At 66.4% G+C, this 225,061-nt stretch carries 217 protein-coding genes, 2 tRNA genes and 1 pseudogene (2 of these 220 running past the window's edge); 117 read left to right on the forward strand and 103 right to left on the reverse strand.

Going from position 1 to position 225,061, the window contains the following annotated elements:
* The 8 genes from MUN73_RS13615 to MUN73_RS13650 all read right to left on the reverse strand — a co-directional run.
* Nucleotides 1–435, reverse strand: partial view of an ABC transporter ATP-binding protein gene (locus tag MUN73_RS13615; RefSeq protein WP_250141037.1) — the beginning only. It extends 903 nt beyond the left edge of the window; only the first 435 of its 1,338 coding nucleotides appear in the window; it begins with the start codon at nucleotides 433–435; the stop codon falls past the left edge of the window.
* The gene (locus MUN73_RS13620; protein ID WP_250141038.1) at nucleotides 432–1,541 is read right to left on the reverse strand and encodes an ABC transporter ATP-binding protein; all 1,110 of its coding nucleotides are present in this window, start codon (nucleotides 1,539–1,541) and stop codon (nucleotides 432–434) included. The genes MUN73_RS13615 and MUN73_RS13620 overlap by 4 nt, the downstream gene beginning before the upstream one ends.
* A complete protein-coding gene (locus tag MUN73_RS13625) occupies nucleotides 1,538–2,773 on the reverse strand; it encodes an ABC transporter permease (protein WP_250141039.1) in 1,236 nt (411 codons plus the stop codon). The genes MUN73_RS13620 and MUN73_RS13625 overlap by 4 nt, the downstream gene beginning before the upstream one ends.
* A complete protein-coding gene (locus tag MUN73_RS13630; protein WP_250141040.1) occupies nucleotides 2,773–3,837 on the reverse strand; it encodes an ABC transporter permease in 1,065 nt (354 codons plus the stop codon). The genes MUN73_RS13625 and MUN73_RS13630 overlap by 1 nt, the downstream gene beginning before the upstream one ends.
* A gap of 47 nt (nucleotides 3,838–3,884) precedes the next feature.
* Nucleotides 3,885–5,786 (reverse strand): ABC transporter substrate-binding protein, encoded by a 1,902-nt coding sequence (locus tag MUN73_RS13635; RefSeq protein WP_250141041.1) that lies wholly within the window; start codon nucleotides 5,784–5,786, stop codon nucleotides 3,885–3,887.
* A gap of 544 nt (nucleotides 5,787–6,330) precedes the next feature.
* Nucleotides 6,331–6,405 (reverse strand) — tRNA-Met (locus MUN73_RS13640).
* Nucleotides 6,406–6,471: 66 nt separating this feature from the next.
* Nucleotides 6,472–6,918 carry a GtrA family protein gene (locus tag MUN73_RS13645; RefSeq protein ID WP_250141042.1) on the reverse strand — a complete coding sequence of 149 codons (447 nt, stop codon included), beginning with the start codon at nucleotides 6,916–6,918 and terminating at the stop codon, nucleotides 6,472–6,474.
* A gap of 300 nt (nucleotides 6,919–7,218) precedes the next feature.
* On the reverse strand, nucleotides 7,219–7,485 hold the full coding sequence (locus MUN73_RS13650) for an HAH_0734 family protein (protein ID WP_250141043.1): 267 nt from the start codon (nucleotides 7,483–7,485) through the stop codon (nucleotides 7,219–7,221).
* Between the two features lie 360 nt (nucleotides 7,486–7,845).
* Between MUN73_RS13650 and MUN73_RS13655 the strand changes: the two genes are divergently transcribed.
* From MUN73_RS13655 to MUN73_RS13675, 5 genes are read left to right on the forward strand one after another with little or no spacing between them, the layout of a single operon-like run.
* Nucleotides 7,846–8,127, forward strand: a complete 282-nt coding sequence (locus MUN73_RS13655) for a 50S ribosomal protein L44e (RefSeq protein ID WP_250141044.1) — start codon at nucleotides 7,846–7,848, stop codon at nucleotides 8,125–8,127.
* Nucleotides 8,128–8,132: 5 nt separating this feature from the next.
* Nucleotides 8,133–8,306: a 30S ribosomal protein S27e gene (locus MUN73_RS13660; RefSeq protein ID WP_250141045.1), complete on the forward strand. Its 174-nt coding sequence runs from the start codon at nucleotides 8,133–8,135 to the stop codon at nucleotides 8,304–8,306.
* Nucleotides 8,303–9,103: a translation initiation factor IF-2 subunit alpha gene (locus MUN73_RS13665; protein ID WP_250141046.1), complete on the forward strand. Its 801-nt coding sequence runs from the start codon at nucleotides 8,303–8,305 to the stop codon at nucleotides 9,101–9,103. Before MUN73_RS13660 ends, MUN73_RS13665 begins: the two co-directional genes overlap by 4 nt.
* A complete protein-coding gene (locus tag MUN73_RS13670) occupies nucleotides 9,103–9,282 on the forward strand; it encodes an RNA-protein complex protein Nop10 (RefSeq protein WP_250141047.1) in 180 nt (59 codons plus the stop codon). Before MUN73_RS13665 ends, MUN73_RS13670 begins: the two co-directional genes overlap by 1 nt.
* A gap of 6 nt (nucleotides 9,283–9,288) precedes the next feature.
* Nucleotides 9,289–10,056: a proteasome assembly chaperone family protein gene (locus tag MUN73_RS13675; protein WP_250141048.1), complete on the forward strand. Its 768-nt coding sequence runs from the start codon at nucleotides 9,289–9,291 to the stop codon at nucleotides 10,054–10,056.
* Nucleotides 10,057–10,214: 158 nt separating this feature from the next.
* On the opposite strand, the gene MUN73_RS13680 is transcribed toward MUN73_RS13675, so the two are convergent.
* Entirely contained in the window at nucleotides 10,215–10,994 is a 780-nt protein-coding gene (locus MUN73_RS13680) for a DUF7839 domain-containing protein (RefSeq protein ID WP_250141049.1), read from the reverse strand.
* 193 nt (nucleotides 10,995–11,187) lie between these two features.
* Here MUN73_RS13680 and artA point away from each other — a divergent pair, with 193 nt between their 5' ends.
* From artA to MUN73_RS13695, 3 genes are all read left to right on the forward strand, one after another.
* The gene (gene artA, locus MUN73_RS13685) at nucleotides 11,188–12,231 is read left to right on the forward strand and encodes an archaeosortase A (RefSeq protein ID WP_250141050.1); all 1,044 of its coding nucleotides are present in this window, start codon (nucleotides 11,188–11,190) and stop codon (nucleotides 12,229–12,231) included.
* Nucleotides 12,231–12,959, forward strand: a complete 729-nt coding sequence (locus MUN73_RS13690; protein WP_250141051.1) for a metallophosphoesterase — start codon at nucleotides 12,231–12,233, stop codon at nucleotides 12,957–12,959. Before artA ends, MUN73_RS13690 begins: the two co-directional genes overlap by 1 nt.
* Before the next feature lie 247 nt (nucleotides 12,960–13,206).
* The gene (locus MUN73_RS13695) at nucleotides 13,207–13,656 is read left to right on the forward strand and encodes a CBS domain-containing protein (protein ID WP_250141052.1); all 450 of its coding nucleotides are present in this window, start codon (nucleotides 13,207–13,209) and stop codon (nucleotides 13,654–13,656) included.
* A 99-nt stretch (nucleotides 13,657–13,755) separates the two neighbouring features.
* Here the strand turns inward: MUN73_RS13695 and MUN73_RS13700 are convergent, their stop codons facing one another.
* Both MUN73_RS13700 and MUN73_RS13705 read right to left on the reverse strand, forming a co-directional pair.
* Complete coding sequence (locus MUN73_RS13700; protein WP_250141053.1) at nucleotides 13,756–15,057, reverse strand: NAD(P)/FAD-dependent oxidoreductase; 1,302 nt, start codon at nucleotides 15,055–15,057, stop codon at nucleotides 13,756–13,758.
* A 141-nt stretch (nucleotides 15,058–15,198) separates the two neighbouring features.
* Complete coding sequence (locus MUN73_RS13705) at nucleotides 15,199–15,333, reverse strand: transporter (protein ID WP_250141054.1); 135 nt, start codon at nucleotides 15,331–15,333, stop codon at nucleotides 15,199–15,201.
* A gap of 100 nt (nucleotides 15,334–15,433) precedes the next feature.
* Here MUN73_RS13705 and MUN73_RS13710 point away from each other — a divergent pair, with 100 nt between their 5' ends.
* Both MUN73_RS13710 and MUN73_RS13715 read left to right on the forward strand, forming a co-directional pair.
* Nucleotides 15,434–16,228, forward strand: coding sequence for an N-acyl homoserine lactonase family protein (locus tag MUN73_RS13710; RefSeq protein ID WP_250141055.1), 795 nt, complete (start codon nucleotides 15,434–15,436; stop codon nucleotides 16,226–16,228).
* A gap of 73 nt (nucleotides 16,229–16,301) precedes the next feature.
* The gene (locus tag MUN73_RS13715) at nucleotides 16,302–16,760 is read left to right on the forward strand and encodes an acyl-CoA thioesterase (protein WP_250141056.1); all 459 of its coding nucleotides are present in this window, start codon (nucleotides 16,302–16,304) and stop codon (nucleotides 16,758–16,760) included.
* A gap of 57 nt (nucleotides 16,761–16,817) precedes the next feature.
* Here the strand turns inward: MUN73_RS13715 and MUN73_RS13720 are convergent, their stop codons facing one another.
* From MUN73_RS13720 to MUN73_RS13755, 8 genes are all read right to left on the reverse strand, one after another.
* Nucleotides 16,818–17,537, reverse strand: coding sequence for an ABC transporter ATP-binding protein (locus MUN73_RS13720; RefSeq protein WP_250141057.1), 720 nt, complete (start codon nucleotides 17,535–17,537; stop codon nucleotides 16,818–16,820).
* The gene (locus MUN73_RS13725; RefSeq protein WP_250141058.1) at nucleotides 17,537–18,265 is read right to left on the reverse strand and encodes an ABC transporter ATP-binding protein; all 729 of its coding nucleotides are present in this window, start codon (nucleotides 18,263–18,265) and stop codon (nucleotides 17,537–17,539) included. The genes MUN73_RS13720 and MUN73_RS13725 overlap by 1 nt, the downstream gene beginning before the upstream one ends.
* The gene (locus tag MUN73_RS13730; RefSeq protein WP_250141059.1) at nucleotides 18,262–19,380 is read right to left on the reverse strand and encodes a branched-chain amino acid ABC transporter permease; all 1,119 of its coding nucleotides are present in this window, start codon (nucleotides 19,378–19,380) and stop codon (nucleotides 18,262–18,264) included. Before MUN73_RS13730 ends, MUN73_RS13725 begins: the two co-directional genes overlap by 4 nt.
* A complete protein-coding gene (locus MUN73_RS13735; RefSeq protein WP_250141060.1) occupies nucleotides 19,373–20,254 on the reverse strand; it encodes a branched-chain amino acid ABC transporter permease in 882 nt (293 codons plus the stop codon). The genes MUN73_RS13730 and MUN73_RS13735 overlap by 8 nt, the downstream gene beginning before the upstream one ends.
* A 2-nt stretch (nucleotides 20,255–20,256) precedes the next feature.
* The gene (locus MUN73_RS13740) at nucleotides 20,257–21,591 is read right to left on the reverse strand and encodes an ABC transporter substrate-binding protein (protein WP_250141061.1); all 1,335 of its coding nucleotides are present in this window, start codon (nucleotides 21,589–21,591) and stop codon (nucleotides 20,257–20,259) included.
* Between the two features lie 114 nt (nucleotides 21,592–21,705).
* Nucleotides 21,706–22,728 carry an MBL fold metallo-hydrolase gene (locus tag MUN73_RS13745; protein ID WP_250141062.1) on the reverse strand — a complete coding sequence of 341 codons (1,023 nt, stop codon included), beginning with the start codon at nucleotides 22,726–22,728 and terminating at the stop codon, nucleotides 21,706–21,708.
* A 290-nt stretch (nucleotides 22,729–23,018) separates the two neighbouring features.
* Nucleotides 23,019–24,515, reverse strand: a complete 1,497-nt coding sequence (gene gatB, locus MUN73_RS13750) for an Asp-tRNA(Asn)/Glu-tRNA(Gln) amidotransferase subunit GatB (RefSeq protein WP_250141063.1) — start codon at nucleotides 24,513–24,515, stop codon at nucleotides 23,019–23,021.
* Between the two features lie 206 nt (nucleotides 24,516–24,721).
* The gene (locus tag MUN73_RS13755) at nucleotides 24,722–25,201 is read right to left on the reverse strand and encodes a cupin domain-containing protein (RefSeq protein WP_250141064.1); all 480 of its coding nucleotides are present in this window, start codon (nucleotides 25,199–25,201) and stop codon (nucleotides 24,722–24,724) included.
* A 356-nt stretch (nucleotides 25,202–25,557) separates the two neighbouring features.
* Between MUN73_RS13755 and MUN73_RS13760 the strand changes: the two genes are divergently transcribed.
* On the forward strand, nucleotides 25,558–26,883 hold the full coding sequence (locus MUN73_RS13760) for a dicarboxylate/amino acid:cation symporter (RefSeq protein ID WP_250141065.1): 1,326 nt from the start codon (nucleotides 25,558–25,560) through the stop codon (nucleotides 26,881–26,883).
* A gap of 194 nt (nucleotides 26,884–27,077) precedes the next feature.
* Here MUN73_RS13760 and MUN73_RS13765 read toward each other — a convergent pair whose 3' ends face one another.
* From MUN73_RS13765 to MUN73_RS13775, 3 genes are all read right to left on the reverse strand, one after another.
* Nucleotides 27,078–28,010: an alpha/beta fold hydrolase gene (locus tag MUN73_RS13765; RefSeq protein WP_250141066.1), complete on the reverse strand. Its 933-nt coding sequence runs from the start codon at nucleotides 28,008–28,010 to the stop codon at nucleotides 27,078–27,080.
* Between the two features lie 150 nt (nucleotides 28,011–28,160).
* Nucleotides 28,161–29,228 (reverse strand): methylmalonyl Co-A mutase-associated GTPase MeaB, encoded by a 1,068-nt coding sequence (meaB, locus tag MUN73_RS13770; RefSeq protein WP_250141067.1) that lies wholly within the window; start codon nucleotides 29,226–29,228, stop codon nucleotides 28,161–28,163.
* Nucleotides 29,225–29,641 (reverse strand): cobalamin B12-binding domain-containing protein, encoded by a 417-nt coding sequence (locus MUN73_RS13775; protein WP_250141068.1) that lies wholly within the window; start codon nucleotides 29,639–29,641, stop codon nucleotides 29,225–29,227. The genes meaB and MUN73_RS13775 overlap by 4 nt, the downstream gene beginning before the upstream one ends.
* Before the next feature lie 242 nt (nucleotides 29,642–29,883).
* On the opposite strand from MUN73_RS13775, the gene MUN73_RS13780 reads away from it, so the two are divergent.
* Entirely contained in the window at nucleotides 29,884–30,558 is a 675-nt protein-coding gene (locus tag MUN73_RS13780; protein WP_250141069.1) for an HD domain-containing protein, read from the forward strand.
* Between the two features lie 212 nt (nucleotides 30,559–30,770).
* On the opposite strand, the gene MUN73_RS13785 is transcribed toward MUN73_RS13780, so the two are convergent.
* Entirely contained in the window at nucleotides 30,771–31,451 is a 681-nt protein-coding gene (locus MUN73_RS13785; protein WP_321575764.1) for a LysE family translocator, read from the reverse strand.
* Between the two features lie 236 nt (nucleotides 31,452–31,687).
* On the opposite strand from MUN73_RS13785, the gene MUN73_RS13790 reads away from it, so the two are divergent.
* Complete coding sequence (locus MUN73_RS13790) at nucleotides 31,688–32,359, forward strand: TlpA family protein disulfide reductase (RefSeq protein WP_250141070.1); 672 nt, start codon at nucleotides 31,688–31,690, stop codon at nucleotides 32,357–32,359.
* Between the two features lie 44 nt (nucleotides 32,360–32,403).
* Here MUN73_RS13790 and MUN73_RS13795 read toward each other — a convergent pair whose 3' ends face one another.
* Nucleotides 32,404–33,036 (reverse strand): class I SAM-dependent methyltransferase, encoded by a 633-nt coding sequence (locus MUN73_RS13795; protein ID WP_250141071.1) that lies wholly within the window; start codon nucleotides 33,034–33,036, stop codon nucleotides 32,404–32,406.
* Between the two features lie 189 nt (nucleotides 33,037–33,225).
* On the opposite strand from MUN73_RS13795, the gene MUN73_RS13800 reads away from it, so the two are divergent.
* Nucleotides 33,226–33,849 carry a TlpA family protein disulfide reductase gene (locus MUN73_RS13800; RefSeq protein ID WP_250141072.1) on the forward strand — a complete coding sequence of 208 codons (624 nt, stop codon included), beginning with the start codon at nucleotides 33,226–33,228 and terminating at the stop codon, nucleotides 33,847–33,849.
* Between the two features lie 53 nt (nucleotides 33,850–33,902).
* Here the strand turns inward: MUN73_RS13800 and MUN73_RS13805 are convergent, their stop codons facing one another.
* Nucleotides 33,903–38,150 carry a sister chromatid cohesion protein PDS5 gene (locus MUN73_RS13805; protein ID WP_250141073.1) on the reverse strand — a complete coding sequence of 1,416 codons (4,248 nt, stop codon included), beginning with the start codon at nucleotides 38,148–38,150 and terminating at the stop codon, nucleotides 33,903–33,905.
* Nucleotides 38,151–38,406: 256 nt separating this feature from the next.
* Nucleotides 38,407–40,887 (reverse strand): DNA topoisomerase I, encoded by a 2,481-nt coding sequence (locus tag MUN73_RS13810; protein ID WP_250141074.1) that lies wholly within the window; start codon nucleotides 40,885–40,887, stop codon nucleotides 38,407–38,409.
* Between the two features lie 374 nt (nucleotides 40,888–41,261).
* Here MUN73_RS13810 and MUN73_RS13815 point away from each other — a divergent pair, with 374 nt between their 5' ends.
* Entirely contained in the window at nucleotides 41,262–43,040 is a 1,779-nt protein-coding gene (locus tag MUN73_RS13815) for a hypothetical protein (protein ID WP_250141075.1), read from the forward strand.
* 112 nt (nucleotides 43,041–43,152) lie between these two features.
* Nucleotides 43,153–43,311 carry a hypothetical protein gene (locus MUN73_RS13820; RefSeq protein ID WP_250141076.1) on the forward strand — a complete coding sequence of 53 codons (159 nt, stop codon included), beginning with the start codon at nucleotides 43,153–43,155 and terminating at the stop codon, nucleotides 43,309–43,311.
* Nucleotides 43,312–43,362: 51 nt separating this feature from the next.
* On the opposite strand, the gene MUN73_RS13825 is transcribed toward MUN73_RS13820, so the two are convergent.
* The gene (locus tag MUN73_RS13825; RefSeq protein ID WP_250141077.1) at nucleotides 43,363–47,193 is read right to left on the reverse strand and encodes a glycoside hydrolase family 97 N-terminal domain-containing protein; all 3,831 of its coding nucleotides are present in this window, start codon (nucleotides 47,191–47,193) and stop codon (nucleotides 43,363–43,365) included.
* A 356-nt stretch (nucleotides 47,194–47,549) separates the two neighbouring features.
* Between MUN73_RS13825 and MUN73_RS13830 the strand changes: the two genes are divergently transcribed.
* Together MUN73_RS13830 and MUN73_RS13835 are read left to right on the forward strand one after the other, a co-directional pair.
* Nucleotides 47,550–49,004 carry an MATE family efflux transporter gene (locus MUN73_RS13830; RefSeq protein WP_265339259.1) on the forward strand — a complete coding sequence of 485 codons (1,455 nt, stop codon included), beginning with the start codon at nucleotides 47,550–47,552 and terminating at the stop codon, nucleotides 49,002–49,004.
* A gap of 205 nt (nucleotides 49,005–49,209) precedes the next feature.
* A complete protein-coding gene (locus MUN73_RS13835; RefSeq protein WP_265339233.1) occupies nucleotides 49,210–50,322 on the forward strand; it encodes an acyltransferase in 1,113 nt (370 codons plus the stop codon).
* Nucleotides 50,323–50,370: 48 nt separating this feature from the next.
* Here MUN73_RS13835 and MUN73_RS13840 read toward each other — a convergent pair whose 3' ends face one another.
* Nucleotides 50,371–51,891, reverse strand: coding sequence for a flippase (locus tag MUN73_RS13840; RefSeq protein ID WP_250141080.1), 1,521 nt, complete (start codon nucleotides 51,889–51,891; stop codon nucleotides 50,371–50,373).
* Nucleotides 51,892–51,906: 15 nt separating this feature from the next.
* Entirely contained in the window at nucleotides 51,907–52,296 is a 390-nt protein-coding gene (locus MUN73_RS13845) for an FxLYD domain-containing protein (RefSeq protein ID WP_250141081.1), read from the reverse strand.
* Between the two features lie 195 nt (nucleotides 52,297–52,491).
* On the opposite strand from MUN73_RS13845, the gene MUN73_RS13850 reads away from it, so the two are divergent.
* The 8 genes from MUN73_RS13850 (at nucleotide 52,492) to MUN73_RS13885 (ending at nucleotide 60,629) form a co-directional block, all read left to right on the forward strand.
* Nucleotides 52,492–53,421, forward strand: coding sequence for a sulfide-dependent adenosine diphosphate thiazole synthase (locus MUN73_RS13850; protein WP_250141082.1), 930 nt, complete (start codon nucleotides 52,492–52,494; stop codon nucleotides 53,419–53,421).
* A gap of 260 nt (nucleotides 53,422–53,681) precedes the next feature.
* On the forward strand, nucleotides 53,682–55,172 hold the full coding sequence (locus MUN73_RS13855) for a DUF5059 domain-containing protein (RefSeq protein WP_250141083.1): 1,491 nt from the start codon (nucleotides 53,682–53,684) through the stop codon (nucleotides 55,170–55,172).
* 74 nt (nucleotides 55,173–55,246) lie between these two features.
* Nucleotides 55,247–56,137 carry an NAD-dependent epimerase/dehydratase family protein gene (locus tag MUN73_RS13860; RefSeq protein WP_250141084.1) on the forward strand — a complete coding sequence of 297 codons (891 nt, stop codon included), beginning with the start codon at nucleotides 55,247–55,249 and terminating at the stop codon, nucleotides 56,135–56,137.
* Between the two features lie 126 nt (nucleotides 56,138–56,263).
* Nucleotides 56,264–57,031, forward strand: coding sequence for a DUF7001 family protein (locus tag MUN73_RS13865; RefSeq protein ID WP_250141085.1), 768 nt, complete (start codon nucleotides 56,264–56,266; stop codon nucleotides 57,029–57,031).
* Between the two features lie 274 nt (nucleotides 57,032–57,305).
* The gene (locus MUN73_RS13870; RefSeq protein ID WP_250141086.1) at nucleotides 57,306–57,542 is read left to right on the forward strand and encodes a hypothetical protein; all 237 of its coding nucleotides are present in this window, start codon (nucleotides 57,306–57,308) and stop codon (nucleotides 57,540–57,542) included.
* Between the two features lie 195 nt (nucleotides 57,543–57,737).
* Nucleotides 57,738–58,856: a helix-turn-helix transcriptional regulator gene (locus MUN73_RS13875; RefSeq protein WP_250141087.1), complete on the forward strand. Its 1,119-nt coding sequence runs from the start codon at nucleotides 57,738–57,740 to the stop codon at nucleotides 58,854–58,856.
* A gap of 262 nt (nucleotides 58,857–59,118) precedes the next feature.
* Nucleotides 59,119–59,904 (forward strand): hypothetical protein, encoded by a 786-nt coding sequence (locus MUN73_RS13880; protein ID WP_250141088.1) that lies wholly within the window; start codon nucleotides 59,119–59,121, stop codon nucleotides 59,902–59,904.
* Between the two features lie 2 nt (nucleotides 59,905–59,906).
* Nucleotides 59,907–60,629: a DUF7345 domain-containing protein gene (locus MUN73_RS13885; protein WP_250141089.1), complete on the forward strand. Its 723-nt coding sequence runs from the start codon at nucleotides 59,907–59,909 to the stop codon at nucleotides 60,627–60,629.
* Nucleotides 60,630–60,714: 85 nt separating this feature from the next.
* Here the strand turns inward: MUN73_RS13885 and MUN73_RS13890 are convergent, their stop codons facing one another.
* Entirely contained in the window at nucleotides 60,715–61,410 is a 696-nt protein-coding gene (locus MUN73_RS13890; RefSeq protein ID WP_250141090.1) for a class I SAM-dependent methyltransferase, read from the reverse strand.
* A 17-nt stretch (nucleotides 61,411–61,427) separates the two neighbouring features.
* Complete coding sequence (locus tag MUN73_RS13895; protein WP_250141091.1) at nucleotides 61,428–62,327, reverse strand: thiamine-phosphate synthase family protein; 900 nt, start codon at nucleotides 62,325–62,327, stop codon at nucleotides 61,428–61,430.
* Between the two features lie 180 nt (nucleotides 62,328–62,507).
* On the opposite strand from MUN73_RS13895, the gene MUN73_RS13900 reads away from it, so the two are divergent.
* Complete coding sequence (locus MUN73_RS13900; RefSeq protein ID WP_250141092.1) at nucleotides 62,508–62,888, forward strand: DUF8147 domain-containing protein; 381 nt, start codon at nucleotides 62,508–62,510, stop codon at nucleotides 62,886–62,888.
* Nucleotides 62,889–62,941: 53 nt separating this feature from the next.
* Here MUN73_RS13900 and dcd read toward each other — a convergent pair whose 3' ends face one another.
* A complete protein-coding gene (gene dcd / locus MUN73_RS13905) occupies nucleotides 62,942–63,544 on the reverse strand; it encodes a dCTP deaminase (RefSeq protein ID WP_250141093.1) in 603 nt (200 codons plus the stop codon).
* An 83-nt stretch (nucleotides 63,545–63,627) separates the two neighbouring features.
* On the opposite strand from dcd, the gene pth2 reads away from it, so the two are divergent.
* From pth2 to MUN73_RS13920, 3 genes are all read left to right on the forward strand, one after another.
* Nucleotides 63,628–63,966, forward strand: a complete 339-nt coding sequence (pth2, locus tag MUN73_RS13910) for a peptidyl-tRNA hydrolase Pth2 (protein ID WP_250141094.1) — start codon at nucleotides 63,628–63,630, stop codon at nucleotides 63,964–63,966.
* A 61-nt stretch (nucleotides 63,967–64,027) separates the two neighbouring features.
* Nucleotides 64,028–64,711 (forward strand): alpha/beta hydrolase, encoded by a 684-nt coding sequence (locus tag MUN73_RS13915; RefSeq protein ID WP_250141095.1) that lies wholly within the window; start codon nucleotides 64,028–64,030, stop codon nucleotides 64,709–64,711.
* Nucleotides 64,712–64,824: 113 nt separating this feature from the next.
* Nucleotides 64,825–65,898: a 2,3-butanediol dehydrogenase gene (locus tag MUN73_RS13920; protein ID WP_250141096.1), complete on the forward strand. Its 1,074-nt coding sequence runs from the start codon at nucleotides 64,825–64,827 to the stop codon at nucleotides 65,896–65,898.
* Here MUN73_RS13920 and MUN73_RS13925 read toward each other — a convergent pair.
* Nucleotides 65,885–66,073 (reverse strand): hypothetical protein, encoded by a 189-nt coding sequence (locus MUN73_RS13925; RefSeq protein WP_250141097.1) that lies wholly within the window; start codon nucleotides 66,071–66,073, stop codon nucleotides 65,885–65,887. The genes MUN73_RS13920 and MUN73_RS13925 overlap by 14 nt on opposite strands.
* Nucleotides 66,074–66,175: 102 nt before the next feature.
* Here MUN73_RS13925 and MUN73_RS13930 point away from each other — a divergent pair, with 102 nt between their 5' ends.
* Nucleotides 66,176–66,400, forward strand: coding sequence for a hypothetical protein (locus tag MUN73_RS13930; protein ID WP_250141098.1), 225 nt, complete (start codon nucleotides 66,176–66,178; stop codon nucleotides 66,398–66,400).
* A 46-nt stretch (nucleotides 66,401–66,446) separates the two neighbouring features.
* Entirely contained in the window at nucleotides 66,447–67,808 is a 1,362-nt protein-coding gene (truD, locus tag MUN73_RS13935; protein WP_250141099.1) for a tRNA pseudouridine(13) synthase TruD, read from the forward strand.
* A 43-nt stretch (nucleotides 67,809–67,851) separates the two neighbouring features.
* Here truD and MUN73_RS13940 read toward each other — a convergent pair.
* A pseudogene (locus MUN73_RS13940) lies at nucleotides 67,852–68,369 on the reverse strand (DUF8173 domain-containing protein).
* 139 nt (nucleotides 68,370–68,508) lie between these two features.
* Between MUN73_RS13940 and MUN73_RS13945 the strand changes: the two are divergent.
* From MUN73_RS13945 to hflX, 10 genes are all read left to right on the forward strand, one after another.
* Nucleotides 68,509–68,781 carry a hypothetical protein gene (locus tag MUN73_RS13945; protein WP_250141100.1) on the forward strand — a complete coding sequence of 91 codons (273 nt, stop codon included), beginning with the start codon at nucleotides 68,509–68,511 and terminating at the stop codon, nucleotides 68,779–68,781.
* Nucleotides 68,782–68,913: 132 nt separating this feature from the next.
* A complete protein-coding gene (locus tag MUN73_RS13950) occupies nucleotides 68,914–69,351 on the forward strand; it encodes a DUF8108 domain-containing protein (RefSeq protein WP_250141101.1) in 438 nt (145 codons plus the stop codon).
* A gap of 72 nt (nucleotides 69,352–69,423) precedes the next feature.
* Entirely contained in the window at nucleotides 69,424–70,176 is a 753-nt protein-coding gene (locus tag MUN73_RS13955; protein WP_250141102.1) for a DUF2103 domain-containing protein, read from the forward strand.
* A gap of 131 nt (nucleotides 70,177–70,307) precedes the next feature.
* Complete coding sequence (locus MUN73_RS13960) at nucleotides 70,308–70,511, forward strand: hypothetical protein (RefSeq protein WP_250141103.1); 204 nt, start codon at nucleotides 70,308–70,310, stop codon at nucleotides 70,509–70,511.
* 42 nt (nucleotides 70,512–70,553) lie between these two features.
* Nucleotides 70,554–70,817 carry an eL43 family ribosomal protein gene (locus MUN73_RS13965; RefSeq protein ID WP_250141104.1) on the forward strand — a complete coding sequence of 88 codons (264 nt, stop codon included), beginning with the start codon at nucleotides 70,554–70,556 and terminating at the stop codon, nucleotides 70,815–70,817.
* 23 nt (nucleotides 70,818–70,840) lie between these two features.
* Complete coding sequence (locus tag MUN73_RS13970; RefSeq protein ID WP_250141105.1) at nucleotides 70,841–70,975, forward strand: DNA-directed RNA polymerase subunit P; 135 nt, start codon at nucleotides 70,841–70,843, stop codon at nucleotides 70,973–70,975.
* A gap of 4 nt (nucleotides 70,976–70,979) precedes the next feature.
* Nucleotides 70,980–71,252: a KEOPS complex subunit Pcc1 gene (locus tag MUN73_RS13975; RefSeq protein ID WP_250141106.1), complete on the forward strand. Its 273-nt coding sequence runs from the start codon at nucleotides 70,980–70,982 to the stop codon at nucleotides 71,250–71,252.
* A 79-nt stretch (nucleotides 71,253–71,331) separates the two neighbouring features.
* Nucleotides 71,332–71,733, forward strand: a complete 402-nt coding sequence (locus MUN73_RS13980) for a prefoldin subunit beta (protein WP_250141107.1) — start codon at nucleotides 71,332–71,334, stop codon at nucleotides 71,731–71,733.
* Entirely contained in the window at nucleotides 71,734–71,988 is a 255-nt protein-coding gene (locus MUN73_RS13985; RefSeq protein ID WP_250141108.1) for a DUF3194 domain-containing protein, read from the forward strand.
* A gap of 284 nt (nucleotides 71,989–72,272) precedes the next feature.
* The gene (gene hflX, locus MUN73_RS13990) at nucleotides 72,273–73,616 is read left to right on the forward strand and encodes a GTPase HflX (protein WP_250141109.1); all 1,344 of its coding nucleotides are present in this window, start codon (nucleotides 72,273–72,275) and stop codon (nucleotides 73,614–73,616) included.
* 30 nt (nucleotides 73,617–73,646) lie between these two features.
* Here the strand turns inward: hflX and MUN73_RS13995 are convergent, their stop codons facing one another.
* Nucleotides 73,647–74,552 (reverse strand): NmrA/HSCARG family protein, encoded by a 906-nt coding sequence (locus MUN73_RS13995; protein ID WP_250141110.1) that lies wholly within the window; start codon nucleotides 74,550–74,552, stop codon nucleotides 73,647–73,649.
* A 620-nt stretch (nucleotides 74,553–75,172) separates the two neighbouring features.
* On the opposite strand from MUN73_RS13995, the gene MUN73_RS14000 reads away from it, so the two are divergent.
* Complete coding sequence (locus MUN73_RS14000) at nucleotides 75,173–76,429, forward strand: transposase (RefSeq protein WP_250141111.1); 1,257 nt, start codon at nucleotides 75,173–75,175, stop codon at nucleotides 76,427–76,429.
* 50 nt (nucleotides 76,430–76,479) lie between these two features.
* Here MUN73_RS14000 and MUN73_RS14005 read toward each other — a convergent pair whose 3' ends face one another.
* Nucleotides 76,480–77,034 (reverse strand): GMP synthase subunit A, encoded by a 555-nt coding sequence (locus tag MUN73_RS14005; protein WP_250141112.1) that lies wholly within the window; start codon nucleotides 77,032–77,034, stop codon nucleotides 76,480–76,482.
* 153 nt (nucleotides 77,035–77,187) lie between these two features.
* Between MUN73_RS14005 and MUN73_RS14010 the strand changes: the two genes are divergently transcribed.
* The gene (locus MUN73_RS14010; RefSeq protein WP_250141113.1) at nucleotides 77,188–77,688 is read left to right on the forward strand and encodes a hypothetical protein; all 501 of its coding nucleotides are present in this window, start codon (nucleotides 77,188–77,190) and stop codon (nucleotides 77,686–77,688) included.
* A 106-nt stretch (nucleotides 77,689–77,794) separates the two neighbouring features.
* Here the strand turns inward: MUN73_RS14010 and MUN73_RS14015 are convergent, their stop codons facing one another.
* Nucleotides 77,795–78,667: a putative sodium/potassium/calcium exchanger gene (locus MUN73_RS14015; RefSeq protein WP_250141114.1), complete on the reverse strand. Its 873-nt coding sequence runs from the start codon at nucleotides 78,665–78,667 to the stop codon at nucleotides 77,795–77,797.
* Nucleotides 78,668–78,864: 197 nt separating this feature from the next.
* Between MUN73_RS14015 and MUN73_RS14020 the strand changes: the two genes are divergently transcribed.
* Nucleotides 78,865–79,002 carry a hypothetical protein gene (locus MUN73_RS14020; RefSeq protein ID WP_250141115.1) on the forward strand — a complete coding sequence of 46 codons (138 nt, stop codon included), beginning with the start codon at nucleotides 78,865–78,867 and terminating at the stop codon, nucleotides 79,000–79,002.
* A 102-nt stretch (nucleotides 79,003–79,104) separates the two neighbouring features.
* Here MUN73_RS14020 and pan1 read toward each other — a convergent pair whose 3' ends face one another.
* Complete coding sequence (gene pan1, locus MUN73_RS14025) at nucleotides 79,105–80,322, reverse strand: proteasome-activating nucleotidase Pan1 (protein ID WP_250141116.1); 1,218 nt, start codon at nucleotides 80,320–80,322, stop codon at nucleotides 79,105–79,107.
* A gap of 135 nt (nucleotides 80,323–80,457) precedes the next feature.
* On the opposite strand from pan1, the gene MUN73_RS14030 reads away from it, so the two are divergent.
* The 4 genes from MUN73_RS14030 to rad50 all read left to right on the forward strand — a co-directional run bounded on the left by MUN73_RS14030 (nucleotide 80,458) and on the right by rad50 (nucleotide 87,256).
* Nucleotides 80,458–80,721 (forward strand): MarR family transcriptional regulator, encoded by a 264-nt coding sequence (locus MUN73_RS14030; protein WP_250141117.1) that lies wholly within the window; start codon nucleotides 80,458–80,460, stop codon nucleotides 80,719–80,721.
* A gap of 308 nt (nucleotides 80,722–81,029) precedes the next feature.
* The gene (locus MUN73_RS14035) at nucleotides 81,030–83,135 is read left to right on the forward strand and encodes a hypothetical protein (protein ID WP_250141118.1); all 2,106 of its coding nucleotides are present in this window, start codon (nucleotides 81,030–81,032) and stop codon (nucleotides 83,133–83,135) included.
* A 108-nt stretch (nucleotides 83,136–83,243) separates the two neighbouring features.
* Nucleotides 83,244–84,581 carry a DNA double-strand break repair protein Mre11 gene (gene mre11 / locus MUN73_RS14040; protein ID WP_250141119.1) on the forward strand — a complete coding sequence of 446 codons (1,338 nt, stop codon included), beginning with the start codon at nucleotides 83,244–83,246 and terminating at the stop codon, nucleotides 84,579–84,581.
* Complete coding sequence (rad50, locus tag MUN73_RS14045; RefSeq protein WP_250141120.1) at nucleotides 84,578–87,256, forward strand: DNA double-strand break repair ATPase Rad50; 2,679 nt, start codon at nucleotides 84,578–84,580, stop codon at nucleotides 87,254–87,256. The genes mre11 and rad50 overlap by 4 nt, the downstream gene beginning before the upstream one ends.
* Here the strand turns inward: rad50 and MUN73_RS14050 are convergent.
* From MUN73_RS14050 to MUN73_RS14060, 3 genes are all read right to left on the reverse strand, one after another.
* Nucleotides 87,253–87,711: a DUF7346 family protein gene (locus MUN73_RS14050; RefSeq protein WP_250141121.1), complete on the reverse strand. Its 459-nt coding sequence runs from the start codon at nucleotides 87,709–87,711 to the stop codon at nucleotides 87,253–87,255. The genes rad50 and MUN73_RS14050 overlap by 4 nt on opposite strands.
* A gap of 76 nt (nucleotides 87,712–87,787) precedes the next feature.
* The gene (locus MUN73_RS14055; protein WP_250141122.1) at nucleotides 87,788–88,363 is read right to left on the reverse strand and encodes a DUF7322 domain-containing protein; all 576 of its coding nucleotides are present in this window, start codon (nucleotides 88,361–88,363) and stop codon (nucleotides 87,788–87,790) included.
* A 105-nt stretch (nucleotides 88,364–88,468) separates the two neighbouring features.
* Nucleotides 88,469–88,657: a DUF7331 family protein gene (locus tag MUN73_RS14060; RefSeq protein WP_250141123.1), complete on the reverse strand. Its 189-nt coding sequence runs from the start codon at nucleotides 88,655–88,657 to the stop codon at nucleotides 88,469–88,471.
* 138 nt (nucleotides 88,658–88,795) lie between these two features.
* On the opposite strand from MUN73_RS14060, the gene MUN73_RS14065 reads away from it, so the two are divergent.
* The 7 genes from MUN73_RS14065 to MUN73_RS14095 all read left to right on the forward strand — a co-directional run bounded on the left by MUN73_RS14065 (nucleotide 88,796) and on the right by MUN73_RS14095 (nucleotide 99,058).
* Nucleotides 88,796–92,839, forward strand: a complete 4,044-nt coding sequence (locus tag MUN73_RS14065; RefSeq protein ID WP_250141124.1) for a DNA polymerase domain-containing protein — start codon at nucleotides 88,796–88,798, stop codon at nucleotides 92,837–92,839.
* Between the two features lie 155 nt (nucleotides 92,840–92,994).
* Complete coding sequence (locus MUN73_RS14070) at nucleotides 92,995–93,900, forward strand: ABC transporter ATP-binding protein (RefSeq protein ID WP_250141125.1); 906 nt, start codon at nucleotides 92,995–92,997, stop codon at nucleotides 93,898–93,900.
* Nucleotides 93,901–93,961: 61 nt separating this feature from the next.
* Nucleotides 93,962–95,392, forward strand: a complete 1,431-nt coding sequence (gene sufB, locus MUN73_RS14075; protein ID WP_250141126.1) for a Fe-S cluster assembly protein SufB — start codon at nucleotides 93,962–93,964, stop codon at nucleotides 95,390–95,392.
* Nucleotide 95,393: 1 nt separating this feature from the next.
* Nucleotides 95,394–96,659, forward strand: coding sequence for a Fe-S cluster assembly protein SufD (gene sufD / locus MUN73_RS14080; protein WP_250141127.1), 1,266 nt, complete (start codon nucleotides 95,394–95,396; stop codon nucleotides 96,657–96,659).
* A gap of 166 nt (nucleotides 96,660–96,825) precedes the next feature.
* On the forward strand, nucleotides 96,826–97,854 hold the full coding sequence (locus MUN73_RS14085; protein ID WP_250141128.1) for a hypothetical protein: 1,029 nt from the start codon (nucleotides 96,826–96,828) through the stop codon (nucleotides 97,852–97,854).
* Nucleotides 97,855–98,019: 165 nt separating this feature from the next.
* Entirely contained in the window at nucleotides 98,020–98,514 is a 495-nt protein-coding gene (locus MUN73_RS14090; protein ID WP_250141129.1) for a ferritin family protein, read from the forward strand.
* A gap of 109 nt (nucleotides 98,515–98,623) precedes the next feature.
* The gene (locus MUN73_RS14095) at nucleotides 98,624–99,058 is read left to right on the forward strand and encodes a metal-dependent transcriptional regulator (RefSeq protein ID WP_250141130.1); all 435 of its coding nucleotides are present in this window, start codon (nucleotides 98,624–98,626) and stop codon (nucleotides 99,056–99,058) included.
* Nucleotides 99,059–99,097: 39 nt separating this feature from the next.
* Here the strand turns inward: MUN73_RS14095 and MUN73_RS14100 are convergent, their stop codons facing one another.
* The 3 genes from MUN73_RS14100 to MUN73_RS14110 all read right to left on the reverse strand — a co-directional run bounded on the left by MUN73_RS14100 (nucleotide 99,098) and on the right by MUN73_RS14110 (nucleotide 103,177).
* Nucleotides 99,098–100,978: a phospholipase D-like domain-containing protein gene (locus tag MUN73_RS14100; RefSeq protein ID WP_250141131.1), complete on the reverse strand. Its 1,881-nt coding sequence runs from the start codon at nucleotides 100,976–100,978 to the stop codon at nucleotides 99,098–99,100.
* Nucleotides 100,979–101,050: 72 nt separating this feature from the next.
* Nucleotides 101,051–102,382 carry a HEAT repeat domain-containing protein gene (locus MUN73_RS14105; protein ID WP_250141132.1) on the reverse strand — a complete coding sequence of 444 codons (1,332 nt, stop codon included), beginning with the start codon at nucleotides 102,380–102,382 and terminating at the stop codon, nucleotides 101,051–101,053.
* 66 nt (nucleotides 102,383–102,448) lie between these two features.
* Nucleotides 102,449–103,177 (reverse strand): protein sorting system archaetidylserine synthase, encoded by a 729-nt coding sequence (locus tag MUN73_RS14110; protein WP_250141133.1) that lies wholly within the window; start codon nucleotides 103,175–103,177, stop codon nucleotides 102,449–102,451.
* Nucleotides 103,178–103,414: 237 nt separating this feature from the next.
* Between MUN73_RS14110 and MUN73_RS14115 the strand changes: the two genes are divergently transcribed.
* Nucleotides 103,415–103,852 carry a cupredoxin domain-containing protein gene (locus MUN73_RS14115; protein ID WP_250141134.1) on the forward strand — a complete coding sequence of 146 codons (438 nt, stop codon included), beginning with the start codon at nucleotides 103,415–103,417 and terminating at the stop codon, nucleotides 103,850–103,852.
* Nucleotides 103,853–104,136: 284 nt separating this feature from the next.
* Here the strand turns inward: MUN73_RS14115 and MUN73_RS14120 are convergent, their stop codons facing one another.
* The 5 genes from MUN73_RS14120 to MUN73_RS14140 form a co-directional block, all read right to left on the reverse strand.
* Nucleotides 104,137–104,781, reverse strand: coding sequence for a 30S ribosomal protein S3ae (locus MUN73_RS14120; protein WP_250141135.1), 645 nt, complete (start codon nucleotides 104,779–104,781; stop codon nucleotides 104,137–104,139).
* Nucleotides 104,774–105,055: a KEOPS complex subunit Pcc1 gene (locus MUN73_RS14125; RefSeq protein WP_250141136.1), complete on the reverse strand. Its 282-nt coding sequence runs from the start codon at nucleotides 105,053–105,055 to the stop codon at nucleotides 104,774–104,776. Before MUN73_RS14125 ends, MUN73_RS14120 begins: the two co-directional genes overlap by 8 nt.
* Entirely contained in the window at nucleotides 105,052–106,248 is a 1,197-nt protein-coding gene (locus MUN73_RS14130; RefSeq protein WP_250141137.1) for an exonuclease, read from the reverse strand. The genes MUN73_RS14125 and MUN73_RS14130 overlap by 4 nt, the downstream gene beginning before the upstream one ends.
* Nucleotides 106,249–106,254: 6 nt before the next feature.
* The gene (locus tag MUN73_RS14135; RefSeq protein ID WP_250141138.1) at nucleotides 106,255–106,722 is read right to left on the reverse strand and encodes a 30S ribosomal protein S15; all 468 of its coding nucleotides are present in this window, start codon (nucleotides 106,720–106,722) and stop codon (nucleotides 106,255–106,257) included.
* Nucleotides 106,723–107,104: 382 nt separating this feature from the next.
* Entirely contained in the window at nucleotides 107,105–108,703 is a 1,599-nt protein-coding gene (locus MUN73_RS14140; protein WP_250141358.1) for a long-chain-fatty-acid--CoA ligase, read from the reverse strand.
* 380 nt (nucleotides 108,704–109,083) lie between these two features.
* Between MUN73_RS14140 and MUN73_RS14145 the strand changes: the two genes are divergently transcribed.
* The 3 genes from MUN73_RS14145 to MUN73_RS14155 all read left to right on the forward strand — a co-directional run bounded on the left by MUN73_RS14145 (nucleotide 109,084) and on the right by MUN73_RS14155 (nucleotide 110,522).
* Nucleotides 109,084–109,155, forward strand: a tRNA-Ala gene (locus MUN73_RS14145).
* Between the two features lie 420 nt (nucleotides 109,156–109,575).
* Entirely contained in the window at nucleotides 109,576–109,863 is a 288-nt protein-coding gene (locus MUN73_RS14150) for a hypothetical protein (RefSeq protein WP_250141139.1), read from the forward strand.
* A 146-nt stretch (nucleotides 109,864–110,009) separates the two neighbouring features.
* A complete protein-coding gene (locus MUN73_RS14155; RefSeq protein WP_250141140.1) occupies nucleotides 110,010–110,522 on the forward strand; it encodes a hypothetical protein in 513 nt (170 codons plus the stop codon).
* Between the two features lie 497 nt (nucleotides 110,523–111,019).
* On the opposite strand, the gene MUN73_RS14160 is transcribed toward MUN73_RS14155, so the two are convergent.
* The gene (locus MUN73_RS14160; protein WP_250141141.1) at nucleotides 111,020–111,778 is read right to left on the reverse strand and encodes an Lrp/AsnC family transcriptional regulator; all 759 of its coding nucleotides are present in this window, start codon (nucleotides 111,776–111,778) and stop codon (nucleotides 111,020–111,022) included.
* 137 nt (nucleotides 111,779–111,915) lie between these two features.
* On the opposite strand from MUN73_RS14160, the gene MUN73_RS14165 reads away from it, so the two are divergent.
* Complete coding sequence (locus MUN73_RS14165; RefSeq protein ID WP_250141142.1) at nucleotides 111,916–114,192, forward strand: amino acid permease; 2,277 nt, start codon at nucleotides 111,916–111,918, stop codon at nucleotides 114,190–114,192.
* Nucleotides 114,193–114,224: 32 nt separating this feature from the next.
* Here MUN73_RS14165 and MUN73_RS14170 read toward each other — a convergent pair whose 3' ends face one another.
* The gene (locus MUN73_RS14170) at nucleotides 114,225–114,665 is read right to left on the reverse strand and encodes a universal stress protein (protein ID WP_250141143.1); all 441 of its coding nucleotides are present in this window, start codon (nucleotides 114,663–114,665) and stop codon (nucleotides 114,225–114,227) included.
* 276 nt (nucleotides 114,666–114,941) lie between these two features.
* Here MUN73_RS14170 and MUN73_RS14175 point away from each other — a divergent pair, with 276 nt between their 5' ends.
* The 3 genes from MUN73_RS14175 to MUN73_RS14185 all read left to right on the forward strand — a co-directional run bounded on the left by MUN73_RS14175 (nucleotide 114,942) and on the right by MUN73_RS14185 (nucleotide 117,733).
* Nucleotides 114,942–115,820 carry a universal stress protein gene (locus MUN73_RS14175; RefSeq protein ID WP_250141144.1) on the forward strand — a complete coding sequence of 293 codons (879 nt, stop codon included), beginning with the start codon at nucleotides 114,942–114,944 and terminating at the stop codon, nucleotides 115,818–115,820.
* Nucleotides 115,821–115,974: 154 nt separating this feature from the next.
* The gene (locus tag MUN73_RS14180) at nucleotides 115,975–117,387 is read left to right on the forward strand and encodes an aryl-sulfate sulfotransferase (RefSeq protein WP_250141145.1); all 1,413 of its coding nucleotides are present in this window, start codon (nucleotides 115,975–115,977) and stop codon (nucleotides 117,385–117,387) included.
* A gap of 127 nt (nucleotides 117,388–117,514) precedes the next feature.
* A complete protein-coding gene (locus tag MUN73_RS14185) occupies nucleotides 117,515–117,733 on the forward strand; it encodes a hypothetical protein (protein ID WP_250141146.1) in 219 nt (72 codons plus the stop codon).
* A 104-nt stretch (nucleotides 117,734–117,837) separates the two neighbouring features.
* On the opposite strand, the gene MUN73_RS14190 is transcribed toward MUN73_RS14185, so the two are convergent.
* Entirely contained in the window at nucleotides 117,838–118,359 is a 522-nt protein-coding gene (locus MUN73_RS14190) for a DedA family protein (protein WP_250141147.1), read from the reverse strand.
* 128 nt (nucleotides 118,360–118,487) lie between these two features.
* Between MUN73_RS14190 and MUN73_RS14195 the strand changes: the two genes are divergently transcribed.
* Entirely contained in the window at nucleotides 118,488–118,940 is a 453-nt protein-coding gene (locus MUN73_RS14195) for a metal-dependent hydrolase (protein ID WP_250141148.1), read from the forward strand.
* A gap of 36 nt (nucleotides 118,941–118,976) precedes the next feature.
* Here the strand turns inward: MUN73_RS14195 and MUN73_RS14200 are convergent, their stop codons facing one another.
* Both MUN73_RS14200 and MUN73_RS14205 read right to left on the reverse strand, forming a co-directional pair.
* Nucleotides 118,977–119,495 (reverse strand): metal-dependent hydrolase, encoded by a 519-nt coding sequence (locus tag MUN73_RS14200; protein WP_250141149.1) that lies wholly within the window; start codon nucleotides 119,493–119,495, stop codon nucleotides 118,977–118,979.
* Nucleotides 119,496–119,559: 64 nt separating this feature from the next.
* Nucleotides 119,560–120,579, reverse strand: coding sequence for a lysylphosphatidylglycerol synthase transmembrane domain-containing protein (locus tag MUN73_RS14205; protein WP_250141150.1), 1,020 nt, complete (start codon nucleotides 120,577–120,579; stop codon nucleotides 119,560–119,562).
* Between the two features lie 121 nt (nucleotides 120,580–120,700).
* On the opposite strand from MUN73_RS14205, the gene MUN73_RS14210 reads away from it, so the two are divergent.
* From MUN73_RS14210 to MUN73_RS14225, 4 genes are all read left to right on the forward strand, one after another.
* Complete coding sequence (locus MUN73_RS14210) at nucleotides 120,701–122,275, forward strand: sulfatase (protein WP_250141151.1); 1,575 nt, start codon at nucleotides 120,701–120,703, stop codon at nucleotides 122,273–122,275.
* Nucleotides 122,276–122,371: 96 nt separating this feature from the next.
* Nucleotides 122,372–123,229 (forward strand): hypothetical protein, encoded by an 858-nt coding sequence (locus MUN73_RS14215; RefSeq protein ID WP_250141152.1) that lies wholly within the window; start codon nucleotides 122,372–122,374, stop codon nucleotides 123,227–123,229.
* 79 nt (nucleotides 123,230–123,308) lie between these two features.
* Nucleotides 123,309–124,292, forward strand: a complete 984-nt coding sequence (locus tag MUN73_RS14220) for a glycosyltransferase family 4 protein (RefSeq protein WP_250141153.1) — start codon at nucleotides 123,309–123,311, stop codon at nucleotides 124,290–124,292.
* The gene (locus tag MUN73_RS14225) at nucleotides 124,293–125,387 is read left to right on the forward strand and encodes a glycosyltransferase (RefSeq protein WP_250141154.1); all 1,095 of its coding nucleotides are present in this window, start codon (nucleotides 124,293–124,295) and stop codon (nucleotides 125,385–125,387) included. It begins immediately after the preceding gene.
* Nucleotides 125,388–125,432: 45 nt separating this feature from the next.
* On the opposite strand, the gene MUN73_RS14230 is transcribed toward MUN73_RS14225, so the two are convergent.
* The 8 genes from MUN73_RS14230 to surE all read right to left on the reverse strand — a co-directional run bounded on the left by MUN73_RS14230 (nucleotide 125,433) and on the right by surE (nucleotide 134,794).
* Complete coding sequence (locus MUN73_RS14230; RefSeq protein WP_250141155.1) at nucleotides 125,433–128,912, reverse strand: ATP-dependent helicase; 3,480 nt, start codon at nucleotides 128,910–128,912, stop codon at nucleotides 125,433–125,435.
* Nucleotides 128,913–128,938: 26 nt separating this feature from the next.
* Nucleotides 128,939–129,871 (reverse strand): hypothetical protein, encoded by a 933-nt coding sequence (locus MUN73_RS14235; protein WP_250141156.1) that lies wholly within the window; start codon nucleotides 129,869–129,871, stop codon nucleotides 128,939–128,941.
* On the reverse strand, nucleotides 129,861–132,089 hold the full coding sequence (locus MUN73_RS14240) for a PD-(D/E)XK nuclease family protein (RefSeq protein ID WP_250141157.1): 2,229 nt from the start codon (nucleotides 132,087–132,089) through the stop codon (nucleotides 129,861–129,863). The genes MUN73_RS14235 and MUN73_RS14240 overlap by 11 nt, the downstream gene beginning before the upstream one ends.
* 95 nt (nucleotides 132,090–132,184) lie before the next feature.
* Complete coding sequence (locus MUN73_RS14245; RefSeq protein ID WP_250141158.1) at nucleotides 132,185–132,373, reverse strand: hypothetical protein; 189 nt, start codon at nucleotides 132,371–132,373, stop codon at nucleotides 132,185–132,187.
* A gap of 263 nt (nucleotides 132,374–132,636) precedes the next feature.
* Entirely contained in the window at nucleotides 132,637–132,783 is a 147-nt protein-coding gene (locus tag MUN73_RS14250; protein WP_250141159.1) for a DUF1328 family protein, read from the reverse strand.
* A 290-nt stretch (nucleotides 132,784–133,073) separates the two neighbouring features.
* Nucleotides 133,074–133,472, reverse strand: a complete 399-nt coding sequence (locus MUN73_RS14255) for a helix-turn-helix transcriptional regulator (protein WP_250141160.1) — start codon at nucleotides 133,470–133,472, stop codon at nucleotides 133,074–133,076.
* Nucleotides 133,473–133,661: 189 nt separating this feature from the next.
* The gene (locus tag MUN73_RS14260) at nucleotides 133,662–133,892 is read right to left on the reverse strand and encodes an Rdx family protein (protein ID WP_250141161.1); all 231 of its coding nucleotides are present in this window, start codon (nucleotides 133,890–133,892) and stop codon (nucleotides 133,662–133,664) included.
* Nucleotides 133,893–134,002: 110 nt separating this feature from the next.
* Entirely contained in the window at nucleotides 134,003–134,794 is a 792-nt protein-coding gene (gene surE / locus MUN73_RS14265; RefSeq protein ID WP_250141162.1) for a 5'/3'-nucleotidase SurE, read from the reverse strand.
* A 225-nt stretch (nucleotides 134,795–135,019) separates the two neighbouring features.
* Between surE and MUN73_RS14270 the strand changes: the two genes are divergently transcribed.
* On the forward strand, nucleotides 135,020–135,724 hold the full coding sequence (locus MUN73_RS14270) for an SDR family oxidoreductase (RefSeq protein WP_250141163.1): 705 nt from the start codon (nucleotides 135,020–135,022) through the stop codon (nucleotides 135,722–135,724).
* Nucleotides 135,725–135,838: 114 nt separating this feature from the next.
* Here MUN73_RS14270 and MUN73_RS14275 read toward each other — a convergent pair whose 3' ends face one another.
* From MUN73_RS14275 to MUN73_RS14295, 5 genes are all read right to left on the reverse strand, one after another.
* On the reverse strand, nucleotides 135,839–137,323 hold the full coding sequence (locus MUN73_RS14275) for a small ribosomal subunit Rsm22 family protein (protein ID WP_250141164.1): 1,485 nt from the start codon (nucleotides 137,321–137,323) through the stop codon (nucleotides 135,839–135,841).
* Nucleotides 137,320–138,126: a prephenate dehydrogenase/arogenate dehydrogenase family protein gene (locus tag MUN73_RS14280; protein ID WP_250141165.1), complete on the reverse strand. Its 807-nt coding sequence runs from the start codon at nucleotides 138,124–138,126 to the stop codon at nucleotides 137,320–137,322. Before MUN73_RS14280 ends, MUN73_RS14275 begins: the two co-directional genes overlap by 4 nt.
* Nucleotides 138,127–138,280: 154 nt before the next feature.
* Nucleotides 138,281–138,559, reverse strand: coding sequence for a DUF8036 family membrane protein (locus MUN73_RS14285; RefSeq protein WP_250141166.1), 279 nt, complete (start codon nucleotides 138,557–138,559; stop codon nucleotides 138,281–138,283).
* 60 nt (nucleotides 138,560–138,619) lie between these two features.
* Entirely contained in the window at nucleotides 138,620–138,925 is a 306-nt protein-coding gene (locus tag MUN73_RS14290) for a winged helix-turn-helix domain-containing protein (protein WP_250141167.1), read from the reverse strand.
* A gap of 61 nt (nucleotides 138,926–138,986) precedes the next feature.
* Nucleotides 138,987–140,462 carry a molybdopterin-dependent oxidoreductase gene (locus MUN73_RS14295; RefSeq protein WP_250141168.1) on the reverse strand — a complete coding sequence of 492 codons (1,476 nt, stop codon included), beginning with the start codon at nucleotides 140,460–140,462 and terminating at the stop codon, nucleotides 138,987–138,989.
* Between the two features lie 302 nt (nucleotides 140,463–140,764).
* Here MUN73_RS14295 and MUN73_RS14300 point away from each other — a divergent pair, with 302 nt between their 5' ends.
* Nucleotides 140,765–142,717, forward strand: coding sequence for a rhomboid family intramembrane serine protease (locus MUN73_RS14300; protein ID WP_250141169.1), 1,953 nt, complete (start codon nucleotides 140,765–140,767; stop codon nucleotides 142,715–142,717).
* A gap of 189 nt (nucleotides 142,718–142,906) precedes the next feature.
* On the forward strand, nucleotides 142,907–143,962 hold the full coding sequence (locus MUN73_RS14305) for an NAD(P)/FAD-dependent oxidoreductase (protein WP_250141170.1): 1,056 nt from the start codon (nucleotides 142,907–142,909) through the stop codon (nucleotides 143,960–143,962).
* Nucleotides 143,963–144,084: 122 nt separating this feature from the next.
* Here MUN73_RS14305 and MUN73_RS14310 read toward each other — a convergent pair whose 3' ends face one another.
* A complete protein-coding gene (locus tag MUN73_RS14310) occupies nucleotides 144,085–145,269 on the reverse strand; it encodes a M24 family metallopeptidase (RefSeq protein WP_250141171.1) in 1,185 nt (394 codons plus the stop codon).
* A gap of 167 nt (nucleotides 145,270–145,436) precedes the next feature.
* Between MUN73_RS14310 and aroA the strand changes: the two genes are divergently transcribed.
* From aroA to MUN73_RS14335, 5 genes are all read left to right on the forward strand, one after another.
* Nucleotides 145,437–146,729, forward strand: coding sequence for a 3-phosphoshikimate 1-carboxyvinyltransferase (gene aroA, locus MUN73_RS14315; protein WP_250141172.1), 1,293 nt, complete (start codon nucleotides 145,437–145,439; stop codon nucleotides 146,727–146,729).
* Between the two features lie 320 nt (nucleotides 146,730–147,049).
* Nucleotides 147,050–148,156 carry a branched-chain amino acid ABC transporter permease gene (locus MUN73_RS14320; RefSeq protein WP_250141173.1) on the forward strand — a complete coding sequence of 369 codons (1,107 nt, stop codon included), beginning with the start codon at nucleotides 147,050–147,052 and terminating at the stop codon, nucleotides 148,154–148,156.
* Nucleotides 148,153–149,538: a branched-chain amino acid ABC transporter permease gene (locus MUN73_RS14325; RefSeq protein ID WP_250141174.1), complete on the forward strand. Its 1,386-nt coding sequence runs from the start codon at nucleotides 148,153–148,155 to the stop codon at nucleotides 149,536–149,538. The genes MUN73_RS14320 and MUN73_RS14325 overlap by 4 nt, the downstream gene beginning before the upstream one ends.
* Entirely contained in the window at nucleotides 149,531–150,337 is an 807-nt protein-coding gene (locus MUN73_RS14330) for an ABC transporter ATP-binding protein (protein WP_250141175.1), read from the forward strand. Before MUN73_RS14325 ends, MUN73_RS14330 begins: the two co-directional genes overlap by 8 nt.
* Nucleotides 150,337–151,035, forward strand: coding sequence for an ABC transporter ATP-binding protein (locus MUN73_RS14335; RefSeq protein ID WP_250141176.1), 699 nt, complete (start codon nucleotides 150,337–150,339; stop codon nucleotides 151,033–151,035). Before MUN73_RS14330 ends, MUN73_RS14335 begins: the two co-directional genes overlap by 1 nt.
* A 30-nt stretch (nucleotides 151,036–151,065) precedes the next feature.
* Here MUN73_RS14335 and MUN73_RS14340 read toward each other — a convergent pair whose 3' ends face one another.
* Both MUN73_RS14340 and MUN73_RS14345 read right to left on the reverse strand, forming a co-directional pair.
* Nucleotides 151,066–152,310, reverse strand: a complete 1,245-nt coding sequence (locus MUN73_RS14340; protein ID WP_250141177.1) for an ABC transporter substrate-binding protein — start codon at nucleotides 152,308–152,310, stop codon at nucleotides 151,066–151,068.
* A 407-nt stretch (nucleotides 152,311–152,717) separates the two neighbouring features.
* Entirely contained in the window at nucleotides 152,718–156,620 is a 3,903-nt protein-coding gene (locus tag MUN73_RS14345; RefSeq protein ID WP_250141178.1) for a PAS domain S-box protein, read from the reverse strand.
* Between the two features lie 194 nt (nucleotides 156,621–156,814).
* Here MUN73_RS14345 and MUN73_RS14350 point away from each other — a divergent pair, with 194 nt between their 5' ends.
* A complete protein-coding gene (locus MUN73_RS14350) occupies nucleotides 156,815–158,059 on the forward strand; it encodes an alkaline phosphatase family protein (protein WP_250141179.1) in 1,245 nt (414 codons plus the stop codon).
* Between the two features lie 129 nt (nucleotides 158,060–158,188).
* On the opposite strand, the gene MUN73_RS14355 is transcribed toward MUN73_RS14350, so the two are convergent.
* The gene (locus MUN73_RS14355; protein ID WP_250141180.1) at nucleotides 158,189–158,611 is read right to left on the reverse strand and encodes a hypothetical protein; all 423 of its coding nucleotides are present in this window, start codon (nucleotides 158,609–158,611) and stop codon (nucleotides 158,189–158,191) included.
* 227 nt (nucleotides 158,612–158,838) lie between these two features.
* Here MUN73_RS14355 and aroC point away from each other — a divergent pair, with 227 nt between their 5' ends.
* The 5 genes from aroC (at nucleotide 158,839) to MUN73_RS14380 (ending at nucleotide 164,301) form a co-directional block, all read left to right on the forward strand.
* On the forward strand, nucleotides 158,839–159,990 hold the full coding sequence (aroC, locus tag MUN73_RS14360) for a chorismate synthase (protein WP_250141181.1): 1,152 nt from the start codon (nucleotides 158,839–158,841) through the stop codon (nucleotides 159,988–159,990).
* Nucleotides 159,991–160,042: 52 nt separating this feature from the next.
* A complete protein-coding gene (locus MUN73_RS14365; RefSeq protein WP_250141182.1) occupies nucleotides 160,043–160,915 on the forward strand; it encodes a M48 family metalloprotease in 873 nt (290 codons plus the stop codon).
* Nucleotides 160,916–161,101: 186 nt separating this feature from the next.
* Nucleotides 161,102–162,241, forward strand: coding sequence for a thiamine pyrophosphate-dependent dehydrogenase E1 component subunit alpha (locus MUN73_RS14370; RefSeq protein ID WP_250141183.1), 1,140 nt, complete (start codon nucleotides 161,102–161,104; stop codon nucleotides 162,239–162,241).
* Complete coding sequence (locus tag MUN73_RS14375) at nucleotides 162,238–163,251, forward strand: alpha-ketoacid dehydrogenase subunit beta (protein ID WP_250141184.1); 1,014 nt, start codon at nucleotides 162,238–162,240, stop codon at nucleotides 163,249–163,251. Before MUN73_RS14370 ends, MUN73_RS14375 begins: the two co-directional genes overlap by 4 nt.
* Before the next feature lie 6 nt (nucleotides 163,252–163,257).
* On the forward strand, nucleotides 163,258–164,301 hold the full coding sequence (locus tag MUN73_RS14380; protein ID WP_250141185.1) for an NAD(+)/NADH kinase: 1,044 nt from the start codon (nucleotides 163,258–163,260) through the stop codon (nucleotides 164,299–164,301).
* A gap of 182 nt (nucleotides 164,302–164,483) precedes the next feature.
* Here MUN73_RS14380 and MUN73_RS14385 read toward each other — a convergent pair whose 3' ends face one another.
* Entirely contained in the window at nucleotides 164,484–166,310 is a 1,827-nt protein-coding gene (locus MUN73_RS14385) for a 2-oxo acid dehydrogenase subunit E2 (RefSeq protein WP_250141186.1), read from the reverse strand.
* A 274-nt stretch (nucleotides 166,311–166,584) separates the two neighbouring features.
* On the opposite strand from MUN73_RS14385, the gene MUN73_RS14390 reads away from it, so the two are divergent.
* Both MUN73_RS14390 and MUN73_RS14395 read left to right on the forward strand, forming a co-directional pair.
* A complete protein-coding gene (locus MUN73_RS14390) occupies nucleotides 166,585–168,489 on the forward strand; it encodes a 2-oxoacid:acceptor oxidoreductase subunit alpha (protein WP_250141187.1) in 1,905 nt (634 codons plus the stop codon).
* A gap of 2 nt (nucleotides 168,490–168,491) precedes the next feature.
* Nucleotides 168,492–169,427 carry a thiamine pyrophosphate-dependent enzyme gene (locus tag MUN73_RS14395; RefSeq protein ID WP_250141188.1) on the forward strand — a complete coding sequence of 312 codons (936 nt, stop codon included), beginning with the start codon at nucleotides 168,492–168,494 and terminating at the stop codon, nucleotides 169,425–169,427.
* Between the two features lie 45 nt (nucleotides 169,428–169,472).
* On the opposite strand, the gene MUN73_RS14400 is transcribed toward MUN73_RS14395, so the two are convergent.
* Together MUN73_RS14400 and MUN73_RS14405 are read right to left on the reverse strand one after the other, a co-directional pair.
* Complete coding sequence (locus MUN73_RS14400; RefSeq protein WP_250141189.1) at nucleotides 169,473–170,768, reverse strand: RNA-guided endonuclease InsQ/TnpB family protein; 1,296 nt, start codon at nucleotides 170,766–170,768, stop codon at nucleotides 169,473–169,475.
* Between the two features lie 311 nt (nucleotides 170,769–171,079).
* A complete protein-coding gene (locus tag MUN73_RS14405; protein ID WP_250141190.1) occupies nucleotides 171,080–171,409 on the reverse strand; it encodes a hypothetical protein in 330 nt (109 codons plus the stop codon).
* A 124-nt stretch (nucleotides 171,410–171,533) separates the two neighbouring features.
* On the opposite strand from MUN73_RS14405, the gene lrpA1 reads away from it, so the two are divergent.
* The 3 genes from lrpA1 (at nucleotide 171,534) to MUN73_RS14420 (ending at nucleotide 173,286) form a co-directional block, all read left to right on the forward strand.
* Complete coding sequence (gene lrpA1, locus MUN73_RS14410) at nucleotides 171,534–171,962, forward strand: HTH-type transcriptional regulator LrpA1 (protein WP_250141191.1); 429 nt, start codon at nucleotides 171,534–171,536, stop codon at nucleotides 171,960–171,962.
* 148 nt (nucleotides 171,963–172,110) lie between these two features.
* A complete protein-coding gene (locus MUN73_RS14415; protein WP_250141192.1) occupies nucleotides 172,111–172,602 on the forward strand; it encodes an SRPBCC family protein in 492 nt (163 codons plus the stop codon).
* 81 nt (nucleotides 172,603–172,683) lie between these two features.
* Entirely contained in the window at nucleotides 172,684–173,286 is a 603-nt protein-coding gene (locus MUN73_RS14420) for a nitrous oxide reductase accessory protein NosL (protein WP_250141193.1), read from the forward strand.
* A gap of 33 nt (nucleotides 173,287–173,319) precedes the next feature.
* Here MUN73_RS14420 and MUN73_RS14425 read toward each other — a convergent pair whose 3' ends face one another.
* Complete coding sequence (locus MUN73_RS14425) at nucleotides 173,320–174,189, reverse strand: DMT family transporter (RefSeq protein ID WP_250141194.1); 870 nt, start codon at nucleotides 174,187–174,189, stop codon at nucleotides 173,320–173,322.
* Between the two features lie 97 nt (nucleotides 174,190–174,286).
* On the opposite strand from MUN73_RS14425, the gene MUN73_RS14430 reads away from it, so the two are divergent.
* Complete coding sequence (locus tag MUN73_RS14430) at nucleotides 174,287–175,210, forward strand: DMT family transporter (RefSeq protein ID WP_250141195.1); 924 nt, start codon at nucleotides 174,287–174,289, stop codon at nucleotides 175,208–175,210.
* 24 nt (nucleotides 175,211–175,234) lie between these two features.
* Here MUN73_RS14430 and queC read toward each other — a convergent pair whose 3' ends face one another.
* The 4 genes from queC to MUN73_RS14450 all read right to left on the reverse strand — a co-directional run bounded on the left by queC (nucleotide 175,235) and on the right by MUN73_RS14450 (nucleotide 177,836).
* Complete coding sequence (gene queC / locus MUN73_RS14435; protein WP_250141196.1) at nucleotides 175,235–175,963, reverse strand: 7-cyano-7-deazaguanine synthase QueC; 729 nt, start codon at nucleotides 175,961–175,963, stop codon at nucleotides 175,235–175,237.
* Between the two features lie 57 nt (nucleotides 175,964–176,020).
* Nucleotides 176,021–176,821, reverse strand: a complete 801-nt coding sequence (locus MUN73_RS14440; RefSeq protein WP_250141197.1) for a 7-carboxy-7-deazaguanine synthase QueE — start codon at nucleotides 176,819–176,821, stop codon at nucleotides 176,021–176,023.
* A 1-nt stretch (nucleotide 176,822) separates the two neighbouring features.
* Nucleotides 176,823–177,299, reverse strand: a complete 477-nt coding sequence (locus MUN73_RS14445) for a 6-pyruvoyl trahydropterin synthase family protein (protein ID WP_250141198.1) — start codon at nucleotides 177,297–177,299, stop codon at nucleotides 176,823–176,825.
* Between the two features lie 180 nt (nucleotides 177,300–177,479).
* A complete protein-coding gene (locus tag MUN73_RS14450) occupies nucleotides 177,480–177,836 on the reverse strand; it encodes a winged helix-turn-helix domain-containing protein (RefSeq protein WP_250141199.1) in 357 nt (118 codons plus the stop codon).
* Nucleotides 177,837–177,981: 145 nt separating this feature from the next.
* Here MUN73_RS14450 and MUN73_RS14455 point away from each other — a divergent pair, with 145 nt between their 5' ends.
* On the forward strand, nucleotides 177,982–178,665 hold the full coding sequence (locus MUN73_RS14455) for a competence/damage-inducible protein A (protein WP_250141200.1): 684 nt from the start codon (nucleotides 177,982–177,984) through the stop codon (nucleotides 178,663–178,665).
* A gap of 133 nt (nucleotides 178,666–178,798) precedes the next feature.
* On the opposite strand, the gene MUN73_RS22600 is transcribed toward MUN73_RS14455, so the two are convergent.
* Nucleotides 178,799–178,921: a hypothetical protein gene (locus MUN73_RS22600; protein WP_265339236.1), complete on the reverse strand. Its 123-nt coding sequence runs from the start codon at nucleotides 178,919–178,921 to the stop codon at nucleotides 178,799–178,801.
* Between the two features lie 126 nt (nucleotides 178,922–179,047).
* Here MUN73_RS22600 and MUN73_RS14460 point away from each other — a divergent pair, with 126 nt between their 5' ends.
* The 6 genes from MUN73_RS14460 to MUN73_RS14485 all read left to right on the forward strand — a co-directional run bounded on the left by MUN73_RS14460 (nucleotide 179,048) and on the right by MUN73_RS14485 (nucleotide 183,498).
* Nucleotides 179,048–180,214, forward strand: a complete 1,167-nt coding sequence (locus MUN73_RS14460) for an ATP-NAD kinase family protein (RefSeq protein WP_250141201.1) — start codon at nucleotides 179,048–179,050, stop codon at nucleotides 180,212–180,214.
* A 138-nt stretch (nucleotides 180,215–180,352) separates the two neighbouring features.
* Nucleotides 180,353–181,384: a phosphate uptake regulator PhoU gene (locus MUN73_RS14465; RefSeq protein WP_250141202.1), complete on the forward strand. Its 1,032-nt coding sequence runs from the start codon at nucleotides 180,353–180,355 to the stop codon at nucleotides 181,382–181,384.
* A gap of 138 nt (nucleotides 181,385–181,522) precedes the next feature.
* On the forward strand, nucleotides 181,523–181,711 hold the full coding sequence (locus MUN73_RS14470; RefSeq protein ID WP_250141203.1) for a DUF7525 family protein: 189 nt from the start codon (nucleotides 181,523–181,525) through the stop codon (nucleotides 181,709–181,711).
* Nucleotides 181,712–181,870: 159 nt separating this feature from the next.
* On the forward strand, nucleotides 181,871–182,095 hold the full coding sequence (locus MUN73_RS14475; protein WP_250141204.1) for a DUF7123 family protein: 225 nt from the start codon (nucleotides 181,871–181,873) through the stop codon (nucleotides 182,093–182,095).
* A 129-nt stretch (nucleotides 182,096–182,224) separates the two neighbouring features.
* Nucleotides 182,225–182,659, forward strand: a complete 435-nt coding sequence (locus tag MUN73_RS14480; protein WP_250141205.1) for an SRPBCC family protein — start codon at nucleotides 182,225–182,227, stop codon at nucleotides 182,657–182,659.
* A complete protein-coding gene (locus MUN73_RS14485; protein ID WP_250141206.1) occupies nucleotides 182,656–183,498 on the forward strand; it encodes a carbon-nitrogen family hydrolase in 843 nt (280 codons plus the stop codon). Before MUN73_RS14480 ends, MUN73_RS14485 begins: the two co-directional genes overlap by 4 nt.
* Nucleotides 183,499–183,791: 293 nt before the next feature.
* Here the strand turns inward: MUN73_RS14485 and MUN73_RS14490 are convergent, their stop codons facing one another.
* The gene (locus MUN73_RS14490; protein WP_250141359.1) at nucleotides 183,792–184,304 is read right to left on the reverse strand and encodes a metal-dependent hydrolase; all 513 of its coding nucleotides are present in this window, start codon (nucleotides 184,302–184,304) and stop codon (nucleotides 183,792–183,794) included.
* On the reverse strand, nucleotides 184,297–184,857 hold the full coding sequence (locus tag MUN73_RS14495; protein WP_250141207.1) for an OB-like fold-containing membrane protein: 561 nt from the start codon (nucleotides 184,855–184,857) through the stop codon (nucleotides 184,297–184,299). The genes MUN73_RS14490 and MUN73_RS14495 overlap by 8 nt, the downstream gene beginning before the upstream one ends.
* 196 nt (nucleotides 184,858–185,053) lie before the next feature.
* On the opposite strand from MUN73_RS14495, the gene MUN73_RS14500 reads away from it, so the two are divergent.
* Nucleotides 185,054–185,365, forward strand: a complete 312-nt coding sequence (locus MUN73_RS14500; RefSeq protein ID WP_250141208.1) for a thiamine-binding protein — start codon at nucleotides 185,054–185,056, stop codon at nucleotides 185,363–185,365.
* A 107-nt stretch (nucleotides 185,366–185,472) separates the two neighbouring features.
* On the opposite strand, the gene MUN73_RS14505 is transcribed toward MUN73_RS14500, so the two are convergent.
* Nucleotides 185,473–185,649: a glycyl radical enzyme family protein gene (locus MUN73_RS14505; protein WP_250141209.1), complete on the reverse strand. Its 177-nt coding sequence runs from the start codon at nucleotides 185,647–185,649 to the stop codon at nucleotides 185,473–185,475.
* Nucleotides 185,650–185,810: 161 nt separating this feature from the next.
* Between MUN73_RS14505 and MUN73_RS14510 the strand changes: the two genes are divergently transcribed.
* From MUN73_RS14510 to MUN73_RS14525, 4 genes are all read left to right on the forward strand, one after another.
* Entirely contained in the window at nucleotides 185,811–186,194 is a 384-nt protein-coding gene (locus MUN73_RS14510; protein WP_250141210.1) for a hypothetical protein, read from the forward strand.
* Nucleotides 186,195–186,475: 281 nt separating this feature from the next.
* On the forward strand, nucleotides 186,476–186,658 hold the full coding sequence (locus tag MUN73_RS14515; protein WP_250141211.1) for an HVO_0649 family zinc finger protein: 183 nt from the start codon (nucleotides 186,476–186,478) through the stop codon (nucleotides 186,656–186,658).
* Between the two features lie 105 nt (nucleotides 186,659–186,763).
* The gene (locus tag MUN73_RS14520) at nucleotides 186,764–187,180 is read left to right on the forward strand and encodes a hypothetical protein (protein ID WP_250141212.1); all 417 of its coding nucleotides are present in this window, start codon (nucleotides 186,764–186,766) and stop codon (nucleotides 187,178–187,180) included.
* Nucleotides 187,181–187,368: 188 nt separating this feature from the next.
* The gene (locus MUN73_RS14525; protein ID WP_250141213.1) at nucleotides 187,369–187,881 is read left to right on the forward strand and encodes a hypothetical protein; all 513 of its coding nucleotides are present in this window, start codon (nucleotides 187,369–187,371) and stop codon (nucleotides 187,879–187,881) included.
* A gap of 106 nt (nucleotides 187,882–187,987) precedes the next feature.
* On the opposite strand, the gene MUN73_RS14530 is transcribed toward MUN73_RS14525, so the two are convergent.
* Nucleotides 187,988–189,523 carry an aldehyde dehydrogenase family protein gene (locus MUN73_RS14530; RefSeq protein ID WP_250141214.1) on the reverse strand — a complete coding sequence of 512 codons (1,536 nt, stop codon included), beginning with the start codon at nucleotides 189,521–189,523 and terminating at the stop codon, nucleotides 187,988–187,990.
* A 228-nt stretch (nucleotides 189,524–189,751) separates the two neighbouring features.
* Nucleotides 189,752–190,561 (reverse strand): RIO1 family regulatory kinase/ATPase domain-containing protein, encoded by an 810-nt coding sequence (locus MUN73_RS14535; RefSeq protein ID WP_250141215.1) that lies wholly within the window; start codon nucleotides 190,559–190,561, stop codon nucleotides 189,752–189,754.
* 178 nt (nucleotides 190,562–190,739) lie between these two features.
* Between MUN73_RS14535 and MUN73_RS14540 the strand changes: the two genes are divergently transcribed.
* A complete protein-coding gene (locus tag MUN73_RS14540) occupies nucleotides 190,740–191,945 on the forward strand; it encodes a DUF7544 domain-containing protein (protein ID WP_250141216.1) in 1,206 nt (401 codons plus the stop codon).
* Nucleotides 191,946–192,146: 201 nt separating this feature from the next.
* Entirely contained in the window at nucleotides 192,147–193,289 is a 1,143-nt protein-coding gene (locus tag MUN73_RS14545) for an acyl-CoA dehydrogenase family protein (protein WP_250141217.1), read from the forward strand.
* 40 nt (nucleotides 193,290–193,329) lie between these two features.
* On the opposite strand, the gene MUN73_RS14550 is transcribed toward MUN73_RS14545, so the two are convergent.
* From MUN73_RS14550 to MUN73_RS14560, 3 genes are all read right to left on the reverse strand, one after another.
* Nucleotides 193,330–193,830: a DUF2062 domain-containing protein gene (locus MUN73_RS14550; protein WP_250141218.1), complete on the reverse strand. Its 501-nt coding sequence runs from the start codon at nucleotides 193,828–193,830 to the stop codon at nucleotides 193,330–193,332.
* 94 nt (nucleotides 193,831–193,924) lie between these two features.
* Nucleotides 193,925–195,181 carry a Glu/Leu/Phe/Val family dehydrogenase gene (locus MUN73_RS14555; RefSeq protein ID WP_250141219.1) on the reverse strand — a complete coding sequence of 419 codons (1,257 nt, stop codon included), beginning with the start codon at nucleotides 195,179–195,181 and terminating at the stop codon, nucleotides 193,925–193,927.
* 286 nt (nucleotides 195,182–195,467) lie between these two features.
* Nucleotides 195,468–196,328, reverse strand: coding sequence for an HpcH/HpaI aldolase/citrate lyase family protein (locus tag MUN73_RS14560; protein ID WP_250141220.1), 861 nt, complete (start codon nucleotides 196,326–196,328; stop codon nucleotides 195,468–195,470).
* A 1,023-nt stretch (nucleotides 196,329–197,351) separates the two neighbouring features.
* Here MUN73_RS14560 and MUN73_RS14565 point away from each other — a divergent pair.
* Complete coding sequence (locus tag MUN73_RS14565; RefSeq protein WP_250141221.1) at nucleotides 197,352–198,635, forward strand: Cdc6/Cdc18 family protein; 1,284 nt, start codon at nucleotides 197,352–197,354, stop codon at nucleotides 198,633–198,635.
* 139 nt (nucleotides 198,636–198,774) lie between these two features.
* Here MUN73_RS14565 and gdhB read toward each other — a convergent pair whose 3' ends face one another.
* A complete protein-coding gene (gdhB, locus tag MUN73_RS14570) occupies nucleotides 198,775–200,049 on the reverse strand; it encodes a glutamate dehydrogenase GdhB (RefSeq protein WP_250141222.1) in 1,275 nt (424 codons plus the stop codon).
* Between the two features lie 226 nt (nucleotides 200,050–200,275).
* On the opposite strand from gdhB, the gene MUN73_RS14575 reads away from it, so the two are divergent.
* Nucleotides 200,276–201,676: an NAD-dependent succinate-semialdehyde dehydrogenase gene (locus tag MUN73_RS14575; protein ID WP_250141223.1), complete on the forward strand. Its 1,401-nt coding sequence runs from the start codon at nucleotides 200,276–200,278 to the stop codon at nucleotides 201,674–201,676.
* 70 nt (nucleotides 201,677–201,746) lie between these two features.
* Here the strand turns inward: MUN73_RS14575 and MUN73_RS14580 are convergent, their stop codons facing one another.
* Nucleotides 201,747–202,031, reverse strand: coding sequence for an alpha/beta hydrolase (locus tag MUN73_RS14580; protein WP_250141224.1), 285 nt, complete (start codon nucleotides 202,029–202,031; stop codon nucleotides 201,747–201,749).
* Nucleotides 202,028–202,348 (reverse strand): alpha/beta hydrolase-fold protein, encoded by a 321-nt coding sequence (locus MUN73_RS14585; protein ID WP_250141225.1) that lies wholly within the window; start codon nucleotides 202,346–202,348, stop codon nucleotides 202,028–202,030. Before MUN73_RS14585 ends, MUN73_RS14580 begins: the two co-directional genes overlap by 4 nt.
* 113 nt (nucleotides 202,349–202,461) lie before the next feature.
* On the opposite strand from MUN73_RS14585, the gene MUN73_RS14590 reads away from it, so the two are divergent.
* The 4 genes from MUN73_RS14590 to MUN73_RS14605 all read left to right on the forward strand — a co-directional run bounded on the left by MUN73_RS14590 (nucleotide 202,462) and on the right by MUN73_RS14605 (nucleotide 204,953).
* Nucleotides 202,462–202,995: a MaoC family dehydratase gene (locus MUN73_RS14590; protein WP_250141226.1), complete on the forward strand. Its 534-nt coding sequence runs from the start codon at nucleotides 202,462–202,464 to the stop codon at nucleotides 202,993–202,995.
* Nucleotides 202,995–203,591 (forward strand): PH domain-containing protein, encoded by a 597-nt coding sequence (locus tag MUN73_RS14595; RefSeq protein WP_250141227.1) that lies wholly within the window; start codon nucleotides 202,995–202,997, stop codon nucleotides 203,589–203,591. Before MUN73_RS14590 ends, MUN73_RS14595 begins: the two co-directional genes overlap by 1 nt.
* A complete protein-coding gene (locus MUN73_RS14600; RefSeq protein WP_250141228.1) occupies nucleotides 203,588–204,166 on the forward strand; it encodes a PH domain-containing protein in 579 nt (192 codons plus the stop codon). Before MUN73_RS14595 ends, MUN73_RS14600 begins: the two co-directional genes overlap by 4 nt.
* Nucleotides 204,167–204,329: 163 nt before the next feature.
* The gene (locus MUN73_RS14605) at nucleotides 204,330–204,953 is read left to right on the forward strand and encodes a GNAT family N-acetyltransferase (RefSeq protein WP_250141229.1); all 624 of its coding nucleotides are present in this window, start codon (nucleotides 204,330–204,332) and stop codon (nucleotides 204,951–204,953) included.
* Between the two features lie 43 nt (nucleotides 204,954–204,996).
* Here MUN73_RS14605 and MUN73_RS14610 read toward each other — a convergent pair whose 3' ends face one another.
* Both MUN73_RS14610 and MUN73_RS14615 read right to left on the reverse strand, forming a co-directional pair.
* On the reverse strand, nucleotides 204,997–205,347 hold the full coding sequence (locus MUN73_RS14610) for a DUF5658 family protein (protein WP_250141230.1): 351 nt from the start codon (nucleotides 205,345–205,347) through the stop codon (nucleotides 204,997–204,999).
* A gap of 333 nt (nucleotides 205,348–205,680) precedes the next feature.
* Entirely contained in the window at nucleotides 205,681–207,483 is a 1,803-nt protein-coding gene (locus tag MUN73_RS14615; RefSeq protein ID WP_250141231.1) for an acyl-CoA carboxylase subunit beta, read from the reverse strand.
* Between the two features lie 625 nt (nucleotides 207,484–208,108).
* Here MUN73_RS14615 and MUN73_RS14620 point away from each other — a divergent pair.
* Complete coding sequence (locus MUN73_RS14620) at nucleotides 208,109–209,275, forward strand: hypothetical protein (RefSeq protein WP_250141232.1); 1,167 nt, start codon at nucleotides 208,109–208,111, stop codon at nucleotides 209,273–209,275.
* Nucleotides 209,276–209,335: 60 nt separating this feature from the next.
* The gene (locus MUN73_RS14625) at nucleotides 209,336–209,551 is read left to right on the forward strand and encodes a DUF8119 family protein (protein WP_250141233.1); all 216 of its coding nucleotides are present in this window, start codon (nucleotides 209,336–209,338) and stop codon (nucleotides 209,549–209,551) included.
* Nucleotides 209,552–209,554: 3 nt separating this feature from the next.
* On the opposite strand, the gene MUN73_RS14630 is transcribed toward MUN73_RS14625, so the two are convergent.
* The 3 genes from MUN73_RS14630 to gap all read right to left on the reverse strand — a co-directional run bounded on the left by MUN73_RS14630 (nucleotide 209,555) and on the right by gap (nucleotide 212,936).
* A complete protein-coding gene (locus MUN73_RS14630) occupies nucleotides 209,555–210,535 on the reverse strand; it encodes a nucleotidyltransferase family protein (RefSeq protein ID WP_250141234.1) in 981 nt (326 codons plus the stop codon).
* A gap of 8 nt (nucleotides 210,536–210,543) precedes the next feature.
* Nucleotides 210,544–211,755 (reverse strand): phosphoglycerate kinase, encoded by a 1,212-nt coding sequence (locus tag MUN73_RS14635; RefSeq protein ID WP_250141235.1) that lies wholly within the window; start codon nucleotides 211,753–211,755, stop codon nucleotides 210,544–210,546.
* Between the two features lie 110 nt (nucleotides 211,756–211,865).
* Nucleotides 211,866–212,936 carry a type I glyceraldehyde-3-phosphate dehydrogenase gene (gap, locus tag MUN73_RS14640; RefSeq protein ID WP_250141236.1) on the reverse strand — a complete coding sequence of 357 codons (1,071 nt, stop codon included), beginning with the start codon at nucleotides 212,934–212,936 and terminating at the stop codon, nucleotides 211,866–211,868.
* 139 nt (nucleotides 212,937–213,075) lie between these two features.
* Between gap and MUN73_RS14645 the strand changes: the two genes are divergently transcribed.
* Complete coding sequence (locus tag MUN73_RS14645; protein ID WP_250141237.1) at nucleotides 213,076–214,320, forward strand: glycosyltransferase; 1,245 nt, start codon at nucleotides 213,076–213,078, stop codon at nucleotides 214,318–214,320.
* A gap of 75 nt (nucleotides 214,321–214,395) precedes the next feature.
* Nucleotides 214,396–215,289 carry a universal stress protein gene (locus tag MUN73_RS14650; RefSeq protein WP_250141238.1) on the forward strand — a complete coding sequence of 298 codons (894 nt, stop codon included), beginning with the start codon at nucleotides 214,396–214,398 and terminating at the stop codon, nucleotides 215,287–215,289.
* A 26-nt stretch (nucleotides 215,290–215,315) separates the two neighbouring features.
* On the opposite strand, the gene MUN73_RS14655 is transcribed toward MUN73_RS14650, so the two are convergent.
* Nucleotides 215,316–216,689 carry an ADP-dependent glucokinase/phosphofructokinase gene (locus MUN73_RS14655; RefSeq protein WP_250141239.1) on the reverse strand — a complete coding sequence of 458 codons (1,374 nt, stop codon included), beginning with the start codon at nucleotides 216,687–216,689 and terminating at the stop codon, nucleotides 215,316–215,318.
* A gap of 179 nt (nucleotides 216,690–216,868) precedes the next feature.
* On the opposite strand from MUN73_RS14655, the gene MUN73_RS14660 reads away from it, so the two are divergent.
* Nucleotides 216,869–217,267 carry a putative PEP-binding protein gene (locus tag MUN73_RS14660; protein WP_250141240.1) on the forward strand — a complete coding sequence of 133 codons (399 nt, stop codon included), beginning with the start codon at nucleotides 216,869–216,871 and terminating at the stop codon, nucleotides 217,265–217,267.
* A gap of 13 nt (nucleotides 217,268–217,280) precedes the next feature.
* Here MUN73_RS14660 and MUN73_RS14665 read toward each other — a convergent pair whose 3' ends face one another.
* From MUN73_RS14665 to MUN73_RS22605, 5 genes are all read right to left on the reverse strand, one after another.
* Nucleotides 217,281–218,138: a class 1 fructose-bisphosphatase gene (locus tag MUN73_RS14665; protein ID WP_250141241.1), complete on the reverse strand. Its 858-nt coding sequence runs from the start codon at nucleotides 218,136–218,138 to the stop codon at nucleotides 217,281–217,283.
* 2 nt (nucleotides 218,139–218,140) lie between these two features.
* Entirely contained in the window at nucleotides 218,141–218,935 is a 795-nt protein-coding gene (locus tag MUN73_RS14670) for a class I fructose-bisphosphate aldolase (RefSeq protein ID WP_250141242.1), read from the reverse strand.
* A gap of 139 nt (nucleotides 218,936–219,074) precedes the next feature.
* The gene (locus MUN73_RS14675; protein WP_250141243.1) at nucleotides 219,075–219,842 is read right to left on the reverse strand and encodes a DUF7409 domain-containing protein; all 768 of its coding nucleotides are present in this window, start codon (nucleotides 219,840–219,842) and stop codon (nucleotides 219,075–219,077) included.
* 111 nt (nucleotides 219,843–219,953) lie between these two features.
* The gene (locus tag MUN73_RS14680) at nucleotides 219,954–221,399 is read right to left on the reverse strand and encodes a sodium/proline symporter (protein WP_250141244.1); all 1,446 of its coding nucleotides are present in this window, start codon (nucleotides 221,397–221,399) and stop codon (nucleotides 219,954–219,956) included.
* Nucleotides 221,399–221,533, reverse strand: coding sequence for a hypothetical protein (locus MUN73_RS22605; protein ID WP_265339237.1), 135 nt, complete (start codon nucleotides 221,531–221,533; stop codon nucleotides 221,399–221,401). Before MUN73_RS22605 ends, MUN73_RS14680 begins: the two co-directional genes overlap by 1 nt.
* A gap of 181 nt (nucleotides 221,534–221,714) precedes the next feature.
* Between MUN73_RS22605 and MUN73_RS14685 the strand changes: the two genes are divergently transcribed.
* Nucleotides 221,715–222,437: a helix-turn-helix domain-containing protein gene (locus MUN73_RS14685; RefSeq protein ID WP_250141245.1), complete on the forward strand. Its 723-nt coding sequence runs from the start codon at nucleotides 221,715–221,717 to the stop codon at nucleotides 222,435–222,437.
* A gap of 21 nt (nucleotides 222,438–222,458) precedes the next feature.
* On the opposite strand, the gene MUN73_RS14690 is transcribed toward MUN73_RS14685, so the two are convergent.
* Entirely contained in the window at nucleotides 222,459–223,442 is a 984-nt protein-coding gene (locus tag MUN73_RS14690; protein ID WP_250141246.1) for an ornithine cyclodeaminase family protein, read from the reverse strand.
* Nucleotides 223,443–223,561: 119 nt separating this feature from the next.
* Between MUN73_RS14690 and MUN73_RS14695 the strand changes: the two genes are divergently transcribed.
* Both MUN73_RS14695 and MUN73_RS14700 read left to right on the forward strand, forming a co-directional pair.
* On the forward strand, nucleotides 223,562–224,416 hold the full coding sequence (locus tag MUN73_RS14695; RefSeq protein ID WP_250141247.1) for a 3-hydroxyacyl-CoA dehydrogenase family protein: 855 nt from the start codon (nucleotides 223,562–223,564) through the stop codon (nucleotides 224,414–224,416).
* An 85-nt stretch (nucleotides 224,417–224,501) separates the two neighbouring features.
* Nucleotides 224,502–225,061 carry the start of a hypothetical protein gene (locus MUN73_RS14700; protein ID WP_250141248.1) on the forward strand. It continues 652 nt past the right edge of the window, so the window shows 560 of its 1,212 coding nt (coding positions 1–560); the start codon lies at nucleotides 224,502–224,504; its stop codon lies off the right edge, out of view.

Raw genomic sequence — 225,061 nt, forward strand, 5'->3', positions numbered from 1 at the left:
GACCCGTTCCAGGAGGTCGGCGACGATCTCCCGGCGTCGATGGCGATCGGTCATCCCCTGCACGACGAGCGGTTCCGCGACGGCGTCGCCGACGTTCATCCGGGGATCGAAACTCGAGTCCGGGTCTTGGAAGATCAACTGGACCTCGCGGCGGAACTGACGGAGTTCCGCCGCGTCGTACTTGAGGATGTTCTCGCCCTCGAAGCGGACCTCGCCGTCCGTCGGCTCCTCCAGGCGAACCATCGACGCCGCCGCGGTGGACTTGCCACACCCGGACTCGCCGACGATGCCGAACGTCTCGCCGCGTTCGAGTTCGAGGCTGATCCCGTCGACCGCACGGGCCCGGCCGACTTCGGTGTTCAGTACTCCCTCGGTGATCGGATAGTGTTTTTTCAGCCCGTCGACGCGGAGCAGCGAGTCGTCGGAGCGGCTCATCGTCGGTCACCCCGCTCGACGCCGTCGGACGGGGACGGCGATCCGGCCGGTTCCAGGTCGGCGTTCAGGACGGTACTCGAATCTCGCCCCGGTTCGAAGTGAACGCAGGACGTCGTGTGATCGGGCGCGTCCCCCACCTGGTGCATCCGCGGTTGCTCGTCGGTTCGACAGGCGTCGATCGCGTGCGGACAGCGATCCGCGAACCGGCAGCCGGGCGGCGGCGACCGGGGATCCGGGAGATCGCCGGGGATACCACCGATCCCGCCTCTGCCGGGGAGACAGTCGAGGAGCGCCCGGGTGTAGGGATGGGCGGGCGTCTCGAAGACGTCCACGACCGATCCCTTCTCCATGATCTTCCCGGCGTACATCACGGCCACGCGATCGGCGATTTCGGCGACGACGCCGAGGTCGTGCGTGATGAACAGCATCCCCATGTCCCGTTGCTCCTGGAGTTCCTTGAGCAGCTTCAGGATCTGGGCCTGGATCGTCACGTCCAGCGCCGTCGTCGGCTCGTCGGCGATCAGCAGGTCCGGTTCGCAGGCCAGCGCGATCGCGATGAGCACGCGCTGTTTCATCCCGCCGGAGAACTCGTGTGGGTAATCGTCGAGTCGGGAACTCGCCTCGGGAATACCCACCTGCGTGAGCAACTCGACGGCGCGCTCGCGGGCCTCGGATTTGGTGACGTCGGCGTGGAGTTGAATCGCTTCGCGGATCTGCCAGCCGATCGTGTACACCGGGTTCAGCGCACCCTGCGGGTTCTGGAAGATGTGGCTCACCTCGGCGCCCCGGACCTGGCGGAGTTCGTCGTCGGACAGTTCCGTGATCTCCCGCCCGTTGATCCGGATCGACCCCTCGGGAATGTAGCCGGGCGGGGACTTGAACAGCCGCGTGATCGCTTCGCTGGTGACGGTCTTTCCCGATCCGCTTTCGCCGACGATCGCGACAGTTTCGCCGGGTTCGACGGAGAGGGAGACCCCGTCGACCGCTCGCACGTCTTCGCTGTCCGTCCTGAAGTACGTGTGGAGGTTCGAGATCTCCAGGAGCGGGCGATCGTCCTGCCTGGTCGATACGTGGGCGTCGGTCGTGTCGTCGTCTCGTGTACTCATTCTCCACTCCCTCCGTGTCTCGGGTCGAGCGCGTCCCGGAGCGCGTCGCCGAGGAAGTTGAACGCGAGGATGGTGAAAAACAGGAATCCACCCGGGATCGTCGAGATCCACCACGCGGTGCCGAGTTGATCGCGACCGTCCGCGATCAGCCGCCCCCACGACGGAACCGTGGGGTCCCCGAGGCCGAGGAACGCGATCGCGGCCTCGGCCAGGATGATCGACGGGATCGTCAGCGTCGCGGCGGTGATGAGGCTGTTCGAGATATTCGGCAGGAGGTGTCGACGGATCGTCCAGACGCTCGATGCGCCGGCGTTCTTCGCGGCCTGCATGTACGGCTCCTCGCGGCGCTGGAGCGCCTCCGAGCGCATGATCCGGGCGGAGGATCCCCACCCGAACAGGCCGAAGATGAGGATCAGCACGAACAGGCTGCCGCCGATCGTGTACGCGAGCAACAGGAACAGGAAGAACGTCGGGAACGTCATCTGGATGTCGACGTACCGCATCAGCACCTCGTCGACGAGGCCGCCGTAGTAGGCGGCCGTCAGGCCGACCGCCGCCGCGACGGAGATGCTCATCAGGGTCGCGATCAGTCCGACCTGCATGCTCACTTCCATCCCGTAGATGCTCGACAGCAGGATGTCCTCGCCCGATGAGGTCGTCCCGAGCGGGTGCTGCCAGCTTCCCTGACACATCGTCACGCCGTCGACCATCGTCGTCCCGCCGGCACAGGTCGTCCCGGCGTTGTACGCTTCGATCGAACCCCAGACCGGCGGCTGGTTCTCCAGCCCCGGCGTCGGTCCGGGTTCCGGCAGGACGCGCGGGCCAATAATGCCGATCGCGAAGGTCACGATCAGGTAGAGCCCGCTGATGACGGCCGCCTTGTTCTTCCGGAACTCCTTCCAGTAGTAGCGGGTCATCCGCGGGTTCTCGTACAGCGGGACGACACCGTAGTACAGGAGGACGAGTAGCGTGAACGACCACAGCCAGTCGACCGGCGAGACCGGTCCGAGAACCGGGAACGTCGCCTGTCCGGTTTCGGCGACGAACCGGGTGTAGAGGTCGTACGCCACGCCGATCGTCCACAGGCTCACGACGACGAGCCAGGCGACCTGTTTTTTCGATCGCGCCACGCCGTCGGCGTCGATCTCGTCCCAGTCGACCCGCTCGAACGTCGCATCCCCGGGTGCGGTACCGCCGTCCGTCTCCGTCCGCGTGTCCGTATCCTCGCCCATTAGCGATCACCGTAGTCGATCCGCGGGTCGAGCACCGCGTACATGATGTCCTCGATCAGGTTGCCGACGATCGCGACGAACGTCGGCAGGAGGATCGTTATCGCGACCAGATCGGTATCCTGCCTGATGATGGCCTGGAACGACGCCAGCCCGATGCCGGGGATCCCGAACACCACCTCGATCAGGTACGAGCCGAACAGGACCAGTCCGAGGATCCGCCCGACGAGGATCGTCATCAACGGAATCGACGCCGGCCGGAAGATGTGCCTGGCGACGATCGCCCGGTCACTGACGCCTTTCGACTTCGCGGTCTTGACGAAGTCGGCGTCGACGTACTCGAGCGCTTCCGCGCGCGCGTAGCGCATGACGGAGGCGATCGCGCCCGTCATCAGCACGAACGTCGGCAGGATGAGCTGTTTGAGGTTCGCCGGACTGAGGATGCCGACGTAGCGCTCGCCCTCGAAGTCCTGACGGAAGAACGCCGGGTGGTCGGAGCCGGCGGTCTCCAGCAGCGTCCAGCTCCCGTCGGCCGCCTTCGGGAGTGCCTCGTTCCAGCCGATCGGCACCCAGCCGAGCCACGATCCGAAGACGACGAGCAACACGATCCCGAACCAGAAGTTCGGAATGCTGATTCCGAAGAAGGCGGCGAACGTCGCCGCGTAGTCTTTCTTCGTGTACTGGTTGACCGCCGAGTAGAGCCCGATCACGGTCCCGATGATCGTCGAGAGAACGATCGCGGGAACGCCGTACAGCAACGAGTACGGCACGGTATCACGGACGACGTCGATGACCGGCTGACTGTACTCGTAGGACCAGCCCCAGTCACCCTGGAAGACGTTCGTCATGAAGTCGACGTATCGTTCGTGAAACGGTCGATCCAGGCCGAGCCGTTCCTTCTCGGCTTGGACTGCGGTTTCGACGTCCACGTCGTTCACTGCCGCCTGGAACTCCGCCTGCATGATCTGCTGGTTCGGCACCTGGTCCATCAGTACGAACGTGATCGTGAGGATGATGAACGAGGCAAAGGCGGCCCAGAGCGTCCGACGAATGATATACCATTTCATAGAGAGTGTATTGGAAAACTCCGTGCTGTGTTCGTAGTCCGCGCGGCTCAGACCTCTTCGAGCGTGAAGTTGTCGTTGTCGCGCAGGAGGTCACGCGCCGCGACGATGTCGTCCTCGGTGATGTCGATGCCGTAGACGTCGACCGACGACTCGTCGTACCAGTCGGACCACGTCGGCTGGAACGTAACTGCGGGGTCTGCCTGTCCGCGCTGGATGTCCTGGGTGATCGTCTCCTTGTCGACCACGCGCGCGATCGCTTCCCGTCCGTCCCGCTCCCGGGTCAGGGTGCTCCCGTTCGATCGCTGGTTGAAAAAGAGGAAGCTGATGTACGGATCCTCCTGATCTTCGACGCGGATCTCGTCGACGGCTTCCTGGAACTCCTGGACGTTCTCGCTCGGGAGTTCCATCCGATCGGCCTCTGCGTTCCGGAACCGCTCGACGCGGGTCGACTGTTCGGACTCGACGTCGAACTGGAACTGGTCGAAGTACGGCGCGTCCGCCCACGCGTCGTCCATGACCTGGACGTTGCTGTCGTCCGTGTGCTCGTGCATGTAGTAGTCGTCGTTGCGAACGGCGGTGAACGACCCCGTCTGTCCGGGCGTTCGATCTTCGAACGTGTACGCGCCGAGGTTCCCGGTCCAGGTGAACTCCTGCACCTCGTCGGACTGGCGAAGCGCCTCCGCGTCCGGCGCGTACTCCTCGTAGAGCGCCCGCGGGTAACAGTACTCGCCCCAGAGGATCGGCCGGAGCGGGAACAGCGGGTCCGGCTCGACGAGTTCGAGCTGGAACTCGAGTTCCCCGGTCTGCTCGACGTTCTCGACGTCCACCCAGTCCGCAGGCTGGCCCGGGGGCTGATCCTCGTTCCACATGTCGGCGGCGTCGTCGGCCACCCCGTGGACGTTCTCGATCTGGAAGACCCAGTCCTCGGCGGTCATCTGTCCGTACGAGTTGCCGTCCGCGTCCGTTCCGAACTCGAGGTTGTCCCGGAGGGTACACACCCACACCTCCCCGTCGCCGCTGTCCTCGACGTCCATGAACAGCGGGAAGACCTCGTCGTTCGTGTCGACCGCGTAGGAGTAGTCGGAGATGAGGCTGGTCCTGTTGCTCGACGGGACGTCCTCCTGTTCGGGCAGGTACGCCTCGTTGAACTGGTTGCCAGTCAGCCAGACGTAGTCGCCGCCGACCGACTGGTCGTTCCGGTACCGGTTAATATACCCGGGTGCGTAGCCGTACTGATTGAACTCGTCGGACGTGTTGATTTGCTCCTCGAACCCCCAGAACCGAAGCGACTCCGACATGAAGTTCGCCGGGAGTTCGTCGGTGAGCGCACCCATGATCTCGTTGAGGTACTCCTGTTTGTCTGCTTCCGTTTCGGCGTTCCGGAAGTCCTCGTACAGGCCTGCCATGTCGACCTCGGGAACGTAACCGTAGGCGTTCGTCCCCGAGTCTTTCAGCCAGAACGTGTCGGTGTTCCCCGGGGTCCGCGGGTAGGAGTTGGCGGCGATGCCGTAGAGCATGTCCCAGTCGGAGACGGTCCGGGTTCGGTCCGGCGGGCCGGCGTTGAACAGTCCCGGGTTGTACTCGAAGTCCTCCGGATCCTCGTCCGGCAGCGGTTCGGATCCGAAGTGGTCGCCGATCAGTTGCGTCTTGCCCTCGAGTTGCAGGTCGACGCCGATCTGCTCGAGGTCGCTCTGGATCTGGGACGCGACGTCCTGGTGCGTGTCGTCGCCCTGGTCGAAGAAGATCGTCGGCGCGATCCGATCGCCGTCCGGGCCGTACAGTTCGACTTCGGGCAGGTCCGCTGCCGGATCGCTGTCGTCGTCAGTTTCGGACCCGAAACAGCCGGCGAGACCGGCAGTGGCACCGATGCCGACCGTCTGGAGGACTCGTCGGCGGGAACTCGTCACTTTTAGTTTCGCGTGATCTTCTGCCGTGGAACGATTTGGCATGATAGTCGATCATGATCTTCAACATATATATTTATCGGAAGATGACTCGCCGCGTCTAGATCTCATTGAATAGAGTCACAAATATGAAATACGATACACTAGTATCGTATTACTATGGGATTAGGGGGTGGTATCGGGCCGACATCCAACGATCGGCAACTCTCGTCGCTCCGGATGGAACGAGTCGATCGCCGTCGAGACCCGATCGCACCGCTATTCGCGTCTCGTTCAAATTCTCACTACTCACGACACTCGTCACTCCGCTCCTCGGTATTGTTCGCGTCGAAACGTAGCGGGAGGTAGATTTGAACCACGCCGAGACGTACTCACTGCGATGCGCGCGTCTCGTCTGGTTCAAACTTCCACCGTGCTATACTTGCCGCTCGCGAATTTGCTCGCGGCAAAAGTATAGCGGGAGGTAGATTTGAACTACGCCGACTTCGGTCGCCTTGCTCCCTCGTCGTCTACTTCAAATCTACTCCATACTCTTTCGACGCTCACGACACTCGTCACTCCGTTCCTCGTTGTTGTTCGCGTCGAAAAGTAGCGGGAGGTAGATTTGAACTACCGATCTGCGGGTTATGAGCCCGCCGGAATCTCCTGGCTATCCCATCCCGCTACCAGATTATACCCGAGTGCCCTAGTTAAGGGTTGTGATTCGGCCGCCGTATGTGGGTTTCTACCGTTAGTCCCGATGTACCTTCCACGTGAACAGGCTCTCGAAGGTGTAGTTGACGACAAATCCGACGGCGAGGCCGATCACGTTCGCGAGCAGATAGAACACGTCGAACAGGGTCACCAGTCCCCAGTACACCGCGAGCGTTACCAGGAAGCCGGCGAACCGGACCACGTACGATCGGCCGAGCCGTTTGCCCAGTGCCCGCGGTGACATGTCGCCGAACGACGCGAACGTCCACGCCTCGTTGATCGCGAAGACGACCCCGATCGCGATCGCCCAGGCGACGACCTTCGCGAGGACGAATCCGGCGTCGGCCAGTTCGACGAGCACGAGGAGAACACCGTTGTCGACGGTCGCGCCGACGACGCCGACGCCCGCAAACTGGCCGAACCGGGTCGTCGAGACCAGCGCACGACCCCGCGTCCGGATGGCGTCGGCGAGCGAATCGCTCATCGTCGGGGGGTCAACCTCGCGAGCGCGCCCGACGCCGCGCTCTGGTCTCGAATCCCGTCTGTGCGTCCGATCGTCGGTTCGCGATCGCCGTGTGGAACCGGTCTTTCCGGTGGCGCGCCCGACGGAGACCGGTCCCGAGTTCTCGACTCGGTCCGATCGACGGCCGTGCTGCCGTCAACGCGGAGTGGGTCGTCGTTCGGACGGAACGTGGAAGCGACGAGACCGACCGTCCGGCTCATTCGTATCGGACTCTATAGCTGTGGGACGAAAAACGTTCGGAGACTGACTGGTGGGCAGGCGCTAGATCGCGAGGTCGCCTTTCGGCCGGACGACGCTCACCGCGTCCGCATCGACCCGATCGACGTCGAGGAAGTGCGGCTGGTAGTTCCGTTTCTCGAAGTCCTCGAACTCGTCGTCGGTGCCGACGGTACACCAGAGCTGGACTTCCTCGGGGCCGTGGTACTCGCCGTTGCGGTTGATACCGAAGCAGACGACCTCCTCACCGTCGTACTCGATGATGGCACCCTTCCGGATCCCGGGGTCCCCGTGGATGATGAGCCGCTTCATGGCGGCGAATTCGCACGAGAGGGGAGTAAGCGTTTCGGAGTCCGCGCCGCCGCGAGCGGCGACGATCGGCCGTCCCCGGCAGTATGTTCCTGAGAGCCATCGACTGCAATCACACCCGTCGACGTCCTCCCAGACGCCGAAATCGGTTGTAGTATAGTAGCAACTGAAAGTCAATGCACATCTGATCGCAGGACGACGTTGTGATCAGTGTGTAAATCGTTTCAGTTGCTACTATAGTGGACGCGTCACTCGTCGGCGTTTTATTCCCGGGTTCGAGACGGGGGGCTCCGATCGGACGACGGCGACGAACCAAACGGGTTTTAAACGGCGCTGTCTTAGCCCACGCCAAGTGAGATAACCATGCAGATGCCACGCCGATTCAATACCTATTGCCCGCACTGTAACGAACACCACGAACACGAAGTCGAGAAGGCTCGATCGGGGCGCTCCTCCGGGATGAAGTGGGACGCTCGCCGCACCCGCCGTAACACCGCCAGCATCGGGAACTCCGGTCGCTTCTCGAAGGTGCCGGGTGGCGAGAAGCCGACCAAGAAGACCGACCTCAAGTACCGCTGCAGTGAGTGTGGCAAGGCCCACCTCCGCGAGGGATGGCGCGCCGGCCGACTCGAGTTCCAGGAGTGATTACAATGGCAGGAAACTTCTACAGCGTCCGATGCAGTGACTGCGAGAACGAACAGACCGTCTTCGGCAAGGCCGCCACGGAGGTCTCGTGTGCCGTCTGCGGCACGACCCTCGCCCGACCGACCGGCGGGAAGGCCGAAATCGAGCACGAAGTACTCGAAACAGTCGAGTCACGATGAAATACAGCGGCTGGCCCGATCCCGGCGAACTCGTCGTCGGCAAGATCGACGAGATCGAAGACTTCGGCGTCTTCGTCGATCTCGAGGAGTACGAAGACAAACGCGGCCTGATCCACATCTCCGAGGTCGCGAGCGGCTGGATCAAGAACGTCCGCGATCACGTCCGCGAGGGCCAGATCGTCGTCTGCAAGGTCCTGGACGTCGACGAGGAGTCCCAGCAGATCGACCTCTCGCTGAAGGACGTCAACGACCACCAGCGCTCGGAGAAGATCCAGCAGTGGAAAAACGAGCAGAAGGCCGACAACTGGATGAGTCTCGCGCTCGGCGAGGAGATCGACGACGAGGACTACACCGCGATCGCGAACGAACTGATCGGTGCCCACGGGAGCCTCTACGAAGGCTTCAAGCAGGCCGCGATTCACGGTGAGGGAGCCCTCGAGGACACCGACCTCGACGACGACGAGATCGACGCGATCGTCGACACGGCCCGCGAGAACGTCTCGGTGCCGTACGTCAACGTCACCGGCTACGTCGACCTCGAGAACCCCTCGCCGAGCGGCGTCGACGGCATCCGTGAAGCGCTCGCGGCCGCCGAAGGCAACGGCGAGGTCCCCGAGGAGGTCGACCTCGACGTCAGCTACGTCGGTGCCCCCGAGTACCGCATCGAGGTACAGGCACCGAACTACAAGACCGCCGAGTCCCAGCTCGAGGCGAGCGCCCAGCGCGCGATCGCCGCGATCGAGCAGGAAGGCGGCGAGGGCGAGTACCACCGCGAACGCCGAACCGACGACGAGTAATGAAGTCCGACATCCGGGTGTGTTCGGCGTGGCGCGGGACCCACGATCGCCCGGTGTATACCCTTTCTGACACCTGTCCGGAGTGCGGCGCCGACGCCGAAAACAGCGCGCCGGCACCGTTCGACCCCGCGGATCCCTACGGGGAGTACCGACGGTCTCTTAAACGTCGCCGCCGCTGATACGGTATGGACGAACTCGAGATCGACGCAGTCGCGGAGGTCGACCTCACGGATCCCGTCCTCGTCGAGGGGTTGCCGGGTGTGGGACACGTCGGGACGCTCGCCGTCGAACACCTGCTCGAGGAACTGGAAGCCGAGAGTACGCTCGTTCGCCGGATCTACTCCCGGGAGTTCCCGCCGAAGGTGAGCATCGAAGACGGCGTCTCCGAACTCACGTGTGCCGAGATCTACGCCGTCACGGTCCCCGACGGCCGTGACATGCTCTTGCTGACGGGGGACCACCAGGCCCAGACGAACGAGGGCCACTACGTGTTGACCGACGCCTTCCTCGACGTCGCCGCGGAGTTCGGCGCGTCGGACGTCTACGCGCTGGGCGGCGTGCCGACGGGCGAACTCATCGAGGAGTACGCCGTCGTCGGTGCGGTCAGCGACGAGTCGCTGTGCGAGACCCACGAGGACGCCGGCGTCGAGTTCCGCGAGGACGAACCGGCCGGCGGCATCGTCGGCGTCTCGGGACTCCTGCTCGGACTCGGAGAGCGACGCGGCTTCGACGCGGTCTGCCTGATGGGCGAAACCAGCGGCTACCTCGTCGATCCGAAGAGCGCTCGCGCCGTCCTCGAGGTACTCGAAACCGTGCTCGGCTTCGAACTCGACTACGAGACGCTCGACGAGCGCGCCGACGAGATGGAGGAGGTCGTCGGCAAGATCCAGGAGATGGAACAGCAACAGCAGATGGACGTCCCGACCGACGACGACCTGCGCTACATCGGCTGAGCGATCGAGTTTTCACGATCGCGCATCTCGTCGTGGGCGCTCGATTCTCGTCGCGGCCAGCAACCAGCGGCGGCCACTCGTCGATTTAGTGGCGGCCACTCGTCGATTCAGCGGCACAGAACTCGTTTCCGTCGGAAGAGGGGCCCCGCACCGCCCACTCACTCTTCGAGCACTTCGTAGGAGACGCCGGCGTCGCGGAGCCGATCGGTGACCCGCCCGACCTCGTCGGTCGTCGCGACGGCGGTGACGTGGAGGCCGCGTTCGGCACCGTCGGCAGCGACCTCGCCGGCCGCGAACGTGACGACCGGGTCGATACCGGCCTGTCGACAGGCGACGACGGCCTCGACGCCCGCTGCAACGACGCGATCGGCGTCCGCGCAGTGTTCGACGACGGTCGACTCGTCGATCGCCCGGCTCCCGCCGGCGCGGACCGTCGGGACCTGCAGGACGGTCACGGAGCCGGGTTCGAGGTCCATGACGCCCTCGAAGCTGGTGACGCCGACGTCGGTACCGGCCTCGGCGTCGGTCGTCGCGACGCCGGTTGCGGGCCCTTCCTCGCCCGGACTCGCGTGGAGCAGGCCGTCCTCGACGAACAGCGAGACGGTTTCGCCTTCCTCGATGTCGTCGGTGGCGATGTAGGCGGCCTCGCTCATCGCCCCGAGGACGTCGCCGGTGACGTGGTCCGCGAACCGTCGCACGTCGTCCGCGGCTCGAAAGAGCCAGTCGACACCTTCGTTCGTGACGCGATACCGCGATCGCCCCTCCTTCTCGACGAGTCCGTCGTCGACGAGTTCCCGGATGTACTCGCTGACGGCCTGGCTCGTGACGCCGACCTCCTCGGCGATCTCTCCCTGACTGACCGCGGGCTGGCGCTCGGCGATCTGGACGAGGATCCGGAACCGCGTCGCCGCTCGCTTGTTGTCGAGGACGTCGACCATAGGGCATCTTCTCTCGAGTGCGGCAAAAAGGTACTCGGTCGCGGGTCGTCGATCGATGGGTCGATCGATCGCCTCGGTCGTGGAACGCCGACCTGCCGATACACGACAGCCGTCCGACCATCGCCGACCAGTTCCACAGCCCGTAGTGGAACGTCAAGTTGATAGCGCGAGAGTCCTTCGGGACAACACGACAATGTGGTCGTTCGTAACGACGCCCGGAAGTGCACCGGCCGTCGGTGTCGGGGTCGTAGACGCCGTCCCGGTGATATCGGCCGTGATCAGTTCCGGGATGACCGACTGGCTGGCGTGGGTCGCCATCGGCGCGTTCGTCGTCGCGCTCGCCCTCCAGTGGCAGGATCGGCCCGGCCCGGCCCGCCACGTCGCCGCGGCCGCGTGGGTCGTCTTCGGCGTCTTCTGGCTGACGATGGTGCCGTACTACTACACCGACGCCCAGAGCCCGTTACAGACCGTTCTCTCGCTCGCCGCCCTGCCGCTGTGTACCTACACGGGGTATCTCCTCTTCCGGGGACGGGACTCGCTCATGCTCCTGTCGAAAGCGGTGATGTTCATGGGGGTGATCTACCTGCCCGCCGAGACCATCCCCGTCGTCCGGACGTGGCTGATCGAGACGACCGCAGCCCAGACCCACTACGGGATGGAACTCCTGGGGCACAGCCCCGGACTCGCGGAGGGGCCGGAGGGGTACCGGAGCAAGTTCGCGTTCGATCCGGACGAGACCGTGACCGGCCGGACGACCTACATCGTCCTCGCCTGTACCGGCATCGGGAGCATGGCCATCTTCGGCGGCCTGATCGCCGCCGTGAAGGCACCGCTCCGCCGAAAAGCCACCGCGTTCGCGCTCGCGGTCGGGGTCATCTGGTTCCTCAACCAGGTCCGGAACGTCTTCATCGGCCTCGCGTCGCCGTGGGGCTGGTTCCAGCAGGACTGGCTGGTCTCGTTCATGACGACGTACATGGGTGCCGAGCCGAGTCGCGTCTCCTTTCTCGTCGCGCACAACTACATCGCCCAGATGCTGTCGGTCGTCGCGCTCGTCGGGATCACCTTCCTCGTGGTCCGGATCCTCCCCGAGATACTCGAGCCGCTAGAGGACGTCCTGTTCGTCCTCACCGGCACCGAGTACGACCTCCAGGAGGCGCTCGGCGAGGAGGTTCGCGCCGACGGCGGCCACGCCGCCGGGGCCGAAGATAGTTCGGGTTCGGGATCGAACGCCGAGTGATGACCGAGACCGGCGTCGAGATCGACGTCCCGTTTTCGATCCACGAACGCGCCGTCGTCGTCCCGGCGGCCGAGGCGCTCGTCCTCGCCGACGTCCACCTCGGCCGCGGGGCCGCCTCGAGCGTCGACGCGCCGATCGACGACGGGGCCGACGTCGTCGCCCGTCTCGAGGACGCCCTCGCGGCGACGACCCCCGAGACGGTGGTCGTCGCGGGCGACCTCCTCCACTCGTTTTCGCGGCTCCCCCACGGGGTCGAGGACGACCTCTCGCGACTCCGGGCGGCCGTCGATCGGGCCGGCGCGTCGCTGGTCGTCGCGCGCGGGAACCACGATACGATGCTCGATCCGGTCTTCGACGGCGATCCAGTCGACGAGTACCGCCTCGAAAGCAAGTCCGACGGGGCGACGATCGTCTGCCACGGCCACGAGCGGCCCGACGGGGACGCCGATCGGTACGTGATCGGGCACGACCATCCCGCGATCTCGATCGACGGCCGCAAACGCCCCTGTTTCCTCTACGGACCGGGCGCGTACGAGGGGAGCGACGTGCTCGTACTCCCGGCGTTCACCCGCCTCGCGCGGGGGGCGACGGTCAACGGAATGTTCGCCAGCGACTTCCAGTCGCCGCTGGTCACGGACCCCGACGCGTTCTACCCGGCGGTGTGGGACGACGCGAACGACGAACCGCTGTGGTTTCCCCCGCTGGGGGAGTGTCGCCGGCTACTGTGAGCGCCGTTCCCGTGAGTACCGGACGAATCGGGGGCGCCAGGGATCCCGATCGCCGATCGGGGACCGAATGCCGATCGGCGGCCGGGACGACCGGAATGCCGCCTTCGGAGTGTCCAATATATACCGCCAATCGGGGGGTGAAGTTGGCTCGTGGGCGAAAAAATCGACATAATATTAGGTATACTGGTTATTGGTGGACATATGTCCGCAACTGTTATGCTCCGGCACGTGGTAGAGTCTATATAACATGATCGAGACGAGTGTCGACGCTGTCCGAATCCGTTCTCCGGGAACGGTCGCGCCCGATACGACCGTGACCGAAGCTGCACGTCTGCTGTGTGACCCTGCAGTTCCCGCCCTGGTAGTCCTCGAAGACGGCGACGTCATCGGGATCCTCACGGAATCCGACATCGTTTCGCTGGTCGCAGAGTCGGACGCACGGCCGGTCGTTCGAACGATCATGTCGACACCGGTGACGACGATTTCGCCGGGGGCGACGATTCGGGACGCCGCCGAGACGATGCGAACCGCTGGCGTCACACAGCTTCCGGTTGTCGACGACGGCGTCTACCGCGGATTACTCTCCGCCCGGACCCTGGCACCGTATCTCTCTCGACGCAGTCTGGATATTGAACGCCGCCGCGAGCCGGTGCGGCCGTCCCGATCGAACCGGCCGAAACTACCCGCGGGCGAGTGACCGCGAAGAACGAACCTCGCGCGGGAACGTGACCGCGAACTGACCTCGATCGCCGCTCCGCGTGGACCCGACCTGACGCCTCCTTCCCGACGCCCCGACTCACCGTGACAGATCGTCGATCACGGCTTTCGCCGCCTGCCGGCCGCTCTCCATCGCACCCTGGATCGACGACCACCGGGTGTAGTCCCCGGCCAGGTAGATCGGGCCCGCCGGATCGCGCGGGTCCGGCAACCGATCGTGGATTCCGGGCGGCTGGGCGAACTGGGCGAACTCGATCCGATCGGTGTGGAGCGTCTCGAAGCCGTCGAACCGCCGTTCGGGGTACCAGCCGGCGAGCGCGTCGCGGGTACGATCGGCCAGTTCCTCGTCGCGTTCCTCGCGCTCGCCCAGGTAGGTCGCGCTGATCAGCGTAGCGTCGTCGGGCGCGTACTCGGGAGCGACGGCGCTGTGGGGGACGACGTGGTTCGGTCCGGTCTCGGTAGCGTTCAACAGCAACCGTCGTCCCGTCTCGAGGTCCGTCCGCGCCGGCAGTTCGTAGTACTGGGTGACGCAAGCGCGTGCCTCGGTGGGAATCGACTCGACCCCCGTCAGGTCGCGAGCGGTCGGCGGATCGGTCGCAACGACGACCGCGTCGGCGGCGATCGACTCCTCTCCAGCCGTCACCGTCGTTCCACCGGCGCCGTCGGCGTTCCTGTCCGCCGCGACGTCCGCCACGTCGATCCCGGTCTCGATCGCCGCGCCGGCCTCGCGAGCCGTCTCGGCGAGTTGTTCGGGGATCGCCCCCATGCCGGCGGCCGGGACGGCCGTGTCGCCCGCCGCGAGCGCCCGGAAGGTGTACTCGAAGACCCGCTTCGAGGTCGACAGCGATCGATCGAGGGTGATACCGCCGTAGAACGGCGCGGCGAACCGCTCGACGAAGCGATCGGAGAATCCCCGATCGCGGAGGAAGGCGTCGATCGAGACGTCGTCCGGTTCGGTGCCGTCGAAAATCGCGTCGGGATCGGTCCGCAGGAGGTCCCACCGGAGTCGCGCGACGCGGAGTTTGTCCCCCAGCGAGACGTCGGGGTTGAACAGCGTCGCCGGCAGGGCGGCCGGATCGCGGATCGGATCCGAGAGCGTCGACCGGTGGTTCGGCCGGGCGATGGTGGCCCCCGGCGCGAACCGGCGCAGGTCGAGCGCGTCGAGGTCGAGTTCCCGCTGCACGGCGGGATAGGCGGTAAAGAGCACCTGGAATCCCCGATCGAGGCGGAACCCGTCCCCTTCGCGGGTCCTGACGCGACCGCCGGGCGTCTCCTCGCGTTCGAACAGCGTCACGTCGGCACCGCCGGCGGCGAGGTGACGCGCGGCGACCAGTCCGGCGAGTCCCCCACCGACGACGATCACTCGCGGCGTCCGGGTCATGCGTGACGGTTCGGAGACGAGACACAAAACGATGGACCCAACGGCAAACGGGTGGGTCGACGCGTTCGGGTCTGGAGAGTCCGGTCGGGAGCCAGATCCGGCCCGATCGCACCCAGGGACCGATCGGGGAGTGTCCCGTCGCTAGCTGTCCGTCAGCAATCGTAGCGCGACGCCGACGAGGATGACGATGACGCCGAGCGCCGTCGCGATCGGCGGAATCGGCACGAACAGCAGGGCGACGCCGAGGAGGATCACGATCGTCGAGGCTCTGACCATGCAAACGCATCGCCGTGACGACAGGTAGTGCTGTGCCCGGCATATACAGGACGTCACTGTTACCCCCCACGGATAACCGACCGTCCGTCGTAACTGACGTATGGTCGATGCAACCATCACCCCGATCGATCGCGGAACGATCACGACCGATTTCAATCACATCGTCGAGGGCCACACGCTGGGGACGGCGGCGGACCCGAACCCGGACGTGACGATGGGCGACGGGCCGGTCTACAACCTCGTGATCGAGCACCCCGAGGGGACGATCCTCTGGGACACCGGCTCCCATCCCGAGGCCGATTCGGGCCACTGGCCGGCCGAACTGTACGCGGCGTTCGAACACACGGGCCTGCGCCCGATCGAGGACGATCTCGCGGAAGCGGGCTACGCCGTCGACGACATCGATTACGTGATCCAGACGCACCTCCACCTCGACCACGCGGGCGGCCTGTACGCCTTCGAGGGAACCGAGACGCCGATCTTCGTCCACGAGGACGAGTTCAAGTACGCCTACTACAGCGCGAAGACGGACGCGGGGAGCGACGCCTACGTAACCGGGGACTTCGATCGGGACCTGAACTGGGAGATCGTCCACGGGGAGCGCGAACAGCACTTCGAGGACCTCGAGTTCGTCCACCTCCCCGGTCACACGCCGGGTCTGCTCGGCGTCAGACTCGACATAGACGACGCCGGGACCGTAATCTTTGCCGGCGACCAGGCCTACGTGCGGGCGAACTATCACGACGAACACCCCATGGGTGGCGACCTGCTGTGGAGCAAGCGGGCCTGGTACGAGAGCCTGCGCCTGCTGAAAGACGAGGAGCGACGGCACGACGCACGGATCTTCTGCGGCCACGACGCCGAGGACCTCGAGACGTTACGGGAGGGGCTCTGAGCGGCCGTCCGGCGGCCGTGTGAGCGATTGCCGGGGCCGATATCACTTTACTGATCGACGTGCCGTTGCCCCTATGGAATCCACGGACCGCGACGACGGGCCCGCGTTCCAGTCCGTCTTCGAGAACCGCGTCCGGTTCGCCGAAACCGACCTCCAGGGCATCGTCTTCTACGGCGAGTACTTTACCTTCCAGGACGAGGCGGTGACCGAGTTCTTCCGACAGATCGGCTACGGCTTCGAGGAGATGATCGATCGCGGCTGGCAGACTCACGTCGCGAACACGGAACTGAACTACCGGGAGGGGGCCGAACTCGGCGACGTCATCGAAAACGAGTTGCGGGTCGTCGAGTTCGGCACGGCGAGTTTCACCTCGGAGTATCGCGCCCGGCGAAAGGACGACAGTTCCCTCCTCGCCGACGGAACCGTCACCCACGTCGCCGTCGACCTCGAGACCGACGAGACGATCCCGGTCCCCGACGAGTTCCGCGAGGCGATCGCCGCGTTCCAGGGCGGTCTCGAGTCGATCGAGTGACGGCCGCGTTTCGCTCCCGACGCGGTGGTGGAGACGGCCGTCGAAGAAACGCCGCGCTCAGTGAACGCCGACGTACGCCTCGCGGACGTACTCGTTGTCGTGGAACTCGTCGGCGGTCCCGGTGAGTTCGATCTCCCCGGTCTCGATCAGGGAGAGCCGCTCGGCGTGGCCCAGCGCGAACGTCGAGTTCTGCTCGGCGAGCAGGATCGTCAGGTCCTCGGTTTCCCGGAGCGTCTCGAGTGCGTCCCCGATGTCCTCGATGATGACCGGGGCGAGCCCGAGCGTCGGTTCGTCGAGCATCAGCAGGTCGGGGTCGCTCATGAGCGCCCGGCCGACGGCGAGCATCTGTTGTTCGCCACCGCTCATGGTTCCGGCCTCCTGTTCGCGGCGTTCGTCGAGCCGCGGGAACAGGTCGTAGACCATCTCGAGGTCCGCCCGGACCGCGTCGCGATCGTCGCGGAACTGCGCCCCCATCAGCAGGTTCTCGTGGACCGAGAAGAACGGGAACAGGTCCCGATCCTCGGTACAGTAGATCAGGCCGTCCCTGACGATCCGCTCGGAACTCACCGTGGCCAGGTCCCGTCCGTCGTACGTGATCGTCCCCTCGTAGTCGACGAAGCCGGCGATGGCGTTCAGCATCGTCGTCTTGCCGGCCCCGTTCGGGCCGATCACCCCGTAGATCTCGCCGCGATCGATCGACAGGCTGATTCCTTTCAGTGCGTGCGACTTGCCGTAGTAGACGTTCAGATCCTGGACGTCGAGTATCGTATCGGACATTATCGTCCCTCCCCAGCGAGGTAGGCCTCCTGGACGCGTTCGTTCTCGGCGATCCGTTCGGGCGAGCCGGCCGCGAGTTTCTCGCCGTTGTTGAGCACGACGACGCGATCGACGAGGTCCATCAGCCCGCCCATGTTGTGGTCGACGACGACCATCGTCATCCCCTCCTCGCGGAAGCGTTCGATCTGCGTCGCGAGGGCGTCGATCTCGGCCTGGTTCATCCCGGCGAACGGCTCGTCGAGCAACAGCAGGTCGGGCTCCGTCGCCAGCGCCTTCGCGATCTCGAGCCGACGGACGTCCGCGTGCGGGAGCTCGTCGGGCATCGCCTGCAGCTTGTCCTCGAGATCGATCCGGGCGGCGTACTCGTAGATCTCCTCGTCGCTCGCGCCCCCGTAGAACGAGAAGACGCTGTTCGGGAGCGTGAACAGCTTGATGTTCCCGGCGACGGGGTAGCGATCGATCGGGTTCGACTCCTGGGAGACCCGCGAGAGCCCCCTGTCGACGACCTCGTGGGTCGCGTCGTCGGTGATGTCGTCGCCGTCGAACCGGACCGAGCCCGCGGTGACGTCGTACCTGCCCATGATGCAGTTGAACACCGTCGACTTGCCCGACCCGTTCGGCCCGATCAGGCCGACGATCTCGCCGCGATCGACCTCGAACGAGAAGTCGTCGACGGCGACCAGGCCGCCGAACCGCTTCGTGAGGCCGTCGACGTCGAGGAGGCTCACTCGTGATCACCTCCGATCGAGCCGAGAGCGTGCCAGATCCAGCGGAACAGCCCGTCGCGGGCGAACACGAGGACCAGCAGGACGAGAAGCCAGAGTACGATCCACCGCGTCGAGTGGCCGAACCAGAGGCGTAACACCTCGTCGCGGAGCAATACGAACAGGAACGCGCCGCCGATCGGGCCGAGGATGGAACTCATGCCGCCGATGACGGCCATCGCGATCATCTCGATGCTCCGGTCGACGACGACGAAGGTGGCGGGGTCGACGTTCCCGCCGAAGTGGGCGAGCAGGACGCCGCCGATCCCCATCGTGATCGAACTGAGAACGAACGACCAGAGCTTGAACGTGGTCGGGTTGAGTCCGGCCGCGGAGACGGCCTGCTCGTTCTCCCGGATCGCGACGAGCACCATCCCGACGTTCGATCGCGCAACGACCGTCAGTACGACCGCAACGACCAGCATCGGGACGAGCATGTAGTAGTACCGCATCGTGAAGTCCCAGGTGAACACCTCGACCGCCTGGAAGCCGTTTTCGCCGCCGAGCGTCTCGCTGAACCCGATCGTCAGCCGGTAGAACAGGAGCACGGCGACGAACGTGACGAGCGAGAAGTAGGGCCCGGACAGCCGGAGCGAGGGAAGCCCGATGAGAAGCCCCACGATCACCGCCGCGAGGATCGACAGCGGGATGGTGACCACGAAGCCCAGGTCCGGACTCACGGTGACGACGAGCAGTGCGGTCGTGTAGCCGGCGGCCGCCGACAGCACCGAGTGGCCGAAGCTGATGTAGCCGGTGTAGCCGCTCTGGATGTCCCACCCCATCGCGAAGATGGCCCAGATGCACGCGAGCGTGAGGGTTCGCATGTAGTTGCCCGCGAGCAACGGTGCCCAGGTCGGGGCGACGACGAGCGCGACGAGGGAGACGAGGAGCGCGGCCAACTGGAGCCCGGTCACGTCGCCGACGTAGGGACCGAACAGGCGGTTGAATCGGTCCGCGAGGGGCTGGAGTGTCTCGTCGATCGGGGCCAGGACGCGAGCGGCGACGCGGCCGCTCGGCCCGATGATCGTCCGTCGAACCGTACTGCGCACCGCTCCGGACCGCTGTAGTTCTTCACTCATGGACGTATTCCCTCCCGTACAGCCCCTGCGGTAACAGGAACAGCACGACGAGCAAGATGACCAGGGAGAGGATGCCCCGGAAGCTCTGGCCCAGCACGGAGACGGTGAGCGTCTCGGTGTACCCGATCAGGTAGGCGGCGACGATCGAGCCCTTGATCGAGCCGATGCCGCCGATCACCACGATGATGAACGCGAGCGCGAGCGGGTTCAGCCACATCAGCGGCGTCGCGGCCTGTCCGCCGCCGAGGAAGATCCCGGCGACGCCCGCGAGCGAACCGGCGATGAGCCACGTTCGGGTCCGGACCGAGTGCAGATCCACGCCGGTGAGTCGAGCGCCCCGCTCGCTCATCGACGCGGCGAGGATCGATCGGCCCCCGTCGGTCTTGGTGATGTAGTACCAGAGCAGTCCGATGGCGATCCAGGAGACGACGAATCCGGCCAGGTCGTTGTACGAGACGGCCGTGCCGGCCAGGCCGACGGTCCCCGAGATGACCGTGTAGGAGTAGGGCTGATCGCCGAAGATGCCGATCGCGACTTCGGTCACCGTCGTCGCGAGGACGACGGTCGCGAGGAACGTGATCACCGCGTTGTCTTCGATGTACCTGACGAGACCGACGTACAGTCCGTAGGAGAGTCCCGCGACGATGGCGACCGCGAGCGGGAAGACGACGATCGAGGGCAACGCGATCGCTTCCGCGACGATATCCCTGTTCAGGGCCATGAACACGTACGCGCCGGCCATGATCAGCGCACCGTGGGCGAGGTTCAAGACGCCGCCGACGCCGAAAATCATCGTAAAGCCGATCGCGATGAGCGCGTAGAGCGCGCTGATCATCGCTCCGGTGATCAGTATCGAGAGTATCGATTCGAGCATTCCTAGTTCATCCAGTTCGGTGCGACGTGCTCTTCGGTGCGGTGTTGTTCGGGGTAGACGCACTCGAGTCCGCCCTCGGGTAGCCACTGGGTAATCGGGAAGTTCGTGATCACACCGTCGCCGTTGCGCTCTTCCTGGACGTCGTGGGGGTAGTCGTCGCCCTCCTCGTAGAACGAGATCTGGCCGGCCGTCCCGGTGTAGTCCAGCCCCAGCATCGCGTCGACGATGTCGTCGAGGTTACTCCCGTAATCGGCGGTCCCGGCCTCCTCGACGGCCTCACGGTACAGGTAGACCGCGTCGTAGGTGTTGAATCCCATGTACATCGGGAGGTCGGGCGCGTCCTCGTCGTCCTCGACGAACGACTGGTAGCGATCGACGAAGTCGAGCGTCTCGCCCGTGATCTCGGTCGTCCCGGCAGCACCCGACTGCGAGGTGGTCTCGTAGGTGGCGGCCCCCTCGGAGAGTTCGTAGAAGTCCGGCGTCATGGAGGCGACGTGGATCCCCTCGATGCCGAACTCGAGTTCTCGCTGGTGCCACTGGCCGAGCATCTCCGCGCCGATGATGTGGGCGAAAAACCGGAAGACTGCGTCGGGGTCTTCCTCCTGGAGGGTGTTCATGACCGGCGTGAAGTCGTCGATCTCCGTCGAGAGTTCCTCCTCGTAGACGACGTCGTAGCCGCGCGATTCCAGTTCGTCCGGCAGGTTGTTCGTGAACGGATCCGTCCACGCCGCGTCGTCCGCGAGGTACGCGAACGTGTTCCAGCCGTGGCGGTCCGAGAGGTAGTCGGCGTACCCGCCCATTGCCTCGGCCTGGTAGAACGAGTTGATCGGTCCGGACCGGAAGATGTTCTTGTTCGCCTCGTAGTCCGATCCGACGGAGTTCTCGATGATCGCCGGCGACGCCGACCCCGTGACGATGTACGGGACGCCGTTCTCGGTGACCATGTCCATGATGTTGAGCGATACCTCGCTGGAGAACGTCCCGATCAGGACGTCGACGTTCTCCTGGTTGATCAGCCGAGAGGCTTCGTCCTGTGCCGTCGACGGATCGGCTCGCGTATCCTCGCTGATCAGGTCGACCTCTTCGTCCATGATCCCGCCGTCCTCGTTGATCTCTTCGATTGCCAACTCGGCGCTTCGTTCGGAGCCGAGTCCCTGGGTGATCTCCAGCGGACCGAGGTGACCGATCGTGATCCCGTCACCGTCGCTGCCCCCCAGGCACCCGGCGAACGTCGTCGCGACTGCCCCTGTCCCGGCGGCCCCGAGGAACGTTCGCCGAGCCACCCCACTATTACCATCCTTTCCCGAATTCAGATTTTTGTTACTCTTGTTAACCATTGTGGCTCACTGTGTTACCAATTCTGGCCACTCTGTTTCGATTAGTCCGTATTAAAGATGAGGGAGTGTAACAAGGAACACGCGCTACGTGCAAACAAGAAACATAGAAGAGATTTATTCGGTTGGCAGGTCGATACCCGCGAGATCGACGTCCGGTTCCTCGAGTCGGTATCGGCCGTTCTCGACCGTCACGACCCCGTCGTGGCGAAGCTGGTCGAGATGAGCGTAGGCCTCGCCTGGCCCGTGAACGACGTGAATCCCCTCGAGGTCGCCGAACAGTCGCTGGCTGACCGCCCAGGGGTCGACCGGCCCGCGTTCGCGAAGCACCTCGAGAATCGCCGCGGTCCGGTCCCGGTGGTGGTCGAGGATGTCACGGGCGCGGGCCGTCGGATCGGCGATCGGGTCGCGGTGGCCAGGCCAGACCCGATCGTAGTCCCGATCGGCGATCCGTTCGAGCGATTCGCGGTACGTCTCCAGCGGCCGGTCGACCCGGAGGTCGGCTCCGCCGACGTTCGGCGTGTACACGGGGAGGACGGCATCACCGACGAACGCCTCGGGTCCGTCACTGACGGCTTCGCCCTCCGTTCGTTGCGTGACCGACGCACCGATCGTCTCGAAACAGCAGTGTCCGGCCGCGTGTCCGGGCGTGTGGACAGTCTCGAGAGTCCACCCACCGACCTCGAGTACCGTCCCGTCCTCGATCGGCGTCGCCTCGGGCGGCGTGCCCTCGATCCCGCTCGCCGCATCCAGGAACGCGAACAGATCCGCCTGTGCGTCCGCCGGGACGCCCCACTCGTCGAGCATCGTCTGCCGGCGCTCGTCGGCCGCGGCGACCGCCCCGGGGTCCCGTTCGACGAGCGGCAGGTCGGCCCCGTGAACGTAGACGGTCGCGCCGCTCTCGGCCTGGATCTCCCCGGCGAGTCCCGCGTGATCGACGTGGTAGTGGGTCAATACGACGTCGTCGACGTCGGCGAACTCGTAGCCCCGCTCGGCCAGCCCCGCCCGGAGGTCCGATCGGACCCCGTCGGTCGCGATCCCCGTATCGACGAGCGCGAGTTCGTCGCGGGCGTCGTCGGCGAGTACGTACGCGTTGTTGCGCCCCTCGAATTCGTCGTTGCCCAGCGAAATGCGGTCCATGTCCACCACACACATCCTGTCCAATATTAATTGGTTGGGTGAAGAGAGGTAGAACTGTTAACTCAGGCAGTAATAGTTCGAACAGAGTTAGTTCGGGATCGGTCGAGCGACCGGACGCGATAGCGGAGTGGATGCCAGTCCCGTTCGATACTGTCTGCGTGCGTCGAGAGAGCGGTCCGCCGTCGACCTGCGCGCGTCGATCGCGGGGTTCAGACGGACTACTGTAGTCAGTTTCGGTGCACCCCCAGGACGGTAGCGGTTGTACCGGTACTCCGGTACAGCGGACCGTCTCAGCTTTCGAGTTCAGCGCGAAACAGCTGATTGACGTCGCCCGGATCGGCGCTGCCGCCGGTCTTTTGCATCACCTGGCCGACGAGGAAGTTGATCGCGCCGTCGTCGCCCGACTCGTAGTCGTCGACGGCACCCGGGTTCTCGTCGATCGCCTCGACGACGGCCTGCTGGACCTCGTCCTCACCGGTCTTGCCCAGCCCCGCTTCCTCGACGATCGCGTCGGGCGCGGTTCCGTCGTCGAGCATCGATCGGAGGACGGTCTCGCGGGCGTTTTTCGCCGTGATCTCGTCGTCGGCGACGAGTTCGACGAGCCGGGAGATTTCGTCGAGTCGATCGTCGACGTCCGTAATTTCCATGTCGCGGTAGTTGAGTTCGCCCAGCAGGTTGTCCGCGACCCAGGTCGCCGCGAGGTCCGGATCGAACTCGCCCGCGACGTCCTCGTAGAAGTCCGCGACCTGCTTCGTGGAGGTGAGCTTCGAGGCGGCCTCCTCGCTCAGGCCGTACTCGTCCTGGAACCGCTCGCGGCGAGCAGAGGGGAGTTCCGGGATCGCGATCTCGTCCTTCCAGCCCGAGACGCGAAGCGGCGGGAGGTCGGCCTCCTCGAAGTAGCGGTAGTCCTTCTCCTCCTCTTTCGATCGCATCGAGACCGTGATCCCGCGGGACTCGTCCCAGTGGCGAGTCTCCTGTTCGACCGCGCGCCCGCGCTGGATCGCGTTCTTCTGGCGGGTCTCCTCGTAGGCCAGCGCCTTCTGTGCGCCCTTGTGGCTCGAGATGTTCTTGACCTCGGTTCGGTTGGCCGCCGCGAGCGCCTCGGAACCGATCTCGTCGGTGTCGTCCCCGTCGATCTCGTCCGCAGGGACGATCGAGAGGTTGGCGTCGATCCGGAGGCTCCCGTCGCGTTCGGCGTCGAAGACGCCCAGGTACTCGAGCACCTCCTCGAGTTCGGCGAGGAACGCCCGCACCTCGTCGGGACTGCGGAAGTCCGGTGCCGTGACGATCTCCATCAGCGGCGTCCCCGCACGGTTGTAGTCGACGAGAGTGTACTCCGCCGAGTCGATGCCGCCACCGCCGCCGACGTGCTGGAGGCTCCCCGGGTCCTCCTCCAGGTGGGCGCGCTCGATCGCGACGGTGCGGCGCTGGCCCTCGACGGACACCTCGAGTTCGCCGTCGGCGCAGATCGGTTCGTCGTACTGGGTGATCTGGAAGTTCTTGGGCAGGTCGGGGTAGTAGTAGTTCTTCCGGTGGAATCGGGTCTCCTCCGGGATGTCGGCGTCGATCGCCTTCCCGATCTTGACGGCGGCCTCGACGGCGGCCTCGTTGAGAACCGGGAGTGCGCCCGGCAGGCCGAGACAGACCGGGCAGACGTTCTCGTTCGGCTCGTCGGTCGCGTCGGTCGAGCAGCCACAGAAGATCTTCGTGTCGGTCTCCAGCTGGACGTGGACCTCGAGGCCGATGACGGTCACGAGGTCGCCCTGCTGGACGGTCTGGGCAGTCATTGCACCTCGATTCGGGCCGGCGGGGGTAAAACGTAACGGGACGGCTCCGCCGTCGGTTCCGGCACGCGATCGCGCGTCACGGCCGTCGTATTTGCGCGTTCGACGATTCGCGCCGGGTTCGAGCGCCGATCGAGTGATGCCGAACGTACGGTGCCCGGAAATCGAGCGTCCGACCCGGATCCGTCCGGGTCCCACGCGTTACGTTCTCACTCGGTCGCAGTGTGGTCCGGTTCGATCTCCACGTCGGTCGTTCCGAAGGGTTCGAGGGGGTCCTCGAACGTCGCGGTCAGTTCGTTCTCCGGGAAGAACCCGATGATGCGGGCGGTTTCGTCGCCGCCGTTGTAGATCCCGTGCGGGGCCATCTCCGGAACCACGGCGCACTGTCCGGTCTCGAGATCGATCGTCTCGTCGCCGATCGTCGCCTCGACCCGACCCGTGGTCACGACGAGCAGTTCCTCGTTGCTATCCCGGTGGGAGGGGAGGTAGTCGCCGGGTTCGATCTCGATACAGACGATAATCAGGTTCTCGGCGCCGGCGTCGACGCCGTTCGGCGCGCCGGGCGTCAGCGGGAAGTACCCGCGAAGCCGGGCGTGATCGTCGTGTTCCTGGTAGCAGTCAGTGCCCTCGAACTGGTACAGATCGACGGCGCGAGCGGTCTCAGTCCTGTCTTTCGATGTCGTAGCCATGCTGTCTCACATCCTGCCTGATTGCGGGCCGTCCTGCGAGGGCGTGAAAAATACCTGCTCGATCGGGGCGGCCTGAATCGACTGCTAGAACGCCCGCTCGGAGCATAACGGTTTTTCACGCCGATCGGAGACACCGGCCGATCGACAGGACCGGACCCCGTCGGAATCGCGGCCGGACGCGACGGAACCACGACTGGGGCCTCTCGACGGCTTCGCGCCGTGCCCGGGGGACTGCGGTACGATCGCATTACTCCCCGACCGATCGCGTTACGGACTCGGTTACGCAGTTCCAGTCGTTACAACTGTCTCGTAGTTTTTTGATTCGCGAAATTGAACGAAAACGCGAGGTGTGATACATGGTACCTGATACCGCAACATCGGCGTGGCGACGCTACCGCGCGATCCCGATCGTCTACCGGATCGGCGCGGCGTTCGTGCTGGGATCGATCGTCGGCCTACTCGTCGGCGACGCCGCGACGGCGCTCCAGCCGCTGGGGGACATCTTCGTCAGGCTGCTTTCCATGATCGTCATCCCGATCGTCATCTTCACGCTGCTGATGGGGATCCGACGGATCACGCCCTCGACGCTCGGGAAGATCGGTGGGCAGGTCATCGCGCTGTACGCCGTCATGTCGGCGATTGCGGTGTTTATCGGGCTGGCGGTGGCCAACCTGGTCAATCCGGGGTCGGGACTGACGCTGGCCGAGGACGTCGAGTTCGAGCCGGAGGAGACGCCGGACTTCGTCGAGGTACTGATCGGCATCGTCCCGGAGAACCCGATCGGGGCGATGGCCGAAGGTGACGTGCTCGCGACGATCTTCTTCGTCATCGTCTTCGGCCTCGCGCTCCTCATGCTCGAGGAGAGCACCGAGGACGAGGCCGTTCGGCGCGGCGTCGAGTCGATTTTCGACATCGTCGAGGCCGGCACCGAGGCGCTGTTCAAGATCGTCTGGGGCATTATGGAGTACGGGGTCATCGGCGTCTTCGCGCTCATGGCCGCCGTCTTCGGCGAGGCCGGCATCGACGCGATCGTCCCCTTCGCGCTGTTGATCGGGACCCTGCTCGGTGCGATCCTGATCCACATCGGGGTCGTCTACCTCGGCGGACTCATCGTGGCGCTCACCCGCCAGTCGCCGGTCGCGTTCCTCACCGGGTCGAAGGACGCGATCGTGACGGCGCTCTCGATCCGGTCATCGAGCGGGACCTTGCCGGTGACGATGGCGAACGCCGACGACAACCTCCGGATCGACGAGGGCGTCTACGGCTTCTCGCTGCCGCTGGGCGCGACGATCAACATGGACGGGACGGCGATGTACCAGGGCGTCGTCGCGATCTTCGCGGCGAATCTCGTCGGCGTCCAGTTGACCATCGTCGAGCAGGTGACGGTCGTCCTCATCGCGGTGCTCGCGAGCATCGGTGCCGGGGGCGTCCCGGGAACGGGGCTGATCATGCTGACGCTGGTGTTGACCCAGCTCGGCCTCCCGCTCGAGGTAGTCGGCTTCGTCGCCGGCGTCGACCCGATCCTCGATCGGCTCCGGACGATGACGAACGTGACGGGCGACCTCGCCGTCACCACGGTCGTCGCCCACTGGAACGACGCGATCGACTTCGGCGGTGGCTCGTGGATCGATCCGACTCGCGGGCTCGAGATCGGCAGCGGAACCGCCTCCAGCAGCGACTGATACGGTTTACTGTACGTCAGTTCCGGCGCAACCGCCGCCCGGATCGCGGTTGCGCCGGTACATCGGTACAGCAATCCGTATGAACCCGAGCGCCTCCGGGCGACGACCGATTCCGTTGCGACTCCGGGCGGCGAACGCCGCTCGATCACGGGCCGACGGGACAAAAGGGGATTACCGGGTGCAGTAGCGGCCGCCTAGCGCTCCGCGCGCGGGAGTTCCGCGGTGAGGTACTCGACGAACTTCTCCGGGTGTTCGGCGTGTGGCAACAGCGTCGAGTAGTCGATGACGACGAGATCCAGGTCGCCCGCGTCGGCGAGATTTCGCCCCTGCCTGAGCGGAATGAGTTCTGCGTCACGACCCCAGACCAGCGTCGCCGGCGTCTCGAGGGCCGCCAGTTCCGTCTGGAGGTCGAAGTCCGGATCGAGCGTTCCCGACGCGAACGAGGCCGGCGCGTACCGGGCTCCCGGCTGGTGGGCGCTCCGCCACGCGTACTCGACCTCCGCCTCGTCGATCCGATCGGCGTCGTAGTAGCCGTCCCGATCGAAGAAGTACCGCATCGAGGGTTTGCTCGCCAGCAGGTTGAACAGCGTCGTTCCGACGATCGGCGTCCGGATGAGGGTTCGGAGCCACGGTCGCTCCGTGCTCGTCTCGTCGGTCGGACAGATCAGCACGAGGTGTTCGAAATCGGCCTCGTCGGCCGCGTCGACGACGAACGACCCGGTCAGCGAGGAGGCGACGACGATCGGTTCGTCGGTCACGTCGCGGGCGAAGTCCCGGAGGAACTCTGCGTAGAGCGTGGGAGAGTAGACCAGTGGCGGCCGTTCTGACTGGCCGAATCCGGGGAGATCGACGGCGATCACGTGGTAGTTCTCGGCGAGCAGTTCGAGGATCGGTTCGAACTCGTGGCTGCTCGCCCCAGCGTGGATGCTGTGACACAGCAGCATGTCCGGGTCGTTCGGATCCCCCGCGACGGTGTAGGAGACCTCGATCCCGCGCCACCGGTACGTGCGTTCGACGCCCGGCAGCGGGTTCTCGTACTCGCTCGCTCGACCCTTGAGGAGGCGATTCCCGAGGACGGCACCGCCGACGATCCCGGCGGCTGCACCGAGGACTGTGCGGGCGTTCATACGGGACGTGTAGACCGCCGATCGTCTTATACTGTCGGCCGGACGTCAGTGCGCGGGAGCGACGCGAGCGACGCCGCCGTCGGCGGTCGCCGTGTCGTCGGGCCGCGATCGCGAGCGGGCGACGCGGCGTCGGCGGTTCGGGAACACCCGTCAGGTCCCGTCCACGTCGAGGTCGTCGAGACACGCCTCGACGGGTTCGAGGAGATCGCTCGCGATCGTGTAGGGGTCCGTCTCGCCCGTTCGGACGCCCTCCGCGAGGTCGTCGATTCCGCCTTCGTCTTCGATCCGGCTCTCGAGCATGGCGTGGACGTCCTCGCGCAGGAGCGTCCGGATCTCTTCGGCGTAGCGCTGGCGGGTCATCTCGGCGCGGGTGCCGGAGTCGACCAGGTACTGCTGGTGGGCCGCGAGGTCGTCGATGAACGCCTCGACGCCCTCGCCCTTCGTCGCGACGGTCTCGACGATCGGCGGAGTCCAGTCCTCGATCGCGTCGCCGTCGTCACCCCAGTCGGCACCGCCCGCGTCCATCGCGTCGGCGCCGTGATGGCCGGCGTCGCCGCCCATCCCCGGTCCTTCGCCGAGGTGGATCATGTCCCGGAGTTCCTGGACGGTTCGATCGGCGCCCGGTCGATCGGCCTTGTTGACGACGAAGACGTCGGCGATCTCGAGGATGCCGGCTTTCAGCGTCTGGATGTCGTCACCGGACCCGGGCGGGACGAGCACGGCGACGGTGTCGGCGGTCCGGACGATGTCGATCTCGTTCTGGCCCGCGCCGACGGTCTCGATGATGATCTTGTCCTTGCCGAAGGCGTCCATCGCCTTCACGGCGTCCGCCGTCGCGGTCGAGAGCCCGCCCAGCGTGCCGCGGGCGCTCATCGAGCGGACGAAGACGTCCATGTCGCCCACGGTGGAGGCCATCCGGATCCGGTCGCCCAGCACCGCGCCGCCGGTGAAGGGCGAGGAGGGGTCGATCGCGATGACGCCGACGGTCTCGCCCCGATCGCGGTAGGTCTCGGCCAGTTTGTCGACGAGCGTGGACTTGCCCGCGCCGGGGCTGCCCGTAATCCCGATCACGTCGGCCGCGCCCGTGTGGGCGTAGAGTTCGGAGACGAGGTCACGGTAGCCCGGCGATCGGTTCTCGATCTTCGAGATGACGCGGGCGAGCGCGCGGTGTTTCCCCGCGAGCAGGTCCTCGAGTAACGGTTCGTGCTCCGCGTTCATCGCTCGGGTGCGTTCTCGCGGACGAACTCGATCGTCTCCTCGATCGACGTGCCGGGGCCGAAGATCTCGGCGACCCCCAGTTCTTTGAGTTCGTCGCGGTCCTCGTCGGGGATCACGCCCCCGGCGAGGACGAGGGTGTCCTCCTTCGCGCCGTACTCTTCGAGGCCGTCCATGATCTTCGGAACGAGCGTGTCGTGGGCCCCCGAGAGAATGGAGATGCCGAGGACGTCGACGTCCTCCTGGACGGCCGCCTGGACGATCTCCTCGGGTGCCTTGTGGAGGCCGGAGTAGATGACTTCGAACCCGGCGTCACGGAACGCGCGGGCGATGACGTGGGCGCCCCGATCGTGACCGTCGAGGCCGACTTTGGCGACGAGACACCGGATCGACTCCTGCTCCTGTTCGCTGCTCATACACCTCCCTTCCCGTGCCGCCTGTTTGACTTTAACGGATATTGCCTAGACTTGCGTCGCGGTCGGTGCGGGTCGCGACGACGACGAACTGCCCACCGATCGCGAAAACCGGACAGTTCCGGCGTCCGACACGGAGATCCGCGACACTGTCAGCGGGTCGCATTCCGAACCAAAGGCCTAAGAGCGAAACTAGCTTACATTCTGGCAATGACTATCGTTCGTCTACTGCGGAGGGATCTCTCGTGGGCGTCGAAATAAAAGAAACCAGGGTACCAGACGCCGAATTCGAGGAGATGAAAGGATTCGTCTTCGAGTATCTCGCGGCCAGCGTCGAGAAGGAAGACGAGGGCGGCCGCATGCGCTGGTACCCGTGGCACTCCGCGGAGTACCGGCACAACCACATCCTCAACGTGGTCAATCTCGCGGAGGAGATCGCTCGCGAGGAGGGCGCGGACGTCGACGTCACGCGGGTCGCCGCGCTCTTTCACGACGTCGCCAAACTCGAGACGGACCAGGAACTCCACGCCGAGGCCGGCGCTCGCGTCGCCCGGGAGTACCTCGAATCCCGCGCAGAGTACCCCGAATCGTTCATCCAGCAGGTGTGTCGCGCGATCGAACACCACTCCTACCAGGGCGACCTGAACGACCTCTCACTCGAGACGCAGTCGCTCATCGAGGCCGACCTGCTCGACAAGGTCGGCGCGAACGGGACGGCCCTGATGCTGTTGCGCATGGGTTACGAGGCCCGCACCCACATGGACACCGACGAAATGGTCGATCGGGTCCTCGAACGCGGCTACGACGCCGCCTCGCGCGTCCAGAGCGACACAGCCGAGAGCATCGCTCACCAGCGACTCAAGCGCGTGAAGTGGTTCCAGGAGTGGCTCGAGGACGAGATCGCCGCGATGGGGAACTGATACGGATTGCTGTACCGATGTCCCGGCGCAACCGCCGCCCGGATCGCGGTTGCGCCGGAACTGACGTACAGTAAACCGTACTAGGCGCCCATCGGCGGTTTCCGACCGTTCGCTCCGAGAGCGACGGCGTCACGGACCTGCATCCAGTCACGTCCGCGGATCGATCGATCCTCATTCGGGACGGCAACGGCGTCGTTAGCCGATTGAGACCCTCAGAAGATACCGAGAGCGCCGACGGCGAGAAAGAGCAGGCCGAACCCGGCCAGCACGACGGCGCTCAGGGCGGCGACGATCGGCGCGAAGGCGTCGACCCGCCGCCCTGCGGCGACCAGCGCGGCGGGGTAGGCGACGATCCAGAGCGCGATGCCGCCGAAGAATCCCAGCAGCAGGGCCGGCGAACCGGTCTGGACGACGAGCGCTCCCTCGAGGACCGTCCCCGCGCCCGGCACGTGCGAGAAGACGTCGAGGCTGCCCGACTGGAGCAACCCGACGCCGACGGTGAGCCAGAACCCGATCTGGTAGGGGTTCGTCAGCGCGAGCACGAACGTCTTGCGAAAGCCTTTCGACTCGCCGCGGCCGCCGTCCGTGAACGAGGCCGCCGATCGGGCCTCCTCGATCGCGCCGACGGCGAAGTAACACATCAGGAGTCCGCCGGCGAAATAGAGGACCGGCCGGACCGCCGGGTACTGGTCGATGATCGCGACGATGCCGGCGAGCGCGAGGGCGAAGAAGACGACGTCGGCGACCATCGCGCCGAGGCCGGCCCAGAAGCCGGCCGTCCAGCCGCGGACGACGCTCTCCTCGGCGATAATGGCGTTCATCGGTCCTGGCGGCGCGGCGAGGGCCACGCCGAAGACGATGCCGGCGAGTGCCGTGACGATCGCGCTGGTCACTGGTAGTCGATATCGAGTCGGGGGAGAAAAGCGCACTGGCTTCGGCAGCGCGAGCCACGGATCGGCGTCGCCCCGTCCGCCCGGTGTCGATCGCCGGATCGCCGGACCTATTTCGAGTGCCGACGTACGGCGGGTATGGCCGAGCATCGAATCGCCGGTGTGACGTCGTCGAGGCCGCTCGCCGAATTCGACGACGTCTCGACCGGAGCGCGACGACGGATCGAGGCGGAGCGACGATGAATCGGCGCGCCCTCCTCGCGACCGCCGCTGGTGTCGGAACGATCGGTGCGAGCGGCTGTCTCGACAGCGTGTCGGGCGGGAGCGGGGACAACGAGAGCGACGAGGACGACGAGGACGACGGCCCGCCGTACGAGATCGAACTGATCGACGCGCCCGGGAGCGAGGCGGGGACGGTCACCGTCCCCCAATCCGGCCAGGTCGTCCTCGTCAACTTCACGCGGCAGTTCTGCCCGACGAGCATCGGCTACCTCTCGAACGTCGGCGAGGCGTACGATCGCCTCGGCTCGGAGTTCGATCTCGGACCCGACGGCGACGTGTTCGTGCTGTCGGTCATCGACTGGAGCCAGGGCGCGACGCCGTCGAACGACGAACTGGTCGACTGGTGGGTCGAGAACGACGGCTACTGGCCGATCGGGATCGATCGATCGGGAGCCTTCTTCGACGAGTACCACGACACCGATAATTTCCCGGGAACGGCCGCGATCGACGGCGACGGCGAGGTCCACTGGAGCGACCTCGGCGGGACGACGCCCTCAAACATCGTCTCGGGCGTCAGGGCCACCGTCGAGGCCACGTCCGGCGTCGAGACGGATCCCGACGCGGGCGGGAACGAGACGGAGGCGGTGAACACCGACTCCGACGGAGACGACGACCCGAACGCGGACTGATCGGCCCGCGACGATCATCGTCGCCACTCCGGAGCCCTCGCTTCTTACGCGTCCTCGTGCGGCCGATCGGCGAGCATCGGGTACGACTGCACCCCACCGGTGGAGTGTCGCGCGACCAGTGTTGCGACCGCCGCGTGCCCGCCCGACAGCGGTCGCCGTCGCTCCTCGTAGGAGAGCACGGTCAGGTCCAGGCACGCGCGGAGCAGGTCGTTCGATCGGTACCGGTGGCGATCGCTCGACGGGCCCACGTCGACGGGATCGGTCGTGCGCAGGTGGTGCTCGTAGACGAGGACGCCGCCCGGCCCGAGCGCCTCTTTCAGGTCCGGGAGCACGTCCAGTCCCGCGAAGAAACTCACCGTCACGAGGTCGTACCGCTCCGACCCGAACTCGAAGTCGGCGACGTCAGTCCGGTGCCAGTCGATCGACGCGTCGACGTCGTGGGCCGCGGCCCGCTCCCGTGCCTGCGCGAGGGCCTCGTCGGAGACGTCGATCGCGTCGACCGCGTAGCCGTGCTCGGCGAGGAAGACGGCGTTACGTCCGGTCCCGGTCGCGACGTCGAGGGCTCGCCCCTCGGGGAGCGTCTCGATCCGGCGCTCGAGAGCCGGGATCGGATCGTCGGGGAGGTCGAAGTCGACGTCCCTGTACTTCTCGTTCCACCGCTCGCGATCGTCCGTCACGTTCGATCGGATGGACGCCGGGCGCTTGATAGTTCTCCCGCCGATCGACGATCGAACCAGTGAACCCTTTGGTCGAGGAATCGTATCGTCGCACATGAGCCGTCACACGGACCGTTACGTCGCGGCCGGACGCCGGACCTGCCGGCCCCGAACGCGGCGAGACCGATCGCCGGTCGAGGTGAGAGACCGGTGAGACGCCGGGACCTCCTGGCCGGAATCGGGAGTGTCGGCATGCTCGGCGGAAGCATTGCGCTCCTTCGAAACGGGATGCCCGACGTCGGCGGCGACGGCGGACCCACGCCTGCAGACGACGACGTGTCCGATGGCCCCGTCGAGGTCGAGACGATCGACGCCCGCGGGAGCGAGGCCGGGACGGTCGCGGTGCCGGCCGATCGGGTCACGGTCGTCAGCTTCTTCGTCACGGGCTGTGGCCAGTGTCAGGCGCATATGCCCCACCTCGCCGAGGCTCGCCAGGAACTCCGGGAGGACTACGGCTCCGACGTCCGGTTCCTGTCGGTCACCTACCAGTCGCTCGGCAAGATGCCGCCCGACGAACTCCGGGACTGGTGGACGGCCCACGACGGCAACTGGGCGGTCGGCTACGACCCGGACTCGACGCTCGCGGCGTCGTACGGCGTCGTCGGCTACCCCGTCACGGTCGTGGTCGACGCGGACGGCGAGAACCGGTGGCAGGAGAAGGGAATCGTCGATCCCGAGACGATCGTCGAGGCCGCTGAACCCGTGCTGGACGCACGACGGGCGGCACCGACCGGGAACGAGACGGCCGACGACGAGTCGACGTCGACCGCCTGAGGCGATTCAGACAGTGACGACGATTCGTTCCGGACCGACGAGCGACGTGGTTCCTACGTGCCGTTCCCGAACCGGGTGAACAGCCCGGAGATCGGATCCATCCGGTCTTTCCACGAGGACGTCGCGTCGCCGACGGCGGCGATCCCGTCCTCGTCGACGGTACAGAGTCGGCCGCTCGCGACGGCGATCGCGGTCAGACCGTCGCCGACCGGGTCGTGGTGCCACCGCTCGGTACCGTCGTCGGTCGCGATCGCGTGAATGCGGTCCTCGTCGGTGCCCAGACAGACGTGGTCGTCGATGACGACGGGGGCCGTCGCCGCGGCACCGACGGCGACGCGCCAGCGTTCGGTGCCCGCCGCGGCGTCGACGGCGTAGAGGCTGTGGTCGGCACTCGCGACGAAGACGGTGCCGTCGGCGACGGTCGGTGCGGCCCTGAGTCGGCCGCCGGTTTCGAACCGGAACCGTTCCTCGCCGTCCGCCGCGGCCAGTGCCACGAGCCGTCCGCCACTGGCGACGTAGACCGTGCCGTCCGCGACGACGGGCGCGGTACTGACGCCGTCTTCGAGTTCCGTCTCCCAGCGGCGATCGCCCGCGTCTGTCTCGACGGCGATCACCCGATCGCCACAGCCGGCGAAGACCGCCCCGACGGCGACCGCGAGTCCGGTGACCGCCCCGTCGAGATCGGCCGTCCAGTCGGGTTGGCCGGTTTCGGCGTCGATCGCGTGGAGCGCGTCGCTGGCGGCGTAGACCGTGCCGTCGACCACGATCGGCGACGTCCGAACGGGTTCGTCGGTCTGGTAGCGCCACGCGCGCTCGCCGGTCTCGGCGTCGAGCGCGTAGACCGCGCCGTCGTCGGCCCCGACGTAGACGCATTCGTCGACCACTGCGGGAGCGGTCCGGATCGGGCTCTCCGTCTCGAACGCCCAGCGCTCGCTCCCGTCCTCGAGGGCCAGCGCGGCGGTGGTTCCGTCCGTGCGGGTGACGAAGATCGTGTCGCCCACCAGCGCCGGCGAGGCCTCGATCGCCGCGTCGATCTCGACGCGCCACTGTTCGCTCGGCCGCTCCTCGAGGGCCTCGCCCGATCGGACGTGGCCGGTCCCGTCCGGGCCGCCGCGGGCCATCCGCCAGTCGGGGTCGACCGTCTCGGACGGTGCTTCGAGGGGTCGGCGCGACTCCAGTCGCTCCACGGTCTTGGCCGCGGCAGTCGAGACGCTCGGGACCGGATCGTCGGTCAGCGCCCGGATCTCGGGACGCACCGACAGGGCGTCGATCGCTCCGAGCGTCCGGATCGCTCGCATCCGCACGCGGGCGTTGGGATCGGTCAGGCACGATCGGAGTTCCGCCGGCAGGGTCGATCCGGCCTCGAGTTCGTCCGCACCGGCCAGTTCGGCGAGTGCACCGGCGGCGTTCGCCCGGACTGCACAGTCCGGATCCGCGAGCGCGTCGACGAGTGACGGAATCGCGTCGTCGAACCCGGCCGGATCGTCGGCGGCCATCGTCGCGAGGACGCGCGCGGCCGTCGTCCGGACGATCGCGCTGTCGACGGCGAGTCCGTCCGCGATCTTCGAGACGCCGGTCGGTCGGAGCGTGTCGGACTCGTCGGCCAGCACCGAGAGCCCGAGGACGGCGAGGCCGCCCGCCCACGGATCGTTGTCGAGGCGGCGGCCGAGCCCCGATAGCTGCTTGTTGATCGCGTCGGTGTGGGACGGCGTCTCGCCGCCCGCGACGAGCGAGGCGGCGTCGAGCAGTCGATCGTCGACCCGATCGAGTGCGTCGCCGAGCGCCGATCCGCCGTCGTGGCCGGTCGTCGAGAGCGTCCCGAGCGCGAGCGTCGTGTAGCCGCGGACCGCCTCGTCGTCGGCGTCGAGCAACGCCACCAGGTCGTCCGTCCGCGACGCCACGTCGTCGGGTTCGGCCGCCGCGAGCCGCGCGATTTCGGCGGCGATCGCCCTCGAGTTCCCCGACTCGATGCCGTCCAGCAGGAGTTCGGTGACCGGTCGCCGATCGGTCTCCGCGACGATGCTCGCGAGTGCTCGTATCAGTTCCCGGCGCGTGTCGTCCGGCGCGTCGGTGAGTCGCTCGAGCAACGGTTTCGCTGCGGACGCGACGAGCGTCGAGTCCGTTCTGGCGAGGTCCGCGATACCCGCGGCGACCGCGGTGGCCCGTTCGTCTCGTTCGTCCACGACGTCGAGGACTGCGGCCATCGGCGTCGGATCGAGGTCGAAGTCGGCCGAGAGGTACGCTTCGAGCGTTTCGAGCGCCGCGGCCCGGACTGCGGGCGTCGAGTCGACGAGCAGATCACAGAGCGCGCCGACGCCGGCCTCGACCTCCGCCGGCGTCGTCAGTCCGAGGACCGACAGGGCCTCGCAGGCGGCGATGCGGACCGTCTCGTCGGCCGCGTTCGTCTCCTCGACCGCGAGCGTGAACGCCGGTCGCCGATCGCGTCCCGAGGCCGGGGCGATCGCGGCGAGGGTCTCGCGGGTCGTCTCCCTGACGCTCCGGTCGGGATCGTCGAGCGCGCCGAACAGCGTCGCCAGCACGTCGCGGACGTCGTCCGGATAGGTCGCGGCGATCGTCCGGAGCGCGATCGCGGCGTTGTTCCGGACGCTCGCGTCGTCGTCAGCGAGGCGGTCTGCCAGCGGTTCGACGGCCGGACGGGCGGCGCGGGGCTTCTCGGCGGCGACGCTCGCGAGGTCCCGCGTCGCCGCTCGGCGAACCGCCGGCGACTCGTCGTCGACCCGTCGGCGAAGCGACCGGATTGCGGGATGGGGCCGCGACGTTCGCGACTGGGCGACCTCGGCTAGCGCGCGGGCGGCGTACCCCCGGACCCACTCGTCGCCCTCTTCGAGCCGATCGACGAGCGTGGGGACGTCCGGTCGATCGTCCGGGCCGTCGAGCGCGACGGCCCCCAGGGCCGTCGCCGCGTGGTGGCGAACCGGTTCGTGTGGATCGTCGAGACGATCGGCCAGTTCCGAGACGACCGGGCGGACACACCCCGGCGTCTCCTCGGCGACGGCCGCGATGGCGCGGGCGGCCTCGTGTCGGACCGTCTCGTCCGCGTCGTCGAGCACGCCCGCGAGGTCGCCGACGACCGACTCGACCGCGCCCGGGTGGTCGTCCGCGACGGCGGCGATCGCCGTCACGGCGTGGGTCCGAACCGCGGGGCTCTCGTCAGCGTCGTTCGTCCCGTCGACGGCCGCCGGTTCGTCGAGGTCGAGCAGGCCCGCGAGCGGTTCGACGGCGTCCACGACGGCTACGGGAGTTGCCGCCGCGACCGACGCGAGCGTCGCCGCGGCGTCGGTCCGGACTCCCGGAAGCGAGTCCCCGAGCCGATCGACGAGCGCGTCGACTGCCGGGACGACGTCCGCTGGTGCGGTCTCGGCGACGTCCCGTAGCGCCCCGACGGTCTCGCGGCGAACCTCGCGATCGTCGGCCAGGCTCGCCGCGAGCGGATCGACGACCTCGCGGAGGGCGTCCGGCCGTTCGCCGGCGATCGCGGCGAGCGCCGACCCCGCGTCGACCCGGACCTCGTACCGATCGTCCGCGAGCCGTGCCGCGACGTGATCGGCCGCCGTCGCGACCGCCGACGGCGTCTCGACGGCGACGGCCTCGAGCGCGCCCATCGCGTTCGATCGGATCGCGGGTTCGTCCGCGAGTCGATCGACGAGCTGGCTGGTCGCGTCGAGCACGTCGTCCGGGCGGGCCTCGCCGACGGCCGCGAGGATGGCGGTCGCGTTCTCGCGGACGGCGACCGTCTCGTCGTCGGTCGCGGCGGCGACCTCGTCGACGACCGGGGCGACGGTGTCCGGATGGGCCGTGGCGATCGCGGCGAGGGCGTCCGTCGTTCGGACCCGAACCGCTTCCTCGTCGGCGGTCACGTAGGCCGCGAGCGCCGCCGTGGAGTCGGTGACCGAATGCGGATGATCGTCGGCGATCGACGCGAGCGCGTCGGCCGCGTCGGCCCGGACGGCGGTCGAGCCCTCGAGCCGTTCCGTCAGGGCGTCGACGGAATCCCGTACCTCACGGGGATGGGACGCCGCGACGGTCGACAGCGCGGCCGCCGCGTGGGACCTGATCGCCGGGTCGTCGTCGAGCCGATCGGTCAGCGCCTCGACCGCGGAACAGACGTCCGCGGGTCGCTCCGCCGCTTCCGTCGCGAGCGTTCGGGCCGCGTACTCCCTGACCTCGGGGTCGTCGGCCGAGAGAAACGATTCGAGCCGATCGATGCCGACCGTCACTTCGATTTCGCCGTCCTGTTCGCCCCGTGTCGGGTCGCTGGAATTGTCACCTGGTGTATTCATCGTGGGCACCCGTCCATCCCCGGCCCGCGTGAGCCACTCACACGCACCTGGTAGTTGGTTGAGAATGTAGACACGTCCAGTTAATTCTATCTCCGATCCTCCGTTTGCTAACAGATTCGCAGAGACGGGACTGTCGTGACGACGAACGGGTACTCGAAAGACGGTGTCGACGGGTACCCGAAAGACAGTGACCAGGGTGAGAGAACGTCGGTGGAACGAGGCGGCCGGCCACGAGGGGGCGGCCGTCTCGATCGCTCTACGCCTTCGCCTGCCAGTCGCGGATCCGATCGGCGCTGACGCCCTCCACGTCGTCCGCGACGGTATCGGGATCGCTCTCGGTCAGGTCGTCGATGCTCTCGATACCCGCGTCGGCGAGTTTTTCGACGGTTTTCGCGCCGATCCCGTCGAGCGCCTCGAGGTCCGACCCGGTGTCGCTCTCGCGGGCCTGGAACTCCTGGTAGTTACAGATCGGACAGCCCAGTTCCCAGGGCTCGTCCCCGTTGTGGATCACCAGTTCGGGCAGGTCGTGGTCGTCGCAGTACTCGTCGGTGACCTCGATCTCGCCGCGTCGCGGGAGGGGCAGCGAGTACTCGCAGTCGGGGTAGCGCGTACAGCCCACCAGTCGGGACCCGCTCTGGAGGGTTTTGACTGCCAGTTCGCCGCCGTGTTCGTCTCCGCACTCCGGACACTCGCCCAGAATCGGCCCCTCGCCGGCGTCCTCGGCCTTGCACAGCGGACAGCCGTGGACGAACGTCTGGCGGCCGGCCAGCATCTTCACCTCGTTCAGCCCGTGCTCCTCGCACTCGCTATCGAGGATCAGCGGCTTGCCCGTCGAGGGCAACGGAAGCGTAAACTCGCAGTCGGGGTAGCCGTCACAGCCGACGAAGTACGAGCCGTGGCGGCTCTGCCGGACGAGCAGGTCCTCGCCGCACTCGGGACAGGGGCCCAGTCGCTTGTCGTCTTTCAGCGACTTCCGCAGGTGATCGCCGATCTCCTCTCGCGAGTCCGCGAGGTTGGCGAAGATCTCCTCGAGCATCTCCCGGGACTCGTCCGTGACGTCGTTGAGCGTCGCCTCGCCGCTCGCGATCGCGTCCATGTCCGCCTCCAGTTGGGCGGTCATCTCCTCGCTGACGACCCGATCAGCGTAGTTCTCGGCGGCGTCGACGACCGCCATCGCGAGTTTCGTCGGGCGCGGCGGATCGCTCTCGATGTAGCCGCGATCGTACAGTTTCTCGAGCGTATTGTGTCTCGTCGACTTCGTTCCCAGGCCCAGATCCTCCATGGTCTCGATCAGCCGCGACTGGCCGTAGCGGCGCGGCGGCTGGGTCTGTTTCTCCTCGAGTTCGACGTCGTCGATCGCCAGTTCCTCGCCCTCGTCGACGTCGGGGACGAAGTTCTCGCTGGTGTTGAAGTACGGGTAGACGTCGTGGTAACCGGGTTCGACGAGCCGTTTCCCGTTGGACTTGAGTCGGTAGTCGTCGACCTCGGTGACGACCTTGAGGTGTTCCCAGACGGCGGCGTCGGCGACGGTCGCGAAGAACCGCCGGACGACGAGTTCGAAGATCTCCCACTCGTCGTCGCTCACGTCGCCGCGGGAGGGGATCTCGCCCGTCGGGTGGATCGGCGGGTGGTCGGTCGTCTCCTCGTCGCCCTCCGTGGGGACGATCTCGTCGGCCTCCAGCAGGCTCTCCGCGGACTCGCCCAGCGTCGCGTGGCCGACGAAGTCGTCGAGCAACTCCTCGGGATCGAGGTCGTCGGGGTAGACGGTGTTGTCCGTCCGCGGGTACGTGATGTAGCCCGCGGTGTAGAGGTCCTCGGCGATCGACATCGCCCGCTGGGCGGAGTAGCCGATCGCGCTGGCCGCGCGGATGAACTGGGTCGTGTTGAACGGGGTCGGCGGCGTGTCCGTCCGCGTCCGGCGGTTGACGTCGACGACGGTCGCGGCGTCGCGATCGGCGAGGGTCTCGTAGACCTCGTCGGCGACGGCCTCCTCCCAGACGCGCTCGGCCTCGTTGTCGTCCTCGTCGCGGTAGAAGTACTGTGCCTCGAAGGTGGTCCCGTTCTTGGCCAGGTCCGCGAACAGCTCCCAGTAGTCCTCCGGATCGAACGCCTGGATCTCGCGTTCCCGATCGACGATGAGTTTGAGCGTCGGCGACTGCACCCGGCCGACGGAGATGAAGTCGTTGCCCAGTTGACCCGCCGACAGCGAGAGGAAGCGGGTGAGCGCCGCGCCCCAGACCAGGTCGATGATCTGGCGGGCCTCGCCGGCGGCGGCCAGGTCGAAGTCGAGGTCGTCGGGTTCGTCGAACGCGTTCTGTACCTCGTTCTCGGTGATCGAGGAGAACCGTACGCGACGGATCGGGACGTCCTCGTTGACGTCGCGGACGATCTCGTAGGCCTCTTTCCCGATGAGTTCGCCTTCGCGATCGTAGTCCGTCGCGATCGTCACGCGCTCGGCCTTGCGGGCGAGGATCCGGAGCGTGGCGACGATGTTCTCCTTCGTGGGGGTCTTCTCGACGCTCGCGTCGATCAGTTCGACGGGTTCGACGTCGCGCCAGTCCGAGTACTCCGGCGGAAAGTCAACGCCGACGACGTGGCCCGAGAGCCCGACGCAGCGCTTGCCGCCCCACTCGTAGACGTTGACGCCGTTCTCGCGACTCGAGTCGAACGTGCCGCCGGACAGGATGTCGGCGATCCGCCGCGCGGCGTTGTCCTTCTCCGTGATTATCAGTTCCACGGCGGTTCACCTCCGCTGGTGCGGTGGTCGCCCGACCCGGGACGAGTGTCGATCATCGTCGCTCGCTACGACTGAGCATCTGATAACGCTTTCGCCCAAAACCGCAAGACTGCGCGGGTGTGCGTGCGGTCGCGCGAGCGGTCGCGTGCGCGAGGACCATGCCGTCACTCTATCCACGACCGGTACCATTCCCAGGACCAGGTCTGGCTCACTCTCGCGTCCTCGCGCCCCCCGTTCTCGCCCACTGTTGTTCGACAGGTCACTCGCTCCGCGAGTTGAACGCGGTTCGGGGCGCACAGGAACCGTTCAATTCCGTTCACACGTCAATGCACGATCAGTAAAATCCATATACGTCCGTTCGTGTTCTATTCAAGATGGCAATCGGAATCAACGCGATCCCGTCGTGGATCGTCGCGAGTGATGGGGGGCGCGATCGACGGCGAGCCGTCGATGTCGGTGGCGACGCGTCAGGCGGCCCCTCGTCGCGTCACCTCGAGGGGGTTGGCTCGGGCGTCGAACGCGAGCGGTCGTGTACGACCGATGGCACGCCTGCGGCGAGCGACACCGGTCCGCGACGCGTGCTGACCGACGGCGGATCCGTACGGAACGCCGACGACGATCGGCAGGCGTCCGGCGAACGGAGCGACGCCCTCGAGGCCGCGATCGGCAGGGCGGAACGGTCGATCGAATCGCTCGAGGACGACGTCGAGTCGCTCGACGAGCGACTCTCGGCACGGGCCGAGCGCGAGTACGTCGACGCGCAACTCGACGCGCTCACGTCGGTGATCGACGAGGTGGAGGCGGCGACCGACGACGCCGTCGATGCGGCGACCGTCGAGACCCTGGAAGCCGACGTCGAGGCGCTGGCGGACTCGGTCGCCACGCTCGACGAGCGACTCTCCGGCCGACCGGCGCGCGAGGACGTCGACGAGCGGATCGACGACATCGAGACCGCGATCGACGCGGTCGAGGCGTCCGTCGCAGAACTCGAGGCCGAACTGTCGGCGCTCGCGGAGACTGCAGTCGACGAGTCGGCCCTGGACGCGGCGACCGACGGACTGGCCGACGCGGATCGCCTCCGCGATCTCGAGGAGGCGTTCCAGATGATCGCCCACACGATCGACACGCTGGAGGGCGAGGTCACGGCGCGTCTCGAACGACTCGACGAACTGGACGAGTGGCCCGCCGACGACCGGGTGTCGGACGCCGATCTCGACGCGCTCGAGAGCCGCGTCGAGGACCGGTTCGAGGCGATCGACGCCGACCTGTCGACCCTCGAGGGGGAGCTAACGGCGCTTCGCGAATCCGTCGACGCCCTCCCCGAACTGGAACGATCGATCGAGTCGACGGACGAGGCCGTCGCCGCGATCGAGGAGGAAGTCGTAACGGTCAGCGACGAGGTCGACGCGATCGGCGAAGCGGTCGGAACTGCCACCGAGGAGGTCGAAACGGTCACCCGGGCGGTCGCGTCGGCACGGGAGCGACTCGACGCCGTCGAGACACAGGTCGACGATCTCCGGGACGAGATCGAGGAGTCCGCGTCGGTCGACGACCTCGCCGCGACCGTCGCCGAGCTCCGGTCGGCCGTCGAGACGATCGAACGCGAGTCCGCCACCACGGAGTCGGTGACGTCGCTCCAGGACGACCTTGCCAGGACGCGCCGGACGACCGAAGACGTCGAAGCGGCCGTGGCGGACCTCGAGCCGACCGTCGCAGAGATCGAACCGGCCGTCACGGAGCTTCGTACGGACGTCGACGCCCAAAAGCGCCAGCTAGAGACGATCGCGGCCGATCTCGAGGCCCTGGAATCGGAGGTGACGTCGGACGCCGACGTCGCATCGGCCGTCGACGAGATCGAGTCGCGCGTCGACGGGATCAACGGTAAACTCGAGTCGGACCTCAAGACACTCCACATCGAACTCGAGGACCTCCGCGAGCAGGTAGACACCGAGGACCGGAGCCTCCTCGAGCGGATGGTGACGGACGACGTCTTCGGACTGGTGATGATGGCGTTCGTGACCATTACGGCGATCGGTGCGACGATGGCGTTCTTCGACGGACAGCAGGTGGTCGCCGCGGTGTTCGCCGCCGTTCCGATCGTGACCGTACTCGGGGCGCACCTCCTTCTCTCCCGACGGTCGGGACGACCCTGAGAGCGCGATCGTGACGGGCCGTCGATGCAGTTCGTCCCGGACGTTCTGTAGTGTTTTCAACCAATGTCTGACGCAGATTTATACGATAGTGGTAATTATCGAACGGTCGAACATGGCTACACCAATCCCGTGTCAGGAGCAACTTACCACCGTCGCGGCGGTGGCGTTCATCCTCAGTGTGGGTGTGGTGAGCACCGTTCAGTCCGTCGGCACTCACTCACTGCTCGCTCTCAGCGCGGTCGCCTTCGTGACGCTGTACGTGTGCGGGTAGCCCGGGGCCGACTCCTCGACCCGTTGCGTTTTCGACGCCGCGAGTCGACTCCTAACGACGATCCGAGAGCGGCGTGAACGGGAGCGTGGCACGCTCGCTCTCGTCGTAGGCGAGCGCGTCGGCCTGCTCGGCGTCCGACGGCGTCAACAGGTCGATGACGCGCGGGGCGTTCTCGACCGCGCCGTCCGTCGCGCCGCCGAAGGTGTACCCACCGGCCTCGACGTCGACGGGCCGGAACGCGCCGAAGTTCTCGGAACCGACGATCGGGAGGAGTTCGACGGACGCGAGGTCGACGTCCAGCAGATCCTTCTCGACCGAGAGGACGACCGTGTCCGCGTCGAGGTCGACGAGGGTCTCCGGCGACCCGAGGTCGGTTTCGTCGGCGTCGACGACACCGGTCTCGAACCCGCTCGCGGCGATCCGATAGTGCCACTCGGCGTCGAAGTCGGCGGTGATCTCCAGGTCGCCGATCTCGGTCGTTCGGCCGCCCGAACGCGACGGATCTCGGAGGTAGACGACGAAATAGTGGGGCGAGAAGTCGCCGCCGTAGACGTCGTAGAGGGTCTCGACCTCGATCGCGAACAGGTACTCGGCCTCGGACTCGTAGACGGCGACCGATCGCAGGTCGAACGCGCCGTCCCGGAAGTCGCCGCTGGTGGGGTAGGTGTACTCGCCGGGGCCGTGATCGTCGCCCGCCGGATCGTCGAGTTCGGCGACGAGGTCGCCGGGTGCGACGGTGACGGTCGCCGATTCGAGAACGCGCCCGTCGTCGGGATCGCGCAGGACGACGTCGTACGTGCCGATCGACGTGATCGTGTATCCTAGCGCGACCGTCTCGTCGGTCGCCCCGGGCGCGAGCCTGACGTTGTCGACCGTCTCGCGGTCGCCGTCGATCTCGATCGCGACGGTCGTCCCGCCGACGAAGTCGCCGTCGTTCGAGCCGGTGGCCGTGATGAACGGCTCGCCCAGGGACGCCTCCTCGTCGATGCTGTAGCGCACGTCCTGTGTCGGGCGCTCGTAGGTCGGCAGGTCGGCTCGCCCTCGCGCGGGGCGCAGGCGGATCGCCGTGCCGCCGCTCCTGGCCATCGAGGCGAGGACCGTCGTGCTCGGATCGACGATCGCCTCGTCGATCCTGACGGCCTCGGGATCGGACTCGTAGCCGCCGCCGAGACCGTCCGAGTAGATCTCGGCGACGTACGTCGGCCCCTTCGGGCCGGTACCCCGGCCCCTGTCACCGGACTCGCCCGGGGCGAGGAAGTCGAGCGGGACGTCGATCGCGCGACCGCCCTCGTCGGTCATGGCACCGACGTACCACTCCTCGCCGGTCCGGCGGGCGGTGACGGTGTAGTCGCCGATCGCCGAGTCGACGACGACGGTCTCGTCCCAGCCGGCCGCCGGTACGTCCTCGATGAACGCGAACTCGGGTTCCGCGTCGAAGTTCTCGTTCTCGGGGGTGTAACCTTCGTACTCGGCGGGAAGCGGTGACGGCTCCCCGGGTTCGGTGACGGCGATCGCGTTCAGGTTGAAGCCGCCGACGTCGCCCGCGAACGCGTCGCCCGAATCGTCGTAGTGGAGTTCGATCGCGATCTCGTTGTCGCCGTCTTCCAGTTCGATCTCGGTGGTGAACACTTCCCACTGGTCCCAGTAGTCGGTGAAACCGGGCTCGACCGTCCGCGTCGAGTCGTTGACGCGCAGGGTCGCCCGGGTCTCGCCCGCCGCCACGACTCGATCGGCGTTCGCCTCGGCATCGGCCGCGTGCCGGAGGTGGAGATCGTACGTGCCCGCGTCGGCGTCTCGAACGGTGAACGAGACCGACGACCCCGAGGGGACGCGATTGGGGTCGACGGCGACGTAGTTCGTCCCGAAGGCGTTTCGCCACTCGTCGAGCGTGACGAAGCCGTCGATCTCGCCGGCGGTCGCCTGGAGACACTCGCCGACCGCGAACCCGCTGTCGACGTAGGCCTCGATGCGATCGGCGGCCATCTGCAGGCCGCTCAGGTAGGTGGGGTAGAGCGCGAGTTGCTTGGCGCGCGTCGTCTGGATCCGATCGCCCCTGTCGTCGGTGAACGTCGTGTCGAAGATGCCGGGCTGGTAGCTGACCGGGCCGGCGAGGTTCCGGGTGAACGGGAGCGTGACGTGGTGGTCCGGATCGACGTTCGAGCCCAGTTGTCCGAAGCCGTCGTACTCCTGGGCCTTCACGACCTCGCGGTTGGCCACGTTGGGGTAGGTCCGGAGCTCCCCGGTCGGCTTGATCCCCTCGTGGATCTCGAGCAACTGTCGATTGGCCGCGGCCTCCTCGATGACGAGCCGGTGGTGGTTGACCGCCAGCTGGTTGTGCTGGTTGTGCGTCGGCTCGGAGCCGTCGCCGTCGATCCCGAGCCCCGGGTCGGAGACGTAGCCGTTCTTGATGGAGTGAATACCGAGGTCCTCGTACTGGGCGAAGACCTCGTCCGCGACGATCTGGTCCTCGTAGTGGGGCAGAGCGCCCGCGGTCTCGTTGTGGATCGTCATCTCGACGGGATCGTCGAGCGATCGGCCGAAGTCGGTGACCTCGCGGACGTCGAAGTCGGGGTACGAGTCGTCGACGCCGAACGCGAGGCCGGTGCCGTCGCCGGGGTAGGTGTCCCAGCCCTGGTTCCACCCCTCGACGAGGACGCTGTCGATCCCGTTTGCCGCGGCGAAGGCCATGTACCGCTTCATCCGCTCGGTGCGGGCGCCGTGGACGTAGCCCGCCGGATCCTCCGCCGCGGCGAGGAGTTCCTCGTCGCTCCTGTACTCCCAGTTGGCCGACCCGGCGATCATCGTCCACCAGATGCCGACGTACTTCCGGGGTTCGATCCAGTCCGTGTCCGGGTCGCCGTCGGCGGTCGGCAGGACCGACTCCTCCAGGGGCGAACTCAGCAGCGGGATCAACTGCGATTCGATCAGGTCGCCCGGACGGCGGCCGATCTGGATCGTTCGCCACGGCGTCGCGTTCGGAACGGCCAGCGAGGCTTTCGTCCCGTCGGGTAGCGGCGTCAGTTCGGTGGCGAAGTCGGTGCCGCCCGCGTCCGATCGGGGCGCGAGCGTCGCCGACGCGTAGTCCTCGAGATCGGCCTCGTGAACGCTCAGGTAGGCGTCGCCGTCGCCGGCCTCGATCGTCAACGGGGTGTGCGCGCCGGTTCGGACCGCGGTACCCGTCGGTCGCGTCTCCCGCGATCCGCCGGGAATCTCGCTGAGCGGCGTCTCCGCGTACTCCTGCTCGAACCGGGGGTTGGTGACCTCGTTGCGGATCCACCAGGCCGTGTAGTCGCCCGCGAAGTCGAACCCGGTGTTCTCGGACGTAATCACGGCCCTGTCGCTGTTGCTCGCGAACCCCTCGCCGAAGACGAACCGAAAGCCGACTCCGTCGTCGAAGACGCGGAACTCGAGCGTGGCCGATCGACCCGCCCCGCCGATCTCTTCGAGTCCGATCGCCAGCGCGTTGTACGCGGCTGACACGCGCTCCGTCGCGCCCCAGACGGGGTCCCACTCCTCCGTCTCGGAGACGCGTTCGCTCCCCGTGACCTCGAGGGTGGTCCCGGACGACCCGTCGGCGCTCGCCCCGAACGAGGGCTGGTTCCGGAAGTCGAACCCGAGCGCCGACGACTCGACGTAGGTCGTCCCGTCGAACGCGACCTCGTACCTCGGGACGCCGTCCGAAACGTCGATCGTCACCGAAATCGCCCCGTCGGGGGAGTCGATCGTCTGGACGGCCGCGTCGTCGCCGTCCGTGACCTGCGCGGCGACGCTCTCGGGAACCGATCGCGTGTACGCGGCCGCGGCCAGCGCCGCGGTAATCCCGCCGAGAACCTGTCGACGGTTCGGCCCCGAAAACGTGTGTTGTGATAGTTTATCAAACATCCACTGCCGCGTTTGAACGGTATCGGTCATAAAAATAAGGGTCGTCGACGTTCCGTTAACCCGGTATCGTAACCGAGTGAATACCGTCGTTCGTCCATCGACTTCGGGTCGATTCGAGCGGACGATCGGCCGACTGGGGGACGTCGATCGGCCGGTCCGGGGACGATGACCGATCGCCACACCGGGGCGCGGTCCCCGGGTTCCCGGAGCCCGGATACGCCGCGAGAGAGGCCGACGATCGGAAAGCCGGCAACGACGACTGGGAACGGGAGTGCTTTTCCGTCGCCCGGGCGAGACACGGACGAGAACCGATCGTGGCCGAGACGGACGCCTCGACCGATCGCAAACGGGTCGACATGACGACGGGGGCGATCCCCCCGAAACTGCTGGCACTCGCGTGGCCGCTCGTCCTCGGGAACCTCCTCCAGACCGTCTACAACCTGGCGGACATGTTCTGGGTCGGCCGCGTGAGCGCCGAGGCGGTCGCCGCCGTCTCCCTGATGTTTCCGCTCTCGTGGATGTTCGTCTCGACCGCGATGGGGATCACCGCCGCCACCATCGCGCTGGTCTCCCAGTACGTCGGCGCGGGAAACGATCGGATGGCCGACCGGGTCGTCGCCCAGACGATCCTGCTCACGCTGGCCGTCTCGACGGTGCTGGCAGCGATCGGTCTCGCCTTTCGGCGACCCCTACTCTGGCTCATCGGCGCGCGCGACCAGGTGTTCGTCGAGGCACTGGCCTACATCGAGGTGATCTTCCTCGCGCTCCCGCTTACGTTCCTCTTCTTCGCGTTCCGATCGTCGCTCCAGGGCGCTGGTGACACGAAGACGGCGATGTGGCTCGTCTTCGTCTCCGCGGGAATCAACGTCGTGCTCGACCCCTTCTTCATCCTGGGCTGGGGGCCGTTCCCGGCGATGGGGACCCGCGGTGCGGCGATCGCGACGTTCATCTCCCGCGGCCTGGCGACAGTGGCGGGGATCTACATCCTGCTGGACGGCGGGTTCGGGGTTCGTCTCCGGATCGGCGATCTCGTGCCGGACCTGTCGATTCAAAAACAGCTCGTCGACGTCGGCTACCCCGCGACGATCGACGGCTGGGCGCGCAGTTTCGCCGCGGTGGCGATGGCCGGCTTCGTCGCGCGGTTCGGGGCCGCGCCGACGGCGGCCTACGGGATCGGGGTCCGGCTGATGTCGGTGACGTGGGCGGTCTCGGGCGCGGTCGGGCAGGCGACCGCGACCGGCGTCGGCCAGAACCTCGGCGCGAAGACGCCCGATCGGGCGGCGGCGGTCGCACGCACCGCGACCGCGGCGACGATGGTCTTCATCTTCGCCGTCGCGGCCGCCCTCGTCGCGTTCCCGGCGCAGGCGATCCGGCTCTTCGTCGCCGATCCCGCGGTGATCGCGGAGGGCGTCGTCTTCCTGCGGATCACGGCCCCGTTCTGGGCGCTGTTCGCGGGCGTGATGGTCGTCCAGGGCGCGCTCCGCGGGGCCGGGAACACCAAGGCGGCGATGGCCCTGTCGTTCCTCTCGCGCTGGGTGTTCCGGGTCCCCGTCGCGATCGTCCTCGCGTTCTCGTGGACGCTCACGCTTCCGGGCACCGGCGTCACGATCGGTGCGCTCGACTGGGGCATCGAGGGGATCTGGTGGGCCTACTCGTTCGGCATGGCCGTCTCGTTCGTCGTCGCCGTCGCCTGGTTCCGGCGAGGGACGTGGCGTGAGGGCGTGATCGAGGACGAGTCGGGCGAGGATCGATCGCCGCGGGACGATCGGACGGCCGCTGGCGGCAGCGAGACGGATTTCGTGGACGACTGAGCCGCGTCGGAGAGCGATTCGCGTCGCATCCTTCGTAGCCGGAAGCGAATCCGTCGATACGTCCACCACGTTATCAGATAAGTGCTAAATTAGCGTGCGATAAGACGAGGATCGACTGGACTCGTCCCGAACGTTGTTTTTTACTGTCAGAAAGAGTTCGTCCGATCCAAAAAGATCATACTCGGAAATAAGGTCCTCACGGGAAATGAGCGATCGGATACACAGTGTCGATTCGATGCGGATAATTGCGATGGCGTTTGTTGTCATGATTCACACAGATCCGTTCAGGGGACTCGGAGTGTACGGCAATATGGTTAATTTTACGATAGATTCGACGGCCCGGTTCGCCGTTCCGTTCTTTTTCGTGACGTCAGGCTACCTGTTCGCCCGGAAAACGGCGGACCGAGATCCGACTGCCTACCTGGTCAAACAGGCGACCACGATCGCTTCGCTATACGCGTTCGGGCTGGCGCTCGCCGCGCCGGTTTTCCTCGCGGGAACCGTCACGCGGGACGGTGGCGAAAATAGCGACCTCGTTGGCAGCAGTCTCTCCGAACTCGTCAGGTTCCTCTCTCCCCTCGAACTCCTCTACTACGGGAATTCCGTGTCGGTCATCCTGTGGTTCCTTCCGGCCCTCGCCTTCTCGCTGACGCTCGTCTACTGCTTCGTGCGGGCCGATAAGACGGCGTACGTGGTGCCGGTTTCGCTCTGTTTCCACGCGATCGGTCTCCTGGGGGCGAGTTACACGATGTTCGTGGACGTGCCGTTCGAGGTCAGGGACGCGCTCTTCTTCGGGTTCTTCTATACGAGTCTCGGCTACTACGTCGGCTCTCGCGACTGGCGGCCAAAGCCCGACCGGAGCGGGGTTTACCTCGGTGCGACTGCCCTCTTCGCCGCGCTCCACGTCGGAGAACGGTACGTACTTGGATACGTTATCGCGGGAGAGACGTTCGCTAACGGCGTGTATACGGCGAGCTACACGATCGGAACGGCGCTCGTTTCGATCTCCCTCTTCGCGTTTCTCCTCTCGCGACCGGCGCTCGGGAAGGGGACCCCGGTACCGACGTGGGGACGCTACGCCGTCGGAATTTACGTCACCCATCCGACCGTGCTGTTCCTTCTGGAGCGGACGGAAGAGATTCTGCACGCGATGGGGTACGAGATCGGTACCACGCTCCTGTGGCATCTCGCGTTGACTCCGGCGACCTTCTTCGGGGCGTTGCTCGTCTACGTCGCGGCGCGCAAATCGGGAGTCATCCGCGAGCGGCGGATTCGTCTGCCGCGACTTCGTTCGGACCGGAGTCACGATCCGAACTAACCGGGCGCCGGCGGCGATCCGGCGACTTCTTCGGTCCGTCTCCGACGATCACCGGTTCAGCAGGCTCGCCGGCAACCACTTCTGCAGAGTCGGACTGAACTCGGCGACCATCTGGGCGTCCTCGTCGGTGAACGCGTCGGTCGCGATCAGCGAGAGGACGAACACGACGATCACGACGATCGGGAGGGTGGCGACGATCACCAGGTCCGAGTCGACGAACAGGACGATCGGTGCGCCGGCGATCGTCGCGGGCACGCCGGCACCGACGACCTTCGCGAAGTCCCGCGTGAAGGGGTGAATGCCGTCGAGGTGGTACACCTCGCCCAGCGTCAGCGCGCCGACCAGGAACAGCGCGGTGGCGGAGCCGATCGCCGCGCCCTCGATGCCGACGATCGGGATGAGCGTCATCGAGACGAGGAGGTTCGCACCGAACAGCACCAGCGTGTTGGCGAAGACCATCCGCGAGTAGCCGAGTCCCTGGAGGAGCGTCCCGTCGGGACCGCCGAACGTGACGTTGAAGAGGAACGCGCCGGCCAGCAGGACGACGACGACGTTCGCCGCGGCGTACTGGGGCGTATAGAGGACGGCGAGGTAGGAACTCGCGCCGAGCGAGAGGACGATCGCGTACGGCAAGGTGATCCCGACGATCCAGCGGGCCATGACCTGGAACCGTTGCTCGACGAGCGCGGTGTCCTCGCGCGTTTCGGCGATCAGCGGCTTGAACACCGGCGATAGCGAGTTGAAGATGATCATCAGGCCGGAGCCGAGCATGTAGCCGACGCGGTAGATGCCGACGTCGTCGGAGGAAAGGAAGTAGCCGAGCAGGAAGTAGTCGACCTGCCCCATCAGGACGAAGACGACGCTGGTCATCGCGAGCGGGACGGAGTACCGCACGAGCGGCCCCGGCGCGACGAGTTCGATGTCGGCCGTCAGGAGGTCCCACGCCTTGTAGACGAAGACGGCCGTACCGACAGTAATAGCGACGAACAGTCCGATCACGTAGCCGGCGATCAACCCCAGCAGACCGAACCCGGCGAGCAGGAGGCCGGCGGTGACGGCAAACCGGACGATCGGGCGCACGAGGTCACGCATGATCACCCGGTACTGGAGCTTCTTGATGCTGTAGTAGGAGGTCAGCAGGACCTTGTAGATCGCCAGCATCGGGATGGTGACCGAGAGCAACAGGAGCGCGATCCGCATCGCGGGCTCCTGGAAGAAGGCACCGATCCGCGCCGTACTGAGCGCGAGCGCGAGCGCGACGAGCGACGAGGTGACGAGGACGGTCGCCGTCACCTGCACGATCACGCCCTTGGCTTTGCCGCGTTCGCCCGCATCGAGGTACTGCGGGACGAAATAGTCGATCGCGAGCGGCAGGCCGAGGTTCGCGAACACCTGTGTGAAGAGGATCACGGACGTCGCCAGGACGAACAGCCCGTAGACCGACGGACTGACGAACCGCGTCATCAGCATGACGATCGCGAACCCGAGCACGCCCTTGACGACGTTCCCGACGAACGTGATGCCGCCCTGTTTCGCGAGCGTCGAGACGCCTTCGTCGTGATCCGTCATGGGACTGGTGTCCGATCAGACTCCCGTCGCCGGTTCGAGTTCGTAGCTCTCGACCTCGGCGGCCGCCTCGCCGAACTGTGGGAATTCGACGTCGAACGGCCATTCCTCGCCCGAACTGACGTCTTCTTCGACGTTCTCGATGACCGTCTCGAGTTCCTCGCCCTCGGCGTCGAGGAACGTCGCCCGGATCTCGACGTAGCTCAGTTCGCGGTCGCCGACGTTCCTGACGATCCCCCAGACGTAGACGCGTTCGTCCTCGGTACCGGGGCTTTCCCGCACGAGGTCGTCGTAGACGATTTTCACGTCGCCAGGTTCGGTGATCTCCTCGCCGTTCTCCTCGAAGTAGCTGAGACAACCGCCGAGCGAGACCAGGGCGGCAACGCCGAGAAACCCGCGACGATCCATCGACCCTGCCTACGTGACCGCGAGGCTTCAGCGTTCGGGACGCGGGGTGGGCTACCGCTGGACGGTCTCCCAGTCGACCTCGTCGATCGGCTGGATCGATCGGAACTGCTCCTCGCCCGGGGCGGCGAACACCGATCACCGGGCGACCGGACAACACGATACACTTTTCACCACTGGTTGCTACCACCTAGTTGTATGAGCGACTTCGATCAGTTCAGCGACGTCGGCGAAGCGGACGTAACGCGCGCGATCGGCCAGGAGTGGACCGAGGAGTTCATGGACTTCTCGGACTCGGACGTCATCATCGTCGGCGGCGGTCCCTCGGGGCTGACCGCGGCGAAGGAACTCTCCGAGCGCGGCGTGAAGACGATGGTCGTAGAGAAGAACAACTACCTCGGCGGCGGCTTCTGGCTCGGCGGGTTCCTGATGAACAAGGTCACGGTTCGGGATCCTGCCCAGCAGATTTTGGACGAACTCGAGGTGTCCTACAAGCAGTCCGAGGACAGCGAGGGGCTCTACGTCGCCAACGGGCCGGAGGCCTGTTCCGGCCTCATCAAGGCCGCCTGCGACGCCGGCGCGAAGATGCAGAACATGACCGAGTTCACGGACATCGTCATCCGAGAGGATCACAAGGTCTCGGGGATCGTTATGAACTGGACGCCGGTCCACGCCCTGCCCCGCGAAATCACGTGCGTCGACCCGATCGCCGTCGAGGCGGACCTGGTCATCGACGCGACCGGTCACGACGCCATGGCCGTCAAGAAACTCGACGAGCGCGGCGTGCTCGACGCGCCCGGCATCGGCGACGCCGAGGCCAACGCTACCGGAATGGACCAGACCGGTGACGACAGTTACGGCGCGCCCGGCCACGACTCGCCCGGTCACGACTCGATGTGGGTCGGCAAGAGCGAAGACGCCGTCGTCGAACACACCGGCCTCGTCCACGACGGCCTGATCGCGACGGGGATGGCGACCGCGACGACCTACGGTCTCCCGCGGATGGGCCCGACCTTCGGGGCCATGCTCGTCTCAGGCAAGCGCGCCGCCCAGGAAGCGATCGACGAACTCGGCGTCGACGCCGACCCCGTCGACATCACCAGTCGCGCGACCCCCGCCGACGACTGATACGGTTTACTGTACGTCAGTTCCGGCGCAACCGCCGGCCGGATCGCGGTTGCGGCGGTACATCGGTACAGCAATCCGTATGAGCGGTTCTGACCGGCGGACGAAGGGCACGTGACACGATCGTAATCTTTCCTGGTCCGGAATCGAAACTCGCGACTAGCCCGCTTTCCGCCCCTCGAGATCGGCGATCGCTTTTCGGAAACGCCCAGTTCGTGGGAATCACCGAAACCCATACTATATTTTTAGGTCGACCTAAAACTATGCCAACGAGACGAACCGTCCTGGCGGTCGCCACGGCGATGGCGGGAGCGGGTATTGCGGGCTGCACCGACGAACAGAGTACGAATTCGGACGATGACGATCCGGAAGCCGGTGACGAGAACGGAAACGGCGGCGCCGAACTCGGCGTCGCGGCCGAGTGGAACGCCATCCGTGCACGCGTCCACGACGCGCTCGCGCTCGGAATCGCCGACGAGTTCTCGACCGGGGCGGCGATCGTCGGCGACATGCTGGCCCGGTTCGAGGGCGCGACCGGCGAGTGGGGTGCCCACGAGCAACTCGAAGCGACCGACCACGAAGCCTACGAGGAATTCGAGGAGGCGCTCGAAGAACTTCGTCTGGAGGGGCTCGAAACGGCGTCGCTCGACCGGACGCGCACGGAAACCGGGATCGCCGACGAACAACTCCGGACCGCCCAGCGCGAGCGACTCGCACACCGGAACGCGATCGCGCTCGAGATGGGGCTGTTCGCGGCCCGGATCGCCGACGTCGCGGCGCTCGCGCGTGCGAACCGGTTCGACGCGGCCGAGACAGTCGCCGGAGAGGCCGACGAGCGGTGGGAGGACTCGATCGCGCACGACGAACTCAGCGCCGCCGACGCGGACCTGTACGTGGCCTTCGAGGGAGAACTGCCGGGACTGGCGTCGGCCGCGGCCGACGAGGACGTCGATGCAGTCGTGGACGGTGCCGAGGCCGCGATCGATGCGGCGATCGACGCGGCGTACGTCCTCGCGGAGGACGAGTCGGCCGCCGACGCGGCCGCACTTGCGACGTTCCAGGCCCAGGGGTGGGACGCGGCGGCCCTGGCGTCGCTCTCGGACGTCGATCCGGACGGGGCCGCGGCCGTCGCGCGAGACGCGCTCCAGCGGTTCGAGGGGGCTCGCGTCCACGACGCGGTCGAGGACGCCGACCACGCCACCTACGAGGCCTTCGAGAGCGAACTCGAGGCGTACGCCGAGGCTCTCGAAGCCGACGACGGCGTCGACGAGGCGGCCGCCGATTTCGCGGCGGCGGCGCTCCGGGCGCAGTTCGCCGTCGCGGGCGCGCTCGAGGAGGCTCCGGGCGACGACCACGGCGGCGGACACGATCACGACCACGACGACCTCGCGGGTGGGCCGAACGTCGTCGACGGCGTTCCCGAGGACGTCGATCACGTCGTCGAGATGCACGCTGCGAGCTTCGAACCGGACGAGTTGACGATCGAGGCCGGCGAGACCGTCGCGTTCGAACACGTCGAGGGCGAACCCCACACGGTCACCGCCTACGAGGACGCCATCCCCGACGACGCTCCGTACTGGGCGTCGGGCGGGTTCGACGACGAGGATGCGGCCCGTGAGGGGTGGGACGACGGCCGCGGCGCCGTCGTCTCGGGGCAGTCGTACGTACGAACGTTCGAAGTAGCGGGGACCCACGAGTTCTGCTGTATCCCCCACGAGGCCGCCGGTCACGTCGGGCGCATCGACGTGGAGTGACGAATCGACGACGTCGATCGCAAGCCACCGTCGAAATCCACACGGTTTTCGCCGTTCAGGTGCAGGGATCGGACATGAAACTCGTCGTCACCGGCGCGACCGGCGGAGCGGGCAGTTGGATCGTCGATCACGTCGCGAGCGAGGGCCACGACGTCGTCGGCGTCGACCTCGAGCGCCCCCCGGGCGAGCGCGAGAACGTCACCTTTCTCGCGGCCGACCTCACCGACCAGGGGCAGGCCTGGGAAGCGATCCTCTCCCAGGATCCGGACGCGGTGGTCCACCTCGCGGGGATTCCGCGGATGGGCGAGACGACCGGTACCGAGACGTTCCTGACCAACGTCGAGAGCGCCTACCACGTCTTCGAGGCCGCGGGTCGGACCGGCGCGGACGTGGTCTGGACCTCGAGCGAGAGCCTCTACGGGATGCCTTTCGCCGCGGAGCCGTTCCTCCCGGACTACCTCCCGATCGACGAGGCCCATCCGCAACGTCCGGAAGACGGCTACGGCGCGTCGAAACTCGTCGGCGAGGAACTCGCCGCGAAGACGGTCCGCAAGCACGGCATCTCGATCGCCTCGATCCGGCCGTCGTGGATCCAGTACCCCGGCGAGTACCAGGCCCGCGAGGTCGCCGCGGCGTTCGATCCCGAGACGGCCGATCGGAGCGGCAACTTCTGGTCGTACGTCGACGTCCGCGACGTGGTCTCGATCGTCGACGCCGTCCTCCACGCCGACATCGACGGCCACGAGGCGTACCACGCGATGGCCGCGGACAACTACCTCGGCCGGCCGACCGCGGACGCGATCGAGACCGTCTTCGGTGCGCTCCCGGAACAGTGTGACCTCGGGGGCGAGGAATCGGCGTTCTCCACGGCGAAAGCCCGAACGGAACTGGGCTGGGAGCCCGATCACACCTGGCGTGAGGCCGAGGACGAGACCGTCGAGGGGCCGGCGTTTCTGGACGGGTAGCGTCGATACGGTCGGCTGGATCGCCATCATCGACGTCCGTCTCCGGGCGGGGCTGAAACCGGGCGGCGAACGGGATACTCGCCTGCGACCGCAACAGTTTCACCGGGTGGTACGACTAGATCATACATGGTCGACAGCGTCATCTGCTATCGCGCCCCGACGACCGTCGTCGACGTCGATACGATCGCGGACTGGCTCGCGGAACGCGTCGACGCGACGGTGACGGTCCGCGATCGGTTCCTCGAGGAGCACCGCGCCGACGACCTGCCGGAACGGTTCGCCGAGGCGCGGGTGCGATCGCCGTACGATCGCGAGACGGGGAACACGATGCTGGGGACGACCCGCTACGAGGAACGTGCGCTCGACGATCCCGATCGAGAGGGCGGCGTCCTCTACGACGGGATCCAGGTCCAGCGGGCGCTCAACACCGTCTTGCCCGGCGACGAACGCGACCTGGAGACGCTACACGTGCCGGTCCTCGATCGGGCGATCGGGACGTGGGGCGACCACGACGGCCGCTGGCACAAGCGGGTGAACGTCCTCGGCCAGCCCGCGCTCGTCTCGGTACCGGGTCTCTACGAGGCCCCGGCGAAGCCCGAGGAATACTACAAGGAGAAGCAACGGCACTCGCTGCTCTCCGGCGACACGCCGCCGCGCGAGGTGCTCGAGAACCGCGTCGAGGGCGAGTTCCTGATCGAGGACGACCCTCGATCGACCGACGCGCTGAAAGGATACGTCCTGCAGGCCGTCCACTACCTCGAGACCGGGGAATCGTTCTGCGATCGAGAGGGGTGTCGACTCTTCAACGCCCATTACCACGGGGACCTGATCGAGGCACAGCTTCGCGAGCCAGCGTTCTGCGACGAGCACGCGCGGCTTTACGGGACGGACTGAGTCGCGGGACGGATCACGACCGGTCGCGAGCCGTCTCTCAGTACCGTGGCGAGCGCTGGTGATCCCGGGGGCGATCCGCGATCGGGTTCGCGAGTACGAGGGATTCGAAGCATCGGCCCCCTGAACAGGTGATCGCGGCGGGGCGATCGGGAGTGTTTCGTTTGCCGAAACAACGTATCCGGCGGGCAAATCGCCGATATCGGACGAAAACCGGCGCAAAACGGCGACAACATGTGACTGGTTGAAGAACCATCCCGCCATCTATCCGATCGTCATGAGTCGACACGTATTACTCGCGATCGTGGTCAGCGTCGCCCTGCTCGTCGGGGCGGCCGGAACAGCAACGGCAACGCCGGGCGAGGGCCCGCCGGAGGACCTCCCGGAGCCGGTGCCCGACTTCGTTTCGGATCTGCACGAAACGATCAGTAGCTTCCTCGACGGTGCGATCGACTCGCTCGGGGACGCCGTGTCCGAGATCACGCCCGGTGCGGTCGTGCCGACGACGAAGTGATCGGGCCGGGACCCGAGCGGGACTCGCGGATTCTTCAGCGGGGTCATATTTTTCGAAAGCGATCAAAAAGCGTATTAGAGTGCCATAGTATACTGAATTTCGTGATTCGACGGATGCGTCTCCGACGTCTCTTTCCCCGTTTTTCTCCCCTAGATAGATCGCAAACGGATCGGCGTCGTCGGGACCCGAACGAGAATGACCGACCGTAACCCTCGATCGATCGGCCGGCTGCTGATCATTGCCCTCGCGCTCTCGCTGGTCGTTTCCGGACCGCTTTCGGTCGCCGGTGCGGCCGCGAGCGGGTCGGGGTATCACGCCGCCGAATCTCCGGATGGCTTCTCGGCGGCCCCCGAAGACGTCGATCCCGACCGGGTCCGGATGAACGTCGCCCTGGCGGCCGACGGCTCCGCCGAGTGGACCGTGGAGTTCTGGGTCGAACTCGACGACAACGAGTCGACCGAGGCCTTCGAGTCGGTCGCGGCCGAGATCGACGAGGATCCGGAGCCCTACCTGACGCGCTTTGCCGATCGGATCGATTCGACGGTCGCCGTGGCGACCAACGCGACCGATCGGGAGATGTCGACCGACGGGTTCGCCGTCGAGACGGAACGGCAGTCGCTGGCCCGCGAGTACGGCATCATCAGGTACACGTTCGACTGGCACGGCTTCGCCGCTACGGATGGGACCGAACTGCGCGCCGGGGACGCGATCGAGGGCTACTATCTCGACGACGGAATCCGATTGATCGTCTCCTGGCCCGAGGAATACGAACTGACGAGCGCGAGCCCTGAACCGGACGATCATCGAGAGAACGCGGTCATCTGGAGCGGGTCGCAAACGGAGTTCGTCTCCGGCGAACCCCGGGTGGTCGTCTCGACCGGGACGACCGGATCGGGACCGTCGCTCTCGACGATCGCGATCGGCGTCGCGGTTCTCGGCGTCGTCGGACTCGGCGTCGCAGCGTGGTATCGCCGGCGGGGATCGGGCGGCGTTCCCGCGCCGATTCCGGGTGGCGACGACGACGGGGATGGACCGGCGGCGACGACCGACGAGGATGTGGACGACGAACCCGTTCCCGAGGAGTTCCTGAGCAACGAAGAGCGCGTCCTCCGCCTCCTCGAGGAACGGGGCGGCCGCATGAAACAACAGGACGTCGTCTCGGCACTCGACTGGACGGACGCGAAGACGAGCAAGGTCGTCAGCAGGCTGCGCGAGGAGGGGAAACTCGAGTCGTTCCGGCTGGGTCGCGAGAACGTTCTCACCCTGCCCGAGGCGGAGGACGCGGTGATCGAGTCCGGAGAGCGACAGGACTGATACGGATTGCTGTACCGATTTACCGGCGCAACCGCCGCCCGGATCGCGGTTGCGCCGGAACTGACGTACAGTAAACCGTATGAGAGGTGGGCACCGCGATCGAGGGGCGAACCGCCGTAATCGCACGACGGCGTCGGACCGTTTCGCCGAATTTACGACCGTTTCCGGGGGTCGCCGACGGTGTCAAACGTCGTTAATAGTCGTTGAACCGGAGTGATAATCGACCCTGTATATGGAGCGAGAGCGCCACGTCTCAATCGTCATGAGACGACCAACGAAGATCGTACTCGCACTGCTACTCGCCGTCTCGATGGCGGCGATGCCCCTCGCGGCTGCCGACGTCGGCGCGGCCGCGAACGCACAGGAACAGGACGCCGAGGACGAGGAATCCGTCGCGCCCGGCGAACAGCTGGCCGCCGTCGTCGGCGTCCAGGAGGCCGAACTGGACGGTGAAGTCTCGGAACGTGCGTACGGGATCAAGGTCGCCGCCGCGCAGACCGAGGACGCCAGAGCCGATGTCGTCCTGGAACAGCAGGCCGACGTCGAGAAGCGCATCGCGGACCTCGAGAACCGGACCGCGGAACTGAACGCCGCCTACGAGGACGGCGAACTCACCCGCGGCCAGTACGAGGGCCGGATGGCCGCGATCGCGGCGGAACAGCGGACGGCCGAGCGGCTGGCCAACGGCACGGCGGCGACCGCAAGTGAACTGGAGAACCCCGAAGCGCACGGGATCGACGTCGACGCGATCCAGACGCTCGCGGAAACCGCGAGCGAACTCACCGGACCCGAGGTCGCCGAAATCGCCCGATCGATCGCCGGCGAGGGCGTCGGCCAGCCGGTCGACGCGGACCGCGAACCCGGCGCGCCGATCGAACCGCCCGCCGCAGATGGCGACGCGCCCGAGGACGCCGACGATCCGGAGACGCCGGACACCGACGGTGACGAGGACGAGTCGGACGCGGACGAGCAGAACGGGACGGATACCGAAGAGCCGGCGTCCGAAGCGGGCGACGAACAGGCCCAGGACGACGCCGGGAGCCAGTAAGAATGGAACGAAGGATCGTCGCTCTCGGCGTCGTACTCGTGCTTTCGGGTCTCCTGGCCGCTCCGGCTTCCGGTGCCGGTGTGGCGGCCAGCGATCCCGCCGATGCCGACGAACCGATGTTACACGTCGAACTGACGGCCGACGGTGACGCCACCGTGTCGCTCGTCAGCGTGTACGACCTCTCGGACGAGGACGAACGTGACGCGTTCGCGTCGCTCGAATCCGACGACGAGACCCGTGCAGAATTGCTCGATCGGTTCGCCGATCGAACGGGGTCGGTCGCCGCGAACGCGAGCGAGGAGGTCGACCGCGAGATGACGGTCACGGCGGATTCGATCGACGTCCGCACGACGGACGACGAGCGCGGCGTCGTCGTGCTCTCGGTGACCTGGGAGAGGCTCGCGGCGGTCGAGGACGATCGGCTCGTCGTGACCGAACCGTTCGCGAGCGGGTACGAGCCCGATCGAACGGTCGTCGTCTCCGGCCCGGACGGGTCGACGGTCGAGACGACGACACCGACGCCGGACGCCGAGACGGACGGGCAGGCGAGCTGGAACGCCGGCACGTCGCTCGACGGATTCGAAGCGACGTTCTCACTGTCCGGCGAGGAGTCAGCGGCGGAGGACCCCGCCGACGACTCGCTTCCCGGGTTCGGCGTTCCGGTGACGGCCGCCGCCCTGCTCGCGGTTCTCGGAATCGCGATCGGGCGCCGTCACGACGGCTAACGAACGGTTGCGGTCCATTCTGGCGTTTTTCGGTCCCCGAACTGACGCCCGGCTCCGTACCGCTCCGATCGGGACCGGATCGCGGTCACTCGATCCGCCCGCCGGTCAGTCGAACGACGCCGAAGACGTGCGTCTCGTCAGCGATCGCGGCCGATCGATCGCGCAGTCGCGCGTGGGCGGCGTCGACCTTCGCGTCGAGTCGCCGGTGGGGGTCGTCCTCGTAGCGCAGTTTCGTCGTGGGCGGCGTCGAGAGGACGACGATCGCCCGGAAGGCGGCGTTGACCGGCGGGGCGTACCACGCGTCGCTGCTCGCGGCGTTGGCGAGGACGACGCGACCGCCCGGGCCGACGAGGTCACACCAGTCGTCGACCGCGCCGGCCGGATCCGCGAGCATCCCGACGACGAAGGTGGCGAGAATCGCATCGACACTGCCGTCCACGGTCGGGCCGTCCGCGTTCGCGCGGCCGATCGGCGGCCGCGTCGCGTCCCCGCGGACGACGTGGACGTTGTCGTACTCGGCGGTGTGTTCGCGGGCGCGATCGAGGACCGGTCGGGTGAAGTCGACGCCGATAACGGTTCCCTCGGGACCGACGCGCTCGCGCAGGTACGGCAGGTTCGCGCCGGTTCCACAGCCCATCTCCACGACGGTGTCGCCGCGATCGAGTCGACAGGCGGCGGCCGCCCGTCGGCGAAGTCGCGGGATGCCCGGCGTTCGACGCGCGATCAGGTCGTAGAGTGACGCCCAGCGACCGTAGAACTCCTGTGCAGTTTCCGAGCCCATGCGTGCATCCCCGGCGATTAGAGGAGCGATCGGGTGGTGTCCGCGATCGTCTCCGCGTCCGGTCCCAGCAGGTAGATGAGCGGTTCGATCCCCATGCCGCCGGTCTGGTAGAGGACGGTCGCGTCCGGTTCGTCCTCGAGGGCCGCGCCGACGCTCGAGGGGACGTCGTCGGCTTCGTCGAACTCGGCGGTGACGTGGCCGCGCTCGGTCAGTTCGGCGAGCAGTTTCGGGTCGTATCTGATATTGATCGCCGCGGCGGCGTCTACATCGTGGCGCCGCGCCGCGAGCAGGACGGTCGCGACGTGTTCGGAGACGCCGAACTCGGGATCGGCCGGCACCGTCGCCTTCCCCTTCACGTCGAAGATCCGGCCGGGGACGCCGGCGACGTCGTCGATGTCGTCGGCGTCCGGCGTGCAGGCGACGAGGTTCGAGCCGACGGCGGGGATCAGGCCTGCGAAGCCGCTCGCGTTCTCGAGGAGTCGCAGGCCGCGCCGAAGCGAGGAGAGCACACGCTCGCTGGTCCGGAGGTCGCTCTCGGGGTCGTGGACCCGAAAGCTCGCGCCGTGGTCGGCGAGTTCCGGGACGGCCTCCTCGTGCAACTGGGCGAGCAGGTCGCCGCCCTGTTCGAGTTCCCGGATCAGGACCTCGATCTCGATCAGCGCCCGGACCGGCCGAACGTCGCCGGCCGCGAGTCCGTCGGCGAGTTCCTCGACGAGGGCCTCGACGCGATCGTCCGTCGCGACCCGCTCGTTGACGGTGACGTCGCCGTGGGCGTACTTCGACACTGCGCTCTGGCTGATCCCGAGGACGTTGGCCACCTCGCTCTGGGTCAGCCCGCGCTCGCGGAGCGCGCCGGCGAGCAGTGACCGGACGGTCGGGAGAAATTCATCGACGACGATCTCTTCGACGAATCGCATCTGTTGCCCGACCGTACGAGTGCCCGGCGGATAACTGTACTGTCATCGCGAGCGATCGCGCTCCGCGTCGCTCGCCGGTTTCCCTGCCGGGACGACACGAGCGGACTCCGGCCCCGATCGCTCGCCGGCGCGGAGACGCGACGCACGATTTATACGGCCAGGAAAACGTACGAGAGAACGATGACGGGCAAATCTATCGTCCTCGCGATCGCGTCGGGCGTCGCCACGTTCCTGGTCGTCGCGACGCTCGTCTCCGAACTCGCACACGGCTGGGGCGGATTTGCCGTCGTCCTCGGGCTCTTCGTCGGCGCGATCGCCGGTGCCATCGCGACGGCCGGCGTCACCTCGGATCTCACCGGCGACGCGCCGCCGCGACGCCGTCGCATCACCGGCGCGTTCGCCGGCTTCATGATCGGGCTCGTCGCCGGAATCGTCCTGGCGACGCTGGTCGCGGACCTCGCTGCGAACGCGTCGATCGGGGTCGGCGTCGTCGCCGGTCTCCTCCTCGGCGCGTGGGTCGCTCTCCGGGGACCGGCGGCGACGGGCGAAGGAAAGCTATAGCGTGACGGTCTCTGCAGGACGGTTCGACGTACCGGTTCCGCCGATTCTCGTCGTCAGTCCTCGCGATCGAGTTGATCGCCGCCGAACTCGTCGTCGCTCTGGATGCGCGAGGCCTGCGGCCCGTCCTGGTCCTGGTACTTCGAGCCGCGATCGCTCCCGTACGGGCGATCGGCGGGGGTTTTGAGTTCGGTGAAGGTGAGCTGTGAGATACGCATCCCCGGCGTGAGCGCGACGGGCGCGGTACCGAGATTGGAGAGTTCGAGGGTGATCTGGCCGCGGTAGCCGGGGTCGCACAGCCCCGCCGTCGCGTGGACGACGACGGCGAGTCGGCCCAGCGACGATCGCCCCTCCACGTGGGCGATCAGGTCGGCCGGGATCTCGACGCGCTCGTAGGTCGTCCCGAGCACGAAGTCGCCGGGGTGGAGGATGAAGTCGTCGCCGTCCTCGACGATCGTCTCGGTGACGTACTCGTCGACCTCCTGTTCGGAGTTGGGGTGGATGCAGGGGATGTTCGTCCGCTGGAACTCGAGGAACTCCCGTCCCAGTCGAAGGTCGATGCTTGCAGGCTGGATCTGCAGGTCCGGATCGTCCAGCGGTTCGACGACGAGGTCGCCGGCCTCGAGGCGATCGAGGATGTCCGCGTCGGAGAGGATCATTACGCTGGCAGTGGAATCGGCAGGTCGTAAAACCGTCGGACTGGATCACCGGGATTATAGACGCGGGTCGCGTCGGTTCCGCCATGAAACAGGCCATCGTCGCCCGCACCGATATCGGGATGGGGCAGGGAAAACTCGCCGCGCAGGTCGCCCACGCGTCGCTGTCGGCCTACGAGAAGGCGGACAGTCAGCGACAGCGCCAGTGGAAAGACGGCGGTCAGAAGAAGGTCGTCCTCAAGGGCGAGAGCGAACGCCAGCTGCACGAACTCTCGGAAATCGCGGACGGCCAGGGCGTTCCGAACGCGCTCATCCGCGACGCAGGGCACACGCAACTCGAACCGGGCACCGTCACCGCGCTGGCCGTCGGCCCGGCCGCGGACGACCGCGTCGATCGGATCACGGGCGATCTCTCGCTGTTCTAGGTGTCCGCCGTCGTTCGCCGCGTCACCAACGACTTTTCCGTCGGCCCCCGTGCCTACGGGTATGGTATCCGGACCACACGCCGACCAGCCGATCGAACGCGCGGGTCCCGACCTCGCCGACGCGTCGGCGGCGATGATCCTCGTCCACGGCCGCGGCGCACGCGCCAGCGGCATGCTCGGTCTGGCGGACGAGATCGGCCGCGACGACGTCGCATACGTCGCACCGCAGGCCCAGCGGGGAAGCTGGTACCCGAACTCCTTTCTCGCGGATCTCGAGGCCAACCAGCCCCACCTCGACTCCGCGCTCGAACTGCTCGACGAGACGGTCGCCGGCGTGACCGCGGGCACGCTCGACGACGCGGGGACGGGCGACGACGCGAACGGCGACGGGATCCCGCTCGATCGGGTCGTCCTGCTGGGGTTCTCGCAGGGGGGCTGTCTCGCGACCGAGTACGCGGCCCGGAACGCCGATCGGTACGGGGGCGTGGTCGCGCTCAGCGGGGGACTGATCGGTCCCGAGGGGACGCCGCGGGAGTACGACGGCTCGATGGACGGGACACCGGTGTTCATCGGCTGTGGCGACCAGGATCCGCACATCCCGGTCGATCGGGTCGAGGAGTCGGCGCGGGTGTTCGAGGACCTCGACGCCGAGATGGAGACACGGATCTACGAGGGCGTCGGCCACACGGTACTGGAGGACGAACTCGAGTACGTCCGGGCGCTCGTGGCGGACGTGGCCGATTGATCGCCGACGGGCCGATTGATTGCCGACGGTGATCGGCCCGCGCGTCGCCGGAGAACCAGTTCGATGGCCCCTAGGAGTAGTTATACTGCGAGAGGTGGTACCGTACTTCACCCATGCAAGCAGCAACGTATCACGGTCGAGAGGACATCCGCGTCGAGGACGTAGAGGACGGAACCGTCGCCCCGGAGCAGGTTCGGATCGACGTCGAGGTCTGCGGGATCTGTGGCTCGGATCTCCACGAGTACGCCGCCGGGCCGATTTTCGTTCCCGAGGGCGACCCGCACCCGGTTTCGGGAGAGACGGCACCGATCAGGATGGGCCACGAGTACAGCGGCACCGTCACCGAGGTCGGATCGGCGGTCGAGGACCTGGACCAGGGGGACGCCGTCGCCGTCAACCCCGTCCTCTACTGCGGAGCGTGTCGACAGTGCCGACGAGGGGACTACCACATCTGCGATTCGGTCGGGTTCCTCGGCCTCTCGGGCGGCGACGGCGGGTTCGCCGAGAGCGCCGTCATCGACGCGGAGCACGCCGTTCCGCTCGGCGACGACGTCCCGGTCGAACACGGCGCGCTGGTCGAGCCGCTGGCCGTCGGATTGCACGCGGTTCGTCGTTCGGGACTTCAGGCCGGCGACGCGGTCGCGGTGTTCGGGAGCGGCCCGATCGGGCTGGCCGTGATCCAGTGTGCCCGGGCGGCCGGCGCGGGAACGATCTACGTTTCCGAGCCGCGGGACGCGAGGCGCGAACGCGCGAGCGACTGCGGCGCCGACGAACTCGTCGACCCGTCGAGTACGGACGCCGTCGAGCACATCGTGGTTGCGACCGGCGGCGGCGTCGACGTCGCGTTCGAGGTCGCGGGCGTCGAAGCCTCGTTCAACGCGGCGATCGAGAGCACGGCACCGGGCGGCCGGACGACGATCGTAAGCATCTGGGAGGAGACGGTGAACACGCACCCGAACGATCTCGTCCTCGCCGAGCGGACGCTGACCGGGACGCTCGCGTACCTCGGCGGGCCGCGAGCCGACGAGGAGTACGGGATGGTGATCGAGATGCTCGGTGACGGACGGCTCGACCCGGACCCGTTCATCACCGGCCGCATCGGGCTCGAAGAGATCGTCGAGGACGGGTTCGAACAGCTTCTCGATCCCGGGAGCGATCACGTGAAGATCCTCGTCAAGCCGAACTGACGAGTCGTCGTCCCGCGGCGGGGTTCCGACCAGCAGTTGCGCCAGAACGCGTCGGCCGGAGTTCGAGCAACGGCCCGAACACGAGTGCCAGCGGGACGAGTGGTTCGTGTAGAACGGCGGCGACCGCGATCGCGAGGCCGACGATCGCCGTCTGGTGTTTCTCGCTCCGGTTCACTGTCGGCTCGGAGTGGTCCCGCTCGAAAATCGACGGGATATCGGCGATCGAATCGCGAACCAATCAGCAGTACTATATTTTCCGTCGAGAGACGTCTCGCGTATGGCGACCGACAATCGCGAATCCGATCGACTGGTCCCCGATAGCGTCCTGCTGACGGTTCTCGGCTTGCTCGCCGGGCTATTCGTCGGCGGCCCTGTCGCGGCCGGCCTGTTCGGCGCGTTCGGACTCGTCGTGGGTACTCGGCTGGACGACCTTCGGGACCTCGAAACGGAACTGGCACGGCTCGAGGACCGGCAGGACGGACGGACCGAGACCGATCGGTGAGAACGAACCGCTTTACCGCGAGCACCCGAAACGGACGACAATCAGCATGCGTCCAGCCCATCCCACAGAGCAGGCCGTCGGTATGGAGTCCTACGTCACCGACGCCGACGGCGTCGGCGGTCACCTGCGCGAGGACGACGAGCACTTCCGGGTGCGCGAACTCGAACGGTTCGACACGGAACCCGTCGACGCGGGGACGGACGCCTACCCGCACCTGGTGTTCCGGGCGACCCTGCGCGGATGGGACACGAACGACTTCGCCGCCCGCCTCTCGGACGCGATCGGCGTCTCGCGGGAGCGGGTCAACTGGGCCGGAACGAAGGACAAGTACGCGGTGACGACGCAGCTCTTCTCGATCTACGGGGCCGACCCCGAGGACCTGCCGGACGTCGACGGGGCCGAGATCGAGGTCCTCGGCCGGGCCGGCCGATCGATCGAGTTCGGCGACCTCGCGGGCAACGCCTTCGAACTCGTCGTCAGCGGTCCCGATCGGCCCGAGAACGCGGACGCGATCACCGACGAGTTGTGCGCGTTCGGCGGCCTCGACAGCGGAGACGATAGCGAGGGTGATACAGCGACGCCGATCGGCGTGCCCAACTTCTTCGGCCAGCAGCGGTTCGGCAGCCGGCGGCCGATCACCCACGAGGTCGGCCTCGAAATCGTCCGCGGCGACTGGGAAGAAGCGGTGATGGCGTACCTCGGACGGCCCACGGAGGCGGAACCCGAGGACACGCAAGAAGCCCGGACGTTCGTGGAGGAGACGAGAGACTGGCAGGACGCCCTCGATCGCCTTCCGAACCGGTTGCGCTACGAGCGATCGATGCTCCACGAACTGGCCGCCTGCGACGGCGACCCCGGCCCGGAGACGTTCCGGGCCGCGCTCGAGCGGGTCCCGTCGAACCTCCAGCGGTTGTTCGTCCACGCCGTCCAGTCGTACGCGTTCAACCGGATGCTAAGCGAGCGCCTGGAGCGCGGTCTGCCGTTCGATCGGCCCGTCGCAGGCGACGTGGTCTGTTTCGCGGACACCGACGCGCCCGAGGGACTCGTCCTTCCCGACGCCGATCGACTCCAGCGGGTCGACGATCGCCGCGTCGACTCGGTGACGCGCCACTGCGAGCGCGGGCGAGCGTTCGTCACCGCGCCGCTGGTCGGCACCGAGACCGACCTCGCCGACGGCGAGCAGGGCGAGATCGAACGCGCCGTCCTCGACGACCTCGACCTCGACCCCGGCGACTTCGATCTCCCCGGCGAGTTCTACTCCAGCGGGACCCGGCGCGCGATCCTCGTCCGGACCGCCCTCGACGTCGAGCACGACCCGCTTACGCTCTCGTTTGCGCTCCCCAAGGGATCCTACGCGACGGTCGTGCTCCGCGAGTACCTGAAGGTCGATCCGATCGATCTCGGCTGAGTGCGATTGATCGCGCCCTGCCGATCGCTATTCTCGCCGCCGCTCACGCGAAGTAGTCCTGAAGCACCGTTCCGAAACCGGTGGCGCCGATCGCGAACGCGAGGAGCCCGCCGACGCCGGAGAGCGCGAGCAGGCCGTTATCGCCGCACCCACCAGCAACGGCTTCAGCCGCCCGTCATCGCGACCGACCAGTCGCTCTCCGATCGCGAGGTACGCGACGACGGAGCCGATCGCCCACACCACGTAGGCCACCAGCAGGAGCGGGAGCGCGACGAGGATACCGACGATCGTGATCGACAGCACGACGGCCAGGAACAGGACTGCGAGCAGCGACAGGAAGCCGTAGAGAAACGAACCGAGGGGCTCCTCGAGGACGGTCGTCGTCATTCGATCGACGTAGTCCGGGGCGACCGCGACCATGATCGCCCCGACGGCCAGCGTCGTCAGGAAGGCACCGATCGCGCTGCCGACGAGGCCGTCGGTTACGGCGACATCGGTACCGATACCGTCGGGTCGTGCGACCTGCGTGACTGTCGCGACGGCCTGCAGGAGTCCGGTCATACTCCTCTCGCGCACTGGAGGAACGTAAGGGCACGCATCGATCGCCGGGGGAAGGCGGGTAGCGATCGTCCGTCAACCGATTCGGACTGTCACTCGGGCGCGAAGCTTATCTGCCCCCGTCGCCTCCGGACGGCAGTCTATGACCAACGATGCGTTTACGGCCCCCGAAACGACTGCTGACGAGTGGATCGACGTCCGAATGACCGACCCCGAGCACGGCGAGTGGGACGTCGACGTCGTCGTGGCTGGCGGTCGCGTCGAGTACGTGGACCTCCGAATCAAGCCCGCCCTCTGCGGCAGATTCGTCGACTGCCTTCTCGATGACGTCGACAAGGATCGCGCCGCGTCGATCCTGCACGCGGCCGCGAGCCGACGCGGGGTCGATCTCGACGTCGATCGGGCGGGCGAGTAGCCAGTTTTTCGCGTCGACGCCGCCGCGTCTCACACGCCCGCCCCGTCACGCAGGATTGATCGGCTCGATCGAACTGACTGTCGCCGCGATCGGCAGGAACGGGTTTTGTCCGTCCACGTCCTACGTACCCATATGCGAAGCAAACGCCTGCAACGCGAGATCGACGATCTGGTGGCTCAGGGCTGGCGGATCGAAACGGAAACTCCCGATCGGGTCGTGATGGTCGACCGCAAGTTCGGCTCGGTGGCCTCGCACGTCCTGGTCGCGATCCTGACGTTCTGGTGGACGATGGGACTCGGAAACCTCGTGTGGGGCGCGTACAACTACGTCTCGAAGTCCCGGCGGCGGGTGCTCTGGGATCGGCAGGGAACCTGTCCGGAGTGCGGGGCGAGGGTCTCCGAGGACGCGGCGTACTGCCCCTCCTGCGGCACGGACGTCGAGGACGAACCGGTGACCACGACCGACGAGGGGATGGTCTGCCCCGACTGTCAGGCGATCGTCTCCGAAGGATCGCGGTACTGCCGGGCCTGCGGGGCGAAACTCGCCGACGCGAGGGAATCCGCGAGCTAACCCGTCGACGCCGGTCGTCGACGACCGGCCGAAAAACACGCCCGTTTTACCACCGTAGCCAGAACGTCCGATATGGAGTGTCGTCACTGCGCCTCGCCGCTCGAGAAACCCGGGGACTTCTGTCTGGTCTGCCGGGAGGCAAACACCGAGGCCGTGGTGCTCGACGCGACGCGCGATCGGGCGAGGCTGACGATGCTCGCAGGTGACGATACGGGCCGCGATCCCGCCGCCGGCGCGACGGACGACGTCCTCGGGGAGACGACGGTGACGACGACGCCGGAGGACGGCGAGAACGAGGTCGTCGAACTGCGGAACTTCGCAGGCCTGATCGGCGACGAGATCCGGCGCAAGCGGCCCGAGGAAGTCTACGCAGGTGGGTCGCGCGCGGTGATCCGGGCCGTTCGCGAGGACATTCACCACCAGTTCTACCGCGTCGACGACGAGGACCCGGTCCAGGCGGTTCTCGAACGGCGCGGGAATCGCGCGCTCGACGTGGTCGAGACCCCGCCAGCGGAGAAGATCGGCGGGAGTCACTCGACGCTCATCGGCGGCCGGACCGGTATGCGGGCCATCCAGACCGTGGCTGGCCACCCACACGTCAAGAAGGTGATCCCCGGCCCGATCGACGCCGGTGGGAAGGGCTCCCAGTCGGGTCTCCGGGCGAAGGTGACCCGCGCCGACGACGGCGGCAACGTCCGGATGCTCCTGCGCGACGGGTCGAGCGTCCAGGAGAACCGCGTCGTGACGACGGCCCGCGATCGGGAGATGGGCGAGCGGATCCGGGCGGATCTCAACGACGTCCTGACCGAGGCGGAGTTCCAGTAGCCCATCCCCGCCGAACTGGACGGGTCGTCTCTCGATGGTCGCCACAGATAGTGTCACGGACCGATGGAAGTGACACTGTCTGCCCCTTGTCCGGCCCTTATCCGATCGGGTGTAATTAGATATAATTAGCTATGCTCGATCGTCCCGACCTCATCCTGGCCGCGATCCCGCTCCTCAGCGTGAGTGGTCTCGCCCTCCAGTCGGTCGTCGTTGCGGGAATCGGGACGGGGCTGCTCACGGGGCCGCTATCGGTCGCCGGCTATCTCGCCGCGTTCGCGCTGATCCTCCGGGAGTTGCTCGCGGGACCGCTCGCCGACCGATCGGGGGAGTCGTAACTCAACAGGTTTAAGAATCCGCTAGCGATAGACAGCAGTACTATGGCCAAGAAAGGAACGGTCGGCAGCGCGGGCCGGTTCGGCGCTCGCTACGGTCGCGTTGCTCGACGGCGTGTCAGTGAGATCGAAGACGACATGGAGAGCGCGCAGGTCGACGGCGACGACGTGACGCGCGTCGGCACCGGTATCTGGAAGAACGAGGAGACCGGCGAGGTCTTCACCGGCGGCGCGTTCCGTCCGGAGACCCCCGCCGGCCGGACCGTCAAACGGTCGATCCGTGCTGCACTGGCCGACGACGAGGAGTAACCTCCCCGCTCACACACTCACGCATGAGCTACAAGTGTTCTCGCTGTAAGCGCGACGTCAAGCTCGACGAGTACGGCGGTGTCCGCTGTCCCTACTGTGGCCACCGCGTGCTCCTGAAAGAACGCAGCCGCGACGTCAAGGAAGTCGACGTCGAATAGGCCGGTGTCTTCTCACGACGCGACCCTCGAGTTCGAGTACGAGACCGCGTCTCGCGCACGGATCGTCGCCGAGAGCGTCGCCCGCGAGATCGGCGAGATCGACGACGATCGCTCCCGGACGACGATCGATCGGGACGATACGATCGTCCGGATCGAGATCGACGCGGCCGACGTCGTCGCCCTGCGGGCGGCGCTGAACACCTGGTTCTCGCTGATCGACGTGGCGGAACGGACGGCGGACGTCGGGGCCGCGGTAACGGCCGACGGCGATCGATAGGGATGGACCTCGATTCCCCACCCGGTGCTCGTGATCGCCAAAGCTTGCCTTTATCAGTGCGGAGGGCGACGGTCGAAACATGCAAGGTAATCTGCCGCCGGAAGCACAGGAGAAAATCGAAGAACTGCAGGGTCTGCAGGAGACCGCACAGGAGGTCGCCGTCCAGAAGCAGGAGGCCGAGTCGAGCCTCACCGAGGCCCAGAACGCGCTCGACGAACTCGAGAACATCGACGAGGACACGACGATGTACCGCAACGTCGGCGAACTCCTCGTCGAGACCGAGTACGACGAGGCCGAGGAGGACCTCGAGGACAAGGTCGACACGCTCGAGATCCGCCTCGAGACGCTCGAAAAGCAGGAAGACCGCGTCCAGCAGCAGTTCGAGAGCCTCCAGGAGGAACTCGAGGACCTGCTCGGCGGCGGCGGTGCGATGGGCGGCGGCCCGGCCGGTCCCGGCGGCCCCGGTGCTGGCGGCGCGTAAATGACGGCCGACGAACCGTCCGACGAAACGATCGTTCGGACGGCGGCCGAGGCCGCGGAAGGCCTCATCTTCTCGCGGTACAAGCAGTCAGCGGTGCGTGACTTCGACGTCACCGTCTCCTTCGAGGACGGCGTCCTCGAGGTCGACGTCTACCTGAACGCACCCGACGATGAAGACGGTCCGGATCCCGATCAGGTCGCCGACGACGCCGCCCTCGCCGCACGGGAAGCCGTCGACGACCTGTTCGACGAGTAGCGGTCGTCCGACGACCGCGACTTCTCCGCTACGTATCGCCGATCAGTCGGCGGTCCGGCGTTCTCCCGGGCCGCGAAGCGTTCGCGACACAAGTAATTAGTACCGCTTCCTCGAAACGAAACACGAGGACGATGGAGACCGCTTCTCAGTAACTCGGCGCTCCCGATCGTCGCGGTAGACGTGAGTAGCGAGGGAGAGCCGGATCCACTTCTGACAGTCCGCGCGGAGCCATCGCGCCGGACCCGGTACAGCCGAACGACAGCCATGAGACCACTATCGACAACATGTCACGAACGCGGACGCGAACCGAGCGGAGACGAACAGTCGTCGCGAACCGATCGCAGACCACCCCCGTCGAGACGAGCGAGATTCGCGCACTCGTCCGGGCGGCGGGCGACGCGGTCGTCGCCGACGTAACACAGTCCGGCCCGGACGACTCCGGGACGTACTTCGGTCGCGGCACGGTCGCAGAACTCGCCGAAACCGTCGCCGAAACCGATGCCCAGCGGGTCGTCGTCGACGACGAACTCGATCCGGGTCAGCACCACGCCCTCGAGTCGGCGATGCCCGACGGGACGACGGTCCTCGATCGGTACCGGCTCGTACTCGAACTCTTCGAGGCGGGCGCGGGGTCGCGACGGGCGAAACTACAGGTCGAACTGGCGCGGCTCCGATACGAATTGCCGCGCTTGATCGAGTCGGCGGACGAGGGGCTGCTCAACGAAGTGACCGAGAAGGGGTCGCCGGTCTACGACGTGCGCGACCGGATCGATCGACTCGAGCGGAAGCTCGACGAACTGCCGAATCCGGCGGACCAGTTCCGTCAGCGTCGCCGCGAGGAGGGGTTCGACCTCGTCACGATCGCGGGCTACACGAACGCCGGCAAGTCGACGCTGCTCCACCGGCTCGCCGACGACATGTCGCTCGCCGATTCGGAGCCGTCGGCGGGGACGAACGTGACCGACGAACCGACGGATGCAACGGGACCGTCCAAAGACGGCACCGCGGCCGTCGGAGATCGGCTGTTCGAGACCCTCGAGACGACGACCCGACGGGCGACGCTCGCGGGCCGACCGGTGCTCGCGACGGACACGGTCGGGTTCGTCGACGACCTGCCACACGATCTGATCGAGTCGTTCAGTTCGACGCTCTCGGAGGCGGGTGCAGCCGACGTCGTCGTGCTCGTGGTCGACGCGAGCGATCCCGAGTCGCGATTCCGGGATCGCCTCGACGTTTCGCTCGAGGTGCTCGGGACACAGGGTGTCGACGACGACCGGATCGTGACCGCGCTGAACAAGGTCGATCGCCTCTCGGGAGCGGAGCGAACACGACGCCGCGAGATCGCCGCGGAGCGGCTACCGTCGGCCGCGACCCGTCCGATCACGGTGAGCGTGCTCGAGGGGACGAACCTCGGGACGGTACGAGACGCGATCGTCGATCGACTGCCGACGGAACGCGCGACCCTCCGTCTCCCGAACTGTGACGAGGCGATGGCACTCGTCTCCCGAGCGTACGATCGGACCCACGTGGAGACGGTCGATTACGACGGGACCGACGTGACGCTCGTCTGTCGCGGTCGGCCAGCCGTTGTCGAGCGATTACGGAGAGCGGCCGAGCGACTCCAGTGATCCGTACCTGAGTGCGCGCTGGACCGACGGTCACTGCATCGCCTTGACCCAGCCAGGCACCGATGCCATTCCGTCTTTGTCCTCCCACCCGTTTTCACGGAGATACGCCTCGAGGTCCGTGAATTCGATGCCGAATCGATCCTCGAGGGCGTCGACGTCGGCGCTGTAACCGACCTCGTTGAACCACTCGCACATGATCGTAAACTCCTCGCCGAACGAGTCGTAGGCGTCCTCGATCGGAACGTGGACGGGTTCGACGTCGACGCCGGTGACGTCCGAGAGAACCTCGGCCGTCTCGGCGAGCGTCTTCTCGTCGCCAGCGAGTTCGATGCGATCGTCGACGTACTCCTCGGGGTTCTCGAAGGCGACCGCAGCGGCTCGACCCACGTCCTGCACGTCGATCATCTGTAGCGAGACGTCCTCCTCGAGCGGCAGGGCAATCTGGCCGTCCTCGACGACGTCCTCCGCAAACGCCTCGAAGTTCTGGTAGAAGAACACGGGCTGGAGGACCGTCAGCGGCAGGTCGAGTTCCTGGGCGTGCTGGTCGATTTCCCACGCCGAGTCGAAGTGCGGGACGCCGGTATCGCGCTCGTGACTGCCGACGCCGCTGAGAACGAACTGGTCGACGCCCTCCTCGGCGGCGACCTCGGCGATGTTCCTCCCCTGCTGGACCTGCTGGTCGTAGCCCTGCGTCCAGAAGTTCGTCACCGCGAAGACGGCGTCGACCTCGCCGACGTGGGGTGCGAGCGACGCCTTCTCGTTCAGGTCGCCCTCGACCATCGTCACGCCGCGATCGGCCAGGTCTCGAGCAGTTTCGCTCGAGGCGTCGCGAGTCAGGCCGTAGACGTCGAAGTCGGTCTCGGCGGCAAGCAGGTGATCGACCACGGCACCGCCCTGGTTCCCGGTCGCACCGGTGACGAGAACGCGTTCGACCATCTCAGTTCACCTCCAGTTCGTCGGTGGGGACAGTCGGAGTCGATACCGTCGTCGCCGCGACGGAAACTGGTTTCATTACGTTATCTGGTTCGCTCTGTAACCTATATATCTGTTTGGCGACAAGAATGCAACCACGTAACACCGGCGTCAGCGGGAACGGGTGACAGGTCGATCTCCTGTCAGTTCCGGTGACCGACTTCGAGAGTGCGACCCCGTCGATCGACGACGGTACCGGCACCGTCGGCATCGATCGCGGACCGAGACCGTCCCGGTCGCGACAGGTTCGCGTAGGTGCAGTCGTCACCCCGACCTGGGCGCTCTAGAAGGGCAGCAAGTCAGTAGCCGACGCGAGCGGGCTCTATCTTTAAATAGCGAGAGAATCCCGCCGTTTACGGCGGGCGTGAATCGCGTCACTTGACTACGCAACCCACCGTCTACGGCAGTCTGAATACCAAACAGAATCTATTAGTACCAAAATAACGTACAAGGAATTGTGCGAACTGAAATCGATATGGAGCGGGGAAGTGAACTCCATGAGCGAGTGAAAAACTACGCTCGTGACAATGGTATCCGTCATCCCCGTGCCTACGCTGAACTAATCGAAAAAGGATTAGACGCCAGTGACGACGATAACTAAGACGCTTCAAGCGACGTTTGCCCCGCCCACCGCGCACAAGCAGTCGAAACTGAACGACCTGCTTGAAACGTACCGTGACGGTCTGCAAGAGGCGTTCGATGCCGGGGCGAGTACCATGTCAGCAGTCAGCGACATCGTGACGCCCTACGACCTGCCGTATCAGGCGAAGGCAGCTCTGTGCAACTACGTCCCGAAACTCCACAAGACGTACAACGCCAAGGAGTTGGACGACGAACACCCGATACGGCTCACGAATCAGGCTGCGAAGTTCGACCACTCCAACAAACGCGACTACGAATTCACGTGGTGGGTTCCACGTCCCGGTCGGGGAACGAACTTCTGGATTCCGCTCCGGATCAATCCCGAACAGGAAGACCTCTGGCACGACCTCGTATCGGAGGACGCGAAGGCTGGCGAGATGCGGCTTCAACAGCACCGGAAAAACTGGGTACTGCACGTCACCGTCGAGTACCCGATCGAAGAACCAGAGACAGACGGTGACGCCACGCACATCGGCTTAGACATCGGAGAAACCGCCCTCATCACGGGCTGTGCCCTCAAGGACGGTTCTCCGACTAACCCATTCGTGTGTAGCGGAAGCAGAGCGAAGCATCTCCACAAAGAGATGCACACCACCCTGAAACGACTCCAAGAGCGTGACGCATCCGAGTGGCGGATTGAAGACCGCTTCTCGCACTACCAGAACGCGCTCACCGACATCGTGGAGAAGGCGTCCCGGGAAGCCGTCGAGTACGCCAAGCAGTTCGAGAATCCGGTGTTGGTGATGGAGAATCTGACGTACATCCGTGAACGTCTCGATTACGGGAAGTACATGAACCGTCGCCTCCACTCGTGGGCGTTCGCCCGACTCCAAGGACGCATCGAGGACAAGGCGACGGAAGCAGGCATCCCGGTCGAGTACGTGAACCCGGCGTACACGAGTCAGATGTGCCACTCGTGCCACCGTATCGGTCGGCGGGACTCGCAGGCCGAGTTCCGGTGTCCGAACGACGACTGCCACGTTTCGACGTTTCAGGCCGACATCAACGCTTCCGCGAATATCGCACGACGGGTTGACCCGTGGGGAGAGAGCGTCCCGCTTGACAAGGCGGAACGCGATGACTCGCCTCGGGATGGGAGCGGTAGTGACACCGCCACGACTTACCGTGAGAAGAGCGTACCAGCGCAGATGACGCTCACAGCGTTCCAAGAGTCGGAACCCTCTGCCAGCGACGACTAACTGGTATTCCCCATGCGTGGGAAGCCTCGCCGTTTACGGCGAGGAGGATGTCACACCGATTCGCAGATCTCGATGAAGTTCTCGAAGACTTCCTCGCCGTCCTCGGTGTGGGCGACCTCCGGGTGCCACTGGACGCCGTAGAGGTCGCGATCGGTGTCGCTCATCGCCTCGACGTCGCAGACGTCGCTCCTGGCGGTCAACGCGAATCCCTCGGGGAGTTCCTTCACCTCGTCGGCGTGGCTCGCCCAGACGCGGGTTTCCGGGTGGAGCGACCCGGTGAGCGGATCGTCCTCGTCGACGATGTCGACGGAGACGTCGGCGTAGCCGCCGTAGTCGCCGTTCCCGACGCGGCCGCCGAGTTCCGCGGCGATCAACTGCATCCCCAGACAGATGCCGAGCACCGGCACGTCCGCCTCGAGATACTCGGCCGATCGGCCGATCCGATCCATCTCCGGGCCGCCCGAGAGCACGACGCCGTCGGCGTCGACCTCGCTCGGTGGCGTGTCGTTGTCGATCAACTCCGTGTCGACGCCGAGATCGCGAAGCGCCCGGCGTTCGAGGTGCGTAAACTGCCCGTGGTTGTCCACCACGACGATTCTCGTCATTGCGTGTTCGTAGCCGATCGATCGGTAAAAACCGTCCGAAAACCGCGCTCACATTGGGGCACGGAAATTCGACCGCGACAGATCGGCGATGCCGTGGCAACGTTCACGTTCTTCAGAAAAACTTAACAATTAATGGGTAAGAGTTCTGTTCCAATGGTAGTCAATACCTTTCGCGCCGTGACCCGGTGGATGGTTCTGTTGTCCGTCGCGGGGATCGCGCTGGGGATCGTGGGATACGTTGCGATCGAGTGGACGATCCAGTCGATCGAGGCCGGTGGTGTCGCCGCCGACTTCGCGCCACTGGTCGCCGTCTTCGTCACCTTGCTGGTCGCGCCGGTACTCACCGCAGTGATCGGTCTCAGCGAGGGCCGACGGGCAACGGACAGGCGCGTTTTCCTCGAGACGGCGGTCGGATCGCTGATCGGGTCGGTCCTCTACGTCATCATCGCGGTCACGCTGACCAGTCGGATCATGGCCGCCGGTGCGGGACCGGGCCTGTTCGACATCGTCTCGATCGCCGGACTGATCGCCATCACCGGCGTTCTCACTGCGATCGTCGGCGGTGCCGTCGTCTTCGCCCCGGACGACGAGGTGGACGCGCCGGAACAGTCACAGACTACTCCCCTGCCGAAGAAAACCGACTCGACGAACTGAGTCGTCGTTTTTCGCGGTTCGATGCCGGGGGAGAGGCCGGACACTTCGTTCGGCGCGATCGCCGAGTCGCCGGACGCCTCCCGAGTCGGACGGACCGCGCACCGTACTATTCGTCGCCGTTCTCCGGGGACTCCTCGAACCCCTCGAGGTCGAACCAGAGTTCGATCTCGAACTCGTTGTCGCCCGATTCTTCGGCGGGAAGGCCGAACTCGTCGGCCGCGGAGCCACAGACGGGACCCACGCCGTCGACGGTATCGAACCCGGGGACTGCGAAGGTGTCGTCGACGAGCGTCGCGGTGGCGGTTCCGCTCTCTGCGTCGACCTCGAACGGCGTTCCTTCGAGTCCGTTGTCGCTGGTCCCGGTCGTCATCTCGAGTTCGGTCTCGGTCACGCAGGTCGAGTCGGGCGCGATGCCACGGAGCGGACCGATGACCTCGGACTCGATTTCGAAGTCCGCCTCGGCGGTCATCTCGCCGGTTTCGGGATCGATCGTTCCCTCGAACCCGTTCGGCGCGCTCATCTGGACCTCGGCGCGATCCGCGTCGACGTTGAACGAGGTGATCAGCGGGATGGCGACGTCCTCGGCGTCGGCCTCCCACGTTCCTTCCTCGAGGTCGACGTCCGCGTCGATGACGAACGACTCGTCCTCCCACTCGACGTTTTCGGGCGCGTTCTCGGGTTGTGGCTCGTCCTCGTCGCTCTCCGGGAAGACGACCTCTCGATCCCCGCCGAGGATGATCGTCCCTTCCTGGCCGTAGGCGGTGAACGATGCGTCGCCGTTCGTATCGTCCTGTGCATGGGCGGCTACCGATGCGTCGGCGTCGTTCGTGCCGTCTCCATCGATCGGCGGTCGATCGGCGGCATCGGTCGTCGGGTTCGCTGCCCCGGCGGCGGCCAGACCCGTTCCGACGATCGAACACAGCACGATCGCCGCCAGCGCAACTGCGAGGGCGTTCGTTCGGCTACGGTCTCCGGTCATGGCTCATGTACTCATACTACACGAATACGACCGCTGGCTTATACCCCAGTTCACGGGACGATGGTAGTCCGTTTCGAGAGAACGCACACCGTCTCGTACGGCATGACGGGCCGCAAAAACGGCGCAAAACCCTGAACGGGTTGGTTTCCAGTGGCCGTTCCGGTACGTTTATACTCCGTTCGGAGAACGGTACTCCCATGGCAGTCGATCTCAGCGAGTTCGAGCACCCGGCGTGGACCGCTGCGGCAGGAACAGGCGTCGGCTATCTATTGATTCTCGCGCTGTTGACGGTCGCCCTGTTCGTCGTCCCGTGGCTCATCTTCACGACGCTCTAACCGGCCCGCGTCGCTTTTCTGACGGTAGAATCGGTCCGCCTGGGACTGCGTTCGATCGGACGACGTCGAGAACGGGTATCGAGAAAACCGAAGCGACTGCGATCAGGCGAACGTCTTCGAGACGTCCTCGGTGTCCTCGGAGTCGGCCTGCACCTTCTCCCAGGCGTTCCGGAAGTCCTCCATCCGGATCTCGGTCCGATCGTCACGGATGGCGAACATCCCGGCTTCCGTACAGACGGCCTTGATGTCCGCGCCGGATGCCTCCGCGGCGTCTTCGGCCAGTTCCGCGAAGTCGACGTCGTCGGAGACGTTCATGCCGCGCGTGTGGATCTCGAAGATGATCTCGCGACCCTCCTGGTTCGGCTTGGGCACCTCGATGAGGCGATCGAAGCGGCCGGGGCGGAGGATGGCGCGATCGAGCATGTCGAAGCGGTTGGTGGCGGCGATGATGCGGATCTCGCCGCGGTCCTCGAAGCCGTCCATCTCCGAGAGCAGTTGCATCATCGTCCGCTGGACCTCGGCGTCGCCGGAGGTCTTCGATTCGGTCCGCTTGGCCGCGATCGCGTCGATCTCGTCGATGAAGATGACGGCGGGTTCGTGTTCGCGGGCGACCTCGAACAGGTCGCGGACCAGTTTCGCGCCCTCGCCGATGAACTTGTGGACCAGTTCCGACCCGGCCATCTTGATGAAGGTGGCGTCGGTCTGGTTGGCGACGGCTTTCGCGAGCATCGTCTTCCCGGTGCCCGGCGGGCCGTGGAGCAGGACGCCGCTCGGCGGATCGATGCCGACGTCCTCGAACATGTCGGGCTTCTCGAGGGGCATCTCGACGGTCTCGCGGACCTCCTGCATCTGTTCTTCGAGGCCACCGATGTCCGCGTAGCTGACGTCGGGACTCTCGGTGACTTCCATCACGCGGGCACGCACGTCGGTCTCGCTGGAGAGACTCTTGACGATAGAGAGGGAGTTGTTGACCGCGACGCGTGCGTCGGGTTCGAGGTCCTCTCGCATCTCCTCGGTGACTTCCGTCAGCGCTTCCTGGTTGTTTCCGTGCTGTTTGATGATGACGCCCTCGTCCGTCATCTCCTGGACGGTGGCGACGAACAGCGGCGACTGCTTGAGCTTCTTGTTCTCGTGGGTCAGTCGCTCGAGTTTCTGCTGGTACTTGTTGTTCTCGGCGTTCGCGTCGAGGAGTTTGTCGCGCATCTCCTCGTTTTGGGTCTCGAGGATCTCCAGCCGTTCCTCGAGCGCCTGGATTTTCTCCTGTTGGGACGCCTCGTCCTCGTCGTATGGGAGGTCGACGTCGTCCACAGTGTCACTCATCACCCGTGGTTTGGGTGTTGGTTCATAAGAGGCTTCGGGTCGGTGTACCGGGGTAGGACTGATAAGAATGATAACTCTGATGAATAAAATGAAACAGAAAATATTATCACTCCGTATTCGGTATGTGGTGATACGATGAGTGCATCAGTACAGCAAGAGACCAGCCAGCGGGGAACGTGGGACGACGTGCGCGATCTCCCACCGAGCGCCAAACTCGTCGCGAAGGTGCTCGAGTACAACGACACGATGACCCAGCAACAGATCGCCGACGAGACGCTGCTGCCGGCCCGGACGGTCCGGTACGCGCTCAACCGCCTCGACGAGCAGAACGTCGTCGACTCCCGGTTCTCGTTCTCCGACGCCCGCAAGCGCCTCTACAGCCTCGACATCGAGGCGTAATCGGCTGTCTGTCGCGGCGACGCGGATCTCGAAGCGTCGACGGTCGATCTTCTCCCTCGGTTTTTTATTCGGATCGACGGGTACCGACGCGACCGCCGAGTGACCGAATCCGCGGAGCCGACGCGGCCGGTTCTCGTCGCGAGGACAAGCCCAGTACGTAATCGAGGTCGCCGTATTCGGGCGAACACCGGACGGTACGGCGGGTACAGAAAGTTCATTGCGCACCCGTTCGCTATCCGGGGTATGTCCAGCACGAAAACGATCGTGCGCGTTTCGACGGCGCTCTCCCGGACTGGTCGTGATCTCTCGTGAGCGAGGACTCGAGAATCGATCGCCGGACCGTCCTCGGTGCACTCGCCGGCGTCGGTGGCGCCACGCTGGCCGGTTGTTCGGCGTTCGACCGCGACGCTGACGGTGAGACGAGTCGGCTAGACGACGACGCGGCTCGAGAGTTGGCGACGCGGTTCGCCCCGACGCTGTACTTCGACGTTTACGAGCGGTGGTTTCCGACGGACCCGCGGCCCTACGCCAGCGAACGCGACGACGAGACGATCGTCACCGGATTCGACGCCCTCGACGGCTACCACGAGCAGTACGGCGAAGGGGACCCGCCGAACCCGGCGGTGTTCTACCACGCGGTCGAGTACGAGAGGGCGCCACTCGCCGTGATCCAGTTCTGGTTCTACTCCGTGTTCGACCAGTTCACGACCAACTTCCACTGGCACGACTGGGAGGTGCTCCACGTCTTCGTCGACACCGAAACCGGCGACCCACAACTGTACGTCGCCAGTTCTCACTCCCGGACGGTCCCGAACAACGAGTTTCTGGACCCGGACCCGGAGCTGGTTCCCCGCATCCTCTCGGAACTCGGCTCCCATTCGAGTGCGCTCTCGGTTAACGACGTCCCCGATCGCTTCCAGCGCGTCACCATCGACGATCTGCTGGCGGACATCACGAACACGGCGCTTGAAGGCGTCGAGGACCTCGCGGATATCGAACTCCCGCTCGCGTACGGACTGCCGCGAGACGAGGGATCACGGCTCCCCTACGTCGTTCCGGAGTACGACGGCGGTCCGATATACGACCACGAGCGGTTACCCTCCGTCACCCGCGAGTCGCTGGTCGACGACGCACTGACCGTCCGATCCTACGACGCAGTGACGTCGCCGCCGACGAAACTGCCGACGCGCGAGACGGGGCTCGTCTTCGGGCACCGCGAACGACGGGGCGACGCCGATATCGACGTCGCGTACGAACTCGTCCCGAGCGACGAACTCGAGCACATCTCGTCGTTCACCGGCCCGCAGTTGAGCTTCGAGTTCGCCGTTCCGGGCGTGATCGAGGACGCCATCGCGGGCCACATCACGACGACCGGGACGCCGTGGGGTCAGCCCCGGTACGAGAATCCGGCGGCGGATATCTCCGTTCCGAACCACCGGATGGCGCTGGCCGACCGCTACGACGCCATCGGCGACGCGGCACCGATCAATACCGTGTTCGCCCGTCTCACGGAGACGATCACCGACGACGACGCGCCGGAGAACGAAGGGCTGACCACGACGGAAACGACCCTCGAGTCGGTCGTCTTGCTCGAGAGCGATCCGGAAGCCGTCCCGACGTTCGGCGGCGTCGCGGTCCTCCAGGACGTCCCGGCCGGCGACCATCGACTGACGGTCAACGGTGCCGGTCGAGCGCCACACAGCGAACGTCTCAGCGTCCCGGACGACGGGACGCCGACGGCGGCCGGCGTCGACGGCGAGATTCCACTGGTCGACCGCGAGGAGGCAACTAAGCTGGAAGTGCTGGGCGAGAACGCGTCGAGCGACCTTTCGACGGTAGCCGTCGAAGACGACTTCGCCGGGCGACTGTACGAGTCGCCGGTCGACGGTAACGACGCGATATACGTCCACACGGGCGGGGCCTACACGACCGAGGTTCGGGACAGCGACGACGCCGTCGGCGCCTACCGGATCAACCCGTCCCCCGAGGCCGAGACACCCGTCCGCATCGAGCGTCCCGAGACCGGCAAAGCCCCGCTTGCCGCGTTCGTGGCGGACATCGCCGACGAGACGCGGACTGCGATCGCAGCGGCCGGCGACGACGATGACGCCGACGAAGGGGATGACGACGATGGGGACGGAGACGACGGGGCGTCGAACGCCGTCGCGGGTCTCGAGCGCGCCCTCGCCGCCGTTGCCGAGGCCGCGCGGGCAGCCGCCGAAGGGGCACGCGGCGGCGACCGAGCGAATACCGACCGACGGCTCGAGACCGTCACCGAACGACTCCGACGGGTCGAAGAGCGCCTCGCGGAGGCGAGCGACGACCTCCCGCGATCGCTCTCGAAGGCGACCCGAAACAGACTGGCACAGGCCGATCGGCGCACGGAACAGGCCCGGGCCGCCGAAAAACTGTAATCCGACGTTCGGCCCTCGGCTCGGTCGTCGGGATGTCGCCGTCCGGTCGAAGTAACTTTCACTCCGGTCACGGAATCCCTTTAGGAGAGGCACTCGAACCACGGTCCAATGACGCGGGTGATACACACGGGCGATACCCACATCGGGTACCAGCAGTACAACTCGCCCGATCGCCGTCGGGACTTTCTCGAGGCGTTTCGACAGGTCGTCGACGACGCGGTCGCCGAGGACGTCGACGCGGTGATCCACGCCGGGGACCTGTTTCACGATCGTCGACCGAGTCTGATCGATCTGCAGGGGACCGTCGAGATCCTCCGAACGCTCGCCGACGCCGACGTCCCGTTTCTCGCCGTCGTCGGCAACCACGAGGGCAAACGCGACGCCCAGTGGCTCGATCTCTTCGCCGATCTCGGACTCGCAACGCGACTCGACGCGAGCCCCCACGTGATCGACGACGTGGCACTATACGGACTGGACTTCGTCCCCCGATCGCGCCGGGACGACCTCGAGTACGGATTCGAACCGGTACCGGACGAGGCCGATCACGCCGCCCTCGTGAGCCACGGCCTGTTCGAACCGTTCGCCCACGCCGACTGGGACACCGATCGACTCCTCGCGGAGTCGACGGTCGACTTCGACGCCGTTCTGCTCGGGGACAACCACGAACCCGGCACCGCCGAGGTACGGGACGCGTGGGTCACCTACTGCGGCTCGACCGAGCGCGCGAGCGCGAGCGAACGCGAGGCCCGCGGCTACAACCTCGTCGAATTCGACGACGAGGTCTCGATCCGCCGCCGCGGGCTCGACGCCACCCGCGAGTTCGTCTTCGTCGACCTCGAACTCGCCGGGGACGAGGGGATCGATCGCGTCCAGGAGCGCGTCCGCCAACACGACCTGGAAGACGCGGTCGTCATCGTGACGATCGAGGGCGAAGGCGATCCGATCACGCCCGCGACGGTCGAGGAGTTCGCCCTCGATCGGGGCGCGCTCGTCGCCCGGGTGAACGATCGCCGGGACCTCCCCGACGACGCGGGCGAGGTGTCGGTGAGTTTCGCCGATCCCGACGCGGCAGTTCGCGAGCGGGTTCGGGACCTGGGGCTGAGCGACGCCGCCCGCGACATCGACGAGACCGTTCGGAACGACGACCTGCCGGACTCGAACGTCCGCGAGACGGTCGAGCGGCGGGTCCGTGACCTGCTCGAGGACGACGAAGCGGCGTTCGACCCCGCCGCCGACGGCGATCACGAGACCGACGCGGACGACGCGTCGGACGAGGCGACGACGGTCGCCGACGCAATCGCGGAGGACGGCGGCGAACCGACGACCACCGACGGTTCCGCCGAGACGGGCGACGACACGGCGGTCGAGAGCGAGCCGTCCGGAGACGCGAAAGCGGACGACGAACCCGCCGACGCCGACACCGCCTCGCTGGGTGATTTCGCGTGAGGGTCGACCGCGTCCGGCTCCGGAACTTCAAGTGCTACGGCGAGGCCGACCTCTCGCTCGATCGGGGCGTCACCGTCGTCCACGGCGTCAACGGGAGCGGGAAGTCGACGCTGCTCGAGGCCGTGTTCTTCGCCCTCTACGGCTCGAAGGCCCTCGACGATCGCACGCTCGACGACGTCGTCACGATCGGCGAGGAGGAGGCGGAGGTCGAACTCCACTTCACCCACGACGGGCGTTCCTACAACGTCGAACGCCACCTCAAACTGCGCGGCGACCGCGCGGTGACGACGAAGTGCGTCCTCGAGACGCCGTCGGAGACGATCGAGGGAGCACGCGACGTCCGCGGAGAGGTCACCAGACTCCTGCGGATGGACGCCGACGCGTTCGTCAACTGCGCGTACGTCCGGCAGGGCGAGGTGAACAAGCTCATCCACGCCTCGCCGAGCGATCGCCAGGACATGATCGACGACCTGCTCCAGCTCGGCGCGCTCGAGGAGTATCGCGAACGGGCGAGCGACGCCCGACTGGGCGTCGACGACGTGCTTCGCGAGGTCCGTGGCGAACTGAAGAACCTCGAGGAGCAGATCGAACAGAAGGAAGCGAAGGACCTCCACGAGCGGCTGAACGGACTGGAGTCCCGACGCCAGGAGACGATCGACGAGATCGACCACTACGAGCGCCAGCGCGAGCAGGCCGAGTCGACGCTCGAAGCCGCGACGGACGTCCTCGAGCGCCACGAGGAGACGCGCGAGGAGATCGAGACGCTCGACGAGGAAATCGAGGCGCTCCGATCGAAGATTTCCGAGACCGAGAGCGAACGCGAGGAGGCCAGCGCCGAGATTCGGGACCTCCAGGACCGGCGGGAGGAACTCGAAGCCGAGCGCGACGAACTGCTGGCCGAACTCGACCTCGACGAGACGGGCGAGGAGGCGGTCGAGAGCCGGATCGACGACCTCGAGGCGCGGGACGACGACCTCCGGGACGACCTCGAGGACGTCCGGGTGACGATCACCGAGAAAAGCGGGACCGTCGAGCGGCTTCGCGAGGAGGCTGCGGACCTCGACTCGCAGGCCGACGAGGCCCGCGAGGAGGCGGACGCGCTCGAGAGCCAACTCGACGACGACGAGGCGACGATCGCCGATCGGGAGGAGAAACTGGAAGAACTCGACGAGGCGATCGACTCGGCGCGCGAGAAATTCGAGGACGCGCCGATCGCGTTCGGCGAGGCGGCCGATCACGTCGCGGAACTCGAGCGCGAACGCGAGGGGGTGACCGACGAGACCGGCGACGTGACGGCCGACGTCAGGGCCGCCGAGAACGCGATCGAGGAGGCCGAAGCGCTGCTCGAGGAGGGGAACTGTCCCACCTGCGGTCAGCCGGTCGCGGACTCGCCACACGTCGACGTGCTGGACGAGAAACGCGAGGAACTCGCGACGCTCGAAGAGCGGCGTGCGGAACTCGAGGCCGAACGCGACGACATCGACGAGCGACTCGATCGCGCCGAGGCGTTGCGCGAGGCCGAACGGGAGGTCGAGCGACTCGAGACGAAGCGCGACGACGTCGACCGACTGCTCTCGGAGAAACGCGAGACGGTCGCGGAGCGCCGTGAGAAGTGCGATCAACTGCGCGAGTCGGCCGCGGAATACGAGCGCGAGGCCGAGACGAAACGCGCCGAAGCGGACGACCTCGAGGACGACGTCGCCGCCGCGCGGGAGGAACTCGGCGAGATCAACACCGAGCGCGGGGCGCTCAAAGCGACGCTGGAGACGCTCGAACGGATCGCCGAGATCGACGGCGAGCGGGCCGACCTCGCGACCCGGATCGAGTCCCTGCGGGACCGCCGATCGGACTGGGAGACGATGAACGACGAGCGCCGGGAGACCCTCTCGGCGAAACGCGAGCGCAAGCGCGACCTCGAGTCGGAGTTCGACGAGGACCGGGTCGAGGAAGCACGGACCGACCGACAGAACGCAGCGAACTACATCGAGAAGGTCGACGAGAAACTCGCCGAACTCGAGGAGCGACGCGACGAACTCGGGAACGCGATCGGTGCGGTCGAGAACGAGATCGAGGAACTCGAGGCCCGACGCGAGGAGCTAGAGACGGTCGAAAAACGGTGTGCGAAGCTGGAGTCGCTCTACGAGGAGGCCGAGACGCTCCAGGGAACGTACGGCGAACTCCGATCGGAGCTGCGCCAGCAGAACGTCGAGACGCTCGAACGGCTGTTGAACGAGACGTTCGATCTCGTCTACCAGAACGACTCCTACGCGGGGATCGACCTGGACGGCGACTACCGGCTGACGGTCTACCAGAAGGACGGCGAACCCCTCGAACCGGAACAGCTGTCGGGCGGCGAACGGGCGCTGTTCAACCTGAGTCTGCGGTGTGCGATCTATCGCTTGCTCGCCGAAGGCGTCGAGGGGACGGCCCCGATGCCGCCGCTCATCCTGGACGAGCCGACCGTCTTCCTCGACTCCGGACACGTCACGCAGCTCGTCTCGCTGGTCGAATCGATGCGGGATCTGGGCGTCGAACAGATCGTCGTCGTCAGTCACGACGAAGAACTCGTCGGCGCGGCGGACGCGCTGGTCCAGGTCGAAAAAGACGCGACGTCGAATCGCTCACGGCTCGATCACGGCGAACCGACGGAGTCGGCCCTGCTCGCGTCCGACTAGGCGGCGTCTTCGGGGGACGCGGCGTCTCCCGCGTCCGCGGTGCGGATCGCGTCGAGGGCGCGCTCGCACGTCTCGGTGAGTTTGTAGCCCCGCTCGCCGGCGACGTCGGTCTCCGCGAGGAGCCCGGCAGCCGAGAGCACCGTGAGCCGACCGTGGAGGTCGCTCTCACAGACGTCGTACCGATCGAGGAGCGTTCGAATTCCGAGCGGGCCGCGCTCGTCGAGTTCGACCAGCAGCCCGAGCGTTTTCTCGTCGTGGACGGACGTCAGGAGCGTCCGAACTGGCGTGGGGACCGTCCGGGCAGCGGTCTTGAGCGCGGATTCGTCGACGGACTCGAGGCGATCGTTCTGGACGTAACATTCGTTACCGGTGTCCGGATCGCGAACGAGGCTCGCGCTGTCGGACTGCTTGAGAAGCAGGTACCGCTTCCCGGTGTCGTCGCGTACGGTTTTCATGGTGGGACGATCGTGCGGTAGCACTCATTCGTGGACGATCGTTCAATTAGGTTTCGCTCGGCCGGGAACCTCCAGGTCAGCCCGGGTCGTCGCTGTCGTCCGCGTCCGTGGTGTCGGCAGACCCCGGATCGCCACGATCCGCTTCCGACGCTCCGGGTTTCGTCCCGGTCTCGGATTCGGGGCTGGCGTCGGATCCGGGCCCGTCGTCGGGGGCTGCGCCATCGGCGGGTTCCGGCCCGTCGTCGCCCTCTGTCCCGGTCTCGCTGGTCCCGGACTGTCCGTCACCGATAGCCGACGCCTCGTAGACCCGGTATCGGCGGTACGCGAACACGGACAGGACCGCGCCAGCGGCGAGCAGTGCGAGGCTCCGGGTGGTCCGTCCCTCGAAGAGCAAGAAGAGGAGGCCGAGCGACGCGACCAGGACCGCCGCGTTGAGCACGAGCACCAGCCCCCAGAAGTGCTCGAGGAGTTCGCCCGGAACGTCCGTCTCGCCGGTCGAGACCTCGGGGATCGGTACCGACGTCGACTCGTCGGTCGGCTCCTCACGCTCTCTGGTGACGTCGGGAATGGTCAACGAGTCGCTGTCGGGATCCCTGAACTCCTCCTCCGGATCGTACTCCTCCGGTTCGTGCTCGGTCCGATCGAACAGCACAGCTAACCGGACGAGAAGCGGCCGCAAAAGGGTTCGCGTTCGGGTCGACCTGGTGGCCTGCTTCCGTGGGCCGACGTCTGGACCTGCGTGCCGACAGGCGGGCGTTCAGGCGATATCGTCGAGCGCGAGCGTCCGGGACGTTTCCACCCAGGCAAGCGGGTTCTCCGCGTCGTAGAAGACCACCCCGTCTTCAGTCTCGTAGGATTCGATCGTCGCGGTGCCCTCGAGTTCGCCACGTGGTTCGCTACTATCCGTCGTCTCGTCGTCGTTCACACGGGTGGACACTTCGATCACCTGATTGTATGCTAGGTGTTACCACATTATATGTCTTGTTGCCCTCACAAAATCACGTCGTACCTGCGGCGTCGGCGAGCCGCGGTTGCGGGACCGGAGTGCCGGGGTTTTTATTCGCCGACTTCGAACCTCGGGACCATGACTGAGGCGGGCCAGGCCGGACTCGCGGAGTTTGCGGAGGCGTCCGACGACCGGCCGGACGAAGAGGCAGTTGCCGTCGCCGGCAACGGCGGAACCGACGCCGCGGACGTGATCGACGTCGTCGAGGAGACCCTCCCGGAACCGGACGGCGATCTCGAACTCGCGGTCATGCAGGTAGATTACACGGTCGCCGGCTACGGGGACGAAGAACGGCCGATCATGCACGTCTTCGGACGGACCCCCGGCGGGGAACTGGAACACGTCCAGGTCGTCGGCTTCCGGCCGTACTTCTACGCGCCGACGGAGACGCTCGATCGGCCGCCGGAGGAGGAGTACGATCGACTCACGGGCAGCCGCGAGGTCGACAGGAACGGCGAGCCATACGAGAGCATCCGCGGGGAGAAACTGACCAAGATCTTCGGCCAGACGCCCCGGGACGTCGGGCAGGTGCGCGACGACTTCGAGCACTACGAGGCGGACATCCTCTTCCCGAACCGGTTCCTCATCGACAAGGACGTCCGCAGCGGCATTCGCGTGCCGGAACGTCGCGCGGAGGACGACTCCCTCGTCGTCCCCCACGAGGAAGTCGAGGCCACGGCCGTCGACGCCCAGCCCCGCGTCCAGACGTTCGACATCGAGGTCGACGACCGATCGGGGTTCCCGGAGGACGGCGAGGAGCCGATCGTCTGTCTCACCAGCCACGACTCCTACCGCGACGAGTACGTCATGTGGCTCTACGAGGCCCCGATCGGCGACGGGGCGATTCCGGACGCCATCGAGGAGTACGACCCGATCGAGGGACCGCTCGATCACGAGATCCGAAGCTTCGAGGAAGAAGAAGCGATGCTCGAGGCGTTCATCGAGTACATCGAACGGACCGATCCCGACGTCCTCACCGGGTGGAACTTCGAGGACTTCGACGCGCCGTACCTCCTCGATCGACTCGAGGAACTCCAGGGCGGCCACGAGTACGACCTCTCGATCGATCGGCTCTCGCGGGTCGACGAGGTCTGGCGGAGCAACTGGGGCGGCCCGGACGTCAAGGGGCGGGTCGTCTTCGACCTGCTCTACGGCTACCAGCGGATGGTCTTCTCCGAACTGGATTCGTACCGGCTGGACGCCGTCGGCGAGGCGGAACTGGGCGTCGGCAAGGAGCGCTACGCCGGCGACATCGGCGACCTCTGGGAGGACGACCCGACGCAACTGCTCGCGTACAACCTGCGCGACGTCGAGATCTGCGTCGAACTCGATCGCCAGCAGGAGATCATCCCGTTCTGGGACGAGGTGCGATCGTTCGTCGGGTGTAAACTCGAGGACGCGCCGACGCCGGGGGACGCGGTCGACATGTACGTCCTCCACGAGGCCCACGGCCGGTTCGCGCTTCCATCGAAGGGGCAGCAGGAGGCCGGCGAGGAGTACGAGGGCGGCGCGGTGTTCGAGCCGATCACGGGCGTCAAGGAGAACGTCACCGTGCTCGACCTGAAGTCGCTGTACCCGATGTGCATGACGACGATCAACGCCTCGCCCGAGACGAAGGTCGATCCCGAGGAGTACGACGGAGAGACCTACGTCGCGCCGATGGACTCCGGCGGGATCCACTTCCGCAAGGAACCCGACGGCGTCATGCGCGAGATGATCACGGAACTGCTCGCCGAACGCGAGGAGAAGAAAGAACTGCGAAACGAGTACGAACCCGGAACCCCCGAGTACGAACAGTACGATCGCCAGCAAGGGGCGGTGAAGGTTATTATGAATTCTCTTTACGGAGTGTCGGGTTGGGAACAATTCCGCTTATATGACAAAGAAGCCGCATCCGCGATCACAGCTACTGGGCGCGAGGTGATCGAATTTACGGAGACTGCCGCAAACGAACTCGACTATCAGGTAGCGTATGGCGACAGCGTTACTGGCGATCGGCCGATAGTCGTCCGCGATCCCGACGGATACGTTCGTATCACACCGATCGAAACGCTTTTCGACCGGGCGACTGGGACGACTGATTCGGCGGTCTTGATCACTGCCGACGGTGGCCCCGTCGCGTCTACCGCTCTCGGGAAGGAACGACGTGAACTCGACGGGTGGGAAGCACTCTCGCTATCTGACGCGGGAACGTCGGAGTGGCAACCGATCGAACAGGTGATTCGCCACGAGACGGATGCGCCGGTCGTCACCCTCCAGCACAAGTTCGGGGAATCGACGACGACTCGCGATCACTCGTTCGTTGTCGAAGAGGATGGGAACTACGTGGAGGCTGCACCAGCCGACGTCGACGAACCGCTCCGTATCCCGGGTCTTCCGGACGTAGATCCCGTCGAAACCATCGACGTATACGAGGCGTTGGCTGGATACGAGCGAACGTACGAGGACGGACGAAGCGTCGGGGCGGAACGCGCTACGACGAAGAAGAAACGCGTTCACGCGGACGAGGAATACGTTTGGTTCGGACACCAACACCACGGCGACATCGAGTCGACGATCAAGATCAAACGCTACATCGACCTCAACTCCGAGGATGGGAGAGCGCTCGTCCGATTGCTGGCAGCGTACGTGACAGAAGGGAGTGCGTCGACGGTCGAAACAGCTGACGCGAAATTTGGCGCGTCGATCGCCGAATCACGTCCCAAGTGGCTGCGGCAGATCAAGGCGGATTACGATCGACTCTTCGAAGGGGCAACGGCAACGATAATCGCATCAGACAGCCGTGACGAACGGACTATCGAATCGACATCACTGGACGATGGGCCAGCGATTGTGTACAATGACCTAACCCAGAAACTCCAGATGATGAACGAACTGTCGGCAGTGTTCTTCCGAGAGTTCGCAGGCCAAACGTCCCACGGAAAACGGATCCCGTCGTTCGTCTTCCACCTCTCCGACGAACTTCAAGAACTCTTCCTGAATATTCTCATCGAAGGCGACGGATCTCGTGAGTTCCCGCGGTACTCCGACGAATACTGTGAACGGAATTTCGACTACGAGACGGTGAGTCGCGAACTCGCTGCCGGCCTATCCACGCTGCTCACCCAACGCGACCGAAAACACTCGTTGAAGTATCGCAGCGAAAAGGGGAGCTATACGATCCGAACGTGTGATTACTATCGATCCGGCCGCGATCCGGTGATTCGCGAAACAGAGCACGACGGGTACGTATACGACCTCAGTGTTGCCGAAAACGAGAACTTCGTCGACGCGGTCGGCGGTGTCGTTCTCCACAATACCGACTCGGTCATGCTCGAACTCGGTCCCGACGTCTCGAAAGACGAGGCGCTCGAGCAGTCGTTCGAGATCGAGGAGTACCTCAACGATCGGTACGACGACTTCGCCCGCGAAGACCTGAACGCCGACGAACACCGCTTCCAGATCGAGTTCGAGAAACTCTACCGGCGGTTCTTCCAGGCGGGCACGAAGAAACGCTACGCCGGCCACATCGTCTGGAAGGAGGGCAAAGACGTCGACGACGTCGACATCACCGGCTTCGAGTACAAGCGATCGGACATCGCACCGATCACCAAGGAGGTCCAGCACCGGGTCATCGAGATGATCGTCAAGGAGGGCGACGTCGAGGGCGCGAAGGAGTACGTCAACGGGGTCATCGAGGACGTGCTCGCGGGCGAGGTTTCCCTCGAAGAAATCGGCATTCCCGGCGGCATCGGCAAGCGACTGGATAATTACGACACCGACACGGCGCAGGTCCGGGGAGCGAAGTACGCGAACCTGTTACTCGGGACCAACTTCCAGCGCGGGAGCAAGCCCAAGCGACTCTACCTCGATCGGATCGACCCCGCGTTCTTCCGCCGGATGGAGGCCGAGGAAGGGTTCGATCCCCAGCGCGATCCCCTCTACGGCGCGTTCAAGCGCGACCCCGACGTCATCTGCTTCGAGTACGACGACCAGATCCCCGACGAGTTCGAGGTCGACTACGAGAAGATGCTCGAGAAGACGCTGAAGGGACCGATCGAACGCATCCTCGAGGCGCTGGACGTCTCCTGGGAGGAAGTCAAGAGTGGCCAGGAGCAGACTGGGCTCGACAATTTCATGTAACCGATCGCGGATCGATCGGGCGCCCGCTCGAGCGGACGGTAGCGTCGAGCCGGAGTTTCTATTTCAATAAATAATCTTCGCCAATCGAAACCGTATGCAATCGGATACGAAACCGTTATCAGTCATACGACCCACCGTTCACACGACAGAGTACTATGGCACGTCTCGAACTACGCAACCTGCACGCGGAAGTAGCGGAGGGCGACGAGAAGATTCTCGACGGGGTCGATCTGGAGGTCGAGTCCGGCGAGATCCACGCCCTCATGGGACCGAACGGTTCCGGGAAGTCGACGACCGCGAAGGTCATCGCTGGCCACCCGGCCTACGAGGTCACCGAGGGCGACGTCCTGATCCACCTCGAGGAGGGCGAGTTCGGCGACGACATCGAGATCGACGAGGACCAGCGCACCTGGGACCTGCTCGATCTCGAGCCCAACGAGCGCGCGGCGCTCGGCGTCTTCCTCGGCTTCCAGTACCCGGCCGAGATCGAGGGCGTCACGATGACCAACTTCCTCCGGACGGCGCTCAACGCCAAGATCGAAGAGCGCGAGGAACTCTTCGAGGACGAGGAAACCGAGGAGGAAGAAGAAGACGAAGGCTTCGAGACCTCGCCGATGGAAGGCCCCGCGGACGAGGGCGAGATCGGCGTCGCCGAGTTCCAGGGGATCCTCCAGGAGAAGATGGAACAGCTGGACATGGACGAGAAGTTCGCCCAGCGCTACCTCAACGCCGGCTTCTCGGGCGGCGAGAAGAAGCAGAACGAAGTGCTGCAGGCCGCCATCCTCGAGCCCTCGGTCGCCGTCCTCGACGAGATCGATTCGGGGCTCGACATCGATCGCCTGCAGGACGTCTCGAACGGGATCAACGCCCTTCGCGACGAGCAGGGCACCGGGATCCTCCAGATCACCCACTACCAGCGCATCCTCGACTACGTCGAACCCGATCACGTCCACGTGATGCTCGACGGCAAGATCGCCAAGAGCGGCGGTCCCGAACTCGCCGAGGAACTCGAGGACAAGGGGTACGACTGGGTCCGCGAAGAGGTCTACGGCACCGCGTAACCGAATTCGGCTAGAACAACGGTAATAACCCTACAGCCGTAACCATATACACAATCACATCATGAGTTCCGAACAAGACCACCTCAAAGAAACTGACACTGAAGCGCGGTTCGAGTTCAAGAAAGAACAGAACGCCGCGGTGAAATCCGACAAGGGGCTGACCGAGGAAGTCATCCGCATGATCTCCGAGGACAAGGACGAGCCCGACTGGATGCTCGAGCGCCGCCTGCGCGCGCTCCAGCAGTACCAGAACATGCCGATGCCATCGGGCTGGCCCGGCATGCCCGACCTCTCCGAACTGGACGTCGAGGAGATCGTGCCGTACATCCGCCCGGACGTCGACAAGCGCGAGGGCGTCGACGACTGGACGGAACTGCCCGACGAGATCAAGGACACCTTCGACAAGCTCGGCATTCCGGAGGCGGAGAAGAACGCCCTCTCCGGCGTCGGTGCCCAGTACGAGTCGGAGGTCGTCTACCAGAACATGCAAGAGCAGTGGGAGGAGAAGGGCGTCATCTTCATGAACATGGACCGCGCGGTCCAGGAGCACCCCGACCTCGTCAAGGAACACTTCATGACGACCTGCGTGCCGCCGAGCGACAACAAGTTCGCGGCGCTGCACGGGGCCGTCTGGTCCGGCGGATCGTTCGTCTACGTCCCCGAGGGCGTCACCGTCGAGATGCCCGTCCAGGCCTACTTCCGGATGAACTCCGAGGGGATGGGGCAGTTCGAGCACACGCTCATCATCGCCGAGGAAGGCTCGGAAGTCCACTACATCGAGGGCTGTTCCGCGCCGAAGTACGGCACCCACAACCTGCACTCCGGCGGCGTCGAAGTCTTCGTCGGCGAAGACGCACACGTCCAGTACTCCACGGTCCAGAACTGGTCGAAGAACACCTTCAACCTCAACACCAAGCGCGCCATCGTCGAAGAGAACGGCACGATGGAGTGGGTCTCGGGCTCGATGGGCTCGAAAGCGACCATGCTCTACCCGTGCTCGATCCTCAAGGGTCGCGGCGCGACCGACACCCACATCACGATCGCCTTCGCGGGCGAGGGCCAGGACATCGACACCGGCGCGAAGGTCTACCACAACGCGCCGAACACGAAGTCCACGATCGAGTCCAAGTCGATCTCCAAGGACGGCGGCCGCACCAACTACCGCGGTCTCGTTCACATCGCCGACGGCGCCGAGAACTCCTCGACCGCCGTCGAGTGCGACGCGCTGATGTTCGACAACGAGTCCACCTCGGACACCATGCCGTACATGGAGATCGAGGAGTCGAAGGTCGACGTCGCCCACGAGGCGACCGTCGGCAAGATCGGCGACGAGGACATCTTCTACCTCCAGAGCCGCGGTCTGGACGACGACGACGCCAAGAAGATGATCGTCGCCGGCTTCATCGAGCCGATCACGGAGGAACTGCCGATCGAGTACGCGGTCGAACTCAACCGCCTCATCGAACTCGAGATGGAAGGTAGCCTCGGATAATATGAGCACGCAGGTACACGCCAATCTGACGGAAGAACAGGTCCGCGAAATCAGCGGCGAACTGGACGAGCCCGAGTGGCTCCTCGAAACCCGCCTCGAAGCGCTCGAGGCACTCTCCGAGTTGGACATGCCCGACGTCATCCGGACGCCGGGTCGCGACTGGACGAACCTCCACGAGCTGGATTTCGAGTCGCTCGTCGATCCGCTGAACGCCGCCGAAGACAAGGACCAGGTCGGTCCCGCCGACGTCGAGGTCCTTCCGTGGGCCGAGGCGATCGCCGAGCACGAAGGGCTCGTCCGAGAGCACTTCGGCAGCGTCGTCGACCCGCAGGAGAACTACCTCACTGCGCTCTCCACGGCGCTGTTTAGCACCGGGACGGTCGTCTACGTCCCCGAGGGCGTCGACGCCGAGGACGTCACCATCCGGACCGAGCAGAACTCCCGATCGCTGTTCAACTACACGCTCGTCGTCACCGAGGAGTCGTCCTCGGTCACGATCCTCGAGCGCCAGTCGACGGGCGAGGACAGCGAGGCGCGTAGCGCCTCGAGCAGTGCGAGCGGCGATGAGCCGCGAGCAGGAGACGAGCAGTACTACAGCGGTATCGTCGAGGTCGTCGCGGGCGAGAACAGTTCGGTCCAGTACGGAAGCCTCCAGAACCTCTCGGAGGAGGCCTACAACTTCGCGCTCAAACGCGGCGAGGCCGACACCTACGCGACGATCGACTGGATCGAGGTCAACCTCGGGACGCAGCTGACGAAATCCGGCGTCTCGACGACGCTCAGCGGCGACAGCTCCGAGACGCAGATCGTCGGGGCCTTCTACGGCCACGAGGACCAGCACTTCGACCTCGACGCGAAGGTCTGGCACCGTGCCGAGCACACGACGGCGGACCTCGTCACGCGCGGCGTCACCGACGACGTCGCCCGATCGGTCTACGAGGGCGTCCAGGACGTCGGGCCGGACGCGTGGGACACCAGCTCCTACCAGCGCGAGAACACGCTGATGCTGTCCGACGAGTCCGAGGCCGACGCCTCGCCGAAGCTGATCATCAACAACCACGACACCGAGGCCAGCCACTCCGCGACGGTCGGCCAGATCGACAAGGAGGACCTGCTGTACATGACCTCCCGCGGGATCGACCCGCGATCGGCCCGTAACATGCTCGTCGAGGGCTTCTTCGTGCCGGTCCTCGAGGAAATCGCGGTCGACGAACTGCGCGACGACCTCGAAGAGCTGATTCAGACGCGCCTTCGCCAGCGCGAGTAAGCCGACGACGCCGAGTCACGGCCCCTCTCTGCGATCGGCTCTCGCTCGTCTCGGCGACCCCGTCCCGATCGCACCGGCGCTGATCGCGCGGGTTTTCTCCCGTAGAAAGCGGGCGAGGAAATCGTCTGACGACCCTTTTAGTGTGCCAGTGTAGTACCGGGTCTCGATGCGGTCCCTGCCAGTCGAACTCGACGAGGAGACGTTCGAGGCGCTCGAGATGGAGCGGCGGCTGATCGGGTTCGACAGTCGTGCCGCGTACGTCGAGTGGATCGTCGAGCACCGCGCCTCGATTACCGAGGAAGCCGACGGAGCGGAACGGCTCCTCGAGACGTACCGCGAACGGATCGCCCAACTCGAGGCGCGTCTCGCGGAGCAGGCCGATCGAGACGGACGGAACGCTCGATCGATCGATTCGGACCCGGAATCGGCCCCCGACCTGGATCGCGACGGCTCCGTGCCCGCGGACCGGTCGGCCGACACCGCGGCGGAGGACGACGACGAGACGACGGGCCCGAACGAGTCGAGACCGCGAGCGGACGCCGACGGCGGGTGGACCCGTTCGAAGAGTCACCCGTCGATCGAGGTCCGGGGCTCTCCGCGAACCACGATTTCGCGCGATCGGTCCGGGGACGCCGTCGACGCCACCGGTACCACGGGCTGCGAGTCGAAACCGACCGGCGACGATGGGAACGGCGGATCTGCCGGGGCCGACGCGTCCGGACTCACACCGGAACGCGTCGTGCGCATCTCGGAGGATCCGGTCTCGGAGGACGCGGACGTCCTCGAGACGGTCGCGTTCGATCGGCTGGACGAACTCTCGCGGCGCGCGGTGGCCAAGACGCGCTCCCGGCTGAACCGGTCGGTCGAAACGGGGCTCGAGTACCGCTCGTCGACGGCGCTGGTCGACGACTCCGTCCGGCCGGGCGAAGACGTGGTCGACCTCGACTCGCTATCCGTTCCCGGCCACGACGACGAGGTGACCGCGGCCCGTCGGGAGGTTGCCGGGCGAGCGGTCGCGTTCCTCCGGGACGAGGGCCGGGCGCGCAAATCCGACTTCGTGGACGCGCTCTACGAGAGCCACCCCGCGGGCTACGAGACGGCCGATAGCTGGTGGGCCTGTCTGAAGCGCGCGCTCAAGCAAGTCGATGCGATCGAGGGCGGCGACGGAAGTCGAGTCTGGCGGTTCACCGGCTGATACGGATCGCTGTGACGATTTACCGGCGCAACTGCGATTCCGGGCGGCGGTTGCGCCGGAAATGACGTACAGTAACCCGTATAAGACTGCGCTCCGAGCGACGACGGCGATCGTGACGACCGTCGGATGCCGGAAGTTAAGTACCATGCCCACCGAAAGCCACCTATGAGTCTGGGACAGCGCGTCTCGAGCGATCACCAGCTCGCCCGACTCCTCCAGATCGGGGTCGTGCTGGAAGAGGTCGTCGAGTCACGCGCCGCCCACCACCTCGAGTCGCTGCCCGACGACGAACGGGAGGCGGTCGACGAGGCGGTGCGGGAGTTGCTCGCCGAGGCCGCCGACGAATCGGCGGCGCATCGCGAGCGGCTCGAGGCGCTGATCGACGACCTGGACGCCGAGACGGTCGCCTACGAGGAGATCAACGCACTGGTCGACGCCCAGTACGGCCCGCCGGAGGACACCGACGGCGTCCTCTACGATCAACTGGCCAACGAGGAGACGGCCTACAAGTTCTACGACGACCTGATCGAGGCGATCGAGGCCTCCGACGCCACGTTCGCGATCGATCGCGATCGACTCCTCGAGACGCTCTCGGACATTCGCGAAGAGGAGAAAGAGGGAGTCCAGGACGTGACCGAGATCATGGAGCATATAGCATGATCGGAGCGACGACCTCGCGGACGTACGCCGTCGGCCCGCGTTCGCCCCGGTGGAACCAGCGACGCGCAACGACCACAGACAGCGACCTCGCGACCGATGGAGGGACGCAATGAACACTGCAGACCAGTATCTCAAAGCGATCTATCTCGCCCAGCGCATCGAAGACGGCCCCGCCTCGACCGGGACGCTCGCGGACCTGCTCGAGGTCAGCCCCGCGAGCGTCAACGAGATGATCGGCAAACTGGAGGGGCGCGGCCTCGTCGACCACGAGAAGTACAAGGGGGCCAGCCTGACCGACGAAGGGCTCGAACGCGCCCACGACGCACTACAGACCTACTGCATCATCGAGCGCTTCCTCGCGAACGTCCTCGAGGTCGAGGAGTTCCGGGAGGAGGCCCGCGCCCTCGAGAGCGTCATCGACGACACCGTCGCCGAGCGTCTCGACACCATCATCGATCGCCCCCCGGAGTGTCCCGACTGTTTCGACCCCGAACGGGACTGCTGTGAACGGCTGGAACTCGAAGTCGGCGGCTGTGCGGATTGAGCCGTCGACGCGTTCGTTTTCGACCGACCCGATGCCCAGTCAGTTCCGGTCTCGTGACGCCACGCTCCCCGCGTCACCGAACCGGACGTACCGCCGACCGACGATCGCGGCCCCGACCAGGGCGGCCACGACGACGGCCGATAGTTCGATCGGGAGCGACCACGTCTCGCCGGCCCAGTCGTCCTCGAAGACCGTCGCGTAGTAGGTCGCGATTTCCTCGCCGTGTACGGCGAGAAGCACCTCGCGATTCTCCCGGAGCGAGTTGTCGTTCCAGTTCGCGCTCCCGACGACCGCCGTCTCCCGATCGACGACGAGGCCCTTGGTGTGAATCTTCTCGAACGCGTCGGTGTCGTCGGCGAGTCGGACCTCGAAGTCGAGGTCGTCCCTGGCGGCGGTTCGCTCGAGGTCTGCGGCCAGTCGTTCGTGGTCGTCTTCGACGTACCACGACGAGTCGAGCAGGAGTCGGACCGTGACGCCACGACGAGCGGCCGCGATGGTCGCCTCGAGCAGGGAGACGTCGGGATCGACGGTGGCCTGCTGGACGAGCAACTCGTCCTCCGCCGACGCGACGAGGGACTCGAGTCGCGATTCGGCGTTGTCGGGCACGAGCAGGAGTTCGGCCGACTCGATCGGGACGGTGGCCGGTTCGTGATCGGCCTCGAACGATCGCGGCGGCGGCGGGTCGTCAGCGACGAACGACGCGTTCGCGAGGTACGCGGCCCCGGATTCGGTGTCCCACCCTCGGAAGTCGGTCCGGAACACCGACGCGAGGTCGGCCGCGAGGGCGGCGTCGGTGAGCCGAACGCCCCAGCCACGACTCGATGCCCCACCGACGCCTGAGGGTTTCCAGTTCTCGGTCGTCACGAGGACCGCATCGTCGGCGACGAGGTACTTCGGGTGGTGGTACCGGTAGCGCGCCCCCTCGCCGCCGACGGCGCGAACCTCGACGCCCGCAGTACGCAACGTCTCGATCCGCGATCGGGTCTCCGACGGCGCGCCGCCGACCGGGCCCGACTCGAGGAGGACGGCGACGTCGACGCCGCGTGCCGCCGCGTTCGCCAGCGCGGCGGCGATATCGGGATCGGTGAAGGTGTACCCCGCGAGCAGGAGCCGATCGTCGGCCTCGCGGATCGTCTCGAGCGGCACCGCGGGCGCGTCGGGGAGGACGAACGCGGTCGCGTCGTCCGGGTCGAACGTCGAGACCGGGCGGCAGGTCGCGTCTCGGGGCCACCACTGGCCACGCGGTTGGCCGCCACCGTCGGCGATTGCCGTGTCGGCCGCGCGTGAGTCCGCCTCGCCGCCGGGTTCGGCCCGGTACCATCGTTCCGCGAGGGGTGCCCGATCGTAGGCCACCTCGTCGACGACGCCCGTCCCGTTTCGGAGTGTGAGGGCGTCGCCGTCGTCCGCGAGTCGGAGGGTCCCGTCGAGTTCGAGGACGGGAGCGTCGGTCAACGCGTCGGTTGCCGCAGGGTCGGTACTGGCGGCGACCCGCCCCGAAACGGTCTCGTTCGGGAGCGTCGCCGTCGTGTGACCGTCGGTGATCGTCCAGTTCGCCAGCCGCGTTCCGGGCGGCGTCTCGAGGACGAGATGCTCGCCGACGTCCCCTCGAGCCGTCGGGTTCGGGTAGAGTTCCACGATCCGGGCGTCCGTGGTCGCCGTCGACGTCGATCCGGCTCCGGCCTCCCGATGGCCCTCGATCGGACACTCGGCGTCAGTCGCTGGCGTCGACGTCTTGTCGCCCTCTCCGATCGGAGCGATCGTCCGCGGCGCTGTCGGTCCGGACTCGTCGATCGCCACCGGCTTCGAGGATGTCTCGCTCCCGGCCGTCGCCGGCGTGCCGAGAGCGAGCGGGCCGACGATCGCAACGCTCGCGACGAGTGCGAGCGCGAGCGCGGTGACTGTCCGGCGTCGATCGACCATCGGGGCGTCTGGCCGCCCCTTCGTACTTAAACTGTGAGGAGAGCCGCGGTCGCCGACTGTCGTCGCGTGCGCCTAGGCGGCCGGCTCGAGGTCGACGTTCTCGGCCTCGGCCTGGACGAGGTACGCGCGGTCGTCGTCGTACTCGGCGACGATCTCGAGCGCGTCCCGCGTCCCGATCCGGGTGAGCGCCCACGCGGCGCTGGCACGGACGCGATCGGCCTCGTCGTCCGCGAGAACGTCGGCCAGCGGGTCGATCGCGCGGGTATCGCCGATCAGTCCGAGCGCGCGGGCGGCCCAGCTACGGACGTCGGGGTTCTCGTCGACGAGCTGGTTGGCGATCGGCTGGACGGCCTCCGCGGTACCGATCTCCCCGAGCGCGCGGAACGCCGGCTGTTGCAGGTTCGGGTTGGAGTCGACGTAGTCGAGCAGGGTGTCGACGACCTCGTCGTCGTCGACGCCGATCTTGCCGAGGACGGCCATTGCCGCCTGGTCGCGGCGGTTGGCCTTCTGGAGCATCGGCTCGATGGCCTCCTCGGGGCCCATTCGTTCGAGGGCCTCCATGCAGTGTTCCTCCATGAAGTCCGAGCCGAACGTCTCCAGCGCCAGCAGGATCATGTCGACGTTGCCCCGCTTCTCGTGGACCTTGAGCGCGTGCCACTCGGGCGGGAAGTCCTTGACGTGATCGAGCACGTCGTAGAACCCCTCCCGCCGGAGCTGTTCGCGGATCTGGAGGTCCGTCCACTCGGTCGCGTCGTCGACGTCGCTCTCGAGGCCGTCGGTCGCCTCGAGCAGTCCGGCGATCGTCTCCGCGTCGTCGTCCGGGTCCAGGTCGGCCGCCTCCACCGCGTCGACCGCGTTCTCGAGGGTCGCCTCGAGCTGTTCGGGAACGGTCTCGCCCTCGTTGACCAGCGTGACGGAACTCCCGAGGAGGTCGTTCAGGTCGTCGAGGAAGTCGTCGACGGCCTCGATCAGCTCCGCGTTCCCTTCCTCGGTCCAGCGGGTGCCTGTGATCGTGCCGCTCACGCCGTTGATTTCGCCGATAACGTCTTCGGCGTAGGGGCCACGCTGGTCCTCGAGATCGGACTCGAGGTCCGATACGTCGCTCTCGATGTCGTCGTAGCGCTCCTGCAGTTCTTCTTCCGGCGTGACCGTCTCTTCGTCTTCGTCCTCGTCCTCTTCCTCCTCCGGCGGCTCCGGAATCTCGATCGGCTCGAGTTCCGATCGGAACGCCTCGATGTCGGCCTCGACGACGTCCAGGTCGGCCTCGGTCTCGGCGGCCTCGAGGTCCGCTTCGAGGGCCCCGAGGTCGTCCTCGAGGGACGCGAGGTCCGATCGGATCGCGTCGAGATCGACCGGTTCGTCCGCCGCTTCGGCTGGCTTGTCGGGTGACTCCTCGTCACTCATCGTCCCACCTCGTGACGGCTCCGACGCGTGACAGTGTCCATAGCTACAGGTCGTGTCAGCACGTTCCTAAGCGTTTCCATGCAGGCCCGTCTCGGCCGGCCGTGGCTCGTCCTCGCGCCAGTAGAACCAGGGACTCAGCGTCATGTACGCGATGCCGAGCATCAGGAGGGCGTAGGGGAACGTTCGTCCCGCGAAACTGGGGACGAGTATCGCGAGCGCGTGAACGACGCCCATGATGGCGGCGTCGCGCGCGAGCAGATCGGGGTACTGGATCCGCGAGACCATCAGGTAACAGAACGCGCCGGTGACCGCGAGCACGAGCCGGGGGTCGGCCACGCCCGCGAGGATGGCCGCACCGAGAATCGTTGCCGCGAGCGTCGTCTGGACGCCCTCGGTGTAGCTTCCCGCCGTGTCGTAGGCCGTGTACAGCCCCAGCCGTGCGACCGCCATCGCGACGAACAGGGCACAGATCGCCGTCACGAGCAGGAGTTCGGGCGTCACCGTCTCGAATCCGATTTCGAGGCCGTCGCTGACCACCACGAACGCGAGCACCGCGGGCGCGACCGCAAAGGAGGCGACGTCGGCGAGCGAGTCCAGGTACGGGCCGGCCTCGGAGCCGCCGTAGCGGCGGGCAAGGATCCCGTCCAGTCCGTCGGCGATCGCCGCCAGCAGGATGAGACGGGCGGCGAGTCGAATGTCGGCGAACGCGACGACGACGGCGACGAACCCGAGTGCGGCGTTCGCGATCGTCACCGCGTCGGCGACGCCCAGTCGGCCGACGAACCGGGGGAGCATACACCGGGGTACGTCCGGCGGGTACCTTACGTGTTTTCGTTCGGATCGGGAGCGGTGTCGATCGATCGGGGGTATCGCTCTCAGCCGGGAGGAGGCGACGCGGTCCCTCTCGCGCGAGCGTCGCCTGCTCGACACCACCGATCGACCCGATCATCTTCGGCAGTTCTCGACGGGGACGATTACCGATTCGAGAGATGAACCGGGCCGGTTATATCGCGAGTGTCCCAACGTTCGGGTATGAACCGGCGCGTCCTGCTCGCCGCTCTCGGAACGGGGGCCGCTTCTGGACTGGCAGGCTGTTCGTCCGTCCTCTCGCTCTCCGAGGACGACCCCTGTGGCGGCGACGAGTGTGACATCGGGATGACGCGAAACGAGTTCCTCCCCGAAACCTACGAGGCGACGGTCGGCGAGACCGTCGTCTGGAAGAACACGAGCGGCGCGGATCACACGATCACGGCCCTCGAGAGCAGTCTCCCCGACGGCGCCGAGTATTTCGCCACCGGCGGCTTCGAGGACGAGGAGACGGCCAGGATCGCCTGGGAGGGAAATCGCGGCGGTCGGCTGGGAACCCGCGAGACCTACGAACACACGTTCGACGTCCCGGGGACCTACCCGTACATTTGCATCCCGCACGTGGGGGGCGGCATGGTCGGCGAGATCGTCGTGACAGAGTAACACACTCTACAGAAAGTATTTATGATCGTGGGCGAATCTGTGAACTACCTCGGGTAGGGGTACACGAGGTCTGCGGTATTTTTTGGGACCCAGCGAACGAGCCAGGACTCCGCCGATCGGCCGAACCCGACGCTGACAATCGGCCGAACCCGACGAAGACGATCGGCCGAACCCGACGCCGACGATCGGCCGAACCTGACACCGTCGATGCACAGACCGCCAGCTATCCGGACGTGGTGGATCAAAAAAGCTCGACGTCTCGCGTTCGCCGGTTCCCGCACCGATCAGTCGTCGCCGGCGGCGACGTCCTCTTCGTCGACGTCGACCGCGGTCGCTTCCTCTTCGGCGACCTCTTCGGGGTAAGCCTCGAGCGTCGCCTTCTGGATCTCGACGCGTCGCAGCGGATAGATCGTCTTGGCCTCGCCGTAGATGGCCGAGGAGAGTCGGCCCTCGACGACGCTGTCGACGAGTTCTTCGAAGGATCGTTCGGCCGCGGCGTCTTCGACCATCTCGACCATCTGCTCGCGGATGGCCTTCTCCTGGCTCGCATCGGCCTTTTTCGTCGTGAAGGCGACGGGCTGGATCTGGACGCGGTAGTCGTCCGTCGTGAGGACGGTGACGTAGGCCTCGATCTTCGAGGCACCGCGACGGACCAGCGATCGGAGGTAGTCACGGGTCAGGGAGTGTTCCACGAACTCCGTGTACGCCGAGTCGCTGCCGACGTCGGTGATCTTGAAGGTCAGCTTCGTGTTGTTCTCGCTGGCGTTGTTGGTGAGTTCGCCGAGCGTCGTTTCGATGGTTCGGTCGTAGACTTTCTCCGGTTCGTCAGCGGGGGTCTCGCCGAGTTCCTGGCGGTCGAACTGCTCGGGTGCCAGGACGGTGTACCACCGCTTCTCCTGTTTCGCGCGTGAAACTGATCGTTCACTCATTGTTGGTATCTGGATTTGTATCGGACACAGGTCCCGTGTCCGTCGGTTCCGCGTGCTGTACCACCTGCATCGCGACGTCGACGTTGACCACGTAGTCGTCGACCGTCGAAAGAAGGCCGCTTGTCGACTCGCGATCGATCCGCGTGACGACCGCGCCGTCGTCGGCGTCGACGGTCGTCTCCATCTCGTCGGTGTTGTCCGGGTCGATCGCCCGTGCGATCCGCTCGGGATCGTCGTGTTCCGTCCGGACGATCGCGGTCGCGCGCCGGGTCATTGGAGCGCCCTCACTGTCTCGACGATCGTCGACTCGTCCACCGCGGCGTCGTACCGCAGGAAGCCGCGCCGTCTGGCGGCGTCGTACTCGACGGTCCGATCGGTCTCGCCCGCGAGTTCGCGAGCGACGGCCTCGACGGTCGCGCCGAGGGACTCGTCGTGTGCGGCGAGTGCCGCTTCACCGTTACCGACCGCGAGGACGACCGGTTCCAGCGAGCGATAGCCCGCGACGACGCGAGCGATCGCTTCGACGGGCCCGTCCGCGACGCCGACGACGAACAGCCCGTCGTACCGTCCGGTCGAGGCGTCCGCGAGCGCGGCGTGGGCCCGACGGCCGTAGTCGCACCAGGCCGACCGCGCCGCATCGGCCGCGTCGTGTCCCATCGCGAGCGCTGCGCCGGTTCCGGGTTCGGTCCGCGCCGTCGCCGCGAGCACGTCGGCGTAGCCGCCGATCGTCGCGAACGGTCCGTCCGGAGTCGCGTACGGCCGCAACGCGCGCTGGATCGTCTCCGCGGCGGTCGCGGTCGCGTCGTCCGCGCCCACGACGTCGAGCGCCACGGCCGAGCCGATCGCCCGGTGGCCGTCCGCGTCGAGCGCGTCCGGATCGTCGACCGCCGCGGGTGCGACGGCCGCGAGCGCCTTGCGAGTCGCCGACGGGTCGCCCGACCACGGCGCGCGAACGCGCGTGGAGTGTGCGATCCCGTCGATCGGATCCCGAGTTGGGACGACGAGTCCGGGGCGTCGTTCGACGAGGTCCCGATCGCGGGCGGCCTCGAGGAGCCACTCGCTCTCGCCGGCCCCGGGATCGGTCCCGGCGGCCGTGAGTCCCGCGAGCGCGAGGACCGGATCCGGCGTCGCGCCGAGGTCCCGCACGATCTCGCAGGCGTCGAGCGTGGCGGGGCGGTCCGTCGCCCCGATCTGGGGCCGATCCGCGTCCGCGGTGCCGACGACGAGTGTGACGTCACCGCTCCGATCGGTTTCGGGGTCGCTCGCCGCGGCGCGATCGGTCCGTTCCGCCACGGTCCGGCCGATCGTCACCTGAAACGGCGTGGCGCGATCGGCGAGCGCGCGGGCGACGAGCCCGCTCGCCGCGAGCGCGTCGCCGTCGGCCCGCGCGACGAGCCGGACGAAGCCGGCGCTCTCGATCGCGCGGGCGGCGGACGGCGGCTCGGCGGTTCGACCGTCGGTGGACATTCCGTGTTAGTCCTCGAGGAGTTCCTTCGCCGTCTCGAAGGAGTACGTGAAGTCGGGCTCGAGTTCGTCGCCGCGGTAGTAGTCGACCAGTCGGCGCACCTTCGACTCGGTGTTCTGCAGGGCGCGCTTGTTCTGGTGGTCCTGCGGGTTAGCCTGGACGTGCTCGCGCAGGCGCACGGCACGGTCCATCAGGTTCCGGAGGTCCTCGGGGATGTCGGCTTTCGCGTCGTTCTCCTCGAGGATCTCGGTGATCTTCTTGCCGGTCGCCAGCTTGACGTCCGGCACGGGCGTGCCCGTGACGCCTTCGTCACGCAGTTTGATCCCGATCTGGCTGGGATCGTGGCCCTGTTCCGCCAGTTCGACGACCCGCTCTTCGATCTTCTCGGGGTCGACGTCGCTCCACTCCGGGGGTTCGTCTGCCGCCGGCTTGTCCGAACCGGACGAGCCTCGGCGGCGGGTGTGCATTCGTGCCATTGGTGAGGATAGGAACCGCACTGACCGCCTCCGTACGCGACAGCCGAGTGACTCGGCTGTCGATGCACTTCCGCAATCCCGAGCTACCCCGAATAGCGGGTAGCAGAGTCAGATTTGCGGCCGTGCGCTTCCCGCTGGAGCCTTCCGGTCGAACGGACTAAAGGGTTTCTAGACCGGCCCCGTGCCGATCGGACTCTACGCCGGCCCCGTGCCGATCGGACTCTACGCCGGCCCCGTGCCGATCGGACTCTACGCCGGCCCCGTGCCGATCGGACTCTACGCCGGCCCCGCGCCGATCGGATGCGATCGACGTCCATCGGCCTGGACTGGTCGTCCCGTCGGATCGGCTGTGCCGACTACTGCTGGCCGACTCGAGTCCCCTCTACTGCTGGCCGACTCGCGTCTCCTCTTCGTCCCAGTACTCCTCGCGCAGTTCGTACTTCTGGACCTTTCCGGTGGCCGTTTCGGGCAGGTCGTCGACGAAGTCGACGCTCGTCGGTTTCTTGTAGCCGGCCAGCTGTTCGCCGACGAAGTCGACGATCTCGTCTGCCGTCGGGTCGGCGTCCCCTCTCGGGACGACCAGCGCCTTGGGCGTCTCGCCCCACTGCTCGCTCGGCACGGGAATGACGGCGGCCTTCAGGACGTCCGGGTGGTCGTAGAGGACGTCCTCGACCTCGATGCTCGAGATGTTCTCCCCGCCCGAGATGATGATGTCCTTCTTCCGGTCCTGGATCGCGACCATCCCGTCCGCGTCGATCGTCGCGAGATCACCGGTGTGGAAGTAGCCCTCGACGCGCTCGTTGAACGCCTCTTCGGTGATCTCCGGCTTGTTCAGGTAGCCGTCCATCACTTGGTTCCCCTGGACGACGATCTCGCCGATCGTCTCCCCGTCGCGCGGAACGTCGCTCCCGTCCTCGTTGACGACCCTGACGTCGGTACACAGCGTCTCGGCGCCCTGCTTGACCTTGAGGTCGCGGCCCCGCTGGGCGAGTCGCCGGGGCGAGTTACTCGTCGTGATGATCGGCGCGGTCTCGGTGAGGCCGTAGATATGGATGATCCGCCAGCCAAACTCGTCCTCGACGGTCTCGATGGTGGCCGTCGCGGGCGCGCTCCCCGCGGTCGCGATCCGGACGTCTCGATCGCCCATCGTCTCGACGCTGTCGTTGCTCTCGTAGTGGGCGATGAGGTTGTTGAGCACCGTGGGCGCGCCGCACAGGAACGTCACGTCGTAGTCGCGGACGCGCCGGAAGACCCCCTCCGCGTCGAACGTGCGCTGGCAGACGTGCGTGCCGCCGGTCCCCGTGATGGCGTAGGTGTGTCCCCAGCCGTTGCAGTGGAACATCGGTAGCGTCCAGAGATACGTGTCGTCGTCCCGGATCTCCATGTGCTGGTTGAGCACCAGCGCGTGCCAGTGTTCGGTGCGGTGGGTCCGGACCACGCCCTTCGGATCGCCCGTCGTCCCCGAGGTGTAGTTGATGCTGGCGTCGTCGTCCTCGCTTATCGCCGGCCGATCGGGTTCCGCCGTCGATCCGCCGTCGAGGAAGTCCTCGTAGTCGATCCAATCGCCGGTAATGTCGGCGGCTTCGTACCCGACGAACGTCTCTGCCGGAATCTCGTCCCGGATCGGTTCCACCTTCTCGGCGTAGTCGTAATCCGCGATCAGCGTCCCCGCCTCGCAGTCGTTCAGGATGTACTCGTACTCGCCCGTCGCCAGCCGGTAGTTCAGCGGCACGAACACGGCCCCGAGTTTGTTCGTCGCGTACAGCGTCTCGATGAAGTAGTGGGTGTTCGGCGCGAGCAACGCGACCCGATCGCCCTGCTCGACGCCGCTCTCTGCCAGTGCGTGGGCCAGCCGGTTGACCCGATCGTTCACCTCCGCGTAGGTGTACTCCGTCCCGTCGTGCGCGACGACCCCCGTGACGTCGTCGTACAGGTCCACCGCCCGATCGAGGAAGTCCGTCGTGAGCATCTCCCGTTTCATGGTTGCCACACAGTCACAGCCGACGACAATCTCGCCCTAATTTGTTGTCGTTCATATACTATTTCTGTCACCCTGTGGGTGCGGCCCGTCCTGGATCGAACTCGCTGGCGTCCGCGTACCTACCTCACGTCGGCGCTCGGGCCGCAACAGTCGCGCGTCGTTCGTACGACTCCGGTCCGGATCGATCGGCTCGGCCGGGTTCTGCTCTATCATCCACCGCGATCGGAGCCGGTGCGCTCGACGGACAGTTCGCTGACGACGTACCGCGTGCGCGATCAGGCTGGGGAACGTGATCGATACCCACGACAGTCGGTCCCGCCGCAGTCGGCGGATATCGAGGGGTTTATACTCGAGTGTGTGAAAGCAGTGAGTGCGAACGCGGGCTCGTAGATCAGAGGTAGATCACTCCCTTGGCATGGGAGAGGCCCCGGGTTCAAATCCCGGCGAGTCCATCAGCGATATCTCCCTGAACAATAGGAAGGCGGCGCGGCTTCTTTAAATACTTCCCTCAATACTCAGCGCACGCTTTGCCGCTAAAACGGGGTGTATAGATACCTTGTAGGTGGAACCCGTCACGGGTTAGTCACTCCGCCGTATGGCGTTTTTCAACAAGTCATAATTTTCATTGACACATCACCGCGCTACGGAAGGATGTGTAGGTCGGTCGTCAGAATCACACTCATCTCACTCTCCAGCCGAGAACGAAGCTTGCCCCTATGCGGCCCGTAGTTGCGGGGGTACTAACTGCCACACGACCCGAAGAAGCAGAGACAGACAGTCGCCCGCCGCTTCCGGTTCTTTATCGACGCGTATCTGGCAAATTACGAGGTATCGCCCGCTGTCTATAAGGAATTAGAATACGCGGGTGTCGTATGAGACTCGAGTTTCTTGATCACCGTTTGGAGCCCGGCTGGGCCGAGGACGACGGTGTTACCTATACGTGGTCTTACGATGGAGCGACCACCGAGATCACCGATTCTCTTACGGAGGCCGAGGACTGGTCGGAGATCGACACGGGTGATGTAACGAGCACTAATGTCGACGGTGACGGTACTGTGTGGGGAGAGACTCACGTCGCGATCTCCCCAGAGGCCCGGATCGACCGCCTTCGGCGTCTCTTGGAGTTCTACCCGATAGTTGAAATGAACGTGTATGACTGACGACCTAAGCAAGGACCCAGAGATCGTCTACGAGGCTTTCTGGTCTCAAGAACGGGTTTTAGGTGTGTCCTTCGCGCTATTCATTCAGGTTATCTAAAAATATTAAAAATATATAACAAATCCTACAGAAAGACACAAACAAAACCATGAAAGTGAACGAGCCATACGAAGAACAAGCTATCCCAATCCCCTACGTCGCTGGCGTGTTTGACGGGATGGGAAGCATAATCCTCGCAATTCAAGAAAAGAAGAGAACCGGAGTGGGATACCAAGTACAACCGTGGCTCAGGATCACAACCAATTCTGAGCCCCTGGCTGGCCTGCTGGATGAGTTTGCGCTACAGCATGGGTTGAGACACCAATTCAATGAAACTGAGGCTGGCTCGATCCGGTGGCAGATCCAGGCGGTTGAAGATTGTGAACGATTCCTCGATCTCGTCATGCCCTATCTGGTCAAGGAGTACGAACGGGCTGAGATCATGCGGAACGACATACTCCCATTGCTCAAGGATCAGGACCACCACACGAAGCAAGGGATGATCCGGCTGGCTGGCTTGGGCGGCGAGCTTACTGCAACCAGAAATCGACAACGAGAAAGAAAGTATACGGAGGACTACTTCAGAGAGCTGTGGGAAGACGACCTCACTGGTACTTCTTGATGACCTCTTCAAGCCGTTCTGCGACGTGGTAGGCCGTGACCTCTACATCTCGTCCATGTCTCACTCGTGGCTTCCTGCGGAGAGATCGGTTCTAACATCGTATGAGAGCAAACACAGCGGCGGGCAGATCAGGCAGTTCACAAATCTGCATGGCTGTGTCGTGTCAGGAAGATATCACACTGTCCCACCGGAGCGCAAGCGACGGTGGTGGATTCGGGGATCTGTCATGTTACGCCGGTTGACGCGAGCACCCCGTAGGGAGCGCGAGCGTGCCCCGGGTTCAAATCCCGGTGAGTCCACTCAGAATTTTCCCGATCGAAATCTTCGACGGCGTCACGTCGCCGGTCCAGTTTTCCACGGTCCGTATGGCGATCGTCTTCCTGGGGCCGATCGCTGGGGTGATCATCGCACTGATTTGAACACTCCGCTTGAAATGCCGTTTGCAGATGGTGGTACGAGACAGCGGTCCCTACATGTGCTCGTGACGCGTCTCGATTCTACTCTGCGACGGCTTCGTCAGCGACGAACGCATCGAGTACGTGGTCAGTGTCCCCGCTCCGGGACAGCACCGTCACGATGTCGTCCGGTTGGATGACGGTCGTTCCGTGGGGCGTCAGCACGCGGTCGCCCCGCTCGATCGCGATGACCAGCGAGTCGTCGTCGAGGACGTCGTTTCGAACGGCTTCTTCGAGGGTCTGTTCGACGATCGGGGCGTCGGCTTCGACGGTCACGTCGACGACGTTCGCATCACCGGCGAGACTGATAACGTCCGTCGCCCTGGGCGTCGAAATCTCTTCGTCGGGTCCGAATGCGGTATAGGGGCTGTGAGTTTCGGACTCGACGAGCGTCTCGTCTTCGATCTCGATCCCCAGTCGCGAGAGGGCCCGTGCGATCCGCCTGAGGTGTTCCGTGTCTTCGCCGACGGCCAAAACGTGCAGGTTTCGGCGGCCGGTCATCAACTGGCGGACGTTGATGACTCCGGGGACGGTGCTGGCCTCCTGTGCGAGCGCGTTGCGTTCGGAGACGGGCGCGTTGCAGACGTAGAGGGTCGTCAAATGGCCCTCCGCCCGTTCGAAGTCGATCTCGGTGGTATAGCTTCGAATGATATCGTGGTCCTCGAGGTTGGCAATTCGATTTCGTATCGTTCCCGGCGAGACGTTGACCTGTTCGGCGATCGTCGGTGCGGAGGTGTTTCGGGCATCACGCATCAACTCGTAGATGATGCGTCGATCGATCTCGTCGAGCCGATAATCCATGCCACTCGTATCGGTGTGCAGTCCTTTATATCGTTCCGAAAGAGCGAGTTGCGCAATACGTAATTAACCGGACTGATTATTACTGATACAGCAATCCTACCGACGTTGTTATATGTGCCCTGTCCGATTTTCCGGGTATGAGCCACGGCGAGAGCAACGAGGAACTCGCGAAGGACCTCGGTCTCATTTCGGCGATGACGATCGGGATCGGGACGATGATCGGTGCCGGCATCTTCGTCTTACCCGGCGTCGCCGCCAACGCGGCGGGACCGATCGTCGTCGTCTCGTTCGTCGTCGGCGGCCTGATCGCGATGGTGAACGCGCTGTCGGTCTCGGAACTCGGCACCGCGATGCCGAAAGCCGGCGGCGGCTACTACTACATCAACAAGTCGCTCGGGCCGATGTTCGGATCGATCGCCGGCATGGGCGACTGGATGGGGCTGGCATTCGCCTCCGCGTTCTACTGCATCGGCTTCGGCCAGTATCTCGCCGTCTTCGTCCCGTTACCGGAAGTTGCGTTCCTCAGTCCGATTCAGGTCGGCGCGCTCATCGCAGGAGCGGTCTTCGTCGGCGTCAACTACATCGGAGCGAAGGAGACCGGCGGCGTCCAGACGATCATCGTGTTCACATTGCTCGCGATTCTCACCGCGTTTGCACTCGCCGGTTTCTCATCGTTCGACTACGCGACGCTGACCGACGAGGGCGGCCTCGCGCCGTTCGGGGCGGGCGCGATTCTACCAGCGACCGCGCTCGTGTTCGTCTCGTTCCTCGGCTACGCGAAGATCGCGACCGTCGCCGAAGAATTGAAGAATCCGGGCCGGAACCTCCCGATCGCTATCATCGGGAGCGTCGGAATCGTGACCGTCATCTACGCGATCCTCGTGACGACCATGCTCGGGGTCGTCTCGTGGCCCGAACTCAGCGAGGACGCGCCGGTCGCACAGGCCGCCGAGCTCGCGTTCCCGGCCTCGATCGGTCCCGTCGGGGGCGTCGCGGCCGTCGCCGCGGCGTTGATGACCGTCGGCGCACTGCTGGCGACGGCGTCGTCGGCCAACGCCTCGATCCTCGCCTCGGCGCGTATCAACTTCGCGATGGGCCGCGACAAGATCGTCACCAACTGGCTCAACGAGATCCATCCGAACTTCGCGACGCCCTATCGATCGATTCTGGTCACCGGCGCGCTCATCATCGCGTTCATTGCGTTCCTGGGGAGGGAGATCGAGGTGCTCGCGAAAGCCGCGAGCGTTCTCCACCTCATCGTCTACGCGCTGATGAACGTCGGACTCATCGTGTTTCGGGAGGCTGACGTCCCGGAATACGATCCCGACTTCGAGGTCCCGTTCTATCCCGTCACGCCGATCCTCGGCGCGGTCCTCTCGCTCGGCCTCGTCGCGTTCATGGACGGCTACGAGATCGCGCTGTCGGCGGCCTTCGTTCTCGCGGCTGTACTCTGGTACTTCCTCTACGCCCGCGACAAAACGGTCCAGCAGGGCGTGCTCTCGGATTACATTCGCCACCGCGAGGAGGAGATGCCGGATCGCGTCGTCGAGGCCGCCGACGCAGTCGCGCCGAGCGGGACGGAGGGACCGACGATCATGGTCGCGCTGGCCAATCCGCGAACCGAACGCGCGCTCATCACGCTCGCCAGCGCGCTCGCCGAACACGAGGGTGGTCGCGTACTCGCGACACATATCGTGACCGTCCCCGATCAGACGTCGCTCGCCGCCGCCGCCGAAAACAACGACCGGATCGATGCTGTCTCGGAGTCGCTTCTCGACGACGCCAAGGCGGACGCCGCGGCGTTCGACGTCCCGATCGAGACGAAGACGATCCTGTCCCATCGCGGTCTTGAAGAAGTGTACGACGCGGCACAGACGAACGACGCGGACACGGTCGTGATGGGCTACGGCGGCACACGGTTTACCGGGGGTCGTGCGGAGAGTACGCTCGACGAACTGACCCACGATCTGCCGTGTGACTTCCTCGTGCTGGATGCAACGGAGTTCGATCCGACCGATATCGTCGTCCCCACGGCCGGTGGGGCGTCGTCCGACCTCTCCGCGGAGGTCGCCCGCGCGCTCCACGACACGATCGACGCCGAGGTGACGTTGTTACACGTCGCCGAGGAGGGAGCGGAAGCGGAGGGACGGGAGTTCCTGCGCGACTGGGCCAACGACCACCAGCTGTCGGACGCCGCGTTACACGTCGAGACCGGAGACGTCGAGCACGCGATCGAGCGCTTCGGTGCCGATCATGGGCTCGTCATCGTCGGTGCGACCGAGCGTGGACTCCTGTCGCGAATCGTCCGGGGGTCGCTCGCGTTCGACGTGATCGAAAAACTCGACACGCCTGTGCTGTTGGCCGAACGGCCGTCGTCGCGGTCGCTCCGCGATCGGGTTTTTGGCCGGCGCTGAACCGACGAGCGTATTCGATCGGTCGGCCCGGCTTACTCGTCTGTCTCCGTCCGCGGCAGTGCGATGACGGGCCGATCGGCCCTGGTAACGAGTTTGAGCGAGTGGTCACCGGACAGAAACTGCATGAGGCGGTTTCCACCGCGGGCACGGTACGCGACGGCGCTCGCGTCGACGTCGTCGGCAGCCTCGAAGATCGCCCCTACGACGTTCCGAGCGTAGGCAGTGTGATCGTCGGCGTCGGGAAACACCCTGCGGACGGCAGTGGACGATTCCGCAGCCAGCTCCTCGGACTGCTCGACAGGTGTTTTATCCGGGACGCCCTCGCCCTTTTCGACGACGTGCAGAGCCGTCACGTGGTCGGGATCGTACGGTTCGAGTGCCATCGCCGTCTTCTCGGCATCGGTCTCGTTCGCGACCGGAACGAGCACGTGAGCGAGAAGGTCGTCCTGGGAGGAATCGTGTCCACTACCCATACAACGAAAAAGGAAAACGAACCTCATATCGATTCGGTAGGACAGCCCAGACACCGCTCAGTATGAACTGCATACACCGTCTGGTCTCCCTTCGTTACTGATTCCGCGTATACCGGTCTCGTCGACCCCGGTCAAGCCGGTTGTGACCCGACTCGGTGTCAACTCGTACCGCCTGCAAACCATCCCGCGTCCGTGATCCGTGGGACGCGAACCGATGCGTTCGTCTCGACGCCGACGTCCACCAGAGGTAAGCAGGTCGGAAGCGAACTCCGTCGCATGGCTACGCGCATTCTCGTGGCGACCGACGGGAGCGACGCCGCGACGGTGGCGCTCGACCACGCGCTGGACGTCGCCGCCGATCGAGACGCGATCGTCCACGTGCTCAACGTAGCGGATACGAACCGGCCGAGCCTCGCCCGACTCGGGACCGACGTGGTCGACGTGCTCGAGCAGGAGGGAGAAGAGATCGTCTCGGCGGCCGCCGATCGGGCCGACGAACGCGGCGTGACCGTCAGTACGCACGTCGTTCAGGGTGAACCGCGGGAGGCGATCGTCGACGCGATAGCGGAAACGGAGTTCGACCTCGTGGTCATGGGTGCCCACGGGCGGCGTGGACTGGGGGAGTACGTCCTCGGGAGCGTCACGGACTACGTCGTCAACAGGAGTCCGGTTCCGGTCCTGACGGTTCGGGCGGCCGAGGACGCGACGCAACCGTTCCCCTACGAAGACGTGGTCGTGCCGACCGACGGGAGCGTTCACGCGAGTGCGGCGGTGGACCTGGGCGCGACGGTCGCCGCGCGACACGATGCGACGCTCCACCTGCTGTCAGTCGTGGACGAACTCCCGGAACTACCCGACGATCGAATGAGCCAGCTCTCGGAGCAGGTCACGGAGAACCTGCAGGAAATCCTCGACGAGGACGTCGACACCGTCAGGAGTGCGGGCGTCGAGGACGTCACGACCGCCATCGCGTCCGGGTCGGTACCCCGCGAGGTCACGTCCTACGTCGACGAGGAAGGGATCGATCTCGTGGTCATGGGAACGCACGGCCGGACCGGCATCGACCGTCACCTGCTCGGGAGCTTTACGGAACGAGTGATCCGCACGTCGCCGGTCCCGGTTCTCACGACGAGACGACTCGGGGAGATGGACTGAGTTCCGGGCCCCGCTGATTCCACGACCGACGCCGATCGGCCGCCGATTCGTGACGGTCCTCTCGGATCAGCTAGAAAAGACACTACTCGTTCCATTCAGAAACGGACACTAATGAATATCCAACTGGCTTCCCACAGTCGGGAGTGGCCGAACCGTGACTGACCGCTGGCGTGCGTCGCTCGCGCGCGGCCGATCGTCGATTTCGCGGAACCGACTCCGGGTCGCGTTCGCCGTCGTGATCCTCCTCTCGGCCGCCATGGTCGCGAGCGCGTCGACCGGTAATAGCCTCTCGACGGCCTCGGAGGCGGACGTGCCGGAGGCACCGCCGACGGACAACCACACGGTCGTCACCGAATCGGGGCGTGCGGGGACGATCACCGCCTACGATCCCGACGGCGAGGTGCTCTACTACAACAACACGCGGACGAAGTACTTCGATGTCGACCCCGTCGAGGACGATCCGCTGACCGTCGAGTACGCGGCGACGGACACGATCCACACCGAGGGGCCGACCTGTTCCGACCCGCCGTGTGCGCTGAACGTCATCGAGCGCGCCGACCTCGAGACCGGCGAGGTCGAGGTGCTCTACGAGCGCTACGACTACAAGGAACTCGCCGGCGAGTGGCACGACACCGATCGGATCAACGAAACGCACGTCGTCGTCGCAGACATCGTCGCGGACCAGGTGTTCGTCGTGAACACCGAGACGGAGATCGTCGACTGGCTCTGGGACGCCCAGAGCGACTTCCCGGTCGAGGGCGGTGGGCCGTATCCCCGCGACTGGGCCCACATCAACGACGTCGAGTACATCGACGACGGTCAACACGAAGGGCGGATCATGGCCAGTCTGCGCAACCAGGACCAGGTCGTCTTCCTCGATCGAGAGGAGGGCCTGCTCGAGAACTGGACGCTCGGGAGCGAGGACGACTACGACGTCCAGTACGAACAGCACAACCCCGACTACATCCCCGAGAGCCAGGGCGGACCCGCCGTCGTCGTCGCCGACTCCGAGAACGGCCGCGTCCAGGAGTTCCAGCGCGAGGGCGGCGAGTGGACCCGCTCCTGGGAGTGGGAAGACGATCGGATCCAGTGGCCCCGCGACGCCGATCGACTCCCCAACGGGAACACGCTGATCACCGACACCCACGGCAATCGCGTCATCGAGGTCGACGAGTCCGGCGAAATCGTCTGGCAGGTCGAATCGACGCTCCCCTACGAGGCCGAACGCCTCGAGACGGGTCCCGAGAGCGAGGGTGGCCAGAGCGCGGCCGCGCTCGGACTCGAATCCCGGACCGCCGCCGACGGCGGAGGCGGCGGTGACGGTGGAAGTACCCTCGGGATCAGTCCGCTCGGGTACGTCGGCGATCTCATCGAGTCGATCCTCCCACACCGGGTGTACAACGGCCTCCTCTTCGTGAGCCCGGTCTGGATGGGCCAGACCGAGTTCGCCGCGGTCGCGATCGCACTCCTGACGGGGCTAGCGTGGGTCGGCCTGGAGATCAGGTGGCGAGTCCGCGACGCCGGGATCAGGTTCCGGTTGCCCGTCTATCGGCGGAAGGACGAATAGCCGATCCAGTCGACGGCGGATTCGTCGGCTACCGTTCGTCGGGAACGCCCCGCCCACTCCGGACGGGAATCGTCCATCGCGTACGTACCGACAGAACACTCATATCGAATCGTCTACTCACCCCTGTATGGGCACGAACCCCGTCGAAGAGAATTTCGTGACGCGATTTCTCCTCGGGTTCGCGGTGATCGTCGCGATGGCGATCGGCGGCCGAGCGGTGGCCGCGGCCTTCGTGTCCGCTGGGATTCCGTACGCGAACTGGCTCGGCGTCGCAGTCGGGGCGGTCCTCGTGTTCGCCGCGTTCACCGTACTGTACCGGCGCTACGATGCGTCGTACGGGGAGTAGCGGCACCCGTCTCTGGATACCAACGTTCGGGGAGGCCAACTCCCGTCCGTCCCGCCGGCGGAGTCGCCCTCCGACGGCGACGGCTCTCGACGCTCGAGTGGCCCTCAGACCACGAGGTAGCCGCCGAACAGGTACAGGCCCGCCAGGATCGACTGGAAGGACAGCGACCCCACCGCGGACAGCACGACGAACGCTCGGCCGTTCATCTCCGACAGTCCGGCGGGCACGGTGAGCAGTCCGCGAACGAACAGCATCGTGTTGCTCACGGGGACGGCGATGGGCCCCCACCGATCGAACCAGCCGTCGAACCGCTCGAGTCGTGACTCAGTGATCGGGAACCAGCGCTTTTGCAGGACGTACTCGCGACCGGCCCGGCGGACGAGGTAGAACAGGAACACCTGACCGATCGTCGTGCCGACGACGGCGATGACGACGATCGAGGCTGCTTCCGGGACCGAGGATCCGATCAACGCCAGCGCGGCCGGCACGACGAGTTCGCTGGGCATAAACCGGAGCATCATCGCTCCTTCGAGGATACAGATCCCGAACAGGACTGCGAACCCGACCTCCGACGTGAACATCGATTCGAGCCAGGACGGCGTGCCCTCGATCTGGAGCGGTTCCATCAGTTATTCGTACTCGATCCCGGACATAAGCGTTGCTGGTTCGTTACCGATTCCGAACGTGTTGGCGGATCCGGACTGGCAGGGGCCAGCCACAAGCTATGTTACGGTATCGGCCGAATGGCGGGTCGATGGAGATCGGCCGAGCACTGTTCCTCGCGGGCGCGTTCGCCACCCACGCGTTCGTCGGCTACGCGCTGGTTCGCGCGTTCACCAGGGCCGATCCGCGGATCGGGGTCGTCCTCGGTCTCCTGCCGGACGTCGATTTTCTCTTTCCTGCGGGAATGGGGTGGCCGTTCGTCCACCGCGGGATTACGCACACGCTCGTGTTCGCGCTGGCCGTCGCCGCCGGACTGTACGTGCTCCGCCGGGATCGATCGATCGCGCTCGCCGCCGGACTGGCGATCGGTTCACACCTCGCGATCGACTCGCTCTCGCCGAAGGGGGTCGTCCTGTGCTACCCGATCGAGGCGACCTGGAGCCCCGGACTCGCGGTTCACGGGCCGACTGCGACGGCCCTGCTCTGGACAGCCATGATTGGACTCCTGGTGTGGCGGACGGAGGGGCGGTCGCCGGTCAGATAACGGTCCCCGCGAGACGGGATCGGGTCGGTCCGGTCGTCATCCCGACGGGGCGACCCAGAGAAGCGACACGATCGTCAGCCCCAGTGACGCGAGCAACGCGCCGGTGCCGACGAGAAAGACGGCGCGGTTGATTCGACCGTTCTTCGATTTGAACAGGTCGAACGTGACGTGCGCTCGCGAGAGGGGTTCGAGGGGGCTGATCCCCATCGGGGTCACGATGTCGCCCGCCAGGTGAGCGACGATTCCGCAGGTGCCAACGACGAACCCGAACGTGAAGCCCAGGCCGGAACTGACGCCGAAGCGGGGACTCGCGCCGACGAGAAGGGCCGTCGCGCCGCCGACGACCAGCCCGGTCACGATGGCGAACCAGACGGTGTGGGTCGGACCCCGGTGGTCGATCCGATCGATGACTTCGTCGATGTCGGGGACGGTGGCCGTGCTAACCGCGAGGAGCGCTCCCCAGACGGCGAGTGCGAGCGACCACCTGTCGGTCACGATCGGTACGACGGGTGCGTAGAGCAGGGCATTGAATCCGGCGTGGCCTCCCCGGTACATCGCGGACGGTTACCGTCCCTCGGGCCTCGGACGGCTTAACCGCTCGGATGCGAGTCGTCTCGGCTCACTCCAGCGATCGGACGCCGAACGCCGACACCGAGACGCCGCCGATCAGGATCGGCATCCAGTAGATCGCTCCGCGGAAGATGAGGACGGCGGCGGTGACCGCCGATGCCGGGATCCCGGTCGTCGGCACGAGCAGCGTGACGAATGCGGCCTCGATCCCGCCGAGACCGCCCGGGAGCGGGGCGGCGCCCGCGAGGTTCGCGAGCGGGATCACGAACAGCAGGACGTACGGCGGGACGCTGTAGCCGAGGGCGGCGAACGCGAGCATGAGCGCGGCCGTCTGGAAGAGCCAGCCACACAGCGACAGCCCGATCACCGCCGAAAGTCGCCACCGATCCGTCCCGACGCGCTCGATGTTCTCGAAGAACCGACCCAGCCGATCCCGGATGTCTCCCTCGAGCGTCTCGGAGTCGAATCGATCGAGACCGAGGCGGCCGATCCGGGGAGCGACGACGGCGGGGAGGCGATCGACGATCGCGTATCGGTATCGCCACACGACCACCATAACGAGGACGATGCCGCCGATCAGCGCGACCGCCGATCCGACCGCCGTCTCGAGGCGATCGCCCAGAGCGGCGGTGGTCGCGTAGTAGCTGACGCCGACGAGGACGAGCGAGATCGAGGGGACGACGTTGATGACGTCGACGCTCGCGATCCCGACGAGGCCGGTCTCGTACCGTGCGTCGGAGACCTTCGAGATGAGAAGCGCCGCGATCGGTTCACCGCCGGCCTGGCCGAACGGGGTGACGTTGTTGGCGAAGACGGCCCCGGCGTAGACGAAGAAGGACTTGGCGAGCGGGATGTCGACCCCGAGGGTTGCCAGGACGGTCCGGAGCATGAGACTCCAGGCGGCCAGCCAGCAGAGCGCGAGCGCGAACGTCGCGGCGACCAGGGAGAGATCCGCCGTCAACAGCGTGTCGACGACGCTCCGCGCGCCGACGGCGAAAAGCAGGACGGCGAACACCGCGATCGCCCCGAAGACGCCGATAAAAAACGCGCGCCGGTTTCGCTCGTTCATGGCTCGTATGAATCATCAGCGAACTTGAAACGTCTGATCGACGGCGGCGGGAGACCGACGGGTCCTGCCGCCACCCGTCTCTTCAATCGTTTTATTGCCATGGGACGGATTGTCGACAGTAATGGACAGGACTCGTCAGTCGAACGTGCTCTTCGTCGTGCTGGACACGGTCCGGAAGGATCGTCTCGGACCGTACGGGTACGAGCGGGAGACGACGCCCGCGCTCTCGGCGTTCGCGTCGGAAGCGACCGTCTTCGAGTCGGCGGTTGCACCCGCACCGTGGACCCTGCCGGTCCACGCGTCGCTGTTTACCGGCCGCTACCCGAGCCAGCACGGGGCCGACCAGGGGAGTCCGTACCTCGAAGACGCGACGACGCTCGCGTCGATCCTCTCGGCGGGCGGCTACGACACGGCGTGTTACTCCTCGAACGCCTGGATCACGCCCTACACGGGACTCACCGACGGCTTCGACGCACAGGACTCGTTCTTCGAGGTGCTCCCCGGCGACGTCCTCTCGGGGCCGCTCGCGGGCGCATGGCAGGCCGTCAACGACAACGCATACCTCCGCGACCTGGCGTCGTCGATCGTCCACATCGGGGCCAAGGCCCACGCCAAACTCGCCAGCGGCGACGGGGCGGACTCGAAGACGCCGTCAGTCATCGATCGAACGAAATCGTTCGTCGAGGACAGCGAGAGCGAACAGGGCTGGTTCGCGTTCGTCAACCTGATGGACGCCCACCTTCCCTACTACCCGCCCGAGGAGTACCGCGAGGAGTTCGCCCCCGGCGTCGACCCCGACGAGGTGTGCCAGAACTCCAAGGAGTTCAATTCGGGCGCACGCGACGTCGACGACGAGGAGTGGGCGGCCATCCGCGACCTCTACGACGCCGAGATCGCCCACATGGACGCCGAACTCGGCCGCCTGTTCGACTGGCTCCGCGAGACCGGCCAGTGGGAGGAGACGACCGTCGTCGTGTGTGCCGACCACGGCGAACTCCACGGCGAACACGACCTCTACGGCCACGAGTTCGCCCTCTACGACGAACTGATCAACGTCCCCCTCATGGTGAAACACCCGGCCCTCGAGGCCGATCGCCGCGAGGATCTCGTCGAGTTGCTCGACTGCTATCACACGCTGCTCGACGTGCTGGACGTCGATCCCGACGCCGTGGCAGAGACGGGTGACGGGGACGCCGTCGCGTTCGATCCGACGCGATCGCTGCTCTCGAGCGAGTACCGGGCGTTCGACGGAGTGGCGCAACCGGGCCCCGGCCAGCGTGCCGTCCTCGAGGCGGACGACGATACCGACTACGCGTTCGTCGAGTACGCCCAGCCGGTCATCGAACTCCACCACCTAGAGGAGAAGGCGAGCGAGGCCGGTATCGACCTGCCCGACGATCACCGTGCCTACTCGCGGCTGCGCGCCGCCCGGAGCACCGACGCGAAGTACGTCCGCGCCGATCGGATTCCCGACGAGGGGTACCGACTCGACGACGACCCGGACGAGGGGACACCGATCGGCCCGGCCGAGGACGATCGCGTCGCCGCCGCGGAACGGGCGCTCGCCCGCTTCGAGGACGGCGTCGGCGGTGCGTGGGAGACCCCGGCCGAAACCGACGCCGACGGGGCCGACGCCCTGGCCGAGGCCGACGAGGAAACGCGCGATCGGTTGCGCGAACTCGGCTATCTGGAGTGAGGGCGCTTCTCACGCCCCTCGTGGGAGAGTGCGGCACGTATCACGGTTGCTGAACCAATAAGAATACGTAGGTTCACTCGAAAGACAGGCCAACTGATGAAAGACCAGCACTTCCTCGAGTCGGAGTGGGACTACTGTCTCGTGCTGGACGCGTGCCGGTACGACGTGTTCAGCGAGGTCTACGACGACTATCTCGACGGTACGCTGGAAAAACGCTGGAGTACCGGGTCGTCGACGCCGGAGTGGGCCTACCGGACGTTTACCGGCGACCACGACATCGCCTACTTCTCGGGGAACCCCTTCATCAACGATCTCGGAATTCCGCTGAACGAACTGAAGTGGGGGGCCAGTTGCGACTACGAGTGGACGGCGTCGAACCACATCAGCGACGTCTACGACGTCTGGAAGACCGGCTGGGACGACGACCTCGGCACGGTCCCGCCGGAGAGCCTCGCGGAGGCGTTCCGGGAGAATCAGGCGGCTATCGCAGGGGCCGATCGGACGGTCCTCCACTACATGCAGCCACACGCTCCCTACCTCTCCCGGGGGAAAGGCGGGAAACTCGAGCAGATACAGAAGGGGATCCGCGAGCAGGAGGAAGCCGAGAACGGGGGCGACGACGGCGGCGCGCTCTCGTCGCTCGGCGATTCGCTCCGGCCCAAGGTCGAGAGCCGACTCGAGGACAGCGAACTCGCCCAGAAAGCGGGGCTCTGGCTCGAACTCGACCCGGCCGAACTCGTCAAGAACGGGACCAGGGAGGCCGCGCTCGCACTGTACGAGGAGAACCTGCGGATCGCACTCGAGTCCGTCGCGGACCTGGTCGAGCGACTGGACGGTCGGGTCGTCGTGACCGCCGACCACGGCGAGGCCTTCGGCGAGGAGGGCGTCTGGGAGCACCACATCGAGACGCACATCCCGCCGCTCATGGAGGTGCCGTGGCTCGAAGTCGAGTAGCGCCCACGAATTCGAGCGCTCGCCGGCCCCGTCCCGCGGACCCGATCGGCCGACGGAACCAGTTCCGGTGTCCCCAGGTATGAAAATCAGCCACTACTTCGAACTCGAGGCCCACGTCACCGGCGGCATCCGCGAATCGGTCAAGAACCAGCGGAAGATGCTGGATCGGCTGGACCTGCAGTACACGACCGAACCGACTCTCGACGCCGACGTCTTCCACTGTAACCTCATGGGCCCGCGTTCCGTCTGGTACGCGAAACGCGCTCGATCGCGAGGGATCCCCGTCGTCGCACACACCCACGTGACCGCGGAGGACTTCGGCGACAGTTTCCGGTTCACGAACGCGCTCGCGAAGCCGCTGAAACCGTACCTCGAGCGCGCGTACGGACTGGCCGACGCTCTGGTCTGTCCCTCCGAGTACAATCGTCGGCTGCTCGAAACGTACACCGACGTGCCGACGACCGTCATCTCGAACGGCGTCGATCGCGAGAAACTCGAGGGGTTCGAGTCGCTCGCGGACGAGTACCGCGAGCGGTACGATCTGCGTCCGCCGGTCGTCTTCCTCGTCGGCCACGTCATCAAACGCAAGGGGCTGGCGACGTTCGTCGAACTGGCCCGGCGGCGACCGGACCTGGACTTCGCGTGGTTCGGCCCGCTCGACCGATCGCTGAAGGGGCGGGAAACGCTCTCGCTGATCGACAACGCCCCGGACAACTGCACGTTCACCGGCTACGTCGACGACGTCCGCGGTGCGTACGCGGCGGGCGACATCTTCTGTTTCCCGACCCACGAGGAGAACGAGGGGATCGCGCTCCTGGAGGCGATGACGGCCGGCAAACCGATCCTCGTCCGGGACATCGAGACCTTCTCGTGGCTCGAGGACGGCGAAGACTGCCTGAAGGTGTCGGGATCGGGCGTCGACGCGTTCGCGGACGCGATCGACCGACTCGAAGATCCCGATCGGCGCCGGGAACTCGGCGCGGCGGCGGCGGACCGGAGCGACGCGTTCTCGCTCTCGGCGGTCGCCGATCGCTACGAAACGCTGTACGCGGAGGTGGCCTGAATGAAGATCGGATTCTTCACGGACAGTTACTTCCCCGAGATCGACGGCGTAACGTACACGATCGACCTCTGGCGCGAGAAGCTAGAACGCGACGGACACGAGGTGTACGTCGTCTATCCCGACGGCGACTACGACCCCGACGACCGGGAGATCCCCGTCAGGTCGCTTCCGAACCCGTTCTACGCCGGCTACCGGATCCCGCTGGTCAAACGGACCGCGTCGCTTCCCGACCTCGACGTCGTCCACTGTCACGGGCCGGCACCGGTCGGTCTCCTCGGGCGATACTACGCGTGGAAACACGACTTGCCGGCGATCTACACCCACCACACGCCCATCGAGGAGTACTTCCACCAGAGCGTCAGATCGGAGTCGATCGCGGCGCTCCTCAGGAAGGGGTACGTCCCCTGGGAGAACTCGTTGCTCCGGAGCTTCGACGTCGTGACCGCCTCGACGACCCGGATCAACCGCGACGTCGAGCACGTCCAGTTGCCGGTCGGCATCGACATGGAGTTCTTCCAGCCGACCGAGACGGACTGGTATCCCGACCCCGATCGGCCGGTGATCGGCTACAGCGGCCGGCTCAGCATGGAGAAAAACGTCGACGAGATCCTCCGCGTCGCCGACGAGATGCCCGACTACGAGTTCGTCATCGTCGGCGAGGGGCCGTTCCGCGACCAGCTCGAGCGCGACGCCCCGGACAACGTGACGATCCGGGACTTCCTCCCCAGGGAAGCGTTGCCGATCTTCTACTCCTCGATCGACGTCTTCGTGACCGCCTCGACCGCGGACACCCTGGGTCTCTCGACACTCGAGGCCAACGCCTGTGCCACCCCCGTCGTCGCCGCCGACGTCGCGCCGTTCGATCGAACGATCGGGTCCGAAAACGGTGCCCGATTCCCGTACGGGGATCTCGAGGCGATGGCCGCCGAAATCGAGGGCTGTCTGGACGCCGAGTGGGACACCCGGGCGGCCGTCGAACAGTACGCCGTGCACCGAACCGTCGCCGATCTCGAGCAGCTGTACCACGAAACCTCGCTCTCGACGGACGAAGCGCCGGTCGAAACCGGGAGCCGCTGGCAACCCACGGACGATTAGCCGTCCTGGGGGCACGCGACCGGGAGACGAGTGTACGACCGCGTTTCACTCGACGATCCCGTCGTCGGCACAGCCGAGCGACGTGTGCGTACAGTCCCGGCAGTGGAGCCCACACTGGGCGGTCCCGAACTCGCTCTCGTCCGCAGCGCGGAGATCCGCCGTCAACTGCGGGCGCATGTCCAGCAACTGCGCGGCAGAAAACAGCTGGACGTCGGGGCCGTTCGGCCCGACGTAGACGTAGCCGGCCGTTCGGATCGGGGTCGAGAACACGTCCCTGGCGGCGAGGAGGTACAGCAGCAACTGGTAGCTCTCACCGAGTTCCTTGCGCTGGCTCCCCGTCTTGTAGTCGAGGATCACGACCTCGCCGTCGTCGGTCCGCGCAATCGCGTCGATCGAGCCGACGATCGGGCCGCCGACGCTCGCGTCGTAGTCGGCGAGTTCGAACGGGACCTCCGCGCCGAGGGTCTCCCAGTCGGACGCCGGGGTTGCGAAGTAGCGATCGACGCAGGCTCTGGCCGCCGGAACGGCGTCCTCGAGGCCGTGGAGCCGCCCGAGTCGATCGCAGGCGGCCCGCCACTCGTCGGGCCCGGTGTAGTCCCGCCAGAACGCCTCTTCGGCGACGAAGTGGAACAGGGTCCCGATCGCGATGGGTGAGGCGCCGGTCGCGTCGGACGAATCCGGGAGGCCGTACGCGAGCGGGTCCGCGAACGCATCGACGACGTGGTCGAGCACGTGGCGACGCTCGCACTGGCCGACCGTCTCGACGGAACTGTGACTGTGACGGCGCTCCAGTTCCCGGCCGACCCCGCCCGTGAGGTCGGTCCGGTAGCCGACCGTCTCGGGATCGATCGTCGAGAGTGTCCCGGCGCGGAGTTGCCGGGCCAACTCCAGCGTCTCGTCGATCGCGTCCTCGAGCGCGATGGGCGTCTCGAAGTACTGGAGCGAGACCGATTCGCGGTCCAGCCCGGCGTCGATCTCGTCGGTCAGATCCGTCCGGAACCGATCGTCGAGTTGCTCGTAGCTGTCGGTGATCCGATCCCAGACGTCCATGTGCGGGCCGCCGACGCTCCACTCGACGCCGGCGAGGTACTCGTCGAGCTGGCTCGCCGGCACGTCGGGCTCGTCCGGGTCGGTGCCGAAGAGGAACAGCCGCTCCTTCGCTCGCGTCAGGCCCACGTGGAGCACCCGCCATTCCTCGGGCACCTCGCCCACCGAGTGGTCGGTCCACAGCGAGGTGGCCCGATCGGCGTCGACGAGGTCCGCGAGCGCCGAAAACGAGTGGGTCGACCGGGGGTAGGGATTGGGGAACGTCCCGGGCGGGAGCGGCGGCCAGTGGTCGGCGCTCAGGAACGGGAGCATCACGACGTCGAACTCCAGGCCCTTGGCCTGGAAGATCGTCATGACGTCGATCTTGTCGTCCGATCCCGCCGCCGTCTCCAGGTCGCCGCCCGATTCCCGGCCGCTGATCTCGCCCTGCAGTTCGAGATACGAGACGAACTCCTCGGTGAGTCGCGACTGCGTGACACGACCCTCGTCGAACGACTCCATCAGCCGTTCGATCGCCGCGAGTTCCCGCCGCTCGCCGGCCGTCAGGAACCACTCGAACCGCGTCTCCCGCTTGAGTTCGGCGTAGAGCTCCGAGATCGACAGCCGGTGGCGCTTCGATCGCAGCGTCTCGACGTCCGAACGGGCCCGCTCGAGGCGCTCGGGTGCGTCGAACTCATTCGCCGGCCGATCGGAAAGCGCGCGATAGGTGCTCGTCTCCGCGCGGTTGAGCCGGTCCAGGTCGGCCGCGGGAACGCGGTAGAACATCGTCAGGACCCGGTTCAGGCTGACGTCGTCGTGTGGATCGACGAGCACCCGGAGGTACGCGAGGACGGTCTCGATCCCCGGGGACGTCTCGCCGCCCATGTCGTGGGCCAGTTCGTAGGGGAGGCAAGCCTCGTCGAGCTGGGCGGCGACCAGGTCGGCCTGCCGTTTGGTCCGGACGAGCACCGCGACGTCCCCCAGGTCGGCCGCCTCGATCGCGGGGAGGGTTCCCTTGACGAGCTTCGAGATGGCCGTGCTGACCTGGGCCGCCTGCTCTTCTTCCTCGTCGGCCGCGTCGACCGTGACGACGGCGTTCTCGACGTCGTCCTTGAACGCCGACAGCCCCTGGCTGTCGGCCGGCAGGTCGGCGACGAGGTCGAGGATCGCGTCCGGCGACCGGAAGTTCAGGTCCAGGGAGTAGCGTTCGAACCCCTCGAGTTCGTCGCTGATCCGGTCCATGTTCTCGGGGTGGGCACCCCGCCACTCGTAGATCGCCTGGTCCTGGTCGCCGATGACGAACAGCTCCGTCTCGGCGCCCAGCGCGGCGATCAGCTCCAGTTGCGCGTCGTCGGTGTCCTGGAACTCGTCACAGAGGATCAGGTCCCACTGGTCGACGATCCCCGATCGGACGGTTTCGTCCGAAAGCAACGTCGTGGCCCACCGGATGAGGTCGTCGTAATCGAGCGCCTGCTGGAACGCGCCCTCGCCGGCGAGTTCCCGCTCGTAGGCCCGGTAGCCGGGCAGGAAGTCGTGGGTCTGCTGGAGCATCTCGACGAACGCGACGAGTCGCCCGATCGGCGTCTGGTAGGTATCGGAGAAGAAGGTGGGCACGTTCCCGGCGAGGAGGGCCTGCGGGACGAACCGTTCGTACCAGCTCGAGGCCCCGTTCAGGAGTAACGCCTCGAGTTCGTCGACGAGGTCGAGCATCGTCCCGAGGTAGTCGGCTACCTCCGCCTCGACGGGCGTGCCGGATTCGAGTTGTCCTCGCTTGTGCCGGAGGACCGTCCGGTACTTCTGGAAGCGATCCTGGAACGCGAGCGGGTCGTCCGTGAGGGTCGGGTTCCGATCGGTGTCGAACAGCCGCCGGCCGAGCGCGTGCAGTTCCCGGGCCAGCGTCGACAGCCTGGCGATCGTCCCGGTTTCGGGGAGCGACGAGGCGACCTCGTCGGGGGTGACGCCCGCCCGTTTGAGGTCCTCGATGAACTCGATGAGGTCGCGCTCGACCCGGTCGGCCCCGGTCCGGGCGTCGATCGGTTCGACGAACCGGTACTCGAGGTCGTCGACGAGCGACTGGACGATCGCCCGCCGATCGTCGTCCGTGACGAGGTCGAACTCCGGCGCGAGGTCGAAGTAGTAGGCGTACTCGCCGAGCAACTGCTGGCAGAACGCGTGGTAGGTGTACGCGTCGACGTCGTACCCCCGCCCGTCCGCGAGCAGGTCGCCGAGGTCGTCCTTGATGGCGTGGGCGGCCTCGTTCGCGAACGTCAACACGAGGACGCGCTCGGGGGCGACGCCGCGGTTCTCGATCGCGTCCTCGATCCGCCAGGCCATCGTCTGGGTCTTGCCGGTACCCGCGCCGGCGCTGACGATGAGCCGATCGTCGGTCGCGGCGACGACGTCGCGCTGGGTGCCTCGCGGGCGGAGCGTCGCCGGTTCGTCTGCTGTCGCCGCGCCGTCGTCCGTCTCGGGTTCGTCCGTCCAGTCTCCGTCGGTCATGGTGTGTCCTCTCGATCGATCATCGCTCAGAACTGTACCTCCCGATTGAGGTGGTCCAGGCACATCGACTGGTACTTGCAGTTGCGACAGGACCGGGCGACGACCTCGTCCCACCGATCGCCCGGATTCCAGTCCCCGTCGACGATCCGTCGGGCCGCCTCGGCGAGGACGTCGTCACACGCGTCGTCGGCCTCCCAGCAGGCGTCCGTCGCGTCCCGTCGGTCCGAGACTACCTCCGGTCCCGATCCGTCGTTCCCGTAGTCCGGGTAGGTTTCCTGCGCGATCGCGTAGTAGCGGTAGACGACGTTGTGAGCGTCGATCCCGTGGGCCGCCGCGACGGCGTGGATCGTCGCGTACGCCCGGAGGACGCTCCCGACCTGTCGGGGGTAAAACGCCTCGCAATCCCGGTACTGGGCGACCGGATCGCTGTAAGGGTTCTCCCAGACGACCCCGTCCAACGTCGTGACGAACCGGGCGATCTCGTACCGCTCGCCGTCGGTCCGGAAACAGTCGACCGGACAGGCGAACGCGTGCCCGTCCGCCGCGTACGTGTAGGTCTCGTCGATCGCGATCGCGCCCTCGGCGTGGGCCTGGCCGTACTCGGCGACGTAGTTCGCGACCGCGTTCCGGATGCTGGCCTCGTCGTACCGCCGGTGGTGGCCGGTCGCGCCTCCGGCCTCGGCCGTCGTCGCCTCCAGCCGGTCCTGCAGGCACGCCATGGCCGTCTCGCGAAGCGTCGCCTCGTCCGGGTCACACCGATCGAGCGTCGACGTGAGGACGGTCCTGTAGAGTTCGGTCCGCCGATCGATCGCGTCACGGGCCGTCCGCGTTCGAATCGTCTGGCGGTGTTCGTACTGGTACTGGCGGGGACAGCGGAGGTACGTCTCGACCTCGTCGAGCCCGATCGGGGCGTCCGCGGTCGCGTCCGGAGCCGCCGCAACATCTCGCTCACTCGCCATCGCGACCCACCCCGGTTTCGTCCTCGCCGTCGCCGCGTCTCACCGCGTCCTCATCGCCGTCGCGTCCCACGTCACCGAGCGCTCGGTCGATCTGTGCGTACACCGCCTGTTCGAACCGCGGATCGAGGTCGTCGGACTCCAGTAACGCGCCGATCGCCCCAAACGATCGCTCGGCCCGGCGGAGGTCGTACTCGGAGCCGGTGCTGGCCGCACCCTGGATCCGTTCGAGCTGGTCCCACGGTTCCGACAGCACCGCCGTGCTCGCCTCGCCGTGCGTGTAGATCCCCCGTTCGGCCGCCTCCGAGCCGACCTCGACGATCGGGACCTCCTCTCGCGCTTCCAGGTCCGTGAGGTAGCGCGAGCGGTGCTGACGTTTCCCGAGTGCCGACTCGTTCGTCCGGGACGTACAGCAATAGAGGCGCTCGCTCGCGGCTCGCGCCCCGATCGCCAGCTGCCGTCTGGCGAGTTCGGCGTAGTAGGCGTCGTAGGGTTCGTCGATCGTCGCGGGTGCGGTCTCGAACGTGGCCCGCACGTCCGCGGCGGTGGGCGTCGTCACGCCGGGGTAGCCCGGCATCTCACGGACCCACTGGCGGGGAAACAGCTGGGTCAGCTGTCTCGATTCGGGATACTGACCCTCGTGGACGTTGACCAGGAACACGGCTTTCCGCCGATCGTGTTTGCAGATCCGGACGGCGTCGACGAGCACGCCGTTCTCCTCGACGTCGACGGCCGTCGAGTACGTGTCCGAGGCGACGTAGGTGATCGCCCGTTCGAGCATCCGCAGGAACCCGTCCCAGGTGTCGGGCAGGGAGTCGGCCGTCTCGACGAACGCCGCGATGCCGAGTACCCGCTCGACGTGGTGAAACTGGGCACGCGCCTCGATCGGTTCGCTCTCCGCGATCCGGTGCTTGAGATCCGTCTCGAGGATCCAGCGGCCGAGTTGCTCGCGAACGCCGGACTCGTCGGCCACGGCGGCGAGCGCGTCGTCGGGCCACCCGCCCAGCCGATCGGCGAGGATCTGGCCCGCGCGCTCGCGGGTCTCGCGATCGGTCGCGGCGTGGTACGCGGCGAGCGCGTGGAGTTCGCGCACCGCCCGGTCGCCACTCAGGCCGGTCACCGTCGCGGACGCGGTCGGGATCCCGGCCCGCTGGAGCACCCGCCGTGCCGTCCCGATCGGCCCGGTCGAGTCCTTGACGAGGACGGCCACGTCGTCGTAGGTCAGGTCGTGCTCCGTCCGGAGGTAGCCGATCTCGTTCGCGATCGTCGCGAGTTGATCGTAGAGGGTGTCCCCGGCGATCGTGTAGATCGGGTCCTCGAGGCCGTCCAGCACGGAATCGTCGTCGGTCGCGAGATAGCGCGCGACCGCGTCGGGCGTCCTGGAGCGGTCGCGACGCCGGCCTGCGGATTCGATCGCCATCGCGGACCCGAGATCCTCGACCGAGCCGGGTTCGTTCCAGACTCTCGCGATGCTCGCGTGCGCCTCGCCGAGACACACGAGTTCGGCGTTCTCGGCCAGCGCCGCGAGATAGTCGCGTTCGACCGCGCCGAACTCCTCGAAGCCGACGGCGACGATCGCCTCGAACTCCCGCTCGATCGTCGATCGGACCGCGTCGTCCTCGAGCGCCGTGATGGCCCGCGAGAGCACGTCGGGGCGTTCGACCCACCCCTGCGACGCGAGCCAGTCGTGGAACCGATCGCGAACGGCCGCCAGTTCCGCGAGTAACTCCGTGTGCGGTCCCCGGTCCGGCCCCTTCGGGAGGTCGAAACCGCCGCCGTAGCTCGCGGCGAGCAGCACCCGACCGACGTCGCGGCCGAACGACTCGTGGCTCGCCGCGCCGGCGAAGTAGTCGTGCTCCCACGTGTGGCCCTCGAGGACCATCGAGAGGGTCTCGATCCGCTCCACGTCGGAGAGGATGCGCGCGTCCGGGGCGTGCTCGGTCACGACGCGCGACGCGTGTCGCGAGATGGTCTTGACGTTCGGCCGTCCGAGGAGGTCGAGTTCCTCGACGAGAGCCGCCGCGAAGTCCTCGATACCGGTTGGAAACCGCTTCAGGACCAGAATATCGGTCACGTCGTAGCCGCGATCGGTGAGCAGTTCCTCGTACACCGTCGCCACCTGCGAGACCAGCGTGCCGCCTTCGAACGGGAGGATTCGCAGGTCGCCCCGTAGCGGGGCCGACTCAGCGGCCATGCTCCGGCGGCGATCGGCTCGTGTCACTGCGGGGACCGTACATATGCCGCCAAATCGGAAGGTCTCGATAAATAGTTTGTGGACCGGTGACAGTCCGATCGATCGGGCCCGTCGGCGATCCGTCACCCGGCCGGGGGATCCGATTCCGGGTCACCGGCATCGTCGACGACGTCGAACTCGGTCGACCCACACGAACAGCCGTCCTGTCCGATGATTCGCGTTTCGCCGTCCGGCCACTGTCGCGCAGCGTAGACGGAGTCACACGCCGTACACGCCGCGAGCACTCGTCGCACGTCGTCGTTGTGCGCCATCGCTGTCGGCCGGCTACGTATACCAGTGAAATGAACGTTTCTACTCGCAAAGATGAGACCGTACTGCCACGTTCTGCCGGGGGAGCCGTCCGCGAGCGTAATCGGTCGTCGCCGCCGGGAAAGCGCGCCTCGCGTTCGTTATCGCGACGAGTGTGGCTTTCCTGTCAATTCGACGCTCCGGTATCGAAAGTCGATCGATCGGCCGACTGCAGTGCGGACTCGATCGCGGCCCCGATCGACCGCTGGGCCGATCGAACGGCCCCTCACAGCAGCAGGGAGAGGACGGCGAGGACCAGGAACACCAGGACGAGCCACTTCCCGATCGCCATGCTGAGTCCGGCGACGCCGCCCGCGCCGAGTGCGCCCGCGATGATCGCGATCACGAAGAACAGCAGTGCGAGTTCTAACATGTCCTTACAGAGGATAGTGTGTCGGAAGTGAGTTGAGCATGCACACGCCGCCCGTGCGGTCCCGTCCCGACCGATCCGGCCTGGGGCTCTGCCCTCGGGTGCGCGACCGACGCTGTAACCCGGTTCCGCGACCGAACCCGTGTCGCGGACACCGGTGGGGTCTCGTCGGTGATGCTCCTGCGGGTCGCGGACTGGGACCGTACGGAAACGACCGAAAGAACGGGACACGAACGCGGACTCGCCGACCGCATGCGTTCCGATGGGACGACCTCGAGGTGCTCGGCGATGCGTTACTCGTTGAGGTGGCCGCGATACCCCTTGGGTTCGAACCCGCGGCGGCAGATCACGCGCTTGCGACCGACGGTGATCGCGCTGATCTGGTCGTCGTCTTCCATCCGATCGATGACTGCCTCGAGTCGGTCCTCCGTCCAGCCGGTTTCCTCCCGGACCGTCGACTGGTCGACGCGCCCGCCGCGTTTCACGAGGAGTCTGAGCACTTTGTCCTCGTCGGGGAGGTCGCGTTCGTCGACGCCGTACTCGATCTGTTCCGCGTAGCTCAACGTTTCGTCGTCGTCTTCCCCGGCCGATTCCTCGGACGCGGTCGCCGCGGATTCGGTCGATTCATCCTCGTCGGCGGTGTTCGAAGACCAGAGGGACGAGAGTCGAGTTCGAAGTGCACTGAATACCATGTGTCGATCACCCTCCACTGAGACTATCGTTGCTTGGACGCGCTTCTACCTTGATCTTGTGTTCTTCCATTTATATATTTCCACTCCAAACCGTTCGGGATAGCTATCGTAACGCCCGCGTCACCGAATAGCACCGGCCTTGCGACCCGCAAGTCGGTTTTGTCTCATCATTCCGACATCCGGGCGGCGCTAGAGCTGTTCCCTGACGGTACGGACGATCTCGTCGACGTCGTACTCGTCTCGGTGCTTGTCGAAGACGACGTCGTCGTCGGCCCTGACGATGAAGACGCCCTGATCGCCCGTCTCGAGCGTGACGGCGTCGAGTTCCTCACCGAACGACGTCAGGAGGGCGTGCTGGACTTCCTCCGCCCGGTTCAGGAAGCCACACGGGACGCAGTACTCGATTTCGACGGTCGTCATACCCGACGGTTCGATTCCCTGGTATAAACCGTTCCGGGTCGACGGAGACGCGTCGCGAGTCGGACCGACCGGTCCGACCGCCCGGCGTGCGATCGGGTGTCCACCGACGGTCACTGGCTCCGATACGCCGCCGCGAGCTCTTCGAGGATCTCGTGGTGGTTCGTCGCGTGAGGCGCCGTCAGCGGGGAGACGCTGATCCGTCCCTCGACGACGGCCCGCCGATCGGTCCCCTCGGGATCCGGTAGCGACTCGGGGTCCATCGACTCCCAGACGCGGTCCGTGAGGTGGACGGCGTCGCCGTTTCGCTCGGCGTCCATCTCGTAGCGCTTCGAGGGGCGGGTGATCTCGATCGGGGCCGGGTCGCCGTCCGGCAGCGGGACGTTGACGTTGAGATAGGCGGCGTGGTCGAAGACGCCAGCGTCGAGGGCGTGTTCGGCGAGGAACGTCGTCACGCGCGCCGCTTCGGCGAAGTCGTCGGTCGTGACGTCGAACTCGTAGTAGGGCGTCTCGTCGTCGGCGGGAACGTACAGCGAGGTCGCGATCGCGGGCACGTCGAAGAAGGCGGCCTCGACGGCCGCGCTGATCGTCCCCGATCGCCCGAGAACGTACTCCCCCAGGTTCGCCCCCTCGTTACAGCCCGCGACGACGAGGTCGGGGAAGGGGCCGAGTTCGGCCAGTCCGGCGACGACGCAGTCCGCGGGCGTCCCCTCGACCGCGTAGCCCAGGTCGTGCTCGTGGACGTCCACCGCGTGCGAGATCGATCGGCCGCAGGCGCTCCTGTCGCTGGCCGGGGCGACGACGGTCACGTTGGCGTGCTCGCTCAGGGCGTCGTACAGCGCCCGGATTCCAGTACTCCTGATCCCGTCGTCGTTCGTCAACAGGATCTCGAGGTCGTCGCTCATGGTCGTTCGATTCGTCGGCGACGCGAAAAGGCCACCGCTTCCGGAGACCCAGTCGGATCCGATAGGAGAGCGTTCTTGCGATCGCCGGCACGACGACCGATCGCAGGACGGTCGTGCGATCGGACCGACGTTGCCGCGTCTGGATCGAAACGAACGGAACGGGAACGAATCCGTGGCGGGTGTGCGCCGAGAGCGTTTTTTGGCTGTGGCCATGGTAGCGGTCGCATGACCGAGACGAAGGTCGCGGTAGTGACAGCGGCGGGAAGCGGTATCGGAGAAGCCTGTGCCCGGCGACTGGACGAGAACGGATACGTGCCGGTACTGTTGTCGCGGTCGGGAAGCGCCGTCGAGGTCGCGAACGACCTCGGTGGAGACGGGTTCGAAGGCTCGGTGACCGATCCCGACGACCTGGCAGCCCTCGTCGAGACGACGTACGAACGCTACGGACGTATCGACGCGGTGGTGAACAACACGGGTCACCCGCCGTCCGGCGACCTCCTCGAAATCTCCGACGAAGAGTGGCACGAGGGGCTGGACCTCGTCCTGTTGAACGCCGTCCGGATGGCCCGACTGGTCACGCCCATCATGGAAAAGCAAGATCGGGGGGCGATCGTGAACATCTCTACGTTCTCGGCGTTCGAACCGTCGAGCGAGTTCCCCGTGTCGTCGGTGCTTCGGGCTGGACTCGGGAGTTTCACCAAACTCTACGCCGACCAGTACGCAGCGACTGGAATCCGGATGAACACGGTTCAGCCCGGGTTCGTCGATAGCTACGACGTAGACGTGGAAACGAGGGAGCGAATCCCGATGGGACGACCGGCACAGACCGCAGAGATCGCGGATGCGGTCGCCTACCTGCTTTCATCTGCTTCGAGCTACATCACCGGTCAGAACATCCGCGTCGATGGTGGACTTACAGCGTCCGTCTAGACGCCGCAGGCTCTGCCAGCGCCTCGTTTCTATCGCACCCGGACGCCGCCGGCGACACGTCCTCTCAGTACCCCCGTCGCGGCGAGTTTCTCCATACCTTCCCACCGATCGAACCTATGCGATCCGATCGACGATCGTCTCCTCGTCGACGACGAGGTTGTAGGCCTCCTCGTCGTCGTTCCAGAGGGCGAGGATCCGCTCGAAGGCCAGGATCGCGCCGTAGTCGGCCTCGAGCAGCGCCCGGTTGAGCGACGTCTCCTTCGTGAGGACGGCGTAGTGGTCGATCGACTCGCTCCCGTCGCTGATCTTGAACAGGGGGTTGGCGTCGCCCTCGCTCAGCGAGCGACTGAGTTTCGCCGCGACGAGATCGATCCGGTTCGTGACGTGGCGGTCCATCTCGGACATCCGCGCCCACTCCTCGCGATCGAGGTCGAGTTCGATCCGCCGTCGGCCGTCCAGTCGCAACTGGGAGTAGGCGAACTGGACGTCGACGTTGACGAACTCGCCGGGGGCGTGGTCGTCGTCGCTCTCGGGCGCGGCCTCGTCCAGTTTGCGCTGGAACGACGGCACGGCGAGGTCCGGCCGGACGTCGAACGACCAGCCCCGATCGGACGGGGTGTGGCCGGGCCAGAGCCGGACCGTGGGGCCGTAGACGGTGACGGTACCGGTCCCGTCGTCGATCGGCCGCCCCTCCAGCGATCGTTCGAGGTCGCGCAACTGGATCGCGGTGTTCCTGTCCGCGGGTGCCATCGCGAGGACGGTCCCGTCCGGAGCGAGCAGTTCGAGGTAGCGCTCGGCGACGGCCTCCGGGTCGTCGAGTTCGCTCAGGACGTTACACGCCAGCACGAGGTCGAATCCGTCGTCGGATGCGGTCGGGTCGAAGCCGTCGGCGGCGTTCGCGTCGGTCACCGCGGTTGGGTCGAACGCCTCGGCGGTCGTCCGGTGGATCGCCGTGTGGACGTTCCGGCCCGTCTCGGCGAGCAACTCCTCGAGGACGTCCGCTGCCGCGCTGGGTTCGATCGCGTGGTAGTCGAGCAGGGCATCGTCAGGCAGGTAGTCACAGAGTCCGAGCGCGGGGCCGCCGACGCCCGCCCCGACGTCGAGCACGCGCAAGTTCCGGTCGAGCAGGCCCCGATCGGCCAGGTCGTCCAGCGCGTACTGCACCGCCGCGTAGTAGGCCGGCAGGTGGTAGATCGCGTACCCCGCCGCGACGTCGTCGTCGTACTCGACCGGCTGCCGCTCGAGGTAGCGCTCCTTGAACCGGCGGATCGTCGATCGGAGCAGGTCACCCGTGCCGTCCTCGTGCCAGTTCACGCCGTAGCGATCGACCAGCAGGTCCTCGAGTCGGGTCTCGTAATCGGCGGGGAACCGTTCGACTGGACCGCGATGGGGGGCGATCGGTTCCTCGTCGACCGGGACGAACGTCCCGTCGTCGCGTTCGATCAGCCCGAGGGAGGGGGCGTCCTCACGAAGGTGCTGGCGGACGACGGCCGGATGCGGATTCCCCTCGACGTAGTCGCAGATCTCCTCCGGATCGATCGGGCGGACGTTGCGCAGGTACTTCGCGTTCGATCGAATCGCATCGCGCTGGTCGCTCACCGATCGTCACCCCCGGTCGATCCGCCGGTGACCGCTGACGAGTCGTCCCCCGTGCCCGTTCCGTCGTCGGGGTGCCACCGGGTCGCCGCCTCCCGGTACAGCGCCGCGAATTCGTCGGCGTCGGCGGCGGCGACGTCGGCGGCGGCCTCGGCGACGGATTGGGCACCGTCGAACGTCTCCTGGATGTCCGCGTAGACGCGCGGCGTCCCCTCGGTCATCGTTTCGGCGAGCGTCCGCAGGTCCGCGTAGATCGGCGTCTCGAACCCCTTCGGAACCGACTCCGCCGCGAGGGCGAAGGAGAGCACGGCGGCGTGGGTCGCCGCCTGCACGGACTCCATCGCCTCGTCGTGTTCGGCCGCCGTCGTTTCGACGAGGTCGTTCTCCCGGGCCGCGAGCGCCTCGAGCACGGCGTCCGTGGTCGGGCCGGGTTCGTCGCGGACAACGGCGATCGATCCCGGGGCCCGTTCGGGGGCGAAGAGCGGGTGCAGACTCGCTCGCTCGAGCGCCGGGGCGTGTCGCGCCATCGCCTCGAGCGGCGGCCCCATCACGCCGGAGACGTCGAAGATTGCCCGCTCGGCCCGATCGGCGTGGCTCGCGATCGCGTTGGCGGCGTGGGCCATCGGCACCGCGACGCAGACAATGTCGTAGCTGTCGGTCCCCTCGAGATCGGCGACGTCGCCGCCGACGGCGTCGGCTGCCGCGGTCGCGGCGTCGGGATCGACGTCGGCGAACGCGACATCGGCGTCGACGGCACCCCCGACCCACGTCCCCATCGACCCCGCGCCGACGATCAGTACCTCCATCGGGCACGTCTACCGCCCGCCGTCGCAAAAGCCGTTCGATCGATCGGCTGGCGGTGCGTGCTGTCCCAACGCCGATCGTCCAGGGCTGCCGTGGTATCGGCTTCGACGAAGGCGTGTGATCAGGTCGGATACCCGTCACCGCGCCACGGGCGGCTCAGCGGATCGAAACGACTGTCAGGAACACGAGTGCGAGGAACTGCAGGCCCCGCATGCCAAGCACAGCCAGCTGTGCCGTGCGCGATCCGGAATAGAGCATTCCCATGCTAACGAAGAACGAGAGGGCGACGAGGTTCTCGAGGAGCAGTATCGCGGCGAACCCGAGCAGTCCGAGCGTGAGCGGCGTTCGGAATTCCAGGTAATTTCGCACCCAGACGCTCCCCAGTACGAGGAGGAGAACGATATTCAGCCCGGAAAGGACGGTCGCAACCGTCATCAATGAGGTCATTTCGGCCATTGTCAATTCGGTGTGTCAGTGTCCATGTGTATCGTGTTGCTACGGTGATCCGTCGTCGTTCGGGCGGTCGGTATCGACGCGATCGGTGATTCGTTCGAACGCGTCGCGGTTCCGTTCGAATCGGTCGGTGAGGAAATACAGTGCGCCGTAGTCTTCGTTTCCCGCTTCGACCACGTCGTGATCGACGAGCATGTCGAGGTGGTGACGGACGGTGTTGTAGTCGAGTTCGAGTTCCTCGGCGATCTGGTTGGCGTTCCGTGGCCGATCGTCGAGCTGGCGGATGATGCGCGTCCGGTTCGGTCCGCCGCGCGTTCCCGCCAGCAAGTACCACAGCGCCTTCTCCATCGCCAGTCCGGTAATCGTACACCGATGTGCGGTAAAGTACTCCCGCCGTCGCGGCCGAGAATCACGGGGCGATCGTTTTCGAGACCCACCCCGTCGCCCCGCTCGGGAACGCCTTCGATCGGTCTTCGGGCTGACGCGCCCCGGTACCGTCGATCGCCCGGACGACGACCTCGTGTTTCCCCTCCTGCTCGAAGACGTATCGCCACTGGCGCCAGACGTCGTCTCCGGGTAACGGCTGCGAGAGTTCGGCATCCGCCCACGTGTCGCCCCCGTCGGTCGACACTTCCACGCGATCGATGCCGCGCGTCCCGGCGTATGCGTGGCCGGCGACCTCGAGACGGCCGTCATCGAGGCGCACGTGGTCCCAGAGTTTGGCGACGGTGTTTACGGGCCCGGTCCCGTGCCATCCCCGCTGTTCCCAGTAGCCGTCCATCTCCTCGTCGAGCAACTCGATTTCGTCGAGCCACTTGACGTTCGTCTCCCCCCAGTGGCCGGGAACGAGGACGCGCACGGGATGGCCGTGGGACCGCGGGAGCGGCTGTCCGTTCATCTCCCAGGCGAGGAACGCGTCCTCGAGCGCGTCGATCGGGAACTGGACGAAGTAGCCGTCTTCGGCCCGGAGCATCGCACAGCCACACGCTCCGTCGGGATCGGCCTCGTCCAGGATCGGCTCGATCGGCGTCCCGGTCCAGACGGCCGTGTCCATCTTCCGGCCGTTCAGATCCTCGCCGACGCACCGCAAGGTCACGTATCGGTGTTCGATCGGCATGTCGGTCAACTCCGCGAACGTGACCGTCACGTCGTTCTCGACGGTTCCGGTGACCGTCATCGACCAGTCGTCGGCCGGCACGCGGGGATCGAACTCCGCGATGTCGACGTTGTAGAACTCGTCGATCGAACTGACGAGTCCGGGCAGGTCGTCGCTGGCGACGTCGAGGGCGTACTCGTCGGCCTGCCGGAGCAATTGTTCCACGGCATCGCTTCGCTCCACGTTCGTACCGTAGCCGGGGTCGGGTTCGGACACCAGGCGACCGAAGACGGCAGAGAGGCCGACGAACGCGAGTACACCTGCCCCGGAGACGAGTACTTGCCGCCGGGAGGGATCGAATCGGTCTGCTGTACGCGAACCGATGCCGATCCCGGAGAACGCGGCCACTGGAACGGCCGCCGCGACGGCGACCAGCGGATCCGTCGTGAGCGCTGCGGTCGTTCCCCAGGCGAGGACGCCCGCGAATCCGACGCCGACGATCGGTCGATCGAGCCATCGTGCGGTCAGGAGACCGATCAGGGCCGCGCCGGCGAGCAACCCGATCGCGATGGCGAACGAAAGCGCGACGTGCAAGAGGTGGGCCTCCTCGCCGACGTTCTGAATCATCCAGGCGACGATCGCTCCCGGCGTCGCGCGAACGACGAGCGCGTCGATGGGCGCGACGACGAACCGTCTCGTATACCCCGTGAACGCAAACGAGCTGGCGACGCCGGTGATTCCGGCCAGGATGGCGAATACTACGTCGCTACGGGACGGGGACGTGTGCATAGTATCCCCATTCGAGGATGTGCGCAAGTGGCTTTTTCAAAGTCCAACCAAATTCCGTTCAGGTTCGACTCAAATCCCCGCCAAATCCAGTCCGAAGGCTTTCGAACGGTCCGCGGAACGGAGGTTCGAACTACGTCGATCAGCGGCGGCACGCGCTTCGCACCGCTCGGCGGTGATCTCGGCGTCGCGTTCGTCGATCCGCGCCTGTAGATCCTCGCTCCAATCCCTCGATGGGGACCCGACGGTCACTCTCCCGTCGATCGACCAAATCTTTGTGGGATAGCCGATCCAACGACCACCCGATGCCGATCACACCGACGCAGGTCGTTCTCGTGGTGGCGGTGCTCGTCGCGCTGGGGTTCGTCTGGTACACGGGGGGTCGGGGGCGCTGGCGATCGCTCGTCGCGGACCGGTTCGTCTACGGGGTCCCGTGGGGGACCGCCGTCACCGTCGCGATCGTCGTCGCGTTCTACGTGCTGGTCCAGAGCAACGTCCGCCACGTGTCCGATCCGGTCACGCTCCCGTTCGTCACGTGGTCGTACTTCTACCCGACCGGACTCCTCACGGCCGGGATCGCTCACGGCTCGCCGGGCCACATCGCCTCGAACATGGCCGGGACGCTCGCGTTCGCGCCGATCGCCGAGTACGCGTGGGGCCACTACCCGCCGTCGACCCGATCGAGGGGCGTGCACGGAACAGGCGCGGACGGCACACGCGCGGAGGGATGGCTCGCCCGCCCGTGGGTTCGGGCCGTCGTCGTGTTCCCGGCCGCGCTCCTCGCCGCCGCGTTCCTGACCGCGGTGTTCGGGCTGGGGCCGGGCCTCGGGTTCTCCGGCGCGGTGTTCGCGATCGCCGGCTTCGCCGTCGTGACCTACCCGATCTCGACGGTCGTCGCCATCGTCGCGGCGAGCGCGCTCCAGACGCTGTACCTGGCGCTTTCCCAGCCGATCGTCCGGGAGACGATCGAGCCCGGCACGCCCGCGCCGCCGGCGTGGGCCGGGATCGGCTTCCAGGCCCACCTGCTCGGCTTCCTGCTGGGCGTCGTCGTCGGGGCCGTCCTGCTGGGCCACCGCGGACGGCGGCCGGCGGCCGAACGCGTGTTCTTCGCGGCGCTGTTGCTCGGCCTCGTCCAGTCGCTCTGGCTGCTCGTCTCGAGCGGCGACGACGTCTACACCCTCTATCGCGGTGCGGGCGTCGTCCTCGTGATCGGCCTGACGCTTCTGCTCACCGTCGCGATCGCGGGACGCGCCCGACCGTTGCCGCGTCCCCTCTCCGTCCTCCCTCGCGCCCCCACGCGGCGCCGGCTCGCGATCGGCTGGCTCGCCGTCCTCACGATCGGGGTGATCGCAGGTATCGTCGCGGGCGTGGTCCGGGACGACGTCCCGCTCGCCCCGGCGGTGGGGGCCTCGCTCGTCGCCGCCGTCGTGCTCGCGCTACCGGCACTCCCGCCGATCGTCCCCGATCGAATCTACGCGGGCCCGGTGACCCGTCGCGGGGCCGCGTTCGCGCTCCTGGTCGGTCTGACCGTTCTCGTCGCGCTCCCGAGCGTGCCGTTCAACCTGCTGGTCGTCGGGAGCGACGCCGTGCCCGGTTCCGGGGGCGTCGCGGTCGGCGGCTACACGGTCACCTACGAGGAGAACGCGACCCCCGGCCAGACCCCGATCGTCGCCCCGGACGACGTGGACGATGACGAGGAACTCCTCGACGTCCAGCAGAGCGGGCTGTTTGTCGTCAACGACAATCGCGAGATCTGGACCGTCGGGGAGCGCGCGGCCGTCATCGCCCACGAGGGCACCGCGTCGGTCGAACTCGGCGGGATCGGCTGGCGAGAGACCGTTCACGCCGAGCGCACCGGCTGGGACGTCGTCGGCAACGACAGCGCCTACGTCGTCGATCTCACGCACGACGGCGAGACGACTCGCTCGTTCGCGTCGGATCCGGTGCGGGCCGCGGCCACGATCGACGGGCACGCGATCGACGTCGCCCCGACCGACGACGCGTTCCTGCTTCGGGTCACGAGCGACGGGGACCTCGTCGGCGAAACCGAGATTCCCGCGGTGAACGGGACGGCGACGGTCGGCGACGTCCAGTTCGCGACCGAGCGCCCGGAGACCGACGACGGCGACGGGAGCGGCGGCGATGACACGGCGGGCAACGACACCGATGGCGACGCGGCCGACGAGCGCGTGCGCGTGTTCGCGTCGATCGACGACACCGAGGTCCTGATCGCCGAGCGGGAGACGTACGCCGACTGATACGGACTGCTGTAGTCAATTACCGCCGATCACCAGGACGGGGTCGGCGATCGGCGGTAAATAGTTACAGCAATCCGTACGAGTCGCCGTCCGACCGACCTGTCCGATCGCCTCGCGTGGTCCCGTCGCCCGCTCCGGCCGACACTGTTAGTACACGGGTTCTTCAGGTGCCGGCCTCGAACACCGACTATGACACGGATCGGAATCGTCGGCGCGGGCGCGGCCGCGGCGGCCGCGACGTACGCCCTCGAGGAGACGATTGACGACGCGTCGGTGACGGTTCTCGAGAAGTCCCGGGGCGTCTGCGGCCGGGCCGCGACGCGACGGCACGACGGCGTCGTCTACGACTACGGCGCGAACTACATCAAGTCCGACGACGATCGGGTGGTCGATCTCCTGACCGAAACGCTCGATACCGATGGACTGGTCGACATCGAAGAACCGATCTGGACGTTCGACCGCGACGGAACCGTTTCGGAGGGCCGGGACGCCGACGAGCACAAGTGGACCTACCGGCGGGGCCTCACCCAGCTCGCCAAGCGGCTGTTCGCCCGGACCGACGCGACCGTCCACCGGGAGACACGGGTAGAACGGCTGATCCGCGAAACCGGCGACGGCACCAGCACTCCGCAGTGGCGACTCGAGGACGACGACGGCGAGTCGTGGGGCCCCTTCGACGTCCTCTGTCTGAACCCGCCGGCACCCCAGACGGCCGATCTGCTCCGATCGGCCGCGTGGGACGCCGACCTGCGCCCGCGACTCGTCGAGGCGATCGAGGCCGTCCCCTACCGGACGGTCTGGACGGGAGTCCTGCACTACCCGTTCGAACTCGAGACGCCCTACTACGCGCTGGTGAACACGGACAAGGCCCACGAGATCGGGTGGATCGCCCGCGAAGAGTGCAAACCCGGCCACGTCCCCGTCGGCGAGTCGGTGCTGATCGTGCAGGCGAACCACGACTGGTCGGTCGATCACTACGACGCCGACCCCGAGTCGAACCTCGACGAACTCGCGGCGATGACCGCCGACGTGCTCGACGACGATCGGCTCGCGAATCCCGACTGGACCGACTACCAGGGGTGGCGGTACGCGCAGCCGGAGGGGCAGGTGCGCGAGGAACCGATTCGCGCGGCCGAGGACGCGAACTGCTACTGTCTCGGCGACTGGGTCGCCGGCGAGCCGCGGGTCCACGCCGCGGTCGGAAACGGACTCAACGTCGCCGAGCGGATCGCGCGCTCGCGGTGAGCGGATACTCGATCGACGGCTCGTTCGATATCCGCGCCCTCATACGGATTGCTGTACCGATGTACCGGCGCAACCGCGATCCGGGCGGCGGTTGCGCCGGAACTGACTTACAGTAAACCGTATCACTCGATCGTCGGCCCGGATCCGATCGGGTAGTCGGTCAGGTTCTCGTAGCCGTCCTCGGTGACGACGATCAGGTCCTCGATGCGGACGCCGCCGACTGCGGGGTCGTAGATCCCGGGTTCGATCGTGATCACGTGACCGGGTTCGAGGTCGCCGCCGGCGGGGGCGACGCTCGGCTGTTCGTGGATGTCCAGGCCGACGCCGTGGCCGGTGCTGTGGATAAAGCCCGTCTCCGTCCCCGGATCGCTCCGCAGGGTCTCGTAGCCGGCGTCCTCGATCACGTCACAGGCCGCGTCGTGGACGTCGGCCCCGGTTACGCCGGGTTCGATCGCGTCGAGGGCGGCCTCGTAGGCCTCCCTCGTGACCTCGTACCGTCGTCGGGCCTCGTCGTCCGGGTCGCCGACGGCGACGGTTCGGGTCATGTCGGCGAAGTACTTCGTCTCCTTGTCCCGCGGGAAGATGTCGATCACGATCAGTTCGTCCGCCTCGAGCGGCCCGCTCCCGCGATCGTGCGGGTCGGCGGCGTCGGCCCCGCAGGCGACGATCGTGTCGTCGAGCGCACAGCCGTGACGGATCAGCGTGATCTCGATCTCCTCTTTGACGCGTTCGCTGGTGAGTGGGTCGCCCTCGTGGACGAGGACGCCGTCCTCGACGTCCGCGGACGCGATGAGGTCCTCTGCAGCCGCCATCGCGGCCTCGTTGGCCCGCTGGGTCGCCCGGATCTGCTCGATCTCCCACTCGGTCTTGGTCGCGCGGACGTCCTCGACGATCCCGTCTGACTCGACCGTGACCGCGAGGCCGCGATCGCGGAGGCCGTCGGCGGTTCCCGTCGGGAACGATCGCGGGACGGCGATCGACTCGGCGTCGCGATCGGCGAGGAATGCGGCCACGCCCCGGATTCGACCCCCGTACTGCCCGTACTCTGCGACCAGGTCCTGGTAGTCGTAGGCCGATCGGCGCGTGACGGTGTCCGCGTCCGCGTCCGAACTGGCGCGGCCGTACTCGAGACCCGAGATCAGCAGGTGGACCCCGCCGTCCGCGGTGACGAGCGTCTGGTAAGCGTCCGGCGCGTCGAAGCCGGAGACGTACCGCTGGTCCGAGTCCGAAGCATCGTCGTCGATGAGATAGCCGTCCAGTCCCTCCTCGTCCAGGTACGAGAGAAGCGGCGAGAGATCGGTCTCCATGTCCGGTGATGTGCGATCGGCCCACATAATTGCCCGGATTCCGGCGGTGGGCGGACACTGCGACGGCCGACCCCGACGGCGCGCACCCCGCGGACCGTCGGGCCTCCGCCCCCGACGTATACTACCACCACCGGTATCGTGATAGGGCGGCCGGACGAGGACCCCGTATGGACGTTACCATCTCCCCGTCCCGTGTTCGCGGACGGGCCCGCGCGCCGCCGTCGAAGAGCTACACCCACCGGGCGATCCTCGCCTCGGGCTACGCCGACAGCGCGATCGTTCACGACGCGCTCTGGAGTGCGGACACGCGAGCGACCGCCCGCGCAGTGACCCTGTTCGGTGGCGATGTCTCGCGATCGGCCGACGGCACCCTCGAAATCTCGGGCTTCGACGGCCGGCCGGACGTCCCCGCGGACGTGATCGACTGCGACAACAGCGGCACGACGATGCGACTGGTCACTGCGGCGGCCGCACTCGCCGACGGTACGTCGGTGCTTACGGGCGACGAGTCGCTCCGATCGCGCCCGCAGGGGCCGCTCCTCGAGGCGATTTCGGATCTCGGCGGCGAGGCGGAAAGCACCCGCGGGAACGGCCAGGCGCCGCTGGTCGTCACCGGACCCGTAGAGGGCGGCACGGTCTCGATCCCCGGCGACGTCTCCTCGCAGTACATCACGGCACTCCTGATGGCAGGCGCGGTCACCGACGAGGGGATCGAGATCGACCTCGAGACGGAACTCAAGTCCGCGCCGTACGTCGATATCACGATCGAGGTGCTCGAGGCCTTCGGCGTCGAGGCCCGCCACACCGACGACGGGTTCGCGGTCCCGGGCGGCCAGCAGTACCGACCCGCCGACGGCGAGTACCACGTCCCCGGTGACTTCTCGTCGATCTCCTACCTCCTCGCGGCGGGCGCGATCGCCGGCGACGGGACGGTCACGATCGAGGGCGCACAGCCGAGCGCGCAGGGCGACACCGCTATCGTCGACGTCGTCGATCGGATGGGCGCCGACGTCGACTGGGATCGCGACGCGGGGACGATCAACGTGTCGGCGGCACCGCTATCGGGGATCGAGGTCTCCGTCGCGGACACGCCGGACCTCCTGCCGACGATCGCGACGCTCGGCGCGGTCGCGGACGGCGACACCCGGATCGTGGACGCCGAACACGTCCGCTACAAGGAGACCGATCGCGTGAGCGCGATGGCGGAGGAACTCGGCTCGATGGGCGTCGAGACGACCGAGGAACACGATTCGCTGACGATCCACGGCGGCGAGTCGACGCTCGAGGGAGCGACCGTCGACGGCCGGGCCGACCACCGGATCGTCATGGCGCTCGCACTGGCCGGCCTCGTTGCCGACGGCGAGACGACGATCGAGGGGGCCGAGCACGTGGACGTCTCCTTCCCCGGCTTTTTCGACGTGCTGTACGACCTGGGCGCGACGGTCGATCGCAACGACTAGACTACTGGTATCCGTCAATTCTCGATCGGACCGGGCCCCGGTCGAACCCTCGAGACCATCGACGCGTCGTCGGCGTGTCGTCGACAGCGATATCTCGGCCGACCCCGCTACCCTGCGAGCGGCGATCGCGATCGATCTTCCAGACGTCCGTGTGGCAGTCTCTCGGTCGGGGCCGAACTCCGTGACCCCCGTCCTGCATCAACGAGTACGGCGAGTTAGTCGCCGATGTATCTCGCCCGTCCGTTAGATTATTTCCACAACGAGTTATTACTGATCGCTGTCGCGTGAAGTATTATCCATGTTGCTAGCTAGGTACTACCATGGCACTCGCAGCTGGTCGACGGTACCTCACGGGGGTGACGATCGAGCAGTGGTTCGGGATCGTGCTGCTGGCGGGCCTGGGCGTATTGCTCCTCGATCTCGCGCGTCGACTCGTCCTCGGTGACCTCCGATTCGGTACGTTCTCGCTGTTCCTCTGGCGCGGTCTCGTCGACGGGTTGATCGTCGCGCTCGCGGCCGCCGGGCTCTCGATGACGTACGCCATTCTCAAGTTCGCAAACTTTTCGCACGGCGATCTCGTCACTACCGGTGCGTTCACCGGCTGGACCGCCGCGTACGTCGTGGGAGGGACCGGAGTCGCCGAGTTCGGGTCGCGAATACTCCTGAACGCCAATCGCGGGACCTCCGCCCGCGAACTCGATATGCACCTGTTCGGGGCACCGATCGCGATCGGCATCGGCTTGCTCGTCGCGGCAGTCGGAACGATTCTCGTGGCGCTGGCGATCGATCGCCTGGTGTACAGGCGGATGCGAAACGCGGGCGGCATACCGCTGTTGATCGCGAGCGTCGGCGTCGCGCTGGCACTGCGATACCTGATCGTGTTCGTGTACGGTGAGCAGACGCGCGGCGTGACGCGGAGTTCGCCGTCGCTCGAACACGGCCTCGTCTTCTGGACCGATTCGTTGCACGTCCATCAGTTCACGCTCGTCGTGATCGGGGTGACACTGATGATCGCGCTCCATCTCCTGTTACAACACACCAAGCTCGGGACGTCGATGCGGGCGATGGCCGACAACCGGGATCTCGCACTGGTCACCGGCATCCCGACCGAGCGAGTGATCCTGATGACCTGGATCATCGGTGCGGGACTGACCGGCATGGCTGGCTATCTGGTCGTCTTAGAGCAGGGGACGCTCAGCTTCAACACGGGATGGTTCCTGCTCCTGTTGATCTTCTCGGCGGTCATCCTCGGTGGAATCGGGTCGGTCTACGGTGCGATAGCCGGCGGATTGATCATCGGACTGGCGACGAACGTCTCGCTGGTGTGGATTCCGGGTGATCTGACCAACGTCGCCGCGTTCACGCTCATGATCCTGATCCTCATCTTTCGGCCGTCCGGGATCTTCGGGGGGGTGGAGACGGCATGACCCGCGATCGCCGCTTCTCGACGGACGGGGGCGACGTCACCGGGAAGGCGGAGGTTCCGGCCGCTTCCGACCCGGACGGACGCCCCCGCTGGCTCCAGGACGTCATCATCATCGGCGAGGCCACGATCACGGTGTACGGCCTCTTCATCGTCCTCGGTCTCGCGGTGGGACTGGACTTCAACGGCATCGTCAGCACCCTCCAGCAGGTCACGCTGCTCGCGGCGTCGTTCGCGCTGGTCGTCCTGGCGCTCAACCTCCACTGGGGGTACACGGGCCTGTTCAACATCGGGGTCGCCGGCTTCATGGCCGTCGGCGCCTACACGATGGCGCTGACGACGGCCGCACCGGACGCCACCTTCCCCGGACTCGGACTGCCGCTGTGGATCGGCATTCCGGCGGGAATCGTGGCCGCCGCACTCGTCGGGTTCGTGGCCGCGCTACCGGCGTTGCGCCTCCGTGCGGACTACTTCGCGATCGTCACCCTGGCGTTCGCGGAGGTGATCCGTCTGCTGTACAACTCGAGCCTGCTCAGGGAGTTCGAACTGTTCGGCACCGAGTTCGGAACCGGCGGCGGACAGGGAATGTCCTTCCCGAACCTGCGGAACACGATTTCCCGGCGGCTCCTGTACGTCGGCGGGGATCCGGAAGCGGGCCCCACCCTCGTCGGACGACCGTTCCTGGCAGTTGGGGACGCACTGGAGCTAAGCACGTCGGTCGTCGAGGGGTGGGCGTACACCGCCGTTCTGGTGGCACTGGTACTCGTCGTCTTCGTCCTCATCACTCGGATCGGAAACTCCCCGTTCGGACGGGTGCTGAAAGCCATCAGGGAGGACGAACTCGCGGCGCGATCGCTCGGCAAGAACACCGATCGCGTGAAGATCAAGGTGTTCATGGTCGGCTGTGCGATCATGGGCCTCGCGGGCATCGTCTGGCAGGGACGTCGGGGCTACATCGATCCGAACCTGTTCCTGCCGATCATCACGTTCTACATCTTCATCGCGCTGATCATCGGCGGGTCCGGGTCGAACACCGGGAGCGTCGTCGGGGCGCTCCTGTTCGCCGGATTGCTCTTCGAGGGGCCGCCGTTCGTGCAACGCATCGTGGACGCGACCTTCGACCTGCCCCGGACCGCGACGCTCTACGACGGGGTGATCGCGCTCGGTGACCTCGATCCGATGCCGCTCCTGGGGTACACGGTGGGTGAACTCCCGAATCTCCGGTTCGTTCTCTTCGGCGTGGTCCTGATCGCGCTGATGATCTACCGGCCGGACGGGATGCTGGGCCACCGGAACGAACCGGCCTCGCCGATCGATCTGACGAAAGAACGGCCACCGAGTGAGCGTGGCTCCTCGACAGCGCAGGGAGGTGAGTCGAATGAGTGACACCGTGGTCGACGAATCGGCGCGTGCGGAGACGGACATCCTCCGCGTGTCGAACCTCGAAAAGCGATTCGGTGGCATCGTCGCGGTCGACGGTGCCAGTTTCGGGATCGAACGAGGTTCGTTGACGGGACTCATCGGCCCGAACGGTGCCGGCAAGTCGACGACATTCAATCTGATCACCGGCGTCCACAGGGCGGATGCCGGACGTGTGATCTTCCAGGGCGAGGACGTGACCGGGCTGGGACCACAGCAACTGGTGGGTCGCGGGCTGGTTCGAACCTTCCAGATCAGCCGGGAACTCAGCGGGATGACGGTGCTCGAGAACATGCTGTTGGCGTTCCAGGGACAACTCGGCGAGTCGCTCTGGCGAACGGTTACCCCCGGCGTTCGGGGGTCGCTCGTCGAGCAGGAGCGAGAACTGCTCGATCGCGTCTGGGAAACGCTCGAGTTGTTCGAGATCGATCACCTGGCCCACGAGGACGCGGCGAACCTCTCCGGCGGCCAGCGAAAACTCCTCGAACTCTCCCGGGCGCTCCTGACCGATCCGGACATGCTGTTGCTCGACGAGCCGATGGCCGGCGTCAACCCGACGCTCGAGAAGAAACTCCTCGATCGCATCCACGAACTGCGGTCGCAGGGGTACACCTTCCTCCTCGTCGAGCACGACATGGACGTCATCATGAACAACTGTGAGACGGTGATCGTCATGCACCAGGGGCAGGTGCTCTCACAGGGCACTCCGGAGGAGATACAGGGGGACGAACGCGTCATCGAGGCCTATCTCGGGGGTGAGGTCTAGTGCTCGTCGTCGACGACCTCGACGCCGGATACGGTGACCTGCAAGTACTCGATGGGGTCGACCTGACGGTCGAGGAGGGAGAGTACGTGGTCATCGTCGGCCCGAACGGCGCGGGGAAGTCCACCGTGATGAAGTCGATTTTCGGACTCACTACCTACTTCGGAGGCCGAATCGAGTTCAGGGAGGAACGGATCGACGGGCGGCGGCCGGAGAACATCATCACCTACGGCATCGGATACGTCCCACAGAACGACAACGTCTTTTCGTCGCTCTCCGTGCGAGAGAACCTCGAGATGGGCGCGTACATCCTCGACGAAGTGCCCCAGGACGCGATGGATGCGGTCTTCGATCGGTTCCCGGTTCTCGCGGAGCGTCAGGACCAGAAAGTCGCCACTATGAGCGGTGGGCAACAGCAGATGGTGGCGATGGGGCGGGCGTTGATGCTGGATCCGGATCTGCTGATGCTCGACGAACCCTCGGCCGGCCTGGCTCCCGATCTCGTCGACGACATCTTCGATCGGATCGACGCGATCAACGACGCTGGGACGGCGGTGTTGATCGTCGAGCAAAACGCCAAGGAGGCGCTTCGCCGGTGCGATCGGGGATACGTCCTGGTCCAGGGAGCCAATCGCTACGAGGACGCCGGGGACGCGCTGCTCGCCGACGAACAGGTCCGACAGGACTTCCTGGGCGGGTAGTTCGCCCGAAAACGCCGGTCGTAGGCCTCGCTACTGTGCCCCTCCCCCAAACTCGATCTGTTCGTCCACGTTGAGTTCGAAGTTCTCGAAATCGAAGATGTCGAACACGGCGGCCTGTGGATCGCCGTTGTCGTCGAACTCGACGGCACTCGAGGCACCTTCGTAGGTGATCTCCTCACCCGCTTCGGCCAGGTCGACCGCCTCGGCGAGGTTCGACGGACCGACCGTCTCCCCGTTCGGGTTCGCGACGGCCCGCATCTCGTCCCGGACGGCGGGTCCATCGTTTTCTCCCGCACGCGCGTTGGCCAGGATCATGACGGCACTCGCGTCGTACGCCTGGGCGTTGAAGACCCCGGGTGCTCTCCCGAACTCGTTTTCGTACAACTCGTCGAACACCTCGACCTCGGGGCCGGCCGCGGCCGGAGCGGTCCCCAGTACGTTGTCCATCGGGTTGTCGACCTGGTCCGGGAGGTCTTCCTCGATCAGGCCGTCGGTGACGATGACGGGCAGTTCGGGGTCGAAGTCCGCGTAGAAGTCCCGGAAGATCTGCACCCCGCTGACGGGGAACGCGATCACCAGAAGGAAGTCGGGGTCGCCCGCGAGCGCGCTCTGGAGTGCCGAGGTGTACGACGGCTGTTCCGGTTCGAACGCCTCGGACGCCGTGATCGTGCCACCGAGTTCCTCGAACGTCTCCTCGAACACGCCAGCGAGTGCCTGTCCGTAGGCGTCGTTCAGGGCGAACGTCGCCGCACTCTCGAAGCCACGGTCATCGAACGCGAGTTCCGCGATGACTTCTCCCTGTAACGCATCGCTCGGCGCGGTCCGGAAGACGAAGTCGTCGTCGTCGATGTCCGTGATGTCCGGACTCGTGCTCGCCGGAGAGGTCATGACGACCTGGTTGGGAACCGCGACCTCCTGGGCGACGGGAATCGTCACGTCGGACGCCGCCGCGCCGGTGAACATCGGGAACCCGGCGTCGACGAGCGACTGTGCGGCACTGATCCCCGTCTCGGAGAGCGTCTGGGTGTCTTCCCGCTGGACCATCACGTCGAACGGACTGCCCTCGTCTGCGAGTTGAATCGCGGGGAGTTCGGCGCCGTCGGCGATCGGTCCCCCGAGTTCTCCCAGGTCACCGGACTCCGGTTGCAGGATCCCCAGCATGATCTCGCGGCCCTGTACGGTGGACCCCCGTCCAGCGACGGGAGAGCCCGTGAGGGATAGTGCTCCCGCCCCGCCGATCCCAGTTAGTACGCTGCGTCTGCTGATTCGCACCATGGTAGTCGTCCAACGTAATAACTGAAATAGGTTTCATTGGTCCGTTCTATCGGGCTGATGTTGGTCATTCCGGTTAATATAATAAATTGCACATTAATGTTCTAATACTACTGTTACTCCCCGCGCGGTTCTCGGGCAGCTGCTGACCGACGTCACTCGATACCAACAATTTACCCGCGTGGAACGGGCACAACGGTATCCAGATCCGACGATAATGATAGTTACCTTCTAGCCGGCCGAACGATTCCAGCGCCACACTCGAATCCGGGCGGTTCGTTCCGGGATGGATTTTCCGCGCTTGCGACGAAGCGCACGGCGGCCGAGAAGGGGGCCTTCGCGGATCGGAAACGCGCCACGTCCCACGCGCTCCCGGTCCGGAGGACGCGCGAATCGGTGTAGCCCACGTCTCAGTTCCTGGCGGCGGGAAGCGTGAACGATACCGTCGTTTCCTCGCCGGGTTCGGAGTCGACCCAGATGGCGCCGCCGTGGCGTTCGACGATCCGGCGACAGAGCGCGAGTCCGATCCCGGTTCCGTCGTGTTCCTCGTGGCCGTGCAGGCGCTGGAACACCTCGAAGATCCGATCGGTTTCGTCGGGGTCGATCCCGATTCCCTCATCGTGGACGGAGACGATCCAGTCGGCCCCATCGGCCCCCGCGGCGGTTCCGGGTTGCTCCGGGACGTCACGCGCCCCGCACTGCTCGGCCGTGATCTCGATCCGCGGCGGATCGTCGCCGCTGTACTCGATCGCGTTCGAGAGCAGGTTCTGGAACACCTGCCGGAGCTGACCGCCGTCGCCGTGGACCGCGGGCAACGACTCGCTCGTGATCTCGGCGTCGGTCTCCTCGATCCGTAACTGGAGGTCGGTCCGAACGTCGTCGACGACGTCGTCGAGGTCGATCGTCTCGAACGGGTCGCCGCGCGTCTCGACGCGGGAGTACTCGAGCAGGCCGTCGATCATCTCGCGCATCCGCCGGGCGCCGTCGACGGCGAACTCGAGGAATTCCTCGCCGTCCTCGTCGAGCGCGTCCCCGTACCGCCGCTCGATCAACTGGAGGTAGCTCGTGACCATCCGGAGCGGTTCCTGGAGGTCGTGGCTGGCGGCGTAGGCGAACTGCTCGAGGCGCTCGTTCGACGCCTCGAGTTGTCGGCGGTACTCGTTGCGTTCGGTGACGTCCTGCACGACGAGCATCCCCCGGTGGTCCTCGCCGGCGGGCTCGATCGGGAGCGTGTGCGCGAGGAGTTCGCGGCCGCGGTATGTCACCTCGAAGGAGCGTTCCTCGCCGTCGAGGGCGGCCCTGAAATGGGGCTCGATCTCCGCAGACAGGTCGTCCGGATACCGCTCCGCGATCGATTGGCCGATCAGGTCGTCCCGGTCGACCCCGAACTCGTCGACGAGTTGGCCACCTGCCGCGGTAAAGCGCAGGTCATCGTCGAACAGCGCGACCACGCCGTTCGGGAAGTTCTCCGCGAGCGTGCGGTAGCGCTGCTCGCTGGCCTCGAGTTTCCGCTGGCGTTCCTTGCGCTCGGTGACGTCCCGAACGACGCCGAGGCGTTCGTGTTTACCGTCGGCGCCCGAAACCCGCGTGACCGTCGCCTCGATCGGGACGCGGTCTCCACGTCTCGTCTCGATGTCCGTCTCGATCGTCGACACACCCGCGTCGGTCGCGGCGGTTCTGGCCTCGCCCATTACCGTCTCGTCGACGACGAGCGAAGCGTGACTGCCGAGCAGTTCGTCGCGATCGTAGCCGGTGAGTTCGGTGTAGGCCCGATTGACGGTGGAGAACCGGCCCTCGGCGTCGAGGGCGTAGATGCCGTCGTCCATGGTCTCGACCACCGTCTCGTAGGTCGCCAGTTCGCGTTCGCGCTCCTTGCGCTCGGTGACGTCCTGCGCCGTCGCCATGCCGGAGACGACGCGGCCGTCGTCGTCCCTGATTGGGACCGCCTTGACGCGCCACTCGCGATCGGCGTACTCGATCTCGGCCGTGCGTTTCTCGCCGTCGAGCGCCGCGCCGAACGTGGCTTCGAGGGCCGACGCCGTGTCGTCGGGAAAGACGTCTCGCGGACGGTTCCCCTCCAGGTCGGCACCGGAAACCGGCAGGTTCGCGAAGCCTTGTCCGTCGGCGAGCGTGTACTCGAGATCCTCGTCGTACATGACGACCACGCCGCCGGGATAGGACTCGGCCAGCGTCCGGTAGCGCCGTTCGCTCACCTCGAGTCGACGGACGCGCTCCTTGCGCTCGGTGATATCCCGGAAGTACACCGAGAGGCCGGTCTCGGAGGGATACGCCTGGATCTCCATCCAGATGTCGAGCGACTCGGAGTAGCGCTCCCACGAGACGGGTTCCTGCGTCTCCATCGCCTCGTGGTACCGATCGAAGAGGTCCGGACTGGCGTCGGGAAACAGCTCCCAGATGTTCGACCCGAGCAACGCCGCTCGCGAGTAGTCCAGCAGTTCCTCGGCCTGCTCGTTGACGTGCGTGAACCGCCACTCCTCGTCGAGCGCGTAGAACGCGTCCGAGACCCGTCCCAGTACCTCGCCGAGTTCGCTCTCCAGTTCCCGCTTGCGCCGTTCGAGTTGGCGTTCGTGTTCCTTGAGGCGGGTGATGTCGTCGGCCGTCGTGACGACGCGGTCGACCGCGCCGTCGTCGTCCAGGACGGGGGCCGCGTTCACCGAGACCCAGATCCGATCGCCCGACGGACCCTCGATCGCGAGTTCAGCGTCCGTCACGGGGTCGCCGGTGACCCGGACGCGTGCCGCTGGCGTCTCCGCCGGATCGAGGACCGTGCCGTCGGCGGTGGAGACGCGCCAGTCGCTCTCCCGGTTCGAGCCGTCAGTGCTCCCCCACCGTGTGAGGCCTGGAACGTCCTCGGCACGCCGGTTCGCCAGCACGGTCTCCCCGTCGGCGTCGTGGACCGCGATCGCGATCGGTGCCGTCTGGAGCAGTCGTTCGGTCTGCGTTCGCTCGCGCTCGAGCTGGCGTTCGTGCTGGACGCGATCGAACGCGGCCCCGAGACTCGACGCGGCGATCTTCGCGAGCGTCAGGTCGTTTTCGTCGAACGCGCCTTCCTGCGTGGAGCCGGCGATGACGACCCCGTGGTCCCCGACCGGGAGGACGATTTCGCCCCTGATCGGCGTCTCCTGATCGTAGGCGTCCGCGGCGGTCCTGATGTCGTCGTAGATCGCCGGCTCGCCGGACTCGTAGACGCGCCAGGCGACCCCCTCGCCCTCGAACGTCGGCAGATCGTCGAACGTGGCCGCCGCGCGATCGGTCCAGGCGGCCGGTTCGAGCGCATTCCCCGCGTCGTCGGCGAGAAACACGCCGTTGATCTCCAGTTCGAGAACGTCGGCGAGCGCGCGACACGCCCGATCGGCGATCCCCTCGCGGGACTCGCCCGCGAACCACTCGCGAACGGCCGCGTTCAGGTCCCGCAACTGGGCCGCGTGTCGATGCCGCTCGGTGACGTCGTAGTAGAGTTCGATCCGACCGCCGGCGTACGGTCCCGAGTCGATCGGCTTGCTCAGGTGTTCGAGCCAGCGTTCCTCGCGGTCCTCGCCGGGCGTGACGTGACACTCGAAGCGTTCGACGTAGCTGTTGTCGTCGTAGGTCGCCGTCACCGTCTCCGCGAAGCGCTCGCCGTCGTCGATCCGGGTTCGAATGGTCTCTTCGATCAGGTCGCGTTTGTCGCGTCCGACGGCACCGGCCCGATCGAGGCCGAAGTACGCCTCGGTCGTCTCGTTGATCCACGCGACCTCGAACGTCTCGTCGAGGATGAAGACGCCGACCTCCGCCTCGTCGAGGACGGACCGGACGGAGCCGTCGCCCGGGGGACGGGTCGGGTCTGAGTCGGGGCCAGAGGCGGGACTGTCGACTCGTGGGGCGTCGGCGTCTCGCAGCCCATCGCTGCGTTCCCGGACGATTCCGGCCGTTCCGCGTCGTTCCCCGTCGATCGTGAGCAGGCTGCAACGGACTGTACACGGGACGGTCGTCTCACCATCGGTCCGGAACGCGAGATCACGTTCGACGACGCGGTCCGCGTCGGTCTCTCCGACCTGCTCCAGTCGCCGATCGATCTCTGCGAGGTCCCGGGCGTCGAACAGGATCGAGGCGTGCTCCCCGAGGAGAGCCGATCGATCGTACCCGGTCATGTCGACGAGTCGATCGTCGACCGCGACGATCGCGTCGTCGGCGTCGAGGTGGTAGACGCCCCCGTCGATCGCGTCGGCTAACGTCCCGTGCCACTGGAGCCCCAGCCCATCGGCTCCCTCCGACTGGACCGTCAGCCCCGAGTCGGTGACCCGCTTGCTCATGAACCCAGAGTGGCCATTGCGCCGGATAAACCCTCGGCCGCAGCCTCACGGCCGTTGACGCGTTCGGCGGATCACCGGCGACGCCGATCGCGGTCACCGCGGTCCGTCGCCAAAACTGGACAGTTGCGTCGCGGCCGTCGATACGAACGGTCACTACGGTGCCATTTTTGACCGTGGGGGCCCACGAGTACGGCATGCGAACCGATCTCGAGTCCCGCCTTCGCGATCGGCTGACCGAGGCCGGCTACCTGTTCCCCGACTACGGCGGCTACTGCTTCGCGAGCGTTCCCGGCACCGTCCGATCGGTTCTCGGCGACGACGGCGGTCAGCCGCTTCCGGCCGACGTGCTCGCGGGCCTCGACGACGAGTACGATCGCGTCCTCGTGGTGCTGGTCGACGGGTTCGGACTCGCGTTCTGGAAGCGCCATCGCGGGCAAGCACTGGTCGATCGACTCGCGGACCGGGGTACCGTCACCCCGCTCACGTCGGTCTACCCCTCCGAGACGGCGGCAGCGCTGACGACGGTTCACACCGGTCGGCTCCCGGCGAGCCACGGCCTCCTCGGGTGGGACGTGTACGACCCGGTCGACGACGCGTCGTACGAGGCATTCACCGGGACCGTCAAGGCCGGCGACGAGTCTGTCGCACACGACCTCCAGGACGTCTTCGAGGGTGACCCGATCTACCCCTCCCTCGAGAGGGTGGGAATCGACTGCCGCCACGTCGTCCCGTTCCCCGAGACCTACGACGGGGCGACCTGCCACTCCTACGGCCCCGACGAGAGCCTGGACGGGTTCGAACCGACGCTCCAGGAGGCGTTCGACGCCGCCGACGATCCCGCCTACCTGTTCGCCTACCTGCCCCAGATCGACACGGCCGCCCACGGGTACGGGACCGACTCCGACGAGTACCGGGCCACCGTCGACGACGTGTTCGAGACGATCGATCGCGCGCTCGCGGGCCTCGACGCCGACGCGGCGGGCGACACGCTCGTCGTCCTGACCGCGGATCACGGCCACGTCGACACCGACGCCGATCGGAACGTCGACCTCGAGACGATCGACGGGGTAGTCGCGGCCCTCGATCGCCACGGGAACGGCGACCCGGTCCGGTACGCCGGCAGTCCGCGGAACGTCCACCTCCACCTGCGGGACGGGCGCGTCGACGACGTCCGTTCGATCCTCGACGATCGACTCGACGCCCGCGTCTTCACGCAGGAGGACGTGGTCGATCGCGACCTCTTCGGCGGCGGGCCGCGGAGCGAGACGTTCGAGCGGCGACTCGGCGACCTCGTGGTCGTCCACCGCGACTCGGGCGTCTGGTACGGCAGCGATCAGTCCAAACTCGACCTGATCGGGATGCACGGCGGTCTCCACCCCGACGAGATGCTCGTCCCGTTCGCGGCGATCGATCTCGAAGCCCTGCTGGCCCGGCGGTAGATACTCACTCGGTTTTCGGTGCTACCGCGAACGGCGGAACACCACGTCCCGCACCGGTCACGCTGTTTGCTCCGAGAGATCCGTACCGGTCGCTTCGATCGCTACGGATGTGTATAACCCGATGACAGATCAAAATGGGTAAAGAGCCTTCAGATCAGTGTACCAATACGCCGTATGAACCGCCGTCGCTTCCTCCGGCGATTTACAGCCGGGGGCGCCCTCCTCACAGCCGGATGCACCGCCATTGGAGAAGCTCCGGGTCCGTTCAACTTCGGCATCGTTAACCGCCGAGAACGGCCGTATCACGTCGAGTACACTCTCTGGGACGACGCCGACGAGGTCGTGATCGACGGCTCCGTCGATATCGCGCCCAGACCTCCCGATGAAGGGGAGTACACCGTACTGGACTTCGAGGATCTCGTTCGAGTCACCAATGGTGACGAGATCGGCGCTCGAATACGGGTTGCCGGCGAAACGTTCGAAGACACCTACGAAGTGACGTGCAACCGGAGCGAGAACGCCGAAAACAACTGGTTCTTCCAGATCCGCCACCCCGACGCACCCACGACGAGCGAGACGGGAATGGAGTTCGACGGAAGTCGATGCTAACTGTCGTCGTTCGATCGTAGTTACTGGGGCCGGGGGAGCGTTACGCGGGCCGGGAGCCGCTGTTCCGACGTGTCGTCGCAGTCATCGCTCGTCACGGCGCCGTCGCCGGCGGCGCCCGATCTTGCGTCAATCCTGCAGTGATAAGTGTCCGCGTCCCCGAGAGGGCCGTAATGAACGGCAATCGCTTCGGTCGTCTCTTCCAGGTGACCACCTTCGGTGAGAGCCACGGAGAGGCGATGGGCTGTACCGTCTCCGGCTGCCCGGCCGGTCTCGAACTGTCCGAAGACGACATCCAGGCGGATCTCGATCGGCGCAAACCCGGCCAGTCGATGATCACCACCTCTCGCGGCGAACCCGACGCCGTCTCGATCAAGTCCGGCATCCAGGACGGCTACACGACCGGGACGCCGATCGGGCTGGTCATCCAGAACAAGGACGCCCGATCGGGCAAGTACGAACCCTTCATCACCGCACCGCGGCCGTCTCACGGCGACTTTACCTACTCCGCGAAGTTCGGGACGCGAAACTGGGGCGGCGGCGGTCGCTCCTCGGCGCGCGAGACGGTCAACTGGGTCGCCGCGGGCGCGATCGCGAAGAAACTCCTCGAACGCGAGGGGGTCGAACTGAAGGCCCACGTCAACCAGATCGGGGATATCGAGGCCCCCGAGGTGGGTTTCGACGAGATGCTCGAACACAGCGAGGAGAACGACGTCCGCTGTGCCCACCCCGAAACGGCCGAGCGGATGCAGGAACGCATCGAGGAGTACCAGGAGGAGGGTGACTCGATCGGCGGGTCGATCTACTTCGAGGCCCGGGGCGTCCCGGTCGGCCTCGGCGCGCCACGCTTCGACTCGCTCTCGGCACGCCTCGGTCAGGCCATGATGGCGGTTCCGGCGACGACCGCGTTCGAGTTCGGCCTCGGAACCGAGGCGGCCGAGTGGACCGGCAAAGATCGGAACGACGACTGGGAATTCGACGAGGACGGGAATCCGACGCCCGTCGAGAACGACCACGGCGGCATCCAGGGCGGGATCAGTTCGGGGGAGCCGATCTACGGCGAAGTGACGCTCCACGCGCCCACGTCGATCCCGAAGAGCCAGCAGACGGCCGACTGGGAGACCGGCGAGATCAAAGCGGAGCAGGTCATCGGCCGCCACGACCCGGTGCTCCCGCCACGTGGGGTGCCCGTCGTCGAGGCGATGCTCGCCCTGACGCTCGTCGACTTCATGCTCCTGTCGGGCCGCATCAACCCCGATCGGGTCGACGATCGGCCCGGGAAGTTCGACACGGACTACCACCCGAGCAACCCGCGGAACGAGTAGCGGTTCGCTCCGAACGAGATAGGTATTTGACCTGTCGACCGGTAGTTCGCGTATGGACTGGTCCCCCGATCGCCGCCTCCAGTGGCGGATGCTCCTCGCCCTCGCTCTGACGCTCGTCGGCTACGTCGCCCTCTTCGGCGTCGTCGTCACGCTGTTCTCCGATCACGTCGCGACCGGGTTCGGCCTCGTGGTGCTCGTCGTGCTGGCCGCGAGCGTCACGCAGGCCGATCGGATCGCCTACCTGGCCACGAGGGCGATCGCCATCGATCGCGACCGGCACCCGGAACTCCACGAGACGGTGGAGCGACTGGCCCGACAGGTCGACCTGCCGGTCCCGCCGGTCGCCGTGATCCCGAGCGACGAACCGAACGCCCTCTCGGCGGGGACGGGCGATCGGACGGTCGTGTGCGTGACGACCGGCCTCCTGAAGACGCTCTCCGAGGACGAACTGGAGGCGGTCCTCGCGCACGAACTGGCCCACCTGAAAAACGCCGACTCGGCGGTCATGACGGTCGCCGGCTTCCCGATGGCCGTCTCCGCGGCGGTGCTCTCGCTGGCCGGCAGATCCGTCTCGGCCGCGTCGTTCGTTCTGGGGTGGCCGCTGGTGCTCGGAATCTACCTGCTGTTCGTCGGGCTGCCGATCTACCTCGTGAGCCTCCCCGGCATCGCCGTGCTCTCGCGATACCGCGAGTTCGCCGCCGACAGGGGAGCGGTCGCGATCACCGGCGATCCGTACGCCCTGGCCAGTGCGCTCGCAACCCTTCACGGATCGACCCCGCCGGAGACCGATCTCCGGCGCGTTGCCGGATTCAACGCCTTCTGCATCGTCCCGGCGTCGACGATCCTCCCGCAGTGGGCCACCCACCCGCCGACGCACGAACGAATCAGGCGGCTCCGGGTACTCTTCCAGCGATCGGAGGCGTGACGCGTGCGGTCGCCACCTCGATCGGACGCGAGTTCGCAGGTACTCGTCCGTGGTCGGCGATCCAGTGATCGCGAATTTCGTTCTTTCGAACCCGAATTCGGTCGGGTACAGGGATACTCCCGTTGTATTATTTCGTGGTAGGTGCTAGCACTTATTGCCGGACTCGTGGTACCCCCTCCTGCCGATATGGCAGACTTTGACATACACAGTACGGCGGGGCGACTGGAAGCACTGCGCCGGATGCTGACCATCCGTGCGTTCGACGAGGAAGCAGGGGATCGGTTCGCAGACGGGGAAATACCGGGGTTCGTACACCTCTACATCGGGGAGGAGGCGGTCGGCGTCGGGACGTGTGCGGCGCTCGATCCGGACGACTACATCGCGAGCACACACCGCGGCCACGGCCACTGCATCGCGAAGGGGCTCGACCCGAAGTACATGATGGCCGAACTCTACGGCAAGGCCGAGGGCTACTGCAACGGCAAGGGGGGCTCGATGCACATCGCGGACGTCGACGCCGGGATGCTCGGCGCGAACGGAATCGTCGGCGCGGGGCCGCCGATGGCGACCGGTGCGGCGCTGTCGATCGACTACCAGGACCGCGATCAGGTGGCGGTCGGCTTCCTCGGGGACGGGGCCGTCGCGCAGGGGCAGGTCCACGAGGCGATCAACCTCGCGTCGACCTGGGACCTGCCGGCGGTTTTCGTCGTCGAGAACAACCAGTACGGCGAGGGGACGCCGGTCGAGAAGCAACACAACGTCGACAACCTGAGCGACACGGCACAGGCCTACGACATTCCGGGGCTGACCGTCGACGGGATGGACATCACCGCGGTCGAGGAGGGAGTCGCCGAGGCGCGCGAACGCGCGACCGCGGGCGAGGGGCCGACCCTCGTCGAGGCCGAGACCTATCGCTACCGCGGCCACTACGAGGGTGACGAGGAACCCTACCGGGACGACGCGGAGATCCAGCGCTGGAAGGACCGGGACCCGATCGACTCGTTCAAAGAACGGCTGATCGATCGGGGCGAACTGACCGAGGAGGAGTTCGACGACCTGCAGGCGGAGGTCGAAGCCGAAATCGAGGCCGCAGTCGAGTACGCCCAGGAGGCCGATCGGCCGACGCCGGACGAGGCCTACGACGACATGTTCGCGGAGATGCCACCGGAGATCGAACGGTTCGCGACGGCCGCGAGGGCGAGACCGGACGGCGGTGAGCGAATCTCCGATTCGCGATCCTCGTCGGCACAGAGTTCCGACGGCGGTGAGCGATCCTCGTCGGCGCATGGCTCCGACGACGGCCGCCAGGGAGGTGACCGACGATGACCGCACACGCAGAACCCGAGCGAGAACTCGAGACCGAAACGGAGACGATGACCGTCCGGGAGGCCATCCGACAGGCCCTCCGCGAAGAACTCGATCGCGACGAGGACGTCTACCTCGTGGGCGAGGACATCGGCCGCTTCGGCGGCGTCCTCGAAGTGACCGGCGACCTCTGGGAGGAGTTCGGCGACGAGCGCGTCCGGGACACGCCGATCAGCGAGGCCGGCTTCATGGGCGCGGCGACGGGTGCCGCGGCGACGGGCACCCGGCCGGTCGTCGAACTCATGTTCTCGGACTTCGCCGGGGTCTCGATGGAACAGATCATGAACCAGATGGCGAAGATGCGGTACATGTTCGGCGGGAAGGCCGAGATGCCGGTCACCGTCCGGACCACCGAGGGCGGCGGGATGGGTGCCGCGAGCCAGCACTCGGGGACGATCCACACCTGGATCGCGCACTTCCCCGGTCTGAAGGCCGTCGCACCCGGCACCGCCGCGGCCGCGAAGGGGCTGACGAAGGCGGCGATCCGATCGAACGACCCCGTCTTCGTCTTCGAGAACAAGATGATCTACGAACAGCAGGGCGCGGTGCCGACGGACGAGGACTTCACGGTTCCGATCGGCGAGGCCGCGATCGAGCGCGAGGGCGACGACGTCACGGTCGTCGCGACCCAGCGTCTCGTCGGCGAGAGCGTACAGACCGCCGAAAGCATCGCCGACGACGTCGACGTCGAGGTGATCGACGCCCGATCGCTGTACCCGCTCGACACCGAGACGATCGTCGAGAGCGTCGAGAAGACCGGCCGGCTCATCGTCGCCGACGAGAGCCCGCTCTCGTACGGCACCCACGCGGAGATCGTCGCTCGCGTCCAGGAAGAGGCGTTCTTCAGCCTCGACGCGCCGATCCAGCGGGTCGGGACGCCCGACACGCACATGCCGTTCAGTCCGCCCCTCGAGCAGGAGGTCCTGCCGAGCGGCGAGGACGTCCGCGAGGCGATCGAGCGGGTGGCCTGACGACTCGTGTCCCGCGTTGGACTGATCGTCAACCCCGCCGCCGGCCGGGACGTCCGCCGCCTCACCGGCGGCGCCACCGTCGTCGACAACTACGCGAAGCGCCGGGTCGCCGAGTGCGTGCTCGACGGCCTGACCGCGACGAGCGATCCGCCGGCGGTCCGGCTCATGCCGGACCGATCGGGGATCGCCGACCACGCGGTCGCGGAGTCGCCCGGGGCAGTGGACGCGAGCGTCCTCGAGATGCCGGTCGAGAAGTCGGCGGCCGACACCCGTCGGGCCGCGGCCCGGTTTCGCGAGGACGGACTCGCGGCGGTCGTCGTCCTCGGCGGCGACGGCACGACCCGCGACGTCGCGAGCGAGATCGGTGAAGTGCCGGTGATCGCCGTCTCGACGGGGACGAACAACGTCGTCCCGACGGCCGTCGACGGTACCCTCGCGGGGGTCGCGGCGGCACTGATCGCGACGGCGGCCGTTCCGGCGGCCGACGTAACCACGCGCCACGGGATGGTCGAGGCGCGCGTCGAGGCGGGGACCGGCGAGCGGACCCTGTCGGCGCTCGCCTCGGCCGAGGTGTCCTCGCGATCGTTCGTGGGGACGCGGGCGCTCCTCGATCCGACCGATCTGCGCGGGGGCGTCGTCTCTCGGGCCCACCCGGGCGACGTCGGCCTGGCCGCCGTCGCAGGGGCGTTCGAACGCGTCGCGCCCACCGATCCCGGCGGCGTCGTCCTCCGACTGGCCGATCCCGCCGAGGCCCCGCGGAGCGTCCGGGCGGTACTCGCGCCCGGCGTCACCGCGACCGTGGGGATCGAGTCCGTCGATCGACTCGACTGGGACGAGACCGCTCGGTTCGACGTTCCCGACGGGGTCGTCGGGGCGGACGGCGAGCGCGAACTGGAACTCACCGACGCGACGGTCGCCCTCACACCGGTCCCCGAGGGTCCGCGACTCGTCGACGTGGACGCGACGCTCTCGGCCGGGGCCGACGCCGGTGCGCTCGTGGCCGAGGGGACCGAACCGGCCTCGACGATCGAGGACTATAGTAGCGACTGAAAGTCACTGCACACCTGATCACAGGACGGCTTTGCGATCAGTGTGTGAATCGTTTCAGTCGCTACTATAGGCTCCTCGTCTCGGCGGACGAGCGGGAGTCGGTCTTCGAGCGCACGGTAACCGTCGACGTGATCCCGAAGCCCGAAAGGACCGATCTCGAGTGATCGGCGGACGCGGCCCCGTCAGACGCGCTCCCACGTGATCTCCATCGGCAGATCGTCACGGAGGACTTGCGAGACGTGACAGCCGCGTTCGCCGAGGTCGACGATGCGATCGACCGTCTCCTCGTCGGCGTCGGTCTCGAGTCGGACCGTCGCCTCGATCCGATCGACGGAACCGTGCTCGGGATCGGCGTCGGTGGTCACGTCGATCGACTCGATCGGCGCGTCGCGCTTGTCCGCCTGGAAGCGCACGCTCAGCGACAGGCAGGCGGCCAGTCCGCCGAGGAAGACGTCGACCGGCGTCGGTCCCGTCTCCGTTCCGCCCGCGTCCTCGGGCTCGTCGAAGTCCCACGCGAACGATCCGGCCTCGATCGTCCCGGCCATGCCACCCGGGTTGTGCGCGGTGACGGTCCGATCAGGCATTTCGGTCTCGCCGGCGGTGGCGCCCGATCGGCTCTCGGCGCCGGCCTCGACCCCGTCGGGGAGCAACGGCCACGGCTCCTCGACGTGCCCGACGAGCGTCTCGAGGAACCTCGCGGCGTCGGCCCCGTCGACGATCCGGTGATCGAACGTGAGATCGAGCGGGAGGTGACGACGCCATCGCACCTCGTCGTTCGGCCCGCGGACGGGGGATTCCGAGACGGCGTTCACGCCGAGAATGGCGACCTGGGGCGGGTTGATGATCGGATCGAACGACTCGACCCCGAGCACGCCGAGGTTCGTCACCGTGAACGTCCCGTCGCGCAGGTCGTCCATCGTGTACTCGCCCTCGAGGGCCCGCCCGACGAGGTCGCGTCGCTCCGTCGCGATCGTCTCGAGGGACTTGCCGCCGACATCGGAGAGCACCGGCGCGATGAGGCCGTCGTCGACGTCCACGGCGATCCCGAGATTGTGGTCCGCCCAGAGGCGGTGGACCTCGTCCTCGAACGTCGCGTTGAACGCCGGGTGGTCGTCGAGGGTCGCCGATACGGCGAGCAACAGCACGTCCTGAACGGAGACGTTCGCGTCGAGCGCCTCGTCCGCGGCGTCCGTCGCGGCGAACAGGGCCTCGGCGTCCGCCGTACGGTGGACCGTCACGTGGACGGCGTCCCGGTAGCTCTCGCCCAGCCGTCTGGCGATCGTCTTGCGCATCCCGCCGAACGATCGCGTCTCCGCGGGGGTCCGCCCGGCCGCGTCGGCCGCCCCGGACGCCGCTTCCTCGACGTCGTCTTCGGTGATCGCTCCCTGGTAGCCCGTTCCATCGACGGTCGCCAGGTCGACGCCGAGTTCGTCCGCCCGCTTTCGCGCCCGCGGAGACGCGTCGACGTCGGCTTCGTCGGCCGGTTCGCGCTCGGCCGCCGCCTCGACGTCGTCCTCGGTGATCGCCCCCTGGTAGCCGGTTCCCTCGACGGTCGTCAGGTCGACGCCGAGCGCGTCGGCGCGGTCCCTGGCACGTGGCGACGCCTTGACCTCGTCCGAGACGCGATCGGGTTCCGGTTGGGCGGCCGGTTCGTCGCGATCGCTCGTCTCCTGGGTGGCGGTCGCCCCGGACGCCTGCGGTGTCGCCTCCGTCTCCACCTCCGCCGCCAGGTCGGCCTCCGCGTCCGCCTCGAGGTCGGCGACGTCCGCGTCGGCGGGCGCGACGATGCCGATCGGGGTTCCGGGCGGGACCGACTCGCCCTCCTCGAGGTACGTTCGTCGGAGGACGCCGTCCTCGCGGGCTTCGACCTCGGCGACGCTCTTCTCGGATTCGACCTCGGCGATGACGTCTCCCGCTTCGACGGTCGCTCCGTCGTCGACTTCCCACGCGAGCAACTCCCCGCGTTCCATCTCGAGACCCAGTTTCGGCATCCTGACGATGTAGGCCATGCCAGTCGATACCACAACGGCGGCATAAAGGGTGCCGATGCGCCCGTCCGTACGAGGCTACCGGACGTGACGATCGTATCCACCCTCTGTCGGCGACGAATAGTGGATAGTGTCCGATCTAGCATGAACTTTCCATACAAATCAAAACGGACACTCTGGTAAAGTGGATGGTTGTTCATTCTTCACGATCGATGCATGGTAATGTATAGCAAAGGCTTTAGGTTCGGTAGAACGAAACTCTGGACACTGGTGGCCACAGGCCACAGATCTACCCATGAGCGACGACGAACTCATCTGGCGAATCGCGGGGGGTTCCGGCGACGGAATCGACTCGACGAGCCAGAATTTCGCAAAGGCGCTGATGCGCTCGGGGCTCGACGTATTCACACACCGTCACTATCCATCGCGGATCCGTGGCGGCCACACGTACGTCGAGATCCGGGCCGCAGGGCACGAGGTACAGTCACGGGGAGACGGCTATAACTTCCTGCTCTCGCTGGGCGACTCGTTCGCCCGCAACCCGCAGGAAGAGGCCTACTACGGCAACGAGGAGATCAAACCCCTGTCCGAGAACCTGGACGACCTCCGGGAGGGCGGGATCATCGTCTACGACGAGGGTCTCATCAGCGAGGAGGACGTCGCGGACCTCGATCTGGAGGAGCGTGCCGAGGAGAACAACTGGCACGTGTTCCCGATGGATCTGCGCGGCCTCGCGAAGGAACACGGCCGCGAAGTCATGCGCAACACCGCCGGCGTGGGAGTGACGGCGGCCCTGCTCGATATGGAACTCGATCACATCGAGGACCTGATGTCCGACGCCATGTCGGGCGACGTCCTCGAGTCGAACCTCGAGATCCTCCACGAGGCCTACGAGACGACGAAAGCGGAGTACGAGTTCGAGCACGACCTGCGAGCGCCCGAGGGCTCTCACGAGACCGAGCAGGCGCTGCTGTCCGGCTCGAACGCGATCGCCTACGGCGCGATCGACGGCGGCTGCCGGTTCATCTCCGGCTACCCGATGACGCCGTGGACGGACGTCTTCACGATCCTCACGCAGAACTTCCCCGACATCGGGGGCGTCTCCGAACAGGTCGAAGACGAGATCGCCGCCGCCGCGCTCGCCGTCGGCGCGAGCCACGCCGGCGTGAAGGCCATGTCCGGCTCCTCCGGGGGTGGGTTCGCGCTGATGAGCGAACCGCTCGGCCTCGCGGAGATGACCGAGACGCCGCTCGTCCTCGTCGAGTCGATGCGGGCCGGTCCCTCGACCGGGATGCCCACCAAGCCCGAGCAGGGCGACCTCGAGTTCGTCCTCTACACGAGCCAGGGCGACTCCTCGCGGGTCGTCTTCGCGCCGGGGAACATCGAGGAGGCCTACGAGCAGACCCGACTCGCGTTCGACATCGCCTGGGAGTACCAGATTCCGACGATCATCATCTACGACCAGAAGCTCTCCGGCGAGAACACCAACGTCGACGTCGAGTTCTTCGACCGCGAGCCCGAACCGGGACTCGGCGCGACGCTGACCGAGGAGGAACTGAAGGAGGCCGCCCACGACGCCTCCGGCAAGTTCGAACGCTTCGGTTACGACGACAACGAGAAGAACGTCAGCAAGCGATCGCTGCCCGGCCAGAAGGGCGGGCGCTACCTCGCGACGGGGAACGAACACTCGCCCGTCGGGCACATCAGCGAAGATCCGGACAACCGGGTCTACCAGATGACCCGGCGCATCGAGAAACTCGACTCCATCCGCGAGGAACTCGACGAGGAACGGCCCTCGAACCAGACGTACTTCGGCGAGGAGGACGCCGAGTACGGAATCATCACGTGGGGGTCGAGCCAGGGCGCCGTCGTCGAAGCCGTCCAGCGGCTCAACGAGAGCGGTCACTCGGTAAAGGGGCTCAGCGTCTCCGACATGATGCCGTTCGCCGAACAGGAAGTGACGGAGTTCCTCGAGAGCGTCGACGAGGCGATGGTCGTCGAGATGAACGCGACCGCCCAGTTCCGCGGGCTCATCCAGAAGGAACTCGGCCGCTTCGGCGACAAGATGACGAGCCTGCTCAAGTACAACGGCAACCCCTTCGAACCCGCGGAGATCGTCGAGGGCTACGAGGTCAACCTCGCGGACGAGGATCGCGAGCCGACCGCCCAGGTCCGAATCGAACCCGCTGCAGGTGACTGACCATGAGTGCATTCAACGCAATCGGTGAAGAACGAGAGATCGACCGGGACGAGTTCACGCCCGGTGTCGAACCGCAGCCGACCTGGTGTCCGGGCTGTGGCGACTTCGGCGTCCTGAAGTCGCTGAAGCAGGCCCTGCCCGAAGTCGGCAAGACCCCCGAGGAGGTCCTGACCGTCACCGGGATCGGCTGTTCCGGCAAGCTGAACAGCTACCTCGACACGTACGGCTTCCACACGATCCACGGCCGATCGCTCCCGGTCGCCCGCGCGGCCAAACTCGCCAACCCCGAACTCGAGGTCATCGCCGCGGGCGGGGACGGCGACGGCTACGGGATCGGCGGTAACCACTGGATCCACACGGCCCGCGAGAACCACGACATCACCTACATCGTGTTCAACAACGAGATCTTCGGCCTGACGAAGGGCCAGACCTCGCCCACCAGTCCGAAGGGCCACAAGTCCAAGACCCAGCCCTCGGGCAGCGCGAAGACGCCGCTTCGGCCGCTGTCGATGTCGCTGAACGCCGGCGCGAGCTACATCGCCCGCACGGCCGCCGTCAACCCCAACCAGGCCAAGGAGATCATCGCGGAAGCGATCGAGCACGACGGCTTCGCCCACGTCGACTTCCTGACCCAGTGTCCCACCTGGAACAAGGACGCCCGCCAGTACGTCCCCTACATCGACGTCCAGGAGTCCGACGACTACGACTTCGACGTCACCGACCGCCGCGAGGCGGCCGAGATGATGTACGAGACCGAGGACGTCCTCAACGAGGGCACCGTCCTCACGGGCCGGTACTACGTCGACGAGGACCGTCCGTCCTACCAGGAGGAGAAGCGAGCCGTCGGCGAACTGCCCGACCAGCCGGTCGCCGAACGCTACTTCGACGACGACGCCGAGTGGGAACGGAGCTACGACCTGCTCGATCGACACACATGACATCCTCCTCGGCGTAAACGCCGAGGTTTCCCGATCGTTGGGATATTATGGTTTGCAGTCGACGACCTGTTCTCTCGGTGTGAACCGGCCGCTCTCGCGATCGAACAGGTGGACTGCTGGCTGTGCCATCCAGCCGGTACTCCTATCCGCGGACGAATCGCCCGTCGGACTTGGAGGTACTTTCGCGTCCTCGAGTTTGCATCGAATGTTTTCGGCTCCGTTAACGTCGGCGTTGGCGACGGTATCACACTCCTCACAGACGTACAGGCCGCGTTCGACGCGCTGGCCGCCGTCCTTGCGGCCACAACACGCACACGTCTTCGAGGTGTTTCGTTCGTCGACCGTCTCGACGGTAATTCCGCGTTCTTCGCCCTTGTACTCGAGTATAGTGATGAACCGGTCGAACGCCCACCGGTGGAGTGACTGGTTGCCTTTCGACCCCCAGTCTTTTGTCTCGCCGTTCTCATCGTCACGGATACCAGAGAGGTCGCCGACGGCGATCGTGCCGACGCCACGGCGGGCACACTCCTCGATGATCGTTTTCGAGAGCGTGTGTAAGAAGTGCGTTCGCCGGTTCGACCATTTTCGGTCGAGTCGGCGAGCTTCGTTCGACCTCGAGTCGTCACACTTCGCACGTTCCTTGGCGAAGTAATACTCGTTCTCTTTGAGTGCCCCGCCTGGATAGAGAACGGCCTCGTCGCCGTAAGAGACGGCGGCGATATTGCTAATCCCGAGGTCGATGCCGGCGGTTCGGTCACCGGGTGAATCGACGTCCTCGAGTTCGACGCCACAGATGAGGTGCAGTTCCCACTCGTCTCTCGCGTCGTTCCAGACGGCGCGCACCTGTTGGACGTTCTCAACGGTCGCGTCCGGGTCGGGTTCGTATTCGCAGAGAAGGAAGTCCGACCAGTGCTCTTTGAGGTTACGGCCTTTCGAGAGGCGAACGCGATTGTGTTTCGCGTCGTGTTTGAAGCCGTCCTCTTTGAACGTGACCGTCGAACGCGGGTGCTCGTCGCCACGCTTGCGGTAGCCGGGCGGATTCGCGTTCTCGTTACCGTTCTGTCGCTTTGCGTACCACCCACGGAACGCCTCAGCGAGTTCTTGGATAACTCGCTGACTCGACTGTGCATTGAGGTCGGCGTAGCGTTCGTGGTTCTTGAGGTACGCGGACAGCTCGGCATGGCCTGGAATGTGGCCGGTTTCGTGCCAGATGCGATCGGCCGTCCACCGGGCGACGTTCCAGAGTCTCGAGGCGGCGAACCCGAGCGAATTCAGGTCCTCGCACACCTGTCGGTGGTTGCGAATGGTCGCAACGTAGGTGCGAGTGGCCTGTTTCGCCATACGTAGCCTATTGTGCTGTGGTGATATAAAGACAATCCAACCGGAGTGAAAGTGAACAGAGTAGTGGATATCCGGCCGGCCGGCTCACGTGGACAGGTTCCCAAGTGACGCGATTGACGCCCGCCGTGAACGGCGGGAGTCTCTCGCTGTTGAAGGTAGAACCGATCGTCGACCACTCCACGACGTAGCTAATCACGGATTTTCGGTATCCGTTTTTACCGGACGCATCGAATCGCTCGTCAGCGATCGCGTTCTCGGCTCGCCGACACGGCGAGTGCGAACGATCGAACCGGTCACGTCTCCCGGTGAAGTCAACTGCTCTCCTCGTCCGGGCTGTACCCCCACCCCTGTGCGAACCGTTTGGTGAGCGAACTCAGGACGAGCAGGGAGACGAGCATCCCGCCGAACAGCCTCGACGAATAGCCGTACAGTGCCTGGTGGACGCCGAACCCGGTCACGATCACGCCCATGAGGACCGCCGTCGTTCCGGCCCGGCGGGAGACGTACTCGGGGTCGACGTCGTCGTCGTAGTGCACGTGGAGGTCCGCGCGGCCGCCGAACGCGATCAGCACGGCCGGAACGAGGATGACGAGGCCACAGAGAACCCAGAAGCCACCCAGCAGGAGGTTCACGTCGACCATCGTCGGCTGTCGGCGAGGCGGGCGAATAAAGCCGGCGATCGGCCGCGAGCCGGCCGCTTCGGTCAGGGAATCCAACGTTTTCGTATACAAAAGATATTTTCCCGCCGGAGCAAAACTGTATACCATGAGTACCCAGGCGACGGAAGATCGCATCCTCGAAGTGTTAGAAGAGGATGCCCAGGCCTCCTACGCGGAGATCGCGGACCGGGCGAACGTCTCGAAACCGACGGTCCGGAAGTACATCAACCAGCTCGAAGACGAGGGCGTCATCGTCGGCTATTCGGCCGACGTCGACCCGAAGAAGCTCTCGAGCAAGACCATCGCGCTCGTCGGGATCGACGTCGCGAGCGAACGCTACGTCGAGGCGACGAAGGCGCTGAAGGATCTGGACGAGATCGAGGCGCTGTACAGTTCCAGCGGCGACCACATGCTGATGGCCGAGGTGCGCGCGGCCGACGGCGACGAGGTCGGCGACATCATCGCCGACGAACTGCTCGAGATCGACGGCGTCACGGCGGCCCACCCGTCGTTCCTGCAGGAACGCCTGAAGTGAGGAACCGGCGATCGACGTCGCCCGGCGCGTGGGTCGACGCGGTCGGCCGTCGCGACCGATCGGACGAACCGGCGTTCGCGACGGACGGTCACACCGCTCGACGTATGGAGGCCCCGTTGTTTTGCCGATCGACGCCGTAGGGGCAGATATGCCGTCGTACGAACGCGAGACGACCGTCCAGGCGCCGCTCGAGGACGTGTGGGAGTTTCACTCCCGGGTGAACGGCCTCGAAGCAGTGACGCCGGCGTGGATGGGACTGCGCGTCGAGCGGGTGATCGGCCCGGACGGCGAGCCGGATCCCGAACTGCTCGAGGCAGGGAGCGAAATCGACCTCTCGATGCGTCCGTTCGGCGTCGGGCCGCGCCAGCACTGGACCTCGATCATCACGGAGCGCGAGCGAACGGACGGGTCGGCGTACTTCCGCGACGAGATGGTTCACGGCCCGTTCGGTCGGTGGGTCCACACCCACTCGTTCTACGCCGCCGGCGAGGAGACGGTGGTGCGCGACCACGTCGACTACGAACTGCCCCTCGTCCAGCGGCTCGGCGGTCTCGCCGACGCGACCGCGCCGTTCTCGCAGGCCGGATTCGAGGCGATGTTCCGCAACCGCCACCGCGCGACGAAGGCCCACTTCGAGTAGCGAGCGATCGTCTCGCTCGGCCGCCGCGTTCGACGATCGGACCACGCGCGTTTTGCCGGCGTACCCGCAATAGGCAGGTATATGAACGGATACGTGAGTCGATCGACTTCCCGCCGTCGATTCCTGGGCGTCGTCGGGACCGGCGTCCCCGTCGGCGTCACCGGCTGTCTCGGCGGGACCGGCGACGACGGTAACGACGACGGTGACGGCGAACACCAGTACGCAACGGACGTCGAGCACCCCGGCGACGAACCCCTCGAATTTACCGGCGAGTACGTCTGCCCGGTCTGTAACATGATCCCGGCTGACTACCCGACGTGGCGGTGCCAGCTCGCCCACGAGGACGGCCAGGGGGCGCTGTTCGACACGCCGGGCTGTCTGTTCGCGTACTACGCCGCGCCCCCGACGGACGCGGAAATCACCGCGGCGTGGGTTACCGACTTCGAAAGCGAGGCCCTCGTCGACGGCTTCGAGGCATCGTACGTGCTCGTTACGGACGACGCTGCGGTCCCCGAGGAGACGATGGGGATCAATCCGCGCCCGTTCGAGAACCGCGAGGACGCCGTCGCCTACCTCGACGAGTGGGACGCCGAGGACCTGACCGAGGACGACGTCGTCGAACTGACCGACGTCGATCGGGAGATCGCCGCGATCTATCGGGGGAACCGGCTTCCCGACGAGTAGGCAGCAGAAATTCGTCGCGGTGGACCGATCGCCTCAGCCGCGGCGGTGGATCCAGATCACGCCGGTCAGGACGAGCGCGCCGCCGGCGACGGTGCTGGCCGTGATCGGCTCGGCCAGCACGACGGCACCGAGGACGACGGCGACGGCGGGTTCGGCGGTGCTGACGACGCTCGCCCGGCTCGCACCGATTCGCCGCAGGCCGGCGTACAGCGCGAGGATGGGGCCGACGGTCCCGACCACGCCGAGTCCGAGCAAGACCCCCCACGCGGTCGTCGCCGTCGCCGCCGGGAGCGTCACCGCGCCGGTCGCGATGCCGTACAGCCCGAAGACGGTTCCCGCGGCGGGAAGCACGTACGCCGTGAGCACCTCCGGGTCGGCCGACTCGAGGACCCGTTCGCTCCCCATCACGTAGCCGGCGTAGGCGAGCGCCGAGCCGAGCATGATGAGGACGCCCCTGGGATCGGCACCGGCGGGGTCCGCCCCGACGATCAGGACGACGCCCCCGAGCGCGAGCGCGAGCGCCACCACCAGCGATCGGCTGATCCGGCCGGGGTTCGTGACCAGCGTCGCACCGACGACGAACGCGGGGAACGTGTAGAGGACGATCGCGACCAGGCCGGCGGTCATGTACTCGAGCGCCCAGAAGTAGAACCCGCTCATCGCACCGTACCCACAGACGCCGAGGAGGACGGCCCAGCCGAGCGTCCGGCCCCGGAGCAGGCTGGCCCGACCGCGCAGTGCCAGCAGGGCCCAGAGGACGAGCGTCGCGGTCGCGAACCGGAACCCCAGCACCGTCGGGATCGACAGGCCGACGTCGCTCGCGATCGTCCCGAAGATGCCCACGGTCCCGAAGCCCGTCGCGGCGACGAGCACGTACGCGATTCCCGTGGCCTCCTCGTCCATACGAACTGGCTGTCGTTCTGTGGCAAAGTCCCGGCGGTTTCCGGTCGACGTGTCGCGTTTCGCAACGTGTTTGAGGTGTCGGATATTCGAGGGGGACGTGAACCGATCGGACCTCGAGGTGACGCCGGTCGCCGCGCTGGCGTTCGCGGTGTTCGCCGCCAGCACCAGCGCGATTCTCGTCCGGTGGAGTACGGCCCCGAGTTCGATCGCGGCGTTCTACCGGGTGCTGTTCACGACGACGTTGGTCGCGCCGATCGCACTCCTGTCCTATCGCGAGGAGTTCGGGCGGCTCTCGTGGACCGATCTCGGCTTCGCGATCGTCGCCGGCGTCGCGCTCGCGGTCCACTTCGCGGCCTGGTTCGAGAGCCTGAACCACACGAGCGTCGCCGCCAGCGTGACCCTCGTCCAGACCCAGCCGATCTTCGTCGCGCTCGGCGCGGCGCTGGTGCTGGGCGAGCGCGTCAACCGCGAGACGGTCGTCGGCATCGCGATCGCGATCGTCGGTGCGGCGGCGATGTCGTTCGGCGACGCCGGCGAGGCGCCGATCTCGGACACGACGCTGTACGGGAACTCGCTCGCCCTGCTGGGGGCGATCACCGTCGCGGGCTACGTCCTCGCCGGCCGATCGATCCGTCAGCGGGTCTCGCTGTTCCCGTACGTAACCGTCGTCTACACCGCCTGTGCGCTGACGCTCGGGCTCCTGGTGGGCGCGCAGGGCCACGCCTACCTCGCCTATCCGCCCCGCGAGTGGCTCCTCTTTCTCGGGATGGCGATCGGCCCGGGTATCCTCGGTCACACGATCGTCAACTGGGTCCTGAAACACCTCGAGTCGGTCGTGGTGAGCGTCGGCTGGCTCGGCGAACCCGTCGGCGCGACGCTTCTCGCGCTCGTCCTGCTCGCCGAGGTGCCCGACGCGATCACGATCGCGGGCGGGGCGATCGTCCTCGCGGGAATCTACGTGACGACGATCGAGCGGGAGCGACGACGCGGGCCGGAGGACGCGCCAGCAACGGACGACTGACGACCAGCAGTCCGTGGCCAGTCCTCACTCGTCGACGTAGGTCGGCCGTTCCGCGTACGCGATCGGATCCCGAACGCCGACGTTCTGGAACGCCTGGAGCCGGAAGGCGCAGGCGTCGCAGGTGCCACACGCCGGTTCGTTCTCGCGGTAGCAACTCCACGTGTGTTCGTACGGGACCCCGAGGTCCACGCCGTGACGGGCGATGTCCGTTTTCGACCAGTCGACGAACGGGGCCTCGATCGCGATCTCGGTCTCGGGTTTCGTTCCGACGTCGACCACCTGCTCGAAGGCCTCGAAGAACTCGGGGCGGCAGTCGGGATACCCCGAGAAGTCCTCGCTGTGGGCACCGATGAAGACGGCCCCGCAGTCGTTCGCCTCGGCGTAGGAGACGGCCATCGCGAGCAGGTTCGCGTTCCGGAACGGGACGTAAGAGGTGGGGATCTCCTCGCTCTCCATGTCGGCGTCCGCGACTGCCATCTCGTCGTCGGTGAGGCTCGAGGCCCCGATCGCCGAGAGGTGGCCGGTCTCGATCCGCAGGAAGTCCGCGGCGTCTACGTCGTCCGCGAGGCGGCGAGCACACTCGAGTTCGCGATCCTCGGTGCGCTGGCCGTAGGAGGTGTGCAGGGCGTAGATCTCACACCCGCGGTCGCGGGCCTCGTAGGCGGCGGTGGCGCTGTCCATGCCGCCCGAGAGGAGGACGACGGCGCGGTCGGCGGGCGATTCGTCGGTCGTGGCGTCGGTGTCTGCGGTCATCGTGAGGTCGAGGGCTCGGTCGTCGGTGCGATCGTCAGTACGATCGTCGGCAGGCGGTTACGTCTCGGGCGCGTCGTTCCAGAGGTCGACGTGGAGGCGCGGGGTGTACCGGAACCCGTGTTCCATCGCGAGGTCGGCGACACGGGTGCGCGTCTCCGCGAGTCGTTCCCGGGTCGCGCCCTCGGGCATCAGGAGCACGTCGTCGTCGCGGATCGGGACGGCCGCGGCGTCGCGAAGGTCGGCGAGCACCTCGCGGATCTCGGGCATGTCGTCCGCGTCGCTCACGACGAACTTCAGCTGGAACTCGTACGCGTCGACGAGTCCCGCCAGCGCGTCGAGATCGATTCGATCGCGCTCGTGGCGCTCCGCCCAGGGTCCCGCGTCGGCGCCGTCCGGGGCGCGATCGGGCGTCGGGGTACTGCTCGCGAGTTTCGGGCTGACGGAGGCGAGATCGATCGGCGCGTCCCGGACGATCGTCCCGTTCGTCTCGACGGTGGTGTGATAGCCCCGGTCGTCGAGCGCCTCGAGCAGCGCCACGCTCGCGTCGTGGATCATCGGCTCCCCGCCCGTGAGGACGACGTGGTCGGCCGCGTCGTACGATTCGACCTCGGCGACGATGTCGTCGACGTCGAGCCAGGCGTGAGTCGGTTCCCAGGAGGTGTGATAGGAGTCACAGAACCAGCACCGGAGGTTACAGCCGCTCGTGCGGACGAACACCGAGGGAACGCCGGCGAGCCGTCCCTCTCCCTGCAGCGAGTAGAACAGTTCGTTGATCGGGAGGGCGTCGGTCGCGTCGTCCGGCCGATCGCCGGGAGCGACGCTCGCGTCGCCCGGGTCGGCCGAGTCGGAGACGGGCATCTCAGAACTGCCCCCCGCCGCAGAGTTCGCTGGTCTCGTTGACCTGGACGGCGGCGTCGGTGACGGTGTCCGGGAGCGCAGCCGCCAGTTTCTCCTCGAGGAGGACGCTCATCACCTCCGCCGTCGGCGGATGGTCGAGGACGACGACGGCGTCGCTGTCGCCGGCCGCCTCGAACGCCTCGACGAGCGGGTCCCCCGCCTCGAGGAGAAACCTGTGATCCCACTCTTCGATTACCTCGGTAATATCGCCCTTGTCGGCGACCCACCCCTCCGCGGTGAGTTCGCCGGCCAGGGTGACGCTCACCTCGTAGTTGTGCCCGTGCGGGCGCGAGCACTTCCCGTCGTGGTGCAGGATCCGATGCCCGGTGCTGATCCTGATCGGCCGATCGCGACCCACGTGGAGCACTCGCCGCGTGCCAACGACGCCGTCGGCGGCCTCGCCGTCGATAGAATCGTCCGCGTCGACGCCATCAATCATACTCCAGTATTCTCGAGAGAGTACTTAACTCTGGCCGATCGCCGGTCGACGTGTCGCGTGTCGGAATCGCTTTTGGGACGACCCGATGAGCGGACGACTGGAAAATCGGGATCCGGGACACGAGCCCGTCTCACGGGCCCGCCACCACGTCCGGAGATCGATTCGGACGCTGACGCCGGCTCAATCCTCGAGTTGGTCCTGGAGCCTGTTTTTGGCCTCCGTACGGCGCTTGCGCGAGAACTCGGGCTGGTCGTTCGAGAAGTCGATCTCGATCTCGTCGACCGTTCGCCGGTAGATGTTCGTCCGTCGTCCCTCCTCGGAGAGCTGTCGCCCCTCGCAGGTCAACAGCCCCGCGTCGACGAGTTCCTCGATCCGCCGATAGCAGGTCGCGATCGGGATCTCGATGTCGTCGCTCAGTGCCTGTGCTGACTTCGGGGTCCCGGCTGCACAGAGGATCTCCGCGCTGTACTTGCTTCCCAGTGCCGAGAGGATCGCCCCCGATTCCGGCTCGTCTCCTGTCGTCCCGCCACGTGACATCGGTTCACAGTTTCTAATTATCAGAATTGAATCTTGCGGTTATCATGAGTGTCCGTTTATGTGGTGTTTCTGGGATGGGCGACGAGACCTGTAGTCGGACCGGCGGGACGAGAACCATTTGACGCGGCGGTTCGAAGGCTTCGGTATGAACGTCGCGGTCGTCACGGTCGGAGACGAACTGCTCGCGGGACGAACGACGGACACGAACGCCACGTGGCTCTGTGAACGGTTCGCCGAGCGGGGCGTCGGCGTCGAGCGCGTCACGACGGTCCCGGATCGAGTCGCGGACATCGCCCGAGTCGTCAACGAGTACCGCGCGGCGTACGAAGCGGTCGTCGTGACCGGTGGGCTCGGCCCGACGCACGACGACGTGACCATGGAGGGCGTCGCCGCGGCCCTCGGCCGCGACCTCGAGGAACACGAGGCGGCCCTCGCGTGGCTCGAGGAAGACGGCTACTCGCGGGCCGACCTGACGGAGGGAACGACGGAGTTGCCGGCGGGAGCGCGGGCGCTCCACAACGAGGCGGGGGTCGCGCCCGGCGCGGTCCTCGAGGGGGTCTACGTCCTTCCCGGCGTGCCAGACGAGATGAAAACGATGTTCGAGACGATCGCGCCGGAGTTTACGGGCGATCCGACCTACCGGGAGGAAGTCGTCGCGGCCGAACCCGAGAGCGCACTCCTCGATCGGATCGCGCTGTTACGCCAGGAGTTCGACGTCTCCGTCGGGAGCTATCCCGGCGAGTCGGTCCGGATCGCGATCGAGAGCACGGACGAGGCGACCGTCGCGGCGGCTGCGGCGTGGCTTCGCGATCGGGTCGAGTCCCCCTGACGACTGGCTCCGAGCGCGGCCCGGCGCTCGTCATCCGTACAGCGACCGTCTCATACGGTTTACTGTGAGTTATTTCCGGCGCAACCGCGATCCGGGCGGCGGTTGTGCCGGTAAATCGGTACAGCAATCCGTCTCAGCGGTAGAGGTAGATCAGCCAGACGACGGTGACCAGGAGGCCGAGGAGCAACACTCCCCAGCCGACGATACCGATTGGTAGCGGCGACTCCGATGCGAGCGGCAAGACCAGTTCGTTCATACCCGCCGGTCGGTCCCGTGCCCTCTTAATATTTCAGATCCCGGACGGGCGGCTGCGAGCGGCGGTCGGGAACCGTCGTCCGGACAGACCACACACCTCTTTGCGTCGGCCCACTATCTCCCGCGCATGAAGTCTCTCGGCGTCGTCGTCAACCCGATCGCGGGGATGGGTGGTCGGGTCGGGCTGAAGGGAACCGACGGGAACGTCGCGGAGGCGCGCCGCCGGGGTGCCGAACCGCGCGCGCCCGATCGGGCGCGGACCGCGCTGTCGGCGCTCCATCGCCGCCGGCCGGACTGCACCGTCTACACGGCCGCGGCCGTGATGGGCGAGTACGCGGCTCGCGAGGCGGGCTACGAGCCCGAAGTGGTGTACGATCCACGGGAGGGGAACGGTGACGGGAACCCGGAGAGTGCGTCGGACGATGACGGGGGCCCGGCGGCCGAACCGGACGGTGCCACGGACGCGGTCGATCCCGCCGATCCCGGGACGACGGCCGCGGACACCCGCGCGGCGGTGCGGGCGTTTCTCGATCGCGACGTCGATCTGGTCCTGTTCGTCGGCGGCGACGGGACGGCGGTCGACGTGGCCGAAGTGCTCGAAGCGGACGGCGCCGAGACCCCGATGCTCGGGGTTCCCGCGGGCGTCAAGATCTACTCGTCGGTGTTCGGCGTCACCCCGGCGGACGCGGGACGGATCGCCGCCGAGTTCGATCGGATCGCCGATCGAGAGGTCAACGACATCGACGAGGACGCCTACCGGGAGGGCGAGGTCCGGTCGGAACTGAGAGCGATCGTGCCGGTTCCCGTGGCGCCCGACGTCCAGTCCGGCAAACAGGTCGCGAGCGGGAGCGTCGACTCGCTGGCGGCCGGCTTCGCCCGCGAGGTCGAGTCCGATCGAACCTACGTCTTCGGCCCCGGAAGCACCGTCGGGGCGATCGAGTCCGAACTGGGGATCGACCCCTCCCCGCTCGGCGTCGACGTCTGGCGCGACGGCGACGTGCTCGCACGCGACGCCTCCGAGTCCGAGATTCTCGACGTCCTCGAATCCCCGGCGACGATCGTCGTCTCCCCGATCGGCGGACAGGGCTTCATTTTCGGCCGCGGGAACCACCAGATTTCCCCGGCCGTCATCGATCGGGCCGACGAGATCGAGGTCGTCGCGTCCGGAACCAAACTCGACGGGATCGGCGCGCTCCGGGTCGACACCGACGACGAGGACGTCGACGACGCGCTACGGGGCTGGCAACAGGTCCGGACGGGACGGTTCACGACCCGACTGGTGAAGGTCGTCTGACGGCGATCGAGGGGGGTCGTTCCGGGGCTGTATAAGGTGTACCCGGATGCAGGTCCTGAAACTAACCATATAACTACGCGACTCCGATATAATGGCCATATAGTCAAGATTAAGGTCGGGTCGCGCCTACCGAGCGATATGGAAACGCGGAAAGTGCAACGGCTGGGTCCGTCGACGCTGGCGATGACCCTCCCTGCCGAGTGGGCCTCCGAACACGACGTCGAAAAAGGCGACGAGGTGTCGCTCCGTACCAGCGGCAAGGGCACACTGACGGTGATGCCCGAGTCCGCGAGTTCGGAGGAGACGGAGGCGATTATCCATTCGGACGACCTCGACGCCACCGCGGTCGAGCGCGCGATCGTCGCCCAGTACGTGCTCGGTCGCCGGGTCATCCGCATCGAGTGTGAAGACGGGGCGCTCGAGTCGGAGACGATCAACGCGGTCTACCAGGCCGAGACCCAGTTGATGGGGCTGGGCGTCATCGAGGAGACCCCCGAGAGCATCTCGATCCGATGTTCGGTCGATCCGGAGGACTTCACGCTCGACAACCTGCTCGAACGGCTCGAGCGAACCGGCCAGACGATGCGAAGCGAGGCGATCAAGGCCCTCGCCCACGGCAACCCGGATCTCGCACAGCGCGCGTTGAACCGCGAACGACAGGCCAACAAGATCTTCGTGCTCCTCCTGCGGCTGATCTTCACCGCCTACCAGAACCCGAACCTCGCCCGCGCGATCGGCCTGAACAGCGGCTTCCCGCTCATCGGCTACCGATCGATCGCGAAGAACCTGGAACTCACCGCCGACAACGCCGAAGACATCGCGGACATCGTGATCGAGACCCCGGGCCACAGCCTCAACATCGACAGTTCGGTGATGCGCGAGATCCGGGAACTCAACGACCTGGTCGACGAGATCACCTCGCGAGCGGTCGAGGCGGCCGTCGAACGCGATTACGACAAGTCCAACGAGGTCCGGGAACTGTTCCACGAGATCTCGAACCGGGAACAGGAGATCCTCTCGGAACTGCCGGAGATGTCCAACGAGGACCTGTTGCGCGTCCGCGAAGTGCTCGTCAGCCTCCAGCAGACCGCACAGTACGCGATGCGAAACGCGGAAATCTCGGCGAACCTCGCGCTGAACGAGGAGTCCGAGTACACGACGATCAACTGACCGATCGCGCTCGGCCGTCGCGACGACGGGGGATCGGTGTGCCGCCGTCGATCCTGGGCCGTCGGTTCCGGCCCCGGCCGGTCCGACGCGGGCCGGGAAATGGATGCAATTAAGAAACCCTGTCAGAAACTCCCGATCATGGCTACGCAATCGGAGACGACGACGGACAAGGGTGTCGGGCTGACACTCGCGCTCAGTGTGCTCGCGGTCATCGGGGCAGTGCTGATGATCGTCGGCGCGCCCGACATCGAGGCGGCCTGGGGGTTTGCCGCAGCCGTGCTCTTCAGTTCGCTCGCGGTCGTCGCGATTCACCTGTACTGGGACTAGTTCGCGCGAATCGTCGAACTGACGCTCGCGGTGTCGGTCGGGTCCGATCGGCAGGCGATCCCCACGCCCTGTGATTCGCTACCGGACCTCGAACCCGTTTTCGCGGCGCGGGTCGGCCGTTAAAAGTTAAGACTGGCGGCGACCTAGTACCCGGTGACGATGACCGACTACTCCGACGAAGAGCAGCGGATTCTCTCGTATCTCCGCGAGAGCGCCGCCCGCGGAGAGCAGTACTTCCGGGCGAAGAACATCGCGGAAGCGATCGGACTCTCGTCGAAGCAGGTAGGGGCGCGGCTGCCACACCTCGCGGAGAAATCGGACGAGGTCGACATCGAGAAGTGGGGCCGGGCCCGCTCGACGACCTGGCGCGTCACCATCAGCTGACCCGGCCGCTTGCGGAACGGTTCACGATCGGGGTTCCCGCCCGATCGGTTCCCGCCCGATCGACGCCGAGCGATCGGCCCATCCGGTCGGTCCACGGCCTTTTTATCGGTCACACTCCCAGGTAGTAGCATGACTGTACGGGTCGATCGCTCGTTCGAGGTGTCGGCGTCGCCCGAGCGGGTCTGGGAGTTCATTTCGGATCCGGAAAATCGCGCCCGGGCGATCAGCGTCGTCACCGATTACAGCGTCAGGGACGAGCAGGGCCACGAGGCGACGTGGCACGTCGAGTTACCGATCCCGCTCGTCCGGCGGACGGTCGCCGTGGACACGGAGGACGTCGTCCGCCGACCACCTGAGTACGTCGAATTCGTCGGTCGCTCCAAGGTAATGACCGTGACGGGCGAACACGAAATCGTCGACACCGACGGCGGCACCCGGCTCGACAACCGGTTCGTCGTCGACGGCAAACTCCCCGGCGTCGAGAAGTTCTTCAAACGTAACCTGGACGGCGAACTGGACAACCTGCGTCGCGCGCTCGAACGCGATCTCGAGACCCACCGATGACCGCCGATCCCACACCGTCGTCCGACGGCACGACCACGACGCTCGCGCTCGCACAGCTCGACATCGAACCCGGGCGGGTCGACGCCAACGTCGATCGCGCCCTCGACGCCGTCTCGCGGGCGGCGGCCCGCGGCGCGGACCTCGTCGCCCTGCCGGAACTGTTCAACGTCGGCTACTTCGCGTTCGATCGCTACGACCGGTACTCGGAGCCGTTCGAGGGGGAAACGTTCACCCGGCTCCGCGAGGCGGCCGCCGACCACGGGATCGCGGTCCTCGCCGGATCGATCGTCGAGGATCTCGCGGCCACCGAGTCCGTCGCCACGCCGGCCGACGCGGGGCTGGCGAACACCGCCGCGCTGTTCGACGCCGACGGGGAGCGTCGGCTCGTCTACCGGAAACACCACCTGTTCGGCTACGATTCGGCGGAGTCGGACCTGCTCGTCCCCGGCGAACGGATCGAGACCGCGTCGATCGGGCCGTTCACCGTCGGCGTGACGACCTGTTACGACCTGCGGTTCCCGGAACTCTACCGGCGGCTGGTCGACGCCGGTGCCGACCTCGTGCTCGTCCCCAGTGCGTGGCCGTACCCGCGTATCGAACACTGGCAGACCCTCTCCCGGGCCCGGGCGATCGAGAACCAGTGTTTCCTCGCGACGATCAACGGGAGCGGCGCGTTCGAGGACGCAACGCTGCTCGGCCGGTCGACCGTCTACGACCCCTGGGGCGTCCCGCTCGCCTCGAGCGGCGACGATCCGGCGCTCGTGCTCGCGGACGTCGATCCCGGCGCGGTCGCGTCGGTTCGCGAGGAGTTCCCGGCGCTTCGGGATCGGCGGCTTTGACGGGAGTCCCGACGCGTCGCGATCGGTTCCGTCGTCTCACGTCGAGGAACCGGCTGGTTTGCACCCGATCGCTGACTTTTTACGCCTCCCGTCCCTCGGCTACGGTGCCGGCATAGACGCTTTTCACGTCTCACCGGCATTGCGTCGCTCCGGCTCGTCGCACCGCTCGTTCCCGGGAACGAGCACGCCCGTCTCCTCGTCCACACCTTTCGCCACCCTCGTTTCCCATCTCCGCGCCCGTCCCGTTCCTATCGCCGCCGAGAGCCGTCGCCGTGCACCGATCGCTACCCTCGTCAGCGGGCAGATGGTTCCATGACGGGATCGGTGCGGCGGCGATCGATCGCCCACACGAGCACGGCACCGCAGCCGGCCACGAGGGCGGGCCAGCGATCGCTACTCAGGTAGAGTCCGCCGGCCGGCGGCCGGTAGTCGGTGAACGGCCAGAAAACGCCGTAGGCGACGCCGGTGGGCGTCAGGAGGAGGATATCGAGGAGGTGATGGGAGAGAGCACCGATCGCGAACAGCGCGATCGCCTGCTTGCGGTAGGCGGGAGCCACGAGGAGCGAGCCGAGTCCGGCGACGAGCACGGTGCCAGCCAGGGTGTGAAGCGGCGACCAGGAAAACGGTACGCCGAGCAGCCACGCGACCAGTCCGTCCGGGAGGAGCAGCTGGATCTTCACGAAGTCCGGCGACAGCGCCCCGACCATGACCAGCGTGACGTGGGCCGGGCGAAGCGACTCGTACCGGACGGACAGCAGCGTGCCGACGACGTAGCCGACCAGGACGTGGGTGAGCAGGTCAGGCACGACGCTCACCCCCGTCACCGCGAGCGGACTCCCGCGAAGCCTGCGGCGCGGCCGACTCGCCTCGCGGCACGAACGCGAGCGTCCCTCGATCGAAGCGCCAGTCCCGCAGACAGCGGCTGGCGACCCAGAGGCCACCCACGAGCGAGACGACGAGCATGTAGCGCGTCTCGGACGACGCCCGGGTCGTCGTGCGCTCGACGACGAGCGTCGAGTCGTCCTCGAGCGTGCCGAAGGCGGTCACCCGATCGCCCTCCGCGAGCGGGCCGTCGGCGTTCTGGAGCCGATCGTTCGCCCCGACGAGGGTGAAGCGCCCGTAGCCGCTGGCACGCGTCGCGATCACCACGGGATCGGTGTCGACGACGAAGCCGCCGAGGACGACCTGCTCCCCCACGTACGCCTCGGGCGTCGGCGTGACCTCGACCTCGTCCGGGTACTCGCTCGTCATCGGATCGCCGGGGGTCGCGCCCGCCCAGAGCAGGGCGCCGACCAGGAGCGTGCCGAGGACCACGGCCGCGAGGACGCGCCCGCGGTGGCCAGTCAGGCGAGGATGCATTCGGCTGCCGAAGAGATGGAGCGACGCGAAATGTCTTCCGTTCTGATCGTCGCGCCGGCGGCGAACCGCCGGTCACGAGACGGGCCGCGGCCGACGCGCGCACCGACCGCGAAGAACTATCCCGATCGTCGTGATAGCTCACCGGTGCCAGTCGGTGGCCACGCGCCACTCGGCACGCGGCCCCGAGGTGTTCCCCATGACAGTCATCGCCAGATTCGAGGTCATCCCCATCCACGACGGGAGCCTCTCCGACGAGATCGCACAGGCGATCGAGGCGCTCGACGAGTTCGACGTCTCGTACGAACTGACGGCGACGGACACGGTCGTCGAGGCCGAGTCGGTCGACGAGGTGTTCGACGCGGTCCGGGCGGCCCACAACGCGGTCGAGACCGATCGCACCATCACCTCGCTCGAGATCGACGATCACGAGAGTCAAACGCAGGAAGCCGCCGATCGCGTCGAGTCCGTCGCGAGCGTCCTCGGGCGCGACCCCCGGCGCGACCGGTGACCCGTCCGCCCGCGGGCGGCCGAGGGCCCCACGACGGCCGGTGACGACGATCCGAGCGCCACCGGAGCATCCGCCACCGTCCCGCTGCTATCGTGGCGCCGCGACAATCACTGTCCGGCGTCCGTCGAGTCGTACTCCGCGGCGTCGTACTCCGCGATTTCGGCCGACCCACAGACGGGACAGGTCCGTTCGGTGCGCTCGAGCGTCGTTCCGCAGTTCCGACACTCGTAGCTGACCGCGTCGTCGGTCGACAGCCACCGCCGGACTGCGGCGGTCAGGGACATACAGTCTGTTGTTCGCCCGACGACACAAAGCCGCTGTACTTTCACTCGCGTGGTGGGGAGTCCCGATCGGTCACCGGGCTCGTCGGACACGCCCGACCAGCCGGGCGCGTCGTACGGGTGTCTGACTGGGGTTTTTGGAACCCACCGTGGATGCGAGTGCTATGGACACCAACCGACGATCGGCCGGGGGCGACGCGGGCTCGCTGACGACCCGGCCCGCGGCGAACGCCCCGACGCTCGGGCGGCGCGTGAAAACGTGGCCGGCGTATCTCCTGGCCGCGTGCTGTCCGGGTGTCGGACACCTCTATTTCCGTCAGTGGGCGCGTGCACTCAGCTGGGCTGGACTGTACGGTGCCGCGCTGGTGTTTCTCAGCTCCGGCGTGCTCCTGGCCGAGGGCTCGATCGTCGAACCGATCGTCGTCACCGCCGTTCGACTCGAGGGGCTCTCGTTCGGCGACGTCGCCGTTCCGCTCGCGATCGTCGTCCTCAACGTGATCGATCTCGTCGCACTCGCCACGCTCGAGGCGCGATCGGGTGGGTACTGACGGTATCAGTGCTGTCGGCGGCCCGCCAGCACCGCCACCGCGAGCATCGCGACGGCTGGGAGTTCGTCATCACTAGCGTTCCCAGCATTTTCGGTGGCGACGCCAGTCACAGTGCCGCCAAGAACGATGAGGAATCAACAGGATACTATCAAAACTCAAGTTCTGATACGCATTATTCACGTATACCGGACTTTCGTGGCTCCTTGAACGTTGACGTCGACTCACCGTCCGATACCGAACGGGAGATGCAGTTTTTACGTTCCGCGATCGTACCATGTGGTATGCCAACACCACTCGAACGACTCCGCCGGCGCTACGAGACCACCGACAAGAAGTGTCCGGAGTGTGGATACGTCGACGAGGAGGGAAACTGGACGAGTCGAACGGACGGCCGACGGATCGTCTACCGGCACGTCTGCCCCAGTTGTGATGCGAGCCGGGAACACACCTTCACCCTCGGATGACGCCGCGACTGCGACCACGACGGCCGCGCGATCGCGAGCCGATCGCCGACGGGCCGGACCCATCCGCTCACACGTATTTATGGATCGGTTCCGAAACTCGGGACGATGACTGGTAGTGGCCAGTACAGCGTATTCGGTATCTACGTCACGGGACCGGTCCACGACGCACTCGCCGAGTCGGTCTACGAGGCGGCCGGCGTCGTCGACCTCGACGACTACTTCGACGGGACCGCCGGAGCCGTCCCGGCCGGTGATCCGGGTGCCGAGGCGACCGACGCGCTCCTCGGGAACGTCCTCGAGGCGTTCGCCGCGCTGTATGACGGCGCGGACTTCGCGGCGGCGGCCCGCGTCGATCCCGACGCGTTCGATCTCGTTCACCTCGCCGCGAGACCGGAGCGCGTCGCACGCGCTCGCGAACTGTTCCAGGCCGCCGCGACGATCCAGGACGCCGACCTGCGGACGGTCCAGACCGCGATCCTCGCCGCCCACCTCGAGGTCCCGATCGCGACCCCCGATCGGTGAGCCGGTTCCACTCCCGACGCGAGACCGTTCGCTGGCCGCCTGGGAGAATCGACGCCGCCCAGCCGCCAGAGTGATCGCGTCGCTCCGATCGGCCCCGCTCGAGCATACCAGCGAGGATATGTGGTGTTTCTGTACGGGTAGGCAGCATTCAACTACTTATTTATAGCCTTACGATGCACCGAACAGTCATGTCGTACGGACGTTCCGGTCGATACGAAATTCCCTCGGACGGAACGATCTCCGGCGCGCTCGTCGCGGCCCTGCTCGCCAGCCTGACGTTTGCCGAACTGATCGCTGCGACCGGACACCTCGAGGCCATCCCCGCACTGTACGGCCTCGAGGACAGCGTCAACAACTGGGGATTCGTCGTCGGGCACGGGTTCGTCGGTGCCGTGGCGTTCGCCGCAGGGCTCACGCGCGCCGCGAACCACCGGTCCGCACCGGCCCCGCTCGCGGCCGCGCTCCGCTCGCCGTTCCTCGGCGGCTGTTTCGGCGTCGCCTACGGCACCCTCTGCTGGCTCGTCGGCATCGCCCACGGCGTCCCGCTCTTGGTCCAGGTGACCGGCGGGACCATGGCGGTGCCGTGTCAGCACGGCGCGAGTCTGCTGGCGCTCGTCGGCTACGGCGCCGTCCTCGGTGCGTGGTATCCGCTGGTTCGGACGGCCGTCGACGACCGCGGCCGATCGCGTCGCTGGCGGTAACGCTCGCGAATCGAGTCACGAAGGACGGTCCAACCCGGGACACGATCGAAATCGGTGCGAACCCGGCCCAGCGTCCGATCTAGCAAGAACGCGATATCGCCCCCACTCAGTCTTCGCGCGTGATGATGTCGGCCGAGAGGCCCTGTGCCATCTCGATCTCCTTCGAGTTGTTCATTGTCCAGGCCGTGCGCTCGGTGACCGCTTCGATCGCTTCACGCGCGCTCGGGTAGCCGTTGCCCGATTTCTTGACGCCGCCGAACGGCAACTGGACCTCCGCGCCGATGCAGGGCAGGTTCGCGTACGCCAGCCCCAGGTCGGCCCGGTCGCGGAACCGGTTGATCTGGCGGTAGTCCTCCGAGATGATCGCGCCCGCCAGTCCGTACGGCGTGTCGTTGTGGATCTCGATCGCCCGATCGATGTCTCCCTCGTACTCGATCAGGGCGACGTGGGGGCCGAAACACTCCTCTTTGAGGCATCGCAGGTCGGGATCGTAGTCGATCTCGTAGACGAACGGGCCGACCCAGTGGCCCTCGCTGTGGCCGTCGGGAATCTCCGCGTCGTCGAGTTCGAACCGATCGACGAGGACCTCTCCGCCTTCCTGCTGGGCCAACTCGTTGTGTTTGCGGATCTTCTCGACGTGGTCGGCCTCGATCGCGGGCCCCATGAACGTGTCCTCCTCGAGGGGGTCGCCGACGGCGATCTTCTCGGCGACGTCGACGTACCGTTCTTTGAACTCGTCGTAGACGTCGGTGTGGACGATCAGCCGTTCGCTGGAGACGCAACGCTGGCCGGTCGTCTTGAAACTCGACATGATCGCCGAGTGAACCGCGATGTCGAGATCAGCCTCCTCTGTGACGACGATGCCGTTCTTGCCGCCCATCTCGCAGGCCGCGAGTTTGCCGGGTTCGCCGCCGACCTTGCCGGCGATCTCGTGGCCGACTTCGGCCGAACCGGTAAAGAGGACCGTATCCACGCGACCGTCGTCGGTGATGGCCGCGCCGGCGTCGCCGAAGCCCTGGACCATGTTGAACACGCCGTCCGGGATGCCGGCGTCCTCGAACATCTCGGCGATGATCTGGCCGCACCACGGGGTCTGCTCGGCGGGTTTCCAGACGACCGTGTTCCCCTCGACCAGCGCGATCGCCATGTGCCAGAACGGGATCGCGACCGGGAAGTTCCACGGCGTGATGCAGCCGACGACGCCGCGGGGTTTGCGCCGCATGTAGGCGTCCTTCGCGCCGACCTCGCTCGGCACGACGTCGCCGTGGGGATGGCGGGCGTTGCCCGCCGCCCACTCGACCATGTGCCAGGCCTCGGTCACGTCGGCTTTCCCCTCCGAGATCTCCTTGCCACACTCCTTCGTGACGATCGCGCCCAGTTCCTCGTGGCGATCGCGCAGTTCGTGGTAGATGTCCCAGAGGTACTCCGCGCGATCGATGTAGGAGAGGTCGCGCCACTCCTCGAAGGCGTCCTCGGCGGCCGCGAGCGCGGCGTCGACGTCGTCGGTCGTCCCGCGCCGGAACGTCGCCAGCGTCTCGCCCGTGGCCGGGTTCTCGCTGTCGAACGTGTCGGCACCGTCGCCGTCTGTCCAGTCCCCGCCGATGTAGTGGCCGTGCACCTGCTCGGTAGCGTGCTGACTCATACTCGAATTACCAACGAGCGACGTGAAAATATTGATGGTGAATCTCCGCCGTTCCCGCGCTCGAAACCGATCACTGTGTCCGAATTACTTGCGGTAGTGAACATATATCCACTCCCTCGCACAGCACCTTCCGATCGTGTACGCCTGGAGGCCTTGCCGAACGCTTGCCAGCCCCGGCACTCCGGAGTCGGTGTCGTTCGCGATCGTATCGATCACCGGATCGTCGACTCAGTTCGCGCCGAGATCCGCGGCCTTCTCGACTTCGCTGCGGAGCGTCGTCGAATCGAACTCGTGGTCGGGACGCAACCGGACGAAATCGATGAACCGGCGCGCCCGGAGCAGGGTCTCCGGGTCGTAGGCCGTCGTCGCCGCGTCGACGGCCGCGCGAGCGCCGATGCGGGGTTCGAGGACGGCGAGCGCGCAGGCGAGGTCGTAGGCGGTCGTCTCGGCGACCCGGTCCTCGTGGACGTTGGTCGCGTCGATGAAGTAGAGATCGTCGCCGCAGAGGAGGATGTTCTCGGCCCGGAGGTCGCCGTGGGCAAGCCCGTGATCGTGGAGCTGGGCGAGCATGGCGAACAGGTCCGGCGCCCGGGCCGCGACGACGCTGTCCGCGACGTCTTCGAGCGACTCGAACGCCGGGAGGTACTCCAGGACGAGGACGCCGAGGCCGTTGACCTCGAACGCCTCGATCGGGCGGGGTGCGTTGACGCCGATCTCGCGCATCCGTTCGGTCGCCACGTACTCGTGTTCGACCATCTGGCGTGGCGTGTCGAACCGGCCGAAGAAGCCGCCCGTGCCCGACGTGAACGCGCCGACGTTCCGGCCGGTCGTCAGGACGGCGTGGACGAGCGCGTTCTGCCGGGAGACGATCTTGACGAACCACTCGTCGTCGATGACACACGGCGTCGAGAGCCAGTTGTCCGCGTCGAGAAACTCGACGCGGACGGTCTCGCGGTCGTGACGGTCCGCCAGCGTCCGGACGACGCGCTCGATGCGATCCCACTCGACGCTGCCTCGAGCGAGCTGGCGGATGTCCATACCGGAGACAGGGCGTTCGAGGTTAAATGCCTCCCGAAGTGTCGCGTCGAAGATAGTACGTTGGCCGCCCGGACCGGCCTCTCTCCCGGTACCGGGAGCGATCGGCGACGTCGGCCCGGAATCGGTCGGCCCGCAGAACAGTATTATTTTCACCTCCGAAAACTATTGTCGATCTAACATGGACGCTGTCGACGACCTCAGTGACGCGATCGACGCGACGCGAAACCGGCTGACGCCGTTCGATGCGGGAACGTGGCTCAAACTCTCGATCATCGTACTGTTCGTCGTCGGGTTCAGTGCGGGCGGGCCGACGTTTCCGGGCGGCGACGCCGGGTCGTTCGCCGAAAGTCCCGATACCGGGCCCGGACCCGATCCCACCGTCGACGATCTCCCGGAGGACTTCTTCCTCTACCTGGCGATCGCGGCCGGGATCTTGCTGACGCTCTGGTTGCTGTTCGCGTTCGTCAGCGCAGTCATGGAGTTCGCCTTCATCGAGTCGCTCCGGTCGACGGAGGTCCACGTCCGGCAGTACGCGCGCCGGAACGTCGGCCGTGGTGCCCGGTTGTTCGTCTTCCGTGCGCTCCTCTCACTCCTCGCGGCGGCGATCGTGCTCGGGCCGATCGCGTACGTAGTCCTGGTTCGGGGGCCGGACGCCCTCCTCGCCGGCTGGGTTATCGCGATCGTCCTGCTCGCGTTCCTGGTCTACGGCCTCTACGCGATCGTGATGCGCTTTACCTCCGAGTTCGTCGCCCCGATCATGCTGCTCGAGGATCGCGGCGTCCTCGGCGGGTGGCGGCGCTTCTGGGGGACGTTCGCGGCGAACTGGACCGAGTACGTCGTCTACCTGTTGCTCGCCTGGATCATCCTCGCCGTGGTCCAGATCGCCATGGGCTTCCTGTTGCTCTTTGGCGGCCTGTTGCTCGCGATTCCTTTCGTCGTCCTCTTTCTCCTGGCGTTCGCGCTGGGGGACGTCGGGGTCTTCCTTGCGATCCCCATCGGTATCGTCGCCGTCGTCGTCTACGCCCTGTTCTACGGACTCATCTGGATGCCCGTACGCTCGTACTTCCAGTACTACGCACTGCTCTTGCTCGGCGACACGAACGCCGAACTCGACCTGATTCCCGACCAGCGCGCCGCGATCCGATCGGACGGCGGCGAACCCGCCGGCTCCGCTCCCGACGACGAGGCTCACCCCGACGGGCGCTGGGGGACCGACGACCGGGACGAGTCGGGCGCGTGGGACCGCGATCCCGACGCCGACGATCGCGAGGACTCGACCGACGACTCGTGGTCCGACGGGACCGACGATCCATGGGGCGATCGGAACGACAGCGACCCCTGGGACGACGAGTCGGACGACCGGGACGACGATCGCGGCTGGTAACGCGTCCGATCGAGGGCGGGCCGAGAGAGTTCGCGATCGTCCGATTGCCGGCAGGCGGGTAACCCGCCGGTCGCTGGCGGGCGAGTGACTCGTCCGATCGACGGCGGGCGGGGAGATTGCGCGATCGTCGGCGGGAGCGACGTTCGTTTCGTCACGGACACACGTCGGTGCGTTTAACCTCCACCCCGGCAAGTATTGCGTATGGACTTCGACCTGCCCGACGAGCATCGGATGGTCCGCGAGACAGTCAGGGACTTCTGTCAGGAGGAGATCGAACCGATCGCCCAGGAGATCGAGGACGAGCACCGGTTCCCCGCGGAGATCTTCGACCAGCTCGCCGACCTGGACATGATGGGCGTGCCGATCGACGAGGAGTACGGCGGCCTCGGCGGCGATACCCTCATGTACGCGCTCGTGGCCGAAGAGATCGGCCGCGTCTCCGGCTCGATCGGGCTCTCCTACGTCGCGCACACGTCGCTCGCGTCGAAGCCGATCGAACTCTTCGGCACGCCGGAACAGAAAGACCGCTGGCTCCGCCCGCTCGCGGAGGGCGAGTACCTCGGCGGCTGGGCGCTGACGGAACCGAGTAGCGGCTCCGACGCCTCGGACATGGACACGATGGCGCGGAAAGAGGGCGACGAGTGGGTCATCAACGGGACGAAGCAGTTCATCACGAACGCCTCGGAGGCTGGCTCCGTCCTCGTCAAGGCCGTCACCGACCCCGACGCGGGGTACGACGGCATCTCGACGTTCATCGTCGACCCCGAGGAAGACGACGGCTTCGAGGTGACGACGATCTGGGACAAGATGGGCCTGAACGCCTCGCCAACCTGCGAGATCCAGCTCGACGACGTCCGGCTGCCGGAGGATCGCCTGCTCGGCGAGGAGGGCGACGGCTGGGACCAGACGAAAAAGACCCTCGACGGGGGTCGGATCTCGATCGCCGCGCTCTCGACGGGCCTGGCCCAGGGCGCGTACGAACACGCGAAAGCCTACAGCAAAGAGCGCGAGCAGTTCGGCCAGCCGATCGCGGAGTTCGACGCGATCCGCGACAAGGTCGTCGACATGCACCGCAAGACCGAGCGAGCGCGCCTGCTCACGCACAAGGCGGCGAAACGGTACGACGAGGGCCAGTCGGTCACCCAGGAGTCGGCACTGGCGAAACTCGACGCCAGCGAGGCGGCTCGCGAGGTCGCCGAGGACGCCGTCCAGGTGCTCGGCGGCTACGGCTACACCACCGACTTCGCTCCACAGCGGTTCTACCGCGACGCCAAACTGATGGAGATCGGCGAGGGAACCAGCGAGATCCAGCACCTCGTCATCGGCCGCGAACTCGGCCTCTAGCGGCTGGTTCTCGTCATCGGTGTGGGCCGGGGAAACCGGGTTACTGGGGACGGAACGGACCGAACAGGACCGACAGCAGCGACGGGAACTGCTGCCGTCGCCGCCGTCGTCGGTACGCACGGGTCAGGTGAACGACGAGGACGTAGCCCAGGACGGAGAGACAGACGGCGACCAGCAGGTTCCCTAGGAGCAACTGCTGGACGGCGATGCCGGCCGTTTCTGCGGCGGTCTCGCCCGATCGGATCGATCGCGACCCGAGGAGGACGCCGCCGATCTGGAAGCTCGCGACGTAGACGGCCGGTTTGACGAACGGATTGAGCACGGCGACGCTGGCGAAGATCGCGGGTTTGCTGATCCACGACCACAGCGCGGCGAAGACGAAAAAGAGGCCGACGCCCAGCCCGCCCGTGGGAAGCGACGTGATGAAGACCCCGATCCCGAAGCTCACGCCGACCTGGTGAGGTGTGTGTTCCTCCCGGAACGCATCCATCAGCGCTCGGCGGGCTCGATCGCGATACCGGGCTAGCCGCTCACGGATCACTCGGTCGTTGGGTATCCGCCGACCAGCAAAAAGATATCGTCCTCGGATCGACACGTCCCGCGTAGCGACCCCTGACTACGGGAAGCGGCCCGGACTACGGGAAGCTGCCGGCTTCCTCGTAGGCGTCGGCGACGCGCTGGATGGCAACGACGTAGGCGGCGGTCCGCGGATTGTCGATGTCGTGTTCCTCGATCGTCTCGACGAGCGCGTCGAAGGCGTCGACGATGTGGCCTTCGAGTTCGTCGTTGACCTTCTCCTCGGACCAGTAGAACCGCTGGCGGTTCTGGACCCACTCGAAGTAGCTCACGGTGACGCCGCCGGCGTTGGCGAGGATGTCCGGGATCACGAAGACGTCCTCGTCCTCGAGGACGGCGTCGGCCTCGGGCGTCAGCGGTCCGTTCGCGGCTTCCGAGATGACGTCAGCCGACACGTCTTCGGCGAGGTCGCCGTCGATCGCGTTCTCGAGCGCGGCGGGGATCAGCAGATCGACGTCCATCGTGAGGACGTCCTCGTTGGTAACCTCCTCGTCGGCGTCGTGGAAGCCGACGACGCTGCCCGTCTCGTTCTTGTGCTCTTTCGCGGCGACGGGATCGAAGCCGTCGGGGTTGTAGATGCCGCCGCTGGAGTCGCTCGCGGCGACGACGGTCGCCCCCATCTCGTCGATCAGTTTCGCGGCGATCCAGCCGGCGTTCCCGTAGCCCTGCACGGCGACGGTCGCGCCCTCGAGGTCCTTGTCCAGGTAGTCGAACGCCTCGCGGGCGGCGATGACCGTCGATCGGCCGGTCGCCTCGACGCGACCCTCGCTTCCGCCGCTGGCGAGGTTTTTGCCCGTGATGACGCCGGGTTCGGTGGTGTTCTCCAGGGTCTCGTAGGTGTCCTTGATCCAGTTCATCTCCCGCTGGCCCGTGTTCACGTCAGGCGCGGGAACGTCGCGGTCCTCGCCGATCAGCGGGCGGAGTTCCTTCGCGAACGCGCGGGTGATGCGCTCGAGTTCGTCGGCGGAGTAGTCGACGGGGTCGATGATGATTCCCCCTTTGCCCCCGCCCAGCGGGATGTCGACGATCGCAGTCTTGTAGGTCATCCAGCCCGAGAGGGCCTTGACCTCGTCGCGGGACACCTGCGGGTGGTAACGGATGCCGCCCTTGTACGGTCCGCGATCGCCGTTGAACTGCGATCGGAACGCCTTGAACCGCGCGAGGTCGCCGTCGTCGCGCTCGACGGAGAGGTTGGTCTCGAGCACGCGCTCGGGGTGTTTGAGCCGCTCGATCACGTCGTCGCCGATGTCGAGGTAGGCCGCAGCCTCGTCGATCTGTGACTGCAGACTTTCGAACGGATTTGCTTCTCCTGCCATTGGCTGTAGCTTCCGAGGAAACCAAAATAAACGTGACGAATGCCCCTCATAGGGCATAAGTCCCAATATAAGGTATTCTGATACCATTATATATAGTGGGATTGTCACGCTCGCATCGGCTGGCAGGAATCGGAGACCGGCCGGCCTCGTCCGTCGGCACGTCACTCCCACTCGTCCGTCGGCATGTCACTCTCACTCGTCCGGCAGCACGTCACTCCCACTCGTCCGTTGGCACGTCACTCCCACTCGTCCGTCGGCATGTCACTCTCACTTGTCCGGCAGCACGTCACTCCCACTCGCCCGCCGCCGCGGCGCGATCGCGGATCCGTTCGGCCTGGGCGATCAGCGGGGCGTCGATCATCTCGCCGTCGACCTCGAAGACGCCCCGGCCCTCGGCATCGGCCTCCCGCTTCGCCGCGAGGACGGCCTCGGCCCACTCGATCTCGTCCTCGTCGGGGGTGTAAGCCGAGTTGATCGGACCGACCTGTGCGGGATGGATCGCCAGTTTGCCGTCGTACCCCAGCTGGATCGATCGCTCGGTGTCCTCGCGCAACTGTTCTTCGTCGCCGAAGTCGGTGACGAGCGTGTCGATCGCGTCGCAGCCGTGTGCCGCGGCCGCGACGACGACGCGCTCGCGTGCGTAGAGGACTTCCGTCCCCTCGGGGGTTCGCGTCGCGCCGACGTCCGCCGAGAGGTCCTCGGCACCGAAGACCAGCGCGTCCGTGGCGGGTTCGGCCGCGATCGCCGGTGCGTCGAGGACGCCGCGGGCGCTCTCAATCAGCGCCAGTACCGGAACCGCGGCGTCACGAGCCTCGAGTTCGTCGGCGAGGTGTCGAACGTCGTCGTCGCGTCCGACTTTCGGGAGCATCACGCTGTCGAGACGGACCGCGTCGGATCCCGCGAGCACGGCGTCGAGATCGGCCGCGATCGCGGCCGGAGTCGCGTTGACGCGCACGCAGACCTCGGGGTCGGGATCGAAGTCGGGATCCGTCAGGACCTCGCGAACGGCCTCGCGAGCCTCGTCCTTGCGCGCCGGGGCGACGGCGTCCTCCAGGTCGAACACGATCACGTCGGCCCCTGCTTCGGGTGCCTTCCGGAGCATCTCGGGCCGATCGCCGGGCGTGAACATGACACTTCTGCGGATCATACGTGGTCTCCGCAATCCACGACCAAAGAAATACGCGTCTCGGGTGGGGGCGCGATCGAAGAGATGGGCGTGTCTCGGCAGGTGGGGAGCCCTGGTGGGAGAGGGGTCTCGGCAGGTGGGGGAGCCCTGGTGGAAGAGGGGTCTCGGCAGGGGGCTTGTTGGCGAAGGGACGACGGACTCCCCTCGTTCAGAGTGAAAAGGCGTGTGATGGTGTCGGGTCCTGAGACGGGGTGGTGGTTCTCGGGTGACACCCCCGTGGTTCAGAGTGAAAGGCAGTCCGACAGTGAACCCGTTCTCCCGGCATACCATCGGGGTACTACATCCTCCGAATTCAGGACCGTATCCCCTGACGACAGGACTGGTTTTCACTCTGAACGAGGGGTGCCCAGAGAGGGAGCAAGCGATAGTCGACCGGTCGAAGACAGTGGATCGATCGGTCGCCCCCACCCCACGTTCAGAGTGAAAGTGGGCCGGTGACGAAGCCGTGATGCGCGGCGAGACCTTCTGCCGCTCCACGACGAGAAGCCCAGTTGTCGTCGGCAAACGGGGCAGAGTATCAGGATAGTAAAACGGCAGAGTATCAGGATATTATTTCCTTTACCATAAGATATAATACTAGTATACTAGGCAGATACCGGTCAGGTTACGGCGGAGCGGAGGAGGCAGCGGAATCTGGAAACGCGTCGATCGCGACGGCGTCGATCGCGTCCCCTGAGCCGGTCACCGGACGGACTCCCTCTCTCACGAGTCGTTCGATATCTCTTGCGAGTCGTTCGACGGACACATCCCAATTCTCGTGACGCGTTGGTGTCCCCTTACCCACCGTCGTGTTTTCACTCTGAAAGAGGTGTGTGTGGGGGTGCCGTGGGCGGTCGGAAAGACGGCGCGGTTCAGTCTGCATCACGGGTATCTCCGGACCGAGACGGGACGTTCGATACCTGACGTATCGAATCGTCTGGGCGGCGGTTATCAGTCTGAACTACCTTCCATAGTTTTATTATGTCCGTCTTCGAGGACCGAGACATGGCTGAACAGGCTGGGGACCCGCTCTTCCAATCTCACGATCCTATCTTCAATCGGAAGGAACTCCTCCACGTCGGTCACGTTCCCGACGAAGATCGTATCGTCGGCCGGGACGAGGAGATCGAATCCGTCGCCGCCGAAGTCGGGGCGATCACGCGAGGCGATCCGCCGAACAACGTGATGATCTACGGCAAGACCGGCACCGGAAAGAGCCTCATCTCCCGACACGTCGCCACGCGCGCCCGGGCCGCCGCCCGGAGCAACGACATCGACTGCGGCGTCCTCTACGTCGACTGTTCCGAGGCGAACACGGAGACCCGCGCGACGCGCCAGCTCGCGCTCAGTCTGAAAGAGCGGGCCGACTACGACGGGAACATCCCGCTCCGGGGCGTCGGCACGATGGAGTACTACCAGCACATCTGGAGCATTCTCGAGTCCTTCTTCGACGCGATCGTGGTCATCCTGGACGAGATCGACAAACTGGACAACAGTAACATCCTGATGCAACTCTCGCGCGCTCGCGAGGCCCGGAAGACGGACGCGTACATCGGCGTGATCGGAATCAGTAACAAGGTCCAGTACCGGGAGACCCTCGACGAACGAATCGACAGCAGTTTCGGCCACCGGGAACTGTTCTTCCACCCCTACGACGCCTCGCAACTCCGCGAGATCATGCGCAACCGCGAGGACGCCTTCCAGCCGGAGGTCCTGGAAGACGGGACGATCGAGCTCTGTGCCGCCCTCGCCGCCAAGAAACACGGCGACGCCCGGAAGGCGATCGAGATCCTCAAGGAAGCCGGCGAACTCGCCCGTCGGACGGACTCCGAGACCGTCTCGGAACGGCACATCCAGCAGGCCCAGGAGGTCGCGGAGATAAACCGGATCGAGGAACTCACCAGCGGCGCGACCGTCCACGCGAAACTCGCGCTGTACGCCCTCGCGAGCCACATCATCACGGGCGATCGGGAGACGTACAAGACGCGGGAGATCTACGAGCGGTACGTCGACATCTGTGACCTGGTCGCGACCGATCCGATCACCGAGAACGGGCTGTATCGCCAGCTCAAAGAACAGGCGTTTCTCGGCGTCATCGAGTCCGAAAAGACCGGCGGCGGCCGATCGCAGGGGAGTTACCTGCTTCACCGACTCGTCACCGATCCGAAACACATCGTCAAGGCGGTCCGGCGCGACTCGTCGCTCGCGGACCTGCCGACGTACGATCGGCTGGTCGAGACTGGCCCGACGTCGCGTGATCGGGACGTGGATCTCTCCTCGTTCTCGTAAGCGTCGGTTCCCCGTCTCGCGAACAGTCCGACCACCCCTCCTTCGCACCGCTTTCAGTCTGAACGAGGGGTGTGGGTGCGAACGGTGTTGGTGGCCGGTATCGAAGACAGCCGCGATCGTGTCTCGCCCCGCCGCCGCGTTAGGGCCACAGCCCACGGGCCTCGTGGGCCTCGGCGATCCGGGAGAGTGCGACGATGTACGTCGCGTCACGCCACGTGACGTCGCGGGCGTCGTACTCCGAGCGGACGGCCTCCCACGCCCGGAGCATCTCCGTCTCGAGTTCCTCGTGGACTCGCTCCAGCCGCCACGCGCGACGGTTGATGTCCTGGAGCCACTCGAAGTAGGAGACGGTCACGCCGCCGGCGTTCGCGAGAATGTCGGGAACGACGGGAATCCCCCGCTCCTCGAAGATCCGATCGGCCGTCGAGGTCGTGGGCCCGTTCGCGCCCTCGACGATCAGGTCGGCCTGGACGTCGCGGGCGTTCTCGCCGGACAGGACGTTGCCGATCGCGGCCGGGATGAGCACGTCGACGTCGAGTTCGAGCAGTTCCGCGTTCGTGAGCGATCGGGGTGCGTCGTAGCCGGAGACCATCCCCGGCGTCTCGTCGTGGTCCTCGACGTCGGTCGTGTCGAGGCCGTCGGGGTCGTAGATCGCGCCGTCGACGTCCGAGACGGCGACGATCGACGCCCCGAGGTCGTCGAGGTAGCGGGCCGCGTTGGCCCCGACGCTCCCGAATCCCTGGACGGCGACGGTCGTCTCTTCGGAGTCCCAGTCGTAGTAGTCGATCGCCTCGCGGGTGATGATACCGACGCTTCGTCCGGGCGCCTTCTCCCGGCCGTACGACCCCCCGATGACGGGCGGTTTCCCGGTGACGACGCCGGGCGTGGTCTCGCCTTCCTGCATCGAATAGGCGTCCATGAACCACGCCATCGTCTGGGGCCCGGTTCCCATGTCGGGCGCGGGGATGTCTTTCATCGGCCCGATGACGGGACGGAGTTCCTCGGCGAATCGGCGGGTGAGCCGTTCGGTCTCCTCCTCGCTGAGGTCCTTCGGATCGACGACGACGCCACCTTTCGCGCCGCCGAAGGGGAGGTCCATCACGGCACACTTCCAGGTCATCCACATCGAGAGGCCGACGCACTCGTCCTCGCTCACGCCGGGATGAAAGCGCAGCCCGCCCTTGTAGGGGCCGCGAACGCTGTCGTGGTGGGCGCGATAGCCGGTGAACATCTCGCGGCTGCCGTCGTCGCGTTCGAGCGGGATGGTCACCCGGTAGACGTCGCGCGGGTGTCGCAGTCGCTCGACGATCCCTTCGTCGACGTCGAGGTGGGTGGCTGCCCGCTCGAGTTGGCGACGGGCTGTCTCGACGGCACTCTCTTCTTCGACTTCCGGTGTGGGTTCAGCTGTTGTCATGGTAGCGCCGTTATGTCTCGTCCCGAAGTGCGAGTCGCGGACGATCAGCGGATGACCGCCTCCGCAGCGATCGGCTTCGGGTTCCGATAGAAGAACTTCCGCCACGGCCCCGATAACCCTTGCTACTTCGCGCCGCTTCGTGCAATATTTGCACACCCGCCCAGGAGTTGCTCGACGCGTACTCGCCGGCCCTCGATTCAAGCCCGTTCGCGTGGACGATCGGTCCATGACGATCGAGAGCACCAATCCGGCGACCGGCACGGTCGTCGACACCTTCGAAGACGACTCCGGTGCCGATCGAGACGAACGCATCGAGCGCGCGGCCGAGACGTTCCCCGAGTGGCGGACGACGCCGATCGAACGACGCCAGCAACTGCTCGCCGCGGCAGGAGAGGTCCTCCGAGAGAATAGCGAGGAGTACGCCACGCTGATGACCGAAGAGATGGGCAAGCCGATCGATCAGTCCCGGTCCGAGGTCGAGAAGTGCGCCTGGGTCTGTGACTACTACGCCGAGCACGCCGCCGAGTTCCTCGCGGACGAACCCGTGGCCGGAGAACCGGACGCGGAGACGAAAGTGGTCTACCAGCCCCTGGGGCCGATCCTCGCGATCATGCCGTGGAACTTTCCCTTCTGGCAGGTGTTTCGCTTCGCCGCGCCGAACCTCACCGCGGGCAACGTCGGCGTGCTGAAACACGCCTCGAACGTCCCCGGTTGCGCGCGGGCGATCGAGGACGTCTTCCGGGAGGCGGGCTACCCCGACGGCGCCTTCTCGTCCCTGCTGATCGACTCCGACGAGATCGACGCGGTACTCGAGGACGATCGCATCGCGGGTGTCACGCTCACGGGGAGCGACGGCGCGGGCCGTGCCGTCGCCGAGACGGCCGGCAATGAACTCACGAAGACCGTCCTCGAACTCGGCGGTAGCGACCCGTTCGTCGTCCTCGACGACGCCCCGATGGAGAAGACGGTGGAGACGGCCGTCCAGGCCCGGCTCATCAACAACGGGCAGTCCTGCATCGCCGCCAAGCGGTTCATCGTCCACACCGACGTCTACGACGAGTTCCTCGATCGGTTCGTCGACGAGATGGACGCGCAAGTCGTCGGCGACCCGATGGACGAAAAGACCGACATCGGCCCGCAGGCCCGCGAGGACCTGATGGACGACCTCCACGAGCAGGTCGAAGAGACGATCGACCGGGGTGGCGACCTCGAACTCGGCGGCGAACCGATGGACCGCGACGGCGCGTACTACCCGCCGACGGTGATCACGGACCCGCTCGAGGACTCCCCTGCGGACCAGGAAGAAGTCTTTGGGCCCGTCGCCACCGTGTTCGAGGTGTCCGACGAGGAGCGCGCGATCGAGAAAGCCAACGACACCCGGTTCGGACTCGGCGCGAGCGTCTGGACCGCGGACCTCGATCGGGGGGAGCGGGTCGCTCGTCGGTTCGAGTCCGGGCTGGCGTTCGTGAACGAACTCGTCAAGTCCGATCCGCGACTCCCCTTCGGCGGCGTCAAGGACTCCGGCTACGGGCGGGAACTCGCCCGCGCCGGCATCCGCGAGTTCGTGAACGCGAAGACGATCTGGGTCCAGCACGAGGCCGGCGAGGAGACCGAGATGGTCGAGTGAGCGGCGAATTCGTCCGCACCGAACGGTATCCTGCACGCTGCACGCCCCGGGCCTTGCGTTCGGAGGGATGTCAGGGGAGCAGGAACCGCGCGGCGTCGGGGAACCGCTCGGCCCACGCCGCCTCGTGGTGTTCGGCGTCCTCGTCGACGACGAACCGGAGCCGGTCGCGGTCGTACCCCCGCTCGCGGAGGCGCTCGACCAGCCGCTTCGCGTCCCGGAGGTAGGCCTCGTTCAGCGCCGGATCGTCGGGCGCCTCCCGGCCACCCACGTCGACGTACAGACGCCCGTCGGTGCGCGAACGCCCCGTGAGGTCGTCGAAGATCGCCTCGCCCGACCACCACAGCGCGGGGCTCATGACGCCCGCGAACCCGACGCGATCGGGATTCCGACGATGATGGCTTCACGACCCTCCGCCGCGAGTCGCTCCATCGTCTCGTCGGCCCGCCACTCGCCCGAGTGGCTCGTCACCTCGTCGAAGAGGTTCTGCCCGTCGTGCATGTAGAGGACGGGGTAGTCGTCGTCGGACGCCTCGTAGGAGGGCGGCAGGTAGGCGAGGAGGTGGCGGTCGGCGTGACACTCCGGCGCGGGGATCGGCTCGGAGACGCGGACGTCGCCGACGACGGTGTGGTCGTTCGCGAGGTCGTACGGCCGCCACTCGAGTTCTCCGCCCATACTCGACGACGAGCCAGCGCCGCGGTAAGCCTTTCGTCCGCACCGCAGAACGCGCCCCCGAGGCCCGTCGCGGCTGCAACACGTTTTTGTACCAGATGGGAGACTCCGAACGTATGACCGGACTGTACTACGAGGAGTTCACCGTCGGTGAGACGATCGAACACGAGCGTCGGCGGACGATCTCCGAGAGCGACAACCAGCGCTTTTGCGACATGACGATGAACCAGCAGCCGCTCCACCTCGACGCCGAGTTCGCCGCGGACACTCAGTTCGGCGACCGACTGGTCAACGGTCTCTACACGATGAGCCTCGCGGTCGGCATCTCCATCCCCGAGACGACCGACGGAACGATCGTCGCGAACCTCTCCTACGACGACGTCGAGCACCCGAACCCGGTCTTTCACGGCGACACGATCCGTGTCCAGTCGACGGTCACGGACAAGCGCGAGACCAGCGACGGCGAGCGCGGGATCGTTACCATGCACGTCGAGGTCTTCAGAGTCAACGATCAGTCCGGGGGCGACGCGAACGGGACCTCGTCGGACGCGTCCGACGGCGGGGACGAACCGCTCGTCTGCGAGTTCGATCGGACCGTCCTGTCGCTGAAACGCGAGCACGCCGAGACGGAATCCGGAGCTGAGGCGTGATGTCGGACGCCGACCTCGATCCCGCGGACCTGGAGTGGCTCTCGCTGGAGGACGACGAGGAGATCGTCTGGGCCAGCGGTCCCGATCGACGGACGCTGGTCCCGGCATTCGTCGTCGGGATTCCGCTCTCGATCGTCCTGATCGGGATCGTCATCATCGCGGGCGAGTACCTCCGCGTGACCAACACACACTACGTCGTCACGACCCAGGCCCTCTACAAGAAGACGGGCGTGGTCTCCCGGGACGTCAAGCGGATCGAACACGGGAAAGTGCAGGACATCTCCTACTCCCAGAGCGCCGTGGGGAACTACTTCGGCTACGGGACGGTCGAGGTCAGCACGGCCGGCGGCTCCGGGGTCGAACTGTCGTTCAAATCGGTTCCCGACCCGCGGGCGGTCCAGGGCCGGATCAGCGACCTGGTCGATCGCGGCGGGCGCGGAACGAGCGAGGAGGAACCGGTCGACGACGTCCTCGCCGAGATCCTCACCGAACTCCGCGCGATCCGCGAGGCCGTCGAGGAATCGGACGTTGACGCGACCCCGGACCGTACCGGCGACACACGCTCGAGCCCCGACGAGCCCCGGTCCTCACGATGACGACGCCCGATCGACGATCGGGCGCCGAGGACGTCGCGTGGCTCACAGTCGGGGCGGACGAGGAGGTCCGCTGGCAGGGCGGTCCACGCATCCAGACCGTCTACCCGTGGGTCGCGCTCGCCGTCGTGGGGGCCCTCGTGATCGCCGCAGCCGTCGTACTCGAGGTCCTCTCACCGCTGGGACTGCTCTGGCTCCCGGTCCTCGCCGCGCCGGGGTGCTGGCAGTACGCCCGCGTCTCCCGGACGACGTTCCTGATCACGAACCGCCGGGTCGCCGTCAGGTCGGGCGTCCTCGGCGTCACCGTCCGCGTCGTCGGACTGGAGCGCGTCCAGAACACGCGAGTCACCCAGAACCCGATCGGCCGACTGATCGGCTACGGACGGGTCACGATCGAGACGGCCGGCGGGTCGGACCTCGTCTTCTGGAACGTCGAAACGCCGTCGGACGTGCGCGCGAGACTCGAAGCCCAGCGCACCGGACCCGAGTCGCGCCGACTCCCCGGCAGCCGCGAACAGTGGGCGTCGGTCCTCGCGGAGGTCAGGGCGTGGCGGCGTGCCCTCGATCGATCGCGCTGATCACGTCACTCCCTCGATCGCGCTGAGATCGCCCTTCCCTGTATCGGTCCCACCGATTCCGCCGCGATCGACTGGCTCGACTCGCCGATCCACCCCGTTCGACTGCGATACTCGGTATCACACCACCGGCAGGATTTTTATTCATCACTCCGACGACAGGAGTATGACGACGCTCTTCCCGGCGACGATCGAGACCGATCGGTTGCGTCTCGAGGCACTTCGTCCAGGCGCAGTCGACGTCCACGAACTGTACCGGGTCTGTTCGTCCGATCCGGGAATCGAGGAAGTCACGGAGTACGTGACCTGGGATCCCCACCGAACGCCGAAGGAGACCGTCGATCACGTCGAGCGGGCGGGCGAGCAGTACGAGTCGAACGAGGGCGTGACGTACGTGATCCGGCCGCGCGAGGGCGAGGACGGCGCGGGGGAACTCGCCGGCGACACCGGGTTCGACGTCGACTGGGACCGCCAGTCGATGACCCTCGGGATCTGGCTCCGGAAGCGGTTCTGGGGACGCGGCTACTCGGGCGAACGCGCGGCCGCGCTCATGCACGTCGCGTTCGAGCACCTGGACCTGGACCTCGTCGAGGTGGAGGCGTTCGTGGACAACGACCGGTCGAAGCGCGCGATCCGCAAGTACACCGAGGCCCACGGTGGCGGCCGTGACGGCGTCCTCCGCAACTGGCGCGTTCAGGACGGAGAACCGATCGACTGCGTCCGCTACAGCGTCTCGCGATCGGAGTGGGCGGCCAGTTCGACCGACGTCACCGTCGCGATTCGCGACTGACGGTCGTCTTCGGCCGGGGCAGTCCCGGCGCGAGGACGGCCACTCAGGCCACCGTCGCGATCATGTAGATATTGACGAAGACGGCGACCGTCCACGGGAGCGCGAGTCCGGCGGGGACGATCGCCCGGTAGGCCGCCGGGAGGAGCGGACGACAGAGGAGTCCGATCCCGATCGCGACGCCTTTCAGCGCCAGCATCCCCGCCAGCCCGTGGTTGTAGATCGCACCGCGGGCGATCGGGTTCGACTCGTTCAGCCCGAGGTGGAGGCCGACGAACGTCGTCACGACGTCGCCGACGAGCGAGACCCCGACGAGGATCCAGAGGGCCCGCTCCAGTTCGACGGGCGTGACGTCACCGGGCAATCGGCGGCGCAGGGACGCGCCGTCGTAACTCATAGGCTCTCGATCGGAGTCGAACCGATCGCGATCGTACCACCGGAGAGCGTGCGGGGCTGGCGCACGCGGCGGTTCCACAACTCGCGGTATTGTTATGCCAGTCGTAGCGCGATCGGCCCGCACAGTAATCCACGACAACTGCGCCCAAACGATCGGTATCGGATGATTTCGACGCCGAGAACGGTATCGTCAGCCTCGCTCGTCGCCGGGGATGGGAACGTCGGCGTCGCTCGCCGCCGGAGGTGGAATCGTCGGAATCGCATCACAGCGAGAATACCGGGGGCCACACCGGACGTCGATTCGCGATCGAAGCCCCGATGTCCGGATCGCGCTTCAGAGAATCGTGCCGTGTTTCTTGCTCGGCAGGTCCTTCTCGACGTTCTCGTAGAACGCGAAGCGAGTGCTCAGTTCGTCGCGAAGCGAACTCGGCGGGACGATCTCGTCGATGACCACGTCGCTGGCCATCCGGTGGATGTCGATGTCCTCGCGGTAGGCTTCCCGGAGTTCCTGCTCCTTTCGCTCGCGTTCTTCGGGGTCGTCGATCGCCGAGAGCTTCCGGGCGTAGACGGCGTTGATCGCCGCCTCGGGGCCCATGATGGCGATCTCACCGGACGGCAGGCCGATGACGCTCTCGGGGTCGTAGGCCGGGCCGCCCATGGCGTAGATACCCGCGCCGTAGGCCTTGCGGACGACGACCGTCTGCTGGGGCACCGTCGCCGAGGAGGTGGCGTAGATGAACTTCTTGCCCTTCTCCAGGATGGCGTCCTTCTCGACCTGGGAGCCGGCCATAAACCCGGGCGTGTCACAGAGATAGAGGATGGGGATGTTGAACGCGTCCGACTTCCAGATGAACTCGGCGGCCTTCTCTGCGGCGTCGGGGAAGATCGCTCCCGCACGGTGTGCAGGCTGGTTCGCGACGATGCCGACCGGCCGGCCGTCGATGCGGGCGTAGGCGGTGATGATCTCCTCGCCGTAGTCGGGGCGTAACTCGAAGTACGATCCCGCGTCGACGACCCGATCGATGACGTCGGTCATGTCGTACCCCCTGTTCGGGTGCTGTGGGACGACGCCGTCGATTCCTGCGGGCGATTTCGCCGGTTCGATCGGCTCCTGTCGGGGCGGCTGCTCGTCGGCGTTGTCCGGCAGGTAGGTGATCAACTGAGCCACGAGGTCGCGGGCGTGTTCCTCGTCCCGCGCGACCAGGTCGGCGGAGCCGGATTCGCGCGCGTGGACGTCCGGCCCACCCAGTTCCTGCAGGTCGATGTCCTCGCCGGTGACCATCTGGACCATCCGGGGCGAGGCGATCGCCATCGCGGACATCTCCTCGACCATGATCGTGAAGTCCGCGAAGACGGGGGTGTAGGCCGCCCCGGCGATACAGGGACCGTAGAGGACGCAGATCTGTGGCACCCGCCCGGAGAGCATCGAGTGGTTGTAGTAGTACTTCCCGATCCCCTCGCGGTTGGCGAAGAAGCCGCTCTGCTGATCGATCCGGCCACCCGAGGAGTCCATCAGGTAGAACACCGGTCGGCCCGTCTTGAGCGCGCGCTGTTGCATCCGGAGGAACTTCTCGACGCCCTTCTCGGCCATGCTCCCGCGTTTGACGGTGTAGTCGTTGGCCATAAAGTGGACGTCCCGCCCCTCGAACGTCGCCCCGCCCGTGATGAGGCCGTCCGCCGGGAGGCGATCGTCCGTGTCCGGGTCCGCGCCGCTGGGATGCCAGTCGTCGAACGCCGCGAACTTGCCGTCCTCGAAGAGGAACGCGGCGTCCTCGCCGCCGAACCAGTGCTCGAGTCGATCGCGGACGAACAGTTTCCCCTCGTCGGCCAGCCCCTCGCGGTACTTCTCGGGGCCGCCTTCGAGAATGTCCGCGATCTCCTCGCGGAGCAGGGCCTCGCGTTCGGTCGGGCCCAGTTCGTCGCCGTCCGCTCCGCCCTCGGCTGGCGGCGTCGACGCGACCTGCTGTCCGCTCGCGTCCGCTCGCGCCGACGGCGTCGCCTCGCGCTCGTGGACGGCCAGCGGGTCGTCGTCGCGCCCGACGTACACCTCGACCGTGTTCCCGACGTGCTCGGCCAGCGCGGCCGCGATCGCCGACGCTTCCTCGTCCGACGCCCCTGCCGCGATTCTGACTTTCATGGCAAAATTTGTGATCGCCCCGCTACAAGTCGTTTTCCCTCGGCGCTCGTCGAACCGGGTCCACGGCCGTTCGGCACCGAAAGTCAAACGAACGTTTCGATCGGCCCTCGCGGCGATCGCGAACTGACGACCTGGCCAGCGACCGTGCGGAGACGCCGGCGACGGGAACTGGAGAGCGACCGGTTCGCGCGAAATCGCCTCCCGCTGATCGGTCGGCGCACGCCGGGAAGAGATGAGGAGGATCGCGGGTGGAGGGCACGACCCGATGGGGAGTGAGTTCGACTGCCGAGCAGTACTCGATGCGAAGTCGATCGCGATCGCCGCGACCGACGTTCGAATCGTGCTGGTCGGCAGGCTGTCCCCGTGGTCACCAGCACGGAGACGTCTCTCAGTGCGGGGGCCTCACACACGAACGCTCGCCTGTCGTCGTGCACACATTAAAACGGGACTGTCGGATCCGATCGGCACCCTGTCGAATCGAGTCGAAACGAACGCTCTGCAGGTGCAGGCACAATCACTAATCTCGAATTCAGCGAGTATTCGACCACTACCGACGTGTAGGCGAAGAGTAGCTTTGACGTGTGGGATCTTCCGGTATACGAGCCCACGAATCCGTATCGACGACATGTCTGACACACAGTCCGGACGCAGAGAACACCAACTGGCGACGATTCGCGATCGACTGGACGCGGGAATGGACCGCCGCGAATTTTTCCGGGCCCTCGCCAGCGGCGGCTACGCTGTCGGGATGGCACACCTGCTCGGGGTCGACGACTTCCTCGGGGCCGGTAACGACGAGGTGCCGATCGTGACGGCACTCTCCCGGTCCGATCCCGACGATCCGTGGTCGCTCGAGGAACGAACGCGGCACGTCCCCGCGGCGTGGTACGCGGCCGTCGAGAAGGCGATCGAACTGAACGAACTGCTGGCACGGTTCGGGTTCACCGGCTATCTCGGCAGCGCGGTCGTCCCGGGGGACTACGACAGCGCCACCGCCACGGTTTCGATCGGCATCTCCAGCAACGCCGACTCGATCGCGAAGCAACTGGACGATCTCGCGGACGGCGTCTCGATCGATATCGAGACGATCGTCGACGTCGAGTCCCACGAGGACGGTCTCGAATGGCTCGAACCCCGTGTCGTCGAGAGCGTCTCGGAGCGGGCCGTCCCGAGCGGTGTCGCCTGTGAAACCCCATCGAGTCTGGCGACGCTCGGACCGGCGATGTACCATCCCGACGAGAAACGGGAGTTCTTCGTGACGGCCGAACACGCGTTCGACGGCGAGAAGGGGGACGCGCAACTGACGCTTCCGGTCGAGGAGGTCGAGCAGTTCGACCTCGGGCCCGTCGAATACGCCCACCCGGTGGAGGACGTCGTCGCGGTCGAACCGGCAGGGCGGCTCACCCCGTCGAATTACATCGACACGCCGACGGGAGCCCGGGTACGGGGGCAACTCACCCGCTGGGGGCTCGCCGACCTCGTCGCACGCGGGGAGACGCTCGAGAAGGTCGGCGCCCTGACCGGTCACACGGAGGGTCGAATCCAGGGAATCGACGCCGTGACCTGTTTCACCGACGAGTTCTGCCGGGCCGGGCAGATCCGCTGGGGCGGCGAGATGGATCTGACCGACGGGGACAGCGGGTCGGTGAGCTACCATCCCGATCCCGGCGGCGAGGACGGTGACGTCCTCGTCGCGGGATTCAACAACGCCCGGACCTGGTGGCCGGGCCAGAGCTACGTCTGGGGCGTCGCCGCCTACAAACTGACCGAGCAGTACGGCTATCACTTCTGAATCCCGTATGACACCCACACACGTCCACGAACACACCCGGTTCGAGCGAGGAGCGGTACGATGAGCAACGATCGGCGGCGATCGAGTCGCGGCGGAGCGGGGCGGAGTATCGTGAGCCTCGGGACCCGGCTGTTCCTCGACGCGGTGGTCGTCACCCTCTGGGTGGTCTTCGTGACGCTTGTCTTCCTCACGACCGGCTGGCCGCAGTGGGCGTTCTACACCGCGCTCATCCTCGGCGTCGGCGGCTACGTCCAGCTGACGGCGAGCTGGTGGTAGTCCTTACCGATCGTCGGGAATCCGCGTGTACGGACCGATCAGGGCGCGATCGAGATCGAAGCCGCTGATCGTGGCACCGTCGTCTACGATAGACCGCCGCACCGTCGTCGCTTCGAGTTCGACGTCCGGAAAGATCACGGACCGTTCGACGTCGGCGTCGACGAGGGTCGCATCCGGCATCACGTGGACGGTGTCACCGACGTCGCTATCCCGAACCGTCGCCGAATCGGCAACGTGTGACTCCCCGTCGAGGTACCAGGCGACGGCGTCGAGGTAGCTCTCCCGGGTGCCGATGTCGAACCACGCGCCCTCGAAGGTGAACGCGGAGGTCGGCTCCCGGTCCTGGAGCCACTGGACGAACCACCCGGGCTCGTCCGGATCGTTCCCTGCCTCGAGATACGGGGCAAACAGCGACAGCGTCTCCCCGGGGAACGCGTAGCAGCCGATCGAGACGAGCGTACTCTCCGGTTCGTCCGGTTTCTCCTGGAAGTCGACGACGCGCTCGTCGTCCAGTTCGACCACGCCGTACGACGTGGCCCGCTCCCGGGAGCCGACGTCGCAGGCAGCGATGGCCGGCCCGTCCCGTCGGTCGAAATATTCGAGAAAGTCGTCGACGGCGAAGTCGAAGAGATTGTCCCCCGCGATCACGAGCAGATCCTCGTCTAGCCCCTCCCGGTCGATCAACTGCTCGAGCGCGCCGACGACGCCGAGTTTTTCCTCCTCGTGTTCGGTCTCCTCGACGGACAGCCGTGGTTTCTCGTAGGGACCGTCCTCGAGGTGGGACTCGAAGTCGGCGGCGAACCGTTCGTTCGTGCTCACGTAGACCTCGTCGATCCGATCGACCGCCTCGAGTTCGGCGTAGATTCGATCGACGACGGTCGTCTCCCCGAGCGGGAGGAACATCTTCGGTCGGTGTCTCGTGATCGGCCAGAGTCGAGTCGCGTAGCCGCCGGCGAGGACGACGGCAGTGGTGGAGTCTGTCATCTCGGATCTCAGTGCTGGCCCTCGAGTACGTCGATTCCGGCGAGCGGTTCGCCCGTGAGCGCTCGAACGTACGCCCCGCCGGCGATCGAGACGCGCGAAAAGTCCTCCTCGTCGAAGCCGTACAGTTCGACGACGCGGGCGGTGTCGCCACCGCCGACGACCGAGAAACAGTCGGCCTCGGCGATCGCCGACACGACCGTCACGGTTCCGTCGGCGAACCGCTCGTCCTCGAAGACGCCGAGACTCCCCTTGACGAACACCGCTGCGGAGTCGGACGCGAGAGCAGCGTAGCGGTCGGCCGTCTCGGAGCCGACGTCGAGGAAGGGGTGGGTCTTCCGAATTCCGTCGAGCGTCTGCTCCCTGCGCTTCCCGTCGTCGTCCTCGTCGGCGAGGTCGGTCGGGAGAAACAGTTCGTCGCGGTAGGCCGCGAGGATGCGCTCGAGGTCGTCCCGATAGGTCTCCCACTGGTGGTCGAAGCGGGAAGTCCCCGCGACGTCGTAGCCCACGTCGTGGCCGTCGGCCCGCAAGAAGAGTTCGCCGACGACGCCGCCGAGACAGAATCGATCGACGGTGTCGTCGAGCCGTTCGATGATCGGGATGGAGTCCTCTGCCTTCGTGCCGCCGAGGACCATCGTGACCGGCCCGTCGAACTCCCGCTCCCGGATGGCCGTGATCGCCGTGTACTCCTGTTCCATCACGCGACCCGCGTAGGCGTCCATCACGCGCGGAAAGCCGACGATCGAGGCGTGCGATCGGTGGGCAGCCGAGTACGCGTCCCCGACGTAGGCGTCGAACTCGGGAGCGAGCGTCCGGACCAGATCCGTTTCGGCCTTCGTATCGGGGTCTTCCTCGGGTAACTCCCCGTCGCACATCCGGACGTTCTCGAGGAGGAGCACGTCGCCCGACTCGAGGTCGTCGATGGCCGCGAGTGCGTCATCGCCGTCGGTGTCGGGAACGAACTCGACGCGGTGGTCGAGGTGACCGGCGAGGATCTCGGCGTGTTGCTCGAGCGAGACGAACGTGTCCCGGCCCGGCCGGCCCTGGTGGGCCAGCAAGGCGATGGCGTGGTCGTCCGCGAGCAGTTCCTGGATCGTCTCGGCGTGACGGGCGAACCGGCGACTGTCCTGGACGGTGCCGTCCTCGACGGCGGCGTTGACGTCGATTCGGACGAGCAGTCGGCGATCGCGCTCTATGTCGTCGATGGTTCGAAACGTAGTCATGGCTGGGGGCTCGTGCGTGCGCGTCACCGTTTCCGGACCGCTGCCAGTCGTTTCCAGCGCAACCGCGACCGGGCTGTGGTTGTGCCGGCAAATCGGTACACCATTCCGTATCAGTGGACGACGGTCCGTTCGGCGTCGATGCTCCCCGATTCCCTCGCGACGTGCTTTGCGAGTTTGATCATCTGGTTCGAGAAGCCGTACTCGTTGTCGTACCAGGCGAGCACTTTCACGGTGTCGTTGGCCGCGACCATCAGGGACTCGAGATCGACGTACGATGCGAACGGCAGCCCGACGATGTCCCGGGAGACGATCTCATCGTCGGTGTAGCCGAGGACGCCGGCCAGTTCGTCGTCGGCCGCTGCCCGGATCGCGTCGAGCACTTCGTCTCGCTCTACGTCTTCGTCGATGTTGACGGTGATGTCGGTGATCGAGCCGTTCGGGACCGGGACCCGCATCGCCATCCCCTCGAGTTTTCCCTCGAATTCGGGGAGTACCTTGCTGGTCGCGCCGGCCGCACCGGTCGTCGTCGGAACGATGTTCTCGGCGGCGGCGCGGCCGCGCCGTCGCTTGTCCATGGGGCCGTCCACGAGCCCCTGACTACCGGTGTAGGCGTGGACCGTCGTCAGGAGCCCGGAGACCACGTCGAACTCTTCGTTGAGGACCTGCAGGACCGGCGCGACGGAGTTCGTCGTACAGGAGGCGTTCGAGACGACGTCTTCGCCGTCGTACTCCTCGTGGTTGACGCCGTAGACGAACATCGGCACCGCTTTTTCGCCCTTCGGCGGCGCCGAGATGATCACTTTGTCCGCGCCGGCCTCGAGATGCTGGGCGGCCTCGTCGTGGGTCCTGAACAGCCCCGTCGCCTCGAAGGCGACGTCGACCTCGAGGTCGTCCCACGGGAGTTCCGACGGTTCGTGCTCGGAGAGCAACTGGAACTCCTGGTCGTCAACGAAGAGGGTGTCGCCGCGACGGGAGACTCCGTCGAGTCGGCCGTGAACCGAGTCGTACCGGAGCAGGTACTCCATGTCGTCGTCGTCCATCACGTCGTTGATTGCCACGAGGTCGACGTCGTCATGGGTCAGCGACGCACGGAGGAGACACCGGCCGACCCGTCCGAAGCCGTTGAGTCCGATTCGGAGGGGCGCGCCGGTTCCAGCGCTGTCGTCTGTATCTGCGTCCATAGCTGGAGGTCCACCTTCAGCAGATAAATTTGTTGGCCGAATCGTTAGATATCTCGAGATACATGCCTTCTAACCGGTGTTATCGGGTAACCGACCCTAACTGATACTAGCGTCGTCGTCGTCGTGACGAGTACCGACGATGCACCCTCCCTCACTCCTGGAGCGATCGATCGAGGCGTACGCCACCGTGACGGAGCGCGACCGCCTCGAGCGACTCCGCGAACTCGCCGAGACGCTTTCCGGCGTCCGGATCCTTCACGTTAACTCGACCGCGACGGGGGGCGGTGTCGCGGAACTACTCCGATCGATCGTTCCGCTCTGTAACGACCTCGGTGTCGAGACCGACTGGCTCGTGATGGACGCCGACGACGACTTTTTCGAAGTCACGAAGGCGGTCCACAACGGACTCCAGGGGAGCGGCGAGCCGCTGACAGCGGAGATGAAAGCGATCTATCGGGAGGTCACCGAGGCCAACGCAGCCGAAATCGAGGCCGAGTACGACCTCATCGTCGTCCACGATCCACAGCCGCTTGGCATGCTCGAGCGACTCGCGGAACGGATGCCGGACGCACCGATCGTCTGGCGCTGTCACGTCGATCTCACCGACCCGGTCGACGAGTATCGTGCGTTCGTCTCCGAGTACACGGATCGGATCGATCACGGGATTTTCAGCCGCACCGCGTACGCCAAAACGATCGACGTTGCGGAGACGAGCGTCGTCTACCCGTCGATCGATCCGGTGACGGAGAAGAACCGATCGCTCGACGAGGCGGAGCTAGCGACCGAACGCGATCGATTGGATCCGCTCTCGTTCGACGAGCCGGTCGTGACGCAGGTATCGCGTTTCGACCCGTGGAAAGACCAGTTCGGAACGCTCGAGGCGTACCGAACCGCCAGGGAGGCGGTTCCGGAACTCCAGCTAGTGCTGGTCGGGGGGATGGCCGGCGACGACCCCGAGGGGCTCGAACTGTACGAGCGGGTCGCCCGCGAGGCGGTCGACGACCCCGACGTCCACGTCATGACCGACCTCCCCGACACGACGGTAAACGCCCTGCAGCGGCTGTCGGACGTCGTCGTCCAGAAGTCCCTGCGCGAAGGGTTCGGGCTCGTGGTCGCGGAGGCGCTCTGGAAGGGGACGCCGGTCGTGGGTTCGACCGCCGGCGGCATCCCCTTGCAGATCGTGGACGGTCACAACGGGTATCTCGTCGAGCCCGACGATGCCACGGGCGCCGGCAATCGTCTCGTCGACCTGCTCGAACACGACGAGCGGCGGACGACGTTCGGCGAGAACGCGCGGGAACACGTCCGCGATCGGTTCTTGCTCCCGCGTCAACTCGTGGACCTCCTCGAGATCTTCGTCGAGGCGCTGGAACGCAATTCCTGACGGCGACGGCGAACGGACCCGGTCGACCCCCACACGATTATCCGCCGAGGCGGTGAAGCAACGCAGGATGCTCCCATGAGCCGGTTCATCGAATCGATACTGATACCGACCGACGGCAGCGACGGGGCGCTCGCGGGGGCCAAACGCGGGATCGCGCTCGCGTCGCGGACGGACGCGAACGTCCACGTCCTGTCGATCCTCGAATCTCGAGTCCGGGGGGCGAATTTCGACGAGCTGGAGTTCCCGCCGCTCGAAGAGAACGCCGAGGAAGCGGTCGAGGAAATCGCGCGGATCGCCGCGGACTACGACGAGGGCCTCGACGTTACGACCAGGGTCAGGGAGGGGACTCCGTTCCAGTCGATCCGGGAGTACGCCAACCGGCGCGAGATCGACGTCATCGTCATGGGGACGAAAGGCCGAACGGGGATCGACAGGGTTCTCCTCGGCAGCGTGACCGAGAACGTCCTCCGCACGGCGCGGACCCCCGTACTCGCGGTCCCGCCGAACACCGACGAGCCCGGGATCGCCGACGTCCCGTTCGACCGACTCCTCTTGCCCACGGACGGCAGCGACGGGGCGGCGATCGCGACCGAGTGGGGGATCGAACTCGCGAGTCGGCTCGGGTCGTCGGTCCACGCGCTCTACTCGATCGACACGAGTCCGTTCGCCGACGCCCGAGAACGCGTCGAACTCCTCGAGGCCTTCGAGCACAGGGCCGAAGAGGCGCTCGACGCGGTCCAGGAGCGCGGCGAGGACGCCGGCGTAAGCGTCTCGGAATCGATCGCAACCGGGTCACCGGTGGCCGAGATTCCCACCTACGCGACCGAGAACGACGTCGACCTGATCGTCATGGGGACCCACGGCCGGACGGGGATCGGCCAGTGGTTCCTCGGAAGCGTCACCGAAAACGTCGTCCGCCAGGCCGAGGTGCCGGTGTTTTGTGTGCCGGTCAGCGCCGAGACGCCGTGACGACCGTCGTCCGCAATACGGCGTGGCTACCGATCGTTGGAGACGGCGAGTTCCAGAACGAAACTCGAGGACGAGACGATGTCGCCGATGCCGACCGTGCCTGCCGGCTCGTCGACGATGCGGTTCGGACAGGCAGCGACCGAAGGCGTAGCCAGAACGCCGTCGTCGGTCGTCTCGTCTACGTGATCCGCCAGCAGTTCGATCGCTTCCCGTCCCATCTCCGAGGGCTCGTACTCGAGGCCGGTCTCGAGGTCCTCGGCGGACGTGATCTCCCCGCGGGCCGCCTTGGTGGCGGCGTTGACGGCGGAAAACTCGAGTCCCCGTCGAAGGGCCGCCGGCGAGTGGTACGACTCCATCACGGCGAGGTGGTACTCCATCGCGTGTAACTGGATGCAGTCGACGCCGAGTTCCTCGCGGATCCCCTCGAGCATCCGGTAGTGATCGAGTATTTCGTCGGGTTCGAACGGGGTCGCCTCCGACGGTGGGTCCGCCACGACCTCCCGGCCCGCGTCCTCGTGGAGGATCGTCAACTCGTGTGTATCCACACCGACGACGTTTGCCTCCGGCAGGATCCACTCGTATATGCTGTCTCTGAGGTCGTCGTCGTGGGTGACGGCGTACTCGACGTGAACGTCGACGTCGCTCCCCGATCGAAGGCGGCGGATGACGTCGCGTGCGTGACGATGCGTCTCCTCGTAGCCGTCGTCGACGACGTCGGGCGTGAGGTTGTGATACCCCGCGAGGAGGGCGCCGTCGACGGCTTCGCCGACCTGGTCGATCGCCGCGTCGAGTTCGCCGGCAGTCAGGTCGAACTCCGGGGGTCTCGAGGCGGCGATGAACCGGGTGTCTTCCGTCGCACGGACGCCGAAGAGTTCGTCTCCCTCCCGGAACTCGAACACCCAGTTAATTTTCGTTCGATCCGTACTGACCGCCTCGGACAGGGGACAGTAGCTGACCTGACCGTCCTCGGCGGTCGGATACCGAACCTCGTCGGGGTGTTCGAACATCGATAGCTGCCGCTCGGAGACCATGTACGTGTACGTGATCGGTGCCGCCCCCAGCGCGGTGAGCAGATTGGTCATGATCCCCGCCTGACCGCCCATCTGCTGGCTGTCCGGCTGGAGTTCCGCCTCGAGCGTGGCCGCGAAGTCGTCGGTCATCGCGATCTCGTCGCCCCGGCTGGCCGCCATCGTGTGTCCGATCGCCGCCGCGAGTTCGCGTTTCGACTCCAGCGGACTCGGGGGCACGTCGGAACCGGGATCGTCCGGCCGATCGAGGAACGACTCCAGTTCCTCGTCGACTCGGACGATCGCGTCGACGTTCGCGTTGTACGCGACGAACACCGGCAACTCCTCGAGCGCAGCGATGTCCGCCACCAGTTGGGCGTGGGCGTCCTGCATGGCACGGCTCCCTCCCAGACCCAGCGGGTTAATCCTGGGGTGCCCGTGCCGTCCGTCGTTCCCCTCCTAATCTGGGGTGACCGTGCAGTCGGTCGTTCCCCTCCTAATCTTGGGGTGACCGTGCAGTCGGTCGTTCCCCTCCGACTTGTTGCCGTGCGCGTAGCCCGAACGACGAACCGATGTCACGAGCGACGTTCGTCCGGCGGTCAGAGGGGGTAAGCGGCGACGACACGAACGCGGTCGGCGGAAAGAGCGCGAATCTCGGCGAACTCGCGGACCTGTTCGACGGCTTCTCGATCGGGTCGAACGACCTGACCCAGCTCACCCTCGGCGTCGATCGCAACTCGGAGAAACTCGCGCCGCTTTTCGACGAGACCGACGAGGCGGTGACGCGATCGATCGCCTCGCTGATCGAGGACGCCAACCGCCACGGCCGGCCCGTCGGCATCTGCGGCGATGCGCCCTCGACGATTCCGGAGTACTCCGAGTTCCTGCTCGAGGCCGGTATCGATTCGATCTCGGTCTCGCCGGACGTCGCGGTGGAGACGATCCTGACGGTCGCAGAATACGAAAACTGATTCGGGCCGTCGCTCACTCGAGCGCGTCCTCGAGTCGATCGATCAGGTCGGCGTTGCCGACGTGCAGGGGAACGCGATCGTGAACGTCGGTCGGGTCCACGTCGAGGATCGACTGCCTCCCGTCGGAGGATCGGCCACCGGCCGCTTCGATGAGGTACGCGATCGGATTCCCCTCGAACTGCAGGCGGAGCTTTCCGCGGGGGCTATCCTCGAGGGCCGGGTAGGCGAAGATCCCGCCGTAGGTCAGCACCTGGTTGACGTCGCCGATCATCGCCCCGCCGTAGCGAAGTTTGTGGTCGGGGTTCGATTCGATCTCGCGGACGTATTCCCGGAAGTCGTCGGGCCAGTCGGGGACGCGCCCGCCGAAGCCGTAGACGAGCGGGTCCTCGGGGAGGGTGACGTCTTCCTCGACGACGGTTCGTTCGCCGCCGGTGAGTTCGTACTTCGTGACGGTCCCGTCGCGAGCGTACGCCATCGTCGTGATCGGCCCGTAGAGGATCCACCCGGAGGCGACCAGCGCGGAGCCGGGAGCGGGAAGCGGTTCGTCGTAGATGCCGAAGACCGTCCCCATCGTGTTGTTCGACTTCAGGTTCGAGGAGCCGTCGAGGGGGTCGACGGCGACGGTGATCCGGTCGTCCTCGCAGTCGACGATATCGGACCGCTCTTCGCTCGCGTACTGGGCGACGCCGTCGATCGACGAGAGCCGATCGGCGAGCAGTTCGTCGGCCCACACGTCCGCCTCGGCCTGGGTCTCGCCGCTGGGGTTCTCCGCGTCGGCTTTCCCCCGGCGACCGACCAGTCCCTGGCGGATCTCGGTTGCCGAGCGGGCGATCGTGGCGACGACGTCGTCGACTGGATCGGCGTCCGTCATTCCTACTCGGTCGCCTCGAGTGCGGCGTCGGCGGTTTCCTCCTCGAAGATGACCTGCTCGAGCGCGTCGAGGATGCGGGTGGGGTTCTCGCGCTGCCAGACGTTGCGCCCGACAGCCAGTCCCTTCGCCCCGGCGTTGACGGCGGCCTCGACGGTCGAGAGGAACTCGTAGTCGGAGGTCTTCGAGCCGCCGCTCATGACGACTTTCATATCGCCAGCGCATCTGCAGGCGTGTTCCATCGCCTCGGGGCTACCGGGGTACTTGACCTTCGCGATGTCGGCGCCCAGTTCGAGACCGAGGCGGGTCGCGTAGGAGATGACCTCCGGCTTGGTGTCGTTCTTGAGCCCCTGGCCGCGCGGGTACGACCACATGACGACCGGCAGGTCGTGCTCGCGGGCGTCCTCCTGGACGTCGCGGAACTCCTCGGCCATCTCGACCTCGTGGTTCGAGCCGCCGTAGAGGGTAAACCCGACGGCGTCGGCGCCGATCTCGGCCGCGTAGTCGACCGAACAGTTCACCGCCGAGTCGTACTCGCCCATCCAGAGGTTCGAGGTCCCGTTGACCTTCAGCAGGAGGTTGACGTCGTCCTCGTAGCTGGGGTAGTACCCCTCCGCGATCCCCTTCTGGACGGCCATGCAGGTGACGGCGTCGTGGGTCGCCGTCTCGAAGACCGTCGACGGATCCAGCTTCTCCGGGACCTCCTCGAAGTCGACGGGGCCGTGTTCGAGCCCGTGGTCCATCGCGAGAATCAGTGACTTGCCGTCGCGAACGATCGGAGAGTCGTCGATCGGAATCATCTGGTAGATGGTCCACTAGGCCGCTATATATCTCTGATGGTCCGGATTATTCGAATTACTCATTCGAGTAGTAAAGGTGTGGCTGGTTCCCGTCTCCGGATCCGGCTACAGTGGGAGTACCGGAACGAGTGTGCGATCGTCACGCGACCAGTTCGCGCGCGTTGTGGCGCCAGGTGCGGACGTGCAGGACGTCGAAATCGAGGGCGTTGGCGATCGCGAACGCGTCGACCGTCGCCAGCCGTTCCGCCGAGACGACCCCGGCCTCGGCCAGCCGATCGGCGTCGTCCGGGCCGACGCCCGTGACGGCGGTGACCGGCGTCGGTCTGGGGTAGGGTCGATCGGCGGGTGCGTCTCGTTCGACGTCGATCTCGCGGGATTCGGTGTACTCGAACGACTGCCAGTTCTCGTCCCCGCTGACGGCGATCCACTCGCGCTCGGCGTCGCCCAGCCCCCGGACCTCACTCGATCGGCGATCGAGGTCGCCGTCGTTCTCGAACGACCACGGGAGCGAGAACCGCCGCCGGAGGTCGGCCGCCAGCGGTTCGTCGACGCCCCGGTCGAGCAACATTCGGTAGGAGTACTCCTTGTTCGCGACCGCGTCGGGGTCGATACCGGCCGCCTCGAGCGACTCCCGCTCGGCCGGGTCGAGTCGCGGATCGACGTCGTCCGGCATCGATCCCATGCCGAAGACGACCCTGGTCGCCGAGAACGCGTCACCGTCCCGATCGGTCCCCGCGTACGGTCGTGGTTCGGCGTCCCGGTCGGTCCCCGCGCCTCCCGTCACGTCGGCGTCCCGATCGATCGGTCCGTCCTGCTGGAAGTCGCCGCTTCGATCGACTCCGTCGTCGCCCACCCGGTCGGCGTGGCCGTCCGCGTCTCGATCGCCGTGTAGGAATTCCTTGCTCACGCGATTCACCGGTTGTCCGTAGCTCACACTCTCTCATCTTGAAAGTTACCCACGAAACCGATCGAAAGAACGCCCGATACTCGTCGGCAGTTCGAGGCGGGTGACCGCCGGTTACTGATCGAGTGCCGTCTGCTCCGTCTCGGTGCTCGAGCCGGCGGTGGCGAGACTCACGCCGACGAGCGTGGCCGCCGTCACTGGCCACGGCAGCAGCGGGAAGTACTCGGGCAGGTACCAGAGGTTGCCGATCGAAACGCCCATTCCGATGATCACGGCTGCGAGAACGGCCTCGGCAGTCGTCCGCTTCCAGAAGAGAATGAACAGTAGCGGGAACCCGACGGTGACGCCGAGTCCGACGTAGGCGAACTCGATGATATCGAAGATCGTTCCGGGACGGACCCACGCGAGGGCGACGCCGAGGACCGCGACAGTCGCGACGGTCGCCCGACCCAGCAGGATGAGCGTCGTGTCGCTCGCGTCGGGATTGATCCGTTCCTCGTAGAAGCGCGTGATGTCCGAGGAGGTGACCAGCAGCATCGAATCGGACGTCGAGAGGATGGCGCTGACGATCGCCGCGAGCAGAATCCCGGCGACGACGGGCGGGAAGAGGTCGACGATCGCGGTCATCGCGACGTTCTCCGGGTTGCCGATGTCGCTGTAGAGGACGCGGCCGGCGACGCCGATGAACAGCGGAATGGTCAGCCGAAGCGACTGGAAGGAGACGGCGATCACCGACGCCTTGCTGACGATCGATTCGGAACGGATCGCCTGGAAGCGCATCAGGGAGTGGGGCTGGCCGATGGTCCCGAACGCGAACGTGATCCAGGCGAGAACGCCGATCGTGAGCGCCATCCCCGCGTCACCGGCGGTCATCGACAGGAGGTCCGGATTCGCCGCGTTCGCTTCGGAGACGAACGCGCTCCAGCCGCCGATTTCGGCGAGCATCAGGATCGGAAGCGCGAGGACGGCGACGAAGATCAACACGCCCTGGAAGACGTCCGTCCAGACGGACGCGTTGAAGCCGCCGAGCATCGTGTACGCGCCGACGGCGACGCCACCCACCAGAATCGCCGTAGTGTAGTCGATGCCGAGGCCGGTATCCATCGCCTGTCCGACGGCGATGATCTGTGCGCCGATGTACGACACCATGAACGTCACGACCGCGAACGTCACCACGAGTCGGATCGTCGGCCCGATCGCGTCGTCTTCGAAGTACGCTGCGATGTGGTCGGTGACGGTGATCGTGCCGAGTTCTTCGGAGTGGCGGCGCAGCGGCGAGGCGACGTACCGGTACATGAAGACGACCAGGAGAATCATCGTCAGCGAGAACCAGAGGCCGCTCAGACCCACGGCGAAACCGACGCCGACCCACGCGAAGAACGTCCATCCGCTGGCGACCGACGACACTTCCGAGATGGCGATCGGCCACGTCCCGACGTCACGGCCGGCCAGCATGTAGTCCGAGAGCTGCTTCGTCTCTTCGGTCAGGAAGAAGTAGAGCCCGATGGCGACGAGGACGAGCAGGTAGAGCCCGAACGTCGCCTGGAGTCCGATCGACATTATCGACGCCCCCAGACGGTAACGCTGCCATCGCCGCGCTGGTCGTCGACGACCGACAGGCCGTAGGCGACGAGCGGGATCAGAATCATCAGTGCGAGGACGAGTGCCGTGAGAGGTGGTAACCCGAGTATCATCAGATCGTCTCTCTCAGTAGTGGAGTATAAAAACACCCCCTAATGCGGAGCCGAGAGTGTAACCTCGTCAGCACAACCGGCGATCGGGTGCCTGTTAGACGAAAAATCGGTCGTTTTCATCACTGGATCGACAGAAACGCATAGCAACCGTTATACCGGTTGTGAAGAGATGCCGCGGTAGATGAGTATCGAACCGCAGGACACCGACGGCGTTTGTCTCACGCTCGACATCTGGCACCCAAACTGCTGGACGACATCGGTCACCGCAGACGTCGATGCGGGGTTGCTCGGCCATACGGTGTACACGTCCGTCGACGGCTCCGTGAACGGCCACTTCACCGTTTACGCGGACACGACCGATGCCGTCGAAGGCTGCATCGCGGAAATCGAGGAGTCGCCGCTGACGGGCGAGGTCACGGCCATGCACCGGCGCCACGACTTCACGCACGCGATCGCCGCGCCCGGGAACGCGACCCAGGACGTCTTCGTCGAGTACGATCCGGACAACAGCATCACGGAATCGCTCGTCTCACGGGGGTTCATCCACAACGCGCCGATCCACGTTCACGACGGCGAGGAACACTGGCCGCTGTTTCTCGCCGATCCGAACCGCGAGGATCTCCACGAGAACCTCACGTCGCTACGCGAGGAGGAGGACGCGGACGTCTCGATCGAGAAGATCACCCGATCGCGGTCGGCGGCGCAGTCGAACGCCGATCTGCTATCCGTCCGCCAGCGGGAGGTCCTCGAACTCGCTTGCGATCGAGGCTACTACGGCTGGCCGAGAGCGGTGTCGCTCGACGACCTCGCCGACGAACTCGAGATCGCGAAACCGACCGTCCTCGAACATCTTCGCAAGGCCGAGGCGAAGATCCTCAACGCGGAACTCGAGTCGACCCGATAGCACCGCCGATCCTCGACGCGGTCACTGCCCGTCGCTTCCGAACGAGACCTCGACCCCGATACCCTCGTCGACGGCGCGCTCGTAGACCGTCGACGCTGCCGTCAGGTCCATGACCGCGCTCCCGACGCTTTTCACCACCGAGAGTCCGTCCGCGCGCTCACTCGGCCGATCGCCGGTGAACGCCGCCGCCAGCGGCCGGAGGTCTCCCTCCGCCAGCGACGTCCTGCGAAGGTCGCCCGTCTCGATCGCCTCCTCCGGCACGTCGGCGAACACCCGGTCGGCGCGCTCGACGAGGTCGGCCTCGAGTTCCTGCATCGAGGGCTCGTACGCGCCGATCGCGACGACGAGTTCCGCGTCGGTCGCGTCGGCCGGGAAGACGGGCTCCGAACTGGTCGTCGTCGTGACGACGACGGACGCGTCCGAGACGGCCGCGGCCGCCGTCTCCGCCGCATCGGCCGGAATCCCGTCCGCCCGAAGGTCGTCGGCGCAGGCGTACTTCGAGTCGCTCGGCGAGTAGATCGACACCGCGTCGAGTGTCGACGTCGCGGCGATCGCCCGCGTCTGCCAGCGCGCCTGTACACCGGCGCCGATGACCGCAAGTCGAATCGGCTCTGACGCGAGTGCCCTGGCCGCGAGGCCGCCCACGCAGCCGGTTCGGACGTTCGTTACGCGCGTTCCAGGCATGTACGCGACGGGCGTCCCGGTCCGGGCGTCGGTGAGCGCGATCTGGGCCTGGATCGTCGGGAGGCCCCGCGATTCGTTGCCCTCGTGGACGCTCGCGAGTTTCGTCACGTAGTACGGTTCGTCGTGGACGGCCGCCGGCATCGTCAGTCCGGTCCCGAGCGGGTCGTCCCCCTCAAGACCCGTCCCGACCGGGAAATGCGGTCGATCGGGTCGTTCGACCCTCCCCGCGGCCTGTTCCTCCAGCGCGGTCTCGACGGCCGGGAGGATCGTCTCCACGTCACACAGCGACTCGACCGCCCCTGCAGTGAGCACCGTGACCATAGGCGGGTGGTCCGCCGCCAGTAGCATATCGGTACCCCCTAATGGGACCCGTCGGCGCGGCGAGTCGACGCCGTGACAGAACCAGCACACTTACGCCACCCTTCGAACTACTGCCGCGTATGGTACGCGACGGGATCGATCGAATCGGCGTCGTCGGCGCCGGAACGATGGGGAGCGGAATCGCACAGGTGGCCGCCACGCACGGCTACGACGTGGTGATGCGGGACATCGAACCCGAGTTCGTCGAGAACGGTTTCGACACGATCGACGACAGTCTCGGCCGACTGGCCGGCCGGGACGCACTCGAGGACGACCCCGAAACGATCCGCGATCGGATCGAGGGGACGACAAGCATCGAGGCGCTCGCCGACTGCGACCTCGTGGTCGAAGCCGCCCTCGAGGATCTCGAGGTCAAGCAGGACGTCTTCGAGGACCTCGAGCGCGTCTGCGACGACGACGTGGTGCTCGCGACGAACACCAGCACGATCTCGATCACGTCGATCGCGTCGGCGATCGACCGCCCGGAACGCGTCGTCGGCCTGCACTTCATGAACCCGGTGCCGGTGATGGAGGGCGTCGAGGTCGTCGTCGGGGAGAAGACCACCGACGAGGTCGTCGACCTGGCCCACGAGGTCGCCGAGGATCTCGGGAAGACGACCTGGGAGTCCGACGACAAACCCGGCTTCGTCACCAACCGCATCCTCATGCCCTGGATCAACGAGGGCATCCGGGCCTACGACGAGGGCGTCGCCTCGAAGGAGGACATCGACGCCGGGATGGAACTCGGGACGAACGTCCCGATGGGGCCGCTGACGCTGGCCGACCACATCGGCCTCGACATCTGCCTGCACGCCTCCGAGACGCTCCACGAGGAACTCGGCGATCGGTACAAACCCGCCTACCTGCTCAAGCGGAAGGTCGAGGCCGGCGAACTCGGCAAGAAGACCGGCACAGGGTTCTACGAATACGAGTGAAGCCCCGCGGCGGGATCGAACCCCACGTCCCGACCTTGGCACCTGTTGGAATATCTTTATTTCTTCCGAGGCGAACGTCGGAGATATGTCCCCGCCGAACACGCCCTCGCGCCGCAGTGCCCGTCGTCTTGGCATCGTCGTCCTCATCGCACTCGGCGTCCCGGTCGCGAGTGCCGGTCTCGCCGTCGGCGCCTATCCGCCGCTGTCGGTCTGTGGCGTCTGCGACTCGATCGACGGCGCGTCCGACGCCGGAACGCTCGACGTCCACGTCGACGAACACGGCGATTCCCACTGGATCGCCCGCGTTCCGGTCACCGAGAGCGCCGCCGAGACCTATCGAACCAACCAGACCGCGCTCGAGGCGGCCGTCGACGAGGGCTGGTATCGCTACGACGTCGCAATCGACGACGCCCGGAACGTCGACGCCTCGATCGAGGACGGGACCGTCCGCGTGGCGTACACCGTCGCTGACGTCGCCGAGTCCGGCGTCGATGGCGGCTGGGTCTTCGACTATCTCTACGCCGGTGGGACGCGGTACCGGTACGACCTCCTGGCCGATCGCGTCACGATTCACGCACCCGACGGGGCGCGGGTGACGAACTCGCCCCCGAACGCCCGCGTCGAGGACGGGTCGGTGACGTGGAC

The sequence above is a fragment of the Halosolutus amylolyticus genome (genome assembly GCF_023566055.1).
GTDB lineage: Archaea > Halobacteriota > Halobacteria > Halobacteriales > Natrialbaceae > Halosolutus > Halosolutus amylolyticus.

Bases quoted from the DNA above. Each gene is read 5' to 3' on its own strand.
- MUN73_RS14185 (WP_250141146.1), top strand. From the start codon at position 117,515: ATGGGCACGAACCCCGTCGAAGAGAATTTCGTGACGCGATTTCTCCTC.
- aroC (WP_250141181.1), top strand. From the start codon at position 158,839: ATGAACGGCAATCGCTTCGGTCGTCTCTTCCAGGTGACCACCTTCGGT.
- MUN73_RS13790 (WP_250141070.1), top strand. From the start codon at position 31,688: ATGAATCGGCGCGCCCTCCTCGCGACCGCCGCTGGTGTCGGAACGATC.
- MUN73_RS13745 (WP_250141062.1), bottom strand. From the start codon at position 22,728: ATGGACCGCATTTCGCTGGGCAACGACGAATTCGAGGGGCGCAACAAC.
- MUN73_RS14455 (WP_250141200.1), top strand. From the start codon at position 177,982: ATGAACGTCGCGGTCGTCACGGTCGGAGACGAACTGCTCGCGGGACGA.
- MUN73_RS13650 (WP_250141043.1), bottom strand. From the start codon at position 7,485: ATGAAGCGGCTCATCATCCACGGGGACCCCGGGATCCGGAAGGGTGCC.
- MUN73_RS14425 (WP_250141194.1), bottom strand. From the start codon at position 174,189: ATGGACGAGGAGGCCACGGGAATCGCGTACGTGCTCGTCGCCGCGACG.
- MUN73_RS14420 (WP_250141193.1), top strand. From the start codon at position 172,684: ATGAACGGATACGTGAGTCGATCGACTTCCCGCCGTCGATTCCTGGGC.
- MUN73_RS14245 (WP_250141158.1), bottom strand. From the start codon at position 132,373: ATGGCGCACAACGACGACGTGCGACGAGTGCTCGCGGCGTGTACGGCG.
- MUN73_RS14375 (WP_250141184.1), top strand. From the start codon at position 162,238: ATGACCGCACACGCAGAACCCGAGCGAGAACTCGAGACCGAAACGGAG.
- MUN73_RS13740 (WP_250141061.1), bottom strand. From the start codon at position 21,591: ATGGTTAACAAGAGTAACAAAAATCTGAATTCGGGAAAGGATGGTAAT.
- MUN73_RS14305 (WP_250141170.1), top strand. From the start codon at position 142,907: ATGACACGGATCGGAATCGTCGGCGCGGGCGCGGCCGCGGCGGCCGCG.
- MUN73_RS14450 (WP_250141199.1), bottom strand. From the start codon at position 177,836: ATGTCACGTGGCGGGACGACAGGAGACGAGCCGGAATCGGGGGCGATC.
- MUN73_RS13955 (WP_250141102.1), top strand. From the start codon at position 69,424: ATGGAGTGTCGTCACTGCGCCTCGCCGCTCGAGAAACCCGGGGACTTC.
- MUN73_RS14520 (WP_250141212.1), top strand. From the start codon at position 186,764: ATGACTGGTAGTGGCCAGTACAGCGTATTCGGTATCTACGTCACGGGA.
- MUN73_RS14210 (WP_250141151.1), top strand. From the start codon at position 120,701: ATGGACAGGACTCGTCAGTCGAACGTGCTCTTCGTCGTGCTGGACACG.
- MUN73_RS13995 (WP_250141110.1), bottom strand. From the start codon at position 74,552: ATGGTCGAACGCGTTCTCGTCACCGGTGCGACCGGGAACCAGGGCGGT.
- MUN73_RS13775 (WP_250141068.1), bottom strand. From the start codon at position 29,641: ATGAGCAGCGAACAGGAGCAGGAGTCGATCCGGTGTCTCGTCGCCAAA.
- sufB (WP_250141126.1), top strand. From the start codon at position 93,962: ATGAGTTCCGAACAAGACCACCTCAAAGAAACTGACACTGAAGCGCGG.
- MUN73_RS13630 (WP_250141040.1), bottom strand. From the start codon at position 3,837: ATGAAATGGTATATCATTCGTCGGACGCTCTGGGCCGCCTTTGCCTCG.
- MUN73_RS14580 (WP_250141224.1), bottom strand. From the start codon at position 202,031: ATGAGCCCCGCGCTGTGGTGGTCGGGCGAGGCGATCTTCGACGACCTC.
- MUN73_RS13730 (WP_250141059.1), bottom strand. From the start codon at position 19,380: ATGAGTGAAGAACTACAGCGGTCCGGAGCGGTGCGCAGTACGGTTCGA.
- MUN73_RS13985 (WP_250141108.1), top strand. From the start codon at position 71,734: ATGACGGCCGACGAACCGTCCGACGAAACGATCGTTCGGACGGCGGCC.
- MUN73_RS13705 (WP_250141054.1), bottom strand. From the start codon at position 15,333: ATGGTCAGAGCCTCGACGATCGTGATCCTCCTCGGCGTCGCCCTGCTG.
- MUN73_RS13690 (WP_250141051.1), top strand. From the start codon at position 12,231: ATGACCGAGACCGGCGTCGAGATCGACGTCCCGTTTTCGATCCACGAA.
- MUN73_RS13735 (WP_250141060.1), bottom strand. From the start codon at position 20,254: ATGCTCGAATCGATACTCTCGATACTGATCACCGGAGCGATGATCAGC.
- MUN73_RS13755 (WP_250141064.1), bottom strand. From the start codon at position 25,201: ATGGCTACGACATCGAAAGACAGGACTGAGACCGCTCGCGCCGTCGAT.
- MUN73_RS14310 (WP_250141171.1), bottom strand. From the start codon at position 145,269: ATGGAGACCGATCTCTCGCCGCTTCTCTCGTACCTGGACGAGGAGGGA.
- MUN73_RS13645 (WP_250141042.1), bottom strand. From the start codon at position 6,918: ATGAGCGATTCGCTCGCCGACGCCATCCGGACGCGGGGTCGTGCGCTG.
- MUN73_RS14140 (WP_250141358.1), bottom strand. From the start codon at position 108,703: ATGAAACGGGAGATGCTCACGACGGACTTCCTCGATCGGGCGGTGGAC.
- pan1 (WP_250141116.1), bottom strand. From the start codon at position 80,322: ATGAGTGACACTGTGGACGACGTCGACCTCCCATACGACGAGGACGAG.
- MUN73_RS14290 (WP_250141167.1), bottom strand. From the start codon at position 138,925: ATGGAGAAGGCGCTGTGGTACTTGCTGGCGGGAACGCGCGGCGGACCG.
- MUN73_RS14010 (WP_250141113.1), top strand. From the start codon at position 77,188: ATGGTAGTCAATACCTTTCGCGCCGTGACCCGGTGGATGGTTCTGTTG.
- MUN73_RS13825 (WP_250141077.1), bottom strand. From the start codon at position 47,193: ATGTTTGATAAACTATCACAACACACGTTTTCGGGGCCGAACCGTCGA.
- gatB (WP_250141063.1), bottom strand. From the start codon at position 24,515: ATGACTGCCCAGACCGTCCAGCAGGGCGACCTCGTGACCGTCATCGGC.
- MUN73_RS14280 (WP_250141165.1), bottom strand. From the start codon at position 138,126: ATGGAGGTACTGATCGTCGGCGCGGGGTCGATGGGGACGTGGGTCGGG.
- MUN73_RS14195 (WP_250141148.1), top strand. From the start codon at position 118,488: ATGGAGATCGGCCGAGCACTGTTCCTCGCGGGCGCGTTCGCCACCCAC.
- MUN73_RS13930 (WP_250141098.1), top strand. From the start codon at position 66,176: ATGGCGACCGACAATCGCGAATCCGATCGACTGGTCCCCGATAGCGTC.
- MUN73_RS14385 (WP_250141186.1), bottom strand. From the start codon at position 166,310: ATGGCCTACATCGTCAGGATGCCGAAACTGGGTCTCGAGATGGAACGC.
- MUN73_RS14340 (WP_250141177.1), bottom strand. From the start codon at position 152,310: ATGGTGCGAATCAGCAGACGCAGCGTACTAACTGGGATCGGCGGGGCG.
- MUN73_RS14515 (WP_250141211.1), top strand. From the start codon at position 186,476: ATGCCAACACCACTCGAACGACTCCGCCGGCGCTACGAGACCACCGAC.
- MUN73_RS13920 (WP_250141096.1), top strand. From the start codon at position 64,825: ATGCAAGCAGCAACGTATCACGGTCGAGAGGACATCCGCGTCGAGGAC.
- MUN73_RS14500 (WP_250141208.1), top strand. From the start codon at position 185,054: ATGACAGTCATCGCCAGATTCGAGGTCATCCCCATCCACGACGGGAGC.
- MUN73_RS13875 (WP_250141087.1), top strand. From the start codon at position 57,738: ATGACCGACCGTAACCCTCGATCGATCGGCCGGCTGCTGATCATTGCC.
- MUN73_RS14255 (WP_250141160.1), bottom strand. From the start codon at position 133,472: ATGGTATTCAGTGCACTTCGAACTCGACTCTCGTCCCTCTGGTCTTCG.
- MUN73_RS22605 (WP_265339237.1), bottom strand. From the start codon at position 221,533: ATGATACTCGGGTTACCACCTCTCACGGCACTCGTCCTCGCACTGATG.
- MUN73_RS14475 (WP_250141204.1), top strand. From the start codon at position 181,871: ATGACCGACTACTCCGACGAAGAGCAGCGGATTCTCTCGTATCTCCGC.
- MUN73_RS14470 (WP_250141203.1), top strand. From the start codon at position 181,523: ATGGCTACGCAATCGGAGACGACGACGGACAAGGGTGTCGGGCTGACA.
- MUN73_RS13970 (WP_250141105.1), top strand. From the start codon at position 70,841: ATGAGCTACAAGTGTTCTCGCTGTAAGCGCGACGTCAAGCTCGACGAG.
- MUN73_RS14690 (WP_250141246.1), bottom strand. From the start codon at position 223,442: ATGGTCACGGTGCTCACTGCAGGGGCGGTCGAGTCGCTGTGTGACGTG.
- MUN73_RS14545 (WP_250141217.1), top strand. From the start codon at position 192,147: ATGGACTTCGACCTGCCCGACGAGCATCGGATGGTCCGCGAGACAGTC.
- MUN73_RS13660 (WP_250141045.1), top strand. From the start codon at position 8,133: ATGGCAGGAAACTTCTACAGCGTCCGATGCAGTGACTGCGAGAACGAA.
- MUN73_RS14585 (WP_250141225.1), bottom strand. From the start codon at position 202,348: ATGGGCGGAGAACTCGAGTGGCGGCCGTACGACCTCGCGAACGACCAC.
- gdhB (WP_250141222.1), bottom strand. From the start codon at position 200,049: ATGACAACAGCTGAACCCACACCGGAAGTCGAAGAAGAGAGTGCCGTC.
- MUN73_RS14625 (WP_250141233.1), top strand. From the start codon at position 209,336: ATGAGCAACGATCGGCGGCGATCGAGTCGCGGCGGAGCGGGGCGGAGT.
- MUN73_RS14050 (WP_250141121.1), bottom strand. From the start codon at position 87,711: ATGAAAACCGTACGCGACGACACCGGGAAGCGGTACCTGCTTCTCAAG.
- MUN73_RS13855 (WP_250141083.1), top strand. From the start codon at position 53,682: ATGCCAACGAGACGAACCGTCCTGGCGGTCGCCACGGCGATGGCGGGA.
- MUN73_RS13950 (WP_250141101.1), top strand. From the start codon at position 68,914: ATGCGAAGCAAACGCCTGCAACGCGAGATCGACGATCTGGTGGCTCAG.
- MUN73_RS14575 (WP_250141223.1), top strand. From the start codon at position 200,276: ATGACGATCGAGAGCACCAATCCGGCGACCGGCACGGTCGTCGACACC.
- MUN73_RS14655 (WP_250141239.1), bottom strand. From the start codon at position 216,689: ATGCAGGACGCCCACGCCCAACTGGTGGCGGACATCGCTGCGCTCGAG.
- MUN73_RS13915 (WP_250141095.1), top strand. From the start codon at position 64,028: ATGGTATCCGGACCACACGCCGACCAGCCGATCGAACGCGCGGGTCCC.
- MUN73_RS14415 (WP_250141192.1), top strand. From the start codon at position 172,111: ATGCCGTCGTACGAACGCGAGACGACCGTCCAGGCGCCGCTCGAGGAC.
- MUN73_RS13880 (WP_250141088.1), top strand. From the start codon at position 59,119: ATGAGACGACCAACGAAGATCGTACTCGCACTGCTACTCGCCGTCTCG.
- MUN73_RS14525 (WP_250141213.1), top strand. From the start codon at position 187,369: ATGTCGTACGGACGTTCCGGTCGATACGAAATTCCCTCGGACGGAACG.
- dcd (WP_250141093.1), bottom strand. From the start codon at position 63,544: ATGATCCTCTCCGACGCGGACATCCTCGATCGCCTCGAGGCCGGCGAC.
- MUN73_RS14300 (WP_250141169.1), top strand. From the start codon at position 140,765: ATGCCGATCACACCGACGCAGGTCGTTCTCGTGGTGGCGGTGCTCGTC.
- MUN73_RS13700 (WP_250141053.1), bottom strand. From the start codon at position 15,057: ATGACCCGGACGCCGCGAGTGATCGTCGTCGGTGGGGGACTCGCCGGA.
- MUN73_RS14020 (WP_250141115.1), top strand. From the start codon at position 78,865: ATGGCAGTCGATCTCAGCGAGTTCGAGCACCCGGCGTGGACCGCTGCG.
- MUN73_RS14205 (WP_250141150.1), bottom strand. From the start codon at position 120,579: ATGAACGAGCGAAACCGGCGCGCGTTTTTTATCGGCGTCTTCGGGGCG.
- MUN73_RS13805 (WP_250141073.1), bottom strand. From the start codon at position 38,150: ATGAATACACCAGGTGACAATTCCAGCGACCCGACACGGGGCGAACAG.
- MUN73_RS14540 (WP_250141216.1), top strand. From the start codon at position 190,740: ATGGACGCTGTCGACGACCTCAGTGACGCGATCGACGCGACGCGAAAC.
- MUN73_RS14565 (WP_250141221.1), top strand. From the start codon at position 197,352: ATGGCTGAACAGGCTGGGGACCCGCTCTTCCAATCTCACGATCCTATC.
- MUN73_RS13620 (WP_250141038.1), bottom strand. From the start codon at position 1,541: ATGAGTACACGAGACGACGACACGACCGACGCCCACGTATCGACCAGG.
- MUN73_RS13960 (WP_250141103.1), top strand. From the start codon at position 70,308: ATGCTCGATCGTCCCGACCTCATCCTGGCCGCGATCCCGCTCCTCAGC.
- MUN73_RS14250 (WP_250141159.1), bottom strand. From the start codon at position 132,783: ATGTTAGAACTCGCACTGCTGTTCTTCGTGATCGCGATCATCGCGGGC.
- MUN73_RS14070 (WP_250141125.1), top strand. From the start codon at position 92,995: ATGGCACGTCTCGAACTACGCAACCTGCACGCGGAAGTAGCGGAGGGC.
- MUN73_RS14085 (WP_250141128.1), top strand. From the start codon at position 96,826: ATGCGGTCCCTGCCAGTCGAACTCGACGAGGAGACGTTCGAGGCGCTC.
- MUN73_RS14535 (WP_250141215.1), bottom strand. From the start codon at position 190,561: ATGGACATCCGCCAGCTCGCTCGAGGCAGCGTCGAGTGGGATCGCATC.
- MUN73_RS14695 (WP_250141247.1), top strand. From the start codon at position 223,562: ATGGTACGCGACGGGATCGATCGAATCGGCGTCGTCGGCGCCGGAACG.
- MUN73_RS22600 (WP_265339236.1), bottom strand. From the start codon at position 178,921: ATGAACGAACTGGTCTTGCCGCTCGCATCGGAGTCGCCGCTACCAATC.
- artA (WP_250141050.1), top strand. From the start codon at position 11,188: ATGTGGTCGTTCGTAACGACGCCCGGAAGTGCACCGGCCGTCGGTGTC.
- MUN73_RS13715 (WP_250141056.1), top strand. From the start codon at position 16,302: ATGGAATCCACGGACCGCGACGACGGGCCCGCGTTCCAGTCCGTCTTC.
- MUN73_RS13865 (WP_250141085.1), top strand. From the start codon at position 56,264: ATGGTCGACAGCGTCATCTGCTATCGCGCCCCGACGACCGTCGTCGAC.
- MUN73_RS13835 (WP_265339233.1), top strand. From the start codon at position 49,210: ATGAGCGATCGGATACACAGTGTCGATTCGATGCGGATAATTGCGATG.
- MUN73_RS14170 (WP_250141143.1), bottom strand. From the start codon at position 114,665: ATGGGTAGTGGACACGATTCCTCCCAGGACGACCTTCTCGCTCACGTG.
- MUN73_RS14005 (WP_250141112.1), bottom strand. From the start codon at position 77,034: ATGACGAGAATCGTCGTGGTGGACAACCACGGGCAGTTTACGCACCTC.
- MUN73_RS14090 (WP_250141129.1), top strand. From the start codon at position 98,020: ATGAGTCTGGGACAGCGCGTCTCGAGCGATCACCAGCTCGCCCGACTC.
- MUN73_RS14135 (WP_250141138.1), bottom strand. From the start codon at position 106,722: ATGGCACGAATGCACACCCGCCGCCGAGGCTCGTCCGGTTCGGACAAG.
- MUN73_RS14660 (WP_250141240.1), top strand. From the start codon at position 216,869: ATGTCACGAGCGACGTTCGTCCGGCGGTCAGAGGGGGTAAGCGGCGAC.
- aroA (WP_250141172.1), top strand. From the start codon at position 145,437: ATGGACGTTACCATCTCCCCGTCCCGTGTTCGCGGACGGGCCCGCGCG.
- MUN73_RS14130 (WP_250141137.1), bottom strand. From the start codon at position 106,248: ATGTCCACCGACGGTCGAACCGCCGAGCCGCCGTCCGCCGCCCGCGCG.
- MUN73_RS14155 (WP_250141140.1), top strand. From the start codon at position 110,010: ATGAAAGTGAACGAGCCATACGAAGAACAAGCTATCCCAATCCCCTAC.
- queC (WP_250141196.1), bottom strand. From the start codon at position 175,963: ATGACCGCAGACACCGACGCCACGACCGACGAATCGCCCGCCGACCGC.
- MUN73_RS14150 (WP_250141139.1), top strand. From the start codon at position 109,576: ATGAGACTCGAGTTTCTTGATCACCGTTTGGAGCCCGGCTGGGCCGAG.
- MUN73_RS14365 (WP_250141182.1), top strand. From the start codon at position 160,043: ATGGACTGGTCCCCCGATCGCCGCCTCCAGTGGCGGATGCTCCTCGCC.
- MUN73_RS14095 (WP_250141130.1), top strand. From the start codon at position 98,624: ATGAACACTGCAGACCAGTATCTCAAAGCGATCTATCTCGCCCAGCGC.
- MUN73_RS13670 (WP_250141047.1), top strand. From the start codon at position 9,103: ATGAAGTCCGACATCCGGGTGTGTTCGGCGTGGCGCGGGACCCACGAT.
- MUN73_RS13870 (WP_250141086.1), top strand. From the start codon at position 57,306: ATGAGTCGACACGTATTACTCGCGATCGTGGTCAGCGTCGCCCTGCTC.
- MUN73_RS14105 (WP_250141132.1), bottom strand. From the start codon at position 102,382: ATGAGTGACGAGGAGTCACCCGACAAGCCAGCCGAAGCGGCGGACGAA.
- MUN73_RS14215 (WP_250141152.1), top strand. From the start codon at position 122,372: ATGAAAGACCAGCACTTCCTCGAGTCGGAGTGGGACTACTGTCTCGTG.
- MUN73_RS13820 (WP_250141076.1), top strand. From the start codon at position 43,153: ATGGCTACACCAATCCCGTGTCAGGAGCAACTTACCACCGTCGCGGCG.
- MUN73_RS14190 (WP_250141147.1), bottom strand. From the start codon at position 118,359: ATGGAACCGCTCCAGATCGAGGGCACGCCGTCCTGGCTCGAATCGATG.
- MUN73_RS13675 (WP_250141048.1), top strand. From the start codon at position 9,289: ATGGACGAACTCGAGATCGACGCAGTCGCGGAGGTCGACCTCACGGAT.
- MUN73_RS14665 (WP_250141241.1), bottom strand. From the start codon at position 218,138: ATGACGGACGCCGATCCAGTCGACGACGTCGTCGCCACGATCGCCCGC.
- MUN73_RS14620 (WP_250141232.1), top strand. From the start codon at position 208,109: ATGTCTGACACACAGTCCGGACGCAGAGAACACCAACTGGCGACGATT.
- MUN73_RS14605 (WP_250141229.1), top strand. From the start codon at position 204,330: ATGACGACGCTCTTCCCGGCGACGATCGAGACCGATCGGTTGCGTCTC.
- MUN73_RS13980 (WP_250141107.1), top strand. From the start codon at position 71,332: ATGCAAGGTAATCTGCCGCCGGAAGCACAGGAGAAAATCGAAGAACTG.
- MUN73_RS14530 (WP_250141214.1), bottom strand. From the start codon at position 189,523: ATGAGTCAGCACGCTACCGAGCAGGTGCACGGCCACTACATCGGCGGG.
- MUN73_RS13845 (WP_250141081.1), bottom strand. From the start codon at position 52,296: ATGGATCGTCGCGGGTTTCTCGGCGTTGCCGCCCTGGTCTCGCTCGGC.
- MUN73_RS14680 (WP_250141244.1), bottom strand. From the start codon at position 221,399: ATGTCGATCGGACTCCAGGCGACGTTCGGGCTCTACCTGCTCGTCCTC.
- MUN73_RS14495 (WP_250141207.1), bottom strand. From the start codon at position 184,857: ATGCATCCTCGCCTGACTGGCCACCGCGGGCGCGTCCTCGCGGCCGTG.
- MUN73_RS13655 (WP_250141044.1), top strand. From the start codon at position 7,846: ATGCAGATGCCACGCCGATTCAATACCTATTGCCCGCACTGTAACGAA.
- MUN73_RS14110 (WP_250141133.1), bottom strand. From the start codon at position 103,177: ATGCTCCCCCGGTTCGTCGGCCGACTGGGCGTCGCCGACGCGGTGACG.
- MUN73_RS14330 (WP_250141175.1), top strand. From the start codon at position 149,531: ATGAGTGACACCGTGGTCGACGAATCGGCGCGTGCGGAGACGGACATC.
- MUN73_RS14505 (WP_250141209.1), bottom strand. From the start codon at position 185,649: ATGTCCCTGACCGCCGCAGTCCGGCGGTGGCTGTCGACCGACGACGCG.
- MUN73_RS13695 (WP_250141052.1), top strand. From the start codon at position 13,207: ATGATCGAGACGAGTGTCGACGCTGTCCGAATCCGTTCTCCGGGAACG.
- MUN73_RS14465 (WP_250141202.1), top strand. From the start codon at position 180,353: ATGGAAACGCGGAAAGTGCAACGGCTGGGTCCGTCGACGCTGGCGATG.
- MUN73_RS14270 (WP_250141163.1), top strand. From the start codon at position 135,020: ATGACCGAGACGAAGGTCGCGGTAGTGACAGCGGCGGGAAGCGGTATC.
- MUN73_RS13840 (WP_250141080.1), bottom strand. From the start codon at position 51,891: ATGACGGATCACGACGAAGGCGTCTCGACGCTCGCGAAACAGGGCGGC.
- MUN73_RS14345 (WP_250141178.1), bottom strand. From the start codon at position 156,620: ATGAGCAAGCGGGTCACCGACTCGGGGCTGACGGTCCAGTCGGAGGGA.
- MUN73_RS14485 (WP_250141206.1), top strand. From the start codon at position 182,656: ATGACCGCCGATCCCACACCGTCGTCCGACGGCACGACCACGACGCTC.
- MUN73_RS14370 (WP_250141183.1), top strand. From the start codon at position 161,102: ATGGCAGACTTTGACATACACAGTACGGCGGGGCGACTGGAAGCACTG.
- MUN73_RS14065 (WP_250141124.1), top strand. From the start codon at position 88,796: ATGACTGAGGCGGGCCAGGCCGGACTCGCGGAGTTTGCGGAGGCGTCC.
- MUN73_RS14510 (WP_250141210.1), top strand. From the start codon at position 185,811: ATGGACACCAACCGACGATCGGCCGGGGGCGACGCGGGCTCGCTGACG.
- MUN73_RS14160 (WP_250141141.1), bottom strand. From the start codon at position 111,778: ATGGATTATCGGCTCGACGAGATCGATCGACGCATCATCTACGAGTTG.
- mre11 (WP_250141119.1), top strand. From the start codon at position 83,244: ATGACGCGGGTGATACACACGGGCGATACCCACATCGGGTACCAGCAG.
- MUN73_RS13720 (WP_250141057.1), bottom strand. From the start codon at position 17,537: ATGTCCGATACGATACTCGACGTCCAGGATCTGAACGTCTACTACGGC.
- MUN73_RS14260 (WP_250141161.1), bottom strand. From the start codon at position 133,892: ATGACGACCGTCGAAATCGAGTACTGCGTCCCGTGTGGCTTCCTGAAC.
- MUN73_RS14120 (WP_250141135.1), bottom strand. From the start codon at position 104,781: ATGAGTGAACGATCAGTTTCACGCGCGAAACAGGAGAAGCGGTGGTAC.
- MUN73_RS14405 (WP_250141190.1), bottom strand. From the start codon at position 171,409: ATGGTCGACGTGAACCTCCTGCTGGGTGGCTTCTGGGTTCTCTGTGGC.
- MUN73_RS13635 (WP_250141041.1), bottom strand. From the start codon at position 5,786: ATGCCAAATCGTTCCACGGCAGAAGATCACGCGAAACTAAAAGTGACG.
- surE (WP_250141162.1), bottom strand. From the start codon at position 134,794: ATGAGCGACGACCTCGAGATCCTGTTGACGAACGACGACGGGATCAGG.
- MUN73_RS14590 (WP_250141226.1), top strand. From the start codon at position 202,462: ATGACCGGACTGTACTACGAGGAGTTCACCGTCGGTGAGACGATCGAA.
- MUN73_RS14670 (WP_250141242.1), bottom strand. From the start codon at position 218,935: ATGATTCCGATCGACGACTCTCCGATCGTTCGCGACGGCAAGTCACTG.
- MUN73_RS13945 (WP_250141100.1), top strand. From the start codon at position 68,509: ATGACCAACGATGCGTTTACGGCCCCCGAAACGACTGCTGACGAGTGG.
- MUN73_RS14220 (WP_250141153.1), top strand. From the start codon at position 123,309: ATGAAAATCAGCCACTACTTCGAACTCGAGGCCCACGTCACCGGCGGC.
- MUN73_RS14175 (WP_250141144.1), top strand. From the start codon at position 114,942: ATGGCTACGCGCATTCTCGTGGCGACCGACGGGAGCGACGCCGCGACG.
- MUN73_RS14200 (WP_250141149.1), bottom strand. From the start codon at position 119,495: ATGTACCGGGGAGGCCACGCCGGATTCAATGCCCTGCTCTACGCACCC.
- MUN73_RS13680 (WP_250141049.1), bottom strand. From the start codon at position 10,994: ATGGTCGACGTCCTCGACAACAAGCGAGCGGCGACGCGGTTCCGGATC.
- MUN73_RS14225 (WP_250141154.1), top strand. From the start codon at position 124,293: ATGAAGATCGGATTCTTCACGGACAGTTACTTCCCCGAGATCGACGGC.
- MUN73_RS14610 (WP_250141230.1), bottom strand. From the start codon at position 205,347: ATGAGTTACGACGGCGCGTCCCTGCGCCGCCGATTGCCCGGTGACGTC.
- MUN73_RS13895 (WP_250141091.1), bottom strand. From the start codon at position 62,327: ATGCGATTCGTCGAAGAGATCGTCGTCGATGAATTTCTCCCGACCGTC.
- MUN73_RS14650 (WP_250141238.1), top strand. From the start codon at position 214,396: ATGAGCCGGTTCATCGAATCGATACTGATACCGACCGACGGCAGCGAC.
- MUN73_RS14400 (WP_250141189.1), bottom strand. From the start codon at position 170,768: ATGGCGAAACAGGCCACTCGCACCTACGTTGCGACCATTCGCAACCAC.
- MUN73_RS14395 (WP_250141188.1), top strand. From the start codon at position 168,492: ATGAGTGCATTCAACGCAATCGGTGAAGAACGAGAGATCGACCGGGAC.
- sufD (WP_250141127.1), top strand. From the start codon at position 95,394: ATGAGCACGCAGGTACACGCCAATCTGACGGAAGAACAGGTCCGCGAA.
- lrpA1 (WP_250141191.1), top strand. From the start codon at position 171,534: ATGAGTACCCAGGCGACGGAAGATCGCATCCTCGAAGTGTTAGAAGAG.
- MUN73_RS14560 (WP_250141220.1), bottom strand. From the start codon at position 196,328: ATGATCCGCAGAAGTGTCATGTTCACGCCCGGCGATCGGCCCGAGATG.
- MUN73_RS14295 (WP_250141168.1), bottom strand. From the start codon at position 140,462: ATGCACACGTCCCCGTCCCGTAGCGACGTAGTATTCGCCATCCTGGCC.
- truD (WP_250141099.1), top strand. From the start codon at position 66,447: ATGCGTCCAGCCCATCCCACAGAGCAGGCCGTCGGTATGGAGTCCTAC.
- MUN73_RS14285 (WP_250141166.1), bottom strand. From the start codon at position 138,559: ATGACGGTTGCGACCGTCCTTTCCGGGCTGAATATCGTTCTCCTCCTC.
- MUN73_RS14645 (WP_250141237.1), top strand. From the start codon at position 213,076: ATGCACCCTCCCTCACTCCTGGAGCGATCGATCGAGGCGTACGCCACC.
- MUN73_RS14350 (WP_250141179.1), top strand. From the start codon at position 156,815: ATGCGAACCGATCTCGAGTCCCGCCTTCGCGATCGGCTGACCGAGGCC.
- MUN73_RS13850 (WP_250141082.1), top strand. From the start codon at position 52,492: ATGAGCGACTTCGATCAGTTCAGCGACGTCGGCGAAGCGGACGTAACG.
- MUN73_RS13760 (WP_250141065.1), top strand. From the start codon at position 25,558: ATGGTACCTGATACCGCAACATCGGCGTGGCGACGCTACCGCGCGATC.
- MUN73_RS14030 (WP_250141117.1), top strand. From the start codon at position 80,458: ATGAGTGCATCAGTACAGCAAGAGACCAGCCAGCGGGGAACGTGGGAC.
- MUN73_RS13815 (WP_250141075.1), top strand. From the start codon at position 41,262: ATGGCAATCGGAATCAACGCGATCCCGTCGTGGATCGTCGCGAGTGAT.
- MUN73_RS14235 (WP_250141156.1), bottom strand. From the start codon at position 129,871: ATGGCGAGTGAGCGAGATGTTGCGGCGGCTCCGGACGCGACCGCGGAC.
- MUN73_RS14460 (WP_250141201.1), top strand. From the start codon at position 179,048: ATGAAGTCTCTCGGCGTCGTCGTCAACCCGATCGCGGGGATGGGTGGT.
- MUN73_RS14115 (WP_250141134.1), top strand. From the start codon at position 103,415: ATGAACCGGCGCGTCCTGCTCGCCGCTCTCGGAACGGGGGCCGCTTCT.
- MUN73_RS14630 (WP_250141234.1), bottom strand. From the start codon at position 210,535: ATGACAGACTCCACCACTGCCGTCGTCCTCGCCGGCGGCTACGCGACT.
- MUN73_RS14125 (WP_250141136.1), bottom strand. From the start codon at position 105,055: ATGACCCGGCGCGCGACCGCGATCGTCCGGACGGAACACGACGATCCC.
- gap (WP_250141236.1), bottom strand. From the start codon at position 212,936: ATGGACGCAGATACAGACGACAGCGCTGGAACCGGCGCGCCCCTCCGA.
- MUN73_RS13830 (WP_265339259.1), top strand. From the start codon at position 47,550: ATGACGACGGGGGCGATCCCCCCGAAACTGCTGGCACTCGCGTGGCCG.
- MUN73_RS13885 (WP_250141089.1), top strand. From the start codon at position 59,907: ATGGAACGAAGGATCGTCGCTCTCGGCGTCGTACTCGTGCTTTCGGGT.
- MUN73_RS14635 (WP_250141235.1), bottom strand. From the start codon at position 211,755: ATGACTACGTTTCGAACCATCGACGACATAGAGCGCGATCGCCGACTG.
- MUN73_RS14230 (WP_250141155.1), bottom strand. From the start codon at position 128,912: ATGACCGACGGAGACTGGACGGACGAACCCGAGACGGACGACGGCGCG.
- MUN73_RS13900 (WP_250141092.1), top strand. From the start codon at position 62,508: ATGACGGGCAAATCTATCGTCCTCGCGATCGCGTCGGGCGTCGCCACG.
- MUN73_RS14325 (WP_250141174.1), top strand. From the start codon at position 148,153: ATGACCCGCGATCGCCGCTTCTCGACGGACGGGGGCGACGTCACCGGG.
- MUN73_RS14390 (WP_250141187.1), top strand. From the start codon at position 166,585: ATGAGCGACGACGAACTCATCTGGCGAATCGCGGGGGGTTCCGGCGAC.
- MUN73_RS14685 (WP_250141245.1), top strand. From the start codon at position 221,715: ATGAGTATCGAACCGCAGGACACCGACGGCGTTTGTCTCACGCTCGAC.
- MUN73_RS14320 (WP_250141173.1), top strand. From the start codon at position 147,050: ATGGCACTCGCAGCTGGTCGACGGTACCTCACGGGGGTGACGATCGAG.
- MUN73_RS14615 (WP_250141231.1), bottom strand. From the start codon at position 207,483: ATGAAAGTCAGAATCGCGGCAGGGGCGTCGGACGAGGAAGCGTCGGCG.
- MUN73_RS14555 (WP_250141219.1), bottom strand. From the start codon at position 195,181: ATGGCAGGAGAAGCAAATCCGTTCGAAAGTCTGCAGTCACAGATCGAC.
- MUN73_RS14480 (WP_250141205.1), top strand. From the start codon at position 182,225: ATGACTGTACGGGTCGATCGCTCGTTCGAGGTGTCGGCGTCGCCCGAG.
- MUN73_RS13710 (WP_250141055.1), top strand. From the start codon at position 15,434: ATGGTCGATGCAACCATCACCCCGATCGATCGCGGAACGATCACGACC.
- MUN73_RS13625 (WP_250141039.1), bottom strand. From the start codon at position 2,773: ATGGGCGAGGATACGGACACGCGGACGGAGACGGACGGCGGTACCGCA.
- MUN73_RS13890 (WP_250141090.1), bottom strand. From the start codon at position 61,410: ATGGGCTCGGAAACTGCACAGGAGTTCTACGGTCGCTGGGCGTCACTC.
- MUN73_RS14100 (WP_250141131.1), bottom strand. From the start codon at position 100,978: ATGGTCGATCGACGCCGGACAGTCACCGCGCTCGCGCTCGCACTCGTC.
- MUN73_RS14595 (WP_250141227.1), top strand. From the start codon at position 202,995: ATGTCGGACGCCGACCTCGATCCCGCGGACCTGGAGTGGCTCTCGCTG.
- MUN73_RS13765 (WP_250141066.1), bottom strand. From the start codon at position 28,010: ATGAACGCCCGCACAGTCCTCGGTGCAGCCGCCGGGATCGTCGGCGGT.
- MUN73_RS13965 (WP_250141104.1), top strand. From the start codon at position 70,554: ATGGCCAAGAAAGGAACGGTCGGCAGCGCGGGCCGGTTCGGCGCTCGC.
- meaB (WP_250141067.1), bottom strand. From the start codon at position 29,228: ATGAACGCGGAGCACGAACCGTTACTCGAGGACCTGCTCGCGGGGAAA.
- MUN73_RS13665 (WP_250141046.1), top strand. From the start codon at position 8,303: ATGAAATACAGCGGCTGGCCCGATCCCGGCGAACTCGTCGTCGGCAAG.
- hflX (WP_250141109.1), top strand. From the start codon at position 72,273: ATGTCACGAACGCGGACGCGAACCGAGCGGAGACGAACAGTCGTCGCG.
- MUN73_RS14445 (WP_250141198.1), bottom strand. From the start codon at position 177,299: ATGATTGATGGCGTCGACGCGGACGATTCTATCGACGGCGAGGCCGCC.
- MUN73_RS14440 (WP_250141197.1), bottom strand. From the start codon at position 176,821: ATGCCCGTCTCCGACTCGGCCGACCCGGGCGACGCGAGCGTCGCTCCC.
- MUN73_RS13860 (WP_250141084.1), top strand. From the start codon at position 55,247: ATGAAACTCGTCGTCACCGGCGCGACCGGCGGAGCGGGCAGTTGGATC.
- MUN73_RS14165 (WP_250141142.1), top strand. From the start codon at position 111,916: ATGAGCCACGGCGAGAGCAACGAGGAACTCGCGAAGGACCTCGGTCTC.
- pth2 (WP_250141094.1), top strand. From the start codon at position 63,628: ATGAAACAGGCCATCGTCGCCCGCACCGATATCGGGATGGGGCAGGGA.
- MUN73_RS14015 (WP_250141114.1), bottom strand. From the start codon at position 78,667: ATGACCGGAGACCGTAGCCGAACGAACGCCCTCGCAGTTGCGCTGGCG.
- MUN73_RS14600 (WP_250141228.1), top strand. From the start codon at position 203,588: ATGACGACGCCCGATCGACGATCGGGCGCCGAGGACGTCGCGTGGCTC.